Source organism: Rhodoferax sp. GW822-FHT04A08, assembly GCF_058801025.1.
Genome location: NZ_JBXAMW010000001.1, coordinates 625,516 through 854,661 on the forward strand (window position 1 = coordinate 625,516; position 229,146 = coordinate 854,661).

The 229,146-nt window shown below is 58.9% G+C and carries 208 protein-coding genes, 7 tRNA genes and 1 other RNA gene (2 of these 216 cut by a window edge); 125 read left to right on the top strand and 91 right to left on the bottom strand.

What is annotated here, in order from left to right:
• The 4 genes in view from AC1RMF_RS02920 to AC1RMF_RS02935 are tightly spaced (at most 21 nt apart) and all read left to right on the top strand, a layout consistent with a single transcriptional unit that may run on beyond the window.
• On the top strand, positions 1-594 hold the 3' portion of the coding sequence (locus AC1RMF_RS02920; RefSeq protein ID WP_493139385.1) for an acetyl-CoA C-acyltransferase. It extends 582 nt beyond the left edge of the window; the window shows 594 of its 1,176 coding nt (coding positions 583-1,176); its start codon lies off the left edge, out of view; its stop codon occupies positions 592-594.
• 10 nt (positions 595-604) lie between these two features.
• Positions 605-829, top strand: coding sequence for a hypothetical protein (locus AC1RMF_RS02925; protein ID WP_342617660.1), 225 nt, complete (start codon positions 605-607; stop codon positions 827-829).
• 13 nt (positions 830-842) lie between these two features.
• A complete protein-coding gene (locus tag AC1RMF_RS02930; protein ID WP_493139387.1) occupies positions 843-1,637 on the top strand; it encodes an SDR family oxidoreductase in 795 nt (264 codons plus the stop codon).
• 21 nt (positions 1,638-1,658) lie between these two features.
• Positions 1,659-2,111 (top strand): PaaI family thioesterase, encoded by a 453-nt coding sequence (locus AC1RMF_RS02935; protein WP_493139388.1) that lies wholly within the window; start codon positions 1,659-1,661, stop codon positions 2,109-2,111.
• Positions 2,112-2,113: 2 nt separating this feature from the next.
• Here AC1RMF_RS02935 and AC1RMF_RS02940 read toward each other — a convergent pair whose 3' ends face one another.
• Positions 2,114-3,067, bottom strand: coding sequence for a histone deacetylase family protein (locus AC1RMF_RS02940; RefSeq protein ID WP_493139390.1), 954 nt, complete (start codon positions 3,065-3,067; stop codon positions 2,114-2,116).
• Between the two features lie 98 nt (positions 3,068-3,165).
• On the opposite strand from AC1RMF_RS02940, the gene AC1RMF_RS02945 reads away from it, so the two are divergent.
• The 8 genes from AC1RMF_RS02945 to AC1RMF_RS02980 all read left to right on the top strand — a co-directional run bounded on the left by AC1RMF_RS02945 (position 3,166) and on the right by AC1RMF_RS02980 (position 12,834).
• On the top strand, positions 3,166-3,336 hold the full coding sequence (locus AC1RMF_RS02945; protein ID WP_493139392.1) for a hypothetical protein: 171 nt from the start codon (positions 3,166-3,168) through the stop codon (positions 3,334-3,336).
• Positions 3,337-3,452: 116 nt separating this feature from the next.
• Complete coding sequence (gene pap / locus AC1RMF_RS02950; protein WP_493139393.1) at positions 3,453-5,027, top strand: polyphosphate:AMP phosphotransferase; 1,575 nt, start codon at positions 3,453-3,455, stop codon at positions 5,025-5,027.
• A 132-nt stretch (positions 5,028-5,159) separates the two neighbouring features.
• Positions 5,160-7,547: a Tex family protein gene (locus tag AC1RMF_RS02955; RefSeq protein ID WP_493139396.1), complete on the top strand. Its 2,388-nt coding sequence runs from the start codon at positions 5,160-5,162 to the stop codon at positions 7,545-7,547.
• A 72-nt stretch (positions 7,548-7,619) separates the two neighbouring features.
• A complete protein-coding gene (locus AC1RMF_RS02960; protein ID WP_493139398.1) occupies positions 7,620-8,426 on the top strand; it encodes an HDOD domain-containing protein in 807 nt (268 codons plus the stop codon).
• Between the two features lie 5 nt (positions 8,427-8,431).
• Positions 8,432-9,517 (top strand): phospholipase, encoded by a 1,086-nt coding sequence (locus tag AC1RMF_RS02965; RefSeq protein ID WP_493139400.1) that lies wholly within the window; start codon positions 8,432-8,434, stop codon positions 9,515-9,517.
• Positions 9,518-9,572: 55 nt separating this feature from the next.
• Positions 9,573-10,658: a DUF3617 domain-containing protein gene (locus tag AC1RMF_RS02970; RefSeq protein WP_493139402.1), complete on the top strand. Its 1,086-nt coding sequence runs from the start codon at positions 9,573-9,575 to the stop codon at positions 10,656-10,658.
• Between the two features lie 9 nt (positions 10,659-10,667).
• Positions 10,668-11,489, top strand: a complete 822-nt coding sequence (locus AC1RMF_RS02975; protein WP_493139404.1) for a D-alanyl-D-alanine carboxypeptidase family protein — start codon at positions 10,668-10,670, stop codon at positions 11,487-11,489.
• Positions 11,467-12,834 (top strand): tetratricopeptide repeat protein, encoded by a 1,368-nt coding sequence (locus AC1RMF_RS02980; protein ID WP_493139406.1) that lies wholly within the window; start codon positions 11,467-11,469, stop codon positions 12,832-12,834. Before AC1RMF_RS02975 ends, AC1RMF_RS02980 begins: the two co-directional genes overlap by 23 nt.
• On the opposite strand, the gene gbd is transcribed toward AC1RMF_RS02980, so the two are convergent.
• A complete protein-coding gene (gbd, locus tag AC1RMF_RS02985; protein ID WP_493139408.1) occupies positions 12,826-13,962 on the bottom strand; it encodes a 4-hydroxybutyrate dehydrogenase in 1,137 nt (378 codons plus the stop codon). The two genes, AC1RMF_RS02980 and gbd, sit on opposite strands and share 9 nt — an antisense overlap.
• A 70-nt stretch (positions 13,963-14,032) precedes the next feature.
• Here gbd and AC1RMF_RS02990 point away from each other — a divergent pair, with 70 nt between their 5' ends.
• Positions 14,033-15,013 (top strand): alpha/beta hydrolase, encoded by a 981-nt coding sequence (locus tag AC1RMF_RS02990; RefSeq protein WP_493139411.1) that lies wholly within the window; start codon positions 14,033-14,035, stop codon positions 15,011-15,013.
• 4 nt (positions 15,014-15,017) lie between these two features.
• On the opposite strand, the gene AC1RMF_RS02995 is transcribed toward AC1RMF_RS02990, so the two are convergent.
• Both AC1RMF_RS02995 and ygfZ read right to left on the bottom strand, forming a co-directional pair.
• Positions 15,018-15,644 carry a protein phosphatase CheZ gene (locus AC1RMF_RS02995; protein ID WP_342617646.1) on the bottom strand — a complete coding sequence of 209 codons (627 nt, stop codon included), beginning with the start codon at positions 15,642-15,644 and terminating at the stop codon, positions 15,018-15,020.
• A gap of 103 nt (positions 15,645-15,747) precedes the next feature.
• Entirely contained in the window at positions 15,748-16,695 is a 948-nt protein-coding gene (gene ygfZ, locus AC1RMF_RS03000; protein ID WP_493139414.1) for a CAF17-like 4Fe-4S cluster assembly/insertion protein YgfZ, read from the bottom strand.
• A 124-nt stretch (positions 16,696-16,819) separates the two neighbouring features.
• Between ygfZ and mltG the strand changes: the two genes are divergently transcribed.
• From mltG to AC1RMF_RS03030, 6 genes are read left to right on the top strand one after another with little or no spacing between them, the layout of a single operon-like run.
• On the top strand, positions 16,820-17,728 hold the full coding sequence (gene mltG / locus AC1RMF_RS03005; protein WP_493139416.1) for an endolytic transglycosylase MltG: 909 nt from the start codon (positions 16,820-16,822) through the stop codon (positions 17,726-17,728).
• A complete protein-coding gene (gene tmk, locus AC1RMF_RS03010) occupies positions 17,725-18,351 on the top strand; it encodes a dTMP kinase (RefSeq protein ID WP_493139418.1) in 627 nt (208 codons plus the stop codon). Before mltG ends, tmk begins: the two co-directional genes overlap by 4 nt.
• Positions 18,348-19,361 (top strand): DNA polymerase III delta subunit-related protein, encoded by a 1,014-nt coding sequence (locus tag AC1RMF_RS03015; RefSeq protein ID WP_493139420.1) that lies wholly within the window; start codon positions 18,348-18,350, stop codon positions 19,359-19,361. The genes tmk and AC1RMF_RS03015 overlap by 4 nt, the downstream gene beginning before the upstream one ends.
• Positions 19,362-19,370: 9 nt before the next feature.
• Positions 19,371-19,730, top strand: a complete 360-nt coding sequence (locus AC1RMF_RS03020; RefSeq protein ID WP_493139422.1) for a PilZ domain-containing protein — start codon at positions 19,371-19,373, stop codon at positions 19,728-19,730.
• Positions 19,731-20,516 carry a TatD family hydrolase gene (locus AC1RMF_RS03025; RefSeq protein WP_342617641.1) on the top strand — a complete coding sequence of 262 codons (786 nt, stop codon included), beginning with the start codon at positions 19,731-19,733 and terminating at the stop codon, positions 20,514-20,516. It abuts the gene before it with no gap.
• 7 nt (positions 20,517-20,523) lie between these two features.
• A complete protein-coding gene (locus AC1RMF_RS03030; RefSeq protein WP_493139927.1) occupies positions 20,524-21,180 on the top strand; it encodes an ankyrin repeat domain-containing protein in 657 nt (218 codons plus the stop codon).
• A gap of 69 nt (positions 21,181-21,249) precedes the next feature.
• Here AC1RMF_RS03030 and AC1RMF_RS03035 read toward each other — a convergent pair whose 3' ends face one another.
• Positions 21,250-21,945, bottom strand: coding sequence for a hypothetical protein (locus tag AC1RMF_RS03035; protein ID WP_493139425.1), 696 nt, complete (start codon positions 21,943-21,945; stop codon positions 21,250-21,252).
• Complete coding sequence (locus AC1RMF_RS03040) at positions 21,942-22,691, bottom strand: SDR family oxidoreductase (RefSeq protein WP_493139427.1); 750 nt, start codon at positions 22,689-22,691, stop codon at positions 21,942-21,944. Before AC1RMF_RS03040 ends, AC1RMF_RS03035 begins: the two co-directional genes overlap by 4 nt.
• Before the next feature lie 135 nt (positions 22,692-22,826).
• On the opposite strand from AC1RMF_RS03040, the gene AC1RMF_RS03045 reads away from it, so the two are divergent.
• From AC1RMF_RS03045 to AC1RMF_RS03070, 6 genes are all read left to right on the top strand, one after another.
• Positions 22,827-23,735 (top strand): LysR family transcriptional regulator, encoded by a 909-nt coding sequence (locus AC1RMF_RS03045; protein WP_493139429.1) that lies wholly within the window; start codon positions 22,827-22,829, stop codon positions 23,733-23,735.
• A 245-nt stretch (positions 23,736-23,980) separates the two neighbouring features.
• Complete coding sequence (locus tag AC1RMF_RS03050) at positions 23,981-26,899, top strand: hypothetical protein (protein ID WP_493139431.1); 2,919 nt, start codon at positions 23,981-23,983, stop codon at positions 26,897-26,899.
• A gap of 205 nt (positions 26,900-27,104) precedes the next feature.
• Positions 27,105-29,156: a PepSY domain-containing protein gene (locus tag AC1RMF_RS03055; RefSeq protein ID WP_493139433.1), complete on the top strand. Its 2,052-nt coding sequence runs from the start codon at positions 27,105-27,107 to the stop codon at positions 29,154-29,156.
• Between the two features lie 9 nt (positions 29,157-29,165).
• Positions 29,166-29,657 (top strand): hypothetical protein, encoded by a 492-nt coding sequence (locus AC1RMF_RS03060; protein WP_493139435.1) that lies wholly within the window; start codon positions 29,166-29,168, stop codon positions 29,655-29,657.
• A 194-nt stretch (positions 29,658-29,851) separates the two neighbouring features.
• The gene (locus AC1RMF_RS03065; RefSeq protein ID WP_493139437.1) at positions 29,852-31,885 is read left to right on the top strand and encodes a TonB-dependent receptor; all 2,034 of its coding nucleotides are present in this window, start codon (positions 29,852-29,854) and stop codon (positions 31,883-31,885) included.
• A 33-nt stretch (positions 31,886-31,918) separates the two neighbouring features.
• The gene (locus tag AC1RMF_RS03070; protein WP_493139439.1) at positions 31,919-32,701 is read left to right on the top strand and encodes a hypothetical protein; all 783 of its coding nucleotides are present in this window, start codon (positions 31,919-31,921) and stop codon (positions 32,699-32,701) included.
• Here AC1RMF_RS03070 and AC1RMF_RS03075 read toward each other — a convergent pair.
• The gene (locus AC1RMF_RS03075; protein WP_493139442.1) at positions 32,698-34,122 is read right to left on the bottom strand and encodes an ATP-binding protein; all 1,425 of its coding nucleotides are present in this window, start codon (positions 34,120-34,122) and stop codon (positions 32,698-32,700) included. The genes AC1RMF_RS03070 and AC1RMF_RS03075 overlap by 4 nt on opposite strands.
• A gap of 22 nt (positions 34,123-34,144) precedes the next feature.
• The gene (locus AC1RMF_RS03080) at positions 34,145-34,810 is read right to left on the bottom strand and encodes a winged helix-turn-helix domain-containing protein (protein ID WP_493139445.1); all 666 of its coding nucleotides are present in this window, start codon (positions 34,808-34,810) and stop codon (positions 34,145-34,147) included.
• Positions 34,811-34,939: 129 nt separating this feature from the next.
• Between AC1RMF_RS03080 and AC1RMF_RS03085 the strand changes: the two genes are divergently transcribed.
• On the top strand, positions 34,940-35,803 hold the full coding sequence (locus AC1RMF_RS03085; RefSeq protein WP_493139447.1) for an NUDIX hydrolase: 864 nt from the start codon (positions 34,940-34,942) through the stop codon (positions 35,801-35,803).
• On the opposite strand, the gene AC1RMF_RS03090 is transcribed toward AC1RMF_RS03085, so the two are convergent.
• The 6 genes from AC1RMF_RS03090 to phnA form a co-directional block, all read right to left on the bottom strand.
• The gene (locus tag AC1RMF_RS03090; RefSeq protein ID WP_493139449.1) at positions 35,786-37,627 is read right to left on the bottom strand and encodes a TRAP transporter large permease; all 1,842 of its coding nucleotides are present in this window, start codon (positions 37,625-37,627) and stop codon (positions 35,786-35,788) included. The genes AC1RMF_RS03085 and AC1RMF_RS03090 overlap by 18 nt on opposite strands.
• Positions 37,624-38,634, bottom strand: coding sequence for a TRAP transporter substrate-binding protein (locus tag AC1RMF_RS03095; protein WP_493139451.1), 1,011 nt, complete (start codon positions 38,632-38,634; stop codon positions 37,624-37,626). The genes AC1RMF_RS03090 and AC1RMF_RS03095 overlap by 4 nt, the downstream gene beginning before the upstream one ends.
• Before the next feature lie 24 nt (positions 38,635-38,658).
• Entirely contained in the window at positions 38,659-39,462 is an 804-nt protein-coding gene (locus AC1RMF_RS03100; RefSeq protein WP_493139453.1) for a TRAP transporter TatT component family protein, read from the bottom strand.
• Between the two features lie 249 nt (positions 39,463-39,711).
• A complete protein-coding gene (locus tag AC1RMF_RS03105; protein ID WP_493139456.1) occupies positions 39,712-39,909 on the bottom strand; it encodes a hypothetical protein in 198 nt (65 codons plus the stop codon).
• A 99-nt stretch (positions 39,910-40,008) separates the two neighbouring features.
• The gene (locus AC1RMF_RS03110) at positions 40,009-42,003 is read right to left on the bottom strand and encodes a PAS domain-containing sensor histidine kinase (RefSeq protein ID WP_493139457.1); all 1,995 of its coding nucleotides are present in this window, start codon (positions 42,001-42,003) and stop codon (positions 40,009-40,011) included.
• A 79-nt stretch (positions 42,004-42,082) separates the two neighbouring features.
• The gene (phnA, locus tag AC1RMF_RS03115; RefSeq protein ID WP_493139929.1) at positions 42,083-43,318 is read right to left on the bottom strand and encodes a phosphonoacetate hydrolase; all 1,236 of its coding nucleotides are present in this window, start codon (positions 43,316-43,318) and stop codon (positions 42,083-42,085) included.
• Between the two features lie 108 nt (positions 43,319-43,426).
• On the opposite strand from phnA, the gene AC1RMF_RS03120 reads away from it, so the two are divergent.
• Positions 43,427-44,521, top strand: coding sequence for a 2-aminoethylphosphonate--pyruvate transaminase (locus AC1RMF_RS03120; RefSeq protein WP_493139459.1), 1,095 nt, complete (start codon positions 43,427-43,429; stop codon positions 44,519-44,521).
• Between the two features lie 339 nt (positions 44,522-44,860).
• Here AC1RMF_RS03120 and AC1RMF_RS03125 read toward each other — a convergent pair whose 3' ends face one another.
• The 3 genes from AC1RMF_RS03125 to AC1RMF_RS03135 all read right to left on the bottom strand — a co-directional run bounded on the left by AC1RMF_RS03125 (position 44,861) and on the right by AC1RMF_RS03135 (position 47,501).
• Positions 44,861-45,463 carry a hypothetical protein gene (locus tag AC1RMF_RS03125; protein ID WP_493139461.1) on the bottom strand — a complete coding sequence of 201 codons (603 nt, stop codon included), beginning with the start codon at positions 45,461-45,463 and terminating at the stop codon, positions 44,861-44,863.
• 123 nt (positions 45,464-45,586) lie between these two features.
• Positions 45,587-47,053 carry a CYTH and CHAD domain-containing protein gene (locus tag AC1RMF_RS03130; protein ID WP_493139463.1) on the bottom strand — a complete coding sequence of 489 codons (1,467 nt, stop codon included), beginning with the start codon at positions 47,051-47,053 and terminating at the stop codon, positions 45,587-45,589.
• Between the two features lie 70 nt (positions 47,054-47,123).
• Positions 47,124-47,501 carry a hypothetical protein gene (locus AC1RMF_RS03135; protein WP_342617126.1) on the bottom strand — a complete coding sequence of 126 codons (378 nt, stop codon included), beginning with the start codon at positions 47,499-47,501 and terminating at the stop codon, positions 47,124-47,126.
• A 153-nt stretch (positions 47,502-47,654) separates the two neighbouring features.
• Between AC1RMF_RS03135 and AC1RMF_RS03140 the strand changes: the two genes are divergently transcribed.
• The 4 genes from AC1RMF_RS03140 to AC1RMF_RS03155 all read left to right on the top strand — a co-directional run bounded on the left by AC1RMF_RS03140 (position 47,655) and on the right by AC1RMF_RS03155 (position 52,029).
• The gene (locus tag AC1RMF_RS03140) at positions 47,655-48,473 is read left to right on the top strand and encodes a GNAT family N-acetyltransferase (protein WP_342617127.1); all 819 of its coding nucleotides are present in this window, start codon (positions 47,655-47,657) and stop codon (positions 48,471-48,473) included.
• Positions 48,474-49,340 carry a UDP-2,3-diacylglucosamine diphosphatase gene (locus AC1RMF_RS03145; protein ID WP_342617128.1) on the top strand — a complete coding sequence of 289 codons (867 nt, stop codon included), beginning with the start codon at positions 48,474-48,476 and terminating at the stop codon, positions 49,338-49,340.
• 115 nt (positions 49,341-49,455) lie between these two features.
• Positions 49,456-51,552: a polyphosphate kinase 1 gene (ppk1, locus tag AC1RMF_RS03150; protein ID WP_493139468.1), complete on the top strand. Its 2,097-nt coding sequence runs from the start codon at positions 49,456-49,458 to the stop codon at positions 51,550-51,552.
• A gap of 15 nt (positions 51,553-51,567) precedes the next feature.
• A complete protein-coding gene (locus AC1RMF_RS03155) occupies positions 51,568-52,029 on the top strand; it encodes a SixA phosphatase family protein (protein ID WP_493139470.1) in 462 nt (153 codons plus the stop codon).
• Here the strand turns inward: AC1RMF_RS03155 and AC1RMF_RS03160 are convergent.
• Together AC1RMF_RS03160 and AC1RMF_RS03165 are read right to left on the bottom strand one after the other, a co-directional pair.
• Positions 52,001-53,614, bottom strand: coding sequence for a methyl-accepting chemotaxis protein (locus tag AC1RMF_RS03160; protein WP_493139473.1), 1,614 nt, complete (start codon positions 53,612-53,614; stop codon positions 52,001-52,003). The genes AC1RMF_RS03155 and AC1RMF_RS03160 overlap by 29 nt on opposite strands.
• A gap of 24 nt (positions 53,615-53,638) precedes the next feature.
• Positions 53,639-53,761: a hypothetical protein gene (locus AC1RMF_RS03165; protein ID WP_342617132.1), complete on the bottom strand. Its 123-nt coding sequence runs from the start codon at positions 53,759-53,761 to the stop codon at positions 53,639-53,641.
• Between the two features lie 321 nt (positions 53,762-54,082).
• Between AC1RMF_RS03165 and AC1RMF_RS03170 the strand changes: the two genes are divergently transcribed.
• Both AC1RMF_RS03170 and AC1RMF_RS03175 read left to right on the top strand, forming a co-directional pair.
• Entirely contained in the window at positions 54,083-55,117 is a 1,035-nt protein-coding gene (locus AC1RMF_RS03170; RefSeq protein ID WP_493139477.1) for a M14 family zinc carboxypeptidase, read from the top strand.
• Between the two features lie 2 nt (positions 55,118-55,119).
• Positions 55,120-55,866 carry an alpha/beta fold hydrolase gene (locus AC1RMF_RS03175; protein ID WP_493139479.1) on the top strand — a complete coding sequence of 249 codons (747 nt, stop codon included), beginning with the start codon at positions 55,120-55,122 and terminating at the stop codon, positions 55,864-55,866.
• Positions 55,867-55,886: 20 nt separating this feature from the next.
• On the opposite strand, the gene AC1RMF_RS03180 is transcribed toward AC1RMF_RS03175, so the two are convergent.
• The 5 genes from AC1RMF_RS03180 to AC1RMF_RS03200 all read right to left on the bottom strand — a co-directional run bounded on the left by AC1RMF_RS03180 (position 55,887) and on the right by AC1RMF_RS03200 (position 61,448).
• Positions 55,887-56,375, bottom strand: a complete 489-nt coding sequence (locus AC1RMF_RS03180) for a hypothetical protein (RefSeq protein ID WP_342617135.1) — start codon at positions 56,373-56,375, stop codon at positions 55,887-55,889.
• 117 nt (positions 56,376-56,492) lie between these two features.
• Positions 56,493-58,529, bottom strand: coding sequence for an alkaline phosphatase (locus AC1RMF_RS03185; protein WP_493139481.1), 2,037 nt, complete (start codon positions 58,527-58,529; stop codon positions 56,493-56,495).
• A 40-nt stretch (positions 58,530-58,569) separates the two neighbouring features.
• On the bottom strand, positions 58,570-59,148 hold the full coding sequence (locus AC1RMF_RS03190; RefSeq protein WP_493139483.1) for a hypothetical protein: 579 nt from the start codon (positions 59,146-59,148) through the stop codon (positions 58,570-58,572).
• A 116-nt stretch (positions 59,149-59,264) separates the two neighbouring features.
• On the bottom strand, positions 59,265-60,773 hold the full coding sequence (locus AC1RMF_RS03195) for a Ppx/GppA phosphatase family protein (RefSeq protein ID WP_342617138.1): 1,509 nt from the start codon (positions 60,771-60,773) through the stop codon (positions 59,265-59,267).
• 174 nt (positions 60,774-60,947) lie between these two features.
• On the bottom strand, positions 60,948-61,448 hold the full coding sequence (locus tag AC1RMF_RS03200) for a fasciclin domain-containing protein (RefSeq protein ID WP_342617139.1): 501 nt from the start codon (positions 61,446-61,448) through the stop codon (positions 60,948-60,950).
• Between the two features lie 189 nt (positions 61,449-61,637).
• Between AC1RMF_RS03200 and pstS the strand changes: the two genes are divergently transcribed.
• From pstS to phoR, 7 genes are read left to right on the top strand one after another with little or no spacing between them, the layout of a single operon-like run.
• The gene (gene pstS, locus AC1RMF_RS03205; RefSeq protein WP_342617140.1) at positions 61,638-62,681 is read left to right on the top strand and encodes a phosphate ABC transporter substrate-binding protein PstS; all 1,044 of its coding nucleotides are present in this window, start codon (positions 61,638-61,640) and stop codon (positions 62,679-62,681) included.
• Between the two features lie 21 nt (positions 62,682-62,702).
• Positions 62,703-63,734 carry a phosphate ABC transporter permease subunit PstC gene (gene pstC / locus AC1RMF_RS03210; RefSeq protein WP_446737922.1) on the top strand — a complete coding sequence of 344 codons (1,032 nt, stop codon included), beginning with the start codon at positions 62,703-62,705 and terminating at the stop codon, positions 63,732-63,734.
• The gene (gene pstA / locus AC1RMF_RS03215) at positions 63,731-64,594 is read left to right on the top strand and encodes a phosphate ABC transporter permease PstA (RefSeq protein WP_446737923.1); all 864 of its coding nucleotides are present in this window, start codon (positions 63,731-63,733) and stop codon (positions 64,592-64,594) included. The genes pstC and pstA overlap by 4 nt, the downstream gene beginning before the upstream one ends.
• Positions 64,595-64,639: 45 nt before the next feature.
• Positions 64,640-65,419, top strand: a complete 780-nt coding sequence (pstB, locus tag AC1RMF_RS03220) for a phosphate ABC transporter ATP-binding protein PstB (RefSeq protein ID WP_342617141.1) — start codon at positions 64,640-64,642, stop codon at positions 65,417-65,419.
• 26 nt (positions 65,420-65,445) lie between these two features.
• Positions 65,446-66,147, top strand: a complete 702-nt coding sequence (gene phoU / locus AC1RMF_RS03225) for a phosphate signaling complex protein PhoU (RefSeq protein ID WP_342617142.1) — start codon at positions 65,446-65,448, stop codon at positions 66,145-66,147.
• On the top strand, positions 66,144-66,869 hold the full coding sequence (gene phoB, locus AC1RMF_RS03230) for a phosphate regulon transcriptional regulator PhoB (protein WP_342617143.1): 726 nt from the start codon (positions 66,144-66,146) through the stop codon (positions 66,867-66,869). Before phoU ends, phoB begins: the two co-directional genes overlap by 4 nt.
• A 17-nt stretch (positions 66,870-66,886) precedes the next feature.
• Entirely contained in the window at positions 66,887-68,227 is a 1,341-nt protein-coding gene (gene phoR / locus AC1RMF_RS03235; RefSeq protein ID WP_342617144.1) for a phosphate regulon sensor histidine kinase PhoR, read from the top strand.
• 11 nt (positions 68,228-68,238) lie between these two features.
• Here the strand turns inward: phoR and AC1RMF_RS03240 are convergent, their stop codons facing one another.
• The 4 genes from AC1RMF_RS03240 to trxA all read right to left on the bottom strand — a co-directional run bounded on the left by AC1RMF_RS03240 (position 68,239) and on the right by trxA (position 72,293).
• On the bottom strand, positions 68,239-69,942 hold the full coding sequence (locus tag AC1RMF_RS03240; RefSeq protein ID WP_493139489.1) for a hypothetical protein: 1,704 nt from the start codon (positions 69,940-69,942) through the stop codon (positions 68,239-68,241).
• A 96-nt stretch (positions 69,943-70,038) separates the two neighbouring features.
• Complete coding sequence (locus AC1RMF_RS03245; RefSeq protein ID WP_138516054.1) at positions 70,039-70,296, bottom strand: type B 50S ribosomal protein L31; 258 nt, start codon at positions 70,294-70,296, stop codon at positions 70,039-70,041.
• A 183-nt stretch (positions 70,297-70,479) separates the two neighbouring features.
• On the bottom strand, positions 70,480-71,742 hold the full coding sequence (gene rho / locus AC1RMF_RS03250; protein ID WP_342617146.1) for a transcription termination factor Rho: 1,263 nt from the start codon (positions 71,740-71,742) through the stop codon (positions 70,480-70,482).
• A 218-nt stretch (positions 71,743-71,960) separates the two neighbouring features.
• On the bottom strand, positions 71,961-72,293 hold the full coding sequence (gene trxA, locus AC1RMF_RS03255) for a thioredoxin TrxA (RefSeq protein ID WP_342617147.1): 333 nt from the start codon (positions 72,291-72,293) through the stop codon (positions 71,961-71,963).
• 84 nt (positions 72,294-72,377) lie between these two features.
• Here trxA and AC1RMF_RS03260 point away from each other — a divergent pair, with 84 nt between their 5' ends.
• The 3 genes from AC1RMF_RS03260 to AC1RMF_RS03270 are packed head-to-tail and all read left to right on the top strand — an operon-like array spanning position 72,378 to position 79,545.
• Positions 72,378-74,987 carry a PD-(D/E)XK nuclease family protein gene (locus AC1RMF_RS03260; RefSeq protein WP_493139493.1) on the top strand — a complete coding sequence of 870 codons (2,610 nt, stop codon included), beginning with the start codon at positions 72,378-72,380 and terminating at the stop codon, positions 74,985-74,987.
• On the top strand, positions 74,984-78,295 hold the full coding sequence (locus AC1RMF_RS03265; RefSeq protein WP_493139495.1) for a UvrD-helicase domain-containing protein: 3,312 nt from the start codon (positions 74,984-74,986) through the stop codon (positions 78,293-78,295). The genes AC1RMF_RS03260 and AC1RMF_RS03265 overlap by 4 nt, the downstream gene beginning before the upstream one ends.
• Entirely contained in the window at positions 78,292-79,545 is a 1,254-nt protein-coding gene (locus AC1RMF_RS03270; protein ID WP_493139497.1) for a TIGR03862 family flavoprotein, read from the top strand. The genes AC1RMF_RS03265 and AC1RMF_RS03270 overlap by 4 nt, the downstream gene beginning before the upstream one ends.
• On the opposite strand, the gene AC1RMF_RS03275 is transcribed toward AC1RMF_RS03270, so the two are convergent.
• From AC1RMF_RS03275 to ffs, 5 genes are all read right to left on the bottom strand, one after another.
• A complete protein-coding gene (locus AC1RMF_RS03275; RefSeq protein ID WP_493139499.1) occupies positions 79,542-81,437 on the bottom strand; it encodes an ATP-binding protein in 1,896 nt (631 codons plus the stop codon). The genes AC1RMF_RS03270 and AC1RMF_RS03275 overlap by 4 nt on opposite strands.
• Positions 81,434-82,261 carry a phosphate/phosphite/phosphonate ABC transporter substrate-binding protein gene (locus tag AC1RMF_RS03280; protein WP_342617152.1) on the bottom strand — a complete coding sequence of 276 codons (828 nt, stop codon included), beginning with the start codon at positions 82,259-82,261 and terminating at the stop codon, positions 81,434-81,436. The genes AC1RMF_RS03275 and AC1RMF_RS03280 overlap by 4 nt, the downstream gene beginning before the upstream one ends.
• Positions 82,262-82,333: 72 nt before the next feature.
• Positions 82,334-82,927: a flavin reductase family protein gene (locus tag AC1RMF_RS03285; protein WP_493139502.1), complete on the bottom strand. Its 594-nt coding sequence runs from the start codon at positions 82,925-82,927 to the stop codon at positions 82,334-82,336.
• 11 nt (positions 82,928-82,938) lie between these two features.
• Positions 82,939-83,166 carry a hypothetical protein gene (locus AC1RMF_RS03290; RefSeq protein ID WP_493139504.1) on the bottom strand — a complete coding sequence of 76 codons (228 nt, stop codon included), beginning with the start codon at positions 83,164-83,166 and terminating at the stop codon, positions 82,939-82,941.
• 112 nt (positions 83,167-83,278) lie between these two features.
• Positions 83,279-83,374: signal recognition particle sRNA small type (ffs, locus tag AC1RMF_RS03295), an RNA gene on the bottom strand.
• Positions 83,375-83,439: 65 nt separating this feature from the next.
• Here ffs and dnaX point away from each other — a divergent pair.
• Genes dnaX through recR form a run of 3 tightly spaced genes read left to right on the top strand, consistent with a single transcriptional unit; the run spans position 83,440 to position 86,389 of the window.
• Positions 83,440-85,422, top strand: coding sequence for a DNA polymerase III subunit gamma/tau (gene dnaX, locus AC1RMF_RS03300; RefSeq protein ID WP_342617156.1), 1,983 nt, complete (start codon positions 83,440-83,442; stop codon positions 85,420-85,422).
• 25 nt (positions 85,423-85,447) lie between these two features.
• Entirely contained in the window at positions 85,448-85,780 is a 333-nt protein-coding gene (locus AC1RMF_RS03305) for a YbaB/EbfC family nucleoid-associated protein (RefSeq protein WP_493139506.1), read from the top strand.
• Between the two features lie 18 nt (positions 85,781-85,798).
• Positions 85,799-86,389 carry a recombination mediator RecR gene (recR, locus tag AC1RMF_RS03310; protein ID WP_342617158.1) on the top strand — a complete coding sequence of 197 codons (591 nt, stop codon included), beginning with the start codon at positions 85,799-85,801 and terminating at the stop codon, positions 86,387-86,389.
• A 14-nt stretch (positions 86,390-86,403) separates the two neighbouring features.
• On the opposite strand, the gene AC1RMF_RS03315 is transcribed toward recR, so the two are convergent.
• On the bottom strand, positions 86,404-87,996 hold the full coding sequence (locus AC1RMF_RS03315) for a transglycosylase SLT domain-containing protein (RefSeq protein ID WP_493139509.1): 1,593 nt from the start codon (positions 87,994-87,996) through the stop codon (positions 86,404-86,406).
• Positions 87,993-88,763 carry a hydroxyacylglutathione hydrolase gene (gene gloB / locus AC1RMF_RS03320; protein ID WP_493139510.1) on the bottom strand — a complete coding sequence of 257 codons (771 nt, stop codon included), beginning with the start codon at positions 88,761-88,763 and terminating at the stop codon, positions 87,993-87,995. The genes AC1RMF_RS03315 and gloB overlap by 4 nt, the downstream gene beginning before the upstream one ends.
• Here gloB and AC1RMF_RS03325 point away from each other — a divergent pair.
• Both AC1RMF_RS03325 and rnhA read left to right on the top strand, forming a co-directional pair.
• Complete coding sequence (locus AC1RMF_RS03325; protein ID WP_493139512.1) at positions 88,762-89,553, top strand: class I SAM-dependent methyltransferase; 792 nt, start codon at positions 88,762-88,764, stop codon at positions 89,551-89,553. The genes gloB and AC1RMF_RS03325 overlap by 2 nt on opposite strands.
• Positions 89,550-90,002, top strand: a complete 453-nt coding sequence (gene rnhA, locus AC1RMF_RS03330; RefSeq protein WP_342617248.1) for a ribonuclease HI — start codon at positions 89,550-89,552, stop codon at positions 90,000-90,002. Before AC1RMF_RS03325 ends, rnhA begins: the two co-directional genes overlap by 4 nt.
• A 17-nt stretch (positions 90,003-90,019) precedes the next feature.
• Here rnhA and moeA read toward each other — a convergent pair whose 3' ends face one another.
• From moeA to AC1RMF_RS03355, 5 genes are all read right to left on the bottom strand, one after another.
• On the bottom strand, positions 90,020-91,297 hold the full coding sequence (gene moeA / locus AC1RMF_RS03335) for a molybdopterin molybdotransferase MoeA (RefSeq protein WP_342617249.1): 1,278 nt from the start codon (positions 91,295-91,297) through the stop codon (positions 90,020-90,022).
• Positions 91,294-91,944: a molybdenum cofactor guanylyltransferase MobA gene (mobA, locus tag AC1RMF_RS03340; protein ID WP_493139516.1), complete on the bottom strand. Its 651-nt coding sequence runs from the start codon at positions 91,942-91,944 to the stop codon at positions 91,294-91,296. Before mobA ends, moeA begins: the two co-directional genes overlap by 4 nt.
• 3 nt (positions 91,945-91,947) lie before the next feature.
• Complete coding sequence (moaA, locus tag AC1RMF_RS03345; RefSeq protein ID WP_493139518.1) at positions 91,948-93,111, bottom strand: GTP 3',8-cyclase MoaA; 1,164 nt, start codon at positions 93,109-93,111, stop codon at positions 91,948-91,950.
• A 70-nt stretch (positions 93,112-93,181) separates the two neighbouring features.
• A complete protein-coding gene (locus tag AC1RMF_RS03350; protein WP_342617252.1) occupies positions 93,182-93,817 on the bottom strand; it encodes a response regulator transcription factor in 636 nt (211 codons plus the stop codon).
• A 142-nt stretch (positions 93,818-93,959) separates the two neighbouring features.
• Complete coding sequence (locus tag AC1RMF_RS03355) at positions 93,960-96,023, bottom strand: sodium-translocating pyrophosphatase (protein ID WP_493139521.1); 2,064 nt, start codon at positions 96,021-96,023, stop codon at positions 93,960-93,962.
• Between the two features lie 220 nt (positions 96,024-96,243).
• Between AC1RMF_RS03355 and ppa the strand changes: the two genes are divergently transcribed.
• Positions 96,244-96,780: an inorganic diphosphatase gene (gene ppa, locus AC1RMF_RS03360; RefSeq protein ID WP_342617261.1), complete on the top strand. Its 537-nt coding sequence runs from the start codon at positions 96,244-96,246 to the stop codon at positions 96,778-96,780.
• A gap of 30 nt (positions 96,781-96,810) precedes the next feature.
• Here ppa and AC1RMF_RS03365 read toward each other — a convergent pair whose 3' ends face one another.
• A complete protein-coding gene (locus AC1RMF_RS03365; RefSeq protein ID WP_493139524.1) occupies positions 96,811-97,992 on the bottom strand; it encodes a GNAT family N-acetyltransferase in 1,182 nt (393 codons plus the stop codon).
• A 62-nt stretch (positions 97,993-98,054) separates the two neighbouring features.
• On the opposite strand from AC1RMF_RS03365, the gene AC1RMF_RS03370 reads away from it, so the two are divergent.
• Both AC1RMF_RS03370 and AC1RMF_RS03375 read left to right on the top strand, forming a co-directional pair.
• The gene (locus tag AC1RMF_RS03370; RefSeq protein ID WP_493139527.1) at positions 98,055-99,731 is read left to right on the top strand and encodes an NAD+ synthase; all 1,677 of its coding nucleotides are present in this window, start codon (positions 98,055-98,057) and stop codon (positions 99,729-99,731) included.
• A 22-nt stretch (positions 99,732-99,753) separates the two neighbouring features.
• Positions 99,754-100,092 (top strand): P-II family nitrogen regulator, encoded by a 339-nt coding sequence (locus AC1RMF_RS03375; RefSeq protein ID WP_342617264.1) that lies wholly within the window; start codon positions 99,754-99,756, stop codon positions 100,090-100,092.
• Positions 100,093-100,119: 27 nt separating this feature from the next.
• Here AC1RMF_RS03375 and AC1RMF_RS03380 read toward each other — a convergent pair whose 3' ends face one another.
• From AC1RMF_RS03380 to AC1RMF_RS03405, 6 genes are all read right to left on the bottom strand, one after another.
• Entirely contained in the window at positions 100,120-100,707 is a 588-nt protein-coding gene (locus AC1RMF_RS03380; protein ID WP_493139530.1) for an LOG family protein, read from the bottom strand.
• On the bottom strand, positions 100,704-101,099 hold the full coding sequence (locus tag AC1RMF_RS03385) for a diacylglycerol kinase (RefSeq protein WP_342617266.1): 396 nt from the start codon (positions 101,097-101,099) through the stop codon (positions 100,704-100,706). The genes AC1RMF_RS03380 and AC1RMF_RS03385 overlap by 4 nt, the downstream gene beginning before the upstream one ends.
• Before the next feature lie 13 nt (positions 101,100-101,112).
• The gene (locus AC1RMF_RS03390) at positions 101,113-101,592 is read right to left on the bottom strand and encodes an RDD family protein (protein ID WP_493139532.1); all 480 of its coding nucleotides are present in this window, start codon (positions 101,590-101,592) and stop codon (positions 101,113-101,115) included.
• Positions 101,592-102,149, bottom strand: a complete 558-nt coding sequence (locus tag AC1RMF_RS03395; RefSeq protein WP_493139534.1) for a DUF3106 domain-containing protein — start codon at positions 102,147-102,149, stop codon at positions 101,592-101,594. Before AC1RMF_RS03395 ends, AC1RMF_RS03390 begins: the two co-directional genes overlap by 1 nt.
• A gap of 148 nt (positions 102,150-102,297) precedes the next feature.
• Positions 102,298-102,732, bottom strand: a complete 435-nt coding sequence (locus AC1RMF_RS03400) for a DUF3619 family protein (protein ID WP_342617268.1) — start codon at positions 102,730-102,732, stop codon at positions 102,298-102,300.
• Positions 102,729-103,295 (bottom strand): RNA polymerase sigma factor, encoded by a 567-nt coding sequence (locus AC1RMF_RS03405; RefSeq protein WP_342617269.1) that lies wholly within the window; start codon positions 103,293-103,295, stop codon positions 102,729-102,731. Before AC1RMF_RS03405 ends, AC1RMF_RS03400 begins: the two co-directional genes overlap by 4 nt.
• Before the next feature lie 245 nt (positions 103,296-103,540).
• Here AC1RMF_RS03405 and AC1RMF_RS03410 point away from each other — a divergent pair, with 245 nt between their 5' ends.
• From AC1RMF_RS03410 to AC1RMF_RS03435, 6 genes are all read left to right on the top strand, one after another.
• Positions 103,541-105,322: an acetolactate synthase 3 catalytic subunit gene (locus AC1RMF_RS03410; RefSeq protein ID WP_493139537.1), complete on the top strand. Its 1,782-nt coding sequence runs from the start codon at positions 103,541-103,543 to the stop codon at positions 105,320-105,322.
• Positions 105,323-105,421: 99 nt separating this feature from the next.
• Positions 105,422-105,913: an acetolactate synthase small subunit gene (ilvN, locus tag AC1RMF_RS03415; protein ID WP_342617271.1), complete on the top strand. Its 492-nt coding sequence runs from the start codon at positions 105,422-105,424 to the stop codon at positions 105,911-105,913.
• 22 nt (positions 105,914-105,935) lie between these two features.
• Positions 105,936-106,952, top strand: a complete 1,017-nt coding sequence (ilvC, locus tag AC1RMF_RS03420; protein ID WP_342617272.1) for a ketol-acid reductoisomerase — start codon at positions 105,936-105,938, stop codon at positions 106,950-106,952.
• 161 nt (positions 106,953-107,113) lie between these two features.
• On the top strand, positions 107,114-107,926 hold the full coding sequence (gene pssA / locus AC1RMF_RS03425) for a CDP-diacylglycerol--serine O-phosphatidyltransferase (protein WP_493139540.1): 813 nt from the start codon (positions 107,114-107,116) through the stop codon (positions 107,924-107,926).
• A gap of 25 nt (positions 107,927-107,951) precedes the next feature.
• A complete protein-coding gene (locus AC1RMF_RS03430; RefSeq protein ID WP_493139542.1) occupies positions 107,952-109,490 on the top strand; it encodes a 2-isopropylmalate synthase in 1,539 nt (512 codons plus the stop codon).
• Positions 109,491-109,690: 200 nt separating this feature from the next.
• Positions 109,691-110,644, top strand: coding sequence for a serine hydrolase (locus AC1RMF_RS03435; protein WP_446738053.1), 954 nt, complete (start codon positions 109,691-109,693; stop codon positions 110,642-110,644).
• A gap of 27 nt (positions 110,645-110,671) precedes the next feature.
• Here AC1RMF_RS03435 and AC1RMF_RS03440 read toward each other — a convergent pair whose 3' ends face one another.
• The 3 genes from AC1RMF_RS03440 to aat are packed head-to-tail and all read right to left on the bottom strand — an operon-like array spanning position 110,672 to position 112,985.
• On the bottom strand, positions 110,672-111,460 hold the full coding sequence (locus AC1RMF_RS03440; RefSeq protein WP_342617275.1) for an IclR family transcriptional regulator: 789 nt from the start codon (positions 111,458-111,460) through the stop codon (positions 110,672-110,674).
• 9 nt (positions 111,461-111,469) lie between these two features.
• Complete coding sequence (locus AC1RMF_RS03445) at positions 111,470-112,228, bottom strand: arginyltransferase (protein WP_493139544.1); 759 nt, start codon at positions 112,226-112,228, stop codon at positions 111,470-111,472.
• A 10-nt stretch (positions 112,229-112,238) separates the two neighbouring features.
• Entirely contained in the window at positions 112,239-112,985 is a 747-nt protein-coding gene (gene aat / locus AC1RMF_RS03450) for a leucyl/phenylalanyl-tRNA--protein transferase (RefSeq protein ID WP_493139546.1), read from the bottom strand.
• A gap of 82 nt (positions 112,986-113,067) precedes the next feature.
• Here aat and AC1RMF_RS03455 point away from each other — a divergent pair.
• Positions 113,068-113,144: transfer RNA gene (locus tag AC1RMF_RS03455), tRNA-Pro, on the top strand.
• 73 nt (positions 113,145-113,217) lie between these two features.
• Here the strand turns inward: AC1RMF_RS03455 and AC1RMF_RS03460 are convergent.
• The 8 genes from AC1RMF_RS03460 to AC1RMF_RS03495 form a co-directional block, all read right to left on the bottom strand.
• Positions 113,218-114,261 (bottom strand): tyrosine-type recombinase/integrase, encoded by a 1,044-nt coding sequence (locus AC1RMF_RS03460; protein WP_493139548.1) that lies wholly within the window; start codon positions 114,259-114,261, stop codon positions 113,218-113,220.
• A gap of 267 nt (positions 114,262-114,528) precedes the next feature.
• Positions 114,529-115,065 (bottom strand): hypothetical protein, encoded by a 537-nt coding sequence (locus AC1RMF_RS03465; protein WP_493139550.1) that lies wholly within the window; start codon positions 115,063-115,065, stop codon positions 114,529-114,531.
• Complete coding sequence (locus AC1RMF_RS03470) at positions 115,062-116,705, bottom strand: replication endonuclease (RefSeq protein ID WP_493139553.1); 1,644 nt, start codon at positions 116,703-116,705, stop codon at positions 115,062-115,064. Before AC1RMF_RS03470 ends, AC1RMF_RS03465 begins: the two co-directional genes overlap by 4 nt.
• A 495-nt stretch (positions 116,706-117,200) precedes the next feature.
• Positions 117,201-117,548: a hypothetical protein gene (locus AC1RMF_RS03475; RefSeq protein WP_493139554.1), complete on the bottom strand. Its 348-nt coding sequence runs from the start codon at positions 117,546-117,548 to the stop codon at positions 117,201-117,203.
• On the bottom strand, positions 117,549-117,845 hold the full coding sequence (locus AC1RMF_RS03480; RefSeq protein WP_493139556.1) for a hypothetical protein: 297 nt from the start codon (positions 117,843-117,845) through the stop codon (positions 117,549-117,551).
• Between the two features lie 60 nt (positions 117,846-117,905).
• Positions 117,906-118,715, bottom strand: a complete 810-nt coding sequence (locus tag AC1RMF_RS03485) for a helix-turn-helix domain-containing protein (RefSeq protein WP_493139558.1) — start codon at positions 118,713-118,715, stop codon at positions 117,906-117,908.
• Between the two features lie 79 nt (positions 118,716-118,794).
• Positions 118,795-119,391 carry a helix-turn-helix domain-containing protein gene (locus AC1RMF_RS03490; RefSeq protein WP_493139560.1) on the bottom strand — a complete coding sequence of 199 codons (597 nt, stop codon included), beginning with the start codon at positions 119,389-119,391 and terminating at the stop codon, positions 118,795-118,797.
• Between the two features lie 233 nt (positions 119,392-119,624).
• Entirely contained in the window at positions 119,625-120,053 is a 429-nt protein-coding gene (locus AC1RMF_RS03495) for a hypothetical protein (protein ID WP_493139561.1), read from the bottom strand.
• 387 nt (positions 120,054-120,440) lie between these two features.
• Here AC1RMF_RS03495 and AC1RMF_RS03500 point away from each other — a divergent pair.
• Positions 120,441-120,517: transfer RNA gene (locus AC1RMF_RS03500), tRNA-Arg, on the top strand.
• A 426-nt stretch (positions 120,518-120,943) separates the two neighbouring features.
• Complete coding sequence (locus AC1RMF_RS03505) at positions 120,944-122,269, top strand: winged helix-turn-helix domain-containing protein (protein ID WP_493139563.1); 1,326 nt, start codon at positions 120,944-120,946, stop codon at positions 122,267-122,269.
• 39 nt (positions 122,270-122,308) lie between these two features.
• On the opposite strand, the gene murI is transcribed toward AC1RMF_RS03505, so the two are convergent.
• Positions 122,309-123,142, bottom strand: a complete 834-nt coding sequence (gene murI / locus AC1RMF_RS03510; protein WP_493139565.1) for a glutamate racemase — start codon at positions 123,140-123,142, stop codon at positions 122,309-122,311.
• Between the two features lie 17 nt (positions 123,143-123,159).
• On the bottom strand, positions 123,160-124,713 hold the full coding sequence (locus AC1RMF_RS03515) for a fumarate hydratase (RefSeq protein WP_493139567.1): 1,554 nt from the start codon (positions 124,711-124,713) through the stop codon (positions 123,160-123,162).
• A gap of 246 nt (positions 124,714-124,959) precedes the next feature.
• Between AC1RMF_RS03515 and acs the strand changes: the two genes are divergently transcribed.
• Positions 124,960-126,861, top strand: coding sequence for an acetate--CoA ligase (gene acs, locus AC1RMF_RS03520; protein WP_342621139.1), 1,902 nt, complete (start codon positions 124,960-124,962; stop codon positions 126,859-126,861).
• A 68-nt stretch (positions 126,862-126,929) separates the two neighbouring features.
• Here the strand turns inward: acs and AC1RMF_RS03525 are convergent, their stop codons facing one another.
• Entirely contained in the window at positions 126,930-127,241 is a 312-nt protein-coding gene (locus AC1RMF_RS03525; protein ID WP_342617281.1) for a c-type cytochrome, read from the bottom strand.
• 100 nt (positions 127,242-127,341) lie between these two features.
• Between AC1RMF_RS03525 and AC1RMF_RS03530 the strand changes: the two genes are divergently transcribed.
• The 15 genes from AC1RMF_RS03530 to AC1RMF_RS03600 all read left to right on the top strand — a co-directional run bounded on the left by AC1RMF_RS03530 (position 127,342) and on the right by AC1RMF_RS03600 (position 144,030).
• Positions 127,342-127,590 carry a TIGR04438 family Trp-rich protein gene (locus tag AC1RMF_RS03530; RefSeq protein ID WP_342617282.1) on the top strand — a complete coding sequence of 83 codons (249 nt, stop codon included), beginning with the start codon at positions 127,342-127,344 and terminating at the stop codon, positions 127,588-127,590.
• A gap of 90 nt (positions 127,591-127,680) precedes the next feature.
• A complete protein-coding gene (locus AC1RMF_RS03535; protein ID WP_493139570.1) occupies positions 127,681-129,030 on the top strand; it encodes a murein transglycosylase domain-containing protein in 1,350 nt (449 codons plus the stop codon).
• A 75-nt stretch (positions 129,031-129,105) separates the two neighbouring features.
• Positions 129,106-129,918 (top strand): prolipoprotein diacylglyceryl transferase, encoded by an 813-nt coding sequence (gene lgt, locus AC1RMF_RS03540; RefSeq protein ID WP_493139572.1) that lies wholly within the window; start codon positions 129,106-129,108, stop codon positions 129,916-129,918.
• Positions 129,919-129,927: 9 nt separating this feature from the next.
• Positions 129,928-130,683: an enoyl-CoA hydratase/isomerase family protein gene (locus AC1RMF_RS03545; protein WP_493139574.1), complete on the top strand. Its 756-nt coding sequence runs from the start codon at positions 129,928-129,930 to the stop codon at positions 130,681-130,683.
• 21 nt (positions 130,684-130,704) lie between these two features.
• The gene (locus AC1RMF_RS03550) at positions 130,705-132,249 is read left to right on the top strand and encodes a malonate--CoA ligase (RefSeq protein ID WP_493139576.1); all 1,545 of its coding nucleotides are present in this window, start codon (positions 130,705-130,707) and stop codon (positions 132,247-132,249) included.
• A gap of 122 nt (positions 132,250-132,371) precedes the next feature.
• Positions 132,372-133,517 (top strand): FIST signal transduction protein, encoded by a 1,146-nt coding sequence (locus tag AC1RMF_RS03555; RefSeq protein ID WP_493139578.1) that lies wholly within the window; start codon positions 132,372-132,374, stop codon positions 133,515-133,517.
• Between the two features lie 19 nt (positions 133,518-133,536).
• Positions 133,537-136,656 carry a hybrid sensor histidine kinase/response regulator gene (locus AC1RMF_RS03560; protein WP_493139580.1) on the top strand — a complete coding sequence of 1,040 codons (3,120 nt, stop codon included), beginning with the start codon at positions 133,537-133,539 and terminating at the stop codon, positions 136,654-136,656.
• A gap of 65 nt (positions 136,657-136,721) precedes the next feature.
• Complete coding sequence (locus AC1RMF_RS03565; protein ID WP_342617289.1) at positions 136,722-137,780, top strand: HD domain-containing phosphohydrolase; 1,059 nt, start codon at positions 136,722-136,724, stop codon at positions 137,778-137,780.
• Between the two features lie 76 nt (positions 137,781-137,856).
• A complete protein-coding gene (locus tag AC1RMF_RS03570) occupies positions 137,857-140,220 on the top strand; it encodes a heavy metal translocating P-type ATPase (protein ID WP_493139583.1) in 2,364 nt (787 codons plus the stop codon).
• Positions 140,220-140,357 carry a cbb3-type cytochrome oxidase assembly protein CcoS gene (gene ccoS / locus AC1RMF_RS03575; protein ID WP_493139584.1) on the top strand — a complete coding sequence of 46 codons (138 nt, stop codon included), beginning with the start codon at positions 140,220-140,222 and terminating at the stop codon, positions 140,355-140,357. Before AC1RMF_RS03570 ends, ccoS begins: the two co-directional genes overlap by 1 nt.
• Positions 140,358-140,487: 130 nt before the next feature.
• The gene (gene ccoN / locus AC1RMF_RS03580; RefSeq protein WP_342617292.1) at positions 140,488-141,924 is read left to right on the top strand and encodes a cytochrome-c oxidase, cbb3-type subunit I; all 1,437 of its coding nucleotides are present in this window, start codon (positions 140,488-140,490) and stop codon (positions 141,922-141,924) included.
• 13 nt (positions 141,925-141,937) lie between these two features.
• Entirely contained in the window at positions 141,938-142,558 is a 621-nt protein-coding gene (gene ccoO / locus AC1RMF_RS03585; protein WP_342617293.1) for a cytochrome-c oxidase, cbb3-type subunit II, read from the top strand.
• A gap of 17 nt (positions 142,559-142,575) precedes the next feature.
• Complete coding sequence (locus tag AC1RMF_RS03590; protein ID WP_342617294.1) at positions 142,576-142,719, top strand: cbb3-type cytochrome oxidase subunit 3; 144 nt, start codon at positions 142,576-142,578, stop codon at positions 142,717-142,719.
• Positions 142,720-142,740: 21 nt separating this feature from the next.
• Positions 142,741-143,655, top strand: a complete 915-nt coding sequence (gene ccoP, locus AC1RMF_RS03595) for a cytochrome-c oxidase, cbb3-type subunit III (protein ID WP_342617295.1) — start codon at positions 142,741-142,743, stop codon at positions 143,653-143,655.
• 99 nt (positions 143,656-143,754) lie between these two features.
• The gene (locus tag AC1RMF_RS03600) at positions 143,755-144,030 is read left to right on the top strand and encodes a FixH family protein (protein ID WP_493139587.1); all 276 of its coding nucleotides are present in this window, start codon (positions 143,755-143,757) and stop codon (positions 144,028-144,030) included.
• Positions 144,031-144,037: 7 nt separating this feature from the next.
• On the opposite strand, the gene fnr is transcribed toward AC1RMF_RS03600, so the two are convergent.
• A complete protein-coding gene (gene fnr, locus AC1RMF_RS03605; RefSeq protein WP_342621140.1) occupies positions 144,038-144,757 on the bottom strand; it encodes a fumarate/nitrate reduction transcriptional regulator Fnr in 720 nt (239 codons plus the stop codon).
• Positions 144,758-144,965: 208 nt separating this feature from the next.
• Here fnr and hemN point away from each other — a divergent pair, with 208 nt between their 5' ends.
• From hemN to dusA, 3 genes are all read left to right on the top strand, one after another.
• Positions 144,966-146,360, top strand: a complete 1,395-nt coding sequence (hemN, locus tag AC1RMF_RS03610; protein WP_493139589.1) for an oxygen-independent coproporphyrinogen III oxidase — start codon at positions 144,966-144,968, stop codon at positions 146,358-146,360.
• Between the two features lie 9 nt (positions 146,361-146,369).
• On the top strand, positions 146,370-147,059 hold the full coding sequence (locus AC1RMF_RS03615; RefSeq protein ID WP_342617298.1) for a sulfite exporter TauE/SafE family protein: 690 nt from the start codon (positions 146,370-146,372) through the stop codon (positions 147,057-147,059).
• Positions 147,060-147,150: 91 nt separating this feature from the next.
• Positions 147,151-148,155 carry a tRNA dihydrouridine(20/20a) synthase DusA gene (dusA, locus tag AC1RMF_RS03620; RefSeq protein ID WP_493139592.1) on the top strand — a complete coding sequence of 335 codons (1,005 nt, stop codon included), beginning with the start codon at positions 147,151-147,153 and terminating at the stop codon, positions 148,153-148,155.
• Between the two features lie 268 nt (positions 148,156-148,423).
• Here the strand turns inward: dusA and AC1RMF_RS03625 are convergent, their stop codons facing one another.
• The 4 genes from AC1RMF_RS03625 to AC1RMF_RS03640 all read right to left on the bottom strand — a co-directional run bounded on the left by AC1RMF_RS03625 (position 148,424) and on the right by AC1RMF_RS03640 (position 152,283).
• Positions 148,424-149,425, bottom strand: a complete 1,002-nt coding sequence (locus AC1RMF_RS03625; protein ID WP_493139594.1) for an NADP-dependent oxidoreductase — start codon at positions 149,423-149,425, stop codon at positions 148,424-148,426.
• On the bottom strand, positions 149,422-150,279 hold the full coding sequence (locus tag AC1RMF_RS03630) for an oxidoreductase (protein ID WP_493139596.1): 858 nt from the start codon (positions 150,277-150,279) through the stop codon (positions 149,422-149,424). Before AC1RMF_RS03630 ends, AC1RMF_RS03625 begins: the two co-directional genes overlap by 4 nt.
• Before the next feature lie 107 nt (positions 150,280-150,386).
• Positions 150,387-150,992, bottom strand: a complete 606-nt coding sequence (locus AC1RMF_RS03635; RefSeq protein ID WP_493139598.1) for a TetR/AcrR family transcriptional regulator — start codon at positions 150,990-150,992, stop codon at positions 150,387-150,389.
• A gap of 619 nt (positions 150,993-151,611) precedes the next feature.
• Positions 151,612-152,283: a GntR family transcriptional regulator gene (locus tag AC1RMF_RS03640; protein ID WP_342617304.1), complete on the bottom strand. Its 672-nt coding sequence runs from the start codon at positions 152,281-152,283 to the stop codon at positions 151,612-151,614.
• A 127-nt stretch (positions 152,284-152,410) separates the two neighbouring features.
• Here AC1RMF_RS03640 and scpA point away from each other — a divergent pair, with 127 nt between their 5' ends.
• The 5 genes from scpA to AC1RMF_RS03665 all read left to right on the top strand — a co-directional run bounded on the left by scpA (position 152,411) and on the right by AC1RMF_RS03665 (position 159,941).
• Complete coding sequence (gene scpA / locus AC1RMF_RS03645; protein ID WP_493139600.1) at positions 152,411-154,588, top strand: methylmalonyl-CoA mutase; 2,178 nt, start codon at positions 152,411-152,413, stop codon at positions 154,586-154,588.
• Positions 154,589-154,611: 23 nt separating this feature from the next.
• Positions 154,612-155,667 (top strand): methylmalonyl Co-A mutase-associated GTPase MeaB, encoded by a 1,056-nt coding sequence (gene meaB / locus AC1RMF_RS03650; RefSeq protein WP_493139602.1) that lies wholly within the window; start codon positions 154,612-154,614, stop codon positions 155,665-155,667.
• 24 nt (positions 155,668-155,691) lie between these two features.
• Complete coding sequence (locus tag AC1RMF_RS03655) at positions 155,692-157,224, top strand: acyl-CoA carboxylase subunit beta (RefSeq protein WP_342617307.1); 1,533 nt, start codon at positions 155,692-155,694, stop codon at positions 157,222-157,224.
• Positions 157,225-157,403: 179 nt separating this feature from the next.
• Positions 157,404-159,452: an acetyl-CoA carboxylase biotin carboxylase subunit gene (locus AC1RMF_RS03660; protein WP_493139604.1), complete on the top strand. Its 2,049-nt coding sequence runs from the start codon at positions 157,404-157,406 to the stop codon at positions 159,450-159,452.
• Positions 159,453-159,941 carry a VOC family protein gene (locus tag AC1RMF_RS03665; protein ID WP_493139606.1) on the top strand — a complete coding sequence of 163 codons (489 nt, stop codon included), beginning with the start codon at positions 159,453-159,455 and terminating at the stop codon, positions 159,939-159,941.
• Here the strand turns inward: AC1RMF_RS03665 and rsxB are convergent.
• From rsxB to AC1RMF_RS03685, 4 genes are read right to left on the bottom strand one after another with little or no spacing between them, the layout of a single operon-like run.
• Entirely contained in the window at positions 159,938-160,606 is a 669-nt protein-coding gene (rsxB, locus tag AC1RMF_RS03670; protein WP_493139608.1) for an electron transport complex subunit RsxB, read from the bottom strand. The two genes, AC1RMF_RS03665 and rsxB, sit on opposite strands and share 4 nt — an antisense overlap.
• A 4-nt stretch (positions 160,607-160,610) precedes the next feature.
• Positions 160,611-162,026, bottom strand: coding sequence for a polyhydroxyalkanoate depolymerase (locus AC1RMF_RS03675; RefSeq protein WP_493139610.1), 1,416 nt, complete (start codon positions 162,024-162,026; stop codon positions 160,611-160,613).
• 52 nt (positions 162,027-162,078) lie between these two features.
• Positions 162,079-163,422 (bottom strand): phospholipase C/P1 nuclease family protein, encoded by a 1,344-nt coding sequence (locus tag AC1RMF_RS03680; RefSeq protein ID WP_342617312.1) that lies wholly within the window; start codon positions 163,420-163,422, stop codon positions 162,079-162,081.
• Positions 163,423-163,432: 10 nt separating this feature from the next.
• The gene (locus tag AC1RMF_RS03685; protein WP_493139613.1) at positions 163,433-164,629 is read right to left on the bottom strand and encodes an amino acid aminotransferase; all 1,197 of its coding nucleotides are present in this window, start codon (positions 164,627-164,629) and stop codon (positions 163,433-163,435) included.
• Positions 164,630-164,759: 130 nt separating this feature from the next.
• Between AC1RMF_RS03685 and uvrB the strand changes: the two genes are divergently transcribed.
• From uvrB to AC1RMF_RS03750, 13 genes are all read left to right on the top strand, one after another.
• Positions 164,760-166,895 (top strand): excinuclease ABC subunit UvrB, encoded by a 2,136-nt coding sequence (uvrB, locus tag AC1RMF_RS03690; protein ID WP_493139615.1) that lies wholly within the window; start codon positions 164,760-164,762, stop codon positions 166,893-166,895.
• A 100-nt stretch (positions 166,896-166,995) separates the two neighbouring features.
• Entirely contained in the window at positions 166,996-167,532 is a 537-nt protein-coding gene (gene iscR / locus AC1RMF_RS03695) for a Fe-S cluster assembly transcriptional regulator IscR (RefSeq protein WP_342617315.1), read from the top strand.
• A gap of 50 nt (positions 167,533-167,582) precedes the next feature.
• Positions 167,583-168,803: an IscS subfamily cysteine desulfurase gene (locus AC1RMF_RS03700; RefSeq protein ID WP_493139617.1), complete on the top strand. Its 1,221-nt coding sequence runs from the start codon at positions 167,583-167,585 to the stop codon at positions 168,801-168,803.
• A gap of 22 nt (positions 168,804-168,825) precedes the next feature.
• The gene (iscU, locus tag AC1RMF_RS03705; RefSeq protein WP_342617317.1) at positions 168,826-169,212 is read left to right on the top strand and encodes a Fe-S cluster assembly scaffold IscU; all 387 of its coding nucleotides are present in this window, start codon (positions 168,826-168,828) and stop codon (positions 169,210-169,212) included.
• Position 169,213: 1 nt separating this feature from the next.
• On the top strand, positions 169,214-169,537 hold the full coding sequence (gene iscA, locus AC1RMF_RS03710) for an iron-sulfur cluster assembly protein IscA (protein ID WP_342617318.1): 324 nt from the start codon (positions 169,214-169,216) through the stop codon (positions 169,535-169,537).
• Positions 169,534-170,049, top strand: coding sequence for a Fe-S protein assembly co-chaperone HscB (gene hscB, locus AC1RMF_RS03715; RefSeq protein ID WP_493139620.1), 516 nt, complete (start codon positions 169,534-169,536; stop codon positions 170,047-170,049). The genes iscA and hscB overlap by 4 nt, the downstream gene beginning before the upstream one ends.
• A gap of 8 nt (positions 170,050-170,057) precedes the next feature.
• Positions 170,058-171,914, top strand: a complete 1,857-nt coding sequence (gene hscA, locus AC1RMF_RS03720; protein ID WP_493139622.1) for a Fe-S protein assembly chaperone HscA — start codon at positions 170,058-170,060, stop codon at positions 171,912-171,914.
• A gap of 8 nt (positions 171,915-171,922) precedes the next feature.
• A complete protein-coding gene (fdx, locus tag AC1RMF_RS03725) occupies positions 171,923-172,261 on the top strand; it encodes an ISC system 2Fe-2S type ferredoxin (protein WP_493139624.1) in 339 nt (112 codons plus the stop codon).
• A 15-nt stretch (positions 172,262-172,276) separates the two neighbouring features.
• Positions 172,277-172,981 (top strand): DNA polymerase III subunit epsilon, encoded by a 705-nt coding sequence (dnaQ, locus tag AC1RMF_RS03730; protein ID WP_493139626.1) that lies wholly within the window; start codon positions 172,277-172,279, stop codon positions 172,979-172,981.
• Positions 172,982-173,020: 39 nt separating this feature from the next.
• Positions 173,021-173,095, top strand: a tRNA-Val gene (locus AC1RMF_RS03735).
• 201 nt (positions 173,096-173,296) lie between these two features.
• Positions 173,297-173,737 (top strand): bacteriohemerythrin, encoded by a 441-nt coding sequence (locus tag AC1RMF_RS03740; RefSeq protein WP_342617323.1) that lies wholly within the window; start codon positions 173,297-173,299, stop codon positions 173,735-173,737.
• A gap of 435 nt (positions 173,738-174,172) precedes the next feature.
• On the top strand, positions 174,173-174,826 hold the full coding sequence (locus AC1RMF_RS03745) for a lysophospholipid acyltransferase family protein (protein ID WP_493139629.1): 654 nt from the start codon (positions 174,173-174,175) through the stop codon (positions 174,824-174,826).
• A gap of 1 nt (position 174,827) precedes the next feature.
• Entirely contained in the window at positions 174,828-175,610 is a 783-nt protein-coding gene (locus tag AC1RMF_RS03750) for a glycosyltransferase family 2 protein (RefSeq protein WP_493139631.1), read from the top strand.
• Here AC1RMF_RS03750 and fabG read toward each other — a convergent pair.
• The 13 genes from fabG to AC1RMF_RS03815 form a co-directional block, all read right to left on the bottom strand.
• Entirely contained in the window at positions 175,607-176,326 is a 720-nt protein-coding gene (gene fabG, locus AC1RMF_RS03755; RefSeq protein ID WP_493139632.1) for a 3-oxoacyl-ACP reductase FabG, read from the bottom strand. The genes AC1RMF_RS03750 and fabG overlap by 4 nt on opposite strands.
• Before the next feature lie 12 nt (positions 176,327-176,338).
• Complete coding sequence (locus AC1RMF_RS03760; protein WP_493139634.1) at positions 176,339-176,815, bottom strand: hotdog family protein; 477 nt, start codon at positions 176,813-176,815, stop codon at positions 176,339-176,341.
• Positions 176,812-177,612 (bottom strand): beta-ketoacyl synthase chain length factor, encoded by an 801-nt coding sequence (locus tag AC1RMF_RS03765; protein WP_493139636.1) that lies wholly within the window; start codon positions 177,610-177,612, stop codon positions 176,812-176,814. The genes AC1RMF_RS03760 and AC1RMF_RS03765 overlap by 4 nt, the downstream gene beginning before the upstream one ends.
• Positions 177,609-178,802 (bottom strand): beta-ketoacyl-[acyl-carrier-protein] synthase family protein, encoded by a 1,194-nt coding sequence (locus AC1RMF_RS03770; RefSeq protein ID WP_493139638.1) that lies wholly within the window; start codon positions 178,800-178,802, stop codon positions 177,609-177,611. Before AC1RMF_RS03770 ends, AC1RMF_RS03765 begins: the two co-directional genes overlap by 4 nt.
• Positions 178,803-178,904: 102 nt before the next feature.
• A complete protein-coding gene (locus AC1RMF_RS03775; protein WP_493139639.1) occupies positions 178,905-179,702 on the bottom strand; it encodes a polysaccharide deacetylase family protein in 798 nt (265 codons plus the stop codon).
• Positions 179,699-180,397 (bottom strand): alpha/beta fold hydrolase, encoded by a 699-nt coding sequence (locus AC1RMF_RS03780; RefSeq protein ID WP_493139641.1) that lies wholly within the window; start codon positions 180,395-180,397, stop codon positions 179,699-179,701. Before AC1RMF_RS03780 ends, AC1RMF_RS03775 begins: the two co-directional genes overlap by 4 nt.
• Positions 180,369-182,723 carry an MMPL family transporter gene (locus AC1RMF_RS03785; protein WP_493139643.1) on the bottom strand — a complete coding sequence of 785 codons (2,355 nt, stop codon included), beginning with the start codon at positions 182,721-182,723 and terminating at the stop codon, positions 180,369-180,371. Before AC1RMF_RS03785 ends, AC1RMF_RS03780 begins: the two co-directional genes overlap by 29 nt.
• Positions 182,720-183,319: a LolA-related protein gene (locus AC1RMF_RS03790; protein ID WP_493139645.1), complete on the bottom strand. Its 600-nt coding sequence runs from the start codon at positions 183,317-183,319 to the stop codon at positions 182,720-182,722. The genes AC1RMF_RS03785 and AC1RMF_RS03790 overlap by 4 nt, the downstream gene beginning before the upstream one ends.
• Positions 183,306-184,229 carry a lysophospholipid acyltransferase family protein gene (locus AC1RMF_RS03795; protein ID WP_493139647.1) on the bottom strand — a complete coding sequence of 308 codons (924 nt, stop codon included), beginning with the start codon at positions 184,227-184,229 and terminating at the stop codon, positions 183,306-183,308. The genes AC1RMF_RS03790 and AC1RMF_RS03795 overlap by 14 nt, the downstream gene beginning before the upstream one ends.
• The gene (locus AC1RMF_RS03800; RefSeq protein ID WP_342617335.1) at positions 184,226-184,519 is read right to left on the bottom strand and encodes a 3-hydroxyacyl-ACP dehydratase FabZ family protein; all 294 of its coding nucleotides are present in this window, start codon (positions 184,517-184,519) and stop codon (positions 184,226-184,228) included. Before AC1RMF_RS03800 ends, AC1RMF_RS03795 begins: the two co-directional genes overlap by 4 nt.
• Positions 184,516-185,892 (bottom strand): AMP-binding protein, encoded by a 1,377-nt coding sequence (locus AC1RMF_RS03805; protein WP_493139649.1) that lies wholly within the window; start codon positions 185,890-185,892, stop codon positions 184,516-184,518. The genes AC1RMF_RS03800 and AC1RMF_RS03805 overlap by 4 nt, the downstream gene beginning before the upstream one ends.
• Complete coding sequence (locus AC1RMF_RS03810) at positions 185,892-186,527, bottom strand: COG4648 family protein (RefSeq protein ID WP_493139651.1); 636 nt, start codon at positions 186,525-186,527, stop codon at positions 185,892-185,894. The genes AC1RMF_RS03805 and AC1RMF_RS03810 overlap by 1 nt, the downstream gene beginning before the upstream one ends.
• Positions 186,527-186,814, bottom strand: coding sequence for a phosphopantetheine-binding protein (locus AC1RMF_RS03815; RefSeq protein ID WP_342617338.1), 288 nt, complete (start codon positions 186,812-186,814; stop codon positions 186,527-186,529). Before AC1RMF_RS03815 ends, AC1RMF_RS03810 begins: the two co-directional genes overlap by 1 nt.
• 273 nt (positions 186,815-187,087) lie before the next feature.
• Here AC1RMF_RS03815 and AC1RMF_RS03820 point away from each other — a divergent pair, with 273 nt between their 5' ends.
• Positions 187,088-188,254 carry a nucleotide sugar dehydrogenase gene (locus tag AC1RMF_RS03820; protein WP_493139653.1) on the top strand — a complete coding sequence of 389 codons (1,167 nt, stop codon included), beginning with the start codon at positions 187,088-187,090 and terminating at the stop codon, positions 188,252-188,254.
• Between the two features lie 30 nt (positions 188,255-188,284).
• Here AC1RMF_RS03820 and AC1RMF_RS03825 read toward each other — a convergent pair whose 3' ends face one another.
• The 4 genes from AC1RMF_RS03825 to hemH form a co-directional block, all read right to left on the bottom strand.
• Positions 188,285-188,686: an RNA-binding S4 domain-containing protein gene (locus tag AC1RMF_RS03825; RefSeq protein WP_493139933.1), complete on the bottom strand. Its 402-nt coding sequence runs from the start codon at positions 188,684-188,686 to the stop codon at positions 188,285-188,287.
• A 23-nt stretch (positions 188,687-188,709) separates the two neighbouring features.
• On the bottom strand, positions 188,710-191,808 hold the full coding sequence (locus tag AC1RMF_RS03830) for an efflux RND transporter permease subunit (protein WP_493139655.1): 3,099 nt from the start codon (positions 191,806-191,808) through the stop codon (positions 188,710-188,712).
• Positions 191,805-193,046 carry an efflux RND transporter periplasmic adaptor subunit gene (locus tag AC1RMF_RS03835; protein WP_493139657.1) on the bottom strand — a complete coding sequence of 414 codons (1,242 nt, stop codon included), beginning with the start codon at positions 193,044-193,046 and terminating at the stop codon, positions 191,805-191,807. The genes AC1RMF_RS03830 and AC1RMF_RS03835 overlap by 4 nt, the downstream gene beginning before the upstream one ends.
• A gap of 84 nt (positions 193,047-193,130) precedes the next feature.
• Positions 193,131-194,222, bottom strand: a complete 1,092-nt coding sequence (gene hemH / locus AC1RMF_RS03840; protein WP_493139659.1) for a ferrochelatase — start codon at positions 194,220-194,222, stop codon at positions 193,131-193,133.
• A gap of 17 nt (positions 194,223-194,239) precedes the next feature.
• On the opposite strand from hemH, the gene AC1RMF_RS03845 reads away from it, so the two are divergent.
• Positions 194,240-194,935, top strand: coding sequence for an HAD family hydrolase (locus AC1RMF_RS03845; protein WP_493139661.1), 696 nt, complete (start codon positions 194,240-194,242; stop codon positions 194,933-194,935).
• Positions 194,936-194,948: 13 nt separating this feature from the next.
• On the opposite strand, the gene AC1RMF_RS03850 is transcribed toward AC1RMF_RS03845, so the two are convergent.
• Genes AC1RMF_RS03850 through hpnC form a run of 4 tightly spaced genes read right to left on the bottom strand, consistent with a single transcriptional unit; the run spans position 194,949 to position 200,458 of the window.
• Entirely contained in the window at positions 194,949-197,390 is a 2,442-nt protein-coding gene (locus AC1RMF_RS03850) for a penicillin acylase family protein (protein WP_493139663.1), read from the bottom strand.
• A gap of 29 nt (positions 197,391-197,419) precedes the next feature.
• The gene (hpnE, locus tag AC1RMF_RS03855; RefSeq protein ID WP_493139665.1) at positions 197,420-198,739 is read right to left on the bottom strand and encodes a hydroxysqualene dehydroxylase HpnE; all 1,320 of its coding nucleotides are present in this window, start codon (positions 198,737-198,739) and stop codon (positions 197,420-197,422) included.
• Complete coding sequence (gene hpnD, locus AC1RMF_RS03860; protein WP_493139667.1) at positions 198,736-199,575, bottom strand: presqualene diphosphate synthase HpnD; 840 nt, start codon at positions 199,573-199,575, stop codon at positions 198,736-198,738. The genes hpnE and hpnD overlap by 4 nt, the downstream gene beginning before the upstream one ends.
• Positions 199,576-199,609: 34 nt before the next feature.
• Positions 199,610-200,458 (bottom strand): squalene synthase HpnC, encoded by an 849-nt coding sequence (hpnC, locus tag AC1RMF_RS03865; protein ID WP_493139669.1) that lies wholly within the window; start codon positions 200,456-200,458, stop codon positions 199,610-199,612.
• A gap of 115 nt (positions 200,459-200,573) precedes the next feature.
• On the opposite strand from hpnC, the gene AC1RMF_RS03870 reads away from it, so the two are divergent.
• The 26 genes from AC1RMF_RS03870 to AC1RMF_RS03995 all read left to right on the top strand — a co-directional run.
• Entirely contained in the window at positions 200,574-201,698 is a 1,125-nt protein-coding gene (locus tag AC1RMF_RS03870; RefSeq protein WP_493139671.1) for an efflux RND transporter periplasmic adaptor subunit, read from the top strand.
• A gap of 7 nt (positions 201,699-201,705) precedes the next feature.
• The gene (locus tag AC1RMF_RS03875) at positions 201,706-204,861 is read left to right on the top strand and encodes an efflux RND transporter permease subunit (RefSeq protein ID WP_493139673.1); all 3,156 of its coding nucleotides are present in this window, start codon (positions 201,706-201,708) and stop codon (positions 204,859-204,861) included.
• 27 nt (positions 204,862-204,888) lie between these two features.
• Positions 204,889-204,975: transfer RNA gene (locus AC1RMF_RS03880), tRNA-Leu, on the top strand.
• 137 nt (positions 204,976-205,112) lie between these two features.
• Positions 205,113-206,549 carry a mannose-1-phosphate guanylyltransferase/mannose-6-phosphate isomerase gene (locus tag AC1RMF_RS03885; protein ID WP_493139674.1) on the top strand — a complete coding sequence of 479 codons (1,437 nt, stop codon included), beginning with the start codon at positions 205,113-205,115 and terminating at the stop codon, positions 206,547-206,549.
• Between the two features lie 101 nt (positions 206,550-206,650).
• The gene (locus tag AC1RMF_RS03890; protein ID WP_493139676.1) at positions 206,651-207,637 is read left to right on the top strand and encodes a GDP-L-fucose synthase family protein; all 987 of its coding nucleotides are present in this window, start codon (positions 206,651-206,653) and stop codon (positions 207,635-207,637) included.
• 12 nt (positions 207,638-207,649) lie between these two features.
• Entirely contained in the window at positions 207,650-209,611 is a 1,962-nt protein-coding gene (locus AC1RMF_RS03895; RefSeq protein WP_493139678.1) for a glycosyltransferase family protein, read from the top strand.
• Positions 209,608-210,438, top strand: coding sequence for an ABC transporter permease (locus tag AC1RMF_RS03900; RefSeq protein ID WP_493139681.1), 831 nt, complete (start codon positions 209,608-209,610; stop codon positions 210,436-210,438). The genes AC1RMF_RS03895 and AC1RMF_RS03900 overlap by 4 nt, the downstream gene beginning before the upstream one ends.
• A complete protein-coding gene (locus tag AC1RMF_RS03905; RefSeq protein WP_493139683.1) occupies positions 210,428-211,756 on the top strand; it encodes an ABC transporter ATP-binding protein in 1,329 nt (442 codons plus the stop codon). The genes AC1RMF_RS03900 and AC1RMF_RS03905 overlap by 11 nt, the downstream gene beginning before the upstream one ends.
• A gap of 19 nt (positions 211,757-211,775) precedes the next feature.
• Entirely contained in the window at positions 211,776-212,816 is a 1,041-nt protein-coding gene (locus AC1RMF_RS03910) for an FkbM family methyltransferase (protein ID WP_493139685.1), read from the top strand.
• A 27-nt stretch (positions 212,817-212,843) separates the two neighbouring features.
• Positions 212,844-213,878 (top strand): glycosyltransferase family 2 protein, encoded by a 1,035-nt coding sequence (locus tag AC1RMF_RS03915; protein WP_493139687.1) that lies wholly within the window; start codon positions 212,844-212,846, stop codon positions 213,876-213,878.
• The gene (locus AC1RMF_RS03920; RefSeq protein WP_493139689.1) at positions 213,875-214,609 is read left to right on the top strand and encodes a class I SAM-dependent methyltransferase; all 735 of its coding nucleotides are present in this window, start codon (positions 213,875-213,877) and stop codon (positions 214,607-214,609) included. Before AC1RMF_RS03915 ends, AC1RMF_RS03920 begins: the two co-directional genes overlap by 4 nt.
• Complete coding sequence (locus tag AC1RMF_RS03925; protein ID WP_493139691.1) at positions 214,606-215,001, top strand: GtrA family protein; 396 nt, start codon at positions 214,606-214,608, stop codon at positions 214,999-215,001. Before AC1RMF_RS03920 ends, AC1RMF_RS03925 begins: the two co-directional genes overlap by 4 nt.
• Positions 215,002-215,031: 30 nt before the next feature.
• Positions 215,032-217,572 (top strand): hypothetical protein, encoded by a 2,541-nt coding sequence (locus AC1RMF_RS03930; protein WP_493139693.1) that lies wholly within the window; start codon positions 215,032-215,034, stop codon positions 217,570-217,572.
• A 139-nt stretch (positions 217,573-217,711) separates the two neighbouring features.
• Positions 217,712-218,455, top strand: coding sequence for a glycosyltransferase family 2 protein (locus tag AC1RMF_RS03935; protein WP_493139697.1), 744 nt, complete (start codon positions 217,712-217,714; stop codon positions 218,453-218,455).
• A gap of 14 nt (positions 218,456-218,469) precedes the next feature.
• On the top strand, positions 218,470-219,603 hold the full coding sequence (locus AC1RMF_RS03940) for a glycosyltransferase family 4 protein (RefSeq protein ID WP_493139699.1): 1,134 nt from the start codon (positions 218,470-218,472) through the stop codon (positions 219,601-219,603).
• A gap of 24 nt (positions 219,604-219,627) precedes the next feature.
• Entirely contained in the window at positions 219,628-220,803 is a 1,176-nt protein-coding gene (gmd, locus tag AC1RMF_RS03945; protein WP_493139701.1) for a GDP-mannose 4,6-dehydratase, read from the top strand.
• Positions 220,793-221,752 carry a GDP-L-fucose synthase gene (gene fcl / locus AC1RMF_RS03950; protein WP_493139703.1) on the top strand — a complete coding sequence of 320 codons (960 nt, stop codon included), beginning with the start codon at positions 220,793-220,795 and terminating at the stop codon, positions 221,750-221,752. Before gmd ends, fcl begins: the two co-directional genes overlap by 11 nt.
• 86 nt (positions 221,753-221,838) lie before the next feature.
• Positions 221,839-223,149, top strand: coding sequence for a trigger factor (tig, locus tag AC1RMF_RS03955; RefSeq protein WP_493139705.1), 1,311 nt, complete (start codon positions 221,839-221,841; stop codon positions 223,147-223,149).
• Positions 223,150-223,267: 118 nt separating this feature from the next.
• Positions 223,268-223,897 (top strand): ATP-dependent Clp endopeptidase proteolytic subunit ClpP, encoded by a 630-nt coding sequence (clpP, locus tag AC1RMF_RS03960; RefSeq protein ID WP_342617372.1) that lies wholly within the window; start codon positions 223,268-223,270, stop codon positions 223,895-223,897.
• 106 nt (positions 223,898-224,003) lie between these two features.
• Positions 224,004-225,269: an ATP-dependent Clp protease ATP-binding subunit ClpX gene (gene clpX / locus AC1RMF_RS03965; protein ID WP_493139708.1), complete on the top strand. Its 1,266-nt coding sequence runs from the start codon at positions 224,004-224,006 to the stop codon at positions 225,267-225,269.
• Positions 225,270-225,415: 146 nt separating this feature from the next.
• A complete protein-coding gene (lon, locus tag AC1RMF_RS03970; protein ID WP_342617374.1) occupies positions 225,416-227,851 on the top strand; it encodes an endopeptidase La in 2,436 nt (811 codons plus the stop codon).
• A 73-nt stretch (positions 227,852-227,924) separates the two neighbouring features.
• Positions 227,925-228,000 (top strand) — tRNA-Gly (locus AC1RMF_RS03975).
• 54 nt (positions 228,001-228,054) lie between these two features.
• Positions 228,055-228,128 (top strand) — tRNA-Cys (locus AC1RMF_RS03980).
• 69 nt (positions 228,129-228,197) lie between these two features.
• Positions 228,198-228,290: transfer RNA gene (locus AC1RMF_RS03985), tRNA-Leu, on the top strand.
• A gap of 21 nt (positions 228,291-228,311) precedes the next feature.
• On the top strand, positions 228,312-228,938 hold the full coding sequence (locus tag AC1RMF_RS03990) for a DUF6806 family protein (RefSeq protein ID WP_342617375.1): 627 nt from the start codon (positions 228,312-228,314) through the stop codon (positions 228,936-228,938).
• A gap of 15 nt (positions 228,939-228,953) precedes the next feature.
• Positions 228,954-229,146: the start of a cyclic di-GMP phosphodiesterase gene (locus AC1RMF_RS03995; RefSeq protein WP_342617376.1), read on the top strand. The gene runs 1,037 nt beyond the window's last position; the window shows 193 of its 1,230 coding nt (coding positions 1-193); the start codon lies at positions 228,954-228,956; its stop codon lies off the right edge, out of view.

Below are 229,146 nucleotides of genomic sequence, written 5' to 3' on the forward strand. Positions count from 1 at the left end.
GTCACCATGGGTGTGGCCGACAAGGTCATGGGCCTGGTGACCCGCCAGGTAACGGTGGAGAACGACGAGGGTATTCGCCCCGGCACCACGAAGGAGGGCATCAGCGGGTTGCGCTCGGCCTTGCCCGGTGGATTGGTCACGGCGGGCAATGCCAGCCAGTTTTCCGATGGCGGTGGCGCCGTGGTGGTGGTGGACGAAACACTGGCCGAACGCCGTGGTCTGAAGCCGCTAGGCCGCTTCCTGGGCTTCGCCGTGGCCGGCTGCGAACCGGATGAGATGGGCATAGGCCCGGTATTTGCCATACCCAAGGTGCTCAAGCGCCTGGGCTTGTCCATGCAGGATATCGACCTGTGGGAGCTCAACGAGGCCTTTGCGGTGCAGGTACTGTATTGCCGCGACAAGCTGGGCATTCCCGCAGACCGACTGAACGTCAATGGCGGCGCGATTGCGGTGGGGCATCCCTACGGCGTGTCCGGCCAGCGGCTGACCGGTCATGCGCTGATTGAAGGCAAACGCCGCGGTGCCAAGCGGGTGTGCGTGACCATGTGCATTGGAGGGGGCATGGGCGCTGCGGGTATCTTCGAGGTTTTATAGGTCGAACAAGATGAGCTTTTTCAAGAAATACAACGGCAGCACGCACGCAAGCCATGTGCGCCTGGAGCGCACGGTCTGGACACTGATTTATGGCGGGCTGCTGGCGCTGGTGCTGGGGTATTTCACCGAAACCACGCAAGGGGCTGACGCCAGCGGTCTGTATGCCGTAGGCTCGATTGCGCTGGCCATGGGCCTGGTGGCGTTTTACCTGCGCGCCCGCCAGCGCGACAAATGAAAAGAGGTGGCATATGACAGCACGCACGGTTCAACAGCTGTTTGACCTCAGCGGCAAAACCGCGCTGGTCACTGGTGGCTCCCGCGGGCTGGGGCTGCAAATGGCGCACGCCTTGGGTGAGGCCGGCGCGCGCATCATGCTCAGCGCCCGCAAGGCCGATGAACTGGAGCAGGCGGTGGCCGAACTGCAAGCCGCCGGCATTGACGCACGCTGGACCGCCGCGGACTGCGCCAAGGAGGCCGACATCGAGCGCCTCACCACCGAAACCCTGCACCGCATGGGCGACGTGGACATTCTGGTGAACAACGCTGGCGCCAGCTGGGGCGCCCCGGCCGAAGACCACCCGGTGGATGCCTGGGACAAGGTCATGAACCTCAATGTGCGGGGCTACTTCCTGCTCAGCCAGGCCATTGCCAAACGCAGCATGATTGCGCGCCGATCCGGGCGCATCATCAATGTCGCTTCCATCGCAGGGCTCAATGGCAACCCGGCCTTCCTGAAGACCATTGCCTACAACACGTCCAAGGGGGCGGTGATCAATTTCACCCGAACCCTGGGCGCCGAATGGGGCGCCTACAACATCACGGTCAATGCCATCTGCCCGGGGTTCTTTCCCAGCAAGATGACGGCAGGGCTGATCGCATCGGTGGGGGAGGAGCAGATGAAGGCGGGCGTGCCGCTGCAGCGCCTGGGTGACGACGAAGACCTCAAGGGCGCCTGCCTGCTGTTCGCATCAGACGCTGGCAAACACATCACGGGGCAATGGCTGGCGGTGGACGGCGGTATCAGCGTGGTGACAGGCGCATAAGACATTGAAAGCCCCAACAACATGACGCAAACGCCACTTTCCTTCGGCGCAGACATCCCTTTTGTCAAACACCTCGGAATGGTGCTGACCCGATTTGATGGCGGGCATTCCGAAATTGAACTCGCCCACAAGCCAGAGCTGCTGAACTCCTTTGCCGTGACCCATGGCGGCGTGGTCATGACGCTGCTGGACGTGACTATGGCCAGCGCTGCACGCAGCGTCTGTCCGGAGCTGGGCGTGGTCACCATCGAGATGAAAACCAGCTTCATGCGGCCCGCTACGCCCAGCGAATCAGGGCCGCTGGTGGCCAAGGGGGAACTGATGCACCGCACTGCCACCATGGCCTTCACCCAGGCCACGGTCTATGACGCCCGCGGCCACGCCTGTGCGCATGCTACCGGCACCTTCAAGTACATGAAGCGACTGGCCGTAACCGGTCGCAGCGTGCATCCGCTGCAGATCAGCACGGACTGAAATCAGGAGCCGACCTTGCGCGTAAGCGCCAGGTTGCGCCAGCGCTCCCAATACTCCACGGCGATGCGGTAGGTGTTGAACTGCACCTGCACCGTGGTGCGTATATCGGTGCCATAGCCGCCGCCCATGGCAAACACGCAGGGCAGGCGGCGCGCAAAGCACCAGTCAAACACCCGCCGGTCACGCGCCTGCATGCCGTCATAGCTCAGCTTGAGGCGGCCCAGGCGGTCGCCCTCGTGGGGGTCGGCACCCGCCAAGTACAGCACGACACCGGGCTGGAAGCGTCCCTCCAGCTCCAGCAGGGCGTTCTCCAGTGCGCTCAGGTAGTCGCCATCGGTGCAACCGTCCGGCAAGGCAACGTCGAGCTGACTGGCTTCCTTGCGGAAGGGGAAGTTTTTGTCCCCGTGAAGGGAAAGGGTGAATACGCTCTTGTCATTCCGAAAGATGCTGGCCGTGCCGTTGCCTTGGTGCACATCCAGGTCCACGATGACCACCTGCAATGGGCGCTGAGTTCCGTGCAGGCGCCCCCATTCCGCCTGCAACACGCGGGCGGTGACGGCCAGATCATTGAACACGCAAAAGCCACCGCCCTTGTCGGCGTAGGAGTGGTGCGTGCCACCGGCCAGATTGGCGGCGACGCCTTCACGCATGGCTGCACGTCCGGCGGCGATGGTGCCGCCTACCGACCTGCGGGCACGCGCCGCCATGGCCGGGCTCCAGGGAAAGCCAATCTCCCGCAGGATTCTGCTGTCGACACTGCCGTCCGCAATTGCCTGGATGTAGGCCGGGTCATGGGCCAGGGCCAGTTCGCCTTCGGTCGCCTCTGGCGCCTGTTGCATGCTGACCTGGGGCAGGTGTTCGGTCAGTTGATCGCGCAGCAGCTTGTACTTTTCCATGGGGAAACGGTGCCCCGGGGGCAGGGGAAGCACGAAGCGGTCGCTGTAAAAAGCTTGCATGCGGGGATTGTGATGCAAGCCCGTGAGGCAGAGTCAGCAGGGACTCTTCAAAAAATGTTCAAATATGGGGGTATTCACTTTTTCTCTTGGAAATTCAAATGGGCAACAAAATCGTTACCGAAGCCGATCGCAAGGCTACTCCCCGTCCCGCACCCCAGCCCGGCTTCACCCTGCCCACAGGCGGTCGTGGTCAGCGCATCAGCCTGGAGCGCGGTGTGGCAACGCGCAGCAAGAAGAACCCCGGCAAGCGTCCGAGCAAGGGCGGCTAAGCCAACCGGTTCCCCAAAAAAGGCCCTCCCAGAGGGCCTTTTTTCATGGTGCCGTGAAAAGTGTGGATGGGGCGTGCGCGCAGGCACACAATGGAGGGGTTCACCCGGGAGTATTCATGTTCGAGTCAGCCGAAATAGGCCACAAGGTCAGCAAAGCACAATACAAGGAGCAGGTACCCGTTCTGCGCGAGTCTCTGCTGGAGGCGCAGGCCACGCTGTTTGCCCAGAAGAAGTTGCCCGTGGTGGTGCTCATCAGCGGGGAAGACGGCGCTGGCAAGCGCGAAACCATCAGCGTGTTGTATGAGTGGATGGACCCGCGCTACCTCTCCACCCTGGCATTTGAAGAGCCTACCGACGAAGAGCGGGAACGCCCGGCTATGTGGCGTTATTGGCGTGCACTGCCACCCAAAGGCCGCATCGGCATTTTTTCCGGGTCCTGGTATTCCGACCCTATCCGCATGCGCATCAGCGGGGAACTCAGCGAAATGGAGCTGGACGCCCGCGCCGCGCAGATCAACCGCTTCGAGACCATGTTGGTCAACGAAGGCGCTCTGGTGCTGAAGTTCTGGATTCACCTCACCAAGGAAGCGCAGCGCGCGCGCTTCGAGGCGCTGGAGAGTGATCCGCACACCGCCTGGCGCGTGACCCCCTGGCATTGGCAGCGGCTCAAGACCTATGACGCCCTGCACGAAGTTTCCAGCCACCTGCTGCGCATGACCAATACGGCTGCTGCGCCCTGGGTCATCGTGGAAGGCGTGGACGACCGTTTCCGCTCGCTCAAGGTGGGCCAAGTTCTGCAGGCGGCGCTGGCGGCCAAACTGGCGGAAAAGCGGCACCCGACCTTCCCCGGTGCGCCCATGGTGCGGGCCGATACCGATGGGCGCAACGTGCTGTCTGCAATGGATCTATCGCGCAAGTTGCCGGACAAGGACTACAAGGCCGAACTGGGGCTTCTGCAGGGGCGACTGTCCGAATTGGCCCGCGATTCGCGCCTGGCCAAACGGTCCGTGGTCGTTGCTTTCGAAGGGGCGGACGCAGCAGGCAAGGGCGGGGCGATACGCCGCGTCACGGCGGCATTGGATGCGCGCCAGTTCCAGGTGATTCCCGTGGCTGCACCCACCGAAGAAGAACGGGCCCAGCCTTATCTGTGGCGCTTCTGGCGGCACCTGCCTCGCAAGAACCACTTTGCGATCTTTGACCGCACCTGGTATGGCCGGGTGCTGGTGGAGCGGGTCGAGGGCTATTGCACTCCCGCCGACTGGCAGCGGGCCTACAGCGAGATCAACGACTTCGAACACGAGTTGATCGAGTCCGGCACCATCGTGCTGAAGTTCTGGCTGCAGATCAGTCAGGAGGAACAGCTGCGTCGCTTCAAGGAGCGCGAAAAGATTGCCTTCAAGCGCTTCAAGATCACCGAGGAGGACTGGCGCAACCGCGAAAAGTGGGACGCATACCAGCAAGCCATCTGCGACATGGTGGAGCGCACCAGCACCGGCGACGTGCCCTGGACCCTGGTGGAGTCCAACGACAAGAACTTTGCACGAGTCAAGATTCTGCGCACCATCTGCGAACGGCTGGAAGCGGCACTGCAGGAGTCCGACAAGGGGTTCAAGGCACCCAAGCCCCCAAAATCAGAGCAGGGCAAGAAGAGTGGCAAGAAGAAACGCGGCGATAAGGCCTCCGGGAAATAGCTGCCCACAGCGGTCAGGGCCTGCCTGCATCGGACCGGTCAGCTACTGTGGCAAACTTCGGGCCGCTGCCGGCTAGGCCGGCGTATTCAAGGCAGATTGCCTTCTTTCGGAATTTCTCACTCTCTTCTTTCCATGCAGAAAATCATCGCGCAAATCGCGCAAGAAATCCGTGTTCGTCCCGATCAGGTGGCTACCGCTGTGGAGCTGCTGGACGGAGGCGCCACGGTTCCGTTTATTGCCCGCTACCGCAAGGAGGCCACTGGTGGCCTGGACGACATCCAGTTGCGTGAACTCGAAGCCCGCCTGAGCTACCTGCGCGAGTTGCGTGACCGCAAGCTGGCCGTGATCAAGAGCATTGAGGAGCAGGGCAAGATGACGCCGGTACTGCTGGCTGCCATCGACGCCTGCCCAACCAAGCAGGAGCTGGAAGACCTGTACCTGCCCTACAAGCCCAAACGCCGCACCAAGGGCATGATTGCCCGTGAAGCCGGCATTGAACCGCTGGCCGACAAGCTGTTTGCCAACCCCGCCCTGGTTCCCGCGGACGAAGCCCAGGCCTTTGTACTCAAGGAAAAAACTGAAGCCGGTGACGACTTCACCACCGTGCAGGCCGTGCTGGATGGCGTGCGCGACATCCTGTCGGAGCGTTGGGCCGAAGACCCGGTGCTGGTGCAGGACCTGCGTGAATGGCTGTGGCAGGAAGGCTTGCTGCAGAGCAAGCTGATCGAAGGCAAGGATGAGAACAATGCCGACATCGCCAAGTTCCGCGACTACTTTGATTACGACGAGCCCATTGGCCGTGTGCCTTCGCACCGCGCGTTGGCCGTGTTCCGTGGCCGGGCCCAGGACATTCTGGATGTGAAACTGGTCCTGCCTGAGCCGCCTGAAGCGGCACCGGTGGCGGTGGCCGGAGCAGCCAAGACGCGCCCGGCACCGGTGGTAACGCTGGCCGAAGGCCGCCTGGCACTCAAGCTGGGCTGGAGCCACACGGGTCGCGCCGCAGACGACCTGATCCGCAAATGCGTGGCCTGGACCTGGAAGGTGAAACTCAGTCTGTCCACCGAGCGCGATCTGTTTGCCCGGCTGCGCGAAGAAGCCGAAAAGGTCGCCATCAAGGTCTTTGCCGACAACCTGCGCGACCTGCTGCTGGCCGCACCCGCCGGGCCGCGCGTGGTGATGGGCCTGGACCCCGGCATCCGTACCGGCGTCAAGGTCGCTGTGGTGGATGCCACCGGCAAGCTGGTGGAAACTTCCACCGTCTATCCGCATGAACCGCGCAAGGACTGGGAAGGTTCTCTGCACACCTTGGGCGCCCTGTGCATGCGCCACGGTGTGAACCTGATTGCCATCGGCAACGGCACGGCCAGCCGTGAAACCGACAAGCTGGCGGCAGACTTGATCAAGCTCATGGCCAAGGGCAACGGCCCCGCCATCGACAAGGTGGTGGTATCCGAGGCCGGTGCATCGGTCTACTCTGCCAGCGAGTTTGCCTCGCAGGAAATGCCGGACGTCGATGTGAGCCTGCGCGGCGCGGCCAGCATTGCGCGGCGTCTGCAGGACCCGCTGGCCGAACTGGTCAAGATCGACCCCAAGAGCATTGGCGTGGGCCAGTACCAGCACGACGTCAACCAGAGCGCGCTGGCCAAGTCACTCGAATCGGTGGTGGAGGACTGCGTGAATGCGGTCGGTGTGGACCTCAACACCGCCAGCGTGCCGCTGCTCTCGCGCGTGTCCGGCCTGTCCGGCACGGTGGCCAAGGCGGTGGTGCGCTGGCGCGAAGCGCACGGCGCATTCAGCAGCCGCCAGGATTTGCTGCAGGTGACCGGCCTGGGCGCCAAGACCTTTGAGCAAAGCGCCGGTTTCCTGCGCATCCGTGGCGGCACCAACCCGCTGGACATGACCGGCGTGCACCCGGAAACCTATCCGGTGGTGGAGCAGATCATTGCCAAGGTGGGCAAGCCGGTGAACGAGGTTATGGGCCGCGCCGAAATGCTCAAGACCTTGCGCCCCGAGCTGTTTGCCAATGCGCAGTTCGGCGTCATCACTGTCAAGGACATCCTGTCCGAGTTGGAAAAGCCGGGACGTGATCCACGTCCAGACTTCAAGGTGGCCCGCTTCAACGACGGCGTGGAAGACATCAAGGACCTGAAAGAAGGCATGGTGCTGGAGGGCACGGTGAGCAATGTGGCCGCGTTTGGCGCGTTCGTGGATCTGGGCGTGCACCAGGACGGCTTGGTGCACGTGAGCCAGTTGGCGCACAAGTTTGTGAACGACGCGCGCGAGGTGGTCAAGACCGGAGACATCGTCAAGGTGCAGGTGGTGGAAGTGGATGTGGCGCGCAAGCGCATCGCACTGACCATGAAACTGGGCGCAGCGCCTGCACGTTCGGCATCCGACAGGGCAGGGGACAACCGCTACCAGGGCGCGGCGCGCGGCGAGCGCCAGCAAGGTGGCCGTCGCGATGAAGGCTTCGGCGGTCAGTCCGCCATGGCCAGCGCATTTGCCAAGCTCAAGCGCTAGTCGGCTCGGCAAGGGCCGATTGCAGACCATAATGTTTGCATCTGTTCTTCCCGAGCCCTGAGTCCGATCTCCATGAATATCAACGCGTTGTTGGTTCGCCAGTTCAACCTGCCCAGCATCCCCAAGGTGGTGGCGCTACTGTTGAATGAGCTGGATCGTCCGGAGGTGGACCTCAAGAGGGTCAACCAGCTCATAGGCACCGACCCGGCGCTGACCACCCAGATCCTGCGGCTGGCCAATTCGGACTTCTTCAAGCTGGGCGGCCAGATCAACAGCGTCTCGGAAGCATTGGCCCTTCTGAACCTGTCGCTGGTGCGCACCATGGCCCAGGAGGCCGCGCAGATCGCCTCGGTCAAGGCGGTGCCCGGCATCAACCTGCAGCGCTTCTGGGACTACAGCCTGAATGTGGCGCGTGTTTCCCGCGCCCTGGCGCGCGTGGTCAAACTGAACCAGCAGGCCGCTTTTACCTGTGGGCTGATCCACGCCATCGGTGAGCTGGCCATGCATCTGGCCATGCCGGAGGCTACCGCCTTGCTGTCCGAGCGGTTCGATCCGTTTGACATGCGCCGCGCGCAGTCTGAGCGCAATACCTTTGGCTATTGCTACGCGACGGTGGGTGCCGGCTTTGCCCGCATGTGGCACTTTCCGGATGCCATGGTCGACGCGCTGGAGCACCAGTACGCGCCGTTCGAGAACAATGTCTACGAACCCTTGGCCGGTGTGATCCATCTGGCGTCCTGGCGCGCACGGGGCAAAGAAGCACGCATGAACGAGCGCGCCCTGGCCGTGACCTTTCCCGGCACCGTCGGACTGGCCCTGGGCCTGGACATCGATATGGTGTTGCAGCAGGACCCGTTCGACTGGGCCGCCCACGCCTAGGCAGCATGGCAGTTCGCGCACTGCAGATCTACGCCGGCCCCAAGGCGCTGACCCACATGGCCCGCAATGGGCTTTCCCCACACGATGTACACACCATCGCCGCGGCAGCCGGTGGCCCTAAGGGGCTGTTGCTGGGCCAGCTGGACCAGTTTGTCTTCGGTGACTGGCTGACGCAGTCTCAGCATCCGGTGGATCTGATTGGCGCCTCCATTGGCGCCTGGCGCATGGCCACGGCCTGTCTGGCGGATACCCGAGTCGGGTTTGAGCGACTGGAACATGACTACATTCACCAGCACTACGAAATCCCGCCGGGCCGCAAAAGCCCCAGCCCTGAGCAGGTGAGCGAAACCTTTGGCCACACCATTACCGCGTTCTATCAGGGCCGGGAAACGGATGTTGTCAGCCATCCGCGCTACCGGCTGCACGTCGTCACCTCGCGCGGGCGCCATCTGCTGCACACCGAGCACCGGTTGGGCACTCCCCTGGGTTACCTGGGTGCCTTTGCCAGCAATGCGATGCACCGAAAGGCCATGGGTGCATGGCTGGAGCGCGTGGTGTTCTCCAGCCAATCGGTTAGCGACCTTCCTTTTGCCACCGATGACTACCGCACGCGCCAGGTGGCCTTGACGCAAACAAATCTTCGCGCGGCACTGCAAGCCAGTTGCTCCATTCCCTTCGTGCTGCAGGCGGTGCACAACATTGCAGGTGCGCCGCCCGGTGCCTATTGGGACGGTGGCATAACCGACTACCACCTGCACCTGAACTATGCCGCAGCGCGACCGCAAGGGGTGGTGCTGTACCCGCATTTCCAGAAGCAGGTGATCCCGGGCTGGCTGGACAAGCGCCTGCGGTGGCGCCACAAAGCCACTGCGTTTCTGGACACCGTGGTGCTGCTCGCGCCCCGGGCCGAATGGGTGCAGACCCTGCCCTATGGCAGGCTGCCTGATCGCAGTGATTTCCTGCGCTACGGGAACAACGTGGGCGCACGGGTGCGTGCCTGGTCCACGGTGACCGCCGCCAGCCTGCAACTGGCAGACGAGTTTGCACACTGGTTGCGCCGACCGGATATGGCGCAAGTTTTGCCTTTGTAATCCCGCACCTGCGCTCTACAATTTCACCTCAATACACATGTTTGAGGGAGTTCGTATGCGCAATCACCTTGCTGCCTGGATTCTGGGTTCCGGCCTGCTGGCCACCACAGCCTTTGCAGCTACCGGCGAATACTGGGAAATCACCAACAAGATGGAAATGCAAGGCATGGCCATGCCCGGTATGACCAACAAGGTGTGCATGGCCAAAGGCACCGAGAGCGACCCCCGCAGCAGCACCGACAAAGATTGCGAAATGACCGACATGAAGGTGTCGGGAAACAAAAGCTCCTGGAAGATGCGCTGCACCAAGAACGGTGAAGTAATGACCGGCAGTGGCGAGATGAGTGCCACGCCGGACCGCACTGAGGGCACGATTCATTTCTCCAGCGCCAAGACCGGCGCCATGACCATGAGCTTTGTCAACAAGCGCATAGGTGGGGCTTGCGATACGGATGAATTGAAGAAGAAGATCGAAGCGCAGGTTGCGGCTAACAACAAGGAAATGGCCAAGATGTGCGAGGGTGCGACCACCAGCCGCGAGTGGCTTAGCAAGGCTTCCTTGATTGTGGGCAAGGACGCGATTTGTGCCGCCAAGAAAGACCAGTTTTGCGAGATCGTGAAGCGCGACGCGGGGCGTGATGTTGAGGTGTACTTCTCCATCAAGAATCCCCAGCCAGCCGTCAGTCAGGCCTGTGGCATCAGCCTGGATGCTGCAAAGAAGTCGCTGTGCAAATCCATAGACGCTGGCAATGCCGACTTCAACAAGCAGATGCGCGGTGACATGCGCTCATACAACGGCCAGCGCCTGCGCGCCGAATGCCCGGCCGAGATGAAGGTCTACGCTGAGCAAAGTCGCAAGCGCTATTGCGAGGGCCGCGGCTTCACGGAAAAGCAGCGCGTTTCGCTGGCCGATTGCCTCAAAGGTGGCTCCGGTGATGACCAGGCCATGAATACACCAGACCCGGATGAACCTGCCATGCCCACGTCCGGCGGCAAGCAGACAGCTTCCCAGTCGAGCACTCAGTCCACGCAGACCGAATCTGGCAAGTCCGGAGTCTCCATTCCCGGCCTGCCGGGAAATATTCCGGCAGACGCGGTGATTGACGGAGCCAAGAAGCTCAAGAATCTGTTCGGTTTTTGAGTGCCTGGGTTGCGCCAGTGGTTCGTGCTGCTCGGCCTGAGCCTGCTTGCAGGCTCGCAGGCGTGTGCGGCAGCTACCCCGGCGCCATCGGCTGAAGACCCTTTTCCTCAGGTTGCGCAGTCCTACCTGGTGGAGTTGGACGGCCAGCGGATCTGGCACCGCAATACGTCGCAGCGCCTGGCACCGGCCAGTCTGACCAAGCTGATGACAGCCTTGCTGGTGTCCGAACAGATGGCACCCGAAGCTCTGGTGCAGGTGGATGCTGCAGCGGCCAAAGAGACCGGAAGCAAGCTGGGACTGCGCTCTGGTGAAACCTGGCGCACGCACGACCTACTGGCGGCCACACTGATTGCCTCCGCCAATGATGCGTGCAGAGCGCTGGCCGATCAGGTGGCCGGAACCGAGACAGCATTCGTGCAGCGCATGAACCAGCGAGCCAAAGAGATGGGCCTGCGCAACACCCGCTACGCCAACGCATGCGGCCACGATGCGCCCGGGCACTACGCCAGTGCAGAGGATTTGCGAGTGCTCGCCCTTGCCGTGATGAAGACCCCTCTATTGGCTACGTTGGTGGCACAAGAGCAGATGCAGATCACCAGTACGAACACCCAGCGGACCTTCGCGCTTGCCAACAAGAATGCGCTGATCGGTCGCTATGAGGGTACCGTAGGGATCAAGACCGGCACCACACCGCTGGCCGGCAAATGCCTGGTGGCTCTGGTACGACGGGGGACGCACAGCGTGCTTCTGGTGCTGCTCAAAGGCAAAGACCGCTGGTGGGACGCGGTGGACATACTGGACATAGCCCTTGCACGCGCCAGCGCTTCCTGAGGCGTGCCGGCAACGTTCCCCCGGCGCAGTAATCTGGCTGGGGCTGCTGGTAGTGCTGGTCTGTGCCAGTTCGCTGGGGGGCGTCTTCCAGTTTGATGACTACAACGTCATCGTCGACCAGCTCGCAGTACACAGCGGCTCGGCTTGGCTGGCCGACTGGGGCGAGGGCATACGACCCTTGCTCAAGCTGAGCTACCTGCTCAACTGGACTTCGGGCTGGGGAACCATCGGCTTTCACTTGGTCAATATCCTGATTCACTTCGGAGCGGTGCTTCTGGTGTACCGCCTGTCGCACATACTGCTGCTTGCCAAAGGCATGGCCGATCAGCTGCCATACGCGCCCTGGCTGGCCGCAGCACTGTTTGCGCTGCACCCGGCCCATACCGAGGCGGTGACCTATATCTGCGGGCGTTCCTCATCGCTGATGACCTTGCTGTTTCTGGCCGGCGTATGGAGCCACGCCACTGCGGTGTCTGTGCCTTCCACGGCGCTGCGCAAACTGTTGCCGCCCTTGTTCATGGTCCTGGCCCTGAGCGTCAAGGAGACCGCCATGACATTTCCGCTGGCGCTGCTGCTATGGGATACGTTCAGCGGAATGGGCATCAAGGCCGCATTGAGAAAGGCCTGGCGGAGCTGGGCCGTGTTGCTGTTGGCCGCATTCTTCTTCCTGCTCAATACCGCTTACCGGGAAGCGATGTGGCGCAGCCTGGAGTTCAATTCGCTCCCGGGCAACTTGGCCACGCAGCTAACTGCACTGCTGTATCTGGCAAGGCAGTGGGCAGTGCCGCTGTGGCTCAATATCGACCCCGACCTTCCCGTGCAGCATGACTTTGCGCACGCATTGCCAGGCCTGGCCCTGCTGTTGGCCTCTTTGGTGGTCCTGCTGTACGGCTGGCACTCCAGGTCAATACCGGCCTTTGCCATTGCCTGGGCCTTGCTGGACTGGATGCCTTTGTACCTGTTTCTTCCACGGCTCGATGTGGCCAATGATCGCCAGTTGTATCTGGCCACCTGGCCTTTGGGTCTGGCGTTGGTGGTGGAGTTGCAACGCCGGTTGCCGCAGCGTGTTGCGACGGGTGTATCCGCTGCGCTGCTGCTCACCGGTGGGGTGCTGACGGTGCACCGCAACCAGGGTTATCGCAGCGAAATTGCCCTGTGGGAGCAGACGGTTGCGCTGTCCCCCGGCAAATCAAGGGCGCGTAACAACCTGGGGTATGCCTATATGGAAGCGGGCCGCACAGTGGAGGCGCGGCGCGAATACCTGCAGGCTTTGCGCCTGGATGCTGGCAACGTCAAGGCGCGCCTGAATCTGCGGCGCATGAACGCGGCAAGCGCTTCACATTGAGGCGGCCAACATCTCGCGGTACTGTTCGGGTGTCGCGATGCGCGGGTTGGTCTTGTGGCAGTGGTCAGCCATGGCGCCCTGGATCACGGCATCCCACTGTGCTTCGGTAACACCCATGGCGGTCAGTCCGTTGGGCAGACCCAGACGGGCATTCATGTCCTTGATTGCTGCACCTATGTCAGCCGCATTGCTCAAGCCCATGGCATGGGCCATACGCTGCAAACGGTGGTCCTTTTGCATGGACGGCGCAGAAGCGTTGAAGGCAATCACGGCAGGCAGGAATACCGCATTGAGTGTGCCGTGGTGCAGCCGCGGGTTGACGCCGCCCAGGCTGTGGCTGAGCGAGTGCACGCAGCCCAAGCCTTTCTGAAACGCCATGGCGCCTTGCATGGAAGCGCTCATCAGGTTCAGCCGCGCTTCACGGTCTGCACCGTTGCGGGTAGCGCGCTCGATGTGGGCCCAGGCGCGCTGCAACCCGTCCAGGGCAATGCCATCTGCGGGCGGGTTGAATGCGGGCGCCATGAAGGTCTCCATGCAGTGGGCAATGGCATCCATGCCGGTAGCCGCAGTCAGCATGGACGGCAGCCCCAGCGTGAGTTCCGGGTCACAAATGGCTGCCTTGGGAACCAGATGCCAGGAGTGAAAACCCAGTTTGCGGTGATCGTCCACGATGATGATGGCGCCGCGTGCCACTTCGCTGCCTGTGCCACTGGTGGTGGGTACCGCAATCAGCGGTGCTACCTTGTCGGAGATGCGGGGTGAGCCGCCTTCGATGGTGGCGTAGTGGGTGAGGGGGCCCTCGTGCGTGGCGGCTATGGCCACGCCCTTGGCGCAGTCAATGGCGGAACCTCCGCCCACGGCAATCAACCCGTCACAGTGCTGTGCCCTGAACACATCCACGGCCGCACGCACTGCACTCTCCGTGGGGTTGGATGGTGTCTGGTCAAACACCGCGCAGTCCACGCCTTGCAGTGCGTCCAGTGCCTTTTGCAGAATGCCGGCAGCCTTGACCCCTTGGTCGGTCACGATCAGGGGGCGACTGATGCCCACGCGCTGGCACTCTGACTTGAGTAGCTGTATCGCGCCAAAATCAAACTGGACCTGGGTGATGTAATAGATAAGTGACATGGTGGAACTGCCTGCTTGCCCGTGTAGGATGACCGCCAGACTGTAACAAGCTTGCCCCCACCCAGGCACTATGACAAACCATCACCGCAACCCGCTTTTGCTGCTCACGCCCACCATGCACAAAGTGCTGGAGCGCATGCATCGCGTGCAGAAGATCCCCATGCATGCCATGACGCCGCAACAGGCCAGGCAGGCCTATGCCGGTGCCGCCGATGTGCTGGAGATACCCGCGCAGGCACGCGACCGGGTGGAAGATTTCACCGTGATGGCACGCGACGGTTTTGCCATTCCGGTGCGGCTGTACGCACCCACCGGCAGCAATCTGCCGGTGCTGGTGTACTTTCATGGCGGAGGCTTCACCATCGGCAGCATCGCCACACACGACGTGTTGTGCCGGCGCCTGAGCTGCCTGGCCCATTGCGCGGTGCTGTCGGTGGACTACAGGTTGGCACCGGAACACAAGTTTCCGACCGCGCAGGACGACGCCTGGGACGTACTGCGCTGGGCGTCCACCGCCGGGGCCGAGCGCGGGCTCGACAGCAGTCGAATTGCCGTAGGTGGAGACAGTGCAGGGGGTACTTTGGCCGCGGTATGTGCCATTCAAGCGCGCGACGAACAAGTGCCATTGGTATTGCAACTGCTGTTCTACCCTGGCACGGCCGGCCATCAGGACACGCCTTCGCACCAGCGCTTTGCCAAGGGCTTTGTGCTGGAGGAGCCCCACATCACCTACTTCTTTGAACTGTACATTCGCGGCCCACAGGATCGCGACGACTGGCGTTTTGCTCCACTGGATGGACGCACGCCAGATGGCTACGAAGCCGATCTCAGTGGTGTGGCCCCGGCCTGGCTGGGTTTGGCCGAATGCGATCCGCTGGTGGATGAGGGCGTTGCCTATGCCGACCGGCTACGCATGGCCGGTGTCCCCGTCGATATGGAAATCTACAAGGGAGTGGTGCACGAATTCATCAAGATGGGGCGTGCCTTGCCGGAAGCGGCGCAAGCGCACGCAGATGCAGCCAGAGCGCTGCGCAGCGCCTTCGATCTTTGATTGATTAAAAGCCCAAAGAGGCCAGCAAGTCGTCCACGTCGGTTTGTTGCAAGGCTTTGTCTGCTGTCTGGGGGCCGTGCAGGACATGGGTGTCCACCGTGGCGGGTTCAGTTTCTTCGGGGACCGCAGGTTGTTCTGGTGAACTATCGACCAGCAATTGAACCAATTGCAATTCGGTCTTGGTGATGATGTCGATGACCTTCTGGATCACCTGACCGGAAAGATCCTGAAAGTCCTGCGCCATCATGATGTCGCTGAGTACTTCGCTTTGCTGTTCAGCAAACTTGGACGTGCTTTGCGCAAACTTGCCACAGGTCACCATCAGGCCGCGGGCCATGTCGACGTTCATATTGGGATTGGCAGCCAGGCGGGTCAGGGACTCCCCCAGCTGGATTCCACGGGTCTGAAGATCGTTGCACTCCGGTTTGGCCTTTTCGACCAGCGTCAACACTTTGTTGGCAGCGTCTTCAGTCATTTTGCCGACATAGGCCAGACGATCACGTGCGTTGGGGATTTCCTGGACGATGTTCTGCAGATTGTTGTTGCCCAGTACCGTCAGCGCTTCATGCATTTCACGGGTGATGGCGCCCAGGCGGGCAAACGCTTCTTCTTTTGAGAGAGGTGTTGACATTATTTTTGCCGTTTGAGATGTGTGACGTGGCTGGCTGACATTATGAAACCGAAGTCAGCCCCCAACTGGCAAACGCCACGCAGTTTTATCGACTTTGCACGGCCTAAATATCTTCCATCAGCTCATAAGGTAAAGGAAGGAGCTCCAGCAAAGCACCGGTGGCCGATTCCAGGTGCAGACTGCCCGCAGTCAAGGCAGACAGCTGCAACGAAACAATGGCATCCCACCCACCGTCAGGGTTTGCAGCCGCCTGTACCACCAGGCCCACGGGTTGGCTGGCATCTTCGTTGTGGAAGATTTCTTGGCCCGAGGCCAGGCTGGACGCGCAATGAACCACCATGGCACGGCGCTTGAGCGTGCCACGGAACTGGCTGCGGGCCACCACTTCCTGCCCTGGGTAGCACCCTTTCTTGAAGTTCACACCGCCCACGGATTCGTAATTCAGCATCTGCGGCACGAAGGCCTCAAACACAGGCTGGCTCAGGGTTGCCACGCCGCTGCGCACTTCGCCCCAGATCCAGGTTTCCAGCGCCAGGGCTTCACCCGCCGGTGGCTGGGTTCCGTTGGGGGCAATCCAGAGTTGGCGCTCCACGCCCAGCGCGGGGTACAGCTGGACGACGGTTACGTCTGCGCTGTGGGTCAGGACCCAAGCCGGCTGCCCAGCTGCCAAGGCGGCCTGTCCAGCCAGCCCGTACAGCGCGAAGCTGTCACTGGCATCCGTCAGTTTGGCCTTGGCTCTGAGCACAAACATGGACAGGCGTTTGAGTGTGGCGGCCAGCAAATCGCGGCTGCACACCAGTAGCACCTCGGTCGGACTGCGTTTGAAACCGATGAAGCTGGCCTGCATGCGTCCCTTGGCCGAGCAAAACGCAGTCAGGCGCGCCTGGTCCAGGCCCAGCAGCGAAAAGTCCTGGGTAAGCTGACCATGCAGAAATTTGGCGGCATCCTCGCCCTCCACACAGATCACGCCCAGATGGCTGAGTTGCGCAACGCCGTTCAGCTTGGCTGCGGAGTCAACAGAAGAAGAGGTCGGTTGGGTGGTCGTGTTCATGTGTCCATTATGATTCCCCTCATGTTTTCCCACCTGGTTTAGGGCCGTGCGCTTTGTTTTTTCTTTGTTAGTTACTGCGGCTTTGGGATTGGGCCTGTGTGGTTATGTCTGGATCAACAGTTCCATGGACCTGACGGCTGACTCGGTGGATTTATCCATCGAACCCGGCTCCAATCCGCGCGATGTGGTTCAACAGGTGCAGCAGGCTGGCGTTTCCGTCAATGCATCACTTCTGTACTGGTGGTTCCGCCTGTCCGGCCAAGCACGCCAGATCAAGGCGGGCAGCTATGAGCTGGACCGCGGCATCACGCCTGAGCGCCTTCTAAGCAAGCTGGTGCGCGGCGAAGAAGCCTTGCGCAGTGTCACCTTGGTGGAAGGCTGGACCTTGCGCCAGGTGCGGGATGCCCTTCGCAAGGCGGACCAACTGAAGCCCCTTACCGCAGACCTGACGCCGGACGAACTGATGCAACAGGTCGGCAAACCCGGGGTGCCGGCAGAAGGGCGGTTCTTTCCGGATACCTATACCTATTCCAAGGGCAGCACGGACTTGGCCTTGCTGCAACGCGCCGCGCGCGCCATGGACAAAAAGCTGGAGGCCGCCTGGGCTCAGCGCTCTGCGCAAAGTCCGCTCAAGTCTCCCCAGGAGGCGTTGACACTCGCCAGCATTGTGGAAAAGGAGACTGGCAGGGCCAGTGACCGCCCCCGGATTGCCGCTGTCTTCTCCAACCGCCTGCGCATGGGCATGCGCTTGCAAACCGACCCCACTGTTATATACGGCTTGGGCCAGGGCTTTGACGGGAACCTGCGCAAGGCGGATCTCCAAAATGATACGCCATGGAATACCTACACCCGCACGGGCTTGCCACCTACGCCGATTGCCATGCCGGGGCGCGGCGCGTTGTTGGCGGCAGTGCAGCCGGCGACGTCCAATGCGCTGTATTTTGTTGCCCGCGGAGATGGCAGCAGTGAATTCAGCGCCACACTGGACGAGCACAATCGGGCAGTCAACAAATACCAACGCGGGCAGCAATGAGCGGAACCTTTATCAGTTTTGAAGGCATCGACGGGGCTGGCAAGTCCACCCACATCGAGCGGCTGTCCCAAGCTTTCAAGGCCCAGGGAAAGGTTGTTACCTTGACCCGGGAGCCGGGTGGAACTCCTTTGGCTGAACGCTTGAGAACCATGGTGCTCAACGATCCGATGGATGCCATGACCGAGGCCTTACTCGTATTCGCCGCCCGCCGCGACCACATCGTCGAGGTCATCCGACCAGCCTTGGCGCGTGGCGAAGTGGTGCTGTGTGACCGCTTCACCGATGCGACATTTGCCTACCAAGGTGGCGGGCGCGGTTTTGATTGGGGGGTTCTGGAGCGTCTGGAGCAATGGGTGCAGGGTGGTGACGTGCTGCTTCAGCCCCATTTGACCATCTGGTTCGACCTTCCACCCGCAGTGGCCGCTGCTCGGCTGGCGTCAGCACGGGTGCCGGACAAGTTTGAGGCCCAATCTGGCGCTTTCTTTGAAAAAGTGGCCGCAGCCTATGGTCGCCGCTATGCTTCCGATCCCCAACGCTTTGCCCGTATCGACGCCAACCTGACGCCTGATGCGGTCTGGGAACAGGTGATTGCCTCGGTGCGCATAAAGGCGCTGCTGCCATGACCGAGCAGATCGATCTGCCCCCGCCCTGGATTGCATCGCAAACCCGGCAATTGTTGACCCAACAGGGCCACGCCTGGCTGTTGCACGGTCCCTCGGGCCTAGGGCAATACCGACTGGCACTGGAATTGGCCCGTGCCTGGTTATGCGAGAGCCCGAGCGACCATGGTGCCTGCGGCCAGTGTTCCAGTTGCCACGCCATTGCGGTGCGTACCCACGCCGACCTGTGCGTGCTTATGCCTGAGACCACCATGATGGAGCTGGCCTGGCCTTTGAGCGAAAAGGCACAGGCCGAAATCGATGACAAGAAGCGCAAACCCAGCCGGGAGATTCGCATCGACGCCATGCGCGACGCCATCGAGTTCTCGCAGCGCACCAGTGCGCGTGGCCGCAGAAAGGTTGTGCTGGTTTATCCGGCAGAGCAGATGAACGCGATTACCGCCAATGCCTTGCTCAAGACTCTGGAAGAGCCAGCCGGCGATGTGCGCTTTGTTCTGGCTACCGAGTCTTCGCACCAGCTATTGCCAACCATTCGCAGCCGCTGCCTGGGCCATGCCATGGTCTGGCCCGAGACCACCGTGGCACAGCAATGGCTGCAAAGCCAAGGGGTGGACGTGGCCCAGACTTCCAGCCTGCTCAAGGCTGCTGGTGGCCGTCCGGAAGACGTCTTGAGTTTGCAGGCTTCTGGCCGTCGTGCGGAAGATTGGCAAAGATTTCCGCAGGCGATGGCCGCAGGGGAAACAGCGTTTGTGAAAGATTGGTCTGTTCAGCACCTGGTCGACGCGCTACAGAAGCTTTGCCACGACACTTTGTGTGTGCTTCAGGGGGCTGAGCCGCGCTTCTTTGATCTCAAACGCCCCGACTCGGCCCACGCGCCGTCACTGGCTGCGCTTTCCCGTTGGGCGGCGGCCTTGAAACAAAGCCGCAGCACGATGGATCATCCATTCAATGCCGGGCTGATGCAGGAGGCGCTTGTGGAACAAGCCAGAACGGCCCTAAACTCAGCCCACTGAAGAATATCCATGGCCACTGAATCCGTATCCCCCCGCCCCAGCGTCATCCAGCTTTCCATCAAGGAGCGGGCTGCCCTGTACGCAGCCTACATTCCCGCCTTTGCGGACGGCGGTGTCTTCATTCCGACCACACGGGATTACGCCTTGGGTGACGACGTCTACGTGCTGCTGTCTCTGCCCGACGACATGCAGCGCTACCCGGTCGCCGGCAAGGTGGCCTGGGTCACGCCGGCAAGGGCTGCAGGTGGTCGCACGCAGGGTGTGGGAATCACCTTCCCCAAAGACGAGAAGAGCAGGGCGCTCAAGCTCAAGATTGAAGAGATTCTGGGCGCCCACATGGCGTCCGAACGACCAACGCAGACCATTTGAGTGTTTACCGATTCCCACTGCCATCTGACCTTTCCCGAGCTCGTTGAATCACTGGACACAATCCGGCAGGCCATGTCGGACGCCCAGGTTACACGGGCCCTGTGCATCTGCACAACGTTGGAAGAGTTTCCACAAGTTCATCAACTGGCCACCCAATACGACAATTTCTGGGCCAGTGCCGGTGTGCACCCGGATAACGAGGGTGTGGCCGAACCCAGTCTGCAGGACCTGCTACATCTTGGCGCACTGCCCAAGGTGATAGCCATTGGCGAGACCGGCCTGGACTATTACCGCCTGAATGGACGCAGCATTGTCGACATGGAGTGGCAACGGGAGCGGTTTCGCACGCATATCCGTGCTGCACGCCAGTTGCGTAAGCCTCTGGTCATCCATACCCGCAGTGCCTCCGATGACACCTTGGCATTGCTCAAGGAGGAGGGTGAAACTGGTGGTTCTGATTGCGCGGGTGGCGTATTCCATTGCTTCACAGAAACCATGGAAGTCGCCAAGGCGGCACTGGACCTGGGCTTTTACATTTCCTTTTCCGGCATCGTGACTTTCAAGACGGCAGGCGATTTGCGGGAAGTGGCCGCCATGGTGCCGCTGGATCGCATGCTTATCGAGACGGATAGCCCCTATCTGGCGCCTGTGCCATTTCGTGGGAAGACCAACAATCCGTCTTATGTTCCCTATGTAGCGAAACAGCTGGCTGCGGTTAGAAATGTGCCTGTGGAAATCATTGCCAAGGCCAGCAGCGATAATTTTTCACGCCTATTCCGCGTTTGATATCTTGATGCATTACCTTAAAAGGTTCTTGTATCTATATGTTTTTGTTGTATTTTCATGCGCGCATGCCGGATCCTATGAGAACTTCTTCGTTGCGATCACGCATGACAACACCTACGAACTCAAGGCACTGCTTGCGCGGGGCATTGACCCCAACACGGTAAACCCCGAAGGCCAATATGCGCTACTGGTAGCGCTTAGGCAAGACTCCTTTGCTGCAGCTCAGCTGCTGATATCCCAACCATCCACCCTGATTGAAGTCCGCTCCAACAAAGATGAGAGTCCTCTGATGCTGGCTGCGCTCAAAGGCCAGACAGCCATCTGCCGACAATTGCTGGATCGCGATGCCGACGTGAATAAGACAGGCTGGACCGCATTGCACTATGCCGCGACTGGCGGTCATCCTGAGATCGTCCGGCTTTTGCTGGACCATTACGCCTATATCGATGCTGAATCTCCAAACGGAACCACACCTTTGATGATGGCAGCCATGTATGGCAACGCAGATACGGTTCAAGTGCTGCTGGATGCCGGTGCCGACGTCACAGCGAAGAATGCACAAGGCCTATCCGCCTTGGAGTTCGCACAAAAAAATCAGAATGCATCCACCGTGCCGGCCATTTTGGCGGCCATACGGGCAATCAACAGCAAGGCCGGGTGGTGAATGTGAAGTAACGATTGCTTCATACGATGTATAAAGTTGTTAAGTTCCGCTAAGACTTGCTACAGATTATCAAGATACCGTACTTATAGCAGAATTTAATCCAGTCATGACACGCAAAAAAAGCCCCGATCCAGGGGCTTTTTTCATGCTCAAATGTTGACCGGCAGATTTGCCGCGATAGCAGTCCTCCAAAGAAATTCTCCACATTGATAGCTTCGTGAAATGAGACATCTTCGACGCCCCCACAAAACCATCATTACGCGCACGAAAAACTACCGCTCTCGATTGATTCGCATGCCGAAAGAGCGGATGCGAGGGGTGGTGCGAGGCAGTGTGGGGCGATTTCGAAATTTTGTGCCTGGCAGTGCTAGACGTACATTGGGAAGGCGAATTAACCGCCTTCTGCAACTCTACGAACTGAGCCAAGGTCAGGACGGCTTCGTCCAAGAAATCAAGACTAAGCTTGTAACTCCCTTGCCTCGGTTCAATTGGCTTCCCGGCGGTTTCGCATATTGGAGAAATCGCATCACTGGTTAGTGACTGAACGACCGCTTTGGAGCGTCGGAAAAGTCGGCTTCCAGCCCTAAGCGGAAGTAGATCGGCAGCATCCCAGCCCCGAACAAAAGCCGCTTTCAAGGTGCTGGCGTCGTCAATAACTTGCGTCATCGCCAGCCCCAAAATCCACTCGGCGTCAGCCCATGGCTTTTGGTAGTCCACGGTCCAACGCCAAGCCCCGTCGCAGTCACCGCCGAGTAGCAGTTTCACATCTGGCTCATGCCGCCGTCGGCAATGATCTCAGTCCCGACGATGAAGGCGGACTCCTTGGACACCAGGTGCAGGACCGTGGCGGCGATTTCTTCGGGAGTGCCGAAGCGGCCCAGTGGCACCTGTGTCTGGATGCTGGTGGCCATGGTCTGCAGTTGGTCGGGTGACAGGCCCAGCTTGCCGTACAGCGGGGTGGTCACTGGGCCGGGGCTCACCACATTGACGCGCACACCTTGAGGTAGCAGCTCGGCAGACAGGGTCTTGGCCAGCGAGATCAGCGCGGCCTTGCTGGCGGCGTAGACGCTGGAGTTCGGCATGCCGATGTGGGCGTTGATGGAGCCGTTCAGCACAATGGCGCCGCCACGGGTCATCAGCGCAGCCAGGCGCTGGATCAGGAAGTAGGGGCCTTTGACATTGGTGTCAAAGCTGCTGTCCCACTGCGCCTCGTCGATCTGTGCCAGTGGGCCGAACTTGGCTGTGCCGGCGTTGATGAATACGCCGTCAATCACACCCATCTGCGCCTGCAGCTCGGCTACCAACGCGGTCTGTGCCGACACGTCGCCGGCCTCGCTGACCAGGGCCAGCGCGTTCGGGCCGAGTTCGGCTTTCACCCGGGCCAGGCCTTCGGCATCGCGTCCGGTAATGGCCACGCGGGCGCCTTCACGTGCAAAGGCGATGGCGGCAGCAGCGCCTATGCCACTGCTGCCACCGGTGACCAAGATGTTCTTTCCTTCAAAGCGGTTCATGATAATTCCTTCGGTTGTTTCGTTGATGTATTTCAGGGTTTCTCAACTCATTCCGAGTTGATGGAATGAAGTTTCTTGCAATTGCTTGCGCTACAGACGCCATAATCTCGATAAACTTGTACGAAACAATCGAATATGTTGAGCCTTGAAGACTTGCAACTGCTGGAAGCGGTGCGCGCTACTGGCAGTCTGTCGCGTGCGGCCGAGCGTTTAGGCAAGGCTGCATCCACTGTGTCGTATGCAGCACGCCAACTTGAAGAACGAATGGACGCGCTTCTGTTTGACCGGGCGGGCTATCGCATAGCGCTGACGCCTGCAGGGCAACTGCTCGTCGAGCAGGGTGCGCAGCTGCATGCCCAGGCGCGGCACCTCACGGAGCGTGTCAAACAGGTGGCGCGCGGTTGGGAGTCCGAGTTGCGAATTGCGACCGATGAGCTGGCAAACATCGAAGCCTTGTTGCCCCTGGTAGCCGACTTTGACGCGCTCAACAGCGGCGTGCGCCTGCGCTTCGCGCACGAGGTGCTGGGAGGCACCTGGGAGGCTCTGCTGGACCAGCGTGCGGACCTGGTAGTGGCTGCCACTAACGAACCGCCGGCGATGGCGCATCTGCAGTGGTTTGAACTAACGCAGCTGGAGTGGGTGTTTGCCGTGTCACCGCGGCACCCGTTGGCGCAGGAAGAGCAGCCGCTGTCGATGGAGGCAATATCTGCGCATCGCTCGGTAGTGGTGGCCGACACCTCGCGCCTGGCCATGGCCCGCAGCTACGGTGTGCAGATGCACCAGGAGCGGCTGGCCATGCCCAGCATGCGCGCCAAGATTGCCGCCCAGGTGGCAGGCCTGGGCGTGGGTTGGCTACCGTTGGAGAAAGTGCGCCAGCACCTGGCGCAAGGCACGCTGGTCGCGCTGGAGACGCAAGACCCGCGTGAACCGAATCTGCTGTTTGTGGGCTGGCACTCGCACCGTGCCGGGCCCGCATTGCAGTGGTGGGCGAAGAAGCTGCGTGATCCGCGCCTGGTGCCCGCGCTGCTTCACCTGAACTACTGATCTCCCGATTCAAATATCAAGAGGCCACCGGAGGCTGGGGTGGTGGTGAGCTTGAAGCGCACTGCGCAGAGCGGGAAGGCAGTCGGTATACTAAATGTAAATAAATCACATTTAAAGTTCGGTGCCCTTTGTGTTCACGGCCAGCCATGCGCGCCACTAGATCGATGCGTTGCGCAATCCTTTGCGTCGGGCTCTGGCTCAGCGCAAACCTCTGGGCCGCCTGTTCCCCCTATCTGGGCTCCGTGGTGTTCAACGAAGTCCAGAATCCAGCCAGCGGCACAACCTACCTGGAGCTGCGGGTGCTGGACCCCACGGTGGTGGCCGCGACCAACAATTTTGTGAGCTGGAACATCGCCGTCTACAAGGCCAATAGTGGCTCATTGACGGCGTCTGCCAGCAAGGTGACCAGCCTGAAGACGGTCTTCACTGATACGACCAAAAACACTTGTGGCCAAAGCTCCCCTTGGATACAGATTCCGGATGCGTCGCTCGGCTCACTCATCAACAACGCCAATCCCAACTCAGACCTGAATTTCGTGCTGTATGACACGTCATCCGGCACCAACCAGATCATCGACGTGCTGCGGCTGGGCAATGCCAACTCGTTCTATGGGGCGGGCACCAATTACGCCAGTTGCCCCACCATCGAATCAGCCTACGGAGCCAAATACAGCCGCACCTGGGCTGGCAACGGCAACAAGGACTGGTTCCGCTCCCCGGACGGAACCGGCGCCTGGACGGGCGCACAGACTGCCAACAGTGCCAACTCCATCTGCGGCAGCAACGATGCAACACAGCCCGCACAGGTCGGGCTGACCAAAGTGGCCAACACGGCGACGGTCAACACCAATACCAACTTCACCTTCACGCTGTACGCGCAAAACCCCCTGACCGGCACCACGCAGTCCAACGTGGTGGTGACCGACAACCTGACCACAGCAGGGCTGACCTTTGTGAGCTGTGCGGTTAGCGCGCCGGACACCTGCACCAATAGCGCGGGTACCGTGACCTGGACTGCGGCGACTTCGGCCAGCCCCCTGTACGCCAACTCCACGCGGTCCGCCCTGCTGACGGTGTACTCCACGGGTACCGGAACCAAGACCAATACCATCACTGCCAACACGTCCGGTACCCCGACTGCCAGCGCCAGCGTCGCCGTATCGAATACGGCACCCATCGTCAGCACCAGTGCCGCCACGTCGGTCACCGCAACCAGTGCGGTGCTGAATGGCACGGTGAATCCCAACAACGTGGCGACCACAGTCACATTTGGCTACAGCGGTTTTACCGGCAGCTACACGACGGCTTGTACGCCGGCCAGCAACGCGTTTAACGGCAGCAGCACGCAGGCGTTTTCCTGCAGCGTCTCTGGGCTGAGTTGCGGAACCACCTACTACTACCGCGCCAGTGGCAGCAGTTCGGGCGGCAGCGCCAATGGCATCGAGGTGAGCTTTTCCACGCCGTCCTGCGGTGCTTCGTTTGATGCCTACGAGACCTCATACACCGCTGCGCAGGCCATTGCGGGCGCTGCCCGGATCAAGACGCACGTGGCAAGCAATACGGGCATCTGCGTCTATGGCGGAGCCTGTGCTCTCACGGTGGGAGCGTTTGATGGAGGCAAGACGGCGTTGCAAACGTCTTTCACCGGCCCGGTGAAGGTGGAGGTCGTCGATGCGTCTGCAGGTGCCTGCGCAAGCTACCCGCTCATCGCTACGGTGTCGTCCTCGCTCACGCTCAACGCCAGCGGAGAAACACAAGTCACCCTGCCTGCGGTTGCCAACGCCTATGCCAACGCACGCATCCGCATCAGCTACCCTGCGAGCGGCGCTGCTACTTCGCAGAGCTGCTCCAGCGACAATTTTGCGATCCGGCCATCGGCCTTCACCGCGGTCACAGCAACCGACGGAACATCGTCCACGGCGGGCACGGTCAACACGTTGGGGACAACCTCGTGGACAACACCGCCCACGGCGGCAACCCCGATTCACAAGGCTGGCAGGCCATTCCGCCTTAGCGCAGCGGCCACCAACGCATCGGGCTCCACCACCACCAACTATGCGGGCACGCCAAGCGTGGTGCTATCGCAATGTTCGGGCACTGCCTGCACCGCCTCGCAAGGCAGCCTGACGCTGGGTGGCACGTTTGCATCGGGCGTGCTGTCTTCCAACAATGCCAGCTACATCGACATTGGCTCCTTTGCTCTGGTGCTTCAGGACGCGAGCTTTTCGGCGGTCGATGCCGCAGACTCCACCACGGCGGAGCGGACCATCGTATCCAGTGCAGTTTCGGTAGGGCGTTTCGTGCCCGACCATTTTGATACCGTGATCACCAGCCAGGGCTGCAATACATTCACCTATTCGGGCCAGCCCTTCACCATGACCGTGACGGCCAAGGATGCTTCTGGCAGCACGCTGACACGCTATGCCAACACCGGCCTGTCCAACACCGTGGCGCTGACCGACCCCAACGGAGCGGCAGGCGCGTTTGCGACCACAGCGCTATCCACTTTCAATGCGGGCGTCTACACATCGTCCCTCGCGACTTACACCTTCAGCAACCGGGCTACGGCTCCTTCCCCCGTCAAGCTCAGAGTCACAGATACCGACGGCGTCACCTCCGCCACAGGCAGCGACGGGACCTCTGCCACCGCCACGGAAGCAACAGCCACCATTGTGAGCGGGCGACTGCGGATGCTCAATGTGTATGGATCCGAGCAGTTGCCTTTGGCGCTTGCGGTGCAGGCGCAGTACTACGATGCTTCCGTCTGGAAGAACAGTGACAGCAGCTACCCCGACACCTGCACCACACTTGCTGCCTCCAACTTTGCCTTTACCACGTCGGCGCCAGCCTGCGGTGCCGCCATCTCCTCCTGCACTTCTTCTGTCGCCCTGAGTGCCTCTGGAAGCGGCCCCTACAAGGCGCCCTGGACCGGGGCGCTTTCCAAAGCCACTGCCACCGGCAGCTTGTGCGTCACGCTCAATCTGGATGGTTCAGCGGCCGGAAACCAGTGTGTTTCCACGGGTGCAGCCGGGCCGAGCCCAACCTCTGCAGCCGCGCCCTGGCTCAAATATCCGTGGAATGGCGCATCCGCGACCAACCCTTTTGCGCAGGCCATGTTCGGCGTCTACAAAAGTAAACTGATTTATCGCCGGGAAAATTACTGAACGGCGAAAAGCGGGGCTGCGCAATGCACCCTGCGAACTGCTGCGCCAGATACATGGCCCGCATTCCTCAAGCGCAATGCGCCTAAATCCTGAATAAAAGTTAAGAAATCCTTCAGGTTGCCTACAGGTTCGGCAAGCAATATGCGCTGCCTTGTGGGTCATCAACAGGGCTTGTGACCCATCCCGCCTACGGAATGAAAGTGATATGAACGCCTCTTTTCGCAAAAAACTGCTTTGGCTCCACACATGGACAGGCCTCACCATCGGATTGGCCGTGGTCTTTCTTGCACTGACGGGGGCCGGCTTTGTGCTCAAGCCGCAATTGGAAGACGTGGTCTATCGCGACCTGCACGTGGTTCCAAAATGTGTCGCCCCAAGACCACTCGATCAACTCGCAGCCAGTGCCAAGGCAGTGCACCCTGGCGCAAAGCTGCACAGCATTGAATTGACGAACGAAGACACGGCATCGGTGGCAGTGATGTTCACCGACAAGGACTACGTCTATGTGGATCCCTGCACGTCGCTGGTGCTGGGCGTACAGAATCAATATGGCGGTTTCTTTGGCGTCATGGACTGGCTGCATCGGTTTCGCTTTTTCAGCGACTTGAAGCTTGGACGCACCGTGGCTGGCTGGGTCAGCACGGCATTCCTGGTGGTGCTCATCGTGGGCGGCATTGCACTGTGGTGGCCGCGGAACAGGCAGGCACTGAAGGCGGCATTGAAGTTCAACCCCAGGCTGCCGGGTACCGCGCGTACCCTGAGTCTGCACAAAGTGGTTGGCCTATACACCGCCATCGTGCTGCTGGTGATCACCATCACCGGCCTGCCCATAGGATTTGAGCCGGTAAAGGAGGCCATCTACAAGGCCACGGGCTACGTCCCGCCCGAAAAGCCGAAATCCAGACAGGTTAAGGACGGGGCTGTGCGTCTGCCCATTGAAAGCTTTTGGCAAAAGACCAAGGAGATGGTGCCGCAATATGAGTGGGTGTCCTTGCGTTTTCCAGCCAAGCCGGACGCCGCATACGAGGCAGAAATTGTGGAAAAGGGCAGGCCCCACGCCAACGCCAAAGGCTACTTCTACATGGATGCCTTCTCGGGGGACACGCTCAGGCTGGAGCACTACAGCGAAGACCAGAAGCTGGGTCGAAAGATCTACCTCTACTGCATTGCCATCCACTCAGGGTTGATCTGGGGTCTGCCGTACCAAATGCTGCTGTTGGTGGGAACACTGGGCGTTGGTGTCCAGGCCTATTCAGGTTTCAGTCCCTATCTGAGGAGAAAGTTCAAGAAGTCGGTCAAGTCCCAGCTGGCACTCAAGCTGGTGAAGAAGACCCGGGAGGCCGATGACATCTTCAGCTTTGAATTTGCTGATCCGAAGGGAAAAGAACTGCCTCCTTTCAGCGCAGGCTCCCATATAGACGTCCATATCGCCGATGGTCTGACGCGTCAGTACTCCTTGTGCAATGACCCCACGGAGTCTCATCGCTACGTCATCGGAGTATTGCGGCACGCGGATTCACGCGGTGGGTCGCGTGCCATGCACGAAGACCTCAAGGTGGGCGACGTGGTGGCCATCAGCGCGCCAAAGAATCACTTTCCGATAGATCACTCCGCCAAGCGTTTCCTGCTGTTTGCGGGCGGAATTGGTGTCACGCCCATCTTGTGCATGGCCGAACGTCTGTCCAATGTGGGCGCCGACTTCTTCATGCATTACAGCGCACGCTCGGTACGACGCGCTGCGTTTCTGGACCGCATCCAGAAGTCCGCATTTGCGAAGCGTGTTGCCTTTCACTTCAGTGACGGCCCGCCCGGTCAGTTGCTGGATGTTCATGCGAAGCTGGATCGCGTGGATCCCAACACGCACATCTATGTATGCGGACCCGTGGGATTCATTGAGCTGATAACAGCTACTGCGCGTGAAAAAGGATGGAGCGACGCGCAGGTGCACCAGGAGTATTTCTCCGGTGAAGTACAGAGTGTCGATCTCAATGTGCCATTTGACGTGAAGATTTCCAGTACAGGGAAAGTCATACACATCGCCAAGGAAAAGACGGTTGTTTCGGCATTGGCTGAACATGGCATCGAAATACCGACCTCCTGTTCGGAGGGGGTGTGTGGAACGTGCCTGACACGGGTGCTTGATGGTGAGGTTGAACACCACGATCGCTTCCTGACGGCAAAGGAGCGATCCATGAATGATCAGTTCACCCCTTGCTGCTCGCGTGCGCGCAGCTCCATGCTGGTTCTGGATCTATAGGCGCCGATCATGAATACACAACTTCTCAAGGATGTTCGCTGGGGACTTGCCATGTCCTTGCTATGTCTGCTGATCGGCGTGGGGCTTGGAGTGTCCTTTGGCCTGTATGAGGACAGCTATCAGAACTACATCGCAGTGGGAATTGCTGCCCATCCCGAGCTTCACGATGCCATCAGCCAGAACTCGATCTGGCGGTGGGTGCTGCGCGCCCATTTTCATGCGGCTGGCATTGGTGCCTTCCTGACGGGACTGGTGGTTGTAGTTGCGCTCTCCGACATGGGTGCCATGCGCAAGCAGACCACCGCCATTTGCATGGGACTGGGTGGTCTGTATCCCATGGCGTGGTTCTCCATGTTTCTGCTCGCACCTGCATTGGGGCGCAAAGCGGCAAAACACCATTGGCTCGTCGAGTTGCTCACCTACGTTTCCATCGGCGGTTTTCTGCTCGGAATGCTGTCCCTGCTGGTGGGTCTGTTCCTGGGGAGACAGCGCAAAAACTAAACGGAAATTCAGAAAGTATTCAGACTGAATTCAGAATGGATTTCTACCATCACCGCGGGCGATACGGAATTCAATACTAGAAACAATATATTTACCGGAGACACTAGAACATGAATGCGAAACAACTTCACTTTTCAAAAATACTTTGCCTGACCCTGGGCGTGGTTGGCACAGGGTTCCCCATCGGAGTTGCAATGGCGGCTGACTCTGTAGCACCTCCGGCTGCCACTGTGGAGGAGGGTGGAACTTCCGCCTCGCATGCGGTTGGTGAGATTGAAGCATCGACACAGACCAAGGTGGTCGTGTCCCGTGAACAGATCGAAGCAGGGGATCAGCAGGAAGGGTATAGCGACGCTGTCAAGAACGTGGCCGGTGTGGCAAGCAACAACGGCGCTGGGAGCGCCAACGCCAGCGTGAAGTTCCGCGGCATCCAGCTTGGCCTGTATACGAACTACCGTCTCAACGGCGGTCTGGCAATCACAAACGTCATCACGATTCCCACCGAAGACAAGGAAAAGATCGAAGCACTCAAAGGCGCGAATGCGCTGATGTTTGGACTGGCCAGTCCCGCGGGCATCATCAATTTGCTGACCAAACGCCCCGCAGACAAAGACATTTCGTCTGTCTCCATGTCCGGCAACGGATTCGGGCAACTCGGTGCCTCGGCGGACATCAGCCGCAAGTTTGGGGAAGAGAAGCAGTTCGGACTGCGGGTGAACGCATCGGACACCCATATCGAGACAGGTGTGGACGGCGTCACAGGGTCTGGAAGCTTCGGCAGCATTGCGGCCGACTGGAAGGCCAGCAGAGACCTGAGTTTCAAGTTTGACTACGAGAGCTACCAGAAGGATGTAACGGAACAGGGCTCCATTGCCCCCAACTCCCCGGTCAATGGTGTGATTGGTGTGCCCAACATACCGGACCCACACAAGATGCTGGGCGTAACCTGGGGGAAATACACGCCTCGCACCGTCAACACCATTTTTCGGGGTGACTATCAGATATCGAGCGATTGGAGTCTGCTGGCTGAAGTGGGAAGGTCTGACTCCATACGGTCACGTGTGCAGGCACGTACGACTGGCGATGTCAATCTGGCTACGGGCGCCGGCACCATGCAAATACAGTGGATCAAGGACCAGCAATACAACAACAAGTTCAGCAGGGCGGAACTGCTGGGCAAGTTTGAGCTTTGGTCCATCAAGAACGAAGCCTCCTTTGGTTACTCATCCAGCGAACGGGATTCCAACAACCCTTTCAATCCGGGTTCAAAGACGGTTGCAATCAATATTTACAACCCGACTGCCATCCCGGTGTTGACCGATCCCATGAAACCGGTTTCCTATGCTCCTTCGGTGAATCTGGAGAACAGTCTCTATGTGTATGACACGGTGTCGCTGGGTAAGTCATTGAAGGTGCTGGCCGGGGCCAGGTATTCGGATGCGGCTTTCACCAGCACCAATCAAAAGACCTTTGTACAGACCACCAAGCGAGCAACGCCTACCGCGCCGGGTCTGGGCGTGTTGTGGGAGCTGGCACCGCAGACAACCTTGTACGGTAGCTACATGCGTGCCTTTGAGGACGGACCCACCGCCACTTCGGGCTCCACCAACGAGTTTCAGAATCTGGAGCCCACCGAGTCAACACAGAAGGAAATCGGCATCCGCTCCACCTTCTTCAAGGGCCTTTACGTCAACATCGACTACTTCGACATTGAGCGTGCCAATGCGGTGAAAAATTCCGTCGCAGGGCCTCGATTCAACGAGTTTCTCTATGACGGAACCAGCCACTTGCGCGGTTTTGAGATTGCCTGGAATGCCAGCATCAACCGCGCATGGAGTCTCGATGGAACAGCGCAATTCATGCAGGGAACACAGGAGACGGTGATCGACCCCTCGCTGAATGGCAAGACACCTGAGAACATGGCCGAAGCCATGGGTACTTTGAACGTGACCTATCGCCCAGCCACCCTGAAGGGCTGGAGCTTCAAGGCAGGGGCGAACTACGTTGGCTCGCGTTACGTCAATGCGGCGGACCAGGCGTCCATTCCCGAAGTGACTTTGTACTCTGCAGGGGCCTCCTACCAGACCAAGATTGCAGGGCGCAAGACCAGTCTGTCATTGAATGTGACGAATCTGGAAGACAAGCGCTATTGGGCTTCAGTGACCAGCAGTGCCTACGGGGCTGGCATGGGGCGCGCGGTCAGCTTCAACGCCAAAGTGGACTTCTGAGTTCAACAACACTTTGAATCCAGGAATCCAATCATGAAGCACTTGAAGATCCTTGTCTTGCGGGCTCTGTCCACTCTTGTCTGGGGTCTGTCGGCGCTCGGCAGTTCACAGGCCGCAGAGCCTGTGGCGCCTGCGCCTGCATCCCTGATCATCACCTACCGCGTGGCGCCTGCCGCCCGCCCTGCATTTCGTCGAGAGCTTGAAACTACCGGTGTACAGCAGTTTCAGGCTTGGAAGAACGCGGGCATGTTGAGCACCTATCGGCTACTCTTCAGCCGCTATGCCGACTCGGACAACTGGGATGCCATGGCGTTGCTCACGTTTCCCTCGGTGGCTGAAGCAGAGCGCTGGCGAGGTGTTGAGCGGGATAGTCCCGCGGGGTTGACGCAAGGTGCACTGGCCATGACCCGAACCATTCAGACGACAGCTGTTTCCCTGGCCCGTGGGAAGGCGGCTACGGAGACACCAACGAATCCTGTGTATCTGGTCATTCCATACGCCAACCTGGTTTCCGCTTCCGACTACCTGAAATATGCCGACGGCTATATGGGGCCGCAGTTTGACGGTTTGATAGATGAGTCGGTTCTCTCGCGCTATGAGTTGTTCGTGGCTACCTTTTCGGCAGGACGTCCTTGGTCTTCCATGGTGATTCTGGAATATAGAAACAACGATGCGCTGGCAAGGCGCGATACGGCGGAAAGCGGTGTGCGAAGCCGTCTTTCAGCGCGTCCCGAATGGAAGGCATTCAGCGACACCAAGAAGAGCATCCGGGAGGAAAAGCAGCTGGTGATTGCTGATCAGATCAGCTTGCGTTAAGTGTCCGCCTGGGGCGCAGCGCAGTCAATTTCAATGACAATTTGCAGCCCCGGTGCAGTCGGCGCCGGAGCTGCAAAGATTCGGCCCTGGTGCAGTCCAACAATGCTGCGGCAAATGGCGAGCCCTAATCCGCTCCCCTTGTATTGGGTCTCTGACGATGGAAGACGCACATACCGCTGAAATATGCGTTCGTATTCATCGCTTGGCAAACCCGGGCCTTCGTCTTCGATACTGAGCCGCCAGAGCCCACCTTCCAACAGAGAGCGCAAGGTAATGCGGCCACCCAGCGGTGATACGTTGATGGCGTTGCTGAGCAGGTTCAGCAGCACCTGGCGCATGCGCTTCTCATCAAAGGCGACTGCTCCTTCACCGGCATGGGTATGGTTGAAACGCATTCCATAGTGTTCTGCCAAGACCCTTGCGTCCTTGACAAAGGTCTGCAGAAAGGCAACGGGGCTGATCGTGCGCAGGTCCAGCTTGATGGCGTGCGCCTCGGCGCGTGACAGGAATAGCAGCTCCTCAATGATCTGGTCCAGGCGTGCCAGCTCGCCGAGCTGCACATGCACGGCCTCTTCGTTGGACGGGCTGAGGCCGCCTTCGAGCAGCATCTTTTCGGCATGGAGTCGAACCAGGGATAACGGTGTCTTCAACTCGTGAGAGGCCTCCGCTGCGAACATTCTTGTCTGTTTGAAAGACGACTCCAGGCGGTCAAACATTTCGTTGAGCATGTGCGCCAGATCGGACATTTCATCATGGACATCGGCCACTGGAATTCGCTGATTCAGGTTGTCGGAATGAATACGCATGGCGGTGTCACTGATGATGCGTATGGGTTTGAGCGCCAGGCGACTGAAGACATAGCCAATAGCGGCGCTGGCCAACATCATTCCAGCCAGTAGGCCGATGCAAATTTGCGTATAGGCCTTCATCACGTCGCGCACGTCACGCAGCGGCGTGCCGATCTTGATGGCAAAGGGCTTGACATAGAACTCGGCTACGCGCAGTTCACCGATTCCATCCATGGTCAGGTTGAAGGGGCGCTCGCCGTTCGCACCCGGAATGTTTCTTCCGTCCAGATTGCGGGACTGAAAGACGGTTCCCTTCTCGGTATCACGAATGTCAATATAGAAGAGTGCGGCAGTGCGGTCCGATGACACGCGCAATCGCTTCTCCAGCAGTTGAGGGTCATTGGGATCAAATTCACGGAATACATGGATCTTGATGACTTTGAGCTGGGAGCTGTTTTGAACGTCCAGGCCCTGGATCAGGTGGTTTTGCAGCAGGACATAGCCCGTCACAAACACGCATGTCAGCGTCACCGTGACTGCCAAGGTGTACCAGAGGGTCAGCCGCGTGCCAATGGACTTTGGCAGCTGGAGTCGCCACTTGGGAGCGGGCGACGCTGGCTCGGGCGCAAGCATGCCAGTAGCGTTGACGCTCTGGTCAGATAAGTTGATAGCCGACACCGCGCACCGTCTTGAAGAATGGTTGGCCGGAGAACGCATCCAGCTTGGTACGCAAACGGCTCATGTACACATCCAGCAAATTGGTGTCCACATCGTAGTGTGCATCCCATATCTTTTCGGAAATGAGTGTGCGCGGCAATATGCGGCCGACGTTTTGCATGAAGATCTCCAGCAGCGCATATTCCCTGCTGGTCAGGTCCAGCGGTTTGCCATCAATCTGCACGGTATGGCCCAGCAGATCCAGCCGGATTCCCTTGTATTCAAGCACGGTCTCCTTGACGGCTGAATGCCTCCTCAACAGCGAACGGATTCTGGCCAGCAGCTCTTCGAGGCTGAAAGGCTTGGGCAAGTAGTCGTCGGCGCCAATGTCCAGCCCCTTGATACGGTCGACGACCGTATCGCGCGCACTCAGAATCAGCACCGGCTCGGTGAAACCGTTTCTGCGCCACTCCTGCAGCAAATCCAGGCCGTCACCATCGGGCAACCCCAAATCGAGTACGACGGCGTCATACCCGGTTTCGCAGAGCGCATCGCGCGCCGCGCGGCAACTTCCAACCAGTGTTGCGGTGTAGGAACACTCCTGAATGCCTTGTTGCAGAAGCCGCCCCAGTCGCAATTGATCTTCTACTATGAGTACCTTCATTCCTGTATTCCATTCTCTCCAAGGGGGTGACTATTGAGATGAGATCGATGTCGCGCACCTCTCAATGATGCGGCATATGCCGTCTTTCTACCATTGGGGAAATCCTAGCCCTCCGCTAAGATGCCGCGCATGCAAAGCCTTGGCCCCATCGCCTTTCTGAACGCTCTGAGTGACCCAGGGCAACACCGCCTGTTTGCGCTGTCTTCGCAGGCCGTTGCACCCGCACCCAGCGACTTCCAGCGCTGGTACTGTGCCGACCGTCCGTTGGGCCTGCTTTCGCCCGAGCGGGCCCACTGGTTGGCGCAGCAGCTTGCGCCGTGCAGGTTCACACCGGGTGGCCTGGTGTGGGAGGCTGAGTCCGCAACACGTGAACAGCGCAGTGCGCAGTTACAGAACGCCTTGCTGAAGGCGTGTGCCCAGGGCTTGCTGCCGGGCTGGCGCAATGAGCGATTCAGCTTCTGGCATGCCGACTGCATAGCGCCCGATCCGGATGTGCCGGCCTTGCTGGATGTGGAACGTTCGGGTTTCCGTTTTCTGGGCATGCTCAGCCATGCGGTGCATGTGAATGGCTTCTTGCCCGATGGCCGCTTGTGGTGCGCCCGGCGGGCGCTGACCAAGGCCACAGATCCTGGCATGTTGGACAACGTCACAGCGGGCGGCCTGCCCAGTGGCGAGACGGTGCAGGACTGTCTGCAGCGTGAGCTGGCGGAAGAGGCCGGTCTATTTGACTTGCAGGGGCACTCGTTGCAGGCAGCAGGACAGGTGCGCACATCGCGCCTGGAGCGCGAGGGCTGGCATGACGAGATCCTGCATGTGTTCAACCTCACTTTGCGGAATGGCTTTGCGCCACACAACCAGGATGGCGAGGTGGCCGAGTTCATGTGTCTGCACCCGGGCGAAGTGCTGGCCAGGGCGGAGGCCGGTGCATTCACCGTGGACGCGGTGCAGACCCTGATCCAGGGCCTGCGGGCGCATTCAGCGCACGTTGTGTAGCAGCAAACTGGGCAGGTAGGTTGCGGTTGCCGGGACCCAGGCAATGGCCAGCGTACCCAGAAAGATCGCCAGCAACGCGGGCAACACCGCAGCGGCCACATAGCGCACCGGCTTGTCGAACATGGCCGAGGCAAAGTAGATGTTCATGCCGGCTGGCGGGCACAGAAAGCCCAGTTCCATGTTGGCCAGAAAGATGATGCCGAAGTGCACCGGGTCTATGCCGTAGCTCAGCGCCACCGGCAGCAGCAAGGGCACCAGCACCACGATGGCGGCGAAGATCTCCATCAGGGCGCCCGCGATGAACAGGAACACATTGAGCACCAGCAGGAAGACCCACTTGTTGGGTATCACCCCCTGCACCCATTCAATGGCCGCATCGGGAATGCCCGCGTCGATCAGGTAGTTGGTCAGGCCCAGTGCCATGCCCAGGATCAGCATGACGCCGCCAATGATCTGGGTACAGTCGCCCAGCGCAGCGCCCAGTTTGCGCCAGCCCAGTTCTCGGTGCGCAAGCACCTGCGTGAGGATGGCATAGGCGGCTGCGATGGCCGCGCTTTCGGTAGGCGTGGCCAGGCCGCTGACCAGGGCGCCTATGGCAACCACCGGCGCCAGGATTTCCCACTTGGCGGCCCACAGGGCGGCAGTCACAGAGGGCAGTGAGGCTGTTGCTACCGTTGTGGCCGGTTCGGCAGCAGAGGGACGCTGGCGCCGCAGGTAACCGCCAAACGCCAGCAAAAACACCACCATGATGCAGGCGGGCAGCAGGCCGGCCAGAAACATGGTGTTGATGGGCACGCGCGCAATGATGGCGTACATGATCAATGGCACCGAAGGCGCCAGCAGCACGCCCAGCGCACTGGCACTGGTGACCAAGCTGATGCCGCGCCGCTCCGGAAAACCGGCGTTGCGCAACAAGGGCAGCAGCAAGCCGCCCAGCGCCAGGATGGTGACGCCGCTACCTCCGGTGAATGCCGTAAAGGCAGAGCACAGTACCGCGCTGGCCACCACGGTGCCGGTGGCACCACCACCGAAAAGCGCGACGAAGACGGTACCCAGACGCTGCGCCGCACCGGTGCGTGCAAACACCAGGCCCGCCAGCGTGAACAGTGGCAGCGCGGGCAACGACGGGTTGACGGTGATCTGGTAGTGCGACAGCGGTATGGAGGCCAGGGGCAGGGCGTCCTGCCAGAACAGCGCCAGTGCCAAAGCGCCCAGCATGGTGAAGATGGGCGCTCCACACAAGAGGGCGCACACCAGCACAATGACGCAGGGCCAGAGCGGCACGGCCGTGCCATCCAATTGCCAGCCTAGCGCCATGCCGGCCGCCATGGGCAGCGCCGCACCCAGCAGACGCAGCCACACGCCTGACGCACTTTGGGCTCCCAATTGCAGACCCAGCAGCAGAAACCCCAGCGGCATGGTGGCCTGAAACCACCACACCGGAATGCCATAGGCCAGCAGCTGTGCCACCTGCCGCTCGCTATCCACCAGACGCCAACTGGCCATGCACAGAATGCCGCAGACCCCAGCCGCGAACAACTTTCCAAACGCCTTGCTGAATGCCAGCAGGCGCGGGTAATGGGCCGGCACAACGCCACTGCCAAAGGTGCTCAGGTGCCCGTTGCGCAGGGCCGCCACCGAGCCGAACATGGCCATTACCAAGCCCAGGTGCTGCACCAGCACCGGCGCGTTTTCAATACCGCTGCCCGCCAGCGGGCGCACCAGGATTTCCACCAGCGGAATCAGTGCCATTAGCACCAGTGCGAAGGATGCCAGCCTTTCGTCGATGCGCAACAAGGCGGGCAGGGTGCGTGCCTGGCTCATTTACCCTGCGTGGCCCGGTAGGCTTTGACGTGGCGGAACACTTCGTCAAAGGTATCGGCGGGCACCATGGTGCCGCGTATGCGTGGGTAGAGCTTGTCGGCCAGTTCGTTCCACTCCTGCATCTCCTGCGCGTTGGGCTTGTGCACGATCAGGCCGCGCTTCTTCATGGCGTCCACAGCCTCGTCCACCTCGCGCCGGGCCTGTGCACGCATCTGTGCGCCAGCCTTTTCACCCGCAGAGCGCAAGGCCTCCTGTGCGGCAGGTGTCATGGCGTCCCAGGCCTTGGTGGTCACCACCATGGCGCCCACGATGGGCGCCCAGTTGATCTCCAGCATGTGGGGTGCAGTGTTGTAGATCTGGCTGGCCAGCGCAAAGTAGGGCGTGGAGGGCACCACATTGATCATCCCGGTCTGTATCGAGGGCAGGATGTCGGCGGTCTCCAGTGGCACCGGCGTATAGCCCAGGCTCTTCATGATGGACTGCTGCTCTTGCTCAGAACCCCAGGCAAAGAACTTCATGCGTTTGTAGTCATCCGGACGCACCGCAGCCTCTTTGGAGAAAAAGCGCACCCAGCCGGCGTCACCCCAGGCCAGCACCACAAAGCCTTTGTCCAGGAATTTCTTTTCCATGGCCGGGCGCATTTTTTCGCGCACATAGTCCAGCTCTTCCCAACTGCGAAAGAGCAGCGGCAGGTTTTGCAGCGCGGCAATGGATGACTCGATTTCGCGCAAGCCCACCACCGACAGCAGTGCCGACTGCAACTGGCCTATGCGCATGCGCCGCGCCATTTCGGCTTCGCCACCCTGGCTGCCATCCGGGTACACGATGTATTTGGATGCACCGCCTTGCGCATTGCGCCAGGCCTCACCCATTTCCATCAGCTGGCGGTGGTAGAGCGAGTTCTTGGGTGCCAGCGTGCCTATCCGCAATTGCATGTCGGCGGCGAGCGCTGCGGGCGCATTCAAAAAGCTCAGGGCGAGCAGCAAGATGGCTGACAGTTTTTTCATGGAGGAGGTAGAGGTGGAGATGCGTTAGAACAGGTCATCGGCAGTGCCCAGCAGCCACAGCGCGCGTTCGCGCATGACCGTGTTTTGCAGGTCCGGGTGGGCAGCGCCGACTGCCAGGGCCTGCTGCAGCAGTGCTTCAAATTCGGGGCGGTTACCCGCGGGTAGCGCAATGCTCTCGGCCTTGGCTACCAGCGGGCCCGCGCTGCGCTGCGCGCTCAGTGCAATGGCGCTGTCGAAATACTGCAAAGCCTGTGCACTGGAGCCGCCGGGGCGCGCGACTTCAAAGCTGCCCATCAGGCCAGCCAGTGATCCATTGCCATAGCCGGGTTCCTTGTCATAGGCCAGGCGGGCCAGGCGCATGGCCAAGGGCAAATCGGCCACCGTATCAGGCTGGTCCTTGGAGAGCGAAATCAATCCACCCCAGGACGCCGCTGCCCAGTACGCCAGACCGATCTGGTCCGGCCGGAGTTGCGGCCAGTCCGCAGGCTGGTTGCTCTGCAGGGCCTTGCGAAAGCCGGGGTTCATGCGTTCCAGCGCCGCCATGGCGTGGCGGTGGGCGCGCCCATACAGTCGGGCAGCGCGCTCGCGCAGGGCCTGTGCCGCCTTGGCGTCGCGGGCTTCCAAACGCTCTGCATCAAAGGCTACGAAGGCGTAGGCGTACTGGGTGAATCCGGTTGCCAGCGACTCAGCCAGCTTGGCGTTGTCCGGCACTTCACGCAGCAGGCTTTCCGACAGTTTGAGGTAGAAGGCACTCGCCTCACGCGCCAGCACGAGATCGTCTTCCGGCGCCTGGCCCTGCGTGGCCAGTTCGTCGGCGATGCCTTGCACGATCAGGTGTTTGGGGGAACAGGCGGCAAGTCCCAGAAGCAGGCAGCTGACGCCTAGCAATTGACCGTATGAACGGAGCCTTGCGCGAAGACCGGGAGTTGCAAACAGAAGTGACATGAAGATAAGACCCGCTAAGGTCAATGGACAGCATGCGCGCAGGCATGCCGCATTCATGTAACGAATTTAGCCGGGCTGTATGAAGGTTCGGTGACACGTCACCGGCGCGTCACGGGGACACGCACGTCGGCACTATTGGCGCTTGCGGGCCATCTCGATCCAGCAGGCGCCGCAGCGCCATTTGCCGGGTGCCAGTTCGACGCCACCTTCGGGTGGACGTTCTTCCTGGCATCGGCCAGAGCAGAAGCGGAACTGGGAGGAGCCTCGCAGGACTTCGGGGGATGCACCGGTCTCAACAGTGGGCCAGGTGAAGGAGCGCGTAGAAGACATCGGCAATTCAACTTTCACGGTGTGCATGTGCGACCCATACTAAGGCATAAGTCTGACAGCCTCATGCCAAGACCCTTTGCGGGCGGTTCGCCTCCGGGTTCAGGCGATCACGTCGGGCGCCATGGTGGGCAGCGTCAGTTCGAACGTGGCACCTTCGCCGGGCTTGGAGCGTATGGCAATCTGGCCGCCCAGGACCTTGGTCACAATGCGGTGCGAAACCGACAAGCCCAGGCCGGAGCCGCCGCGCCCCAGCTTGGTGGTGAAGAAGGGGTCGAATATCTGCCCCAGGTTTTCCGGTGGGATGCCAACGCCATCGTCACTCACCAGCACCTGCACGGTTGCCGCATCGAGCTGGTGTGCACGGACCGTAATCAGCCCGGACGCCCGTCCCTCAAAGGCGTGGGCCATGGCATTGGTGAACAGGTTGATGATGACCTGGCCCAGTGGCCCCGGGTAGCTTTGCATGGCAATGCCCACTTGCAGGTCCAGTTCCAGCCGCACGCTGACGTGCCGCAGGTTGGGCTTGAGCGTGTCAATCACTTCGCCCAGCACCTGTGCCAGATCGAATGCGCGGCGGCGCTCGGATGCCTGGTCCACCGCCACCTGCTTGAAGCTGGTGATCAGGGCAACCGCGCGTTGCAGCGAGCGCAAGGTCAGCCCGGCGCCTTCCGAAACGCGGCTCAGGAAGTTGTCAAAGGTGGAGCGCTTCATCTCGCCAGCGGCCACCGCCCGCCGGATGACGGCCACATCTTCGGACACGCTGCTGGCGGCTACCAGGGCGTTGCCAATGGGCGTGTTGAGCTCATGCGCCACACCCGCGACCAGACTGCCCAGCGAAGCCAGCTTGTCTGCCTGGATCAGCTCGTGCTGGGTGCGCTGCAGCGTCTGCATGGTGACCAGCAGCTCTTCGTTGGAGCGATTCAGATCGCGTGTGCGCTCCACCACGCGTTGCTCCAGGTAGGCGTTGAGCTGCATCAGCTCGGACTCCATGGCCTTGCGCTCAGTCACGTCAATCGACATGGTCAGCACGCACTCTTCGTCGCCGTATAGAAAACGCTCGGAAGACAGCATGAATATCTTGGAGGAGCCGTCGCGCATGCGGAAGGTCACCTCGTAGCCGCTGACGCGTCCATCGACATTGAAGCGGTCCAGCCAACCCTGGCGCTCCCGCGCGTCCTTCCAGAAGCCCAGGTCAACCGAAGTCTTGCCGAGAATCTGCGCTTCCTCATACTGGAACACGCGCTCCCAGGCCGGGTTGACGCGCACGTAGACACCGGTGTGGAAGTTGCCGACGGTGATGGGCAGCGGGCTGGCGGTCAGAATCTGGGACACCCGCAGCTCGTTCAGGCGTGCGCTCTGTTCCTTGGCCGAAATTACTTCGGACTGTTCCCGCATGTCGGTCAGGCGGGACGCCAGCAGCGCGGTCATGCGCACGATGGCGCTGCGCAGGCTCTCCAGCTCACCGTGGAAGCGGCCTGCATCCATGCGCGGAAGCTCGTCGCGGATACCGGCCAGACCAGCATAGGCTTCAATGCGCTTGAGCGGCTTCAATATGGTGCGCCACAGGACGTAGTACAGCGATATCACCAGCAGGAAGTCGATGACCGCGATGTAGAGCAGCGTCTGCACCAGCACGATGTGCAGACGCTCCTCGATGAAGCGGGTGGTTGCGAACATGCGTATGCTTCCCACGGCCTTTTCCGTCGTGTGCACGGTGCGCGCCACCTCCAGCAACCCCTGTGTGTCAAAGGGCGCCTTGCCATTCATCACTTCCCAATCATTGCCACGGATCTTGATGTAGCGCGGTTTGGCGGGCGCTTCGCCCAGCGTGAGCGTGATGCCGTAGACGGATTCGAACTTCATGGCGCTGGTGAGCAGGGACTCGATCTGCTCTTCGTCGAAATTCCAGAGTGGCAGCGCCACCGCCGAGGAGAGCTGCTCTGCGCTGTACGTGAGCTCTTGCTGCAGCTGCTCGTACTGGCTGAGCTTTTGCATCCGGTAATTGATGAAGCCGAAGGCACCCAGGAAGATGGTGATGACTGCCACCAGTGCCATGATGACAATGAAGGCGACCGAGATGTTTGGTTTTTTCATGTCCTGTCCGTAGTACCGCCCAACGGCACCGCGCGTGCGGCACACGAACCCCAGTATGACAAAAAAAACCGCGCAGGCGCTATTGCGCGTAATTCAGCGCAATATCAAAGGCGTCGAAGTTGCGCAGCCTGCGGCTGGGGTCGGGCAAACGGGCCAGCCGGTTGACGATCAGCGGCACCGTCTGCTCGCCCCGGCCGCCGTGGGAGCGCAAGGGGGCGTCCAGTCCTGACAGGTCGTGCTGGGCCGCCGTGCTGCCCAACGCGGTGAAGCGGTCCGCCATCACGACCACGTCACCGATGCGGTCCGCCGGGATTTCCAAGGCATGTGCGGCGTCCATGCGGGTCAGGGCCGCATCTATCCCCTGCACCTGGCCCAGTTCTGCGCAGACAGCCTGCGCCGAACAATCGCCTGGCAGGTAGATAGTTGCAAACGCGCCCAGCGCGCCGTGGTGGACCACATAGGGGTCTGTGATCGGCAGAATGACACGTGCATCATCGCGGCCCAGGAAGCGCTGCAACCAATCACTGAGGTAGATGACCTGGGGCGATCCATCCATGCGCGTCTTGGCATGCATGCCATGGTCCGCCGTGATGGCGATGACGCAGCCCAGGTCTTCGAGCTGCTGCATGTAGCCGTCCAGCATGGCGTAGAAGTCGTTGGCCGCAGGCGTGCCCGGGGCATGCTTGTGCTGCACGTAGTCGGTGGTGGAGAGATACATCAGATCCGGCTTGCGGGTCTGCATCAGGCGCACGCCTGCCGCGAAGACGAATTCCGACAAGTCGGCGCTGTAGACCGATGGCAGTGGCCTTCCAACCAATTCCAACACATGGTCTATGCCGTGGGTGGCCACTGTCGCCGCGTCGGCACGCTCCGCCGAAAAGCAGATGCCCTGCAGCTCGTGGCCCAGCAGGTTTCGCAGCTTGTCTTTGGCCGTGACCACGGCGACCGAGAGCCCGGCCTGCGACGCCTGGGCCGGCAGGGTGGGGCAGCGCAGCCACTTGGGGTCGTTCATCATGACGGCTTCGCCGCTGGCACTGTCCAGAAAGTAGTTGCCGCAGATGCCGTGCACGCTGGGCGGCACACCCGTCACGATGGACAGGTTGTTGGGGTTGGTGAAGCTGGGCAGGGCGCTTTCGGCGCGCCATGCCATACCGTGAGTCAGGCTGCGCTGCAGCCAGGGCATGCGGCCTGCCGAGACGGCCTGTGTCAGGTAGTCGGGTTCACAACCATCCACACATACCACCACGGTGGGAAAAGAGGGGCGCTGGTAATCGCGTGCGTTGACGTGCAGAAAGGCGGGGGCGGTTGCTTGCATCGCTGCCATGGTATGCAGCCCGTGTTTCGAAACTGTGTCACTCACGTGAAACAGTCGCTGGCTACGCTGTTCGCTCCGCTCCGTTTGCCGAACCATTGAAAGCATCCCATGGACAGAGACAAGATACTACTGACCCCCGGCCCCTTGACCACCACACTGCGCACCAAGCTGGCCATGCTCAAGGACTGGGGCTCCTGGGACGCCGACTTCAATGCAGTCACGGCGCGCGTGCGCTCCAGCCTGCTGGGCATCATCCACGGCGCGGACTCCCACGTGGTGGTGCCCCTGCAAGGCAGCGGCACCTTCAGTGTGGAGGCGGCCATCGCCACACTGGTGCCGCGCGACGGCCATGTGCTGGTGCTGGACAACGGCGCCTATTGCAAACGCGCAGCCAAGCTCACCACCCTCATGGGCCGTGAAGCCACCAGCCTGGCGTTTGACGAGTCGGAGCCGGTCGATCCCGATGCATTGGACGCCTATCTGCAAAAGGACGACTCCATCACCCATGTGGTGCTGATCCATTGCGAGACGGGTGCGGGCGTGCTCAACCCGCTGCAGGCGGTGGCCGACGTGTGCGAACGCCGCGGTGTCGGCTTGATCGTGGACGCCATGAGCTCGTTCGCCGCCCTCGAGATTGACGCGCGCAAGACACGCTTCGACGCGTTGATCGCCGCCAGCGGCAAGTGCCTGGAAGGCGTGCCCGGCATGGGTTTTGTATTCATCCGCAAGGAGGTGCTGGCGGCTTGTGAAGGGCAGAGCCAGTCCCTGGCCATGGACCTGTACGACCAATACGTCTACATGGAAAAGACCGGTCAGTGGCGCTTCACGCCGCCTACCCATGTGGTGGCGGCACTGGCCGAGGCAATTGCGCAGTTCGAAGAGGAGGGCGGCCAGCCCGCGCGGCTGGCACGCTACACCAGCAACTGTCAGACCTTGGTGCAGGGCATGCAGGCGCTGGGTTTCCAACCGTTTCTGGAGTCCGCTGTGCAGGCGCCCATCATCGTCACCTTCCATGCGCCGAGGGTTGCGGGCTATGCGTTCAAGGACTTTTATGCCGCTGTGCGTGAGCGCGGTTTTCTGCTGTATCCGGGCAAGCTCACACAGATAGAGACTTTCCGCGTGGGGTGCATAGGTGCGATTGGTTCGCACGAAATGCAGCAGGCTGTGCATGCCATTGGGTTGGCTTTGCGTGCTTTGGGGTGAACTCTCTGGTCGGTTTTGCGGTGTCGCGTATGGCCGACGCCACTGGGGCAGATGGTTCCGTTCGTGTCCCCCGAACCGGGCTTCACCCGGTTCTCCTCCTTTACTTGGCAAAACCCCAAGTCCACACTGCACCATCCGCCCCAGTGTCATCGGCCGCCAACACCGTTGGCACGCGGTGTCTGAATACATTCGCATGCCAACCGTTTTTGCAGACTCAGGATGGCGTGGCGCTCTGCGCCGGTAGGTAAAGGAGGAGGCCGAAGGCCGGGGGACACGGACGGCGCAGAGTGCCACGCCGTCCTGAGTCCCCCGAGGTGCTTCGGGGATTACTCACAAACTTCAATGGTGTTGTGTCAACGGATCCAGACGCTGACCACGCATCAGTGCCAGAGGAGAGGCCCAGTACTCCAGCACATTGTGAACCGGGTCCAGCAATATCTTGCAGGCCCAGGCCAGACCCCAGGACGGGCCGCGCAAGAAGAACAGATGCACCGTGCGGAACAGCAACCCGCCTGCGCCCAGAGCCAGCCACATCAGGCCCACGTCATGGGCATAGCCTGCAAAACCGCTGGCCGGCTTGATCAGACCGAACAGACTGGGCGACAGCGCCAGCAGCACCGGCAGCGACAGCCAGACCGAAATCAGAATCGCCTTGCGCCGCATGTTGAAGCCCACCTTGATGGACTCCTTGTGGTCATACGTGGTGTTGTGGATAGTGTCAAAGCCGCGCGGCTCGAAGAAGATGTGACCGGACTGGCGCGTGACCATGCCCACCAGCCAACCCACCAGGCCGGCAGCTGCCGGGTCTACAAACAGCAGACAGTAGGCCACCAGAAAGCTGATCGCACTGATGAGATGCAGCGTCTGGTTGATACGGCACTGGTGGTAGTAGCGGTGGTCGTCCCACTGCAGCTGTTGAATATGTTTCCAAAAATTGCGCATGTGAATCTGCTCCTTGGTTGCCACATTGAGAATGTGCGCCGCGGCACACACGGGTCAATGTAGAAATCGCGAATGACAGATCCGTGAAAACGCAGATGACACTGCAATGACTTTTGCGTTAGATCAAACGCGCAGGCTGCCAAAGGACGCGCCACGCAGAAATTCCACGATGCCCTCGGGTGCGCCCAGCTTCTGCGCAATGCGCAAAGCCTGCTGATGGTCACGCGCGACGCCGATCTGGGTTTGCTGTTGCGTTGCGTGCTGGTACCAGCGTTCGGCACGCCTGGCTGGCAGCAGAGGCCGCAGGCATTCGACGCTGTAGCGCAGCCGTTTGCTGAGTATGCGCAGCGCATGCAGTTGCGCCGGGTCCGTGCTGTGTGACGGCATCTCGTCCAGCTGATCGGCCAGTTGTGCCACTCGTTTCTTGAGCCATTTGCCCACCGTGGCTTTCTTGTCGGACTGCAGTTCGCGCGGAACCAGCATCGGCTGGATTTCCAGCCAACGCGTGATCTGCACCAGCACCTGGCCCACGGCTGGGTCGGACAGGGTGCGGCGCAGTTCTTCACGTTGGTTGTTGCGCTCGCGTGCCAGGGAAGCTTCCAGCGCTTGCCAGTTGCGGGTGCGCTCTGCATCTTCCGCCTGGTATGCGCTGGCGTAGAGCGGGAACACCTCGGTAGCGGCCACATCCAGGTCCCGCAGCGCTGTCATGGCCGCGAGCAATGGCTGCAGGCGCTCCCTTGCCGGGAGGTGACTGCCTTCGCCGGTTTGGCGCAGTAGCTTGAGCGTGCTCTTGAAGCGACGCCAACCGATGCGCGCCTGGTGCAACAGTTCGGGAGCGTCACTACTGCGCAGGGCGTTGAGGTTAGCCGTGAATTGCAAAAAGCATTCGCGCAGTACTGACTGTGCAATACGGGCGAAGTCCATGCTGTCATCCAGCGCCGGCGGTTTGGCCCGCAAGGGGGCGTCCAGCGTTCCCTGCGCCAGGCGGTAGGCACGCTCGGCCTTGCTCATGTGCAGCGGCATCAGCGACAGATGCCGGGCGATGCTGGAGGCGATTTCAAACAGTGCGTCGGGCGTGCCTTCGAGCAGCTCTATCTCCAGCTCGCACAGGGGCGTGGTGTGGCCATCCATCAGCACCTCGCCCAGGTCCAGCGCAATTTCTGCACGCGCCTTGCCCTGCTGTACCACCCAGCTCATGCGGTCAAAGGTGGTGCTGAACACCGGCGTCAGTGCCGCAAACACATTCCCCTGCGGGTCGAATGTGGTCCAGGGAGTTCCGCTCAGCAGGTCCGCGTCCAGCTGGTCGGCAGCGAGCGGCAGCTCCCATTCGCCGCGCTGGCTCAGGGCCGAAGCCGCGGCGCCGCCAATCTTGAGTGTCTGTACCCAGCGTGGCTGAGCACCGTCTCCGAGCTGGCGTACCCGCAAGGCCATGCCGCTGGTCTTGAGCAGATGGTCCGGCGTGTCGTAATACACGTTGTGCAGCCGTTCCTGGTGCGGGTGGCGCCGTCCGATCAGGGCGCAGCGGGCCAGCTGCTTTTGTAGTAGCAGCCGGTCCAGCGCGGGCAGTGCAAATTTGAGTTCTAGCTCCATGGGGTGTGATGCGTGCGCACGTGCCTCGCTGTGGCGATGAAGGGGGGCACGATGATGTGCCAGAAGTATGTCAGTCCGGTGACGCGCGGCCCAACCAGTCGTTGGCGTCCGTCAATTGCGCAAACACCCGCGTCTGGTGCATGGTGAGGCGCGCGGCAATGGTGGAGGCCATGCGCTGCTGGATTTCCGGGTCCCGCGTGATGATGGCCACCTTGATGCGCGGGTTGTTCATGAACGAGCCAATGCGCACTGCGCGCACCTCGTTGAGGAAGTCCTGGGAAAAGTCGGTGCGCTCTGCTGGCAGGTAGTCGGACACCTCGTAGCGCAAATTGAAAAAACGCGCGTCGCTGGCGATTTCCTGGACCGACTGCAGCAACTCGGCACCCGTGACGAGGCCGGTGAAGTGTTTGTAGACCCCTTGGGGCTCCCAGATAAGTGAGTAAGGCATTTTTCCCGTACGTGAGGCGCCAGGTGGCATGTTCCGGTGGTTAAGTCTACGACGAATTCAAGCCCCAGTCTCCTTGGTGCGGCTTGCGCAATGTCATGAATTCTTCATATCTCTGCCATGAATGGGTCATGGCGCGTTTGGACAATTTCAGTCATGAACACCTTGAACGACCCAACCATTATCGTGCGCGACAGCGTTGTCGCGCAGGCCGCAGTTGCCGCTCCGCAGCATGCAGCCAACCCGTCACAGGGCATTGCCGTGTCCTGGGCCAAACACCTGGACGAAGTCCGGGCCGCGCAGAAATTGCGCTTTGATGTCTTTGCCGGAGAGATGGGCGCGCGTCTGAGCACGCCGCTGCCCGGACACGACGTGGATCTGTTTGACAACTACTGTGAGCACCTGCTGGTGCGCGACCAGGCCACCGGTCAGGTGATTGGCACTTACCGCGTATTGACGCCGGTGCAGGCCAAGCGCGTGGGCAGCACCTACAGCGATACCGAATTCGATCTGACACGCCTGCGCCTGTTGCGGGACCGCATGGTGGAGTTGGGCCGCAGCTGCGTGCACCCCGACCATCGTCACGGTGGCGTCATCATGGCCTTGTGGGGCGCATTGGCAGAATTCATGCTGCGCAACCAGCTCGACACCATGATCGGCTGCGCCAGCATCCCCATGCTGCACAACGGCGTGGTCAGTGGCGATGTGGCAGCCAGCATCTGGCGCCAGTTGCAGGCCACGCACCTGGCACCCATTGAATACCACGTGCGGCCACGCCTGGCACTGCCGGTGGAGCGGCTCGACGCCTCCCTGGACGTGGAGCCGCCGGCGCTGATCAAGGGTTATCTGCGTTTGGGCGCCAAGGTGCTGGGCGCGCCGGCCTGGGACCCGGACTTCAATACCGCCGACCTGCCCATGCTGATGCGCATCGCCGACCTGCCTTCGCGCTATCGCAAGCACTTTCTGGGGGCCTGAATGCGAGCCATGGTTGAATCTATGGCAAGTGGCTGGCAGGGAGTTGCCGCCGAGCAGGACTCCGACCATGAAGACGATCCGCCCAAACGCCGCTACCGCGCGGTGTTCATCTCCGATATCCACCTGGGCACGGCGGGTTGCCAAGCCGACGCCTTGCTGGATTTCCTGAAGCACCACTCCAGCGAGTACCTCTATCTGGTGGGTGACATCGTGGATGGCTGGCAGCTGCGCCGCCGCTGGTTCTGGCCGCAGGCCCACAACGACGTGGTGCAAAAGCTGCTGCGCCGGGCACGCAAGGGTTGCCATGTGGTGTTCATACCGGGTAACCACGATGAGTTTGCCCGGGGCTTTGTGGGCCACAAGTTTGGCGACATCACGGTGCAGCGCGACACGGTACACACCACGGCCAAGGGTGTGTCCCTGTGGGTCACGCACGGCGACTACTTTGACGGAGTCATCCAGTGTGCCAAGTGGCTGGCCTATCTGGGCGACAACGCCTACGAGCTCACCTTGCGCCTGAACCGCAGCCTCAATAGCCTGCGCGCGCGCATGGGGTTGCCATACTGGTCCCTGTCCCAATACCTCAAGGGCAAGGTCAAGACCGCGCTCAACTACGTTACCGACTTCGAGGTGGCGGTTGCCCATGAAGCCCGGCACCGCGGTCACGCCGGGGTGGTGTGCGGGCACATCCACCGCGCCGAAATGCGCGACATCAACGGCACCCTGTACTGCAACGACGGCGACTGGGTGGAAAGTCGCAGTGCCCTGGTGGAGCACATGGATGGCACGCTGGAAATCGTCTTCTGGGATGCTTTGCTGCTGGCTTCGCAGAGCGAAGTCAAAGCCGCCGAACTGGCCTTGGGGTAGTCTTCATCATGCCTGCCCGTTGGTGGTCTGATGCACCGACATGGGGTTGTCATAAAAATGACATTTAAGGCGTCAACAATACTTCATTGTTTTGTCACAGTCAGGATAGTGCTCCATGTCGCGCTCTGCCGTTTCGCCAAAAAACCCTACGCCCGCACCCTTTGCCGCTCTGCTGGACCGTGACCACAGCATCCTGGCCTTCAACGAGCGGGTGCTCAACTGGGCCGAGCGGGAAGACGTGCCTTTGCTGGAGCGCCTGCGCTACCTGTGCATCGTGTCCTCCAACCTGGATGAGTTCTTCGAGGTACGGGCCGAGCCCCACCTGATTGCCAATCAGGCCAGTGACAGCAAGGGCCTGTATACCGTGGGCACCTTTGATCGTCTGGCGGCCGCCCTGCATGCGCTGGTGGAGCGCCAGTACACGCTGTACAACGAAAAGCTCTTGCCAGCGATTGAAAAGCAGAACATCAAGATCATTTCCCACGGCGAACGCAACGCAGCACAGCGTGCCTGGGTGCGGCAGTACTTCAACCGCGAGGTCAAGCCGCTGCTCATCCCAGTGGGCCTGGACCCATCACATCCGTTCCCGCAGGTGGCCAACAAGTCGCTGAACTTCATCGTGCGGCTGGGTGGCAAGGACGCCTTTGGGCGCTCCAACGAAATTGCCATCGTGAAGGTGCCACGCGTGCTGCCGCGCATGATCCGCATGCCGGCCAAGGATTCCGGCAACAAGGATTTGCTGGTGTCGCTCTCCAGCGTCATCCGCGCCCACCTGACGGACCTGTTTCCCGGCCGCAGCGTGGAGCAGTTCTCGCAGTTCCGGGTCACCCGCCACAGTGATCTGGCGGTGGACGAAGACGACGTGAAGAACCTGCGCACCGCCCTGCGCCAAGGTCTTGTGCACCGCCACTACGGTCAGGCAGTGCGGCTGGAAGTCTCCGCCGGTTGTTCGGATTTTCTGGCCGACCTGTTGCTCGACCAGTTCGAGCTGCCACAGAAGTCGCTCTACCGCGTGCCGGGTCCGGTGAACTTGGTGCGACTGACGCAGGCCATCGATCTGGTGAACCGGCCCGACCTGTGCTTTGCGCCGTATCGCGGCTCCTACCCGCGCCAGATCAAGCCGGGCCAGTCCATCTTTGAGCAGCTCAAGGCGGGTGACATCCTGATCCACCAGCCTTTCGAGAGTTTTGACGGCGTGCTGGCCTTCTTGCGCGAGGCGGTGCACGACGAGAACGTGCTGGCCATCAAGCAGACCATCTACCGCACTGGCCCGGAATCCGAACTGATGGACCTGTTGCGCGAGGGCGTTCGCCGTGGCAAGGAGGTAACGGTGGTGGTGGAGCTCAAGGCCCGCTTTGACGAAGAGGCCAATATCAACTGGGCCGAGATGCTGGAGTCCATAGGCGCCCAGGTGCTGTACGGCGTGGTGGGCCTCAAGACCCACGCCAAGATGATGCTCATCACCCGACGTGAAGGCCGCACCCTCAAGCGCTACGGACACCTGTCCACCGGCAACTACAACCCGCGCACGGCCCGGCTGTACACCGACATCAGCCAGCTCACGGCCGACTCTGCGTTGACGCTGGATATGGAGCACGTGTTCGTGCACCTGGCCAGCCAAAGCCGGTTGGCGCCGCTCAAGAAGCTGTGGATGGCGCCGTTCCAGCTGCAGCGCAACCTGATTGCCAAGATCGATGCGCTGGGCAAGGCAGCCGCCACCGGCGTGGCCTGCCGCATCATTGCCAAGATGAATGCGCTCACCGATGAGGCGCTGATCTACAGCCTGATGCGCGCCGGCAAGCAGGGCGTGCAGATCGACCTGATCGTGCGCGGCGCCTGCATGCTGCCGGCCCGGGTTGCGGGCCATACCGACAACATCCGCGTGCGCTCGGTGATAGGGCGCTTTCTGGAGCATTCCCGCGTGTTCTACTTCTGCGAAGGTGAGCGGGAGGATATGTATCTTTCCAGCGCCGACTGGATGAACCGCAACATGGTGCGCCGCGTGGAAATTGCCTGGCCGGTGACGGACCCGGTGCAGCGCCTGCGCATTCTGGATGAATGTCTGCGCCTTTACATGCAAGACCAGGTGGACGCCTGGGAGCTGGGCCCGGATGGCACTTACGAGCGTTGCAAACCTGCCTCACGCGGCAAGGCCAAAGGCGCTCAGGCCACACTCATGACACGTTACGGACGCAACATCCAGGGCAAGTGAAACAGGGAGCGAAGCATGGATTTGATTTTGTGGCGTCATGCCGAGGCGGTTGACCTGGATCTGGTCGGTGACGACATGATGCGCTACCTCACGCCACGTGGCGAGAAGCAGGCCCGCCGTGTGGCCGATTGGCTGGACCGGCAGATGCCCGATGGCGCCAAGGTGCTGGTGAGTCCGGCGGTGCGGGCCGAACAGACAGCCAGCGCACTGGGCCGCAAATTCAAGATCAGCGCGGCGCTGGCGCCCCTGGCCACACCGGAGCAGCTGCTGGAACTGGTGCAGTGGCCGCATGGCAAGGGTTGTGTGCTGGTGGTGGGCCACCAGCCGACCTTGGGTAAGGTGATTGCCCAGTTGCTGGGGCTGCATGACAGCGAATGTGCCCTGAAGAAAGGCGCCTTGTGGTGGCTGCGTTACCGCGAGCGCGATGGCGTAGGCCAGACCGTGGTGGTTACCGTGCAATCGCCCGAAGTGCTCTAGCCCCATTCACGAGCGACGCGGTTACAACTGCCGGCTCCGTCGGGTGCGGCAGCTTGAACTGCAGGACCGACTGCAACAGCTCTTCCGACTGCTGGCTCAAGCCCGACGCGGCGGCCGCCATCTCCTCAACCAGTGCAGCATTCTGCTGGGTGCCCTGGTCCACCAGGCTGATGGCCGAGTTGACCTCACCAATGCCGGTGCTCTGCTCCATGCTGGCAGCGCTTATTTCACCCATGATGCGTTGCAGTTGGCCTATGACGTCGAGGACTTCCTTCATGGCCGAACCGGCAGCACTGACCTGTGCGTTGCCGGTCTGCACGCGACCCACGCTGTGACCGATCAGGTCCTTGATTTCCTTGGCTGCCTGCGCCGAACGCCCGGCCAGGGCGCGGACCTCCGAGGCCACCACCGCAAAGCCGCGGCCCTGATCACCGGCACGCGCCGCTTCCACGGCCGCGTTGAGCGCCAGGATATTGGTCTGAAACGCGATTCCGTCGATCACGGAGATGATGTCCGCAATACGGTGTGAGCTGGCGTCGATGTCCTTCATGGTGTGCACGACCTGCGTGACCGCGTCACCGCAGCGTTGCGCCACGCCTGTGGCGCCTTGCGCAAGCTGGTATGCCTGGGTGGCGCGCTGTGCATTGCCATGTATGGCGGCACCCAGTTCCTCCATGGAAGAGGCCGTTTGCTGCAATGCGCTGGATTGCTGCTCGGTGCGCCGCGACAGGTTCTGATTGCCCTGGGCAATTTCCGCACTGGCATTGGCCACGCCTTGGGCAGCATGGCGCACTTGCTGAACCACGGCCGCCAGACGGCGCTGCATGGCATGCAGCCGGGCCAGCAGGCTGTTGCTGTCCTTGGAAGACTGGCTGAGCGGCACTGCCAGATCGCCAGCACCCACCCGTTCTGCAATGGCATTGGCCTCTGCCGGCTCGCCACCCAGTTGCCCCACGATGGCCTTTTGCATGGCCAGGCCCAGTCCCAGCGCCAAGGCGGTCCCCACAATGATGGATAGCAGCGAGGCGGTCCGTATCCAGGTAAAGCGGGTACTGGCCTCCTGGTACTGCGTTTTTGCTCCATCCACCTGTCGCTGCAGCAGGGCGTCCATGCCTTTTTTCATCTGCGTGGCCAATGGCGTCATCTTGTCGACCAGGGCACTTTGCGCCTCCGTGATGTCGTTTTCCTGCAGCGCTTTCAGGGCGGGTACCAGGCCCTGGGTTTCAAATGCAGCAAGGTCCCTGGCGAAGTTCTGAGCCATCTGGGCTTCTTCAGCATCGTGCGGCAGTTGCGAGAAGGCGGACCAGAGCGAAGCAATCTCTGTGCGATTGGCCTGCACGGACTGGAGGCTGACGGAGATGGTCTCAGGCGTGGGGTTGGCCAGAGCCTGGGCCACATGCATGCGGTTGGCCGTTGTCAGCGTCTGTATCTGTCCCAGCTGCACTGCGGGGGTGGTGCGGTATTCGTAAACGGTCTCCAGGGAACTGTTTGACCGGTCAATCCCGTACAAGCCGAGCAGGGCCATCAACACCATGGCAGCTGTGAGGCCGCCGACCAGAATCAGCAGCCGTGTGGAAATTTTCATGAGGGCCGATGGGGTATCTCTGATTTACAAGCTATCCGCAGGAATAGCGTCCTGGCAATCCAGAGCGTCGGGCAAGCCCAGATTGACCCAGGCTTCATCAAACAGTGCGTCCAGCATTTTCTGCAAACTGAAGAATTTCCAGAACATCGGCGTTACCTTTAAGTTTGGTTCAGTAGCCGTAACGATAGTGTCTTGGTATGACGACACAAAGACAGAAATGTGACAGTTCGTCCTGTCAACTGGAGGTGCTGCGCAGGCGCCTGTGTGCCCTCTGCAGAGCGATGAATTCCACCACGCCCCCGAGCAGACACACCAGGACGATGGCGACGCGGATCAAGACAGTTTTGTATGGCATGGGCAGTTCCCGGGAGTGTCGGGCTGACGGTAACGCCAGGTTGTGACATCTTGGTGAAATGTGGTGTATTGCCTGCGCAGAGCTGTGGTCACAGGGCTGTCACTATTCCTGTCATGTCACGCAGCTATGCTGTGATGGTGTTGCCTCCCGAACTTCCCGAACTAGCTGCACTCAACCGCATCGTCGAGTTGGGTGCTGCGCACCTGCAATGCCGCGTGGTCTGCAACGTGGCAGTGCCCGGTGGCAGCTATCCGGTGCATGCCATTACGCTGGGCAATCCCGATCCGGCGGTGCCGGCCGTGGGCTACTTTGGTGGCGTGCACGGACTGGAGCGCATCGGTGCCGAGGTGGTGATTGCCTATCTGCACAGTCTGGTGATGCGCCTGCAGTGGGACAGCACGCTGCACCGGCAACTGGAGACGGTGCGACTGGTCTTCATGCCCATTGTCAATCCCGGTGGCATGCACCTGGGGACGCGGGCCAATCCACGCGGTGTGGACCTGATGCGCAACGCACCGGTGACCGCGCTGGACCCGGTGCCATTCATGGTCGGCGGGCAGCGCGTCAGTGCGCGCCTGCCCTGGTACCGTGGCGCGGCCAACGGAGCCATGGAGGCCGAGAGCCAGGCTTTGTGTGAGGTGGTACAGAGCGAGCTGCTGAACCGCCCCTTTAGTCTGGCACTGGATTGCCACTCCGGCTTTGGCGTGTCGGACCGTTTGTGGTTTCCTTTTGCGCATACCCGCGCACCGATTGCCCATCTGGCCGAGATGCATGCGCTCAAAAGCATCTTCAGCCAGTCCAACAGCTACCACCGGTACACGGTGGAGCCGCAGAGCGCGCAGTATTTGGCGCATGGTGACTTGTGGGACCACCTCTATCAGCTGGCCTGCCGCGATGCAGATCGCATCTTCTTGCCGCTGACGCTGGAGATGGGCTCCTGGCTGTGGGTGAAAAAGAACCCGCGCCAGCTGTTTTCCCGGCACGGCATCTTCAATCCCCTGATCGAGCACCGGCAGCAGCGGGTGCTGCGCCAGCATCAGATGCTGCTGGACTTTCTGTCGCGCGCCGCCAGCGGCCATGACCGCTGGTTGCCCAAAGCGGATGCCCGCGTGCAGCAGCACGCCATGGCCTTGCAGGATTGGTACTGACGATGGAAACCTGGGTCCTGCTACGTGGTTTGACGCGCTCCAGTGCACACTGGGCCGGCTTTGACGCCGAGCTGAAAAAGGCGTTGTCGGTTCGGGTGATCACGCTGGATATGCCAGGCAACGGCTTGCTCTTCTCGCGGCGCAGTCCTTCGACCGTGCAAGACATGGCATCCCATTGCCGCAATGCCCTGCGTGCGTTGGGCGTCACAGAACCGGTCAGCATTCTGGCCATGTCGCTGGGGGGTATGGTGGCAGCGCAATGGGCTGCGCAGTGGCCGCAGGAGGTGCGGGAGCTGGTGCTCATCAATACCAGCTCAAGACCCTTCAACCCGGTCTGGCAACGCATGCGACCAACTGCCATGGCGGACTTGCTCAAACCCTTGCTGGTGCGCGGTGGCGCCAATGCCTGGGAGTCGGCTATTCTGCGCCGCACTGCCAATCACCCGCAGAAAGCCGTGCTGCAGGACTGGCGTTTCGAACGCGTGCTGCGTCCCGTCACCAAAGCCAACGCGTGGCGTCAATTGCTGGCGGCTGCACGGTACCGTGCACCGCTGGTTGCGCCGGTACCCGCACTGGTTTTGGCAGGTGAACGGGATCGTTTGGTGAATATGGCGTGCTCACGGGCACTCGCACAGCAATGGGGAAGCGTGCTGAGAGTGCACCCCACGGCCGGTCACGACCTGACACTGGATGACCCGTCTTGGGTCATCGAGGAGATACTGCGCTGGCGCGAAAGCGCCAGGCCGTGAGCAAAGTTGCTTGAGTGGACTTAGGCAGCCTTGGCCGGGCGACCGGTCTTGAGGCTGGGTACGGCGCGTACAGCGGCCACGAAAGCGGAGTCCGACATGGCGGCCAGGGCCTTGATGCCGGCACGGATCAGTTCGGTCTTCTTGGCCGGGGCGGCCAATTTGCCAGCGCGCAGCTTGAGTGCGTCCAGCACCACGTATTCGTTCTTGGGGATGGAGATGCTGTCGCGCACCATCTTGATCTTCTTCTCTTTGGGGGCCTTGTCTTCTGCGGGCTTGGTGGCCTTGGGGGCAGCTTTGGCTTCGGGCTTGGCAGCTGGCTTTGCCACCTTGGCTACGGGCTTCTTTGCAGCGGGTTTCGCGGCGGGCTTGGCAGCCACCTTCTTGGCTGGCTTGGCAGGCTTTGCAGAAGCCTTCGCGGCCGGTTTGGCAACGGGGGCGCTAGGGGCTGCGGCGGGTGCGACAGGGGCTGCAGAGGTGGTGGCTTCGGCGGCTGCCTTGTTTGCTTGCATAAACACTCCAACTTGATAAACGATGTATATAGTTTATACGGTTCACAAATGACGGGCAACCAAAGAAAAAGGCCGATGGCTATAAAACCAACGGCCTTGCGCTGCCAGAAGTGACGGTTATTTCTTTGTTACGCGTCTTGTCGGCATGAGGTCGGCGGGAATCACCACACCGTTGGCAGCTTGTGCGAGCTTGAAGAACACATCGGTGTTGTCCTGCACGCCGGTGAAGTTCCATGCACCCGGACCATAGGCCGACAGCGGAATGTCGGTAGCTGTGTGCACGGCGCTTTCGCCGGGAACCTGACCGGTCACCAGGAATTTTCCATCGACATCACGCACCGCCGGATTGGCTGGGTAGACCGAGAGAGGCTCTTTCTTCACGAACGGTTGCTGGCTGTCCTGCAGCGGGCGGTCATTGGTGCGGAAGTCCTCGTAGCGGTCGGAATTGGCACCGTAACCCACCAGCAGGCGGTAGTCGATGTCGGTGGTTTCCGGATAGCCGTCGGCTGCAATCTTGTACTTGGGAAAGCCCGCCTGCTCGTAGATGCCGACCACTTTGTCGCGGATGTTGGCGGCACCCCCTTCGCGCACCAGTTCTTGCAGGCGCGCATCGGTCACGCGCGAGCCGCCAATCAGCGCTGCACCCGAGCATTCGTGGTCGGCAGTGACGATGACTAGGGTGTCGCCATGGGTGCGGGCAAATTCCTGCACACGCTTGATGGCACGGTCGAACTCGATGGTGTCGAGCAGCCAGCGCTCGGTGTCCATGTTGTGCGCCTGCTTGTCAATGGAGGCACCCTCGACCATCAGCACAAAGCCGTTCTTCTGGCGTTCCAGCACGGCCAGGGCCTTGTCGGTCATTTCGTCCAGCATGGGCTGGTCGGGCAGGCCGTAGTCATCCACCACGCGGCCGGTGATGCCACGCGCCTTGTTGCGACGGCCGTCGATCTTGTCCAGTGCCACGTTCATGTTGGAGTGGGCAAACAGGCCCAGCAGCTTGTCGGTCTTGGCGGGGCTCAGGCCGTCCAGCGTGGTTTTGTCAGGTGCGTAGCTGAAGCCTGCGGCCTGGAAGTCGGCCAGCAGGTCGCGGTCCTTGTCCATCTGCCCCGCAGAAGCACCCCAGCGCTTGACGATGTCGGCGGTATGGGCGTCGGTGGCGGAGAAGGCGTAGTCGGTCTTGTCGCCGCGGGCAGAGCCGGGCGTAGTGGAGGGCACGAACCATTTGCGGCCGCCGCCCATGAGCACGGTCAGGCCGGTGAGTTTGCGGTCATCCAGGAACTGGTCCACGATGCCGGTGCCGGCACCCCGGTTGCTGGTGTGGATGGCATTGCCGGCCGGTGTGGCATCAAACACGTCGGCAGTGGTGACCAGGCCCAGGGCCTTGCCTTGCGTGCGGTGCAGATATTCGCTCAGGTACTCGATGCGCGGATTGTCAAACGGGTCCACCGTGTCGTCGGGGAACACGCCTTCTTCATTGTTGTTGTTCTTGTTGCCGGAGACGTAGGAGGTCATGCCGGGCGAAGAATCGGTCACTACCGAGTTGAGCGAAGCCGTCTTCACCATGCCGGTGACGGGGAATGTGTCCATGGCCAGCGGTGTGATGGTCTTGCCCTGCGCATAGCCACCGGCGACGATACGTGCGCCGGTGCGCTGTGCGGCACCCATGCCGTCGCCCAGCATGATGATGATGTTCTTGACCTTCTGGCCACCCGCTACCAGGGGAATGACTTCGAAATTGCCGGTAGCAGTCACCGTTTGACCATCGCTTTGGGTCGCAGTGACCTGCAGTGTGTGGATACCGGGCTTGGTGGCCGATACCGCACGCACCGTAGCGATGGTGGCATTGGCAGGCACTGGCCCAAGGCAACCACTGCTGCAGTTGCGCAGCGCCACGTTGGCGTCCACCGGCTTGCCGTCGATGGCAAATTGCGCGGCGGTAATGGTTTTGCCTGCCTCGTCGGGACGCACCGTGGCTTGCAAGTCAAAGCGTTGCCCGGGCAGAAAACGGGCAATCACGGGTGCTGCGTTGCCACTGGCAAAGAGTTCGCTCGGAGGTGTCAGGCGGCTCACCGTGGGCGCCGCCCGGGCGTTCATGTGCACGGCCATGCAGGCCAGGACAGCCGACGCAATCAGGTGAAGAGGGTGTTTGTTCATATGCAGGTTGGGTGACGGAAAACGATGGTTGAAAATCGGCTCAATGGATGTGCTGCAAGGTGTGCAGGTAGTTGGCCACCTCGAAGGAATTCATGCCGCGCGTGGCTTCCGGAGCGAGCTGCAGGCGTACCCAGGACACGCGGCCATCCTGTTCCTCGAAGCGGCCTACGCTGACCGTGCCTTGCACCTCAATGCGGCCGCGCACATAGGGCACGACAAAGCCCGACTGGCTGGGGTCCAAATAGACCATGGCCCAGGCGATGGGTAGGTCGTCGGCGTCGCCGTCGGCATGCTCGCTCATGCGCACGGGTCGAGGCGTTAGCATGAAGCGGCCCAGCGAGGGGCGCTCCTGCTGCACCATGTAGCCAACCAGGCGCACGGTCTTGCCGTCAGCCTGCAACAGCGCGGGCGTGGTTTGCGCGCCTTTGGGGCCCAGGGGAGACTGAAAGAAGTCGGCAAAGCGCAGTTCGGCAATGTCTGCAGGATCGGACGGCGGTACGGATTGGGCCAGCACCGTGCCAGAGCACCAGAGGGTGGCGGCAATGGCTGTGAGAAGCACAGCTGCCCATGGTTTGCGATGGCCAGTACCAAGGGGCAGGCGCAGAAAAAGCTTCGTCATCCTTCGAGATTACGAAACCAATATTTCAGATGTGTGACGCTGTCCGCCGGTCAGCGGCGCGCTGTGCTGCAACGGGACAGAAAAGGCTGCCCCTTCCCTGGGATGCCGCGTTGGGTCTAGACGCCTTTGACGTCCAGCTTCCAGGGCGTTTTTTCCCAGGCCAGACACTCTTCACGCAGCAGGTGCGCGGATTGTGGATAGCTTTCTGCCCAACCTTCCCGGCACACCAGGCGAATGGTGGTGCCGTTGGCGTCCATGCGCTTGAGGTTCAATCCGTCCAGATCGGGGTCGCGTCGCGCGTGGCACAGGATGACCGCCAGACGCAGGCACACCAGCTGGCACACCAGTTCGGTGTCGGTGAGGGCGTTTTCAAGTTTGCGCAGCTTGCCCCGGTGGCCCAGCACCAGCAGGCTGAGCCGGTGCATCTCGGACAGGGAAAAGCCCATGGCATCTGCGTTGTCCAGGATGTAGGCACCGTGCTTGTGGTAGTCGCTGTGGGAAATATGGCTGCCGATTTCATGCAGTTCAGCGGCCCACAGCAGCTTGCGCAGGGAGCGCTCGACTTCGGTGTCACTCTGCTTTCTGGAACCGCCTGTCAGCTGCGAATGCAGCTGGCTGGCCACCTTGCCAACGCGCTTGCCATGCACCGTATCGACGCCGAACTTCAGCGCCAGGCGGTTCACACTGTTGACGCGCAGATCGCCGCTGTAGCCGGTATTGCCCAGCAGGTCGCAGATCAGACCGTGGCGCAGGCCGCCAGTGGCCATTTCCATGCTCTCGATGTTGAGCAGAGTGAAGATGGCGCGCATCACGCTCAAGCCGCCGCCAATGATGGCCTTGCGGTCTTCGCGCATGCCGGGCATGCGCAGGCGGTCCACCGATTGGGCTGTGACCAGCTTGTCCAGCAGCCAGTCCAGCCCTTCCTTGCTGATGTGACCGCTGGGCCAACCCGCTGCGATCAGCACGTCGCCCACGGCACCGACCGTGCCGGCCGAACCGTAGGCGGTGTCCCAGTGGTCGGGGTGGTAAGCCTCGAATGCCTCGTCGAGCACGGCGGTGGCGGCAACTTCCGCCAGTTCGAATGCCTTGTGGGTGAACTGCCCATCGGGAAAGAAGCGCTTGGACCAGGCAATGCTGCCGACCCGGAAGGACTCCATGACCCTGGGCTTGCGGCCCTGGCCCAGAATCAGTTCGGTGGAGCGGCCACCAATGTCGATGACCAGGCGGCGTTCTTCGGAAACCGGCAGCATCTGGGCCACGCCCTGGTAGATCAGCCGCGCTTCTTCCCTTCCGGAGATCACGTCGATCGGGAAGCCCAGAATCTGGTTGGCACGCTCCAGAAATTCGTCGCGGTTGCGCGCTTCGCGCAGGGTTTGGGTGGCTACGGCACGAACCTCGGAGGGTTTGAAGCCTGCCAGGCGCTCGCCAAAGCGGGCCAGACAATCCCAGCCGGCCTGCATGGCCTGGGGCGTGAGGTTGCGGCTTTCATCCAGGCCGCCGCCCTGGCGCACGGTTTCTTTCAGGTACTCGGCTCGGAGAAATTCACCGTGGTCAATGCGACCGATTTCCAGGCGGAAGCTGTTGGAGCCCAGGTCCACAGCGGCGAGGCGGTTTCCAGATTGCATGAAGTGTGTTGGTAGCTTTGTTTTGCTCGGCGGAGCATAGCACCCGCAAGAAGAAGGGCACCTGGCCGGGGCTGGCCGAAAAGGGTAAAACGGGGTCCGCTGCGCTGGGCAACGGACCCCGGTGCTCTATGCAGCCCATTCCAGGTCCGCAAACGCAGGGCAGAGGAGTGCGGCTTACTTCTTGGCTGGGGGAATCAGCACGGTGTCGATGATGTGCACGACGCCATTGGTTGCGGCGATGTCGGCGGTGGTCACGGCTGCGCTTTCCACGGTCACGAACTCACCCGCCTTGGAAAGCTCCAGCTCGGAACCTTGCAGGCTCTTGACCTTGGAATTCTTGATGTCGGCTGCCACGGATTTGCCAGCAACCACGTGGTAGCGCAGCACATCCTTGAGTTTTTCGGGGTGCTTGGCCAGATCGTCCATGGTCTTGGCCGGAACGGCCTTGAATGCTTCATTGCTGGGGGCGAAGACCGTGAAGGGGCCGGTTCCGTTCAGTGTGTCAGCCAGTCCGGCGCTGCCGATCAGGCCGCTCAAGGTGCTAAGGGAAGGGGTCTTGGCAATGGTTTCGGTCAGGCTGACAGGAGCTGGCACGCTGGCGCAACCAGTCATCAGAGCAGCAAATCCTGCAGCAGCACAAGCAACCAGGCTACGGCGAGAGAAAGAGATCGACATCGAAGGTACTCCTGTAGAAAAGCCCAGAGCGTAAGAAGACTTTGTGACAGAGGTATGACATTTGATGCCATGCTTTGGTGACAAAAGAGTTGTTTGCAACATCCGGCAAATGCGGTTGAATGTCACATGAGTGTCATAAATCTTTCTTAGAGTTCATAGGTTCCTTAAACACAACCTCAAAGGTTAACTATGAAGACGTTGTTCAACCATTCGCTCCTGGCTGTTGCCGCAGTTGCATCTTTCAGCTTTTCCGGCGTTGCAGGCGCCCAGGAAATCACCGGCGCTGGCGCCAGCTTCCCTGCGCCCATCTACGCAAAGTGGGCTTCCGACTACAACAAGGCCACTGGCGTGAAGGTGAACTACCAGTCCATCGGCTCCGGTGGTGGTATCAAGCAGATTGACTCCAAGACCGTCGACTTTGGCGCTTCCGACATGCCCCAGACCGATGACGTGCTCAAGTCCAAGGGCCAAGTGCAGTTCCCCACCGTGATCGGCGGCGTGGTTCCCGTGATCAATGTCAAGGGCATCGAACCCGGCCAACTCAAGCTGACCGGTCAGCTGCTGGGCGACATCTTCCTGGGCAAGGTGACCAAGTGGAATGATCCCGCGATCAAGGCGCTGAACCCCACGCTGCCCCTGCCCGACACCGCCATTGCCCAAGTGCGCCGCGCGGATGGTTCCGGCACCACCTTCATCTTCACCAACTACTTGAGCAAGGTCAACGCCGAGTGGAAGTCCAAGGTCGGTGAAGGCACAGCCGTGAACTGGCCCGTGGGCGCTGGCGGCAAGGGCAACGAAGGTGTTTCCGCCTTCGTGAACCGCCTGCCCAATTCCATCGGCTACGTCGAATACTCCTACGTCAAGCAGAACAAGATGAACTACGCCGTTCTGCAAAATGCCGCAGGCAATTTCGTCAAGCCCGAAGACGACGCTTTCAAGGCCGCCGCCGCCGGTGCCGACTGGAACAAGTCGTTCTATCAGATCCTGACCAACAACCCCGGCAAGGAAGCATGGCCCATCAGCGGCGCCACCTTCATCCTGATGCATGCCAAGCAGGACAAGCCGGCCAATGGTTCCGAAGTCCTCAAGTTCTTCAACTGGGCTTATGCCAACGGTGGCAAGACCGCTGCGGATCTGGACTATGTTCCCCTGCCGGCATCTGTGGTCGCCCTGATCCAGAAGTCCTGGGGTGAAATCAAGGACGGCAGCGGCAAGGCCATTGCGTTCAAGTAATTGAACCGCGGAGGAATCCCGATGTCTTCTACCCTTGCGCATGGGGATTCCCCGGCCGGATTGACAGAAAAAGAAAAGGCGCTCGCCATGACTTCATCCAAAGGCCCGAAGCGGGCGCGCTCTGGTCCGATGGCGGACCGCTTGTTCGGCTTTCTTGCCAAAGGCGCCGCCATTTTCACGCTGGGCCTGTTGCTGGCGATCCTGACCTCGCTGACTATCAGCGCCTGGCCTGCCATCTCCAAGTACGGGCTGGGCTTTCTGACCAGCAAGGCTTGGGACCCGGTGCAAGAAGACTTCGGTGGTCTGGTGATGATTTACGGCACGCTGGCCACCTCCATCATTGCGCTGGTCATCGCCGTGCCGGTGAGTTTCGGTATTGCGCTGTTCCTGACCGAACTGTCTCCCGCATGGCTCAAGCGCCCGTTGGGTACGGCCATCGAGTTGCTGGCGGCCATTCCGTCCATCGTGTATGGCATGTGGGGCTTGCTGATTTTCGGCCCTGTGCTGTCCACCTATGTGCAGCAGCCACTGCAGGCGGCACTCAATGGCGTGCCCTATCTGGGCGCCTTTGTGTCCGGTCCGCCGGTGGGTATCGGCATTCTGTCGGCCGGCATCATCCTGGCCATCATGATCATCCCCTTCATCTCGGCGGTGATGCGCGATGTGTTTGAAGTCACCCCGCCCATGCTCAAGGAGTCCGCCTACGGACTGGGAGCTACCACCTGGGAAGTGGTCTACAAGATTGTGCTGCCCTTCACCAAGACCGGTGTCATAGGCGGCATCATGCTGGGCCTGGGCCGAGCGATTGGCGAGACCATGGCAGTCACCTTCGTGATCGGCAATTTCAACCAGCTGGATTCGGTGAGTCTGTTTCAGGCAGCCAACAGTATTACTTCCGCTCTGGCCAACGAGTTTGCCGAGGCAGGCGAGGGCCTGCACCAGGCAGCCTTGATGTATCTGGGCCTTGTGCTCTTCTTTATTACCTTTGTGATTCTCTCGCTGTCCAAGCTGCTGCTGGCTCAACTGCGCAAGAGTGAAGGGGCCAAATCATGATGTCACCTGAGGTACGTGCCGCGCGTGCGGCCATGTTTGCCAAGCGCAATGTCGTCAACAAAATTGCCACCGGCCTGGCGCTGGCCGCCATGGCTTTCGGCCTGTTCTGGTTGTTCTGGATCCTGTGGGAAACCATTCGCCAGGGCATTGGCGGCCTGAGCCTTGCCACGCTGACGCAGATGACGCCCGGCCCGAATGAAGACGGTGGCCTGCTCAACGCCATTTACGGCTCACTGCTGATGGTGTTCCTGGCCACGTTTGTGGGCACGCCGATCGGTGTCATGGCCGGTATCTATCTGGCAGAGTTCGAACCCAAGGGCTGGCTGGCCAATGTCACCCGTTTTGTGAATGACATCCTGCTTTCGGCACCCAGTATCGTGATTGGCCTGTTTGTGTACGCGGTGGTGGTGCATCCGGTGCATAGCTTCTCCGCTATTGCTGGCGTGATTGCTCTGGCCCTCATCGTCATCCCGGTGGTGATTCGCACTACCGAAAACATGCTGCAACTGGTTCCACCGGGTCTGCGCGAAGCGGCCTATGCGCTGGGTGCTCCCAAGTGGAAGGTGATCCTGAGCATCACCCTTAAGGCAGCCCGCACCGGTGTGATCACCGGCATTTTGCTGGCGGTGGCGCGTATCTCGGGCGAGACCGCTCCCTTGCTGTTCACGGCCCTGTCCAACCAGTTCTGGACCTCCAGCCTGAACCAGCCCATGGCCAGTCTGCCGGTGACCATCTTCAAGTTCGCCATGAGCCCTTATGAGAACTGGCAGAAGCTGGCGTGGGCCGGTGTGTTCCTGATCACATTGGCCGTGCTGGGGCTCAACATCATGGCCCGGGTACTGACGCGCTCCAAATCCTGACAGGCACATTGCCATTCATTGACCCATTTAAGAAAAGATAACGCCATGCCAGCTCTGCCTACCGTTACCGAAAATACCAAGATTGCCGTCAAGGATCTGAACTTCTTCTACGGCAAGTTCCACGCCCTCAAGGGCATCAACATGAACATTCCGGAGAAGAAGGTCACCGCCTTCATCGGACCCTCCGGTTGCGGCAAGTCCACGTTGTTGCGCATCTTCAACCGCATGTTCGAGCTGTATCCCGAGCAGCGCGCCGAAGGCGAAATTCTGCTGGACGGCGAGAACCTGCTGACCAGCAAGGAAGATGTGGCCCTGTTGCGTGCCAAGGTCGGCATGGTGTTCCAGAAGCCCACGCCGTTTCCCATGTCGATCTACGACAACATTGCGTTCGGCGTGAAGCTGTTCGAGAACCTCAATGCAACCGACATGGAAGAACGGGTGGAGTGGGCCCTGCGCAAGTCGGCCCTGTGGACCGAAGTGAAGGACAAGCTGCATCAGAGCGGCAGCAGTCTGTCCGGCGGTCAGCAGCAGCGCCTGTGCATTGCACGCGGCATTGCCATCAAGCCCGAAGTGCTGTTGCTGGACGAACCCTGTTCCGCCCTGGACCCGATTTCCACGGCCAAGGTGGAAGAGCTGATCGTCGAACTCAAGGAAGACTACACCGTGGTCATCGTGACCCACAACATGCAGCAAGCCGCCCGTTGCAGCGACTACACCGCCTATATGTACCTGGGTGACCTGGTGGAGTTTGGTGCCACCGAGCAGATGTTCTTCAAGCCCAACCGCAAGGAGACGGAAGACTACATCACGGGCCGCTTCGGCTGATCATTGACGGATCTAAGGAAACAACCATGCCTGATAAACATTTGTCCACCCAGTTCGACAGTGAACTGACCTCCGTATCCAGCCAGGTGATGGAGATGGGCGGATTGGTCGAGTCACAGATTCGCCACGCCATCTACTCGCTGGCCCAGTTCAACATGGAAGCTGCCGAGCAGGTGTCGGCCAACGAATCGCGCGTCAATGCGATGGAAGTGGAAATCGACCACGCGTTGTCGTCCATCATTGCCCGGCGCCAGCCCACCGCGCGTGACCTGCGCCTGCTGATCGCCATTTCCAAGACCACAGCCAATCTGGAGCGGGTGGGTGACGAGGCGGAGAAGATTGCCCGCATGGTGCGCTCCATCATTCAGAGCGGAGCCCACCGCTCGCTGCCCTCGCTGGAGTTGCGCGTGGCTGCCGATCTGGCCTCTGGCCTGCTGAACAAGGCACTGGATGCTTTTGCCCGCCTGGACGTGAACGCGGCGGTGGCCATCCTCAAGGAAGACGACCTGATCGACGCCGAGTTCGATGGCTTTGTGCGCAAACTGGTGACCTACATGATGGAAGATCCGCGCACCATCTCTCCTTGTCTGGACCTGCTGTTCCTGGCCAAGGCCATCGAGCGTATCGGCGACCATTCCAAGAACATTGCCGAGTTCATCATCTATGTGGTCAAGGGCGAAGACGTACGCCACACCAGCATGGAAAACATCGAGTCGGTGGTTCGATGAGAAATATGCCCGCCGTACTGGTGGTGGAGGACGAACCCTCCATCGCTGAACTGATTGCAGTCAACCTGCGGCACAACGGTTTCCGCACGACCTGGTCCATGGACAGCGCCAGCGCCGAACGCGAGATCGAAGCGTCTGTGCCCGACCTGATCCTGCTGGACTGGATGCTGCCCGGGGAGAGCGGTCTGGTGCTGGCCAAGCGCTGGCGCGCCCATCCCCGTACCAAGGACGTTCCCATCATCATGCTGACGGCGCGTGGCGACGAGGCTGACCGCGTGGCCGGTCTGGATGCCGGTGCGGATGACTACATTGCCAAGCCCTTTTCCACCAAGGAACTGCTGGCGCGCGTGCGCGCCGTCCTGCGTCGCAAGACGCCGGAGCAGGTAGGCGAGAAGATCACGATCGCCGGCTTGTCACTCGATCCGGCAACCTACCGCGTGACCTACCAGGACCAGCCGCTCAAGCTGGGGCCCACGGAGTTCAAGCTGCTGCAGTTCTTTATGAACAGTGCGGAGCGTGTGCACAGCCGTGCGCAATTGCTCGACAAGGTGTGGGGTGACCACGTCTACATAGAAGAGCGTACGGTGGATGTGCACGTCAAACGCCTGCGCGAGGCGCTGGGTGTGGCGGGTCCCATGGTGGAGACTGTGCGCGGTGCTGGTTACCGGATCACAGCGAAACCGCTACAACCGTTGGCGTCCCCCGAAAAATCCGGCGTCTGAGCGGCTACCATTAGCCCATGCTCTGGCGCGTATTTTCATTCTTGGTCTGCCAGGCGATTCCCGCGCTGGCTGTCTGGTTCTTCAATGGCAGCAGCAAGTACCTGACTGCAGAAGTTCTGGTGGCCGCACTGGTTGGCTGCTACATCTGGTTGCTGCTGGACGCCTTGCGCGGCTTGCGGCTGCTCAAATGGTTGCGTGCGGGCGATACGTCCGACATTCCATTGGGCAGCGGCTTGTGGGGTGAAGTGTTTGACCGCATCCGCAAGCTGGTGCGGGCGCGCGAACGCACACTGTCAGAGAGCGAAATGCGCCTGCAGGAATTTCTGGCTGCCCTGCAGGCCTCGCCCAATGGTGTGCTGTTGCTGGACCGTGACGGGCGCATTGAGTGGTTCAACCAAATGGCCTCGACCCATTTCGGACTGGACGCCAAGCGCGACCTGCTACAGCACCTGGGCAATCTGGTGCGTGACCCCGGCTTTGCAGCCTACGCGGCGGCAAAGGACTTCAGCCACGATGTGGTTATGCCGGGGCGCAACAGCTCTGCCACCAAGCCCATCAAGCTTTCGGTGCATATCCACCCCTACGGCGATGGACGCAGCCTGCTGCTATCGCGTGACATCACGGCGCTGGAACAGGCTGAGGCCATGCGGCGCGACTTCGTGGCCAATGTGTCGCATGAAATCCGCACCCCGTTGACGGTGCTGGCAGGTTTTGTGGAAACACTGCAATCGCTGGTACTGGACGAGGAAGAGCGCGTGCGCTACCTGGACTTGATGTCTCTGCAGGCACAACGCATGCAAACGCTGGTCAATGATCTGCTGACGCTCTCGCGCCTGGAAGGCAGCCCGCCACCTGCTGCCACGGACTGGGTGTCTGTAGGCATGTTGATGGCCCAGTGCGAACAAGATGCGCATGACCTGTCGCTGATTCTGTGGAGCACACCACACGAGTTGCACTTTATCGGGACTGACAGCCTGGAAATTGCCGGCTCCAGCCTGGAGTTGCACAGCGCCATGTCCAACCTGATCGGCAACGCCATCCGCTATTCGCCGCATGACAAGGTCATCGAGGTGCGCTGGGAAACCTTGCCGGATGGTGGTGCAGTGTTCAGCGTGGTGGACCAGGGGCAGGGCATTGCGCCGGAACACATTCCCAGACTGACGGAGCGCTTCTACCGGGTGGATCGCAGCCGTTCCCGAGAGACCGGTGGCACCGGGCTGGGCCTGGCCATTGTCAAGCACGTATCCCAGCGCCATGGTGCCGAGCTCAGCATAGAGAGCACACCGGGTAAGGGCTCGCGCTTCGCCATCAGCTTCCCGTCACAACGGGTGCGCGTGCGCGAGCACGAACTGGCCTGAGTCAACAGGCGCTATCGGCGCCTGAAAAGCAGAATGGTTTCGTTGCCGTCGGCCGGATGGCGCAACTGGGCCTGCAGGTTCCACTGCGTGCTATCGACCCAGCGCGGCGGTGACATGTCTTCCATGGGTTCCGATATCAGCCAGGGGCATTGGGCCTTGGCCTGCATGGGACGCAACTGCAGCTTGCCATAGAACTGGAATGCGGCAATCTTGCTGGCACCCAAGCCCAGGGTCTCGACACAGCCTACCGGCTGAATCCGCTCCAGCGTATGGGCTACGAGTGCGTTGTAGCTTTGCGTGTAGTTCAGCAGGGGCATCCACAGCGTCATCAGCAGCGTCCAGCACAGAGCCGCGCCACTGGCGGGCAGCGCCAGGCTCTTCCAGATCGCGGCACGGTGCCGTCCCACTCGCCACTTGACCAGCCGCGCCCACACCAGGGTGGCACCCAGCGCCAGCACAAAGGCCAGCACGTTGAAATGCGGCTCAAAGCCGGGGGCCAGGCGGGCCACGTTGGCGGCTGGCTGGCTCGGAAAGCCGGTCTGCATGGCAATCCACACCACCCAGATGGTGAAGCCGCAACCGCAGAAGAACAGCAAGGTAAACCAGTCGATCAGGGCCGCGACCTGCCGCTTCAGCGTGGGTAGTGCAAAGGCGGCCAGCGCGGCGAAAGCAGGCAAGCCCAGCAGCAGTGTGCGGTCCGGTGAGCCCGTTGTAAGGGTGGAGCCCAGCGTCACCAGCACATACCAGAGCGGCCATGCCAGATGGCGACTGATCTCCCGGCTGAACAATTGCCGTCTCCAGCGCCACATAGTCCAGAGCGCCAGGGGCCAGGCCGGCCAGATGAACCAGGTGAGCAACTGCATGGCGCCGTTGAACTCGGCCAGCGTGGCCTTGGGTATTTCCACTTTCCAGCGCCAGAGGTCCAGACGCAGGCTCAGATACGCACTGGCCCCGGCGGCACACAGGAGCAACAGTGCGCTCAGCCCCTTGCGCGGGTCTTGCTCATCGGGCGCCGCTTCATGGTTGCGGTCCAGCAGATGGATGGCAGCCCCACCGCCCAGAAAGAGCAGGGCCAGTGTCGGGGCACCACTCAGGGCCAAGCCCAGCACGCCCGAAATCGCGCACAGCAACGCCGTACGGGGGTGGTAGTGCAGCGCCGATACCGCATAAAACAGCAGGCTGGCAAATCCCAGTTGTGCCAGCGCCGGTGTGGTTTCGTGTCCCAGTTGCGCTAGACCCAGGCAGGCCATGAACGCCAGCAATCCCCCGTCTGCCATGGCACGGGCGTAATCCTTGGGTTGCGCCTCGCCGCCAAAGGCAAATGCGACGGGCTGCGCCCTTGGGCTGCGTGCCAGGTAGTAGGTGCCATACCAGGTACAAGCCAGCGCCAGCACCAGCAGCAAGAGGAACGGTAACCGTACGGCAAAGTCTGCATCCAACCAACCCGGGCTCCATTGCATGAACCAGGCACCTAGCCAATACGGCAGCAGGGAAGGATTCTCGGGCGCTCGCCCCATCAGAGTGGGATGCAGCCACGACGCAGTGCCCTGAACCAATTCAGCCATGAACCCCAGACCCGTGATGTCTGCGGTCTTCCAGGCATCTCGACCGACAAAGCCGGGCAGCACGTAGGCCAGGCACAGCAGCAGCAGGGAGCCGCGCGGCAGCCGCCTGACGGCGGCCTGGGCAACGATGGCGGGATTGGGTGAGTTCACGTGATACGGCAAAGGTACTTCTTGGGCATTAAAAAAAGCAGCGCGGAAACCCGGGCTGCTTTTTCAATGCGGTTCAGGCCAAAACCTGAATACGGCTTACTTCGCTGCGGTCTTGCCGAAGCGGTTGCGGAACTTCTCAACGCGACCACCCATGTTGTCCACGGATTTCTGTGTGCCGGTGTAGAAGGGGTGCGATTCACTGGTGGTATCGAGCTTGAACAGAGGCAGCTTGCGGCCATCTTCCATGTCGATCATTTCCTTGGTGTTGGCGCAGGAACGGGTCACGAACTTGAATCCATTGGACATGTCCTGGAAACACACTTCGCGGTAGTTGGGGTGAATGCCTTCTTTCATATCTTCTCCATCAGTTGCGCTAGCCGCACCAGCCTATTCCGGTGTACTTGTCGCGTAAAGCCTCAAATTATAACCTAACTCGCCATTGCAATGAATGTTTCGCCGCCGGGCCGCCCCAAGGCGAAACGCGGCCCCCTCGGGGGGCAGGGAGCCACATGCAATGGGCGACCGTGGGGGCTAGGCCTATCCGCCCCGACGCATCATGTCGAAGAACTCGTTGTTGGTCTTGGTGGCGCGCATCTGCTTGAGCACCATCTCCATGGCTTCCACTTCGTCCATGTTGTAGAGGAACTGGCGCAGTATGCGGGTCTTTTGCAGGATTTCCGGCTGCAGCAGCAGTTCCTCGCGGCGGGTACCGCTGCGGTTGAGCTGGATGGAAGGGAACACGCGCTTTTCGTACAGGCGGCGGTCCAGGTGGATTTCGGAGTTGCCAGTGCCCTTGAATTCTTCAAAGATCACTTCGTCCATGCGGCTGCCGGTGTCCACCAGCGCCGTGGCGATGATGGTGAGCGAACCGCCTTCTTCCACATTGCGGGCTGCGCCCAGGAAGCGCTTGGGGCGTTGCAGCGCGTTGGCGTCCACACCGCCGGTCAATACCTTGCCGGAGGAGGGCACCACGTTGTTGTAGGCGCGGGCCAGACGGGTGATGGAGTCCAGCAGGATCACCACGTCCTTCTTGAGCTCGACCAGGCGCTTGGCGCGCTCGATCACCATTTCGGCCACGTGCACGTGGCGGGCTGCGGGTTCGTCGAAGGTAGAGGCAATCACCTCGCCCTTGACGGTGCGCTGCATTTCAGTCACTTCTTCAGGGCGCTCGTCGATCAGCAGCACCATCAGATAACTTTCGGGGTAGTTGGCCGAAATGGCGTGTGCAATGTGCTGCATCATCACCGTCTTGCCGCTCTTGGGCTGGGCCACGATCAGGGCGCGCTGGCCCTTGCCGATGGGGGCGATGATGTCGATCACGCGACCGGTGATGTTTTCCTCACCCTTGATGTCCTGCTCCAGCTTCATCTGCACCTTGGGGAACAGCGGCGTCAGGTTTTCGAACATGACCTTGTGCTTGTTGCCTTCGGGCGCTCCGCCGTTGACCTTGTCCAGCTTGTTCAGTGCAAAGTAGCGTTCGCCATCCTTGGGCGTACGCACTTCACCTTCGATCATGTCGCCGGTATGCAGATTGAAGCGGCGTACCTGGCTGGGGCTGATGTAGATGTCGTCGGTGCTGGCGGTGTAGCTGGTGTCTGGGCTACGCAGAAAACCAAAACCGTCCGGCAGGATTTCCAGCACGCCATCGGCAATGATCTGCTCGCCGGTACGGGCGCGCTTCTTGATGATGGCGAACATCAGCTCCTGCTTGCGCATGCGGCCGGTGTTTTCGATCTCAAGCTCTTCAGCCTGTTTCAAGACTTCGGACACGTGCAGTGCCTTGAGTTCATTTAAGTGCATGGAATGGGTCCCGTTAGAGGGTTAACCGAAATGTCGGAAGAAAACCGGAATAAATCGAGTTTCAGGGGAATAAGGGGAGAGGCAAGGGGGGTGGCTAGGCCTCAGTGTTCTACGCCGTGTGGGCGCCTGTCCTTCAAAGGAATCAGTGAACGGGCCTGATTATGACAGGAAAAAACGGCCGTGCTGCTGTGGCACGGCCGTGGGAGCAAATGGCAGGATCAGGCCAGTTGCTGGTCGATGAATGCGGTCAGCTGCGCCTTGCTCATGGCGCCTACCTTGGTGGCGGCCAGTTGGCCGTCCTTGAACAGCATCAGGGTGGGGATGCCACGGATGCCGAACTTGGCGGGAATGTCGCGGTTTTCGTCCACATTCATCTTGGCAATCTGCAACTTGCCCGCATAGCTGGTGGACACCTCGTCCAGGATCGGGGCAATCATCTTGCAAGGGCCGCACCATTCAGCCCAGTAATCCACCAGCGTGGGTTGGGATGCTTGCAGAACGTCGGCTTCAAAAGTGGCGTCGGTAACGTGTTTGATCAGATCGCTGGCCATGGGCTTTCCTTTGGGAGTTTCAGATACAGCTAAAGTTGCGGCATTGTGACAGAAACCAAGCTCCCACCCCCCGCCCCCGCATCTATGAATGACATAGTGAAAATTGATGGTTCCGGCGAGCTGGCTGCCTTCTCTTATCCGGACGACCATCCCGTCATGGCGACGTGGATGCATGCCACCCAAGGATTTTTGTCCAGGTTGGCTGCGGCGTTGCAGGTGGCTTCTGTTCACCCATCGCGCGCACTGGTTCTGCTGCCCTATGCGCAGTTGCGGCCATTGGCCGCACGTTTGTGGACACGACGGTTCGGTGACGGCTTTGCGCCCCGCTTCGAGACCACCATGAACTGGACCAGCGACGTAGGCGCTTTCAGTCCGGCGCCTACCGATATCCGCATGGATGCGACCTGGGACACCTTGAGCGCGCAATCCATGCTGGCCCAGGCCGGTCTGGCCGAGCAGCAGACTGCATTGGCCGGGTTGCTGGTGCAGACGGCGCACCAGTTGGCCCCACTGGCCGCGGCTTGCCCGCCCTCTGAGCGTCCGCAGTGGGCCCGGCGGGCCCGCCAATCCGTGGCCTTGGGCATGGCGTCAGGCGCCATGCAATGGGAGCTGGCGGTTGCAGGGATTGCGGTGGAGTGGGCGGCCTTGTCCAACTACCCCAGCGATCTGTTGTTTGAACGTGATCAATGTCCCGACGTGGACTGCCTGGTGATGGTGCAGGGCATTGCCAACGATCCGCTGGCCCTAGGACTGAAGCCGGTATGGGGTGAACGCCTGCTGGTCATGGCGCTGCAGGACGCGGACACCGTACCACCGCGGAAAGCTGGCATCGGACTGCATGCCTGTCATGACGCTGAGGACGAGGCGCAGCGCTGTGCCGCACAAGCATTGGCACGCATTGCAGAGGGCACATTTCCCCTGGCGCTGGTGTCTTCGGACCGGGCGCTGACACGCCGCGTGCGCGCCCTGCTGGATGCGTCCGGTATAGCCATACGTGACGAGAACGGTTGGAAGCTCTCCACCAGCCATGCGGCTGCCGGTGTCATGGCCTTGTTGCAGGCATGCGCCTGGAACGCCACCAGCGACCAGATGCTGAACTGGCTCAAACGGTGTGCGCCGGACTTTGCGCCCGCGCGCGACGCTTTGGAAGTGGCCTTGCGGCGCGACCAGGTACGCGACTGGCGCCATGCGGCAAACAGCGATAGCGTGCGCCGCAGTGAGGACTTGGCCGCCACGCTGCAGGCCATTGAACTGGTGCGATCCGGCGCCAAAGGACAGCACACCCTGGCGCAATGGCTGGGATGGTTGCGCTCCGCACTGACCAGTTGCGGCATGTGGCAGGTTCTGGAGACGGACGCTGCGGGTGCGCAACTGGCGCAGTCCCTGGGCCTGCTGGCGGGGCCGGGCGTGGATGCATTGCTGTCCGAGTCACTCTGGTCACAACAGCGCATGGACTTGAGCGCCTTCAGCCGCTGGGTCAATGAGTCGCTGGAGGCGCAAAGCTTCAAACCCGCATACCCCGAGCGCGAGCAGGTGGTGATTCTGCCGATGAGCCAGATGCTGGGTCGTCCCTTTGCGGCCGTGCTGCTGGCAGGCTGCGATGAAGTGCGGCTGTTAGCAGCGCCCGAGCCGCCTGGCATCTGGACCGCGGCACAGCGCGAGGCATTGGGCCTGCCGTCGCGTGACGCCTTGCAGGCCAACCAGCGTGCCGCCTGGCACAGCGCCTTGCAGACACCGGTGTGTGAAGTGTTCTGGCGCAGCGGCGATGAAAGTGGCGAGGCCTTGTTGCCCAGCCCGTTGGTGCAATTGCTGCAGGAGTCCGACGATGACGCTGCACCCGCTGCGGACCAGCGCGTGTCGCGTCCGGTGGATGCCCATCCCACGGCCATGCCGCAGCCCACGGGCGAGCAGTTGCCGGTTTCGCATCTGACCCAGGGCGCCTACGATGACCTGCGCCACTGTCCCTACCGTTTCTTTGCCCTGCGTCAGCTGGGGCTGAAGTCGGTGGACGAACTGGAGCAGGAAGTCGACAAGCGCGACTTTGGCGTCTGGCTGCACGCGGTGCTGCAGCAGTTCCACACCACGCTGGCACCGCAGGCCAGCGCCAACCGTGCGCTGCGCCAGGACCTTCTGGAAGCGGCGGCACTGGAAGCTACCCGCAAGATGGGGCTGGACGAGGGCGAATTCCTGCCCTTTGCCGCGTCCTGGCCCGCCGTACGCGAGGCCTACCTGGATTGGTTGCAACAGTACGAGACTACCGAGTCCGCCGTCTATGCCAGCGGCGAGACCGACTGTGAGCAGCAGATTGGCCCGTTACAAATCCGTGGCCGCGTGGACCGGATCGACCATCTAGCTGGTGGCGTTGTGATGGTGCTGGACTACAAGACGGAGAGCAGTGACAAGACGCGGGCCCGCATCAGCGACCCGCTGGAGGACACGCAAATGGCCTTCTACGCAGCACTGCTGCCGCAGGACACCTTGCGCGGTGCCTATGTCAACATCTCGGAAAAGAAAACCGCCACCATGGAGCAAGCGGACATTGTGCAGGCGCGCGATGCGCTCATTGAGGGCATGCTGAGCGACATGCAGCGCATCGCCGAAGGCGCACCCTTGCCCGCGCTGGGGCAGGGCAAGGCCTGCGACTACTGCGACGCCCGTGGCCTGTGCCGCAAAGACTTCTGGGGTAGCACATGAGCGGCATGCCCGATACCGCAGCATTCGAGTGGAATGGCGCGACCGTGGCGCGCGAGCGCTTCTACCAGATCGCCTGCGACCCGCGTCGCAGTGTGGCGGTGGAAGCCTGCGCCGGTGCTGGCAAGACCTGGATGCTGGTTTCGCGCATGGTGCGAGCCCTTCTGCTAGGCGCGGCACCGCAGGAGATCCTGGCCATCACCTTCACCAAGAAGGCGGCAGGCGAAATGCGCCAGCGTCTGCAGGAGTGGCTGCACCAGTTCTCCAGCGCAACCGACGCGCAGTTGCAAAGCGAACTGCGCATGCGCGGCTTTGCCCAGCCGGCCACGGCGGAGCAGTTGCACACGCTGCGCGGGCTGCACACCGCTTTGCTGCACGGTGGCAGGCCGGTGCAGATCCGCACCTTCCATAGCTGGTTTGCGGCACTGTTGCGCACCGCACCCCTGGGCGTTCTGCACAGCCTGGGCCTGCCCTCGGCCTACCAACTGCTGGAGGATGACAAGCAGGCCACAGCATTGGTTTGGCGGCGCTTTCAGACCCGCATCGCCAAAGAGGAAGCGGCGCGAACGGACTATGCCCAGGCAGTGCAAGCCTATGGCCGCTTCAACGCACACAAGGCGCTGGAGTCGGCGCTTTCCAAGCGCACCGAATTTGCGCTGGCTGACGCCCAGGGTGTAGTGGAGCAATCGGTGGATCCTTTTGCCCGGCAGTTCCCGGACTTTGCCACCTATGCCACGCCCGATGCGGCCCTGCGCAGTGACGAAACACGTGCACTGCTGCAGCGTGTGGCCAGCATCCTCGGGCAACAAAAGGGTGCCAAGTGCCAACAGGCCGCCAGTGCGCTGGAGCGCGCCCTGACCGAAGGCCGCGATGCGGACATTGCAGATGCCTTGCTGACCCAAAAGGGAGAGCCGCGCAAGCTGGGCGACAAGTTTGCACAGGCCGAAGTGGTGCAGCAGGCGCAGGACTTTTTGCTGCGGCTGAACCAGGCCCGCCTGCAGCACGCTGCCTGGCTGCACCAGCAGCGCATGGCACGTCTGAGCCGCATCCTGCTGGACGAATATGCGCAGCTCAAGCGCGAGCACGGCTGGATCGATATGGGCGACCTGGAGCGTGCGGCACTGGTGCTGTTGCGGGACGAGGAGCTCAGCGGCTGGGTGCAGGAGCGTCTGGATGCACGGGTGCGGCATCTGCTGATCGACGAGTTCCAGGACACCAACCCGCTGCAGTGGCAGGCACTGCACGCGTGGCTATCGGGCTACGCTGGTGCCGGCAATGCACCGTCGGTGTTCATCGTGGGCGACCCCAAGCAGAGCATCTACCGCTTTCGTCGCGCCGAACCCCAGGTGTTCCGTGCCGCCAAGGCCTTTGTCCAGGAGGGGCTTGGCGGTGACCTGCTGAGCTGTGACCACACGCGGCGCAACGCGCAAGCCGTGATTGCCACGGTCAATGCCGTGATGGCCCAGGCCCAGGAGCGACAGGAGTTTGAAGGCTTTCGCCAGCACACCAGTGAATCTTTGGATGCGGGGCAGGTGCTGCAACTGCCCGCCATTGAGCCGATGGAGGCGCGTGACACCGAGGCGAGGCAGGCGTGGCGTGATTCGCTCACGCAACCGCGCTTTGAGGAAGAGGAAAGCCGCAAGGTGCTGGAATGCCGCCAGGCCGCGCTGTGGCTGCAATCGCGCATGCAGGCCTCGGGCGGTACCTTGGCACCCAAGGATGTGATGGTGCTGGCGCGCAAGCGTGAACGCCTGGGCCTGATGCAAGCCGAGTTGGCAGCACTGGGCATACCGGCCCAGCAGCCCGAGAAGAGCGACTTGATCGACTTTGCCGAGGTGCAGGACGTGGTGGCTTTGCTGGATGCGCTGGTGTCGCCACAGCATGACCTGTCCCTGGCGCGGGCGCTGAAGTCGCCCTTGTTTGGTGTGAGCGATGCGGACCTGGTGCAACTGGCGTTGCAGCGCAAGACCATGCAAGTTGCAACGCCCAAGGGCAGCACCATCAGCTGGATGCAGGTGCTGCAATCCGGCGCTGACCTGCCGCAGATGCTGCAGACTTCCGCACAACAACTCGCCCTGTGGAAAACCTGGGTGGACAGCATGCTGCCGCATGACGCCCTGAGTGCCATCTACCAGAGCGGTGATGTGCTGGCCCGTTTTGCGGCAGCCGCGCCAGCCAACCAGCGCGATGGCGTGGTGGCCAACCTGCAAGCCGTGCTGCATGCGGCGCTGGCGGTGGACGGCGGACGCTACATCACGGCCTACCGCCTGGTACGCGCCCTGCGCGCGGGCGGCAACAAGGCACCGGTGCGCTCCGACAGCGGCGCCATGCGCTTGCTGACCATCCACGGCGCCAAGGGACTGGAGGCGCCACTGGTGCTGTTGCTGGACACCGATGCCCGCGAGGCGCGCGCCGAGACCATGGGCGCCCTGGTGGACTGGCCCGGTGAAGCTGCGTTTCCGCGCCGCTTCATCTTTCTGTCCAGTGAATCCAATCCACCTGCTTGCGTGGTGGATGCACTGCGCATGGAACAGGCCGAGCGCAGCCGCGAGGAGCTCAATGCGCTCTACGTGGCATTGACCCGCACCCAACAGACGCTGGTGATTTCCAGCGTGGTGCCACGCAGTGCCAATCCCGCAAGCTGGTGGACACGGTTGGTACCCCACGCGCAACCGGCGGAAGTGGAGCCCGCAGATTTCGGTCCATTCGCTGGATCAACGGGAACAGATCAGGTCGCAGTGGGCTTTGTCATGCCGACCTTGCCGGAGCTGCCAACAGCACTGCGCTGGGGGGGGAACGCGGCGGGTAGTGCCAGACCCCAGCCCGAAGCCGATAGCGTGGAATCCCGCATCGGCCAGGCCATGCACCGCCTGCTGGAACTGCTGCCGGTGCACGCTGGCGGCTACGGCAGGGCAGAGACGCCTTGGCCGGAATCCCGCACGGTCCACACGGCCCAAGCCTTCGCGCTGGATGCGCAGCACATGACGCTTGCCGTGGACATGGCCCGGCGCATTGCCACGGGCGATGCGGCCTGGGCCTGGGATGCGGAGCAGCTGTCATTCCATGCCAACGAAGTCCCATTGAGTCGCGGCGGACGCCTGCTGCGCATAGACCGGCTGGTGCAATTGCGTTCCAGCGGCGAATGGTGGGTGTTGGACTACAAATCCAGCGCGGCGCCCCAAAACGATGCCGCATTGTGTGATCAACTCCTGGGGTACCGCGCATCCATTGCGCAGACCTACGGCGCCGCTACCGTGCGTGCCGCCTTTTTGACGCCCCAGGGCGCACTGATTGAACTGAATACACCATGAAACTATCCATTCCCGTGGCCATCGTCGGGGGCGGCCCCGCCGGCCTGATGGCTGCACACCGCCTGGCCGAGGCCGGCGTTGCCGTTCATCTGTTTGATGCCATGCCCTCGATCGGGCGCAAGTTTCTGCTGGCCGGCAAGGGTGGTCTGAACCTCACCCATTCCGAGAGCGCCGACACCTTTGCCGGCCGTTACGGCGAGCGGCGCGATGCGATCGAGCGTCTGCTCAAGGACTTCGACTCCAGCGCCTTGCGCACCTGGGTGCAGGAGCTGGGCATTGATACCTTTGTCGGCACGTCCGGGCGGGTCTTCCCCAAGGACATGAAAGCGGCACCGCTGTTGCGCGCCTGGCTGCAGCGTCTGCGTCATCCGCCTGGCGGCGTGGGCGTGCAGTTCCACATGCGCCACCGCTGGCTGGGGTGGGCTGAAGACCGTACCCTGCAATTTGAAACGCCAACGGGCACGGTGGAAGTACAGGCCCAGGCCGTGGTGCTGGCGCTGGGCGGTGGCAGCTGGGCGCGTCTCGGGTCCAACGGTGCCTGGGTGCCCCTGCTGGTGCAGCAGGGCGTCTCGGTGGCGCCCTTGCTGCCGTCCAATTGTGGATTCGACGTAAAAGGGGGCTGGAGTGAGTATTTCTCCACACGCTTTGCCGGGCAGCCGTTCAAATCGGTAGCCATCACGCTGACCGGTCCGCAGGGCGCGCAGTGGCGGCGCAAGGGCGAGTTTGTGGCAACCGCCCACGGGGTGGAAGGCAGCCTGGTGTATGCGGCATCGGCACCGCTGCGCGATGAGATCATTCGCAACGGCAGTGCAACCTTCACGCTCGATCTGCTGCCCGACGTGTCCGCCGAAAAAGTGGCGCAGGAGGTAGCCCATCCGCGTGGATCGCGTTCACTCTCCAGCCATCTCAAAAGCCGCCTGAATCTGGACGGCATCAAGTCGGCCATCCTGCATGAATTGCTGGGTAAGGCTGCGTTCAACGATCCGGCGCAACTGGCTGCTGCCATCAAGGCACTTCCCATCACGCTGCAGGCGGCCCGGCCGATTGATGAAGCCATCAGCAGTGCCGGTGGCGTGCTGTTCGAGGTGCTCACCCCGGGGCTGATGCTGGAGCAACTGCCCGGCGTGTTCTGCGCCGGTGAAATGCTGGATTGGGAAGCGCCCACGGGCGGCTATCTGCTGCAGGCGTGTTTTGCCACCGGCCATGCGGCGGGGTTGGGTGCGCTGGACTGGTTGCGCCGCGGCGCCTAGGGTTGCGGCTGGTAGCCGGCGAGCAGTTGGCGCAGCTCGTCGGCCTTGAAGGGCTTGGAGAGAAAGCCGTCCATGCCGGCCTCTTCACAAGCCAGACGGTCGCTGGGCAGTGCATTGGCTGTCATAGCGATGATGGGTAGACGCTTGCCGGACTGCGCCGCCTCATAGGCGCGGATGGCGCGGGTGCATTCCAGTCCGTCCATGACCGGCATCTGCATGTCCATGAGTGCCACGTCAAAGCGGTCTTGCATGGCGAAATGCAAGCCCTCTTCACCGTTCTGTGCCAGTGTCACCCGATGGCCCGCGCGCTCCATCAGGCTGATGGCCAGTTTCTGGTTGATGGGGTGATCCTCCACCAGCAAGACCTTCAGACTCTGTGGTACTCCGTTTTCGGTCAGCTGGGGCGTGACGACCTTGGCTGCGGAGAGCGGCAGCGCAGTTTCCAAGGGCCTGCCAATGGCCAGGGGTACGCTGAATTCAAAGGTACTGCCCTGACCCGGAATGGACTCTACGCGGATATCGCCACCCATCAACCGCACCAGCGTGGCGGAGATGGTGAGTCCCAGACCGGTGCCGCCGTAGGTGCGCGTGGTGGAGCTGTCGGCCTGGGTAAAGGCTTCGAACACGCGCTCTTGCTTGTCCAGTGGAATGCCAATGCCGGTGTCCTTGACCCAGAAGCGGAAGTTGCGCTCCGCGTTGCGTGGGCCTTCCCAACCGACAGTCACCTGACCCTGCGCGGTGAATTTGATGGCATTGCCCACCAGGTTGGTGAGCACCTGGCGCAAACGGTTGGGGTCTCCCACCAGGTAGGTATTCAAGGGGCCCGCGTTCAGGGTCTCCAGTTTCAGGCCCTTGGTCTGGGCGCGCACGCGCAGGGGTGCCAGGCAATGGCGCATGACCTGTTCGAGGTCGAATTCCAGTGCTTCGAGTTCGATCTTGCCGGCTTCGATCTTGGAGAAGTCGAGTACCTCGTTGATGATGTTGAGCAGCGCTGCAGCAGACGATTTGACCACCAGCAGATGCTCGCGCTGCTCCTCGGTCAACGGCGTGTCCAGCGTCAGATCGGTCATGCCGATGATTCCGTTCATGGGTGTGCGGATTTCATGGCTCATGGTGGCCAGGAATTCGCTCTTGGCCCGGTTGGACTCCTCGGCCTGGGCCTTGGCCATTTCCAGATCCAGCACCCGCTGCTTGATCGTGCGCGACATGGTGTTGAAGGCGGTCCCCAGCTGCCCCAGCTCATCGTCTCCTTCAAACACCGGTGCCGGATTGAGGTTGCCCTGGGTGACCTCGCGGCTGGCGCGGGTGAGGTCGACCAGGTGACGGGTCAGCCACAAACCCAGCAACATCAGCAGCACAGCGGAGAGAACGAGTTCGCCTACCGCGATCAGTGAGCCCTGTGCCAGCAGAGCCTTGCGTGCGGCCAGGATGTGTGAAAGGTCCATGCCCAGATACAGCGTGCCCAGTGGTTGGCCAAACATCAGGATGGGCGTTTGCACCTGGTGCATGGGCGTGGCTGATTGCAGCGAGATTTCAAACCCCTGGTCTGGCTTGGGCAGCGCCTTGTCCGCGGGCCAGCCGCTGGACGCTACCCGGTTGCCCTGGTTGTCCACCACGATCAGGTACTGCACGCCCTTCTTGCTCAGGCTCTCGTCCAGCACCGATTGCACGGTGGCGTAGTCACGCTGGGCCAAGGGCGCAACCGTTGCCGCGGACAACACGGGAATGATTTGCTGGGCTTGCCGCTCGACCTGCTCAACCAGGTAATCGTTCATCAGGCGCAGGCTGTTGGTCACCAGCAGCGTCAGCATGAAAGCCTCCACCACCACGGCGGCCAGCAGAAAGCGGGCCCGTACCGAGCGCAGCGGCATGTGAAAGCGGTTCAGCTTCATTGCAGCGAGGCGCGCACTTCCTTGGCGTAGGGCTCCATCTGCTCCAGTTCCTTGGGTTTGAGCTTGCGATAGCCTTCCAGCTTGTATTTCTCAAAATAGGCCTTGCCCTCGGGGCTGGCGGCAAAGGTCGTCAGAGCGGCGTCGATCTGTTCCTTGCGTGCAGACTGTCGTTTGTTGAGCATGTAGACGCGGCCCGCCATCGGGTCGCTGATGACCAGAAAGCGCATTTGCGCCTGCAGGTCGCGGCTCAGGCTCTGGTAGTTGGCCAGTGATGTAAAGCCTGCTGCTGCCTCGCCGGAGAGCACCAGTCGCGCAACGCTGTCGGAGGCGCTCACGTACTTGAGGGTTTCGCTGTTGCCGTTCTGCTTCAGCCAATGCTGTCCCCAGAGCGTGACCAGGGAAGTGGGCGACAGGCCCAGGACCGGTTTGCCCAGCAGGTCCTTGGCCGTCTTGGCCTTGCTGCTGCCAGCTACCAGTGCCACTGCGCGGAAATCGGCGCTGTAAGTGAGCAGAGGGATGTAGTCCGCATCGGTCTGCGCCAGCCGGGCCTGGTGTCCGGTGGTGACCACCAGATCGTAGTCCTGGTGCAACATGCGTTTGGCAAATTCGGTGAAGTCCGGTGCGGTGACCACTTCCACCGGGGTGCCCAGTGCTTTTTCCAGATGGGCGCGCAGTGGCTGGTACATCTCCAGAATCACGCGGGCACTGGTATGTGGCGCAATGCCCAGGTGGAATACGCCTGCGGTTTGCGCTGATGCGCTCAAGGCCGCCAGCGAAAAGGCGGCTCCCAGAAACAATCGGCGGGTGACGAACGGCGTGCGCATAAATTGAACCTGTATGTTGTATGGCCCATTATCCCGCGCGCTGTCGATAGCCAGCCGGTTGTGTGTCAACGGCTACAGCGATTCCGGCGCATCAATCTTCAGTGAAGCACCTGTGACGTAGAACTGGCCTCCTGCGACATAGTGCAAGGTGCGCAGTGCATCAGGTTGGTCGTCAAAATTCCAGTGCCCATCCTGGAACACGCGACTGTCAGCAAAAGCATGCGTGACCTCGCCGATGAACAGGTCGTAGGCCGTCTGGTTGTGCGGTTCTGGCACCACCTTGCACACCAGCCAGCCCACACAGCCCTGCACCAGCGGGGCGTCAACGTTGGGGGCAGAAAACACCTGGGCGCCGTGGCGCTGCAATTTGTCGGGGACATCCACCGCGCTCTCAGACCCCAGGGCGAGTGTGAGCGCGGCGATGGACTGGCAAGGCAGGTTCAGGACAAACTGGCCGCTGGCTTCCACCAGTGCACGGGTGCGCGTAGCCTTGTCGATCACCACGGTGACCTTGGGCGGGCTGAAGTCCAGTGGACAGGACCAGGCGGCGGCCATGATGTTGACGCTGCCCGCGTGGGCGCTCGAGACCAGCACGGTCGGGCCATGGTTCAGCAGGCGATAGGCTTTTTCCAGGGGGACGGGTGCAAAGAAGGCAGGAACGGGCATGGGCAATGCAGTCAAAGTCGTTGAAGTGCTTCGCGGATGCGCGCAATGGTGTCGGTCATGGACGCCTTGCTGGACACTTCCAGCCCCAGTTTGCGGGCGATGTCGTTGACGCGCGCCGGGTTGAGTGGAACGCCACCGGCATCAATGGCGGCTATCAGGTCACGGGCACGCTGCTCGGGGCTGGGTTCCCGGGCGGAAAAACGTGATTTCAGCCAGGCCAGCGTCCTGCGCGACACCATGGCTATTGCACAGGATGGATGGACGGCGCCCGGTCCGGCATGGACTTGTCAGCGCCATTGTTCTTGGGCAGGTGTTTGATCAATCTGTCCAAAGTGTTCATCCCAAAATGAGGTTGACGAGCCCTTACCCGGCACTGGCTCCACAGTTAGGGCTGCTTGGTTCCCCACCTGACCCGGTTGGCCGCTTCACCATGCGGGAGGGCCCGTCAACCAAGATTGTAGTCGAGCGCCGTTGTGAAAACCGGCACGCAACCCAGCCCGTAGAATCGCGGCATGTCTTATCTCGTGCTCGCCCGCAAGTACCGTCCCCGCAATTTCACCGAAATGGTGGGTCAGGACCATGTGGTGCAGGCATTGACCAATGCGCTGACGACGCAGCGCCTGCACCATGCCTATTTGTTCACCGGCACTCGCGGTGTGGGCAAAACCACGGTGTCGCGCATTCTGGCCAAATCGCTCAATTGCCAGGGGCCAGACGGGCAGGGCGGCATTACCGCTACCCCTTGTGGCGTGTGCCAGGCGTGCACCGACATCGACAGTGGTCGGTTTGTTGATTACACAGAGCTCGATGCCGCCTCCAACCGCGGCGTGGATGAAGTCCAGGCCCTGCTGGAGCAGGCCGTTTACAAGCCGGTGCAGGGACGCTTCAAGGTCTTCATGATCGACGAGGTTCACATGCTCACCAACACGGCGTTCAACGCCATGTTGAAGACGCTGGAAGAGCCGCCCGAATACCTGAAATTCGTACTAGCCACCACCGATCCGCAGAAGGTGCCGGTCACGGTGTTGTCGCGCTGCCTGCAGTTCAACCTGCGGCCCATGGCGCCCGAAACCGTGCGCGAGCATCTGCAGCAGGTGCTGCAGCTCGAAAATGTGGAAGCGGAGCCGCAGGCCTTGCGCCTGCTGGCGCGCGCCGCGCGTGGCTCCATGCGCGATGCGCTGAGCCTGACCGACCAGGCCATTGCCTTTGGTTCCGGGCAACTGCAAGAGGCCACGGTGCGCCAGATGCTGGGCAGCGTGGACCGCGGCTATGTGTTCCGGCTGATTGAAGCCCTGGCAGCTGGCGACGGCAAGACCGTGGTGGAAACTTCGGAGACCTTGCGTCTCAATGGTCTGAGTGCTGCGTCCACGCTGGAAGAAATGTCCACTGTCCTGCAGCGCATGGCCGTGCTGCAGGCTGCAGGCCCCACGGATGCGGACGAGTCTGACCCGGAAGCGGCCGATCTGGCCCGGCTTGCCGATCTGCTGCCCGCGGACGAAACCCAGCTGCTCTACAGCATCTGTCTGCATGGCCGTGCGGATCTGGGGCTGGCACCTGACGAGTACGCGGCGCTCACCATGGTGCTGCTGCGTCTGCTGGCCTTCAAGCCATCGGCTGAAAAAAAAACTCTAGCGAAAGCTGAACCCCGCGCCGCAGCTGCGCCCGCAGCGGCGGCTGCTCCGCAACGCGTGGCCGTAGCGGCGCCAGTGGCGGAAGTCCCCCAACGCACAACTGCTTCGCCACCAGCGACAGCGCCTTCGGCACAACCGGCCCCGCGCGCGGTGCAGCCATGGGAGGATGCACCTGCGCCTGAGCCCGTTGTTGCAAAACCAGTAGCTCCGGCACCGGTTGCCGTACCGGTACAGCCTCGGGAGCCCATACCCGGCCCGCAGCCGGTGGAGCCCCACGACGGCTTGCCCGCAGGGCAACGTCTGGCTGTGATGGACAGCGACCCGCGCAGCGATGCCGAGGCCGAAGACGATTCTTTGCAAACCAGTGATTTGCGGTTGCCGGCTACACCTGCCAAGGTGCTGGCCGTGCCGGTGGTGCGCCAGCAGGCCGAATCGCGCGTCGATCTGGGCGTGAGCCCGGCGGCACCCGTGCTGATACCCACGGAAGAGGGCGACTTCTGGCACGCCACGGTGCAGCAGCTGATTGCGGCGGAGGCCATCAACGCCTTGGTGCGTGAGCTGGCCTTGCAGTCACAGCTGGTGGCGCGGGATACCGACCAGTGGCTGCTGCGCGTGGAGCGCGAAACGCTCAACCAGCCCGGTTCGCGTGACCGCCTGACCACGGCACTGCGCGGCGCCGGTTTTGATGTGCGGCTGGCGGTGGAGATCGGCCGCATCACCGATTGCCCGGCCCGTCGCAATGCGGCGGCGTCCGAGGAAAAGCAGCGCGCTGCCGAAAAGATAATTCTGGACGACCCGTTTGTGCAGACGATGATGCGGGACTTTGGCGCGAAAATCGTGCCCGGCTCCATCAAGCCCTTGTAATTTTTAAACCCCTCGAAGGAAAAACATGTTCAACAAAGGACAACTCGCCGGACTGATGAAGCAAGCGCAGGCGATGCAGGACAACATGAAGAAGGCCCAGGACGAACTGGGTCTGATCGAAGTCAGCGGCGAATCCGGCGCGGGCCTGGTCAAGGTGACCATGACCTGCAAGCACGACGTCAAGCGCGTGACCATTGACCCCAGTTTGCTGGCTGAAGACAAGGACATGCTGGAAGACCTGGTGGCTGCAGCATTCAACGCCGCAGTGCGCAAGGCAGAAGAAACGTCCACCGAGAAAATGGCCAAGATCACCGCAGGCATGCCCGGTCTGCCCGGCGGCATGAAGTTCCCGTTCTGATCACGCACCCTCCATTACATGTCTGATGCCCATTCGCTGGACGCACTGATCCAGGCGCTCAAGCGCCTGCCGGGCGTGGGTGTGAAGTCGGCGCAGCGCATGGCGTTCCATTTGCTGCAGCACGACCGCGCGGCGGCACACAACCTGGCGCGTGCATTGGACGATGCCTGCAAGCTCACGCGGCACTGCGAGCTGTGCAATACCTTTACCGAGCATGCGGTGTGCGACACCTGCATGAATGCTGCGCGCGACCAGACCAAGCTGTGCGTGGTCGAGACCCCGGCCGACCAGTCAGCCATGGAGCGCACCGGCGCCTACAAGGGGCTGTACTTTGTGCTGATGGGCAAGCTTAGCCCGCTCGATGGCATTGGGCCGAATGAGCTGGGTCTTAAGAAGCTGTTCGAGCGCGCCTGCGACGGTGTGGTGCAGGAGGTCATCTTGGCCACCAACTTCACGGCCGAAGGCGAGGCTACTGCGCACGTCATCAGCGAAGGGCTCAAGGCCCGCGGCATCAAACCCACACGGCTGGCGCGCGGCGTGCCCGTGGGGAGCGAACTGGAATACGTGGATCTGGGCACCATTGCCCACGCGCTGGTGGACCGGCGCTAGGCCGGTCCCGCCCGTTACTTTTTCTTGCGTACTTTCTTTACTGGCGCCGTGGGGCGCGCCGCGACGGCCTTGGTCTTGCGCACCGCGGGCTCCGCAGCGCTGCGATCAGAGGATGCAGCCTTGCTGGCCTGGCTTTGTGGCAGGAACAGGATCACCGGCTGCTTGGCCTTGAAACTAGCCGACGCGCTGACGCTGTTCCACTGTGCCACATTGGCCACCGTGACTTTGTATTTGGCAGCCACGGACGCGACCGTCGCCCCCTTGACCGCGTGCACAATGGTTTTCTTCAGCACGATCTCGGGTGCCAGCGACACTTGACCGCCGTCGGCCACCTGGCTGGTGACTTCCTGTTCATTGTGTGCGGCACGCGGAACCAGCAGTGCGGAGCCGGGACGGATCAGCATGCGCGGCGGAATGTTGTTGACGCTGCGAAACTCCGCTTCTCCCATGCCAACCTTTTTGGCAGCATCTACCGGGCGCATGGTGGTAGGCGCCACCCATACGGTCCAGCTGGCCAGCCTGCCGCCGGTATACGCGTCCAGATTGGTCTGGAAGACCTTTGCGTTGTCCCAAGGCAGCAGGATCTGCGGAGTGCCCGCAGCCATGATGACTGGCTTGTTGATGGAGGGGTTGAGCGCCTTGAAGTCGTCGATGGGCACCTCGGCCAGCTTGGCGGCAATGGCCACGTCCATATCGCGGCGGATGGTGACCGTATCAAAGTACGGGTGGTTTCCGATGTCGGGCAATCGGGAGTTGAAGGCATCCGGCTGGCCTACGATGTTTTTGATGGCCTGCAGCTTGGGCACGTACATGCGCGTTTCCATGGGCATGGTCAGGTCCTGGTAGCCCGTGCCCAGGCCCGCGCGCTGGTTCTTGCTGATGGCGCGACCCACACTGCCTTCACCCCAGTTGTAGGCCGCCAGCGCCAGGTGCCAGTCGCCAAACATGTTGTAGAGCTTTTGCAGGTAATCCAGGGCGGCACGGGTGGAGGCGAGCACATCGCGCCGGTCATCGCGAAACACGTTTTGCTTGAGCTCAAAAGTGCGGCCGGTAGCGGGCATGAATTGCCACATGCCGGCGGCCTTGGCGCTGGACACCGCCTGCGGGTTGAAGGCGCTCTCCACAAAAGGCAGCAGGGCCAGCTCGGTGGGCATGTTGCGCAGTTCCAGTTCCTCAACAATGTAGAAGAGATACTTCTTGGAGCGCTCGGTCATGCGGAAGATGTAGTCCGGCCGGGTTGCGTACCACTGCTCGCGGTCGTGTACCAGATCGTTGTCCAGGTCCGGCATGGCGTAACTGCGGCGGATGCGCTCCCACAGATCCTTGGGCGGTTCCATGGAGGCCACGGCACGTGAGCTGCGTTGGTCAGCCTGCGGTGAGAAACCATAGTCGGCAACCGGCCCGTTGGCGACTGAACCGGTGACTGCCGGGGTGGACGCGCGGGGGCGCACTGGGGACGGTGCAGGCTGGGTACGGGGTACAGCTCCTGTTTGCGGGCCTGGTGTCGGTTCCAGGGTGTTGGGTGGGGCCGGCACGGGGGCGACCACTGTCGCGCAACCTGTGAGCCATACCAGTGCACACAGGCCGAGCAGTTTCAAACCATTCATCGGTATTCGTTCTTCCATTGGCGCAATGTTGCAAATGCGCCTGTTTGCTCGGTCATCGCAGCATCATGCGTGCGGGCGGCGGCCATCACGGCAGGCACGCGACTGCGAAGAAAGGGGTTGATTCTGCGTTCCAGAGCAATCGTGGAGGGCAGGGTGGGTGTGTTGCGGCTGCGCAGCTCCTGGCAATGGACGTTGTACTGTTGCAGATCGACATTGGCGGGCTCTACCGCCAGCGCAAATTTCAGATTGCTCAGGGTGTATTCATGGGTGCAGCAGACGCGCGTCGTATCGGGCAGTGCCGCCAGGCTGTCAAGCGATGCCAGCATCTGGGCGGGTGTGCCTTCAAACAGCCTGCCGCAACCACCGCTGAACAGCGTATCGCCACAGAACAATAGCGGAGCGCCGTTCCAGTCTTCGCAGTAATAGGCGACGTGCCCTGCGGTGTGGCCGGGCACGTCGATGACGCGGAACGTCAAACCCATGGCTGTGCAGCTGTCGGTGCCGCTCAGACGTTTCAAGGGCTCAGGCATTTCCTCACCGGCCGGGCCGAAAACCTGGGCGCCGGTGGTATCACGCAACCGCGCTACACCGCCGGTGTGATCCGCATGGTGGTGCGTGACTAAAATGGATTCGAGTTGCAGGCCTTCGCGCTGAAGGGCCTCAAGCACCGGTTGGGCATCACCTGGATCCACCACCAGTGCTTTGCGCCCGTCGTGCAGCATCCAAATATAGTTGTCAGCAAAAGCAGGCAGCGGAATTAACTTCATGAGTGAATCGATTATAAGTTTGGTTGACTGGTTGCAGACTCCAGCTGGGCAGTACCTGCTGGCGTGGGAAAGGGCACAGGTGAACGCTGCTGTCGCCGACATTTTTGGCTACCACGCATTGCAGCTTGGCCTGCCGCAACTCGATGGACTGCATACTAACCGCATGCCGCATCAGTGGCTTGCACTCGACTCTTTGGGCCGATTGCACGAGGGGGCAACACGCCCGGTGGCGTTGCGCACGGATTTTTCGGCTTTGCCCTTTCCGTCCAGCAGCCTGGACCTGGTGGTATTGCCCCATACACTGGAGTTCAGCGCAGAGCCACACGCCACACTGCGTGAAGTGGAGCGCGTGCTGGTGCCCGAGGGGCGCGTGGTGATCTTCGGCATGAATCCCTTCAGCCTGTGGGGCTTCAAGCAGACGCGTGGTCACATCTGCAGAAGGCTGGGTGGTGGCAGCCTGTTTCTGCCGAAGGACGGAGAGTTCATTGGCTACTGGCGCCTGCGCGACTGGCTGCGGCTGCTGAGTTTTGAAGTGGAGCAGGGCGAGTTCGGTTGTTACCGGCCAGCCTTTCGCAGTGAGAAATGGCTGAATCGTTTTGAGTGGATGGACCGCGCTGGCGCTCGCTGGTGGCCCATACTCGGGGCCGCGTATTTTCTGGTTGCCGTCAAACGCGTGCGTGGCATGCGTTTGCTGGGCCCGGCTTGGAAAGCACAACCGGCACGCGCTGCCAAACCTGTATCGGCTGCCCGCAGCCTGAGCGACTATTCCAAAGTGGAGAAACTGGATTGACTGATGTTGTGATTTATACCGACGGGGCCTGCAAGGGTAACCCCGGCCCTGGCGGCTGGGGCGTGTTGTTGCGTTCGCCCGATGGTTCCGAAAAGGAGTTGTTTGGCGGTGAGTTGGGTACCACCAACAACCGCATGGAAATGACCGCCGTGATTGAGGCGCTGGCCGCCCTCAAGCGGCCCTGCGCAGTGGTCTTGCATCTGGACAGCCAGTATGTGCTCAAGGGCATTACGGAGTGGCTTGCGGGCTGGAAAGCCAAAGGCTGGAAGACCGCCGCCAAGCAGCCGGTGAAAAACGTGGACCTCTGGCAGCGTCTGGACGCGCTGGTGTCCACCAGCGGTCACACGATTGACTGGCGCTGGGTCAAGGGGCATGCCGGAGACCCCGGCAACGAGCGGGCCGACGCCTTGGCCAACAAAGGCGTGGAAAAAGCGCTGGCACAGCGCTAGGCCACGTCCCCGATGTCCTAGATCAGCCCGTCAAACATCAGGACATCCACCTCTTCGCCCACGGCCACATTGCCCTGGTCGTGGTGCAGGACCAGCAGGCCGTTGGCCACTACCATAGAGCTCAGGACACCGGAGCCTTGCTGGCCCGTGGTCTTCACTTGCAGGCTGCCGTCCGGAGCGGTCTGGACTATGGCGCGCTGGTATTCAGTGCGTCCGGGCTTTTTGCGAATCGCCTCTGCGCTGCGTGCCTTCAGCGGAAGGGGGGCTTCGACCTGTGCACCCATCATCTGCAGCAGCGCAGGGCGAACAAAGGCCAAGAAGGTCACCATCACGGCCACCGGGTTGCCGGGCAGGCCAAACAGGATGGCCGGGCCGATGCGCCCCACCGCCATCGGGCGACCAGGGCGCATGGCAATTTTCCAGAAGGCAACACCGCCTTCGCCGCCTGCCATCTTGCGCATCACGGCTTTGGTGTGGTCGGCCTCGCCAACGCTCACTCCCCCACTGGTGATGATGGCGTCTGCCTGCGCTGCCGCTTGAGCGAAGGCTGCTTCCAACGCGGCGGGGTCGTCACGCACCACACCCATGTCCAAAACCTCGACGCCCATGCGCGTGAGCAGACCGAACAGGGTATAGCGGTTGCTGTCATACACCGCTCCCGCACGCGGCACATCACCCAGGCTGAGAACTTCATCCCCGGTGGAGAAGAAGGCCACGCGCAGCTTGCGGCGCACCTCGACGGTGGGAAGCCCCAAGCTGGCCAGCAGGCCCAGTGCCGCGGGGCCAATGGTGCTGCCCGCCAACAGTGCGGGCTTGCCCTTGCACAGGTCTTCTCCTTTGAAGCGGCGGTTGTCGCCTGGCTGCAATGCGTTGGCAGGAATGGTGATGTGATCGCCATCCACCTGCACCAGCTCCTGCGGCACGACCGTGTCCAGACCCGCGGGCATGACCGCGCCGGTCATGATCTTCAGGCATTGATGCGCTGTCAGCTCTCCGGTCCAGGCCTTGCCTGCCAAAGCGGTGCCAGCAATCTGCAGTTTGAGCGGCTGGCCGGGTTGCAGCAACGCGCCGCGCAGGGCAAAGCCATCCATGGCAGAGTTGTCATGGGCGGGTACATCGATGGGCGAGATGACGTCAGCGGCCAGCACGCGGCCCAGGGCGGACATGAGAGCCACAAGCTCGGTCTGCGCCACGGGTGTGACCAGCGTCTGCAGGAACTGCACGGCCTTGTCGGCACGCAAGGCTTGCGGGTCGTAGCCCTGCAGGCTGGCAGCGACTTGTTCCAGGGTCTTCATCGAGTCTCCAATTGGTGTAGATCGTCCAGGGTATTGGCGTTGGCAAAAGCCCGAGGGTCGTCGCCGGGAGCGTTGAAAGGCACTTTTGCCTGTCCCTGGCTCGCGGTCCAGGCGCCGATTTTGCGGCCTCCGCTTTCCAGAAATGCCTGCAGCTTGTCAGCCAGTGCGGTGCGCAGCAGACAAAAGACCGGCTGGGCGTGCAAGATGCCGTCGGCCTCCTGTGCATCGGGCGCCATGGCCATGGCGATGGGCACTTGCTGCTGCAAAAGCGCTTCGCCCAGGCGCTGTAGCAGATCCAACGGAAACCGGGGTGAATCACAAGGTACGGTCAGCAGATAGGGGAACTGGCTCTCGCACTGGCGCATGGCGGCCAGAAATCCAGCCAGCGGTCCGGCAAAGTCGGGTACGGTGTCGGTCCAGACGGGCACACCCAAAGCCTGGTACTCGGAAAGGTTGCGATTGGCATTGATGGCAAGCAGACCAGGTGTTCCTGCGCTTTGGCGGCGCAGGCGATCCAGGGCGAGCGCAGCCAGCGGCTGCCCCTGAAACGGCTGCAAACCCTTGTCCAGCCCGCCCATGCGGGTTGCCCGACCACCAGCCAGCACCACGGCGCACACGGAGCGAGTGTCCAGCGCAGTTGGCTGCATGGCCTAGCCGCCTATGTAGCTCATTTCGACCCTGCGCTTGCCACTTTCGGCGGGCGCAGGCCCTTCGGCGCTGCGCAGCTCGGAATAGCGGTCCTTGCGGCCCTGCCAGATATGGGCGATGGCAGATGCAATTTCTTCGTCGGAGTGGTCGCCGCGCACCAGGTCGCGCAGGTTGTAGCCTTGGCTCGCGAACAGGCACAGATAGAGCTGGCCTTCGGTAGACATGCGGGCGCGGTTGCAGTCGGAGCAGAAGGCTTGCGTGACGCTGCTGATCACACCGATTTCGCCGGCGGCCTTGTCATGTTGGCCGCTGGCATCGGCATAGCCCCAGCGCTGGGCGGTTTCGCCCGGCTGCGAGGCCTCCAGCGGTATGAGCGGCAGCTCCTGCTGCAAGAGACGAATCACGTCGGCGGAGGGAAGCACATCGTCCATGCGCCAGCCATTGGTGGCGCCCACGTCCATGTACTCGATGAAGCGCAATACGATGCCGCTGCCCTTGAAGTGCCGCGCCATGGGCAGGATTTGCTGGTCATTGGTGCCACGCTTGACCACCATGTTCACTTTGATCGGGCCAAGACCCGCCGTTTGTGCCGCCTCGATGCCGTCGAGCACATCTCGGACCGGAAAGTCCACATCGTTCATGGCGCGGAACACGGCATCGTCCAGACCATCCAGACTGACCGTCAGGCGCTTGAGGCCGGCCGCGCGCAGTGCTTCTGCCTTGCGTGTCAGCAGGGAGCCGTTGGTTGTCAGCGTCAGGTCCAGCGCGTTTCCGTCCGGAGTGCGCAGTGCGGACAGCTGCTCGATCAGGATTTCGAGGTTCTTGCGCAGCAGGGGTTCGCCACCGGTGAGCCGTATCTTGGTCACCCCATGGGCCACAAACTGCCGTGCGATCCGGGTGATTTCTTCAAAGGTCAGCAGGGAGCTGTGGGGCAGGTAAGGGTAGTCCTTGGTGAAGACATCCTTGGGCATGCAGTAACTGCAGCGGAAGTTGCATCGGTCGGTGACGCTGATGCGCAGGTCGCGCAGGACACGCCCCCTTGCATCCTGCAGAAGTCCGCTGGCCGGTAGCAGGGCCTGCGCATTCAGGGCTGTAGCGGGGACGCCCAGTGATCCGGACCGTTGGTCCGTGACGGGGATGATGCGCTTGCTTGGTTGTTCTGCCATGGTCCTATTGTCCATCCTCTCGGCACCCGCGGAGCGAGCGGCTGAAGAATGGATAGTTTGCCAAAAGGGGCTATTGGGTGCTGAGGGGGCGGTAGCCGATACGGGTTGCCGCAACCACCGCCTGTGTGCGATTCTGCACGTCGAAGTGCCGCAGTATGGCGGCCACATGGGTTTTGATGGTTTCTTCAGACACGTGCAGTTGATCTGCAATTTCACGGTTCGACAGTCCATCGAGCAGGCAACTCAGCACCAGCTCCTGGCGTTGGGTCAGCATCTGCTTTGACGGGGAGGTGTGCGTGTCAGAAGGATTGGGCGTGTGGAGTTCCTGCGGCAGATAGATGTCGCCATTGAGTACGCTGCGCACCGCGCGCAACAATTCGTCGCTGACACAGGCCTTGGTGACAAAACCGGCGGCACCGGCCTGCAGTACCTGGCGCATGATCTGTACATTGGCCGAGCCCGAAAGCAGTACAACGGGAAGTTCGGGGTGCCGGTCGCCAAAGACCGACAGTGCCTCCAGGCCGTTCATGTCCGGCAGGTGATAGTCCAACAGCACCAGATCCAGATCACCGTGGGCTTGTGCAACGGAAAAGGCCTGTTCGCAGGTCCCGGCCTGCAACACGTCCAAGTGGTCTTCCAGGCCCTTTAAAACCTGACGCAACCCTTCGCGCACCAACGCATGGTCATCAACGACAAGAATTTTCACTCGATGCTCTTTTAATTTTGTACGGCTTATCCAGGCCCCCATCGTAGAGTATTTCCCTACTGCTGGTAAGTGAAGACCTTGGGTTACCCCAAATTAGAAGGCCCGCCAAAAGGCGGGCCTTGTCCTGGATCAAGAGATTAGGTTAACCGGCGTGGATTTTCATCATCAGCGGCACGATCAGCAAGGCCACGATGTTGATGATTTTGATCAGCGGGTTCACAGCCGGGCCGGCGGTGTCCTTGTAGGGGTCGCCCACGGTATCACCGGTGACCGCCGCCTTGTGGGTTTCGGAGCCCTTGCCGCCAAAATTGCCATCTTCGATGTACTTCTTGGCATTGTCCCAGGCACCGCCGCCCGTGCACATGGAGATGGCCACAAACAGGCCGGTCACGATGGTGCCCATCAGCAGGCCGCCCAGCGCCGCCGGTCCCAGCACGAGGCCGACCAGAATGGGAGCCACGACTGGCAACAGGCTGGGAATCATCATTTCCTTGATGGCAGCACTGGTGAGCATGTCCACGGCGGTGTCGTATTCCGGTTTGCCGGAGCCATCCATGATGCCCTTGATGTCGCGGAACTGGCGGCGCACTTCCACCACCACCGAGCCCGCTGCCCGGCCCACGGCTTCCATGGCCATCGCACCAAACAGATAGGGAATCAAACCACCGATGAAGAGCCCGATGATCACCATGGGGTTGCTCAGGTCAAAGGTGATGTGCTGGCCGTAGCCTTCGAGCTTGTGGGTGTAGTCGGCAAACAGAACCAGCGCGGCCAGGCCAGCCGAGCCAATGGCGTAGCCCTTGGTCACAGCCTTGGTGGTGTTGCCCACGGCGTCCAGCGGATCGGTGATGTCACGCACGCTGGCTGGCAGCTCGGACATTTCGGCGATACCACCGGCGTTGTCGGTGATGGGGCCGTACGCGTCCAGCGCCACCACGATGCCGGCCATGCTGAGCATGGAAGTGGCTGCAATGGCGATGCCGTACAGGCCGGCCAGTGCGTAGGCGGTGTAAATGGCCACACAGACAAACAGCACGGGCCAGGCGGTGGAGCGCATGGAAACACCCAGGCCGGCAATGATGTTGGTGCCGTGTCCGGTGGTGGATGCCTGGGCGATGTGACGCACCGGCGCGTATTGGGTGCCGGTGTAGTACTCGGTAATCCAGACCAGGGCACCCGTCAGTATCAGGCCGACGGCGCAGGCGCCGAACAGGGCGCTGGATGTGATGATGCGGCCATCCGCCAGTGTCAATGCTGCCGGAAACAGGCTTTGCGTCACAAAGTAAAACGCGATCAGAGACAGCACGCCCGCCACGGCCAGGCCCTTGTACAACGCTGGCATCACGTTCTTCATGCCGGGCGAAGCCTTGACGAAGAAACAGCCGATGATGGATGCCACGATGGATACCGCGCCCAGGCCCAAGGGGTAGAGCACAGCGTTGGGGCCGCCTGCGCCCAGCAGCAAGGCGCCCAGCACCATGGTGGCAATCAGTGTCACGGCATAGGTTTCAAACAAGTCGGCTGCCATACCGGCGCAGTCGCCCACGTTGTCGCCCACGTTGTCGGCAATCACCGCAGGGTTGCGCGGGTCGTCTTCGGGAATGCCGGCCTCGACCTTGCCCACCAGATCGGCGCCGACGTCAGCACCTTTGGTAAAGATGCCACCACCCAGACGGGCGAAGATGGAAATCAGCGAGGAGCCAAAGGCGAAGCCCACCAGCGGGTTCAGCCTGGCTGCAGTGACGGCACCATCGGGCACCAGAAACCAGTAGAACCCGGTCACGCCCAGCAGACCCAGTCCGACCACCAGCATGCCGGTAATGGCACCGCCGCGGAAGGCGACGTCCAGTGCCGGTCCAATACCCTTGGTCGCGGCCTGTGCGGTACGCACGTTGGCACGCACCGACACGTTCATGCCGATGAAGCCGCAGGCGCCGGAGAGGACGGCGCCCAGCACAAAGCCCACTGCACTCATGGGATCCAGAAATACGGCGATCAGAATGGCCAGCACCACGCCGACCATGGCAATGGTCCGGTATTGGCGTGAGAGGTAGGCTGCTGCGCCGGTCTGGATTGCGGCAGCAATTTCTTGCATGCGCGCATTGCCAGCGTCCTGAGAAAGTATCCAACTGCGTGCCCAAACGCCGTAAACCACGGCGATAAAGCCACAAACGAGCGCCAGAGTCAGCGCCGAGTTGCCAGTCATATGAAATCTCCTTGTTGATTCGCAAAATAGGAGCAACGCTAGCGTCACTCCGCTGCGTTGCTTCCTCATTGCTCCCGGTCACCATGTGCCGAGGAGAAGATTGGCCAACTCGCAGAATGTAACGCCAAAAAAAGACAGTCTTTAAGGCTGCAAGGGCTGAGTCAGTAAAATCAGGGTTAATCCCGACAGTTTTTGATTTTCATCATTAGAGAGAGCACCCATGTCCCTGGACAACGTCACCCCCGGTAAGAAAGCGCCTGAAGAGTTCAATGTGGTTATCGAAATCCCGATGAACGCCGATCCCGTGAAGTACGAGGTCGACAAGGCTACCGGAGCGATTTTTGTGGACCGTTTCATGAGCACGGCCATGCACTACCCGACCAATTACGGCTACGTACCTCGCACCATCTCCGGAGACGGTGATCCGGTGGACGTGCTGGTGATTACTCCGGTACCCCTGATCCCTGGCGTGGTGGTGACCTGCCGCGCTATTGGTATCCTGAAGATGGAAGATGAGGCCGGTCAGGACGGCAAGGTGCTGGCTGTTCCCACCAACAAGATACTGTCGCTGTACAGCCGTTGGGAAAAGCCTGAAGATCTGCAGCCTTTGCGTCTGAAGACCATTGCCCATTTCTTTGAACACTACAAAGACCTGGAAGAAGGCAAGTGGGTCAAGATCCTGGGTTGGGAAGGCCCTGAGTCTGCGCGCCAGGAAATTGCGGATGGCATTGCTAACTACAACAAGCTGCAAGCCTGATTGAACTAAAGGGCGCGTGCGACGCGCCCTTTAGCTCTTGCGGAACGGGTTGCGCGTTTCCAATTCTTCCATGTAGTTTTCGATTCCCTGGCCCTCACGTTCCAGGTAATTGGCTATGGCATTGCTGAATTCCGGATGCGCAATCCAGTGTGTGCTGCTGGTCTTTACCGGCAACAGTGCGCGGGCCATCTTGTGCTCTCCCTGCGCCCCACCTTCAAAGCGCTGATATCCCTGTGTAATACACCATTGCAGCGGTTGGTAGTAGCAGGCCTCAAAATGCAGGCAATCCACGCGTTCAAGCGCTCCCCAGTAACGGCCATAAGCCACTTTGGCGAGAGGTTGATCGCCGTTTGGCACATTGCCTTGTTGACCCAGACCGATCAAGCTGCTGGCAATGGACCGGCCGTCTCGCTCGGCAATGAATAGCAGCCAGTTTTCCGGCATGACTTGGGCCATTTGCCTGAAGAACTCCGGTTTGAGATAGGGCGGGTTGCCATGCTCCAGGTAGGTTCGCTCGTAGCAACGATAGAAGAACGCCCAGTCCTCCGCGCTGATTTCGGCACCCGCTGCATGGCGAAATTGCACTCCCGCTTCTTGCACCTTTCGGCGCTCCTGGCGGATCTTCTTGCGTTTCTCCTGCGACAAGGAGGCCAGGAATGCGTCGAAGTCCAGGTAACCCTCCGCCGAATTCTCCCAATGGAATTGCACGGTATGGCGCAGTTGCATCTGCGCGTTTAGGCAGGCCTCGAAGTCGTCTTCAGTGCCAAACAGCAGATGCAAGGACGACAACTCCCACTGTTCGGCGAGTCCCACCAAGGCTTTTGCCAGGGCTGCACGCGCTGTGCTGTCACGGGCGAGAAGACGACTGCCGGGGACCGGTGTGAAAGGCACTGCCACCACTCCTTTGGGGTAGTAGGGCACACCGTGCTGCTGGTATGCCCGGGCCCAGGCCCAATCGAACACGTACTCGCCCATGGAATGGTCTTTGATGTACAGCACAGTTGCGGCTGCAAGCCCCTGCTCGTCTGAGAGCAGAATAAACCGAGGGTCCCAACCGGTGCGGGCGCAGGCACTGCCGCTGGTGTGCAAGGCACTCAGATAGGTGTGCCGCATGAAGGGAGTGGCGAATGGCTGCGAATCCAGCAGTGCGTCCCATGTGGTTGCGTCCACATCCAGAGGCGAAGTAACTACCTGAATGACATAATCATCCATGCCGCGCTCCCGGCGCTGTTGGCGCATTTCCTGGGTGGCACTTATCAACGTACTGCAGCTTCATGACTCTCAAACTGTGCATAGCGCAACTGAACTTTTTCGTAGGTGATCTGGACGGTAACGTGCAGAAAATTGTGGATGCTGCAGAGCAGGCCTACGCGCAGGGCGCCCGGTTGTTGTTGACCCCTGAATTGTCACTGTGTGGCTACGCTGCGGAAGACCTTTTTCTGCGTCCTGCATTCATTCAAGCGTGTGATCATGCCCTGTTGACGTTGGCCTCGCGTCTGGCTGGGTTAAAAGGCATGGCCGTGGTGGTTGGACACCCGACTGGAGACGATGTGCGTACGCGTTCGCTAGCTACCCAGCATCGCTTCAATACGGCCAGCGTTTTGCGCGACGGGAAGGTGATCGCCAGCTACAACAAGCGCGAGCTGCCGAATTACCAGGTTTTTGACGAGCGCCGATACTTCAGCCCCGGCGATGGTGTTTGTGTATTTGAGGCAGGAGAGGGCAGCGACACGGTACGCGTGGGTCTGCTGATTTGTGAAGATGCATGGTTTGAAGAGCCGGCGCGTCTGGCCAAGGAAGCTGGTGCGCAGTTGCTGGCCACGGTCAATGCGTCTCCATTTCATGTGGGCAAGGGCTATGAGCGCGAGGCCGTGATGGCACAGCGCGTACGGTCGACCGGGTTGCCACTGGTGTATGCCCACCTGGTTGGAGGTCAGGATGAAGTGGTCTTTGAGGGCCATTCGTTTGCACTCAATGCCGATGCTTCTCTTGCCGGCAGGGCGCCCAGTTTCCGGGAGGAGCTGTTTGAATTGGACGTGCTCCGCGGTTCGACCGGTCTTTTGCTTTCCGCAAGGGTGGAGCCGGTGCGCAGCCCCGAAGAAGATCTGTGGGATGCCTTGGTTCTGGGCGTTCGCGACTACGTCGGCAAGAATGGTTTTCCTGGTGTGCTGCTGGGGCTGTCCGGTGGCATTGATTCTGCGCTGGTTCTTGCCGTAGCGGTAGATGCGTTGGGCGCCTCCAAGGTTCGCTCCATCATGATGCCGTCGCCTTATACGGCTGACATCAGCTGGCTGGATGCGCGTGAGATGGCAAAGCGCATGGGAGTGCGCTACGACGAGATATCCATCGTCCCTGAGTTTGAAGCCTTCAAGGCTTCGCTGGCCACCGAATTTGCGGGGCTGGCGCTCGACGCTACTGAAGAGAATATCCAGGCACGAATCCGTGGCACTTTGCTGATGGCCTTGAGCAACAAATTTGGCAGCATCGTGCTGACAACGGGCAACAAATCGGAGATGGCAACTGGTTATTGCACTTTGTACGGTGACATGGCCGGCGGTTTTGCGGTAATCAAGGATCTAGCAAAGACGCAAGTCTTCAAGCTGGCGCGCTGGCGCAATGCGCATGACCCCTATGGGACCTGTAGCAACCCGATTCCTGAGCGGATCATCACGCGGCCTCCCAGTGCGGAATTGCGGCCGGACCAAACGGATCAGGATAGCCTTCCTCCCTACGAGGTGCTGGACGCCATTCTGGAACGATACATGGAGAATGACCAGAGCATGGAATCCATCATCGCCGATGGGTTTGCCAAGGAAGATGTGGAGAAAGTTACCCGGCTCATCAAGATCAACGAATACAAGCGCCGACAAGCGCCTGTGGGTATTCGGGTGACACACCGCAGTTTTGGCAAGGATTGGCGTTATCCTATTACCAACCGCTTTCGGGCTTGAATTGAATTAATAGGGAATCGAGATGAAACAGATTACTGCCGTTGTAAAACCGTTTAAGTTGGAAGAAGTGCGCGAGGCTCTTGCCGGCTGTGGCGTAACCGGCTTGACCGTCACGGAAGTGAAGGGCTTTGGCCGCCAGAAGGGTCACACCGAGTTGTACCGTGGTGCCGAATATGTGGTGGACTTTCTGCCCAAGGTGAAAGTGGAAGTTGTAGTAAAAACTGAAGACGTGGATCGTTGCGTAGAAGCCATCGTCAAGGCGGCACGTACCGGCAAGATCGGTGACGGAAAGATCTTTGTGACGTCCGTGGAGCGTGTGGTTCGTATCCGTACGGGTGAGCAGGACGACGCGGCGGTTTGACGCCTGTGTAGCTGCCTTGCGGGCAGCCTAGATCTGGTCCATGTTGTTCGTGGCGGATGTGCCAGCATGGCGTATCAGCTCACCCAGGAGCTCCGAGGGGTTGCTGCCATGCCGGATCAGTCCCATTTGCCAATCTCCCATGAATTGGTTCTTGACGGCGGTCTGCAGGAACTTGAGCAATCCATCGTAATAGCCTGCAGTATTGAGCAGGCCAATCGGCTTGTCGTGGTAACTCAGTTGACGCCAGGTCCAGACCTCGAAGAGTTCCTCGAAGGTGCCAATTCCCCCCGGAAGCGCCAGGAATGCGTCGGCGCGTTCAGCCATCATGCGCTTGCGATCATGCATGTTGTCCACAATGTGCAGTTCGGTGCAGCCGCGGTGGGCCCACTCTTTTTCCACCAGGGCCTTGGGAATGATCCCGACTACCCGTGCACCGGCTTCCAGCGCAGCATTGGCTACAGTACCCATCAGCCCGCCACTGCCTCCGCCGTAGACCAGTTGTCCGCCTTGTCGGGCGATCCACTGGCCAACAGCTACGGCGGCCTGTTCATAGGCCGACTCGGTTCCTGGCCTGGAGCCGCAGTAGACGCACAGTGAAAATGTTGGACGGGTCATGTGATGTGATGGATAAATGCTGCAGACCATATGCCAATGCAAAGCAGCAAGCTGAGGAGGACGGCAGCACTGCCCATGTCTTTGGCGCGTTTGGACAGGTCGTGCCATTCGGGCCCAATGCGGTCAATTGCGGTCTCCACTGCGGTGTTCAGCAGTTCAACGACCATGACTGCAATCACACTGCCTGCCAATGCAGCCACCTCGATCCAGCTTTGTCCCAGCCAAAAGGCCAGTGGCAGCAAGATGAAGGCCGCCAGCACCTCCTGCCGGAAGGCGGTCTCCCCCCAGCCAGCACGCAGACCCGCCATGGAATACCCAGTTGCGTGCCAGACGCGGTTGAGCCCTCGGCGGTCTTTTTGCGGATTTACGGGCGAGGATTCTTGAGAGGACATCTGGAGTTTGGAATTAACGGCTGAGTGGTTGCGAGCTTATCAGCCTCGTACCCGCCCATACGTCATGCCAGAACTGTCCCTGGGATTGGAACCTGCTGAGCAAGGCCCAAACCGCAATCCATCCCACCGCTATGACCCCGACCTCCGCTCCATTGAGTTGAAAGGGGGCTACCGCCATCAGCGGGGGGAGAAACCAGACCCAGCTAAGCACATATCGCAAGAGCGCCCGCTTTTGGGTTATGGCTTTTCCGTTCAGATCGACGACCCGGATATTCCAGGTCTTCATTGCCAATGTCTGACCTTTGGCCCAGAACCAGACGAAGTAGATACCAAATATGACAAACAGAAAGGCTTGCAGGGCATTTCTGTTGTCCATGGCATTGCGTGTCTGACTCAATGTACTGAATAGGTAGCCCGAAATGAAGACCACGCCGAAGAGCAGAATGCCTTCATACACCCAACATGCCATGCGGCGCCACAAACCCGGTGCCATCAGGGTTTGCTGGGAGAGTTGGCTTCAGTAGCTGTTGCCGAGTCGCGAGGGCGGGGCAGTGGCTCGGGCAAAAGCGTATTGCGGTTCAAGGGCCGTTGGGCCGCCACTGCAGCACGCTCCTGTTCCGGAGTGTGGCGAGTTACCGGAACGGGGGTCAGCTTTTCGTGTTCCACGGGCTTTACGGCCACGGCAGCACCCACTGGTTTGATCTTGGCACCTTCGGCCAGCTTCTGTCGCTCGCTAGGACTCAAGGCTTGGTAAGCCTCCCAATTTGCCGCACGGTCCGATTGATTGATAACCTTGCTGTGCGCGAAATTCAGTCGCGCAAGCTCACGATCCCTTGGGGACAGTGCTGCCCACTCCACCATGCGGCTGTGCATCTTTTCCTGCTCCTGCGCGCCAAGGCTTGCATAGGTCTTGACAATTGCCAGCCATTTGCGCTTTTGACCCTCGCTCAGGCCGGGCCAGGATTTCTCCAAAGGGGCGAGCGCAATCCGCTGGTTCTTGTCCAGTGACTCCCAAGTAGGCGGAGCGTTGACGGTGGGGGCAACTTTCAATGTTGTAGCAACGGACCCTGTAGCGGTCGTTTGGGCATGCAAAGAAGTCCCAATCAAGGCCAACAGCATGCCGCACGTGGCGATGGCCAACTGTGACCATTTGCATGAATTAGGCGTGTATTTTTCCCTGAAATGCATGAAGAATTGACTAATTGTTTTGCTGCGCACGCAAAAATTGCGCAAATCCGGGGTCCGTGTAGGCTGCTGGTGGTAGAACGTCCGTCAGCAATTCGGTATCGACCTCGGCAACTTCACGTGCACGCAACTCATCTTGCATGACGGCAATGGAAACCAAGCCAACAACCAGAGCCAACAGCGGCAACAAGGCTGCAACCCGGTCCCACCAACTGCCTTCGCCGCCACCAAGCTGCAAAACGGCCTCTCCGCCGGAGACAAGAACCTCCACTGCAGAAGCCTGGCTTCCGATCAATCTGCGTTTGGCAACAGCCTGCATTCGGGCGGCCCTGAGTCGCTCCGTTATATCGTGGGGAAGGGAATCCGTGCCTTCGGTCAAGCGTGCCGCAATCGCCTTGCCCAGAGCATCCGTACCGGCATGGGTATGTCGATTTTCCTGTGTATTCATAGTCTGATCCCCTTTGCCTTCAAAGCCTTGCCAAGCGCTGCAACCGCCCTGGAACAATGTGTTTTGACGCTGCCTTGTGAGCAACCCATCGCAGCTGCAGTTTCTGCGACGTCCATTTCCTCCCAGTAACGCATCAGAAAGGCTTCTCGTTGACGGCCTGGGAGCTGTTGTATTTCTGTTTCTATGCTACGCAAGGTCTGTGCCCGGTCCGTAAGGCTCTCTGCACTCTCTCCCAGGTCGTTCCCCGAGGATGCGTCCAGAGTTTCCAGCAAGTTGAAGTCATCGTCGTCTCCGGATGACTCGAAATCGCTCAAATTGGAAAAAAGTGCATTTTGGACCTTTTGCCGTCTGAACCAATCGAGGGTGCAATTAGAGAGGATGCGCTGAAACAGCATGGGCAGTTCGTCTACCGGTTTATGCCCGTAGTGTTCCGCCAGCTTCATCATGCTTTCCTGAACAATGTCCAAGGCTGACTCTTCGTTGCGTACGTGATAGACAGACCGTTTGAATGCGCGCTTTTCTACGCTTTTCAAAAATTCGGTGAGTTCGGATTCAGATGCCAAGACGAAAAATCCGCAGGAAAAAGGAAGAATTATCTCATTCACGGCGCAGAAAATTTCCGATGGCGCTTCAAATTAGGTCGCGACGGTGTGATAATGCGCCTTGCTCATCAAAAGGCAAACGGGTCCCGGTCCGGCGCGTTATTCACTGCGCCCATGGCTTGGTCCTTAAGTCCCAACGCGACGCCAAAAGTGTTTGTGAAGGGGCACCCAAGGTTTTTCGTTAGAGAAATTCACAAAGGTTCATCATGGAAATTTCCAAAGCTGAAATTGCTTCTGCGGCCAACGCCGCTCAAAAATCTGGCTCCATTCCTGAACTTCGCGGTGCGGAGATTCTGGTCAAGGCTTTGCAGGCTGAGAACGTCAAGTTCGTCTGGGGTTACCCCGGTGGTGCCGTCCTGCACATTTATGACGCTTTTTACAAGCAGGACACCATTCAGCACGTTTTGGTGCGGCATGAACAGGCAGCAGTCCATGCGGCCGACGGTTATGCTCGTGCCACGGGCGATGTAGGCGTAGCACTGGTCACATCTGGACCCGGTGTTACCAACGCGGTGACCGGCATCGCAACTGCGTACATGGACAGTATTCCGATGGTGATCATCAGTGGTCAAGTGCCAACGCACGCCATTGGTCTGGACGCATTTCAGGAGTGTGACACCGTGGGCATCACACGTCCGGTCGTCAAACACAACTTCCTGGTCAAGGATGCCAAGGATCTTGCAGAGACGCTGAAGAAGGCGTTCCACATCGCACGTAGCGGCCGACCTGGCCCGGTGGTTGTGGACATCCCGAAGGATGTCTCCTTCAAAAAGGTGCCGTACTCCGGTTACCCGACCAGCATCGAGATGCGTTCGTACAACCCGGTACGCAAGGGGCACGGCGGACAGATCCGCAAGGCGCTGCAGCTGCTGTTGTCGGCCAAGCGTCCCTACATCTATACCGGCGGCGGTGTGTTGCTCAGCAACGCATCCGCTGAGTTGCGCACCCTGGTCGACATGCTCGGCTATCCCTGCACCAATACACTGATGGGGTTGGGAGCCTATCCGGCCAGTGACCGCAAGTTCCTGGGCATGCTGGGAATGCATGGCACGGTGGAAGCCAATAACGCCATGCAGAACTGCGACGTGTTGCTGGCGGTTGGCGCGCGATTTGATGACCGGGTTATCGGCAATCCCAAACACTTCGCGCAAAACGAGCGCAAGATCATCCATATCGATATCGATCCCTCCAGTATCTCCAAGCGGGTCCGGGTGGATATTCCAATCGTTGGTGATGTGAAAGACGTTCTTGGTGAGATGATCGCCATGATCAAGGAAAGCACAACCAAGCCGGATTCCGGCGCTTTGGCCGCTTGGTGGGACACCATTGAAGGCTGGCGCAAGCGCGATTGCCTGAAGTATGACCATGGCAAAGGCGATGTCATCAAACCCCAGTACGTGGTGGAAACGCTTTGGAATATGACCAAAGACGCTGATACCTACATCACCTCCGATGTGGGGCAGCATCAGATGTGGGCTGCACAGTACTACCGTTTTGATGAGCCACGCCGCTGGATCAACTCGGGTGGTCTGGGCACCATGGGCGTGGGCATTCCTTATGCCATGGGCATCAAGTTGGCCAAGCCGGACAGTGAAGTGTTCTGCATTACCGGCGAAGGCTCGGTGCAGATGTGCATCCAGGAGCTTTCCACCTGCCTGCAGTACAACACGCCGATCAAGATTTGCGCCCTCAATAACCGTTACCTCGGGATGGTGCGTCAGTGGCAGGAGGTGGAGTACGAAGGTCGCTACAGCCATAGCTACATGGACGCCTTGCCTAACTTTGTGAAGCTGGCAGAAGCCTATGGTCACGTGGGCATGCTGATTGAGCGCCCTGAAGATGTGGAACCTGCGTTGCGGGAAGCCCGCAGGCTCAAGGACCGCACCGTGTTCATGGACTTCCGTACTGACCCCACCGAAAACGTATTCCCCATGGTGCAAGCCGGCAAGGGCATTACTGAAATGCTGCTCGGTTCGGAAGATCTCTAAGCCAACTCGTATCAACCTAACTTTGACGAATCTATTGCCCGCCAAGCCCTGACGTTACCGCGGCAGGGGGAGGGCGGCGAAAAGAGGAGTCTTCATCTTATGAAACACATCATTGCAGTTTTGCTGGAGAACGAGCCGGGTGCTCTCTCCCGCGTGGTCGGGCTTTTTTCCGCACGGGGCTACAACATCGAGTCGCTGACCGTTGCTCCGACAGAAGATCCCAGTCTGTCCCGCATGACGATTCAAACCGCTGGTTCTGAAGACGTCATCGAACAGATCACCAAGCACTTGAATCGCTTGATCGAGGTGGTCAAGGTGGTCGATCTGACAGAGGGTGCCTACATCGAGCGCGAGCTTATGATGGTCAAGGTGCGCGCCGTGGGCAAGGAGCGCGAGGAAATGAAGCGCATGGCAGACATTTTTCGGGGACGCATTATTGACGTTACCGAAAAGAGCTACACCATCGAACTGACGGGCGATCAGGCCAAGAACGATGCGTTCCTGGACGCGATTGAGCGTTCAGCCATTCTGGAAACCGTGCGTACTGGCTCCAGCGGAGTGGGTCGCGGTGAGCGCATTTTGCGCGTTTAAATTTTTACAACGGAGAGAAGAAATGAAGGTTTTTTACGACAAGGATTGTGATCTGAGCCTCATCAAGGGCAAGACGGTTGCCATTATTGGTTACGGCAGCCAAGGTCACGCACACGCACAGAACTTGAACGACAGCGGCGTGAAAGTCGTGGTCGGTCTGCGCAAAGGCGGAGCTTCCTGGGACAAGGTTGGCAAAGCCGGCCTGAATGTGCTGGAAGTCAACGACGCGGTGAAGGCGGCCGACGTGGTCATGATTTTGTTGCCCGACGAGCAGATTGCCGAGGTCTACAACAACAACGTGGCTCCCAACATCAAGCAAGGCGCGTCGTTGGCCTTTGCCCACGGCTTTAACGTGCACTACAACCAAGTCGTGCCTCGTGCCGATCTGGACGTGTGGATGGTGGCGCCCAAGGCTCCCGGCCACACTGTGCGCAATACCTACACCCAAGGTGGCGGCGTGCCCCACTTGGTGGCTGTGCACCAGGACAAGTCTGGTAAGGCCCGTGATCTCGCTCTGAGCTATGCCATGGCCAACGGTGGTGGCAAGGCCGGCATCATTGAAACCAACTTCAAGGAAGAGACCGAGACCGATCTGTTCGGCGAGCAGGCCGTTCTGTGTGGCGGAGCCGTGGAACTGGTGAAGATGGGTTACGAGACCCTGGTGGAAGCTGGATATGCGCCTGAAATGGCGTACTTTGAATGCCTGCACGAGCTCAAATTGATTGTGGACCTGATCTATGAAGGCGGCATCGCCAACATGAACTACTCCATCTCCAACAATGCAGAGTACGGTGAGTATGTGACCGGCCCCGAAGTCATCAACGCCCAGAGCCGCGAAGCCATGCGCAATGCACTCAAGCGCATCCAGACTGGTGAATACGCCAAGATGTTCATCCTGGAAGGTCGCACTGGCTACCCCAGCATGACCGCTCGCCGCCGCCTGACTGCGGAACACCAGATCGAAGTGGTGGGCTCCAAGCTGCGCGCCATGATGCCCTGGATTGCAAAGAACAAGCTGGTCGACCAGACCCGCAACTGATCTTTGCATCAACAGCAAAAAAGGCCACTTCGGTGGCCTTTTTCCATGGCGCATGCGCGGCCTGCGACAATGCACTCTGCGCTTACACTGGCGTGCTGGCACAGCCGCTGTGTGCTGTGCGTCGACTCTCGATGGTTGTTGAAAAAAGGTCAGGAATTTATATGCAAGATGGAAGCGATTCCGCCAACCAGGACGGCGAAGCCGCGCCTGTTCGCAAGCCCCGCAAGGGCATTTATATTCTTCCCAATTTATTTACGCTGGCGGCTTTGTTCGGTGGCTTCTACGCCATCGTGATGGCCATGAATGCCCGCTATGACTTGGCCGCAGTGGGTGTCTTTTGCGCCATGGTGCTGGACAGTCTGGATGGCCGCGTGGCGCGCATGACCAATACCCAAAGCGCATTCGGTGAACAGATGGACTCCCTGTCGGACATGGTGTCTTTCGGGGCTGCACCGGCACTGATTTCCTACGAATGGGCTCTGCGCGGGCTGGGTCGCTGGGGCTGGTTCGCCGCGTTTGTTTATTGCGCCTGTGCCGCTTTGCGCTTGGCACGTTTCAATGTGAATACCGGGGTCGTGGACAAGCGCTATTTCCAAGGACTGCCATCACCGGCCGCAGCAGCACTCGTGGCGGGCTTCATATGGTTGACCACGGATCTGGGAATCAAAGGTGAAGAGCTGATGTGGCCCACCTTCTTTGTAGCTCTGTATGCCGGACTCACCATGGTCACCAACGTTCCCTTTTACAGTTTCAAGGACCTCAGCATGAAACGCAGCGTGCCGTTTGCGGTGATTGTTGCCGTGGCCTTGGTCATTGCCGTTGTGAACCTGGATCCGCCCAAGGTGATATTTGGGTTGTTTGTGTTGTACGGCCTGAGTGGATATGTGGTGTACGGTGTGCGCAAGGCGCGTGGATTGCAAACCAGCGTGATCAGCACGTCAACGGATGAGCCGGATGAGCGCGGCTTGCATTAACTGAAGAATTGAGGAGAACAAAAATATGGCCGACAAACTGATTATTTTCGACACCACCTTGCGCGACGGAGAGCAATCTCCTGGCGCATCCATGACACGGGACGAAAAGCTGCGCATTGCGCGCCAATTGGAGCGTCTGAAGGTGGATGTGATCGAAGCGGGCTTTGCAGCCAGTTCCAACGGCGATTTTGAAGCCGTGCAATTGATTGCCAATACCATTCAGGACTCCACAGTGTGCTCCTTGTCACGTGCCAACGATAGGGACATCTCGCGTGCGGCAGAAGCCCTGAAGGGCGCCAAGCAGGCTCGCATCCACACCTTTATTGCGACATCTGCGCTCCACATGGAGAAGAAGCTGCGTATGACACCGGAGCAGGTGTTGGAGCAGGCCAAGCAAGCGGTACGCTTTGCCCGCAATCTGGTCGCTGACATCGAATTCAGTCCTGAGGACGGGTACCGCAGTGATCCGGACTTTTTGTGTCGCGTGCTGGAAGCGGTGATTGATGAAGGTGCCACGACCATCAACGTGCCGGACACAGTCGGCTACGCCATTCCTGAGCTGTATGGCAACTTCATCAAGAATCTGCGCGAGCGCATCCCCAATTCGGACAAAGCCATCTGGTCGGTGCATTGCCACAACGACCTGGGCATGGCCGTGGCGAACTCGTTGGCTGGCGTGAAGATTGGTGGTGCCCGGCAAGTGGAATGCACCATCAATGGTTTGGGCGAGCGTGCTGGCAACTGCAGCCTGGAAGAAATTGTGATGGCTGTGAAGACACGCAAGGACTACTTCGGTCTGGAGTTGGGCATAGATACCCGCCATATCCTGGCGGCCAGCCGGATGGTCAGCCAGACAACCGGGTTCGTAGTCCAACCGAACAAGGCCGTGGTGGGGGCAAACGCCTTTGCGCACGCGTCCGGTATTCACCAGGATGGCGTCCTCAAGGCACGTGATACCTACGAGATCATGCGTGCAGAGGATGTGGGCTGGACCGCCAACAAAATCATTCTGGGCAAGCTCAGCGGCCGCAACGCCTTCAAGCAGCGGTTGCAGGAGCTGGGGGTGCAGATGGAGAGCGAGGCCGAAGTCAATGCGGCATTTGCGCGCTTCAAGGAACTTGCCGACCGCAAGAGCGAAATATTCGATGAAGACATTCTTGCCTTGATCAGCGAGGAAAACGTTCTGCACGACAAGGAAAAGTACGTGTTTGTGTCGCTGTCGCAGCACAGCGAGACTGGTGAGCGCCCCCACGCCAGCATCGTATTCACCGTGGACGGCAAGGAGGTCAAAGGCGAATCGGATGGCAATGGGCCGGTCGACGCATCCCTCAAGGCGATCGAGTCGCATGTCCAAAGCGGCGCGGAAATGATCCTGTATTCGGTGAATGCCATCAGTGGTTCAACCGAAAGTCAGGGCGAAGTCACGGTGCGCCTGCAAAACAGTGGTCGAGTGGTCAACGGCGTGGGCGCCGATCCCGATATCGTGGTGGCGTCGGCGAAAGCCTATCTGAGCGCGTTGAACAAGCTTCAGAGCAAGTCGGACCGGGTTGCAGCGCAAGGGTAAACATCTTCTGGCCCTGTTTTTCTTGAAGTTTGTCGTGCAAGTACTTGATCTTGCATAACTTTCTTGATTACACTTGCGCCCATCAGTGCGCGTGATGCCGACTTTGTGTCCTGATTGGCCCTGCTGAACGATTGGAATCCACTGTGAATCAAAATAAATTGAAGATTGCTCTGTTGGCTTTGGTTGGATGGATGGCAGTAATGCCGTTGGCAGCCAATGCCGTTCAGGCCTCCGACAGTGTGAAACGTCCGGTCAAGAAGCATGCGGCGCGCCAGGTTGCTCGTAAAGCGGTAGATGTCGTCCCAAGTCAGCCATCGTTTGGTCAGCTCGCAGGATTGCACGGTGAGCGCGACCCACTGGCGCTCAAATCCAGTGTCGCCCTTGTTGTTGATCAGGACACCAAGGAGGTGTTGTTCAGCAAGAATGAGCAGGCGGTTTTGCCAATCGCGTCCATTACCAAGCTGATGACGGGTCTGTTGATCAGCGAGGCGCATTTGCCCATGGATGAGTCCATCACGATTACACAGGCTGATGTCGACACGGAAAAAGGTAGTCGTTCCAGATTGGCTGTTGGCACCGAGTTGAGCCGTGGTGAATTGCTGCATCTGGCGCTGATGTCCAGCGAGAACCGCGCCGCCCACGCACTGGGCCGGACCTATCCCGGCGGTTTGGCTCATTTTGTCGAGCTGATGAATGCCAGGGCGAAGAGCCTGGGCATGCAAGACACCAGCTATGCGGAACCTACGGGTCTGTCCAGCAAGAACCAATCCAGTGCCCGGGACTTGGCCACTTTGGTCAATTTTGCGTACGGCGATCCGACATTGCGTGAGCTCTCCACGTCAACTGGCTACCAAGTGGAAGTGGGGCGTCGCACGCTGCAGTTCAACAACACCAATCGTTTGGTGAAGAATCCTGCCTGGGACATAGGTATCCAGAAGACCGGTTTCATCAATGAAGCGGGACAGTGCCTTGTGATGCAGGCAAAGATTGCCGGACGCAAGCTCATCATGGTTTTCCTGGACTCCGCAGGAAAGCTGAGTCGTATTGCTGATGCTGAGCGCGTCAGGCATTGGGTAGAAAACAGTCCAATACTGAGTCGTAAAAGCTCCCCCTTGGCCGCTCGTGTGGCTGACCAAAGGGTAATTTCAAATTAATCTCAAGGCTTGGTTTATTCCAAGCCCCTAGTGCGTGCCGCCAGGCTTGTTGCCCAATGCCTCCGAAATGAGGCGTGCAGTTTCCTTCAGCTTGGGTAACCATTCATCTTCCAGGCGACCAGAAGGTGCCGAAATCGATAGGCCGGCTATCAGCTTGTTCTGATCGTCGTAAATTCCGGCTGCCATGCAACGCACACCCAGCTCCAGTTCTTCGTTGTCGCTGGCCTGCCCATATTGGCGAACTTTGCTGAGCTCACGCTCGAGTGCTTCCAGGTTGGTAATGCTGTTCTTGGTGTTTCCGTGCAGTCCTGTTCTGGCGGCGTAGGCACGTATGCGCTGCGGGTCATCAGCGGCGAGGAAGAGCTTGCCGACCGAAGTCAGGTGCAGAGGCGCATGCCCTCCAATGGCGCGGACGACCTGCATCCCCGAGCGTTCGCTGTAAGCGCGCTCCACGTACACAATCTCATCGCCCTGGCGCATGCTCAGATTGACGGGCTGCTGGATCTGCTTGTGCAGTTCCCGCATCGGCGCAAGGGCGGCATCACGAACATTGAGTCTGCCCTTGACCAGATTGCCTAGCTCCAGCAGGCGCATGCCAAGGCGGTAGCTGCCCGGTTGCGGTCTGTCCACAAAACGACCTGTTGCCAGATCATTGAGAATTCGGTGCGCAGTAGATGGGTGCAAACCGGCCTTCTCACTGATCTCCTTGAGAGATACAGGTTCTTCCCGGGAAGCCAGTACGTCAATCAGCGTAAACATTCGCTCAATGACTTGCACTGTCGGGGCGCTGGGTAGGTCGGGGTCTTTTTTTGCCATGCTCAAGTATCAGGCCAATTCGCGCGTGGTCTGGTTCAGTACCTGCCATTTTCCGTCGATCAGAATTTCGCAGGGCGCAAAGCGTGCCTTGTAATCCATTTTGGCGCTGTTCTGAATCCAATATCCCAGGTAAACATGCTCCAGACCGAGGTCCCTGGCCTGCTGGATCTGCCATAGGACATTGTAAGTACCGAAACTGCCTCTTTCTTCTGGCTCGTAAAAGGTGTAGACCGCAGACAGACCATCGTCGAGGACGTCAAGAATGGAGACCATCTTCAGCGTACCCAACGTGCCGTCAGGGCGCACGTCACGAAATTCGACCAATCGCGAGTTCACCCGGCTTTGCAGAAGGAACTGCGCATATTGATCCACACTGTCCTCGTCCATGCCACCACCCGCATGGCGGCTGTTTTGGTAGCGCAAGTACAAAGCGTAATGTTCATCATCGAACACTAGCTTCATGACGCGCACCGCCAGTCCCCCATGCTGATTCAAGGCCCTTCTTTGGCTTCGATTGGGCTTGAATCCGTGCACCGGCACGCGAAGCGGTGTGCAGGCATGGCACCCGTCGCAATAGGGCCTGTAAGTGAACACACCACTGCGACGGAAGCCGCGCCCCACCAATTCAGAATAGGTTGAGTTGTTGATCAGATGACTGGGCGTGGCAACCTGAGACCGGGCCATCCGTGCAGGCAGGTAGCTGCACTCATAAGGCGCGGTGGCATAGAACTGCAGCGTCTGAAGCGGAAGGTCCTTGAGATCGGTCACAGCGTCATCATCAGGTGTCCAGAATATGCTGCCAGTATAGGGCGTCAAACTTCCACCGAAGTGCTGGGCGCTGTATGGCCTCCTGGACCTTTGCCACAAATTGGGAGCGCGGAATTTCCGCAGCGCCAAGTGACGCCAAATGTCCGGTATTTTGCTGACAGTCAATCGACTCCACCCCATTTTGAAGGCAAAAACCAACCAGCGCCGCCAACGCCATTTTGGAGGCGTCATTGCGATGGGCAAACATGGACTCGCCAAAAACGGCTTGGCCTATGGCCACACAGTAAAGGCCGCCCGCCAACTGGCCTTCAATCCAAGTTTCAACGCTGTGCGCGTAGCCGTGCATGTGCAGAGTTTGGTATGCATCCACCATTTCGGGGAGTATCCAGGTGCCGTTTTGGCCTCGTCTGCTTGCCAAAGCACAGTTGCTGATGACTTGATTGAATGCGGAATCGAAGCGGATTTCGCAGCCTGTGGAGGCCTGAAACTTTTTGATGGTTCTCTTGAGCGATCGGTGCAGCCGAAACCGGCCGGTTTGCAGCACCATGCGCGGATCAGGACTCCACCAAAGCGTCGGCTGACCTTCGCTGTACCAGGGAAATATGCCGTTCGAGTAGGCAGCAAGCAAATTGGGAACACTGAGCTGCCCTCCCGCAGCCAGCAGGCCTGGGGCTTCAGTGTTTGCGGACCAGGCCCGTTCGACTGCGGGAAATGCGTCGCCTTCTTCGAGCCATGGGAGTCGGGGGTGCAGGGGCATGGGATAGAACGGTGGTGAGGTAGTGAAAAATAATACGTTCTGCAAAGGACAGCAGCTGGGCTCAGGTTAGAATACTAGCTGTCGGGGCGTAGCGCAGCCTGGTAGCGCATCTGCTTTGGGAGCAGAGGGTCGCGAGTTCGAATCCCGCCGCCCCGACCATTTTTCTCCAGCGAAAACACATTTTCATTCTTTTTTTCGCTCGGTCCGTTTCCTCTAACGGTACCTGATTCCTCTAACGCGTTGCCTCTGTTTTTTTGGCCTTTTTGTGCCGTACGTAGTCAGACGTTTGGGTTTGCGTGCTGTGCCCACCCATGGTCTGTGCCGCACCTATCCCGCGCACCTCATCAACATCCGTCAAGGCTTTTGCCTTCAGGTCGTGAAAATGCACATTGCGAACACCAGCTCGCTTCACAGCCCGCTTCCATGCCGTGCTTGCCCCTGAGTAAGTGAATTTCTGCGCACCTTGGGTGGTAAACACCCATCGGGTAATGTCAGCTCGCTTCAGCTCTCTCAAGCGCTCAACCAGGTTTCGAAGCTTCGGCGTCCATTCAATCAGCACTTTGACGCCGGTTGATCCTGCAACCTTTGCCGGTTCAAACAAAATTCCGTTTGGCTTTATGGCAGTCCACTCCAGCGACAGCAAATCCCCGATGCGCTGGCCAGTCAGGTATGCCATATCGATCAAGGCGCACAGCATGAGTCCGCTGCGGTTCTTGGTTCTGAATCCACGGGAATGGTGAACTTTGCTGTAGATAGCCCCCACCTTAATGCGCCTCAACTCGCTGTCGGTTATGTACCTGGTGCGAGCTTTGATTGGCATGGTTCTGATACTGTTCACCGGGTTGCTACCCGGTGGCCTGTATCCTTTTTCTTCGGCGAAGCGCATCAACTCCCGAATATGGCTTCTGTAGGCATTGTGGCTGCGCGGCATGGACTTGTACGCCTTGAGGAAAGCGACCACGTCAGGCGGTGTTACTTCCTTGCACCTGAATTCGACAAATGCCTTTCCTACCTCCCGGCACATGTAGGCTTCGTTTTCCTGGGTCTTCTTGGCGTGGGCTGGACTCACTTCCAGTAACCAATCCCCAATCAAGCGCGTTACCGAATCGTCCAAGGTGTCTGCGGCGGTTAGCTCTGCAAGTGCCCGGTACATTGCAGGCAAACCGGCCTTTACCCGGCTCAGCTTCGTCCACTTCCGTTTGCCGCCAATCGCAGCAACGTGGTAGTACGAACCGTCTTTTTCAAACACCCGTTTCGGCAGCTCTGACTTGATCATGCCGACCTCACCTGAGGAACCCGCACCCTGGGCGTGTGCACATGTCTGGAACCGCTGCATACAAAGGTGTAGTGCTCGCGCTCAAGGATGATGCTCCCGGTTGTTCTACTGCGCCTTGCTCGGAAAAAGCCTTGCCGGTGCAGTTCGGCGAGCTGGTCACATGGGCGTTTGTACCCGGTTATGTCTTCGACCTCATGTGCCGCCAGGGTGGCACTCATGCCGCCCATTGGTGTCATTTGGTGCATGTCAGGCGCAGTGTTGATTTCTCTATGCTGCATAGCGCACCCGAAATGAATTCTGAAGGTAGCCCATTTGCGGGAAACCCGCATGGCTATTGGGTTCAACCGCCGGTTGTGCACTCGGTTTGACCACCGGTTGACCCGGTTTACCCACCGCCAAATATCCGTTCTTAGCCCACAAAACACGGGTTCCAACATTGGCTGAAAACTCAGGCGCGGGATCATTTGACGCGCCAAAGTCCGCGATTTGGGACACGCGCTCAAGCCTGGCCCTGATGGCATCCAGTTCTTCTTGCAGACACCTGGCCTGGGCCGCGCTGCCGATGGCCGCATTGTGCGCAGCCGCCTCAATTTCAGACATCCCCCATCTGGTCAGCCAGAAGATTGCCAGCATGGCAGAGTGGGGCGCTTTATTTGCTGCCAGCCATCGCCACACAGACCGCTCCGTCACTTTCAGCGCTTTTGCGATATCCCGCGGATGAGGGTTTCCTATGTCGGCAAGCATGTCCTTGAAGGCCGGAATGGTCTTCGGCATGTAGGCAAGGGAGCGATGCAGGTAGCTCATGAATGCCCCCCAAGTTGCTGCCCGCCGGCTGCTTGCACCAGCGTTCTTGCATTTTTTCCGTGTGTCGCTATGCTCCGTGGCGTTCGACTTCCAATCGATCCGCCCCGCGTTCGGTAGCGGTGCCCAGCGCGGGGCACTTTTCTTTCCGCAACTCCCACAGCTTCTTTTTCTTCTTGAAACTCGAACAGCGTCGAGGTTTCAAAAACATCAATGGAATCAATGGGTGCGCAGTTATTGAATCGAGTCCAAGGAGGGAAAAACTCCCCCTTTGTCGCCTCATCCCTTCGCGATTCGATGCGCCATTCATCAACCCGCGTGGTCAGGTTTTCAGGCGATTGCAGGTCAATAGCTCTTGCGCTCAAGCCTTGCAGGCGTTGCACTTTTTCATCCGCATAGCGGGTGCTCTGCCGTTCGACGTGAATGGGCTTGAAATCCAGGTTGAAGACGGTGGAGGCTCGCAGCCATGCTGCGTAGTCATTGGCCCTTGCCGCCTGGTGCGCGGCCGCAAGCCCTTCGCTGGCCGACTGCAATTCCTTCAAGCGGTACATTTCACGCGTCGGCGTGATTGGTGGGACTCCGAAAAATTGGAATTGCCGAATGCCCCACAGGCGTGCCCATGCGACGGCGCGTGGCGCTGTTTCTTTGCTGGCTCCGCCCCCCTCGTCGTCCAGCCCGACCCCCTCACCGTCAATCGCCTTTGAAACGTATTTGGCGACGTATCCAACGGCGGTGCCCTTTTCCTGGTCTATCCATTCGACTGCAAACCGCCTCTCATTTGCCCCCGGCTCGTCGGGTGAATCGCACAGCGCGTATGCCCTCATTACTTGCACCAGTGTGTCAGCATGTTCAGGGCTGATGAATACCAGGACGTGCCAATGCGGGCACCCATCGTGATGCGGCTCCGTCACACGCAATCCGCAGAATCGCACACCCAAATGTCCTAACCTGCGCGTTGCCTTGCGCCACAAGTCATTTAGGTGTGCCTGCGCTGCTCGCGGGCTAGTGCCGTCGTATCGCTCATTTCGGGCGCCTGCAATGTGCCGCGCATGCATGCGACTGGGGCAAGTGATGGTCAAGAACAGTGCAACGCTTCCGCGCTCCTTCTCGAACTCTTCCATGCCCTTTATCCTGGCCATCATCGCCATGCGCCGGTTTTTTGGGTTGGACAGGCTTTGTTCTGCAACTTCATCCATAGGGATCACCTCCCCGGTGGACTGATTGATGGCATACAAGGAGGCCAGGAGTTCGGCAATGCGGCGTTTGTCTCGGATGGCCCTGGACATGGTTTTGTCGGACACGTATTTGCCTGCGTGGGCATGCACGGCACCCGATTGAATGGCCGCATATTCGACCACTTGGAAACGCTTCCTTAGTGCACGCTTCCACCATGACTGGTCGCACAATCGGTTCATCACTTCTTGCAGCCCCGCCTTACTTGGCAAGGTGACATGGTGCTTCTTTGAAATCCCTCGCAACTGGCGCCGGATAACGTCGTCAGATGCATTGAACTTTTGCCAGTTATCAAACGTGCGGTTGCAGGCTTTCGCAGCCTTTTTTGCCGCCGCTGTCAGGTCGTCCGCTGAGAGGTCAAATTCCTGCGCCATGGTGAGTAGGTCCTGGCTAAGCGTGGACTTGTTCATGCGCACCACCCAATGATGAAAGCGGCTTGCTCGCGGAGGCGGCATTCTGTTTCGTAAACCTCAGATTCAAAGCGCGGGTCTGTTTGGCATATCTCAAGCCATCCCCTCAAGCGCAGCAGGTAAATCGCGCTGTCGCTCATGGTCCGCCCCTTCTTCGATACAAACCAATGGTCTGCCAGCTTGGGGCATTGCTTAGCTTCCTCTGAGAGGTTTTCGCCTGGCGACAACTTGACCGGTGAAGGCTGCGGTTTAGTGAACGGCTTGCAACGCACCCTCGGCATAGATGCTGCCGCCTGGTTCCAGCGGGCACGCTGCATAGGGCTTGCAGCCCATTCGATGGCAGATGGTGTTGGCGCTGGGATCATGATTGCACCCCAGGTCGCAGCAAAGCCACTTCAAACGGCCAGAGGTAGAAGAACCACCCCTCATCGTCAACGTGTATCGATATCGCTTCCGGCGACAGCGGGATAAATCGAAAATGCAGGCTTGGCATATTCAGTCCCTCGCCTCAGGAAGTGACGTACCATGGAAAGCAAACAGCAGTTGTCCGCGTTTGGTTAGTGCATCAGCACTTTCCTCTGCGCGTTGTTTTACCTCCCAGTACCCATGCCAAATTGCATCTGCCAACATCTGTGCTCTAGGCGATTTGCGCAGACAGCACTTTGCGAATTCCGCCTTCAGTAAATCCGCCTTTATGGAATAGGTCAGATAAGTTCTCAGGAACGCGAATTTGCGGCGTTGCTCCTCACTCAATATTTCTCGGGTCAACGCTTCCTGATCAAGACAGTCTTCATGGGTTCGTTGCTCGCGCCTGAAAAATTCAATGTCGTTTTGTGTGAGCATTTAGAACCCCCTGGCCAGTGCATTCGATTGAACGTAATAGGGGCGAATGGATGCGCGCATCCCCATCTGGGACAGCATGCGTAATGCGAGGTCCTCGGCTTCATCTTCTGTCAGGTGATATGCCTGGTCGGGGTGGCTTGAAACCTTGACCCCGCTAGGCCCAAAATTGGCTGCGTAGCCTGGTGCATCTGGCATCCAAAGCACGCAGGTCTGATGCGCTAGCTTGTGGGTTTTTTTGAAATTTGAGGCACGCGGCATGCGCGTAGGCATGCGGCGGCGCGATGTGCTGTTCGACATGGTACTTCCAATCTGGTTTCAGGCGGTTACGGTGCGCCTGTGGCGGTGTTGAATTGCTGACTATCCGACGAGTGCCTGCAACACCTCGGACGGCTCTGCACGTCCTTTGCGGCGCGCCTTGGCCTCTTTATCCCCGTCGATCACTGCCAATTTCACGTCTGCCATTGCGGCCTGCAGCAAGTCGCCGATAGTCTTTGCGCTGGAAGGGGATTTGCTCCCTGGCGCGAACAGAACGAAGCTTTGTTCCGTTTTCGGCGCATCGGATGTATCGGACTCACCTGCCGGCAATAGGTCCCTCCCCATTAGCCGCGCATAAAGAAGGCCGTTTTCAGCGAGCCGACGAAGCATTGCGATTGCCTTTGCCTGGCTGCTGGAGTCAGGGCTTGAGCTGGCAAAACCAAATTCGACCGGCATAGATGTGGATGCGCCAATTACGGTTTCGTTGTCTTCTATGCACTCAAAGACTCGGTCGATTTGAGAGCCTTCCAACTGTGGGTCGATGCGCATGAATTGCAGATCGGCCTTTTCCGGCCTAGCCACTTTTCCAGGCTCTGAAGAGATGGAACCATTGGTTTCACTAGAGGTGCCGCCAGTTTTCCCAATAACTCCAGCCGGAAAGACATCGCCCTTCGCCCGCGCCTTGGCGCCAGGAGCGTCTTTGTCACGGAAGTCGTAGCCCTTGGCTTCAAAGAAGTCTCGCAAGTCCTGCACAAACTGGGCATCAGGCACATATGCGCCGGTTTCAAAGCGCTTGATCTTGTAGACCGGGAGGGTAGATTGCTCGGCCGCTTGTGCTTGGCTAAGCCCTAGAAAGTTGCGAGCTGCGCGTGACTCGTTTGGCGAAAGCGCAAGCTCCGAGAAGTTGATCATTGGAGTTTCCTTGAAGGTTACGTATACAGCGAAAGTGCTGTATTGGTAACTTTAGCACAAGGTTACTCTAAATGTAAAACTATTTTTTTGGTAACTTTTTTGGCGCTGAATCAGGCTCCCTGATGTGCTTCGCAGCAAAGTCTCCAGCGCTCCGCGCGATTTCAACAGGATCGATCGGCTGCCCAGTCTTTATTGCAGTTTGAGTTCCTGTCGCAATGGCTCGGCTGACACCAAGCACAAAAGTAGATAGGTCGAGACGCTTCTTCACCTCAGCCTCTCCCAGGCGTGCAATCGCGATAGAGCTTGCCAGAGACATCAAAGCTTCTCGCTCATCCTGCGCCAGCATGAGCATCAAGGTGTATGCCTTAGCCTGCGAAACCTCGTCATTTGAGTCTCCGTTTTCGGCCAATGAACTCAGGACCGAACGCGGTTTAAAAGGGGATTCATTGCCAAACAAAAGCTTGTTTGGAGACACTTGCAGGGCTTGGCAAAGGTCTCGCAGCTCACGTGCGCCCGGCATATTGCGGCCACTTTCGTAGCTCTTTATTGCTGACAAAGATACGCCACTATTCGATGCCAGTTGACTTTGCGTGAACCCGAGCTCACTCCTTGCCTTAATCAATTCGGAGGCAAATGAAATTTGGTCAGGAAGTTGAGGAAGGTGAGGACTGTTCAAACTATGTCTCTGGTTGCGGTGCAATGTTAAGCATACACGGCCATGCTGGGAGTTTGTAGAAATCCATACCCCAAAACCTGTTTGTCATGGCGCGAAGTCCATCAATCTGTTTCCGCGAATTTCACCGCGAAGTTGCATTTTTCCTCTGCGATATCGCTGCCGCTGGCATACGGATACGGGGTCAGTTTCCGCCCTTGCAGGGCTATCCTGGGGGAGCCCCAGACCCCAACACCCTATTGAACGCCGACTGCTGAGATCGTCGATGCAATGGCTTCGGCAAACCTTCGCACGTCCTCATGCTTCATTCCCTTGGTAGGCACTGCAATGCTCACCCCAGAGTCTGACACGACCTCAAGCTGACCTCGACGACTTAGGAAATATGCAATCACCAACACAATCGTGGCAACCACGGCAACAATTCTTGCCTGTTCGGTAGGTGCAGCAAAAACACCGACGGCGGCCAACGCCGCCAAGATCAGAAGAGCAGGCGCGTGCCTGGTCGCGACTGAGCAGCATGAGATTTTCCCGAGTGGGATTGATTTGTAGGCTTTGACTGCCCCGGTTGAAGATTCGTATTTCACACGAATGTTTGTGAGGCACAAGGCATTGTCTGATGACGACATGACGACATGCTCTCCTTGCAGCAACTGGTTTTCGCTCATTTAGGTACTCCCTGTATTTTGTTGAGACTTTAAAGCATACCTAAGCGTGTTGGTGGTTCCCGTGATTTCATGCCGTGGACCGCCGCCCAGGGCACTGCATCGACGGTCACTTACCGGGGCAGGGGGGGGCACAGAAGCCTCTAACGATGATTTGTGACGCCCGGCGAAGCTGGTATAAAAGCGCAGCAAGCCGTTAGAGAGAAATGCTGCTAACTTCCTGATAGACTTCAATTGCTGGTAAGTTTTGGGAGCAGAGGGTCGCGAGTTCGAATCCCGCCGCCCCGACCATTATTTTTGAGCCAACCGGAGTTGTCCCGTTGGCTCTTTTGTTTGATGCGCCTCCCAAGGCTTGTATTGCGTGACTTCCACGTAAAATCCCAAGTCAAACAGCCCGTAGCTCATCAGGATAGAGCACGAACCTTCTAAGTTCGGGGTAACTGGTTCGAGTCCAGTCGGGCTGGCCATTGGCTACTGCCTATGCTCTCTGTCACCTCCCAATGTGTACTGCAAACGCCAGGCGTTGGATCTACGGGCACAAATCTCCCCATTCAGCACCGCATATAGCCACAGAAGGTTCGCTGGAGCATTTTCAGTCCACTCATCAAATTTTCAGAAATTGACTGGTTTGGCGCTGGAGAGCCGATCAAATGTGCCGAAAAAGCCCCCGACGCTGAATCAATATGAATCATTGACAGTGGTAATTCGTCGAAGAATCTGACGTCGTTTGTACAGAAATTGCCGCAATTGTTCGCGTCAGTACAAAGAAGCCTCCCAAAACAACCAAGGCGCGCGATAGTTCCGAACCGAAGAACCGAGACAGGTGTCGCGCCTTACCGGTTCTGCACTTCAGACAATTCACAAGCGGGGAAGCGACAGCGCTTTGCGGAACTATGACCATTTTGTACAAATTCGCAAATTACACATTCGACCTGCATGCCGGGTTGGTCTGCGACGGACAACCGATCCATCTTCCCCCCAAGGAAAAGGGCCTGTTGCATACCCTGTTGGAGGCACGCGGAAAAATCGTACGCAAGGAAGAGGTGATGATCAAGGTGTGGGGTACCAATGAGACATCTGATGAAAGTGTTTCCCGCACCGTCTACCGGTTAAGGGTGGCCATGCAGTCCTCGGGTGGGCCCGAGGTGGTTGAGACCATATACAACTCGGGATTTCGGATCACGGCAGCTATCCGGGAGACAACGATGAAAGAGTCTTCTTCACTGAACGCACTGACACATTCGGCCCGCCCTGGCGCAATCACTGCACTTATGAGCGCGCGGGAGTTCCTGGCCCGGCAATCGGTGGAAGATATTGACGCCGCAGCCAATGCCGTACGCTTGGCCATCAACCTGGATCCGTCCTTTGCGGCGGCATGGGCCACCTTGGCTGAAATCCGCATTGTGCAGGCCTTGCGCTCCCTGCGCCCTCCACGCGAAGCGGGTTGGCTGGCCAAAGAGGCCACCAAGACCGCGTTGAATATTGATCCCCAGTCCACGTCTGCTTTGGCCATTCAGGGATGGGTACGGGTGATGATAGATCGCGACTGTGAGCGTGGAGTGGAGGATCTGGACCGCGCCATGGCCATTGATCCGGATTTCTGGGTGAGCAATATGTTCAGGGGCTGGGTACTGCAGGCAGCCGGGCGGCATGAGGAATCAGTAACGATGATGCGCCGCGCGCTGGAGCTCAATTCAGTGAGCCATGCGGTGAATTCGATTTTGGCGCTCTATCTCATGTTTTCAGGAAACAATGCGGAAGCCTTGCAAGTGGCACTTGATCTGGCTAAACGTTTTCCGACGGTTGACAACTCACAGGGCATTGCGTCCATTCTCGCATCCGTAAACGGGATGCACGATGAGGCTGTCTCCTTTGGCTGGCGGGCGATGGAACTGGCCCCCCACACACCGCTGATGCATACGCCGCTAGCGTACGCGCTGGCATACGCGGGGCGTCACGAGGAGGCCAGGGATGTGCTGGGTGCCATTGAAAAATCCAACCTGCCGCAACCCTCAGCGTCCATTGCACCTGTTTACCTCGCCCTGGGTGAGCCGGAGAAGGCCATTGCATTGTTGCAAGATGCATGCGAGCGCGGCGTTCCCCAGTTCGCATGGTCAAGGGATGATCCGCGCCTAGCCGCCTTGCGGGGTAATTCGGAGGTTGAGCGCTTGTGGGCGCGCATCTGGCCGCGCCAAATGGTCGATAGTCTGGCTGCTTGACCAATTTCACGGCAACCGGAGAGGGCCGTGCACAGTGCATTAGCCGACAGAGAGCGGTTGTGTCTTGCTTTCGCTGCCAAGCCAGCGCCGTACCGCGGAGTCCATTAGAAGGGTGTCTCCGGTGGAATAGAACTGGATCGTAGGGCTGTTTGATATTTCGTTGCCAGATGACGAAATGTTGGCGGCTTGCAATGGCTTTTCTAGCAGACGCCGGGTTTGCCGAGCGACTGGAGCGCCGCCTTCCAGCAAGGTGACATCCGGCCCAATCAAAGCGATCAACTCCTGAGACGCAAAGGTGAAATGGGTACAACCCAACACCAGCGTATCTATTTCACCTGTTGCACATCCAAACGCCCCCATGGCAGCCGTGTACTCCTTGCAGAGCGCCTTGATCCGTCGCGTATCAGATCGCTCAATCGATATGGCGAGCCCGTCGCACGGTTGCAGCACAAAGGTTGCTGCACCGTGCAAACTCTCCAGCAGCTTGTGGAATTTCTCACTGTTGAGGGTGCTGCGTGTCGCCATGACACCGACCAATCCGGTCTTGCTCTGGGCGGCAGCAGGCTTGAGTGCAGGCTCGATGCCCACGATGGGGATCTGCGTGTAGGCTGCACGAATCAAGTGGATTGCCGCAGCCGTCGCTGTATTGCAGGCGACGACCAGAGCCTTGATATCGTGCTGGGCGATAAGGTAGTCGGTGATGGCATGGGAACGCTTCAACACATGCTCATCATCACGTTCGCCGTAAGGTGCGTGGCCGTTGTCTGCCACGTACACATAGTTTTCCTGAGGCATTTCGGCCTGAAGCGCGCGCAGCACGCTCAGACCACCTACGCCACTGTCGAAGACGCCAATGGGACGACGGTCAACCACGTTGCGTTCCAAAGGTCTCAGGCAGAAGTTACCGGAATGCTCTTGAACTCTCCGGTGGCGATCTTCTTTTGCCACTCGGCAGGCCCGGTGATGTGGGCGCTGGTGCCGCCGGCATCCACTGCCACAGTGACCGGCATGTCCACCACGTCGAATTCGTAGATGGCTTCCATGCCCAGGTCTTCAAAACCTACAACCTTTGCATGCTTGATGGCTTTGCTGACCAGATATGCAGCTCCGCCCACAGCCATCAGATAGGCACTTTGGTGCTTCTTGATGGCTTCGATGGCGACAGGACCGCGCTCGGCCTTGCCGACCATGGCAATCAGGCCAGTTTGTGCCAGCATCATTTCGGTGAAGCCGTCCATACGGGTAGCGGTGGTGGGGCCGGCGGGGCCTACGGCCTCTCCGGCAACAGGATCGACCGGTCCCACGTAATAAATGACACGGTTGGTAAAGTCCACCGGCAATTTCTCGCCCTTGGCCAGCATGCCCTGGATGCGTTTGTGCGCGGCATCGCGACCAGTAAGCATCTTGCCGTTCAGCAACAGTGTGTCGCCCGGCTTCCAACTGGCGACCTCCGCCTTGGTCAGGGTGTTGAGGTCCACCTTCTTGCTCTTGACATAGTCAGGCGTCCAGTTGACGTTGGGCCACAGGTCCAGGCTGGGCGGATCGATGTAGACGGAGCCGGATCCGTCGAGCACAAAGTGGGCGTGGCGGGTAGCCGCGCAGTTGGGGATCATGGCCACGGGCTTGCTGGCGGCGTGTGTCGGGTACATCTTGATCTTGACATCCAGCACCGTGGTCAGTCCGCCCAGGCCTTGCGCACCAATGCCCAGTGCATTGACTTTCTCAAACAGTTCCAGACGCAACGCTTCGGTCTGGGTCAAAGCGGCGCCGCTGGAAGACTTGGCCTGCAGCTCGTACATGTCCAGATCGTCCATCAGGCTTTCCTTGGCCATCAGAACGGCCTTTTCAGCGGTGCCCCCAATGCCGATGCCCAGCATGCCGGGCGGGCACCAGCCGGCACCCATGGTCGGCACTGTCTTCAGTACCCAGTCCACCACCGAGTCACCTGGGTTGAGCATGATCATCTTGCTCTTGTTTTCCGAGCCACCCCCCTTGGCAGCCACGGTTACTTCTACGGTGTTGCCGGGAACAATTTCGGTAAAGATCACCGCAGGCGTGTTGTCTTTGGTGTTCTTGCGCAGGAACTCAGGGTCGGCCACCACGCTGGCGCGCAAGGTGTTGTCGGGGTGGTTGTAGCCACGGCGTACACCTTCATTGATGGCGTCATCCAGGCTGCCGGTAAAGCCCTCCCAGCGCACGTCCATACCTACCTTGAGGAACACGTTCACGATGCCGGTGTCCTGGCAAATGGGGCGGTGTCCGGTGGCGCTCATCTTGCTATTGGTGAGGATCTGCGCGATGGCATCCTTGGCTGCAGGACTTTGTTCACGGTCGTAGGCTCGCGCCAAGTGTGCGATGTAGTCGGCCGGGTGGTAGTAGCTGATGTACTGCAGTGCAGCAGAGACGGATTCGATCAGGTCAGCTTGGCGGATGGAGGTGGTCATGGTAGAAATACCGTAGAGGGGGAGTTGCAATCAGCCTGCAAGTTTAGCCAATCCACCTCACTGCTGGCTGACGCAGGTCATTGCAGTGCATGGAGTCAGTCATTTGTAAGTGCTTGGCACCAACATCCGCCCAGTTTTGAATCAACCGAGGAGACAACCCACATGAGCACAACAACCGAAGGCGCAAGCGTATTGCCCGTTTACTTGCCCAGCGCAGAGTTCGTCAAGAACGCTGCCATTCCCAGCATGGCGGCGTATGACGCGCTGTGCAAGGAGGCGGAGACTGATTACGAAGGCTATTGGAGCCGCCTGGCCAAGGAGTTGCTGAGCTGGAAGGTGCCTTTCACCCAAGTGCTGGACGAAAGCAATGCGCCGTTCTTCAAGTGGTTTGCCGACGGCAAGCTCAACGCCTCGTATAACTGCCTGGACCGCAATGTGGAAAAGGGCCTGGGCGACAAGACTGCCATCATCTTCGAAGCCGACGGTGGCGAAGTCACCAAGATCACCTACAAGCAACTGCTGGACAAGACCAGCCAGATCGCCAATGGCCTGAAGTCCCTGGGCATCAAGAAGGGTGACCGCGTGGTCATCTACATCTCCATGTCCATCGAGGGCGTAGCGGCCATGCAGGCCTGCGCCCGTATCGGTGCGACCCACTCAGTGGTGTTTGGCGGCTTCTCGGCCCAGTCCCTGCGTGACCGCGTGGAAGACACCGGCGCGGTGGCCATCATTACGGCGGACCATCAGGTGCGCGGTGGCAAGCAGCTTCCCCTGAAGTCCATCGTGGACGAGGCATTGACCCTGGGTGGCTGCGATTCCGTCAAGAACGTCGTTGTGGTCAAGCGTAGCGGCTCAGAAATCGCCATGACCGCCGGCCGTGACCAATGGCTGGATGACGTGATCAAGGGGCAGTCCACCACCTGTGAACCGGAATGGGTCGAAGCCGAGCATCCGCTGTTCCTGCTTTACACATCCGGCTCCACCGGTAAGCCCAAGGGCGTTCAGCACAGCACCGGCGGCTACCTGCTGCACGCAGCGCTCACCACCAAGTGGACGTTTGACCTGAAGGCCGACGACGTGTTCTGGTGTACCGCCGATATCGGCTGGGTTACCGGCCATACCTACATCACCTATGGCCCATTGGCACTTGGCGGTACGGAAATCGTGTTTGAAGGCGTGCCCACCTATCCGGACGCAGGCCGCTTCTGGAAGATGATCCAGGACCACAAGTGCACCGTGTTCTACACCGCGCCGACTGCCATTCGTTCCTTGATCAAGGCGGCAGAAGCCAAGGACTCTGTGCACCCCAAGAGCTACGACTTGTCCAGCCTGCGCCTGCTCGGCTCTGTCGGCGAACCCATCAACCCGGCCGCCTGGGAGTGGTACTACAAGCACGTGGGCGGCAGCAAGTGCCCCATCGTGGATACCTTCTGGCAGACCGAAACCGGTGGCCACATGATCACCCCTATGCCCGGTGCCACCCCCATGGTTCCTGGCTCATGCACACTGCCATTCCCCGGCATCCAGGCCGCCATCGTGGACGAGACCGGCAAGGACGTGCCCAATGGTCAGGGTGGCATTCTGGTCGTCAAGAAGCCTTGGCCCTCCATGATCCGCACTATCTGGGGTGACCCGGAGCGGTTCAAGAAGAGCTACTACCCGGACGATTTCAAGGGCAAGTATTACCTGGCTGGCGATGGCGCCATTCGCGATGAAAAGACAGGCTACTTCACCATCACCGGTCGCATTGACGACGTGCTGAACGTCTCTGGCCACCGCATGGGTACCATGGAAATTGAATCCGCCTTGGTAAGCTGCACGGAGCTGGTGGCCGAAGCGGCTGTGGTCGGCCGTCCTGATGACACGACTGGCGAGGCCGTCTGCGCCTTCGTGGTGCTCAAGCGTCCGCTGCCCATGGGCGACGAGGCCAAGGCCATCGCCAAGCAACTGCGCGACCATGTGGGCAAGGAAATCGGCCCGATCGCCAAGCCCAAGGACATCCGTTTTGGTGAAAACCTGCCCAAGACCCGTTCCGGCAAGATCATGCGTCGCCTGCTGCGCTCCATCGCCAAGGGCGAAGCCATCACGCAAGATACTTCCACGCTGGAAAATCCGGCCATTCTGGATCAGCTGGGACAAACCTACTGATCGCGTGCAAAGGCAATGAAAAAGCCGCCCTCGGGCGGCTTTTTTGTTTGTGCTGGAAGCGGTGAAGGCTACTGGCTCAGCACCCAGGCGGCCAGCTTCTTGGCTTCGGCTTCATTGACCTGCGGATTGGACGGCATCTTCACCACACCCCAAACGCCGCCACCGCCCTCCATGATTTTGGTAGCGAGGCGCGCCGCAGCCGCTTTGTCACCCTTGTACTTGGCTGCGACGTCCTTGTAGGCGGGGCCAACCACCTTTTTGTCAATGTTGTGGCAGCTCATGCAATTCTTGGACGTGGCCAAGGCAAGGTCTGCCAGCGCGGGCGCAGCTGGCAGCACACAAGCGGCGGCAAGTAACATTTGGGTGCCAAAGCGTTTCATGTTTTCCCTTGGATTGCATTACAGTCAGTCCATTGCATTGTAGAGACGCAAACGGCTGCCTGCTGTGTTGTCGGTCGAATGGAAAGATTAGGAGGACCCCATGTATTTTGTCGGCTTAGGACTGGTGTTGTTGGTCATGAAATACATGGAGTTCGGCCCGGTGGCCAATCTCTCCTGGTGGTGGGTGCTGTCGCCTTTTGCGTTGGCCGTAGCTTGGTGGAGTTGGGCAGACTCATCCGGCTATACCAAGAAGCGGGCGATGGAAAAAGAGATCAAGCGCAAGAATGATCGCATTGATGCGAACCGGGAAAACATAGGCACCCTGAGCAAAAGCCGCAAGCGCAAATAGGCAAAGCCGCCTGGCTGGTGCATTCGGACGGCTCAAGATAAAGTCAGGGCTTCCACCTTAGGGAGGGTGGTTGTCATCAGGGGGAGAGGCATGAAAAACAAAGCGTGGCTGGCCGTGGCCGGTGCCAGCTTGGTACTGGCAGCATGCTCTACAGAGCAGCTCACACAGCACGCGATCAATCTGGCCCTGTCAAAAGACCCCAAGGCCATGCTGACCAGCATGGCTGAAAACAAGGTCGACTCCTACAAGCGGGACCCCAGGCAGTTGTTGGCTGATTTCGACCGGTTGCGCCAGGAATTGGCCAAGCTGTTTGGCAACGTCCGGGAGGAGAGCGAGAAGCAGTGGGGCAGCGAGGAAGCGCAAACCTTGCCCAGTCCCAAGAAGTACGTGAAGTACACCGAGCAGTACAAGAACCGCATCGTGGTGGACTATGAAAAATCCACCATCCGCATCGAGCACATCCAGGAACCACGGGCTGCCTTCAAAGTCCGCAATGCGGTCGTGGTTGCGTTGCTCACCCCCGAAGATCCCAAGTCCGCAGACGTGTTTTCGGACAGCGACGTGATTCTGGATGGACAGCCTTTCCTGCAAAGCCTTGTGCTGGACCAGAACCGCAAGGTCATGCAGACCCGCGAAGACGTGGAACGATTTGCCGATTACCTGTTGGCAAACAAGCTGCAGAACCGTCGCATCTCGGTGGGTGGCAATCCGGTGGATGTGGTCTACGTGCAGATCGACATGATTGGCTCCGAGGCAGATCGTCTGGCAGAAGCCAAGCTCAACCGCAAGCCGCCCAAAGGGCCAGTCAAGCCCGGCCAACCGGCTGATATGCGTCCGGATGCACGCGCCGGTGACCGCTCCGACCCCAACAACTACGCGACTGCGGACCGGATCGCCCCCAAGTTTCTGGATGCGGTGAACCGCTACGCGCAAAAGACCGGTGTTGATCCTGCGCTCATCTTCGGCATCATCTACCAGGAGAGTCGGTTCAATCCCAATGCGGTTTCGTCCGCAGAAGCCTACGGCATGATGCAGCTGGTTCCCAAGAGTGGTGGCGTCGAGGCCTTCCGCAAGGCCAAGGGTGAATCGGTCAAGCCGACCAAGGAATACCTGATGGACCCCGAAAACAACATCGAGCTGGGCGCCACCTACCTGGGCATGCTGCTGTTTGACTACTGGACCAAGGGGGTCAACAACATGCCGTCACGTGAGTACTGCGCGATTTCGGGCTACAACACCGGGCCGGGCAATGTGTCCCGCGCCTTTACCGGAAGTACCGGCAAGCTCGGGGAGGCCCAGGCCAAGGCCAACGCCATGGCGCCCGACGAGTTGTTTGACTTTCTGCGCGCCAACCTTCCCTATGCGGAAACGCGGGACTATCTGCTGCGTGTGTCGGCCGCCAGAAGGCACTACCAGCAAATGTTTTATGCCTCGAACTGAGCTTTACTGCGGTTTTACGCAGCGCGTGGCGACACTTCTGGAAAGCCCGGCTGCGGCTTGTGCACAATCCGGTGCATGTTGATACACCCACAAATTGATCCCGTAGCCCTTCAAATAGGTCCGCTGGCCGTGCATTGGTACGGCTTGACCTATCTGGTTGCCTTTGGCCTTTTCATGTTTCTGGCTGGCAGACGCCTGAGGCATGAACCCTACGCGAGCATGACCGGAGCCGCCGCGTGGAGCCGTAAGGACATCGAAGACTTTCTCTTCATCGGCGTGATGGGCGTGGTGTTGGGAGGGCGCATTGGCTACTGCCTTTTTTACAAGCCGGGTTATTACGCCAGCCATCCGTTGGAAGTGTTTGCCGTCTGGCAGGGGGGCATGAGTTTTCATGGCGGCATGCTGGGCGTGGTTGCTTCCATGGTCTGGTTTGCGCATTCGCGCGCCAAGCCCTTCTGGCAGGTGGCGGACTTTGTGGCGCCTTGTGTGCCAACCGGTCTGGCCTCGGGCCGGGTGGGCAATTTCATCAACGGTGAATTGTGGGGGCGCGTGGCTGACCCGTCTTTGCCGTGGGGCATGGTGTTCCGGGGCGCCGGTGACATGCCGCGCCACCCTTCGCAGATCTACCAGTTCCTGATGGAAGGGCTGTTGCTGTTCGTGCTGCTCTGGTGGTACGCCCGTACCGCGCCCCAGCAAGGCCGTGTGGCGGCGGCCTTTCTTTTCGGCTACGGCGTGTTTCGTTTCATTGCGGAGTTCTTCCGGGAGCCGGATGCCTTCCTCGGTCTTCTATCCTTCGGAATGAGTATGGGCCAGTGGTTGTGCGTACCCATGATTGCGGTGGGCGCTGGCCTATGGATCTTCTTTGGCAGAAAGGCCAGCGCGCGCTGAGTGACCCTGATGCAATCTGGTATCCGTCTGGAGCGTCGGGGCTCCATCGCCACCGTCATTCTCAACAGCCCTGACAAGCTCAATGCCATGTCGCGCGCGATGTGGCGTGAACTGAAGCAGGCGTTCGAGATATTGCAAGCGGATGCGGACGTGCGCTGTGTGCTGGTTCGCGGAGGGGGCAGCCATTTTTGTGCTGGTGGGGACATCGCCGAATATCCAGACTTCCGCTTCGATGAGGCCCTCTTGCAGACCTTTCACGAAGACGACGTGTGGGGCGCCCTGTCGGCCATGCTCGCTTGCGATGTGCCCGTCGTCGCGCAGATCAGCGGGGTTTGCATGGGGGCTGGCGTCGAGATCGCCAGTGCCTGTGACCTGCGGCTGGCAGCAGACGATGCCAAGTTCGGCGCGCCGATTGCCCGTTTGGGCTTTCCCATGGCACCGCGTGAAGCCGCCTTGGTGAGTGCCGCAGTAGGTGAAATGACGGCACGGGCCATGCTGCTTGCCGCCGAGGTCTTTCCGGCGGCGCACATGGCTGCACAGGGGTTCCTTACCCATGTGCTGCCGATGCATGAACTGGACGCAGCCTGCGAATCTCTGCTACAGCGCGTAGCAGGTCTGGCACCGCAAGCAGCCCGCCTGAACAAACAGACGCTGCGTGCACTACGCTCCGGCGCTCCGGTATCCTATGCCTACAGTTATGCCCCAAGCGCCGAGCACAGGGAAGGCATTGACGCATTCATTGCCAAACGCAAACCGCTTTTCTAGACATCTTCACCCGACATGGCTATGAGCACGCCTTCACCCAACGCCAATTTGTTTGCTGCCCTGCGTCAGGGGTTTCCTGCGGATCTGCAGTCTGTGGCCATTGAGACGGACAGCGGTCTGCTCTATTCATGGCAAGACCTGGAAGAGGCCACGGCCATGGTGGCCAATATGTTGGAGTCGCTGGACTTGCCAGCTGGCGCACGAATTGCCGCACAGGTTGACAAGTCGGTGGAAGCCCTGATCCTGTACCTGGCGACCTTGCGTGCTGGTTTGATCTACCTGCCGCTCAATACCGCGTACCAAAGTGCGGAAATGGCCTACTTCATCGGGGATGCCAAACCGGCGGTGGTGGTATGCACTGGCCGCAATTTCGGCTGGATCAGCAAGATGGCTTTTCAGGCGGGCACACGTTACGTCTTTACGCTCAACGATGACCGCACCGGCTCGCTGTTGGATCGCTCGGCGCAGTTTGGGCGTGAGCATGCAGTGATCCAGTGTTATGCAGACGACCTTGCCGCCATCATCTACACCAGTGGCACCACCGGGCGCAGCAAGGGCGCCATGCTGTCGCACGGCAACCTGCTGAGCAACGCGCGCGTGCTGCAAAAGGTCTGGGGCTGGAGGAGCGCAGAGCAGGGCGGTGATGTGCTGATCCACGCCTTGCCCATCTTCCATGTGCATGGTCTGTTCGTGGCCATACACGGTGCACTGCTCAATGGCAGCAAGATGATCTGGATGTCCCGGTTTGAGCCCCGTGTGGCGCTGCAATACTTTCCTCGGGCGACGGTGTTCATGGGTGTTCCAACGCTATACGTGCGTTTGTTGGGTGAGCCCGGGCTGCAACGCGAGGCCGTGCGCAACATGCGGTTGTTCATCTCGGGTTCGGCGCCGCTGCTGATTGAAACCTTTACCGATTGGCAGGCCCGTACCGGCCACACCATTTTGGAGCGCTACGGCATGAGTGAGACGGTCATGCTGACTTCCAACCCTTATTTCCCCCACGATGGTGAGCGCATTGGCGGCACTGTGGGACCGGCTCTGCCCGGCGTGAATCTGCGCGTGGTGGCAGATGACGGTACGGCCTTGCCTGCAGGTGAAGTAGGCCATATCCAGGTCAAGGGCCACAGTGTCTTCAAAGGTTACTGGAACATGCCAGAGAAGACCGCGGAGGAATTCACGGCCGACGGATTCTTCAAGACCGGCGACGTGGGGCGTATCGATGCAAACGGCTACGTCACCATCGTCGGGCGCAGCAAGGACCTGATCATCAGCGGCGGCTACAACGTCTATCCGGCCGAGATCGAAGGCTATATCAACGCCATGCCCGGCGTGGCCGAGAGCGCCGTGGTAGGCGTTCCGGATGCAGACTTCGGCGAGGTGGGTGTGGCAGTTGTCATTCCCAAGCCTGGAGCACAGGTATTGCCGTCGGCGATTCTGGCGGAGCTCAAGGCCTCATTGGCCAATTTCAAGATTCCCAAGCGCTGCGTGCTGGTTGCTGAATTGCCCCGCAATGCCATGGGCAAGGTTCAGAAGAACCTGCTGCGTCAGCAATACGCTGCGGCTTGAATCACCGGCCCTTGCGGCACGGCAACAGCTTGCGCTTTTGTCGGTCGGAGTGCCGTGTTTTCGGGCGTATTATTCTCCCGGGAGCCATAAGATTCAAAAACAATCGTATTGGGAGAGCGGCCGTGCGTGTATCTCAGCTAGTTCTCACCCATTCATGCCCCGAGCCGGCTGTACTGTCGCCACTGGCGTCGATTCAGCCACAGGTTGTTCTGGCGTTTGGCAGTGTTGCCACGCTGCGCGACAGCGCCAGTGTTTTGCGCCAGGTATTTGCACAAGCCCATATTGCCGGCTGCTCCACGGCTGGTGAAATTTCTCAGCGAGGCGTCAGCGACGCAAGCCTGGTGCTGACGGCACTGGCATTTGACAATTGCCATGTGGAGCAGGCCAGCACCGTGTTGGTTGGAATGCAGGACTCCTTCGCTGCAGGACAAAGACTGGCCAGTGGATTGCCTGCGGAAGGATTGCGCGCCATGTTGTTGCTTGGACAAGGCGTGCAGATCAATGGCAGTGCGCTGTTGGCCGGCATCGCTCAGGTGGTCGGGCCGCAGGTTCTCATCACGGGCGGCCTGGCTGGCGATGGCGGGGATTTCAAAGAGACCTGGGTACTGGACGATCAGGGAGTGAGTTGTGACCGCCTTGTGTGTCTGGGGTTCTACGGCTCGGCATTGCGCATATCGCATGGCTCGTTTGGCGGGTGGTCCACGTTTGGTCCGGCGCGCAAGGTCACCCGCAGTGACGGCAATGTCCTGTATGCGCTGGATGGCGAGTCGGCTTTGGAGGTCTACAAGCGCTATCTGGGAGAACATGCCAAAGCACTTCCGGCATCCGGCCTGTTGTTTCCTTTTGCCATGCTTGGCAAGGACCACAGTGTGCTGGGCTTGATCCGCACGATTCTGGGCGTCAATGAAAGCGAAGGAAGCCTGACCCTGGCTGGCGACATTGACCCGGACGGTTACCTCAAGTTGATGCATGCCAGCACGGACGGACTGGTGGACGGCGCCGTGGCTGCAGCGGTGGCGGCGCTACCGGATTCACCCCCTGCACGCCCTGGCCTTGCCGTGCTGGTGAGTTGCGTGGGGCGCAAACTGGTGATGGGAGGGCGGGTGGAGGAAGAGGTGGAGGCCGTGGCCGTGGCCGACGTGCTGGGGCCGCAGACCACGCTCAGTGGCTTTTACTCCTACGGAGAAATCAGCCCTTTCAACAAAGAAATGGATTGCAAACTGCACAACCAGACCATGACGATCACCTACTTTTCGGAAGCGGTCTGACGATGATGCGAGAGGAACTATGCACAGGCTGTTAGAGCGGCAAATCCGGCGGGCCCTGGGAGTCGGGCAGGCGCAGTGGGAGTCCGTTCAAGGGGAACTGGTGGGGCTGGCCTCCAGCGGCGGCCTGTCTCCCGAGGCCAGCGCCATATTGCGTGGATTGGCGCCGTTGCTGCTCCTGGTCGATGAAACCTATGCCCAGAACGACCGGGATCTGGAGCTCAAGACGCGCAGCCTGGAGTTGAGCTCTGCCGAGCTGACGCAGTCCAACGCAAAGCTGCGCGAAGAGCTTGCCAGCCGCACCCGTGCGATGGATTCCCTGCGCACCACAGCGCTCGGATTGATGGAGTTCGTCGATCTGGATGACGCAGCCTTCGTGGACGACAACCTGGAAAGCCTCTCGGCTTTGATGAGTGAACTGGTGCGGCAGAAGGAGGAAAGTCAGAAGGATTTGCACGCCGCGCTGACGGATCTGGCGCACCAGAAGTTCGCCCTGGACCAGCATGCCATCGTGAGCATCACGGACGTCAATGGCGTGATCACCTACGCCAATGACAAGTTCTGCCAGATCAGCGGCTATTCGCGGCAGGAAATATTGGGCCAGACGCACCGCCTGATCAATTCCGGGACGCACCACGCTTCCTTTTATGCCAGCATGTGGGCCACCATCTTGGCGGGCAAGGTCTGGCACGGCGAGATCTGCAACCGGGCCAAGTCCGGCAGTCTGTACTGGGTGAACGCGACGCTTGTGCCGCTCAGGGATGACGCCGGCAAGCCCACCTTCTTCATTGCCATTCGCACGGACATTACCGAACGCAAGCAGATGGAGTCCAACATCAAGGCTGCCGAAGCCCGGCTGCGCCGCATCACCAACACGGTGCCCGGCGTCGTGTTTCAGTGGCAGGCCGGCCTGGACTACGACCGGTTCACCTTTGTCAGTCCGCGCGTGAAGCAAGTGCTGGGGCTGGACGTCAAGGCCCTCAGGGAGGACGCGACGTTGATCATGCAGCAGGTACTGGAGGAAGACCGTCCCGCCATTCGCGAAGGCCTGATAGATGCCGTGCGCAACACGGCGCCGTGGAGAGGCGAATACCGGGTGCGCCTGCCGGATGGCTCGGTGCGATGGATGCGCTCCGAAATCAATCCGGACCCCGAGCGCACACCCGACGGTGCTGCCTTGTTTACCGGCATCTGGCAGGACGTTACCGAGCGCAAGGAGGCCGATGCGCGTTTGCGCGAAGTGACCGAGAAGGTGCCCGTGGCCATATTCCAGTACTACCTCGGCCCCAGGGGCTTTTATGTGGTGCCGTTCATGAGCCAGGCCATCAGCGCGATCTGCGGATTGCGTGCGGAAGACGTCATGCAAGACAGTCGTCTGCTGTTGCAGCAAGTGCATCCGGACGATCGCGTCTCCTTCGAGGCAAGCCTCGGGCCTGCCAGTGCGCAGGCGATGGTGCAGCACTTCGACTTTCGTCTGGTGCATCTGCAAACGAATGCAGTGGTTTGGGTGCACGGGGAGGCGCACCCAGGGCAGTTGCCACACGGTGCCTGGGTTTGGAACGGGTACCTGACCGACGTGACGGCATCCAAGGAAATTGCAGTGGAACTGCAGCGCGCCAAGGATCAGGCCGTGGCCGCCAGCCGTGCCAAATCGGACTTCCTGGCGAACATGAGCCATGAGATCCGCACGCCCATGAACGGTGTGCTGGGCATGGCTGAGCTGTTGCAGGACACGGTGCTGGATGCGGAGCAAGGCGAGTATGTGGGCATCATCAAGAGCTCTGCGGATGCCCTGCTGCGGGTCATCAACGATATTCTGGACTTTTCCAAGATCGAGGCGGGCAAGCTGCAGATCGAAAACATTCCTTTCAATCTGACGCAGACGCTGGACGAAACCATGAAGGCGGTTGCCCTGCGGGCGCGTGACAAAGGCTTGCAGATGCGCTGCGACATTGCGCCGGAATTGCCAAGGCTTGTCGTGGGCGACCCGGGACGGTTGCGCCAGATCCTCATGAATCTGCTAGGCAACGCAATCAAATTCACTGCCGAGGGGGAGGTCGTCACGCGTGTGGAGATGGCCGGTGAAGACCCAGCCGGGTTGATGCTGCATTTCTCGGTGAGTGACTCCGGCATTGGCATCGCTTCAGACAAACTCAAGAGTATTTTCGAAGCCTTCTCCCAGGAAGACAGTTCCACAACGCGACGCTTTGGTGGAACTGGTTTGGGTCTTACCATTTCGGCCCGACTGGTGCAGGCGTTGCACGGACAGATCTGGGTGGAGAGCGAGAGCGGGCGTGGCAGCGTATTCCACTTCACCATTCGCGTAGGTGTCGATCGCGACCGCGTTCAAGGCGCGATACCTACTGCTCCGGCGGTGCTTGCAGGTGCGCAGGCCCACCTGACTGGCAGTCGGGCGCTTCAGGTCCTGCTGGTGGAGGACAACGCGATCAACCAGAGGCTTGCCGTTGCGTTGCTGGAGCGCTGGGGCCACCACGTGCAGGTTGCCAACAACGGCAAGGTGGCTGTGGAGATGATCCAGGCGCACCCCTTCGATGTGGTGCTGATGGACATGCTGATGCCCGTGATGGACGGATTGGAGGCTACAGGTCTTATTCGGGCGCTGCCTGGGCCTGCCGCCCAGGTGCCCATCATTGCCATGACCGCCAATGCCATGGAGTCGGACCGGGAGCGGTGTATTGCCGCTGGCATGAATGACTACATTTCCAAGCCCATCAAGGCGTCTGAATTGCAGGAATTGCTGCAAGGCATGACAGCGGCTTCCGGTATGGCGGCCTCAGCTTTCCGGGAAAGCCAGGCGTTTGATTACGCATCCGGGCTGCGCTCCATGGATCAGGAAATACTGGAAATCGTCGCGCAGGCCTTTCTCGACCAATGGCCCGATGATCTGGCAAAGATTCACGCTGGTCTGAGTTCCGGGGCGATGGACCCGGTACACCACACGGCGCACGCCCTCAAGGCCACCCTGGCTATGTTCGAAGCGCTACCGGCGAGCGAGCTGGCCGCCCGCATGGAGTCCATGGCACGCCAGGGTGACCGGATTGGCGTTCAGGCGCTGGTGGAGCCATTTGAAGGCGAAGTGGCGTTGCTGCAGGCAGCATTGCGCAGCAGCTTGGGGCAATGAGGCAATACGGCGTCGTGATTCGGGCTAAGATGCCCTCAACCAGATACACCTACTGAAAAGCTGCAGTGCAACACGTTTTAATTGTCGATGACACAGAAATCAACCTGATTCTGTTCAGTGCACTGGTTAAGAAGCTCGACGACTGCGAAGCGCATGTGTTTGCGAACTCCCGGCAGGCGCTGGCTTGGACGCAGGACAATGTTCCTGACCTGATCATTGTGGACTACATGATGCCGGAGCTCGACGGGCTGGATTTCATTCGCCTGGTACGCGAGATGCCGGGGCGCAAGCTGGTGCCCATCCTCATGATTACGGCAAACGACCAGAAGCCGATCCGCTACCGCGCGCTGGACCTGGGGGCCAACGATTTCCTCACCAAGCCAATTGACAAGGTGGAGTTTCTGGCGCGTACCCGCAACATGCTGAGTTTGAACCAGGCACGTAAGCACATGGCGGACCATGCGTCCTGGCTGGCAGGCGAAGTGCGCAAAGCCACCAAGGAGATCATGGCCCGGGAGCGGGAAACCGTCTTTCGCCTGTCCAAAGCAGCGGAGTATCGTGATCCTGAAACCGGGGCACACATTCTGCGCATGGCGCACTTTTCGATGTTGATTGCGCGGGAGCTGGGTCTCTCGGAGGAAGACCAGCAGTTGCTGCTGGAGGCGGCTCCCATGCATGACATTGGCAAGGTGGGTATCCCGGACAAGATCCTGCTCAAGCCGGCACGTCTGAATGAGCAGGAGTTTGAGGTCATGAAGCAACACGCCGTGTTTGGCTATGAGTTGCTCAGCGGCAGCAGTTCCAAACTCCTGCAAGCGGGCGCCGACATTGCCCGCGGTCACCATGAGAAATTTGATGGCTCAGGCTATCCGTATGGCCTCAAGGGTGAACAAATCCCTATTTTCAGCCGCATCGTTGCGGTGGCCGATGTGTTCGATGCACTGACCTCCGAGCGCCCGTACAAAAAGGCGTGGGAAGTGCCGGTGGCCGTCGATTTCCTCAAGAAGGGAAGAGGGACCCATTTCGATCCGGCGTGCGTAGATGCCTTTTTGCGCGCCTGGGACGAAGTGGAGAAGGTGCGCAGCAAATATCGGGAAGATCAGCTCATTTCTCTGGATTTGTAGTGTCGAAAGCAGGTTCATTGCTTTCATCTTGATTTGAATCAAGCTACTATCCTCCGCGAACGGCACACTATGCACCATGCCCAGTGCTACGTTGGAACCGATTGCAGCCTTGTCACCCGACCCGCGTACGCCGGTGGGTAGTTCTGCGCCCCTGGTTCCACTGGAGCCCCACAGCCAAGAGTCTCTGCACCTGCTGGATGAGCCGCAGGAGTGGAGTGCATTCAGCCGACCGTCTGCCAAATTTCCCGGGTGCTGGGAGTCCAACGTCGTAATTGAAGGCATGCATTGCGCAGCCTGCAGTTTCACCGTGGAAGATGCAATTGCAGCGGTGCCTGGTGTAGTGCAGGTGCAGGTCAGTGCGGCCAGTCACCGTGCCAAGGTGCTGTGGTCGCCACAGGACGTCAAGCCCTCTGCCTGGATGCAGGCGGTGCAGGGGCGTGGCTATCGCGCAATGCCGGGCAACGATGTATTTGCAAGCGAGAGGCGACGCGTGGAAACGCGCAAAGCCTTGTGGCGTTGGCTGGTGGCAGGCCTGTGCATGATGCAGGTGATGATGTACGCCTATCCGGCCTACACCGCCCATCCCGGAGATCTGTCCGGCGAGATGGAGCAGTTGTTGCGCTGGGCTTCCTGGGTTCTCTCTCTGCCGGTCATGCTGTTCTCCTGCGGGCCGTTCTTCGGCAATGCCCTGCGTGACCTGCGTCGCGGCAGCATCAGCATGGATCTTCCCGTGGCGTTGGGCATTGCCATCACGTTTGCAGTTAGTACCTTCGGCACCTTCGAGCCTGCAAGCGTGTTCGGTCGCGAAGTGTATTTCGACTCGCTGACCATGTTTGTGTTCTTCCTGCTTACCGGTCGCTGGCTTGAATTGCGGCTGAGGGACAAGACGGCCGGGTCGCTGGAAGTGCTGATGAATCGCTTGCCGGAAAGCCTGGAGCGCTTGAATGCACAGGGCGCTTTTGAGCGTGTGGCCGTGCGCCGATTGCTGGTGGGCGACCTGGTGCGCGTGCACCCAGGTGAAGCCTTTGCGGCCGATGGCATGGTGGAGCAGGGTGAAACCCTGGTGGATGAAGCCTTGCTGACGGGTGAATCGCATGCATTGCAGCGCGGTCCGGGATCGCAGGTGGTCGCCGGAAGCCACAACCTGAGCAGTACGGTGCAGGTGCGGGTGCAGGCGCTGGGTCAGGACACCCGGTTTGGTCAGATTGTGGACTTGATGCAAAGTGCGTCAACCACCAAACCGCGTACCGCTCAACTGGCCGACCGCATGGCCAAGCCTTTTCTCGTCGGTGTGCTGCTGGCTGCTGTACTGGCCTGTCTGTGGTGGTGGCAGACCGACCCCGAACGCGCCCTCATGGTGGCTGTGTCGGTGCTGGTGGTGACTTGTCCCTGCGCACTGTCGCTGGCGACGCCGGCTGCCATGTTGGCCGCAGCCGGCAATATGGCCAGGAGCGGCGTGCTCGTGCGCAACTTGCAGGCGTTGGAGGCACTTTCCGAAGTGGACACCGTGGTCTTCGACAAGACGGGCACGTTGACACGGGATACCTTGGCCTTGGCATATGTACAGACCCGCGCAGGAGTTTCCACCGCTCAGGCGGTTCAAATGGCCTCTGCGCTTGCGAAGTATTCATTGCACCCGGTTTCTAGGGCGCTTGTGGAGGCCGGTCTGCGGGACGTCTATAGCGCGACAGGCTGGTCCAGCGAAGGTGTTACCGAGCGGGCTGGGCAGGGCGTGGAAGGAATCGTGACCCTGGTTTCGGGCAATGCCGTCGAGCCTCTGAGCCTGCGTCTGGGGTCTGCCGCATTTTGCGGCGTCGCTTCCGAAGCGGCAGACTCGCCGCGCGTTTATTTGGCTGATCAACGGGGCTGGCTGGCAACATTCGAGGTCCGCGAGGAGTTGCGCGGTGAAGCGGCTGCAGCCATTGCCGCATTGCACTCGGCAGGTTTGCAGGTCCATTTGCTGTCCGGTGACTCGGAAGACTCGGTGCGCAGTGTGGCGTCCGAAGTTGGTATCGCGCACGCACGGGGCGGCTGTTCGCCAGCAGACAAGTTGGCAGCATTGCGTGCCATGCAGTCTGAAGGTCACCACGTGCTGATGGTGGGTGACGGTCTGAATGATGGCCCCGTGTTGGCAGGTGCGCACGTGTCATTTGCATTTGGCAAGGCAGTGCCGCTGGCGCAGGCACAATCGGACTTTGTCGTTCTGGGGGATCAGCTGATGTCGGTAGTGCATTCGGTCCTGCTGGCGCGCAAGACATTGTCGGTGGTGCGTCAGAACCTGATTTGGGCACTGCTATACAACGCGGCCTGCGTACCCTTGGCCATTGCCGGTTTGCTTCCAGCCTGGCTTGCCGGTCTGGGCATGGCGTGCAGCTCTTTGGTAGTCGTTGCCAATGCATTGCGACTCTCCCGTGTGGAGAGTCTGCACAAAGGAATCTAATGGACATTCTTTATTTATTGATCCCGCTCTCAGTGGTGCTGGTGTTTTTCATCCTGGGGGGGCTCTGGTGGGCGATTGATCGCGGCCAGTTTGAAGACATCGACCGCGAAGGTGAGCGGATCCTGAAAGATTCGTGAAAGTATCCAGGTCGTTTCACAGGTATTCTCAGAAATTAGCAATGTTTCTTGTAGGGCTTTGATTTTGGTCAACCCCCTTTACGTCCCTTAACAAGAAACTCGGCACAGCGTTTTTATAGAAGAGGTAACTATGGCATTTGCAAATCAGAAAGCCGAGCTATACAACGATACAGTTGTAAGGCAGTTCGCCGTCATGACGGTGGTTTGGGGGGTCGTGGGTATGCTGGTTGGCGTCATCATCGCCGCCCAACTGGCATGGCCCGAGCTCAATCTGGGGATCCCCTGGCTCACGTATGGGCGGCTGCGTCCGTTGCACACCAATGCGGTGATTTTCGCTTTTGGCGGTTGCGGTCTTTTCGCAACCTGCTACTACGTGGTGCAGCGCACTTGCCAGGTTCGTATCTTCAGCGACAAACTGGCCGCTTTCACTTTCTGGGGATGGCAACTGGTCATTCTGCTGGCCGCCATCTCTTTGCCGCTTGGTTACACCGCCGGCAAGGAATACGCCGAGCTGGAGTGGCCCATCGACATCCTGATCACCGTGGTCTGGGTGGCGTTTGCCGTAGTCTTCTTCGGCACGGTGGGTACCCGCAAGGTGCGCCATATCTACGTGGCCAACTGGTTCTACGGTGCCTTCATTCTGGCTGTGGCGATTCTGCACTTGGTCAACAGTGCGGAAATCCCGGTCGGCCCCATGAAGTCCTACTCGGCCTATGCCGGTGTGCAGGACGCCATGGTGCAATGGTGGTACGGCCACAATGCGGTGGGCTTCTTCCTGACAGCAGGCTTCCTGGGCATGATGTACTACTTCATTCCCAAGCAAGCTGGTCGTCCGGTCTACTCTTACCGTCTGTCCATCGTCCACTTCTGGGCGCTGATCTTCACGTACATGTGGGCGGGTCCTCACCACCTGCACTACACCGCTCTGCCTGACTGGACCCAGTCCGTCGGTATGGTGTTCTCTCTGATTCTGCTGGCTCCCAGCTGGGGCGGCATGATCAACGGCATCATGACTTTGTCCGGCGCATGGCACAAACTGCGTGACGACCCGATCCTGCGCTTCCTGATCGTGTCCCTGTCCTTCTACGGCATGTCGACCTTCGAAGGTCCGATGATGTCCATCAAGACCGTCAACGCCCTGAGCCACTACACCGACTGGACCGTGGGCCACGTGCACTCCGGTGCTCTGGGCTGGGTGGGTCTGGTGACCATGGGTTCCATGTACTACCTGATTCCGAAGCTGTTCGGTCAGAAGCAGATGTACAGCGCCAAGGCTGTTGAAGTGCACTTCTGGACTGCCACCATCGGTATCGTGATCTACATCGCTGCGATGTGGATTGCCGGTGTGATGCAAGGTCTGATGTGGCGTGCCATCAACCCCGACGGCACCCTGACCTACACCTTCGTGGAAGCTGTGAAGGCAACCTATCCCTTCTACGTTCTGCGTCTGCTGGGTGGTCTGCTGTACCTGACCGGTATGGTGATCATGCTGTGGAACACCCTGATGACTGCTACCAAGGGCCGCGCCGTGAGCGTTGAAGTGCCTACCGCTGTGGCTCACGCTTGAAGGAAATAGAAACATGTCCAATAACACTTCCGGCCTGTCTCACGAAAAGATCGAGACAAGCAACTTTTTGATGATCGTGCTGATCCTGATCGTTCTGCTGTTTGGTGGTCTTGTGGAAATTGTTCCCCTGTTCTTCCAGAAGTCGACGACAGAGCCGCTCAAGGGCGTTCAGCCCTACACCGCACTGCAACTGGCTGGCCGCGACATTTACACCCGTGAAGGTTGCTACAACTGCCACTCGCAGATGATTCGTCCCTTCCGCGCAGAAACCCTGCGCTACGGACACTACTCGGTGGCCGGCGAGTCGGTGTACGACCACCCCTTCCAATGGGGTAGCAAGCGCACTGGTCCTGACCTGGCCCGCGTGGGTGCCAAGTACAGCGATGAATGGCACCGCATTCACCTGACCAATCCGCGCGACGTGGTTCCTGAATCCAACATGCCAGCCTACCCCTGGCTGGCCAAGAACCTGGTAGATGCTGAAGTGATGCCAGCGCACATGGCTGGTTTGCGCAAGGTTGGTGTGCCTTATACCGATGAGCAAATTGCCAAGTCGGTTGAGGAAGTCAAGGGCAAGACCGAGCTGGAAGCCGTGATTGCCTATCTGCAGTCCCTGGGACTGGCGCTGCGCTGAAAACGCTGGAGACCGACATGGATTTTGATATCAACACCCTGCGTGCCTTGGCAACTCTGGTCAGCTTTGTCACGTTCATTGGAATTGTGTGGTGGGCTTGGTCCAAGCGTCGCTCCAACGACTTTTCTGAAGCAGCCAATTTGCCCTTTCAGCAAGACTGATCTACCCCAATAGGATTCATCATGAGTGACTTTGTAAGTAATTTTTGGTCCGTGTATGTGGCTGGCATTACTATTTTTTCCATAGCGGCCTGCGTGTTGCTGCTGTGGTTCAGTGGTAAAGCCAAGGCAATGACCTCCCACGACAACACCACCGGACACGTGTGGGACGGCGACCTGCGTGAAATGAACAACCCCCTGCCACGCTGGTGGGTGGGCCTGTTCGTCATCACCATCATCTTTGCAGCCGTGTACCTGTCTCTGTACCCCGGTCTGGGCAGCTCTCCTGGCAGCTCCGGCTGGACGTCGCATGGACAGTATGACGCCGAGGTTGCCAAGGGCAATGCTGAAGTGGCGCCTATCTACGCCAAGTTCATGGCCATGAAGGTGGAAGACGTTGCCAAGGATCCTCAGGCACATGCCATTGGTGAGCGTCTGTTCATGAACAACTGCTCGCAGTGCCATGGCTCCGATGCGCGTGGCGGCAAGGGCTTCCCCAACCTGACTGACAATGATTGGCTCCATGGTGGCACACCCGAGAAAATCGTGGAAACCATCACCAAGGGCCGTGTTGGCAACATGCCTTCGATGGCAGCCGCAGTGGGCACTTCTGACGACGTCAAGAATGTTGCCAACTATGTGCTGAGCCTGTCTGGCAGCCCGCACGACTCCGTGCGTGCCAACCTGGGCAAGGAAAAGTTCGGTGTGTGCGCTGCATGCCACGGCCCAGACGGTAAGGGTATGCAAGCGGTGGGCTCTGCCAACCTGACCGACAACATCTGGTTGCACGGTTTTGGTGAGCAGGCCATCATCAACATGATCACCAACGGCAAGACCAACATCATGCCCGCCCAGGAAAATAAGCTCAGTCCTGAGCAGATCCATGTTGTGGCTTCTTATGTCTGGGGTCTGTCCAACCTGGGCACTGCTCAGCAGTAAGTCGACTCAGTAGCAGCTTCTACCCTGGCAGTGTTTCGAGTCCTGACTCGAAGTCCTGCCGGGGTTTTCTCTTTCAAGTATTGAATGCAAGGAACCGATATGAGTCAGCTCGCCAATGCACCAGAAGCCCAACCATGGTGGAAGTTCGGTCACGTATGGATGGTTGTGGCAGGTCCTGCCATCGTTGTTGTGGCAAGTTTTATCACGCTGTATCTGGCCATCAGCCGACCAGATCCTGTAACGGATGAAAACTACTACCAGAAGGGACTGGAAATCAACAAGACGCTAGGTGGTACACCGTCCAGTGCCGCACCTGCGATGGCTGCAAGAAATCACGCAGCTACTGGCGTCCCCAAGCCCGTGGACGCCCCCTGAACGCTACTTAGCTGCAAACCTTCGGGTTGACGATTTCACGCAGCGCGTCCGTGTTCAGAATGCGGACGTGGCGTTGTTTGACCTCGACGATGTTTTCTTCGACGAACTTGGAGAAGGTGCGGCTGACCGTCTCCAGCTTGAGGCCCAGGTAGCTGCCAATTTCTTCACGCGTCATGCGCAGGACCAGCTCCGATTGAGAGAATCCGCGAGCGTGCAGACGCTGCACCAGGTTGAGCAGGAACGCCGCCAGGCGTTCTTCAGCGCGCATACTTCCGAGCAGAAGCATCACGCCATTTTCGCGCACGATTTCCCGGCTCAGAATTTTGTGCACGTGGCGCTGCAGTGCTGAAACCTCGCGCGACAGTTCCTCGATTTTCTCAAACGGCATGACGCACACTTCTGCGTCTTCCAGTGCTACGGCGTCGCAGGTGTGGTGCTCCTGGACGATGCCGTCCAGGCCAACAATTTCGCCTGCCATCTGAAAACCCGTCACTTGGTCGCGGCCATCTTCGGAGGCAACGCAGGTCTTGAAGAAACCTGTGCGGATCGCATACAGGCTGGTGAATCTCTCGCCATTGCGAAACAGTGTGGCGCCGCGCTTGACTTTGCGGCGACTGCCCACCACTTCGTCAATACGCTCCAATTCGGAAGGGGTCAGCCCCAAGGGCATACACAGTTCACGCAGATTGCAGTTGGAACAAGCGACCTTGATGCCGTGGGCACTCATTTCAACCACGTTGCCCGCCGGCCTGATGGAAATCGCGGGATGGGCTTCATCCGGTAGATATGCGTTCATGTGTTCTTCCTTATCTCACCTGATCCAAATCAATTATGAACCTAAATTTCGAAATGTCATGTATTCGAGACCTTGATTCACATCAAACTATCTGTTTGCATCTTCAGGCACATTGTCGGGGATATGTCCTGGAGTACCTATGAATTCTGTCGTATCCCCCGTCACCGAAGACTTGCTGCGCCAATACGACGTTTCCGGCCCGCGCTACACCTCGTATCCTACCGCCGACCGCTTCGTTGAGGCCTTCAATGCAGAAGATTATTCTCAGGCACTGACACAACGCCGCAGCGGGCCTGCTGCTTTGGCGTTGCCGCTTTCGCTTTACATACATATCCCATTCTGCGAGTCGCTGTGCTATTACTGCGCATGCAACAAGATCATCACCAAGCACCACGAAAAGGCTGCCGAATACCTGACCTACCTGGAAAAAGAGGTGGCTTTGCATACCCAGTTGATTGGAACTGCACAGTCCGTAAGTCAGTTGCACCTGGGCGGAGGCAGCCCCACCTTTCTGAGCGACGATGAGCTTCGCGCCGTCATGGCGATGCTCAAGCGCAATTTCACCTTTGTCCCCGGTGGGGAATATTCCATTGAAATAGATCCCCGCACCATCGATGCCAAGCGGCTGGATACCCTGGCCGAGCTGGGCTTCAACCGCCTGAGCTTCGGCGTGCAGGATTTTGACCCTGCGGTCCAGAAGGCCGTGCACCGTGTGCAGCCAGCCGAGCAGGTCTTCTCCTTGGTGGCAGATGCGCGCAGCCGTGGGTTTGAATCCATCAATGTAGATCTCATCTACGGCCTGCCCAAGCAAAGCCCTGAGTCGATTGAGCGGACCATTGCCCAGATCATCGAGCTGCGTCCGGATCGCATCGCTTTGTACGCCTACGCCCATCTGCCGGAACGCTTCAAACCGCAGCGCCGCATCAACATTGCCGAGATACCGAGCGGCGGCTCCAAGATTTCCATGCTGTCGCGTTCCATGGCCGCACTGATGGAGGCCGGCTACGTCTATGTGGGCATGGACCATTTCGCCTTGCCGGACGACGCGCTGGCCGTGGCTAAGCGCCAGGGACGTTTGCATCGCAACTTCCAGGGCTACAGCACGCAGCCCGATTGCGATCTGATCGCCCTGGGTGTATCGAGCATTGGGCGAATCGGCGCTACCTACAGCCAGAATGCCAAGACGCTGGAAGAGTATTACGACGCCCTGGACCAGCGGCGCTTTCCCATTGTTCGCGGGTTGGCCTTGACCCGGGACGATCTGGTGCGTCGAGCCGTCATCATGGCGCTTATGTGCCAGGGGCAGGTTCAATATGAATCGATTGAGCTGGCCTACCTGATCGAGTTCAACAGCTACTTTGCCAAGGAGTTGGAAGTCCTGCGTACGCTGGTGGACCAAGGTTTGGTGGTGCTGGAGGAAAGTGCGATCCAGGTCACCGCCAAGGGCTGGTTCTTCGTGCGTGCCGTGGCCATGGTGTTTGACCGCTACCTGCAAACTGACCGTACCCGCGCCAAGTTCTCCAAGATCATTTAGCATCGAAGAATGCAATTTTCCTTGGGCGCCACGGCGCTGTTGATGGGGCTTGCCGGCGGCCCCCATTGCGTCGCCATGTGTGGCGCCGCCTGCGCCGGCATTGGTCAGGCGGCCGGAGCCCGCAAGAACCCGGCAATATTGAGCTTTCAACTCGGGCGCATCGTGGGTTACTCCGCTTTGGGTGCCTTGGCTGCCGCCAGCATGCAGGGGCTGGGCTGGATGACCATCCAATCCGCGGCTCTGCGACCGGTCTGGAGCATGTTCCATGTGGCCGCCATGTTGCTTGGACTGGTGCTGCTGATCCGCGCCCAACAACCCATCTGGCTGGAGTCTGCTGGGCGGCGCATCTGGGCGCGCGCCAAGGCTTTGGGCGCCGGAGCGGGCGGTGCACCGCTGCTGCTGGGAACGTTGTGGGCCTTGTTGCCTTGCGGGTTGCTGTATTCCGCCTTGCTGGTTGCCGCCATGGCTGGCGGTCCGTTGGATGGCGCTCTGGTCATGGCGCTGTTTGCATTGGGTACCAGTGTCACCATGACTGCCGCACCTTGGCTCTGGCTCAAGCTGCGTGGCAGCGGTCGAATGGGGGGCAGCAGTGGTGCTTGGGGCGTTCGGTTGGCTGGATTGGCTTTGGCGGTCAGTTCCGGTTGGGCCTTGTGGATGGGCCTGATGCATAACACGGCGCCCTGGTGCGTCAACCCCTGATCGCCGGTGCCGAGCCCTTAGCCGAGGCCGGAAATGCCAGCCATGGTCTAATTTAGCCCCTTGGCACCACCCCCATTTTTCTGGTTTTGAATTGAAAACCGCCTATTCCCCTCATCGTCTCAGCGTTGCCCCCATGCTCGACTGGACGGACAAGCATTGCCGCTACTTTCACCGGCTCATGACCCGCCACGCCCGCCTGTACACCGAGATGGTGACCACCGGCGCCTTGCTGCATGGCGATGTGCCGCGCCATCTGGACTACAACGCGGAAGAGCATTCTGTCGCCTTGCAACTGGGGGGCAGCGATGCCGCAGATTTGGCAGCTTGCGCCAAATTGGGCGAGCAGTGGGGCTATGACGAAATCAATCTGAATTGCGGCTGCCCATCGGAGCGGGTGCAGCGCGGTGCATTTGGTGCCTGTCTGATGAACGAAGCCAGTCTGGTGGCCGATTGCGTCAAGGCCATGCAAGACGTGGTGGACGTGCCGGTGACCGTCAAGCACCGCATCGGCATCGATCGCACGGAGAGCTATGACTTTGTGCGGGACTTTGTGGGTACGCTTTCTGACGCCGGTTGCAAGGTGTTCATCGTGCATGCCCGCAACGCCTGGCTCAAGGGCTTGTCCCCGAAGGAAAACCGGGAGGTTCCGCCTTTGCGTTACGACGTGGTGTACCAACTCAAGAAAGACTTCCCGGCGCTCACCATTTCCATCAATGGCGGCATCCAGACCGACGCACAGGTTGCAGAGCAACTGTTGCATGTGGACGGCGTCATGCTGGGCCGTGAGGCCTATCACAACCCCTGGTGGCTCGCGAGTTGGGACCACGCCTTTTTTGGTGATCCACAATCCGGCTTGACGCGGGAAGAGGTCGAAGAACACATGGTGGCCTACATGGAGCGCGAAGCCGCGCAACATGGCACCTCCTGGTACAGCATCGCCCGCCACATGCTGGGCCTGCGCCACGGCTTACCCGGTGCTCGCAAATGGCGGCAGGTCTGGAGTGACCATCGCCACAAGGGTCTGTCTGCGCGGGAAGTTCTGAAAATTACCCGGCAGGGCGTGCGCGCTGACCTGACGGAAGATGCTGCCGCTTAGCTACATAAGCGACAGCATTTGAATTTGTCGGTGCCCCGCGAGTAGCATGGCGCGAAGATCGCAGCCCAGGTGGAAGGCCTGGGCGTGGGTTGGCTGCCGTTGGAAAAAGTGCGCCAACTTTTAAAGAAGGGCACGCCGGTGGCGCGGCCTACAGAAGACCCGCGCGAACCGAATCTGCTGTTTGTCGGCTGGCATTCGCATCGTGCCGGGCCCAGCCTTGAAAAAAACATTGTGGCGCCAACAGTCCTATCCTGATGCTGAACCGGATTTACCTGAGCTTGATGACAACCTTGCCCTTTGCGCGGCCTGCCTCGACGTAGGCCACGGCGGCATTGGTTTCTGCGAAAGGGAACAACCGATCCACAACCGGGCGTATGGCCCCAGCCTCGATGATTCGGGTGATCTCCCGCAGTTGGCTTCCGTTTGCCTTCATGAAGAGGAACGCGTAGTCAATCCCGAGGCTCTTCGCTTTGCGCCGGACGCCCGAACTCAGCATCCGCAAGACCAATCGGACGAACCCGGGGGCTTTGATTTCCTGGCCGAATGCGGGATCAGGTGGCCCGGATATGGAGATGAGTTTTCCACCGGGCTTGAGCACACGCAGAGACTTCAGCAGCGTCTTGTTGTCCTGACTGTGCAGCACCACGTCGTAGTCACGCAGGGCATCCTCAAAGTCTTGAGTCTTGTAATCGACCGCGACGTCTGCGCCCAGACCCTTGACGAGGGCGACATTGCCCGTGCTCGTCGTGGTCGCAACCGTGGCGCCCAGATGCTTGGCCAACTGGATGGCAAAAGTCCCCACGCCACCTGAGCCTGCCTGGATAAAGACCTTCTGCCCCTTCTTTAGCTTGGCTTTTTCCACCAGTGCCTGCCAGGCCGTCAGACCCACCAGGGGGATGGAAGCGGCTTCCTCCATCGTCAGGCCCTTGGGTTTCAACGCCAGGGACGTCTCTTTGACGGGCACAAATTCCGCAAACGTGCCGATCCGAAAATCATCCGTCCGCGCATACACTTCGTCGCCCAATTTGAACTGTTGCACGTGCGGACCGACCTGCACGACCACTCCTGCCACGTCGTGGCCAAGGACCAGCGGCAGGCGATAGGGCAGGATGAGCTTGAACTCACCGCTCTTGATCTTGCTGTCCAACAGATTCACACCAGCGGCATGTACCTCAACCAGGACCTCGTCATCGCGCAGCTCCGGTATTGGCAAATCCGCCAGGCGCAACGCCCCCTTTTTTCCATAGCGATCAACGGCGAATGCTTTCATGGTGTTTGCCCCGCATGTGCGACGTCGAGCCGCAAATCTTTCCGAATTCCGGCATCCACCATGCCCGCAGGTGCAAATCTGCGCAGCAGCCGCAAGCGGCTTGCAAGCCCGCCTGCGGTGTAGCGGAGCTTCGGGTGAGCAGCATTGGCTGCTTTCAGCACTACCTCGGCCACGACACCCGGAAGATCCGCCGTGGCCATCACTTCCTTCACGCGCTCGCTCACGGCGGCGCGAACTTCGCTGTATGCGTCGAGCTTGGCATCGGGTTCCAGAAAGTTCGCATCGAAGGGCGTCTTGGTGTACGCAGGCTCGATCACCGAGACCCGGATGCCCCGCGTGCGCAGCTCATGGTCCAGCGACTCGGAATAGCCTTCGATCGCATGCTTTGTTGCGGCATACAGTGCGCCGTAAGGCATTGGCAGAAAACCCAGGACCGAGCCGATGTTGATGATGCGTCCCGCGCCCTGCGCGCGCATATGCGGCAGCACAGCGCGCGTCATCCGCACGATCCCGAAAAAATTCGTGTCAAAAATTGACTTGGTTTGCGCAATAGAGCTTTCCTCTGCGCCCGCAGGCGCAACTCCGAAGCCCGCGTTGTTGACGAGCAAATCGATGCGTCCCTCTCGCTGTATCAGCGTCTGCACGGCGGCATCGACGGACTCATCGCTGGTCACGTCGAGCGACAGCATCTCGAACGTCTTCCCGGCAACTTTGCCGCCGCGGCGGCTCGTGCCATAAACCGTGTAGCCAGCCTTCGCCAACAGCTCTGCAGTAGCCTGACCGATGCCCGACGAGGCACCCGTTACGAGGGCAACCTTGCCCCCATTCCTTTGGTCGTTGCTGTTTGTATTCATCACGTTTCTCCTTCAATGGTGGGTGGAATTAGCAGTTTCGTATGATAATCATCATATTTAAAATCGAACGAATAGGCAGGACGTATGAGCGACATTCAAAAGTGGGTTTAGTGAGCGGTGTGGGTCAGATGCTTGCGTGAGGCGTCAAGCAGGCTTTCAGCCAGATCCGGCTCATCGACTGCGCGCGCCAACAGCAGGGCGCCGACCATGGTGGAGATCGTGACAAGGGCTCGTTCGTGGGCGCCAGGCTGCCCCCAGTCTGGCGACTGGCGGGCGAGCAGGTCAACCATTTCCTTGATATGCCGCGTTGCGACCCTGCGCACTTCGGGCACCTGACGCGCCGTTTCAGAACCCAGTGCCGCCAGCGGACAGCCTAACTCTGCATTGTCCAGGTGCGCTTTGGAGAGGTAGGCGTTCAGTATGGTTTCCAACGCCTTTTTGGGCGGCACATGCGCCACTGCATCCGCGGCAGCAGCAGCGGACTCTGCACACGCCCGCCCTGCAGCCTCTGCCAGCATGGCTTCGCGGGACGCAAAGTGGGCATAAAAGGCGCCATGCGTCAGGCCCGCTTCTTTCATGATGTCGGCAACACCCGTACCGTCATAGCCGCTTCGGCGGATCGCCCGTGCGGCCACCGACACGATGCGCTCGTGGGAGGCTTCCTTGGCTGCTGCTCTGGTGTTGGGATTTCTATTTCGCATGATGTGTATCATACAAAACAAATTGAGTTCGTGCAACCGAGTGAGTTGGGGAATGCTCTTACACCCGCGAAATGCCTTTGCAGATCAAAGCGCGTTAACCGAAGGCAGCAGGCCCGCTAGGTGTTTGCGCCCCAGCAAATGCCCAACCCGGCGGGGAATGATGATGGCCCAGTTTTCAGCATAGGCCGTGAACTGGTCTTTCTTGAGCGGGTCGATTTCGTAGCGAATTGAAACAGGTGATGGTCATGACGGCTCCTCTGGCTGGTGATCGGAGGGGTCTCAAGGGTGAATGCGAGGAATGCTTTGGTGGGTGACGAAATGATGGATGAGGCTGTTGGCGGAACTGCGCTGGTGAAGTGCAGTGAACGGCGGGTGGTGCCGACAAAGAAACAAAAGAGCGAGGCAGAGGATACTGCCGATCATGCCGGTACGCCCTAACAAGGCAGTCTTCTCGTTCGAGCCCAGTTTTGGAGAGCGGTGTGGGTCGAATTTCTGTCTAAAGCGTTAATCACATCTGCGGTCAAAGATCGCAAGTACCGAGACTCCAAATTGTCAATCAGTACCGCCGCTGATGAGCAGTTCTACCGGAATACACAACTTTGCAAGAGGGGGGAAATTGGCGCTTACCGAATTACTCCGCCGCCTCCAACCCATTAGCAAAATGCTCCCGCATCCGCTGCTGCGTGAGGGTTGCGTCCCGCGCCAGCAGCGCGGCCACGATGGCTTGGTGTTCGGCCAGTGACTCGGCGATGCGGCCGGTCTTGAGCAGGGAGTTGTGGCGGTTGAGCTTCATGACCTTGCGCAGGTCGGCCACCATCTGGTCGCGCCAGCGGTTGTTGGCGATGGCCAGCAGGCGCATGTGAAACTGTTCGTTCAGTGCGAAGAACTGGTCGGTGTTGGCCTTGCCAGGTTTGGCGGCAGCTTCCAGCGCCTTGTGCAGCTTTTGCAGTTCGGCCAGCTCGGCGTCGGTGGCTTTGGTGGCAACCACGCCCGCCGCGTCGCTCTCCAGCAGGCTGAGCAGGTGGTAGACGTCGGCGAGGTCGTTCTTGGAAACTTCGGTCACATAGGCGCCGCGGCGCACCTTCATGGTCACCAGGCCTTCTGCGGCCAGCACCTTCAATGCCTCACGCAGCGGGGTGCGGCTGATGCCGTATTCGTCGGCGATTTTTAGTTCGTCAATCCAGTTGCCAGGCTCCAGCTCGCGTTTGAAAATGCGCTGGCGAAGCAGCTCGGCCACTTCTTCATACAGCGGGCGGGGCGCGAGCGATTTGTTGGCGAGGGAGGCAGAGGAGGCGGCTGGCATGGGCATGGATTGTAAGCCAAAACACATATTTTGAATTTATAATTATGAATAATGTAAACTCCCAGCAGCCCTCCGGGCCACCCAGGATTTGTCCTGGCGGCCTGACCCATTGACCACGATGACCGCCATGACTGACAAAAACCCCGAATTCAAGACCGCCACGCTGGACGCCTGGGCCAAAGCCGCCGCCAAGTCCGCGCCCGGCGGCAATGTGGACGCTTTGAACTGGATCACGCCCGACGGGATTGCGGTCAAGCCCTTGTACACAGCGGCTGACACGGCGGACCTGAAGCACGCCGACACGCTGCCCGGTTTTGAGCCTTATTTGCGTGGACCGCAGGCCACCATGTACGCGGTGCGGCCCTGGACCATCCGCCAGTACGCAGGTTTTTCGACGGCCGAGGAGAGCAATGCCTTCTACAGAAAGGCACTGGCGGCAGGTGGTCAGGGCGTGAGCGTGGCTTTCGACCTGGCCACCCATCGTGGCTATGACTCGGACCATCCGCGCGTGACCGGTGACGTCGGCAAGGCTGGCGTAGCCATTGATTCAGTCGAAGACATGAAGATCCTGTTCAACGAAATTCCGCTGGACAAGGTATCGGTCTCCATGACCATGAACGGTGCCGTGCTACCTGTGCTGGCCGGTTACGTGGTGGCGGCAGAAGAGCAGGGCGTCTCGCAGGACAAGCTTTCCGGAACGATTCAGAACGACATTCTGAAAGAGTTCATGGTGCGCAACACCTACATCTACCCGCCGGCACCGAGCATGCGCATCATCGGCGACATCATTGGCTACACCGCCAAGAACATGCCCAAGTTCAACTCGATTTCCATTTCGGGTTACCACATGCAGGAAGCCGGTGCCAACCAGGCGTTGGAACTTGCATTCACCCTGGCCGACGGCAAGGAATATGTGAAGACGGCTATCGCGTCCGGTCTGGATGTGGATGAGTTTGCAGGGCGTTTGTCCTTCTTCTGGGCCATTGGCATGAACTTCTATCTGGAAGTGGCCAAGATGCGCGCAGCCCGCCTGCTGTGGTGCCGCATCATGAAGGGTTTCGATGCCAAGAACCCCAAGAGCCTGATGCTGCGCACGCACTGCCAGACGTCCGGTTGGTCGCTCACCGAGCAGGACCCCTACAACAACGTGGTGCGTACCACCATCGAAGCCATGGCAGCGGTGTTTGGCGGAACCCAATCCCTGCATACCAACAGCTTTGACGAAGCCATCGCGCTGCCCACCGAGTTCAGCGCGCGCATTGCCCGCAACACCCAGCTCATCATCCAGGAAGAGACCCACATCACCAATGTGATCGACCCCTGGGCCGGTAGCTACATGATGGAGAAGCTGACGCAGGACATGGCCGATGCCGCGTGGAAGATCATCGAAGAAGTGGAGGCCATGGGCGGCATGACCAAGGCCGTGGACTCCGGCTGGGCCAAGCTCAAGATCGAAGCCGCTGCTGCCGACAAGCAGGCGCGCATTGACTCCGGCCGCGATGTCATCGTGGGCGTGAACAAATACAAGCTCAAGACCGAAGACACCATCGAGGCGCGCGACATCGACAATGTGGCCGTGCGCGATGGCCAGATCGCTCGCCTGAAAGCCATCCGCGCCAGCCGCGACAGCGCCAAGGTGCTGCAAGCACTGGCCGCGTTGACACAGGCTGCTGAAAGCAACACCGGCAATCTGCTGGACCTCTCCATCAAGGCCATTCGCCTGCGCGCGACGGTCGGCGAAGTCAGCGACGCGCTGGAAAAGGCCTTCGGCCGCCACCGCGCCGACACGCAAAAGGTGACGGGGGTGTATGCAGCGGCGTACGATAGCACCCAAGGGGACACCATGGAATTCTGGGACCAACTCAAGACAGACATTGCCGCCTTCGCAGAAGAGCAGGGCCGTCGTCCCCGCGTGATGATCAGCAAGCTGGGTCAGGACGGTCACGACCGCGGTGCCAAGGTGGTGGCTACCGCCTTTGCCGACCTGGGCTTCGATGTGGACATGGGCCCGCTGTTTCAGACGCCCGAAGAATGCGCCCGCCAGGCCATCGAGAACGATGTACATGCGGTTGGCGTCTCCACGCTGGCAGCAGGCCACAAGACGCTGGTGCCGGCCATCATTGCCGAACTCAAGAAACAGGGCGCGGATGACATCATCGTGTTTGTAGGCGGTGTGATTCCGCGCCAGGACTACGACTTCCTGTACCAAGCCGGCGTCAAGGGCATCTATGGCCCAGGTACGCCCATCCCTGCCAGCGCACGCGACGTGCTCGACAACATCAAGAAGGCCTTGGCAACCGCCTGAGCGGCGAACCCGAGGCAATGTGGATGGCTGCTGATTCTGTGACCGCTCCTGACGCGCGTGCAGCGTTGCGGGCCGGCGAAGTGGTGCAGGCAACGGGTGCGCTGCAGCGCCGCGCCATTGCCAAGGCCATCACCTTGCTGGAATCCACCCGTGCGGACCATCGTGCGCAGGCGGATGCCTTGCTGACCGAGTTGCTACCCCACAGCGGCAGGTCGCTGCGTCTGGGCATCAGTGGCGTGCCCGGTGTGGGCAAGAGCACCTTCATCGAAGCGCTGGGCTTGTACCTGATAGACAAAGGCCATCGCGTGGCGGTGCTGGCGGTGGACCCGAGCAGCTCGTTGTCCGGCGGCTCCATCCTGGGGGACAAGACGCGCATGGAGAAGCTTTCCATGCACGAGCGCGCCTACATCCGGCCCAGCCCATCCAGCGGCACACTGGGTGGCGTGGCCGAGAAGACCCGTGAGGCCATGCTGGTGTGTGAGGCCGCAGGCTTTGACATCGTGATTGTGGAAACCGTGGGTGTGGGCCAGAGCGAAACGGCAGTGCAGGGCATGACCGACATGTTTGTGCTGATGCAGTTGCCCAATGCGGGTGACGATCTGCAGGCCATCAAGAAGGGCGTGATGGAGCTGGCCGACCTGGTGGTGATCAACAAGGCCGACATTGACGCTGACGCTGCCATGCGGGCGCAAGCGCAAATCACATCCAGCCTGCGTTTGCTGGGCCTCAACGGCAATCCGCACGACCCGCACAGTGACAAGTATTGGCACCCGCAGGTGATCCGCCTCAGCGCGCTGCAGGGGCTGGGGCTGGACGCCTTTTGGGAAGCGGTCAGCTCTTTCCAGCGCCTCCAAACCGCCAATGGCCAATTCGCCAGCCGCCGCCAGCACCAGGCGCTGGCGTGGATGTGGGAGCGCATTGACGCGGGCCTCAAGCAGTCTTTCAAGAACAACCCGGCAGTGCGTGCGCAGCTGCCTGCATTTACCGCTGCAGTGCAGTCCGGCCAGATGGCCGCCAGTACCGCAGCTCGCAATTTACTGGCCGCGCTTGCCACCAGCACGCCGCCAGCAACCCTTTAGACAGAGACCAGAAAGAAGGAAACCATGCACGATATCCTGGAACAACTCGAAGCCAAGCGCGAGCTCGCGCGCCTGGGCGGTGGCCAAAAGCGCATCGACGCACAGCACAAGAAGGGAAAGCTCACGGCGCGCGAGCGCATCGAAGTGCTGCTGGACGAAGGCACTTTTGAAGAATGGGACATGTTTGTGGAACACCGCTGCGTGGACTTCGGCATGGCCGACAACAAGATTCCCGGCGACGGCGTGGTGACCGGCTACGGCATGATCAATGGCCGCCTCGTGTTTGTGTTCAGCCAGGACTTCACCGTGTTTGGTGGTGCACTGAGCGAATCCCATGCGGAAAAGATTTGCAAGGTGATGGACCAGGCCATGAAGGTCGGCGCACCGGTGATCGGCCTCAACGACTCGGGTGGCGCACGTATCCAGGAAGGCGTGGCGTCTCTGGGCGGCTACGCCGATGTGTTCCAGCGCAATGTGATGGCCAGCGGCGTCATTCCGCAAATCAGCATGATCATGGGTCCGTCCGCAGGTGGCGCGGTGTATTCGCCCGCCATGACTGACTTCATCTTCATGGTCAAGGACAGCTCCTACATGTTCGTGACCGGCCCCGAAGTGGTGAAGACCGTGACGCACGAAGAGGTGACGGCCGAGGAACTGGGCGGCGCCGTGACCCACACCACCAAGAGCGGTGTGGCCGATCTGGCGTTTGAGAATGATGTGGAAGCGCTGCTGATGCTGCGCCGCCTCTACAACTACCTGCCCTTGTCCAACCGCGAGAAGCCGCCCGTGCGCAAGAGCGGTGACCCCAGCGACCGCCAGGACAAGAGCTTGGACACCCTGGTGCCGGACAATCCCAACAAGGCCTATGACATGAAGGAACTCATCGTCAAGACCGTGGACGATGGCGACTTCTTCGAGATCCAGCCCGAGTACGCCAAGAATATCCTGATCGGCTTTGCCCGCATGGATGGCCAGACTGTGGGCATCGTCGCCAACCAGCCGCTGGTGCTGGCGGGTTGCCTGGACATCAAGAGCTCTATCAAGGCCGCACGCTTTGTGCGCTTCTGCGATGCGTTCAACATTCCCGTGATTACCTTCGTGGACGTGCCCGGCTTCATGCCCGGAACCACGCAAGAGTACGGCGGCATCATCAAGCACGGCGCCAAGCTGCTTTACGCCTATGCCGAATGCACGGTGCCCAAGATCACTGTCATCACCCGCAAGGCCTACGGCGGCGCCTACGACGTGATGAGCTCCAAGCATTTGCGCGGTGACGTGAACTTCGCCTGGCCCAACGCCGAAATCGCGGTGATGGGTGCCAAGGGCGCAGTGGAAATCATCTTCCGTGAAGACAAGGGCGACCCCGAGAAGCTCGCTGCCAAGGAAGCCGAATACAAGGCCCGCTTTGCCAACCCGTTTGTGGCGGGCGCGCGCGGCTTCATCGACGACGTGATCCTGCCGCACGAGACGCGCAAACGCATCTGCCGCTCGCTGGTGATGCTCAAGGACAAGAAACTGGAAAACCCGTGGCGCAAGCACGGCAATATTCCATTGTGAGTTGTATGGAAACGCACTCTTCTCTCGCAGGATTGGGCTACCCGAGCATTTTGCTCCGTGTCCCCCGCCTTTCGGGCTCCTCCTTTACCTACGCAAAACGTTCGGGCAGCCCGATCCGGTTGGTAGGGGCTCGCCCAAACTAAGACAGACGCCAGATACACATTGTTAGGAGACACCAAGTGTTTACCAAGATATTGATTGCAAACCGCGGCGAAATCGCTTGCCGCGTCATCGCCACCGCCCGCAAGATGGGCATCAAAACCGTGGCGGTGTATTCCGATGCGGACCGCGACGCGCGCCATGTGCTGCTGGCTGACGAGGCCGTGCACATTGGTCCGGCACCTAGCCGTGAGAGTTATCTACAGGCCGAAAAGATCATTGCCGCCTGCAAGCAGACCGGTGCGCAGGCGGTGCACCCGGGCTACGGCTTCCTGAGCGAGAACGCCGAGTTCTCCAAGCGGGTGGAAGAGGAGGGCATTGCCTTCATCGGCCCCAAGCATTATTCGATCGCCGCCATGGGCGACAAGATCGAATCCAAGAAGCTGGCGGGCGCAGCCGGCGTGAACTGCATCCCCGGTGTGAACGATGCCATCGAGTCGCCTGAGAAGGCGGTGGAGATTGCCAAGGGCATTGGCTACCCGGTCATGATCAAGGCCAGCGCCGGTGGCGGTGGCAAGGGTCTGCGTGTGGCCTGGAATGACAAGGAGGCGCTGGAGGGCTTTACCAGCTGCCGCAACGAGGCACGCAACAGTTTTGGCGATGACCGTGTGTTCATCGAAAAGTTTGTGGAAGAACCGCGCCACATCGAAATCCAGCTCATCGGCGATGCGCACGGCAACGTGCTGTACCTTAACGAGCGGGAATGCTCCATCCAGCGCCGCCACCAGAAGGTGATTGAAGAGGCGCCATCGCCTTTCATCAGCGACGCCACCCGCAAGGCCATGGGCGAGCAGGCCGTGGCACTGGCCAAGGCAGTGAAGTACCAAAGCGCCGGCACCGTAGAGTTCGTGGTCGGCAAGGACCAGAGCTTCTACTTCCTGGAGATGAACACCCGCCTGCAGGTGGAACACCCGGTAACCGAGGCCATTACCGGCCTGGACTTGGTGGAACTGATGATCCGTGTGGCGGCGGGTGAGAAGCTGCCGCTGACGCAGGCGGACGTGAAGCGTAATGGCTGGGCCATCGAGTGCCGCATCAACGCCGAAGACCCGTTCCGCAACTTCCTGCCGTCCACGGGCCGTCTGGTGCGCTTCTTGCCACCTGAGCAGACCATGTTCCAGGGGGACATCGAGCATTTGCTGGGCGTGCGTGTGGATACCGGCGTGCAGGATGGCGGCGAAATCCCCATGTACTACGACTCCATGATCGCCAAGCTGATCGTGCACGGCAAGGACCGCAAGGAGGCCATTGCCAAGATGCGTGAGGCGCTCAACGGTTTCGTGATCCGCGGTGTGTCGAGCAACATTCCGTTCCAGTCGGCCTTGCTGGCTCACCCCAAGTTCGTCACCGGCGACTTCAATACCGGCTTCATTGCAGAGCACTACAGCAAGGGATTCTTTGCGGAAGACGTGCCGCACGATGACTCCAACTTCCTGCTGGCCCTGGCTGCGTTCGTGCGCCGCAAATCACGGGAGCGCGCTGCTTCCATGAGCGGTCAGTTGCCGGGCTATGCGGTGAGCGAAGGCAAGAGCTACACCGTGGTCACACTGTCTACCGACGGCAAATCCACATACACCCCGGTGCACGTGGAGGGCTACGACGGGGAAACAGGTTCTGCCCGTCTGCGCGTTGGCAAAGACACCTACGCCATTCAGAGCCACACGCGCATCAACGAAATCCGTGTCGAAGGTACCGTCAACGGCGTGCCCTTCACCGCCCAGGTGGAGCGTGGCACGCCCACCAACCCGCTGGCCCTGCGTGTGCAGCACAACGGCACTCGGGTGGACGTGATGGTGATGGCACCACGCTGGGCCGAGCTGCATGCGCTGATGCCGTTCAAGGCACCACCGGACATGAGCCGCTTTGTGCTCTCGCCCATGCCCGGCTTGCTGGTGGATGTGGCCGTGGTGCCTGGCCAGAAGGTGCAGGCCGGTGAGCGCGTGGCCGTGATCGAAGCCATGAAGATGGAAAACGTGCTGTTTGCTGCGGCAGACGGCGTTGTCGGCAAGGTTCTCGCTGGCAAGGGTGAGAGCCTGTCGGTCGACCAGGCCATTGTGGAGTTCGTCTAAATGAAACGCCCCTTTCAGGTGCTGGGGGTCCAGCAGATTGCCATTGGTGGGCCGGACAAGAAGCGGCTGCAAAAGCTTTGGGTGGACATGCTGGGCCTGCAAGTGACCGGCACGTTCCAGAGCGAAAAAGAGAACGTGGATGAAGACATCTGCGCTATCGGCGCCGGACCTTTCAAGGTGGAAGTGGACTTGATGCAACCCATGGACCCGGACAAAAAACCCGCGGTCCATGCCACGCCACTCAACCACATCGGCCTGTGGATTGACGACCTGCCTACCGCCGTGGAATGGCTTATGGCACACGGCGTGCGTTTCGCGCCGGGGGGCATCCGCAAGGGCGCTGCCGGCTTTGACATCTGCTTTCTGCACCCCAAGGCCAGCGAGGAGTTTCCGATTGCTGGCGAGGGCGTGTTGATCGAGCTGGTACAGGCACCGCCCGAGGTCGTTAAGGCCTTCTCGCAACTGGCCTTTCCAGGCCCCAGCGTCTAGCCTTGCTGGCGTTTGGCGCGGGCGCGCGCCAACGCTGCCTCGATGATGGCGCGCTTCTTGTCGAGCACCACGGGGTCGGTGTGCTGGGAGTGCGCAGCCAGGTCCGACAACTTGAGTTCCGCCTTGACCACCAGCCGTTGCTGGTGCTCTTCGGCTTCGCGTTCCAAGCGCGAGGTTCTGGCTTCGTAACGCTGGCGCGCTGCTTGCGCCTGAGGCGCGGACCAGGCCTCCCAGCCCGTAGCTTCACCGCTTACGTTTTCCAGCAGGATGCAATCTACGGGGCACACCGGAAGGCATAGTTCGCAACCCGTGCACACTGGCTCGATCACCGTATGCATGCGCTTGTTCGTACCCACAATGGCATCCACCGGGCAGGCGTCTATGCACAGCGTGCAGCCAATGCACCAGTCTTCGTCAATGAACGCCACGGTGCGCGGGCCCTCTGCACCGAAGTCAGGGTCAATCGGCTTGACTGGACGACCAGTCAGGGTGGACAGACGTAGTACGCCCTCGCTGCCACCGGGCGGACATTGATTGATATCTGCCTCACCAGAAGCAACTGCCTGCGCGTAACCCAGGCAATCGGGGTAGCCGCAGCGCTTGCACTGGGTTTGTGGAAGGACGTCATGGATGCGCCCGCACAGCGGGTTGTTCACACCGTCCATCGCATCATTTTTTTGCCGCAGCGCGTTTTGCCACAGGCTTGGGGGCGGCCTTCCTGGCGGCGGTAGCCACGGTTTTCGCGGGGGTCTTCACGGCGGCCTTTGCCGGAGCCTTTGCAACGGCCTTCACCACGGGTGGGGTTTCCTTGGCCGCAGGCTGGGTGTTGTGGTCCAGAATGAAGGACTTGACCACCGGATACACGTGCTCGCGCCAGCGGCGACCCGAGAAAATGCCATAGTGGCCAGCGCCCTTGGCCTCGAAGTGGCGTTGCATTTCTTTGGGCACACCACCGCAGATCTCGTGTACGGCCTGCGTTTGGCCAGAGCCCGAAATGTCGTCGAGTTCACCTTCAATGGACAGCAACGCAGTGGTCTTGATGTCGTCAGGGTGTACCCGCTCAATCTTGCCTTCGGGACTCTTGACGTCCCAGGTCCCGTTGACCAGGCAGAAATCCTGGAAGACCACGCGTATGGTTTCCAGGTAGTAATCGGCGTCCATGTCCAACACGGCGTTGTATTCGTCGTAGAACTTGCGGTGGGCTTCGGTACTGGCGTCGTCCCCTTTGATCAGGTCCTTGAAGTAGTCGTAGTGGCTCTTGGCGTGGTGGTCCGGATTCATGGCCACAAAACCCGAGTGCTGCAGGAAGCCAGGGTAGACGCGACGTCCTACGCCGGGAAAGCTGCTGGGCACGCGGTAAATCACGTTGTGCTCAAACCAGGTGTGGCTCTTGTTCATCGCCAGGTTGTTGACCGCCGTGGGCGATTTGCGGGCGTCAATCGGTCCGCCCATCATGGTCATGCTCAAGGGAGTCTTCTCTCCGCGGCTGGCCATCAGCGATACCGCTGCCAGCACCGGAACGGTGGGCTGGCAAACGCTCATGACGTGGCAGTTGCCGTACTGCTTTTGCAAGTGGCGGATGAACTCCTGCACGTAGTTGACGTAGTCGTCCAGGTGGAACTCACCTTCGCTCAAGGGAACCAGGCGTGCGTTCTTCCAATCGGTGATGTAGACCTTGTGGTCACGCAACATGCTCTTGACGGTGTCGCGCAGCAAGGTGGCGTAGTGGCCCGACAGGGGCGCAACGATCAGGACCGCAGGCTGGTTCTTGATCTTGGCAAGAATATGGGTGTCGTCGCTGAAGCGTTTGAAGCGGCGCAGCTCGCAAAACGGCTTGTTGATTTCTACGCGCTCGTGGATGGCAACGTCCACGCCATCGACTTCAATCGTGCGAATGCCGAATTCCGGTTTTTCGTAGTCCTTGCCTAGGCGGTGCAACAAGTCGTATGTGGCCGAAATACGCTGCGCAAACGGGTTTTGCCCGGCGAACGAAAGCGGATTGGAGTAAACCTTGGCAGCGGCGTTGGCCAGATCCGCGAAAGGTTCCATCAGGGAGCGTTGTGTTTCGTAAAGCTGGTACAGCATGGATCACTCTCTTATAAAAATGGTGCAGTGCAATATAGCAGTTTTGTCTCTATCACGGTGGAGAGCTTGCCCTAAGTATCCCGCGTATGGCATTTCTGCTGTGTGAGCCGAAATTGCCCATCAATTCGGCGACCATGGTTTCCAGTCGGTTGCGGTCCGATGCATCCTGTTTGGCCAATTCGCTGAGCAAGTTGATGCCGGATTCCTTCACGCCAAAGTCAAACCCCGGATTGGAAACGTAATTTGCCGGCATGGTAGCCAACAATGTTGTCACTAGGCTTGCGGCGGCGTGGTTGGCCTGCAGGCTCACCACATCGCGCAGGTAGCGATCGCTCCATTCCGGATAGGTCCGGTCCTTGTCCGGGTTGTGCAGCGCCTTTTCCAGCATTCCTTCCTGGCGGGCTGAGGCTGCGCGTTCCAGCAGCTCGCTTTGGTACTTTTCCAGCACCAGATGGCGGTTGGAAAGCAGCACAGTCATCTCATCCTTCATGCCGCTCATGCCAGCCATCGCCAGCGCGTTGATGAGCAACAGGCGGGAGGCGGGCTCGCCCGGTGCCAGGGTTGCGTGGTAGGGTTGGGTCAGGTCTTGCAGATAGTGCAGGGCCATACCGGCAAAGCGCCAGCCCCAGTAGGCATGGTCGGTACGGAACGCCAGGGACGCCAGTGTGGAGAACTGGTGGAAGCGCAGCATAGGGTAGGTGCGCTTGATGAACGGAGCAGCCACATACAGGATGCGGCTTTCGTGCATGAACCCCATATGGAACGGCGCCTGCGTGGCATAGGGCAGGGACGGGTTGCCAAAGGGCTGAGTGCCAAAGCCGTATTGCTTTCCCCAGTCAGATGGGCTGTCTTCCCACAAGTTGATGTCCAGACCGAAGTCAGGCTCTTCTGCGGCTGACGCCAAAACGGAAAGCACCGGAATGGCTTCTCCCACCTTGAGCGAAATGAATTTGGGCGTACCGTTGCCGCTTTCCGGCAGAGTGCTTACCGCACTCAGCGGCAGCGGGCTGCCGGTGGTGGGGTTCCACGGGTCCGGCTGGTAGTACAACGCGAACTTGGCATTGGGCGCCACGCGCAATGCCATCAGAAACGCGGTGCGCCTGCTTTCGTCGCTGCGCGCCGGATCTGCCACAAATGCCAGCGGCGCCGGCCGTGCGGGGTACTTGTCCAGATTGGACCGGGCCCAGGCCTCTTCGCTGGCCAGCAGCGCTTCAATCGTGTTTTCTTCCAGCCGCAGAAAAGCTTCCAGGGGCTCCACGGTCACGACGGAGGCATTCACCACCTCGGGCATCTTCTCGAATGCCCGGTAAGTGGCCAAAGTATGGCTGCCCCACGCCATGGCCTGCGTCGCAGCAAGTGCGATCAGCAGCAGTACCGTGGAACGGAAAAAGCGCATGGGGTGCCGGTCAGATCACCTTGGCAATGGACTCACAGACGTAGTCGATGTTCTTGCTGTTGAGAGCCGCCACACACATGCGGCCGGTGTCGGTGCCGTAGATGCCGAACTCAGTACGCAGGCGCACCATCTGGTCCTTGGAAAGCCCCGAATAGCTGAACATCCCGATCTGGGTGGTGATGAAGCTCATATCCTGCTTCACGCCGGCCGCCTTGAGGCCATCCACCAGCTTTTGGCGCATAGCCTTGATGCGCACGCGCATTTCGCCCAGCTCCTTTTCCCACAGGGCGCGCAGCTCGGGATTGTTCAGCACGGCGGCTACCACGGCACCACCATGGGTGGGCGGGTTGGAGTAGTTGGTGCGGATCACGATCTTGAGCTGGCTCAGCACGCGGCTGGCTTCTTCCTTGTCCGAGCACAAAACAGACAGGCCGCCTACGCGTTCGCCGTACAGGCTGAAGCTCTTGGAGAAGGATGTGGACACAAAGAAGTTCAGGCCGGCTGCGACAAACTTGCCGATGACGGCGCCGTCTTCCTTGATGCCGTGGCCAAAGCCCTGATAGGCCATGTCCAGGAACGGAGTGAGTTGCTTGGCCTTGACCACGGCAATCACCTGATCCCATTGGTCAGCGGTGATGTCGTAGCCGGTCGGGTTGTGGCAGCAGGCATGCAGCACGATGATGGTGCCGGGAGCCGCAGCGTTCAGGCTGGCGAGCATTCCTTCAAAATTAACGCCACGCTTGGCCGCATCGTAGTAGGCATAGGTTTCCACGGTGAAGCCGGCATTGGTGAAGAGGGCACGGTGGTTTTCCCAGCTGGGGTCGGAAATCAGCACCTTGGAATGGGGGCTGATGTGTTTGAGGAAGTCAGCGCCGATCTTCAGGCCGCCCGTTCCACCAATGGCCTGTACGGTAGCCACGCGACCGGAGGTCACGGGTTCACTGTCGGCGCCGAACACCAAGCTCTTGACTGCCGCGTCATAGGCGGCAATACCGTCAATGGGCAAATAGCCGCGCGCGGTGGGCTTTTCCATCATGGTCTTTTCTGCGGCCTGCACGCATTGCAACAGGGGAAGCTTGCCGTCGTCGCCGAAGTACACGCCCACGCCCAGATTGACCTTTTTGGGGTTGGTATCGGCGTTGAACTGTTCGTTCAAACCCAGGATGGGGTCGCGGGGGGCCATTTCGACGGCAGAGAAAAGTGACATGAACGGATCCTGAAAGGGGGTGGGGAAAACCCCAGATTTTACCGGTGGTTTAGGGTCGTGCCGGAACCGGTAGCAAACAGAGGGCGAGCTGGAATACAGTTGATGGTTTGCTTCAGTGGAAATTGCACCTATGTCCGTCCCCAAACCCGTTGCGCCCGTGATTGCTGCCGTCGATGCTCCGGAGTCCGGGCGCACAGGCACTTTTGTCCACTTCCCGGATTCGCCTTTTGAGTTGTACCAGCCCTATCCTCCAGCGGGTGACCAGCCCGAGGCGATACGCCAGCTGGTGGAAGGTGTGAACGATGGTGAGGTGTTCCAGACGCTGCTTGGCGTAACGGGATCGGGTAAGACTTTCACCATGGCCAACGTCATCGCGCAGCTGGGTCGCCCGGCCATTGTGTTTGCGCCCAACAAGACCCTGGCGGCGCAGCTCTACAGCGAGTTCCGCGAGTTCTTTCCCAAGAACGCCGTGGAGTACTTCGTTAGCTATTACGACTACTACCAGCCCGAAGCCTATGTGCCGCAGCGCGATCTGTTCATCGAGAAGGACTCGGCCATCAACGAACACATCGAGCAGATGCGCTTGTCGTGCACCAAGAGCGTTCTGGAGCGGCGCGATGTGGTGATCGTGGCAACGGTGTCGGCCATCTACGGCATTGGCGCGCCCGAGTCCTACCACCAGATGATCATGACCCTGCGCACCGGCGACAAGATGGGGCAGCGCGACATGATCAGCCAGTTGGTGCGCATGCAGTACCAGCGCAATGACATCGATTTTTCGCGCGGCGCTTTTCGGGTGCGCGGCGACACGATTGACATCTTCCCGGCCGAGCACAGCGAAATGGCCATCCGCGTGGAACTGTTTGACGACGAAATCGAGTCACTTCAACTGTTCGACCCGCTCACCGGGCGCATCCGGCAAAAGATCCCGCGCTTTACCGTGTACCCCAGCAGCCACTACGTCACCCCGCGCGAGCAGGTGCTGGGCGCTGTGGAAACCATCAAGATCGAACTGGCGCAGCGACTCAAGGAATTTCTGTCCATGGGCAAGCTGGTGGAAGCGCAGCGGCTGGAGCAGCGCACCCGGTTTGATCTGGAAATGCTCAGCGAAGTGGGGCACTGCAAGGGCATTGAAAACTACTCCCGCCACCTGAGTGGCTCTGCGCCCGGGGAGCCGCCTGCCACCTTGACCGATTACCTCCCCAAGGATGCGGTGATGTTCCTGGACGAGAGCCACGTGTTGATCGGCCAGTTTGGTGGCATGTACAACGGCGACCGGGCACGCAAGACCACATTGGTGGAGTACGGCTTTCGCCTGCCCAGCGCCCTGGACAATCGACCGCTCAAATTTGAAGAGTTCGAGGCGCGCATGCGCCAGGCCATCTTCGTTTCGGCAACGCCGGCGCAATGGGAGAAAGACCATTCGGGCAAGGTGGTAGAACAGGTGGTTCGCCCGACGGGGCTGATCGACCCCGAGGTGGAGGTTCGGCCAGCCAGCACCCAGGTGGACGACGTGCTGCAGGAAATCCGCATCCGTGTGGAGAAGAACGAGCGCGTGCTGATCACTACGCTGACCAAGCGCATGGCCGAGCAGCTCACCGATTACCTGACCGACAACGGGGTCAAGGTGCGTTACTTGCACAGCGACGTGGACACGGTGGAACGGGTGGAAATCCTGCGTGATCTGCGCTTGGGCACCTTTGACGTGCTGGTCGGCATCAACCTGTTGCGTGAAGGGCTGGACATTCCCGAGGTATCGCTGGTGGCGATTCTGGATGCGGACAAGGAAGGCTTCCTGCGCTCCGAGCGCTCGTTGATCCAGACCATCGGCCGTGCTGCGCGCAACCTGGAAGGCAAGGCCATCCTCTACGCAGACAAGATCACCGATTCCATGGAACGCGCGATTGGTGAGACCGAACGGCGGCGCAAGAAGCAGATTGCCCATAACCTGGAGCGGGGCATCACGCCCAAGGCCATTGTCAAGAAGGTGCGCGATCTGATCGACGGCGTCTACAGTGAAAAGGCGGGCAAGGAGGCCGAGCGCCTGGAGCGGGATGCCCTGGCGCGTGCCCAGGTGGAGGAGATGAGCGAGAAGGACGTGTCACGGGAAATCAAGCGGCTGGAAAAGTTGATGATGGAGCACGCCCGCAACCTGGAGTTCGAAAAGGCGGCCCGGGTGCGCGACCAGTTGCACATCCTCAAGCAGCAGGCCTTCGGCGCACCGGGGATGGACAACATCGCCGTATTGCCAATCCCTTCGAAATAGTCGGGTTTGCGACTACTCAGTCTAGGTACCCGAGCAGAACGCTTGGTTTCTTGCTATACTTGAGCCCGTTAGTCAACCAAATGGACAGAAGGAGTTCGCCATGCGTCTCACAACCAAAGGCCGCTTTGCGGTCACCGCAATGATCGATCTGGGCCTGCGTCAAGCCAGCGGCCCGGTCACTCTGGCCGCCATCAGCCAGCGCCAGCAGATTTCGCTGTCCTATCTGGAGCAACTGTTCGGCAAGCTGCGCCGCCATGAACTGGTGGAGTCTACCCGGGGACCGGGTGGCGGTTACACGCTCGCCCGTAAGGCCAGCGACATTACCGTCGCCGACATTATCGTCTCGGTGGACGAGCCGATTGACGCAACCCAGTGCGGAGGCAAGGAAAACTGCCTGGGTGAAGGCAACCGCTGCATGACGCATGATTTGTGGGCCTCCCTCAATACGCGCATGGTGGAGTTTCTGGATTCGGTCACTCTGCAAAAACTGGTGGATGACCAGTTGGCCAAGGGCCTGCAGATCGAAGACAAGCCCAGCGTCAAGCGCGCCATCTCGGCCATGCCGGCAGTCAAACCTATCCGGGTGAATGCACCGAATTCGGTGTTTGCACTGGGCAATGCCTTTTCCAAGAGCTGATTGGCCACAGAGTAGTCAGTACTTTATTTTTAGATTGCATCGAGCGAGTCATGGATACCACACCCCACTTTCCGATTTACATGGACTACAGCGCTACCAATCCCTGCGACCAGCGGGTGGTGGACGCCATGATTCCCTGGTTGCGCAGCCATTTTGGCAACCCTGCTTCGCGCAGCCATGCCTGGGGCTGGGAAGCGGAGGCCGCGGTGGAAAGAGCCCGGGAGCAGGTGGCAGCACTGATTGGCGCAGACCCGCGCGAAATCGTCTGGACCTCCGGCGCTACCGAATCCAACAACCTGGCCTTGAAGGGAGCAGCGCACTTCTACAAGTCCAAGGGTAAGCACATCATCACCGTCAAGACCGAGCACAAGGCCGTGCTGGATACCTGCCGCGAGTTGGAGCGCCAGGGCTTTGACGTGACATACATGGATGTGCAGCCGGACGGCTTGCTGGACCTGGAAGCCTTCAAGGCGGCTATCCGTCCCGATACCATTCTGGCCAGCGTCATGTTCGTCAACAACGAAATCGGTGTGATCCAGGACATTGCCGCCATCGGCACCATCTGCCGCGAAAAGGGCGTGATCTTCCACGTGGACGCGGCGCAGGCTACCGGACGTGTGGACATTGATCTGGCGACACTGCCGGTAGATCTGATGAGCCTGACCTCCCACAAGACATACGGCCCCAAGGGCATTGGTGCACTGTTCGTGCGCCGCAAACCCCGCATCCGCCTGGAGGCGCAGATGCATGGCGGTGGCCACGAGCGCGGTATGCGCAGTGGCACCTTGCCCACGCACCAGATCGTTGGCATGGGTGAGGCCTACCGCATCGCCAAGGAAGAAATGGGCGCCGAGAACATCCGCATCCGTGCCCTGCACGATCGCATGCTCAACGGCTTGAAGGATGTGGAGCAGGTGTTCATCAACGGCCACACCGAAAAGCGTGTGCCGCACAACCTGAACATGAGCTTCAACTATGTGGAAGGCGAGTCGCTGATCATGGGTATCAAAGGCTTGGCCGTCAGCAGTGGCTCCGCCTGCACTTCTGCCAGCCTGGAGCCCAGCTACGTATTGCGCGCCCTGGGGCGTAGCGATGAATTGGCCCACAGCAGCCTGCGCATGACGATTGGCCGCTGGACCACCGAAGAAGAGATTGACTACGCCGTGGACACCATCAAGAAGAACGTGGCCAAGCTGCGCGACTTGAGTCCGCTGTGGGACATGTACAAAGACGGCATTGACATCAGCACCATCCAATGGGCTGCACACTGAACCATATAAAGAGGTAAACCAAATGGCCTATTCTGAAAAAGTCGTGGATCACTATGAGAATCCCCGCAACGTGGGTTCCTTTGAAAAAGGTGATGAGGACGTGGGCACTGGCATGGTGGGCGCACCAGCCTGCGGCGACGTGATGAAGCTGCAGATCAAGGTCAATCCGCAAACCGGTGTGATCGAAGACGCGCGCTTCAAGACCTATGGCTGTGGATCAGCTATTGCGTCCAGCTCACTGGTGACCGAGTGGGTCAAGGGCAAGACGCTGGATCAGGCAGCTGCCTTGAAGAACAGCGAGATTGCCGAGGAACTCGCATTGCCACCCGTGAAGATTCACTGCTCCATCCTGGCCGAAGATGCCATCAAGGCAGCGGTGGAAGATTACAAGAAAAAACACCTGAACTGATATGGCCGTTACCCTGACAGAGGCCGCTGCGCGCCACGTCAACCGCTACCTTGCCAAGCGTGGCAAGGGTGTGGGGGTGCGTCTGGGCGTCAAGACCACCGGCTGCTCCGGCCTGGCATATCAGCTGGAGTATGTGGACGAGTTGGCTCCCGAAGATATCGTGTTCGAGGGCCATGGCGTCAAGGTGCTGGTGGATCCCAAGAGCCTGGCCTACATTGACGGTACCCAGCTGGATTTCGTGCGTGAGGGCTTGAATGAAGGCTTTCGTTTCAACAATCCCAATGAACGGGACAAGTGCGGCTGCGGCGAGTCGTTCCGGGTGTGAATCTACAAGATGATGATTTCGAACTGTTTGGTCTGAACCGGCAGTTTTCGCAAGACCGCGCTGCCATCGATGCGCGCTGGAAGGCGTTGCAGCGTGAGGCGCATCCCGACAAGTTCGCTGCGCAAGGCGCGGCGGCGCAACGCATTGCCATGCAATGGTCGGTCCGTATCAACGAGGCCTATCAGCGTCTCAAGGAGCCGCTGGCCCGTGCCGCATATCTGTGCGAACTGGCCGGCTTTCCGGTGAACGCCCATAGCAACACGGCGATGCCCGCAGCCTTTCTGATGCAACAGATGGAATGGCGTGAAGCCATGGACGACGCCGACAGTGCGGACGCGCTGGAGTCCCTTTCGCAGGACGTGCAAAGAAGCCGCAAGGATCTGCTGCAACAATGCGTCACCCTGCTGGACGAGAAGCAGGACTTTGCCGCCGCCGTGTCGGTGGTGCGCACCTTGATGTTTATTGAAAAGTTCACCCAGGATTTGAATCAGCGGCTGGATCAGTTCGCATAGTAGGTACGATGGCGCTTTTACAAATTTCCGAACCTGGGCAATCACCCAATCCGCACCAGCGGCGCGTGGCCGTGGGCATTGATCTGGGTACCACCCATTCCCTGGTGGCAGCGGTGCGCAACGGTGTTGCCGAATGTCTACCAGACGCCCAGGGTCGCGTGATCCTGCCCAGTGTGGTGCGCTACCTGGATGCGCAGCGCCGCCAAATCGGCTTTGAAGCCCTGGAGAACCAGGTGAGTGATCCGGGCAACACGATTGCCTCGGTCAAGCGTTTGATGGGGCGTGGACTGCGGGATGTCGCCCATGCCGATAAGTTGCCGTATGCCTTGGTTGACGCCCCAGGCATGGTGAAAGTGCAGACCATCGCCGGTGAAAAAAGCCCGGTAGAGGTCAGCGCAGAGATTCTGGCGACCTTGCGTTACCGTGCTGAAGACACCTTCAATGACGACATTTTTGGTGCGGTGATCACTGTGCCTGCGTACTTTGACGACGCACAGCGCCAAGCCACCAAAGACGCTGCCCAGTTGGCCGGGTTGAACGTGTTGCGCCTGATCAACGAGCCCACGGCCGCAGCGATTGCTTATGGCCTGGACAACGCATCCGAGGGCGTGTACGCGGTGTACGACCTGGGTGGTGGCACCTTCGACATCTCCATCCTGCGCTTGTCTGCGGGTGTGTTTGAAGTACTTGCAACCGGCGGCGATTCGGCACTGGGCGGTGACGACTACGACCGCGCACTGGCCGATTGGCTGTTGCAACAAAGCGGCCTGACAGTGAGCTCCATGGAAGACCAGGCACGGCTGCTCGCGGCGGCTCGGCAATGCAAGGAAGCGCTTTCTTCTGAGGAAATTGTTCCGGCAGAAGTGGAGCTTTCCACGGGTGACATGGATCTGTCACTCAACCGCGAGCAGTTTGAGACTTTGACCGCAGCCTTGACCCAGCGCACCATGCAGGCTGTCAAGAAGGTGCTGCGCGATGCATCCTTGACCAAGAATGACATCAAGGGCGTGGTCATGGTGGGTGGTTCCACCCGCATGCCGCAGATTCGTGACGCCGCCCGCGCGTTCTTTGAGCAGGAGCCGCTGGTCAATCTGAATCCGGATGAAGTGGTGGCCCTGGGCGCTGCCATTCAGGCCAATCAGTTGGCAGGCAACAACCCTGATGGTGACCTGTTGCTGCTGGATGTGATTCCGCTGTCGCTAGGCATTGAAACCATGGGCGGACTGGTGGAGCGCATTGTTCCGCGCAACCAGACCATCCCTACGGCCATGGCGCAGGACTTCACCACCTACAAGGATGGCCAGACTGCGCTGGCGCTGCATGTGGTGCAGGGTGAGCGCGACATGGTGGCCGATTGCCGCAGCCTGGCGCGTTTTGAACTGCGCGGCATTCCTCCCATGGCTGCCGGCGTGGCGCGCATTCGCGTCACCTTCACGGTGGACGCGGATGGGCTCTTGAGCGTGAGCGCCAAGGAGCAGCTCAGCGGCGTGGAAGCCCATATCGACGTCAAACCTTCGTATGGCCTGACGGATGACCAGATTGCGCAGATGCTCAAGGACAGCTTCAGCACCGCGCAAGAGGACATGCAGGCACGTGCCCTGGTGGAGGCCCGTGTGGACGCCGATCGCCTGCTGTTGGCAACCCGCAGTGCCCTGGCGGCTGACAGCGCATTGCTGTCTGCAGAGGAGCGCTCGGAGATTGACCGGGCCATGCAGGCCAGCGAGCATTCTTTGAGCAGTACCGATGCAGCCCATATTGAAGCCTTGTCCAAGGCACTGGCGCAAGCTACCGAATCATTTGCTGCAGCCCGCATGAACCATGGCATTGCCCAGGCTCTTGCAGGCAAGAACATAGAAACTATTTAAGCCCCACCATGCCCATCATCAAGATACTGCCGCACCCGGAATACTGTCCGCAGGGCGCCCAAGTGTCAGCGCCCGCAGGCACATCCATTTGTGAAGCGCTGCTGGAAAACGGCATTGCCATCGAGCATGCGTGCGATATGAGCTGCGCCTGCACCACCTGCCACGTGGTGGTGCGTGAAGGCTTCTCGTCGCTCAACGAGCTGGACGAGACCGAGGAAGACCTCTTGGACCGGGCCTGGGGACTGGAGCCCAACTCACGTCTGAGCTGTCAGGCCATTCTTGCGCAAAAGGATTTGGTGGTGGAAATCCCCAAGTACTCCATCAACCACGCCAAAGAAAACCACTAGGCAGATACTCGGCTTATGCGTCAAATTTTTCTGGATACCGAAACGACGGGTCTTTATGCCGAGCAGGGTGACCGCGTGATTGAAATCGGTTGTGTGGAGCTGGTCAACCGCAAGCTCACCGGCAACAACCTGCACCTGTATCTGAACCCGGGCCGCGAAAGCCACGAAGAGGCACTCAAGGTGCACGGCATCACCTCCGAGTTCCTCAAGGACAAGCCCAAGTTTGGAGAGGTGGCGCAACAGTTCCTCGATTACGTGAAAGATGCCGAAGTCATCATTCACAACGCGGCGTTTGACATTGGCTTCTTGAACGCTGAACTCAGCCTGCTCAAGCTGCCGCTGTTCAAGGAGCATGTGTCCGGTGTGATCGACACCTTGGTCATGGCCAAGGAGATGTTCCCCGGCAAGCGCAACAGCCTGGACGCCCTGTGTGATCGCCTGGAAGTCGACAATTCCGGACGGACGTTGCACGGCGCGCTGCTGGATGCAGAACTGCTGGCGGATGTCTACATCAACATGACACGCGGCCAGGATGCCCTGCTGATGGAAGTCGGGGAGCCAGCCGAGCAGACGGGCATCATCGTGGAGAAGGTTGACTTCAGCCGCCTGGACCTTCCTGTGCTTGCCGCAAACCCGCAGGAGCTCACCGCCCACCTGGAGTTGATTCAGCAAATTGACAAAGCCAGCGGCGGAAAAGCTATTTGGAAAGAAGCAGCCTGATTTCTATGTATAATCGCAGGCTTTCCTGAAACAAATTCAGGGCGATTAGCTCAGGGGTAGAGCACTGCATTCACACTGCAGGGGTCGCAAGTTCGAAACTTGCATCGCCCACCAGACAACCCAGTCTGACATCCGAGAAGCCCGTAACCCACATGGTTACGGGCTTTTTTGTTGTCCACGGTGAATTCAGCTGCCTTCCAGGTTGGCAAATCAATGATGAACTGATCTTGCGCAAAACGAATTGTCATTTCCTTCTTGATACTGCGCTTTCCATGGAGCGCCAAATCTGTCTGGGTGCACGCGAAAGGGGAACTCATGAGCTTGTTTGTCTGGACACAGTCCCTTGCCACCGGCAACCCTTATGTTGATGCCGAACACCAAGAGCTGGTGAGGCACGTGAATGTTGTGCTGGAGGCCATTGCGCGCAAGCTGGGTGGCGCCGATCTGTGTGCCAGTGTCGAAGAACTGCAGAACTTCGCCAGTGAGCATTTTTCGCGGGAAGAGCGCGAAATGGAGCACGTTGCCTATAAGTTCGCGGAGTACCACTTTGCAGCGCACGCCGAGTTGCTCAAGCAACTGCAAGAGATGCATGACAAGCTGCAATCGGGCCAGAGATTCGAACCCATGGCCATGTACCGCTATCTGACTTGGTGGGTCAAGGATCACATCCGGCTTTGGGATGTGCCCTTGGCAAAGGCCATGGCGGAAAGAGAGCATCTAGCGTCGGAGCGCCACTTCCGCAGCGCTTCGATGTAGTCCCCTCGCGTGCGTTACGGAAAAATGCACAGGGGAGTATCCCGGAGGTCGCCGCATTACTGGGCATTAGCCGCGCGACGACGTATCGAATACTGTTGCATGGAATCTCGCATGCTGTTCGCCATCGTCCCTTGGGGATGATCTTTCCTGGAGGTGGACGAAATGGCAGCAGATAGAATTTCCGCCGGACCGAGACCACCATGTGCTGACATACCTCTCAAGGTTGAAGTTGCCTTTAACTCCGCAACAGGTGCGGCAGGCTGCGTCAGCTCTGGTGGATTTCTTGAATATTGGGATGGGTGACGCGGTAGTATTCAGAGACAGATGCACGTTAAACAATTTACGCCACGCCGATTTATACAAGTCTGCCTTTTCTACCTGTTGCTACTTTGGCTGGGCCTGCTTCTTCTGTTGGGAAGTGCTGTCTGTCTACCCTTGCTGGCCACACGTCGTACGTTTCGCAAGCCCTTGGTGCAGGAGCTGATCAGTGCAGTCTTCAGGCTTTTTCTGGCCAGTTGTGTAAGTTGCGGGTTGATGGAGCTGGATCTGCGGGCGTTGGACGCACTCAATGGCCGCACAAGGCTGTTGCTGGTCGCCAACCACCCCAGCATGATCGATGTGTTCCTGGTCTTGTCGCGGGTGCGGCGGGCGACCTGTCTGATGAAGGCAAGCATTGGGACCAATCTGTTCCTGGCGGTCGGTGCATACTTGGCCGGATATGTGTCCAATCGCAGTTCCGAGCGCCTGTTGCGCGAAGCCGTTGCCGCACTGCGAAGTGGCGACTTGCTGCTGGCGTTTCCTGAGGGCACCCGCACGACGCGCCAGCCACTCAATCCGATCAAACCAGGGTTTGCCGTGATTGCCAGGCGCGCCCAGGCTCCGCTGCAGCCGATTTTGCTGCTGACCAACTCTCCGTATCTAAGCAAGGGCTGGAAAATTTGGCGCCCCCCGCAGTTTCCGGTGCGTTACCAGGCCAGGCTGGGTGCTGACCTGCCAACAACGGTACCCAGCTGCGAAACGGTCGAGCAACTGCAAAATTACTATCTGCAGGCAATGCACTGCTCAATTGACCCCAACCTGACGCTCTAATGTGAACACTGCATCTGCCACCCATTTGGTCTTGATACCCAGCTACAACCCCGGTCCTCGGGTCTACCAGACCGTGCGTGAAGCGCGCACCCGCTGGAATCCGGTATGGGTGGTGGTGGACGGTAGCAGCGACGGCACGGCGGCGGGATTGCAGGAAATGGCGAAAGGCGACGACGGCCTCAAAGTGCTGGTATTGACGCAGAACCAGGGCAAAGGTGCCGCCGTGTTGCACGGCATTGACGTGGCCGCCGCCGCAGGGTTTACGCATGCCTTGTGCATGGATTCGGATGGTCAACATCCCGCGGTGCTGATCCCGGACTTCATGGCGTGCTCTGCTGCCAACCCTAGTGCAATGGTGCTGGGAGTGCCGGTGTTTGATGCATCGGCACCTGCATTGCGTGTCTATGGGCGCAAAATTTCCAACGGGTGGGCCAATCTGGAAACGCTGTGGATGGGCATTGGTGACTCCCTATACGGTTTTCGGGTGTATCCCATAGGGCCGTTGCGCCGGATCATGCACGATCAGCGCTGGATGCGGCGATTTGACTTCGACCCGGAGGCCGTGGTGCGCCTTTGCTGGAGCGGCGTTCGACCGATCAATCTGCCTGCGCCGGTCAAATATCTGACGGCGAACGAAGGCGGCGTCTCTCATTTCAACTACTGGCGTGATAACCGGCTGCTGACGTGGATGCACACCCGTCTGATGCTGGGCTTTGTCTTGCGCCTTCCGTGGTTGCTGCTGCGGCGACTGGTTGCGCTGGCCGACCGTGGAGGTGCTGCCTAGGCCATGCCGCCGTTGATCGAGATGATCTGGCCTGTGATGTAGGCCGCTCGCTCCGATGCCAGAAAAGAGACGAGGTGAGCCACTTCCTGTGCCGTGCCGGCGCGCTTCATGGGCACCATGCGTGCAATGGCCGCTTCGTCGAAGCTGCCGCTGCTCATGGCGGTATCGATGATGCCTGGCGCCACGGCATTCACCGTGATGCCTCTGCTTGCCAGCTCCAGCGCCAGGGACTTGGTGGCAGCATGCAGGCCTCCCTTGGCTGCCGCGTAATTGGTTTGTCCACGGTTGCCGGTGATGCCGGCGATCGACGAGACGGAAATGATGCGACCCCAGCGACTGCGAATCATGGGCATGGACAATGGCTGGGTGACGTTGAAGAAACCGTGGAGCGATACGTCGATGACGCTGTGCCATTGGTCGGGGCGCATGCCTGGAAATACTGCGTCATCGTGAATTCCGGCATTGTTCACCAGCACTTGTACTGGGCCGTCTTCCAGCAGCACCTCCAGCGCCTGACGCGTCGCTTCGGCATCCACCACATTGAACTGCAGGGCTTGGGCCGACCCGCCAGCCGCGACAATGGACTCACAAACGGCCTGGGCCAAGGCCGGTTGGCTATTGGCATGAACCACCACATGGTAGCCATCGTTGGCCAACTGGTGGCAGATGGCGGCACCAATCGCACCGCTTCCCCCTGTAACCAAAGCACGTTTCATGCGGGTTCCGATTCAAAAAAGTGGGTTGGCCGAGGCCGTTGCCTGCAGCACGCTGGCACGTCCGCTCAGCAGCTGTCGTGTCCCGGCGTGGATGCTGAAGGCATATAAGAAACTGCCTTCATTGCCGGAAATTCGCTGCGCTCGAATATGCAGATCTTCACCCGCCGTGTTCAGTTGGGGCTGTGTCCACTCCACGTTGCGCACACTGGCCAGGTATCCGCTACCGGGGGCGCAGTCGGTGCCCGCCAGCAGTGCCCCATGCACCGCCATGGCCTGGGCCGCATATTCGATGCCGATACAGATGCCCAGCCCTTGCTGGCTGTGTAGCGGGTTGTCCGGGCTATTGTGGCTGCTGGCGCGGCACACGATATCGGTCTCATCCCATTGCTCGACCGCGTCGAGCAGGCACATATCACCCTGATGTGGGATATGGGCGGCAATCCAATCCCTGTTTGGCAGGTAGGGTGCAGGCCCAGGAGGGGAGCTCATGGGCATGGCTGCACCGTCAGCGCAAGGTTCGTTGTATCCAGGTATTCGATCACTACCTTGTCGGGCGTTCCTCGCGCCAGTTGCTGCAGCAAAGGCAGACTGCGGGCCGACGGATTGTTCCGTCGCAGGGATTCCAGTGCTGCATCCGCCATGGATGTGTCCACATTGCTCGTCCAACCGATTTCCAGCCGTGCCAGCGATTGCTCAGTGCGTTGCGGGTTGAGCACCATGGCCACGCCAAAGGGTGAGGCGATGGGCCGCAAGCTGTGAAGCGGTTCAGGGTACACCGTGTCGTAGGCCACCAGAAGGCAGGGCGCCGCGCTATCCAGCGCCTGGGTGGCGGCTTCCAACAGCGCAGCGGCAAAGGTGGCATCAAAGGCGCTCAGGCTGGTGGACGGCGCCATGCAACCCGTAGCAATGCTCCAGTAGCCGGAGGCCGCGTTGTGTACCGAATTGTGAAATCGTGTGGGCGACACGGAACGGTCCGCTGAGGCCAGCGCTTCAAGAAGGTTGTGGCAGTTGTCGCAGTCTCCGGCGCTGGAAGAAAAAACGGTGGCCAGTTGAGCGGCGTCGGCCCCGGCCCCGCGCACGGCATCAAAGCCGATGGACAAGGCAAGTTTGACAGCCGTGCCCACCCGCCGCCGCTCGGCCGCAGGCAGCGCGTCCAGGGGCGGCAACTGCATGGGCGCCGGCGCATAGGCCTGCTCGCCCGTCAGCACGGGTACGGCTGTGCTCCACCCGGAAAGACCAGGGCCAAACAGGCCAATGCCGTCGACATGGATGGAAAGCGTGCTCATACGGACTTCAAGGAAAACACCAGGCTGCAGTTGCTGCCGCCAAAGCCGAAGGAATTGCTCAGCACATGCTGCATGGGCTGATCCAGGTTGGTCAGCAGGTAGTTGCAATGCAAAGCCGGGTCCAGCACCTGGGTGCCAACACCGCCCGGTGCAAAACCATCTTGCAGCGCCAGGGCGCAGACCACCGCCTCGATGGCGCCTGCTGCACCCAGTGTGTGGCCGGTATGGCCTTTGGTGGAGCTGCAGACAGTCTGCTGACCGAACAGCGCACACACTGCTTTGTCCTCTGCCGAATCGTTGCCGGGCGTGGAGGTCCCATGCAAATTGATGTAGTCGATCTGGTCTGCCTGCAGACCCGCCATGGTCAGCGCCTTTTGCATGGCCAGTTGCGCCCCCAGGCCCTGCGGATGCGGTGCCGACATATGGTGTGCATCGCTGGACTCCCCGACGCCAGTGAGTAGCACATCGCCTGCCTGTGCCAGGCTTTCACGTTCCAGCAGTGCAAAGGCCGCACCTTCGCCAATTGAAATGCCATCGCGTTCCACGTCAAAAGGCCGGCTGGGCTGCCCGGACAGCAGCTGCAGGGAGTGGAACCCGTACAGCGTGGTGTAGCACAGCGAATCGACGCCACCGACCAGCGCCGCGTCGATCAGGCCAGCGGACATCATGCGCCGGGCCATGCCAAACACTTTGGCGCTGGAGGAGCAGGCGGTGGAAACGACGCAGGCCGGGCCTTGCAGGCCCAGGCGTCGCCGCACAAAGTCGGCAACCGAGTACATGTCATGGGTGGTCTGGTAAGGCGTACCCTCGGGCAAGGCACCGCTGTGCGGGTCGCGCTGCCGGTAAGCCAGTTCGGAGCTCAGGATGGCAGAGGTGCTTGTGCCCAGAAACACACCGATCCGCTGTTGCCCATAGCGGGTGATGGCACGCTGCACATGGTCGCTGAATCCGTCCTGCGCCAACGCCAGTTGCGCCAGTCGGTTGTTGCGGCTGTCGTACGCGGCCAGATTCGCGCTCAAGGCCATCTGGTCGAGGCCATCGACCTCGCCGATGCAAGTTTGCAGTGCCACGTCTCGCCAGGGGCCAGGTCGCAGGCCGGAACGCTGGCTGCGCAGAGCCAGGCGCGTGGCGTCCAATCCGGCACCCAGCGCACTGGTCATGGTGAAGGCCGTGAGGCAAAGGGAAGACACGCAGCAAGTACCTGTGAAAGAGGGGGAATTCTAGCGAAGCTAGCGGACATTCAAGTGGACCACGCTACCGGCCATCGCCGCAGTCCAGCGCATACGTCCACATCAGGGCGTTGCGCATGCGTCGGCAAGCGTCACCGCCTGAAGGTGATGTGCGGACAAATGCTCCAGCAGGCGCGGAAGCACCGCCAGAATGACAGGCTGACCCTGGCGCGTGCGTGCACAGTGGCCGTCGTGCAACAGCAAGATGTCGCCCGCAGCCAGTTGGCGCAGCAAGCGCGCCAGAACCTGGTCGGCGTTGCCATCGCGGCTGTCGTAACCGCGTCGCGTCCAGGTCACCAATTGCAGCCCCAGGGCGTGCAGCACCGGTGCCAGAAAGGGGTTGCGCAAGCCCGCCATGGCACGATAGTAGATCGGCCTGCGCCCCGTGATGCCCAGCAGTGTGGCCTGTGCGTCACCCACTTCGCGGCGCCACCGAGCCGGCCCGAACAGCGAACACAGCATGTGGTGCGTTTGCCCATGGTTTTCGATCGCATGGCCCGCGGCAAGAATGGAGCGGCACAACTCCGGGTGGCGCGCGGCACGTTCGCCAATGCAGAAAAAGGTGGCCTTCGCGCCGTGGGCAGCCAGGATGTGCAACACCTGCGGCGTGACGACCGGATCGGGGCCGTCGTCTATGGTGATGGCGACTTCGCGTCTGCTTGCGGCGGTCGCTGGTAAACGCAGCATGTTGGGCTCCAGCCATTGGCTGCGCGGCCACAGGCTCGCCGCCATGATGAGCAGGTGCAACGTGACCAGCCAGCCCAATGCCCACCCCCATAGACCCATGGCCAGAAGCGGCAGCGCCGCCAGGTGCAGCAACGCTGTGGTCAGCAGGAAAAGAGAGGGACGCCAGCCAGTCATGGGGCAAGTGCAGGGTGGGACATCGGGGTGGTCAGCGGGCCGTGCGCCAGCCAGTGTTCCCACATTGTCATCCAGGCGGCCCAGTCGTGGGCGCCGTCGACGCAATGCACCTGCTGCTCGGGTAGCAATGCGGCCAGCAAATTCTGACCCGTGATAAACCGGTCGCGCGTAGCCAGGCTCAGGGAGATGGGCATATCCCATCTACCGGTTTTCGCCTGACGGGCAAGCCAGCGCCACCACTGTCGCTCGTCCACATCCGTGCATTGCGGCGAATCCACCCAGTTCAGCGCGCCGCCAGCATCATGTATCTCTCGCAGGATGTCACGCGTTCCGGGATAGGGGGCCATCAAATGCAATCCTGCCAGGGCTTGGTCACACGTGGCGGCGAACCCCAGGGCATTGAACGCACCCAACGATATGCCAGCCAGCCAGATTTCCGAATAGGGCGTGCCTTGTGCATACGACTGGATTTGCCGGGCCAGTTCGGCGGACACGGTTTTTGCCATGACGTGCTGGTAGTCGACACCCGCCAGAAGAATGTCGGTATCGATGCCGTGTTGGCGCACTGCGTCCACAAAGCCCTGGGCAAAGAAATCTTCGGGAGTGGCTTCGGCCGGCGGCAGCAGGATCAGCAGTCGCCGTGCCGGTGCTTTCCCAGGACAACGATCAAACAACGCCAGCATGGGTGCGTGCACGTGCCAGAACGGCCGAAAAGACCAGGGCCAGAAAAGCACCCGGGCCCACGGTGCTGCCAATGGCGGACAGCACCGGAACGGAGGAAAAGCCCAACAAGCCGAAGCTGCCCACGGTGGTCAGGTTGGCGACAACCAGAGAGGTCTGCTTCTGGCGTCGGCTGGCGTCGGTCTCGGCAGGGTCGCTGCCGTCGAAGAAGAGCGCGTAATTCGAGCCTACCGCCACCACCAACAACAGCCCCACCAGATGCAGGATGGTCAACTGGATGCCCTGGGCCAACAGCAAGGCTGTGACGCACAGCACGGCACAGGCCAACGGCAGCACCACGCGCACAGTACGGCGCAGTGAACCCAGGGTCAGCAGCAAGAGCAGAACAATTGCAAGGCAGCCCAGACCGGACAGCAGCACAGCCTCATGCAGATAGCTTTGAAACAGACTGGAGGTTTCTTCCTGCAGATCAATCAGCACGACCTGCGACAAACCGGCCTGCTGCAAGGCCGCGTGGAGCAGGGCAAGATCAATGGGCTGCGCCTCGTGGCCTGTGGCCACAGGGCGCAAAGGCATGAGAGCCATGAACTTGCCGTCTCGCTGGATCAACAGGGAATCCAGCAGCAGGGCACCGGAACTGCCTTGCAGGTCGGCGCGCACCAGGGGGGGGGCGTTGCGGCTGGTTTCCAGGTCCTGCAGAAACCCTTCCAGCCGTTCGGCCTTGAGTGGCAAGCCAGCCAAGGCCGCCTGCAGGGTGGCACGCGCCTGGCGCGCATCAGGCAGCGCGATACGACGCGCCTGTTGCGTGGCCAGGCTGGGCAATACCAAAGCTGGCGAGTTGTAGCCTCCCAGGGAGCCTTGCTCGACCAGGTGGCGAAATACGGCGCCGGTCTGCTCGGCCAGTTGCAATGCACTCTCCTGATCGGCGGCATTGATGGTTGCGATGTAGCGCATGTCCGGCGCCCCCAGCTCGGCACGCAACTGCGCATTCAGTTCTTGGTCCGCTGCGGAGATCGGGCTGAGCGCGGATACCTGAAGGTTCCAGATGTGGGCACCGTGGTACAGGACGGTGCCCCCTGCCAGCAGAAGCAGAGCGGCTACCACCCAGTTCAGCCGGACAGCCCGATGAAACACCCGGTCCAGCAGCAGCCCGGCCCGGCCCAGGTCGCGCAGCTTTGGTCGTTGAGGCATCAGCAGAGGCAGCACAAATCGGGTCACGAGTGCGGCGGCTACCAGTCCGGCAATCGAATACAAGCCCAATTGGGCCAGACCGGGAAAGCCCGAGAACAACAGCGCGGCAAAGCCCGCCGTTGAGGTCATCACACCCAATCGAATCGTGCGCCAGAACGTGCGCATGTTTGTCTGAGCGCTGCCTTGGATGAACAGATAAATGGAATAATCCACCGCCTCTCCAATCAAGGTGGTGCCAAAGCCCAGGGTCAGCGCGTGTACGTGGCCGAAACCCAGACTGACCGCCGCAACGCCGGTCAGCGCGCCCGAGGCCACCGGCACCAGGCCCAGCAGCAGCAGAGCAAGCGATCGGTAAACCAGCAGGAGCAGACTGATCACGAGCAAGAAGCTGGCAATGGCGAGGCGACGCACCTCATTCTCGATGGTGGCTCGTGAGGACACGGCAAACACACTGGTACCGCTCATGAGGAGCCGCGTTTGAGCCTGCCCGTCGCGCACGCTTTCAAAGCTGCTGCGGATCAGGGACAGTGCCTGGGATTGCGCCTCGGTGTCGGTGCCGGGAGCGTTCAGCTGGACCAGCAGCAGGGCTCGAGAACCGTCAGGTGAGGCCCATACCCCCTCGCTGGAATTGGGCTGGTTGTCGCCCGAAAACTGCTGCAGGACCTGCAGGGTTTCTGCCGTGGGGTCGTGCGGCAGCAGTTTCTTGAGCAGCATGCCGGCATCGCCCGACAGGGCCTCAATGGAGGCGCCAATGGCTTGGCGCAGGCCATCCGGTGTGAAACGTTCGGCCGACACGGCAGGGCTGAGCAGGTAGCGGTTGTGGAAGAAATAGTCACGGTCGCGTTGCTGGGTCCGTTCATCACCGTTTTGCACCGATTTGAAGGCCGCCTGCGTGCTCAGGCGCTGCGCCAGCGCCTGGGACTCGCGGGCACGCTCCTGTGGGGTTCCGCCTTCGATGCCGATCATGACGAGGCGGGCGACGATGCCATCACGTAGCTGCTCCACCAGCAATTGTTGCCGCTCGCTTGGCATGCGCGGCATGAAGGCTGACAAGTCAGACACGAAGTGGGTCTGCGCAACCAGCGCCGCGCAAATCGCCATGGCGCCCAACCAGAGCGACAGCGTCAGGCCACGGTGCGTCCTGTTCATGGCGTGGCCGGACGGGAAATCACCATCGCCGAGCTGTCACCGTCAGCCTGCTCGATGTCAATGGTTTGCAGTGCCGCCTGACGGCCGGCCATGCGGATGCGGCGAACGATTTTGGCCAGCGCGGGCTGGCTGGGCGCCAGCACCAACTGCCATTTGTCGGCCGTTCCGCTCAATTCAAGCGTGTAGTTTTTCTCCAGCGCCTGCTGGTCTCCCGCCAATGCGCCCCGAATGCTGTCGACCAGTGCGGCGACTTCCGGATACTGTTGCAGTCTGACGGTATAGGGACGCTTGTCGCCCTGCGTGATGCTGAGCTTGTCTCCGTCCAGGACCAGTGATTCCGGGTGGGGTTTGAGCGTGCGCTTTTCCAGCCGGTCCGGTGCGTTGAAACTGAGTTCGCCGGAGGATTCCAGCGGCTTGTCTATCAGAGCCAGACGCCGGGTTTCCACAAAGCTTGCAGTGCTGGATTTCTGTTGCTGCAGCAGCTTCATCAGATCGGTTAGCTTGAAGTCGGCTGCCTGCGCGCCCAACGCTCCCAGACACAGCAGGGCAGCGGCAAAGCGGCGCGACCGCCACGTCCATGAGTCAGTTTTCGGCACGGCTGTCGGGTTTCCAGAAGTCATAGAAATTGAACCAGTTGTAGGGTGCCGCGCGGCAATGTCGCTCCAGCACTGCCACGTAGGCATGCATCAGCTCCCTTGCCAACACCTCGCGCCCTGCAGTGGTTGTGTCAGAGAAGTCGCTCAACTTTTCAAAATGTACGTCATAGCGGTTTGCGCCCTGGTACAGGCCGGCCATGAAGTACAGCGGCTGGCGCAGCATGGCTGCCATGCGGAATGGTCCCAGCGGAAAACTGGCTTGTGTCCCCAGAAACATGACCTCTTCATAATCGCTGGCCCCGGTGGCGCGGTCGGCCAGGATACCGACCATGGCGCCCTCTTGCAGGCGTTGGTGCATCAACAGGATGGAACGGGCGTGACCCAGGGCAATGATTTCCTGAACCAGGCTGGGATTGATGGCCCGCAACGCACTATTGATCATGCGGGCATTTTCCGGGTACATCGCCAGACAGACACGCATGCCGGACTCTTCGCGAGCCAGGGTGTGCAGCACTTCAAAACTACCCAGGTGGGAGCCAAACAGAAGCAGCCCCTGCTGCCCGTGGTGCAGCACCTTGACGGCTTCGGCACCGTGAGTCCGTATGTCAAACAGGTTCGTGCTGCCGTTGAGAAAGTAGACGCGGTCATGGATGGTGCTGGCAAAGGCAAGAAAATGCCGGTACACGTCGATCCAGCCTGGTCGACGCTGCAGGCAGCGCGTCAGATAGTCCCGTGAAGCGCGCCGCGCTGCGGGAGCAGCCAGCAGGAAGTACAGCGCGATGCAAAACACCAGCAGACGCGTCAAACGCCGCCCCAGGCGAAGGGAGAGCTGGGCCATTGCATGCAGCCAGAACACGCTGCCTCGCTCCTTGCGCAGCATCCATTCCGGATTCTGACCAGCCTTGCTCATGGGGGCACTGCCTTCTGCAGCAGAAAGCGGCCGCTGGCGACCCGGCGTGTGGTACTGAAAATCTCGAACTGCACCATGGCCGGTCGCAATTCGTAGCGCAATTCGAGCGGTTCTCCGGGGCCGACCGGGCTGTGAAATTTGGCCTCCGCCAGACCAACCAGCAGACACCCGGTTTCGCTTTCAATGGCGCTCTTTGCCAGGTCCAGCAACAGCACGCCCGGTACGATGGGCCGGCCTGGAAAATGGCCAGCAAACGCTGGGTGGTCAGCGGCGATATGCAATGTGCTCATGGCGCAGGACGCGTAGGCAGGTGAGCCTCAGCCAGTGCCTGTAGTACGCGTTGCGAAAGCTTGCCGTTGCCATCTCGTGGCAGGGCTGCCAATTGCACGATGGGACGGGGCAGAAAGACCGGGTCCAGATGCCCACGCAAGGCTTGCAATATGTCGGCAGTTTGAAGTCCGGGTGCCACCACAAAGGCTACCAGGCGGCTGATCTCCATGGAGTTCTTGACGGGCGGTAGCCAGAATTCAGCGTCCTGCACTCCCGGCACCTGCATGAGGGTGTGGTTCAAAAAGGCCAGGGAACTGCGTTTTCCCGCGATATTGACCATGTTGGCGTGGCGATCCAGCAGGTGAAAGCGCGTCGGGCCCAGGATCTCGACGGCGTCGTTCAGTACCTGCGGCGCTTCCAGGTGGCCTCCACTGGCCGTGGTCACTCCATTCTGCTGCTGCAGTTGGATGCCGTCATAGACTTCCCATTCCGCGTGCTGCGTCGGTCTGCGCATGGCAAGCTGACCGGTTTCGGTAGAGCCAAATATCTCCGACACCGGTGCACCCAGCATGCTTTCGGCTCGGGCGGCCAGCTCAATGGAAAGGGGGGCTGTGGCACTCAGCACAGCGGCAATCGGTGGCAGGTCAATCTCGGCGTTGAGCAGCGTACGCAGATGAAACGGAGTCGTCACCAACAGACGCCGCGCCGGTAGCTCGGCCAAGGCGGCGGCAATATCAGCCGGAAAAAAGGGCAACCGAGAGCTCAGGTAGGTGCCGCCCAACAGTGGCAGGAGCACGGTCAAATCCAGACCGTACATGTGGCGAAAGGGCACGGTGCCCAAGACCGTGCATGGACCACCGGCTATGGCCCACAAACGCTTGCGTGCCTGCTCGGCACAGTGTTGCAAGCGTCCGAAGGACTTGTGATGTGCCTGGGGCACTCCCGTGCTGCCCGAAGTAAAGACGGTGGCAATGCGCTGACCGAAGGGGATCTGTGGGATTTTTTCCACCCAGGAACTGGCTTGCGGCGGCACGGCGTCCACACGTATGTTGGGCAGATGACCCAGCGTGACAGTTTGCTGGTCGTTCACGCAGATCGGGTTCGGCAGGGTGGCCGCCACGGCGGCAAGGTGCTCAGGTGCGGATGAGTTTGGCAGCAGACTGTTGCTGCCGCGCGCGATCGCGGCGAACAGGGATACGGCAAACCAGTAGCGGTCGGCGCAGAGGTTCAGCACCGGTGCACCGGCAGGCAGTTTCTCGGCCACACCCTGTACATGGCCCAGGAATTCGGCACGCGTAACGGGCTGCGTCTGGCGGTAGGCCAGAATCGAATCGCCGGGTGCGTCCGGCAACAAAGGCAAATACGTCTGGGGGGGCAGCAGGGTGGGGGCCATCAGGACTGCTTGCGGTACGCGCGAATGGTCTCTGCAATGCTGAAATGCACGCGCTGCGGCATGGTTCGCACGCGGATCAGATATTCGCCTACAAACATCGCGCCAATAAGCAAAGGGGTCAGCAGGTCGGCAAACACGGACCAAACCGCAATGGGCGCGCCAAAGAACAGCACAACCGAAAGCAGTGCGCTGCAGCCAAAATAAATGGTCCAGGCCAGCGTGACCTTCCATGTGTAGTACATGTAGCGCGCGTCCACGGAGGTGTGCAGGATCAGAGTCGTGAGACGGGAGCACAGCGCGTTTTCATGACCATGGCCCAAGGTGCGACCGAAGTTCAGGCACAGCAGCGTCATGGTGCCCGCATGTTGTATGAAGTACAGCCAGGCCGTGTGGGCGCGCAGCGGCTCCAGATTCAGCAGGGTGACGACGGCGGCAACGGCAAAAAGGCCCAGCGCCAGACCCCGCGCCTTGGCGTTCCAGGCAGAGGCCAGCGCAAGCGTCGCCAGCGGCGCGATGCTGAAGGCCAGCATGGCCAACGTCGGATGCTCGGCCACCGTGATGGCGTAGCTCAAGCCGAGGTAGGTCGCACCGACAATGGCCAACAAAGCCAATCCCAGCGACTGCTTGATAGACACTAGGTGGTCCGGTTGGCGGCGATATACGCGCTCAGACTGCGCAAGGAACTGAAGTTCTGAAAGTTGTCTTCGCTCTCGGCCTTGATCTGTATGCCGAAACGCTTGGACACTACCAGTGCGATTTCCAGAATGTCTATGGAATCCAGCCCGAGCCCGTCGCCGTACAGAGTGGCCTCCGGGGCAATGTCCTTTGCCGCGATCTCCAGGTTAAGTGCCGACACGATCAGTTCGGCAACTTCCAACTCCAGGCTCAGGTTGGGTGCAGTGCTTGCAGGTTCTTGGTTCATGGTCTAGGGAGGGCTCTGGAAATTCTGGTGATGGGCACTGGTCGGCCCATATGCCTTGCTGGCAGTAGGAGGGTAGGGATGAGACAGATCTTTGCAGGGCATTTTAATCCAAGGGGGTAGCGCATCGGAGGCCTATGGGCCGGGCACAAGTCTTGCGAAAGTTTGTGATGCCGTCGGGGCACGTTACTTTTGCGTCACAAAGGCAAGGCAAAATCGGTGTTGCGCGAGGTTCGCCTCAGGAATCCCCTCAATGCAGTAATTACAAGTGATGTCATGAAAATTGCGATCGCAGGAACCGGCTACGTAGGCTTGAGCAATGCAGTGCTGCTGGCACAGCACAACGAGGTGGTCGCCATCGACATTGTGGCTGCCAAGGTGGACCTGCTGAACCAGAAGAAGAGCCCCATTGAGGACCGCGAGCTGGAAGACTACTTGGCGCACAAGCCTCTGAACTTCAAGGCAACCCTGGACAAGGTCGAGGCATACGCCGGTGCCATATATGTCATCGTGGCCACCCCCACCGATTACGACCCCGTCACCAACTACTTCAACACCCGTTCCATCGAGTCGGTGGTGAAGGACGTGATGGAGATCAATCCTTCGGCGGTCATTGTGATCAAGTCCACTGTTCCAGTGGGATACACCGCCAAATTGCGTGAGGAGACGGGTCACCCCAATATCATCTTCAGCCCGGAGTTCCTGCGCGAGGGCAGGGCGCTGTACGACAACTTGTACCCATCACGCATTGTGATTGGCGAGCGTTCCGAGCGGGCCAAGGCGTTTGCCGCGCTGCTTCAGCAGGGCGCCATCAAGCAGGATATCGATGTGGTGCTGACCGACAGCACCGAGGCCGAAGCCGTCAAGCTGTTCGCCAACACCTACCTGGCCATGCGCGTGGCCTACTTCAACGAACTGGACACCTATGCCGCCACCCATGGCCTAGACACCCGGCAGATCATCCAGGGCGTCTGCCTGGACCCGCGCATAGGCAGCCACTACAACAACCCAAGTTTCGGTTACGGCGGCTACTGCCTGCCCAAGGACACCAAGCAGTTGCTGGCCAATTACAACGAAGTGCCGCAAAATATCATGCGTGCCATTGTGGACAGCAACACCACCCGCAAGGACTTCTGCGCCTCGGACATCCTCCGGCGCAATCCCAAAGTTGTGGGCATCCACCGCCTGGTGATGAAGGCCGGTTCCGACAATTTCCGCTCCAGCAGCATCCAGGGCATCATGAAACGCATCAAGGCCAAGGGTGTGGAGGTGGTCGTCTACGAGCCAGCAATGAAGGAGGATGCCTTCTTCAACAGCCGCGTCGTGCGCGACCTGGAGGAGTTCAAGCAGGTATCGGACGTGATTGTGGCCAACCGCATGGCCGTAGAGCTCGGCGATGTCGCAGACAAGGTCTACACGCGGGATCTGTTCGGGCAGGACTGACCTGCCCGGTATCGTGAGGACGCCGGCGCCTCAATCCAGCGACGCCGACCAGCGGTCTCCCCAGTTCTTTTCCAGATCGCGACGGTCGCGCTTGGTGGGGCGCCCCTTTTCGATCGACAGCGCTGGTTCCGGACTGACGCGGCGCCTTTCCATTTCCTCTGCACGGCTTTGAATGCTCTCAGGCGTTTCCTCATAGAGCTGCTGTGCGACGGGTGCTGAACCGCGCTGGTCGGACACACCCTTGACCACGACGGTACGCGGAAACTTGGCCTGCACCAGCCGGACCGTGTCACCCACCCGGACTTCGCGGGACGCCTTGACATCGGCGCCATTGACCTGCACGCGGCCGGCATGCACTTCGTCGGTGGCCAGCGAGCGTGTCTTGTAGAAGCGCGCGGCCCAAAGCCACTTGTCGATGCGGACTTTTTCCATCAAAGCGGGGCCCTGGTTTGGGCCTAGCCCGTTGCGTCTTCAACTACCGGCACTTCCGGCGTCAGCACCGGACCGGTGCCGCTGAAGCGGTCCAGCAGCAGGTACAGAACCGGCGTGATGAACAGCGTAATGGCCTGGGAGAACACCAGTCCGCCCACCACCGCCAGACCCAGAGGCTGGCGCAGCTCGGCGCCAGCGCCCAGACCCAAGGCAATGGGCAACGCACCCATCAAGGCGGCCATGGTGGTCATTATGATGGGGCGAAAACGCATGACACAGGCTTCGCGGATGGCCTGGGCCGGTGTCATGCCATGGTGCCTTTGGGCATCCAGCGCAAAGTCAATCATCATGATGGCGTTCTTCTTCACGATGCCGATCAGCAGCACGATGCCGATGGTGGCAATCAGTGTCAGATCCTGCCCGAACAGCATCAGTGTTGCCAGCGCACCGACGGCAGCCGAGGGCAAGCCAGCCAGAATCGTGATGGGGTGAATGAAGCTCTCATACAGCACGCCCAGCAGCACGTAGATCACCAGCAACGCTGAGATGACCAGTATGGCCTGGCTGCCCTGCGAACTCTTGAACACTGCTGCATCGCCACCGTAGCTGGTGATGACGGAGGAGGGCATCTGTATGGCTGCTCGCGCAGCATCGATCTTGGCGGTGGCGTCGCCCAGAGCGGCGCCAGGCGCCAGATTGAAGGAAACGGTGACTGCCTGCAGTTGCCCCACGTGGTTGATGGAAGTCGGCCCCACACTGCGCTCCACCGTGGTAAACGCAGCCAACGGAACCAGCGTGCCGGTGGACGAACGCACGAAGATGCGGCTCAGGTCCCGTTCATCCTGCTTGGATTCCGGTGCCACTTCCATGATGACCTGGTAGCTGTCGGTCGGCAGATAGATGGTGGACACCTGGCGCTCACCAAAGGCACTGAACAGCGCGGTGCGAATCGCATCCACCGACACACCCAGCGCGTTGGCGCGGTCCCGGTCGATCTTGAGCTGCGCCTGCAGGCCACGCAATTGCGCATCGCTGGTGACGTCACGGAACAGGGGGTCATCCCGTAGCCTCTCCTGCAGCTTGGTGGCCCAGACATTCAGCTCGTCGGACTTCACGCTTTGCAGGATGTACTGGAACTGCGCTTTGCTGGGACGGCCTCCCAATTGCAGGTTTTGCACCGGGCGCATGAACACGTTGATGCCCGGCACCGCACGCAACTTCTTGCGCATGTTTTCAATCACCTGCTTCATGGGCAGCCGCTCGCCACGCGGCTTGAGCGTGATGAACATGCGGCCAGTGTTCAGCGCATTGATACCACCGATGAAGGAATTCACCGCGCCCACGTTCGGGTCATTGCGGAAGACTTCCGCAGCACGCTCCTGCAGGCGAATCATTTCGGGGAAAGACACATCTTCCGATGCTTCGGTAGAGACCTGGATCTGCCCAATGTCCTCCTCGGGGAAGAAGCCCTTGGGGATGATGGTGAAGAGCCAGGCGGTGGCGATAAAGGTCGCAGCACCCACCAGCAGGATGGTCTTGCGGTGCGACAGCGCCTTGTCCAGCAAGGCTGTGTAGCCCGCCAGTAGTTTGTCGAAGCCGATTTCAAACAGCTTGACCAGACCACCTGGCGGCTTCTTGTGGGCCTCATCCGTCAGGAACTTGCTGGCCAGCATGGGAACCAGCGTTAGTGACACAAAGGCTGACACGATGATGGCCAGCCCCACGACGACTGCGAACTCATGAAACAGCAGTCCAATCACCCCTGGCATGAAGAAGATCGGGATGAACACCGCAATCAGCGAAGTGGAAATGGAAATGATGGTGAAACCCACTTCGCGCCCGCCGCGCAAGGCGGCCTGAAAGGGTTCCTCGCCATTCTCCACGTGGCGGATGATGTTTTCCAGCACCACGATGGCATCATCCACTACGAGCCCCACGGCCAAGGTCAGCCCCAGCAACGAGATGTTGTCCAGGCTGTAGGACAGGCCCCACAGCAATGCCACGGCACCGACCAGGGACACGGGCAGGGACAGCGTCGGAATGACGGTGGCCACAAAGCGGCGCAGGAACAAAAAAATCACCAGCACCACCAACGCAATGGTGCCAATCAGTGTCAACGTCACGTCGTGCAAGGCCTCGCGCACCGACAGGGAACGGTCATTGATAGGCGTGAGCGACACGGACGCCGGCATCTGGCTTTGCAGGGAAGGCAGGGTGGCACGAATGGCATCAACCACCCGCACGGTGTTGGCTCCGGGCTGGCGCTGGATGGCCAGCGTAATGGAGTTTTCACCGTTGTACGTGGCAGAGCTTTTGAAGGTCTCCACGCTGTCTTCCACGTTGGCTACATCCTTGAGCCGGATCGGGTTGCCGTTGCGCACGCCGATGATCAGATTGGAGAAGGCTTGTGCATTCTCCAACTGCTTGTTGGCTTGCAGCACCAGCGTCTGCTTGTCACCTTCCAGCGTTCCGACAGGTGTGTTCACATTGGCCAGCCGCAAGGCGTTGCTCAGATCATCCAGACCCATGTTCACCGCGGTCAGGGCGTCGGGCTTGGCGCGCACGCGAATCGCGTAGCGCTTGGCGCCAAATACGTTCACCTGGGCCACGCCGTCCAGCGTGGAAAGGTTGGGGGAAATCAGGTGTTCCGCAAAGTCCTGCAGATCCGACGGCGCCATGGAGGGCGAGCGCATGGAAATCAGCAGCACGGGGGCGTCCGCCGGATTGACCTTGCGGTACGACGGCGTTTGCGTCATGTCCACCGGCAAAGAACGCTGGGCGCGCAACAGGGCCGCCTGCACGTCCACAGCCGCTGCGTCGATGTTGCGGCCTTCGTCAAATTCCAGTGTGAGCGAGGTGCTTCCCAGCAGACTGGTGGAGCTGATGGTCTTGAGTCCCGGAACGGTCTGGAATTGCTTCTCCAGAGGCAGCGCCACGGCGCTGGCCATGGTTTCCGGACTGGCACCCGGGAAATTGGCCGACACGTTGATCACAGGCGTGTCGTAGCTGGGCAACGCGGCGACCGGGATATTGCGGTACCCGATCACACCGGCCAGCACGATGGCCAGGTTCAGCAACACCGTCATGACCGGACGGCGTATGAACAGTTCCGACAGGTTCATGGTTTGTCAGCCCCGGACGCCTGGGATACGGCAGGTTTGGCCGCATCCGCGGCAGGGCTGGATGCTCCAGCCTTGGGCTGTTTGGCGCGCTCGACGATAGGGCTGTTGGGGCGCACGTTCTGCTTGCCATCCAACACGATTACATCGTCCGGTTTGATGCCAGTAACCGCTGCATTGCCGCCTTCGGCATAGACTACCTTGACGGGCTGCAGCCGGGCCTTGCCGTCTTCGACCACATACACAATGGTGCCGCGCGGGCCTTGCACGATGGCTGCCTGTGGAATCACCGTGGCATCGCTGAGACTGTTGACGGTCTGGGAGAGCTCCACAAAGGCACCGGGCCAGAGCTTGGCGTCCTTGTTGGGGAACACGGCCTTGGCCTGTAGCGTGCCTGAGCTGGCATTGATGTTGTTGTCAACGAACTGCAGCTTGCCCTTGAAGGTGCCGCCGCCGTCGGCCAGCTTGGCCGTCACGGGCGCGCCGCCACCCTTGAGCGCGGCCAGCGCGTCACCCAGATTGCGCTGCGGGATGCTGAAGGCCACGGCAATCGGGTCCAGTTGCGTAATCGTCACCAGGCTGGTGACGTTGGCCTGCACCAGACTGCCTTCTGACACATTGATGATGCCGACGCGGCCAGAGGTGGGCGCTGTGATGCGGTCGAAGGAGAGCGCTACCTTGGCTGCGTCCACTGCGGCCTGGTCTGCTCCCACCGTGGCCGTTGCGGACTCCATCACGGCCTGGGCCGTGTCCACTGAGCCTTGCGCAACAAAGTTCTGCGTGAAGAGTTGCTGCGCCCGATCAAACTGCCGCTTGGCGTCCGCCAGACTGGCCTGATCCTTGGCCAGTTGCGCCTTTGCCTTGGCCAGATTGGCTTCGTCCGTTCGGGAGTCCAGCGTGAACAGCAACTGGCCCGCCTTGACGAACTGTCCTTCGACAAAATGTACCTTGGCCACCGTGCTGGTAACCTGCGAGCGCAGATCCACACTGGTCAGCGGGGTCACACTGCCAGTGATTTGCAGGGTGACAGGCATGTCACGCTTTTGCGCTTTCACGGTGGTCACTGTGACCGGTGGCAGTGGAGCTGACGCGGCGGCGGCAGGGGCGCTGGCGCCGCTGGTCGCAGCCGGACTGCCGGAGCCAGCTCCCGCTGCAGTATCTGACTTGCCGGAGCAGGCTACGAATACGAAGCTGCACAGTGCACAGAGCGCAAAAAGCGCGTGGCGATTGATTTTTGTCATGGTCTGAAATGATAGGGCAGCTTTGTTGCACCGCACGGGCCTAGTTGAACTTCAGGCAAAGCTCAGGTAAATCCCGGTAAATCCTCAGTCGGTAGCGCCCATTGCCAATGCCGCATCGCGGCTGCGCTGCAGTGTGCGCGGGTCGGCCATCTCCAGTGTGTTCCAGCCCAGCAGGTGTGTCTGTGTCAGATTGCACAGCGCGGTGATCCACTCGGGGTCATCATTCAGGCAAGGGATGTAATGAAACTCCTTGCCACCCGAACGCAGAAAGGCTGCGCGCGCTTCGATGTTGATCTCTTCCAGCGTCTCCAGGCAATCGCTGGTAAAGCCTGGACAGATCACATCGACCCGTTTGGTGCCAGACTTGCCCAGCTCTATCAGCGTGGGTTCGGTATAGGGCTCAAGCCATTTGGCTCGGCCCAATCGAGATTGAAAAGTCACCATGAAGTGGTCCTTTTCCAGTCCCAGCCTTTGCGCCAGCAGGCGCGCCGTCTTGTAGCACTCGCAGTGGTAGGGATCGCCTAGGTGCAGGGTGCGCTCTGGCACGCCGTGAAAACTCATCACCAGTTTGTCGGGCACTCCGTTCTTGCGCCAGTAGCGCTCCACACTGGCAGCCAGCGCGCCGATGTAATCACTGTGGTCGTGGTAGTGCTTCACAAAGCGCAGCTCGGGCACGTTGCGGGTACGCTGCGCCCACTCGTACACGGCATCCTGCACGCTGGCCGTGGTGGTGGCCGAGTATTGTGGGTAGGCGGTGATCACCAGCACGCGGGTCACGCCGTCGGCCATCATGGCATCGAGTTCGCTCGCTATGGGGGTGCTGCCATAGCGCATGGCCCAGCGCACTTTGACGTAGTGGTTGCGCTGGCCCAGCCAGCCCTGCAACAGCTTGGCCTGCTTTTCCGTCCACACCTTCAGGGGGGAGCCTTCTTGCGTCCAGATGCTTGCATATTTGGCCGCAGACTTGGCCGGGCGAAAGCGCAGGATGATGCCGTGCAGGATCAGCATCCACAGCAGGCGCGGAATTTCCACCACGCGGCGGTCGCTCAGGAATTCGGCAAGATAACGGCGCACGGCTGCGGGAGTGGGTTCGTCGGGAGTGCCCAGGTTGCAATAGAGTACGGCGGTGCGGGCTGGCTGGCCGTGGGAGTAAGGGGGTTCCGGGTTGAAAGGCATGCGGTATTCTCCTGTATATGCTCGACATCTCACGCATCCAGGCGATTACCCTGGACCTGGACGACACTTTGTGGCCGATATGGCCCACCATTGCCCGGGCAGAAGAGCGTTTGCAGCAGTGGTTGCAGCCTCAAGCACCAGCGACTGCAGAGCTTTTTGCCAACGCGGATGCGCGTCAGAAACTGCGTGATCAGGTGCAGCTCCAATGGCCGCATTTGCAGCATGACCTGAGCCATATGCGCAGGGAAATGATCCGGTTGGGCCTGGGCAGCTGTGGCGAAGACCAGGATCTGGCCGAGTCTGCTTTCGAGATATTCTTTGCCGCGCGCAACGAGGTCAGCCTGTTTGATGACGCGCAGGTTGCCCTGCAGGCCTTGTCCGCGCGCTGGCCCGTGCTTGCCGTGTCCAACGGCAATGCCGACGTGCACCGCATAGGCATCGGCGGGTACTTCTGCGGCTCTGTCAGCGCCCGCGATGTGGGTGCCGCAAAGCCCGATGCGCGCATCTTCCAGGCCGCATGCGAAACCTTGGGGTTGGCGCCCCAAGCCATATTGCACGTGGGGGACGATGCCGCTTTGGATGTGTTGGGCGCGCTGGAGGTGGGTATGCAGGCCGCATGGGTTAATCGCAACGGGCACTTGTGGACGCACGACGCACAACCCCATGCCACGGTTGCCACCATGGCTGAACTCTGCACATTGCTGGCGCTATGACGATTGCGCCAAGCTAATGGGCGGGTGCCAGGGTGAGCGTTTCTTTTGCATGTGATTTCACATCGGCTGCGCTCAGATGCTGGTGCATATAGCCACCTTGCGTAAAGCGTTCCGCCTGATCGGCGTAATGGCTGTCAAAGGGCACGCCGCTCTGCCCCAGTGGGTTGATGACCAGAGACTTGTCCAGTGCACCAAAGTCAATCACGCGGCGCGTGGAGGGGCCGTAGGTGACAGTCCACGGCCCGGGCCCGGCCCGGTTGGTGAGGTTGTTGGGCGCTTCCTGCCCGCCGAGCACCGCAAAGGGCCCCACATTGAACAACCATCCAAATGGCTCTTGCGTGCCCATGGGGTGGATGTGGGTGATGGTGTGGGTACGCCCCCAGGACCATTCAACCAGATTGGTTCCGTAAAGCCCTTCCAGATGCTTGAGCGTGTTGGTCCAGGCCACGCGCACGGTTTCAAAGCGGCTTTCCTTTGCTGGTGACTTCACGTTGTCCCACCAGGGTGACTTGGCATCGGCCATCAGCAGCGGCAGGGCATGGTCCAGCAGCGTAGAGCCTGCCTCGGAACCCAGCAGGCTCTGGAACCGGGCCTCGCCGAGCTCATCCTCAAAAATCGCTTTGGCAAGGTCGTAGCGGAATTGGGTGAACAGCGTGGCTGCCACGCTGGTGCCGTCATAGCATCCATCCCACTTTTGCAGCGGCTCCATGAAGGCGCGCTGGTTGGGATCGCTGATGACCTGCTCCATCACCGGCAGCAAGGCGGAAAGCACCCGTTTGGGATAGCCACTGCAATTGTCCAACTGCAACAATGCCGCGCGGTCGGAAGCCCACTTGGGCTTGATGTCCTGCAATGCGTCGTCCAGCCGCTTGGCGCGGTCCGGCACCGGGTAGTGGCCGAACACGGGCACCACGCCGCCGGGCTGCTGGTTGGCAGAGACGATGTAGCCGCGCGCCGGGTTTTCTTCTTGCGGATTGAAGCTGAAGTTGTAGTAGCCCGGTTTCTCCGCCTCGCCCTTGGCAGCGTCCAGTATGAAAAGGGGGTTGACGCCTTCGGGGCGCTGCGGCAGTTTGGCCGCACCCCACCACGCGATGTCTCCGCTGGCGCTGGCCCACAGGACGTTGAGTCCAGGCGCGTGGATCTTCTTGGCAGCTTCGCGCGCTTTATCCAGCGTGTTGGCGCGGTTGAGTTCGTAGAAGGCTTGCAGGATCGGGTTCTCCGTCTCCAAGTAGGCCCACCACATGGCAATGGGCGTGGATCCCGGGTTGTTCTTGACGACATCAGTGACGATGGGGCCATGCGGCCCATGGCGCAGGCTGAGCGTGACGCTGGGCTGGCCTTTGACCTTGATGGTTTCACTGCGCGTTTGCAGGTCCACCCACTGGTCCTGGCTCCAGACCTGGTTGGGGTTGGCCGGGTTGGTCTTTTCGGCTATTAGGTCCATGTCGTCGTTTTCGAGCATGGTCAGACTCCAGCCGAACTCGGTGTTGTGCCCCAACAGGGCCAGCGGGTTCAGGGCCTGAAACTGGCCGTAGAGCTCAAAGTCCGGGGCGTGCAAGTGTGCCTCGTACCAGACGGCCGGAATCGAAAATCCGATGTGGGGGTCTCCTGCCAAAATCGGTTTGCCGCTGACGGTGCGTTTGCCGGAAATGACCCAGGCATTGCTCCCCTGAAAAGCACCCATTCCTGCCGCCTGCAGGGCGCCCCGACTGATGCTGGCTAGCTGGTTCAGGTGGTTCCAGTCGTCCGGCCCCAAGGCCAAGGCAGGGTGACTTTTGCGGCCGGGCGCTGCGGAAGCCAGGCTTTGCAGTCCGCCTTCCGGATGGCCGTCCACGTCAAACACGCTGAGGTATTGCGGGCCCAGCTTGTCACGGATGAACGTCATCAAAGGCGCATTCTGAAAGGCTGGTGCAAAGGTGTAGGCAAGGTAGCCGGTGACTGCCAGCACGTCTTCCGCAGCAAAGGGGCGCTTGGGAATGCCGATGAGGTCAAACTCCATGGGCGCAGGATGGGTGGCCTGAAACTGGTTGACACCGTCCAGATAGGCGGTGATGGCTTGGCCGACGGGACTGTTCATGTCCAAGTTGGCAAGGGTCGCCTTGGCATGTTCGCGTAGACCCAGGGTACGGAACAGCTTGTCGGAGTCCAGCAATGCGGGGCCCAGCACTTCGGCAAGTTCCCCGTTGGCGGCTCGCCGCACCAGCTCCATTTGAAACAGACGGTCCTGGGCGTGCACATAGCCCAGAGCGCGGTAGAGGTCAGCCTGGTTGCCTGCCTCGATGTGGGGGATGCCACGTTCGTCGTATTGAACGGTCACCGCAGAGGTCAGGTGCTGCAGGGTGACATTGCCACTGCGCACCGGCAGCTTGGTATGCACATACCAGAGCCCTCCCAGGCCCACAACCAGCAGGCCCAAAGCGATACAGACAGCGACCACGATGGCAATTTTCTTCATGTGTCCTTCCTGTTATGTTGGCAGGCAGTCTAGCGTGCTCCTGGGGCGCTAGATAAAGAGTCTGCGGCGGCCAAGCCGCTGCGCACGGCGCCCTCCAGCGTGGCCGGGTAGGGGCCTTGCACATAGTCGCCACAAACCAGCAGACCGGGCGCGATGGTCTGGGGTGGTCGCACAAGGCCAGGAGTGCAGGCAAATGTGGCCCGTTTCTCCACAATGGTTTGCACGACCTGCAGTGGCCGGTTTTGAAGCCAGGGAGCAAGCTGTTGTTGTGCCTGCCGCACAACGTCTTGCTGCAGGCTGCTGCGTTCACCATCGCTGGCGCTGACCACAAAGGCCAGCAGACCGGCTGGGCCTCCCAGTTGTCCGCGATCAAATACAAATTGCGCGGGCACTTGTCGGCCGCTGTGCAATGCCAGCATGGGTTGCGGCAATCGGATCTGAGCCCCTTGCGCATACACGGTGGTGATGGCTTCGAACTGCAGCTGCTGCGCAACGCCTACCCATGACTGAATGGCCGACTGCGTAGCTGCGTCTGCGACCGTACCTGTAAGCACCTGGCTGGCGGCGGAAGAGGAACAGGCGCACAGTACGGCATCGAAAGCCTCGCCATCCACCAACCACTGCGCTGTGCGCTCCAGACGTTGCACCCGTTGGCCCAGGCGCAAGGTTGCGCCGCGGTTTTGCAGCCATTGGGTCGCTGCGAGGGGAAAGAGGGCGGACAAGTCAACGCGGGGCAGCAGCAGGTTGGACCCGCCTTTGCCGCCCAGCAGGGAGTCTTTCAGCACCCGCAAGAACACCTTGGCGCTGGCCCGGTCTGCCGGTGTGTTGAGCGCCGACACGCACAAGGGCTCCACCAGCGTCTGCATGACACGCGCGGACAGGTCTGTGCAAAGGCCTGCTACTGACAATTCCTCGGCGCAATGAAATCCATTGATTTGCCAGCGAAGGGCATGGCGCAACAGCGACCATTTGTCTGCCCACGCCCAGCCTTTGGCTTGCAGCACGCCAGCCAGAACGTCCAGTGGCACCGGCCAGTCCGGCAGTTGCAGGCCTTGCCCATCGGGGAATTGCAGGCATAAGGGCAGTCGCAGCAGAGCCGTGTTTGGGTCCACGCCAACGGTACGCATCAGCTCCAGGGTTTCGGTATAGGCGCCTATGAGTATGTGTTGGCCGTTGTCCAGCGTCCGTTCGGTTCCGTCCGGCAGGGTGCTGGGGACTGCGCGGGCGCGGCCACCCCATTGGCGGGATGCCTCAAACAAAGTGACGTGGTGTCCGTTTTGGCTGGCCTGCACGGCTGCAGCCAGTCCCGCCCAACCGCCGCCGATGACGGCAATCCGCTGTGCGCTCACATTTTTCCCAGTGCCTGCACTCTCCAGGCCAGCCAGAGCTTGCGCAAGGGGGTGAGCTTGATGCGTTGGTGCAGAACCTGGAAGTTGTCGGCCTCGATTTCACGCAGCAGGGTGCGGTAGATGCTGGCCATCATCAGCCCAGGCTTTTGCGCGCGGCGGTCCTGTGCGGGCAAGAGCTGCAGGGCCTGCTCATAGAGGCCATGGGCGCGTTCGGCCTGGAAGCGCATCAGCGCGGTAAAACGGTCCGAATAGGTGCGCTTGAGGATTTCATGGGCCTTGACGTCAAAGCGCTGCAGTTCATTGACCGGCAGATAAATGCGTCCGCGCAGGGCGTCTTCACCGACATCGCGAATGATGTTGGTCAGCTGCAATGCTTGGCCCAGCGTGTGGGCATATTCCGTGGTGGCCGGATCGGTCTGCCCGAAGATGCGCGCCGCTACCTCGCCCACGACGCCCGCCACCAGATGACAGTAGCGTTGCAGGTTGGGGTAGTCCAGGTAGCGGGTCTGCTCCAGATCCATCTGGCAGCCGTCAATCACGTCGGTCAGGTGCCGCGCCTCGATCGCATAGGGGGCAGCATGGGGCATCAGCGCTTTCATTACCGGGTGGCTGGGCTTGCCGGCAAAGGCCTGGGCCACTTCACTCTTCCACCAAGCCAGCTTGGTGGCGGCGACGCCAGCGTCGGTCATTTCATCCACGACATCATCCACTTCACGGCAGAAAGCGTAGAAGGCGGTGATGGCGGCGCGGCGCGGTGCGGGCAGAAAGAGAAAGGCGTAATAGAAACTGCTACCGGATGCGACGGCTTTTTGCTGGACATATTGTTCAGGGGTCATGCCTTGATTGTCCCATCCGCGGATTGCATGGCGTTTACATCCAGAGGGCACGCCACACGAGCAGGGCGTAGTCCCAGGGGCGCAGGGTGGGGCGCGCAGTGAGCGTGCTGTACTTCAGTGCTTCTATCTTGTCCAGGATGCGCAGCCCTCCCTGGGCCACCAGGCGCAGCTCCCATCCTGCCCGCCCGCCAACAGCATGCACCAGCGGAATCCCTTGTAGCATCAGGGCGCGGGCTTCCTGCACACATTGCGCAATCATGCGGGTGATGGCGGGCGTCTGGCGCAGCGCAAGGAGGTCGGTGTCCAGCACACCATGCGCGTCCTTGGCGGACTGCGTGAAGTAGAAACGCCCACGTGGAATATCCACGCTGGGGTCCTGCCAGAAATTGATGAGTTGCAGCGCGCTGCAGATGGCGTCGCTTTGCTGCAAGGATTCGGCAGCGTCCACGCCGTAGAGGTGCAGCAGCAGGCGTCCAACCGGGTTGGCCGAGCGGCGGCAGTAATCGAGCAGCTCGGCGTTGTCGCCGTATCCGGCCCGGTCTCGGGTCTTCTCTATGTCCTGCACAAAAGCGTCGAGCAGGTCGTGCAGGTAAGGCACTGGTAGATTGTGTTGCGCGATTGCTTTTTTCAGGGCCAAAAACACGCCGCTCCAGCGCGGGTCCAACGTGGCGACCGTGTCCGGTTGGGATATCGTCTGAAGCTGTTCGCGGTAGGTTTGTAGCGTGTGCAGGCGCTCAGCTGCCGAGTCATTTCCCTCATCGGCAATGTCATCCGCGGTGCGGGCAAAGTGGTAGATGGCGGCCACCGGCGCGCGCAGGTGGGGTGGGCACAGCAGCGATGCAACCGGAAAGTTTTCGTAGTGATCGATGGAGGTGCTGGGCATGCGGTGATTTTGCCTTGTCGCTTGACAGCCTCAATCGCATCCTTTAAATTAATAACCCGTTGGTCAGTAAAATGCCTTGCTTGCCAACATCTCTCCAATTTTCCGGGTCACACATATGTCTCTCACGCCTTACCGTATTGGCTTGCTGCTTGTATCAGCTGTCTTTGCGTTGTCCGCCTGTTCCAAGCCAGAACCGAAAGAGGAACCGCTGCGAGCGGTGAAAGTCATGACGGTGGGAGAGAGCTCGCTACTCTCCAGCGTGGAGTATTCGGGTGAAGTGCGCTCCCGTGTCGAATCGCAATTGGGCTTTCGCGTAGGCGGCAAGATCATCCGCCGGGCAGTCGAGCTGGGCCAACACGTCAAGGCGGGTCAGGTTCTGGCGCAACTCGACGCACAGGATCTCAAGCTCTCGCTGGACGCCGCGCGTGCACAACTGGCCTCTGCCGCCACCAATCGGGATCTCGCTGCGGCGGATTTCAAGCGCTACAAGGAGCTGCGTGAGCAGAACTTCATCAGCAGCGCAGAACTGGAGCGGCGTGAGACTACGCTCAAGAGTGCGCAAGCACAGTGGGATCAGGCGCAGGCGCAAATGACTGGGCAGGGCAATCAGGCGGGGTATGCCGTGCTGGTGGCAGATGCATCGGGCGTGGTGACTTCGGTGGACGCCGAAGTGGGGCAGGTTGTGGCTGCCGGCACACCGGTGATTCGAATCGCGCAGGACGGTCCGCGGGATGTGGTGTTTTCCGTGCCGGAAGACAAGGTGCGCGCTGTCAGCGTGGGCTCGACTGCCAAGGTGCGACTCTGGCCGGGCAACACGGTATTGCCCGGAACCGTACGCGAAGTGGCGGCCAGCGCAGACCCTGTCACGCGTACTTACCTGGTCAAGGTGGCGCTCGATGGCAAACCGGATGTTCAACTGGGCGCTACGGTGGCCGTGACGGCTGCGGCCTTTGAGCATGGCGACGCATCGGTCGTCAAGGTGCCTACCAGCGCCTTGCTCAAAGACGGGAACCAGTCAGCAGTGTGGGTGCTGGACACGGCCACCATGACGGTGCGGCTGAATCCTGTGGGCATTGCCACGGCGGATGGAAATGACGTGGTGATCAGCAGCGGATTGCAGCCAGGTGCCAAAGTGGTCGTGGCAGGCGTGCACGTGCTTGCCCCAGGACAGAAGGTCATGCTGTACCAGCCACGTCAGCAAGAGGCCAACGCAGTTGTAACTCCTGCAGCTGCGAAGTGAGCCGTCCATGAAACAGGATCAGCCTTCCACCGGATTCAACCTTTCCCGCTGGGCCATTGAGCATGGCCCCCTGACGCGCTACCTGATGGTGGTGCTGATGGTCTTGGGCATTGCGGCCTATTTCCAGCTCGGCCAGGACGAGGATCCGCCGTTTACCTTTCGCGCCATGGTGGTGCAAACCTACTGGCCAGGAGCCACGGCGCAGCAGATGGCCGAGCAGGTCACCGACAAGCTGGAAAAAACGCTGCAGGAAGTACCCTACGCCGACAAGATTCACAGCTACTCCAAGCCCGGCTTGTCGCAAATCACGCTGGAACTCAAGGACTCCTCCAAGCCCTCGGAGGTCTCCAACGTCTGGTACACGGTGCGCAAGAAGATTGGTGACATGCGCAATACCTTGCCGCAGGGCGTGCAGGGGCCTTTCTTCAACGATGACTTTGGCGACGTGTATGGGGTGATCTACGCGCTGGAGGCCGATGGCTTCAATTACGCCGAACTGAAAACCTTTGCTGACGAGGCGCGGCTGGAGCTGCTGCGTGTGCGCGACGTGGCCAAGGTGCAGATGTTTGGCGACCAGGACGAGAAGCTATTTGTAGAGATATCGCAAAAGCGCGCGGCGCAGATGGGCCTGGATATGAACCAGGTGCTGTCCCAGCTCAGCCAGCAGAATGCGGTGGAAAGTGCCGGCGCGGTGCAGACGCCGCTGGACGTGGTGCAGGTGCGCGTGGGGGGGCAATTCAAGTCGCTGGACGAGTTGCGCGCTATGCCGATACGCGGGGCCTCAGGTAAGCAATTCCGTCTGGGCGACATTGCCGAAATCACTCAGGCCTATATCGATCCGCCCAGCGTGAAGGTGCATCACCAGGGCAAGGAAGTCATCGCGCTGGGCGTGTCCATGGCCAAGGGTGGCGACATCATTGCTCTGGGCAAATCGCTCAAGGTTTCCTTTGACAAGATTGCCAAGGCCCTGCCGGCAGGGGTGCAACTGGTGCAGATCCAGGACCAGCCACGCGCGGTGTCGGACTCGGTGGGCGAGTTTGTGCGTACGCTTATAGAGGCGGTGGTCATCGTGTTGGCGGTGAGCTTCCTGGCTCTGGGAACCCACAAACATCCCGGACAAAACCCTTGGTGGCGCAAGTACTACCTGGACTTTCGTCCTGGCTTGGTAGTGGGCATCACGATTCCGTTGGTGTTGGCAGTCACCTTCCTGGCCATGGACTACTTTGGCATCGGCCTGCACAAGATTTCGCTGGGCTCGCTGATCATCGCACTGGGACTGCTGGTGGATGACGCCATCATTTCGGTGGAAATGATGGTGCGCAAGATGGAAGAGGGCTACGACAAGGTACGTGCGGCCACTTTTGCCTATGAAGTGACTGCCATGCCCATGCTGACGGGAACGCTGATTACGGCGGCGGGTTTTCTGCCCATCGGCATAGCCAAGTCGGTGACGGGTGAGTACACCTTTGCCATTTTTGCCGTGACGGTGATTGCGCTGGTCCTGAGCTGGATTGTGTCGGTCTACTTTGTGCCTTATCTGGGAACTGTTCTGCTCAAGATCAAACCCAACCAGTTCCACCCACAGGATCCTCGCCACGACGCGCCCCACGAGCACTTTGATACGCCTTTCTACATGGCCTTTAGGCGTGTGCTGAATGCCTGCCTGACCCACCGCTGGCTCACGATTGGCGCTGCAGTGCTGGTGTTTGCCTTGGGTATCGTGGGTATGGGCAAGGTGCAGCAGCAGTTTTTCCCGGACTCGGCACGCCCGGAAATTCTGGTGGACGCTTGGCTCCCAGAGGGGGCAGCTTACGCCGCCAATGAAGAGGTGGCCAAGAGAATCGAGTCGCGCTTGATGGGTGTGGAAGGCATCAGCACGGTATCCACCTGGATCGGCTCCGGCGTGCCCCGTTTCTATTTGCCGCTGAATCAGATCTTTCCGCAGACCAATGTGTCGCAATTCATGATCGTCTCCAAGGATCTGAAGAGCCGTTCGCGTTTGCTGTCGCTATTACCCGGGCTGATGGCTCAGGAGTTTCCGGAGGTGAGGGCACGGATCCAGTTGCTGCCCAATGGCCCGCCGGTGGAGTACCCAGTGCAGTTCCGGGTGGAAGGACCGGACCCGATCGCCTTGAGAGCTTATGCCGACACGGTCAAGGCGGCCATGCGTGCCAGCCCGAACACGCGCGGCGTAAACGACAACTGGCACGAGTCCATCAAGGCACTCCACATGGAAGTGGACCAGGCCAAGGCGCGCGCGCTGGGTGTGACCAGCCAGTCGATTGCCCAGTCGGCCAGGACCATATTGGCGGGCACCACCATTGGCCAATACCAGGAGGACGACAAGCTGATCGACATCGTGTTGCGTCAACCGCTAGAGGAGCGCAACGCCATAACCGACATTGGCAATGCGTACCTGCCCACCACTTCAGGCAAGTCGATTCCGTTGACCCAGATCGCCAAGCCCGTCTTTGCCTGGGAGCCCGGGGTCCTGTGGCGGGAGAACCGCGACTATGCGATCACCGTGCAGTGCGACGTGGTGAGCGGGCTGCAAGGTGCCACGGTAACTGCGGAGCTATTGCCCAAGCTCAAGGAACTCAGCGCCAAATGGCCGCCTGGTTATCACTTGGCGGTGGCTGGTTCGGTCGAAAAAAGCTCGGAAGGGTCTTCCTCGATTGCCGCTGGCATTCCCATCATGCTGTTCATCACCTTCACATTGCTGATGTTGCAACTGCACAGCTTCAGCCGCGCCATGCTGGTCTTTCTGACCGGGCCTTTCGGCATTTCGGGCGTGGCCGCTGCACTGCTGCTGTTTGACCGGCCGTTTGGTTTTGTGGCGTTGCTGGGGGTGATCGCCTTGATGGGCATGATCCAGCGTAACTCCGTCATCCTGATCGATCAGATCGAACAGGACCGGGCGGCTGGGGTCATGGCCTGGGACGCGATTGTGGAGTCTGCCGTGCGCAGGCTGCGCCCCATCGTGCTGACCGCTGCTGCGGCGGTACTGGCAATGATTCCTTTGTCCCGCTCGGTTTTTTGGGGACCAATGGCCGTGGCCATCATGGGCGGATTGATCGTGGCTACCGTGCTGACACTGCTGGCTTTGCCTGCCATGTATGCTGCTTGGTTCCGGATTCGAAAGGACACTCCCGCGGCAGGTTAAACTCGCAGGCTTGCCAATTGAAATAGCGCGCGGGTGGCGAAATTGGTAGACGCACCAGGTTTAGGTCCTGACGCTGGCAACAGTGTGGGGGTTCGAGTCCCCCCCCGCGCACCACTCTGAACGGCCAAAGTACAAATTGTTACTGTACTTTGGCCGTTTTACTTTGTGTAATCGGTTTGCCCACGGGAACTTGGTTCTAGCTGTAATACGTACTCAATTAGAATGGGGGCAGTACTTCAAGGGGGCCATTAATGGCTCAAACACTGGTGTCCAAAAAACTAATACCCACCATCCTGTGCGGAGGCGCAGGCTCCCGGCTTTGGCCGGTTTCTCGTGAACATCATCCCAAACCGTTTATCCGGCTCGCAGATGGTCAAAGTCTGCTGCAGAAGGCCTTTTTGCGCGGTGCACTGTTGCCCGATGCGACCGAAGTGCTGACGGTCACCAATCGGGAGTTCTTTTTCAAGACGGAAGATGAATTGCGTGAGGTCAATTCGAAAGGATTGAGCACTGCCTACATTCTGGAACCGGCCGGCCGCAATACCGCTGCTGCCATTGCGGTTGCGGCATTGCAAGTTGTGGAGCGGCATGGCGCGGATGCGGTCATGCTGGTGCTCGCTGCAGACCACATGATCAGCAATCAGCCAGCCTTTGCGGCCGCGGTTGGCGAGGCTGTGGCATTTGCCCAAGAGGGCAAGCTGGTCACCTTCGGCATCAAGCCGGAATCACCTGAAACTGGGTACGGCTATATCGAAGCCAAGGGCAATACCGTGCTGCGGTTTGTGGAAAAGCCCAATCTTGAAAAGGCTCAGGAATATCTGCGCAGTGGCAGATTTCATTGGAATGCAGGCATTTTCTGCTTCGCAGCTGGAACCATATTGGCCGAAATGGAGCGGCATTGCCCCGAAATCCTCTCCGCCTGCAAGGCTTGCCTGGCTGTTTCGCGGCTTGCTGAAGGCAAGGGATTTGTGCAGACGGAGCTGGACGCGGCAAGCTTCAAGGATGTCCCCAGCGAATCAATCGACTATGCCGTGATGGAAAAATCTTCCATCGTTGCAGTGGTGCCCTGCGATATTGGCTGGAGTGACATCGGGTCCTGGAACGCGCTGGGCGACTTGGCGGCCCCTGACGAAAATGGCAACCGGATTGAAGGGCAAGCGATGCTGTACAACAGCCGCAATTGCACTGTCCACAGCGAAGACCGAGTCATAGGTGCCGTGGGTGTCAACGACCTTGTCATCATCGATACACCTGATGCAGTTCTGGTGGCCGACAAGTCCTCGGTTCAAGACGTAAAGCACATCTATGCGCGCCTTAAGCAGGAAGGGCATGACGCATACAAGCTCCACCGCACGGTGCACCGGCCATGGGGTACCTACACTGTGCTCGAAGAAGGCCCCAACTTCAAAATCAAGCGCATCGTGGTGAAGCCGGGGGCATCGCTCAGTTTGCAAATGCATTACCACCGCAGTGAACATTGGATTGTGGTCAATGGAATGGCCAAGGTGGTCAATGGCGAGCAGGATATTCTGCTCAATACCAATGAGTCCACCTATATCCCTGCGGGGCATAAGCACCGACTGGAGAATCCGGGCTTGCTAAGTCTGGTGATGATCGAGGTGCAAAGTGGGGCTTATCTTGGAGAGGATGACATTGTCCGGTTCCAGGATAACTATGGGCGTGTATAGACATTTGTATCCCTGGTGAATCGAAAATTTTTGGGTCAAATTCAATATTGAATTAGAAATTATTACCATAATCAATTTGAATGCTTGGAGTATTAGAGAAAATGACAGAAGAAAAAAAAACGGATGCGCACGAGGGTGTGAAATCTTTCGAAGGAAAGAAAGTATGGATAACTGGCCATCGAGGCATGCTCGGATCCGCCATGGTTCGGAGCATGGAAAAGGAGGGCGCGCAAATATTACTGACGTCCCGTGCTGAACTAGATTTGACGGATCAGCATGCAGTTCTGGCGTGGATGCGGGAAAATAGTCCCGAGCTAGTATTCCACATCGCGGCAAAGGTGGGTGGAATTCATGCCAACGCCACACTTCCAGCAGATTTTCTCCGTGACAATCTAGCCATACAAAGCAGCGTTATTGACGGTGCCTTTCAAACGGGGGTAAAGAAGCTAGTTTTTGTCGCCTCCAATTGCACTTATCCTACCAATACTCCTCAGCCAATCCCGGAGAGTGCACTATTTACTGGTGTACTCGACGACAACATCCGCGCTTATGCCGTTAGTAAAATTGCAGGCATCGAAATGTGCCGAGCCTATCGTAGGCAGCATGGTTGCAATTTCGTTTCGGTAATTCCTCCCAACTTGTACGGACCGGGTGACAATTACCATCCTCAACATAGCCACGTGGTCGCTGGTATCCTTTGCAGGACGCACGAAGCCAAAATGGCCGGGAAGTCCGAATTTGTTGTATGGGGTGACGGAAAGCCAAGACGCGAACTTTTATATATTGACGATCTGGCCGCCGCCATGAAATATGTCATGCAAGCATCTAACACCCATGACCTTTACAACATAGGTTGCGGACACGATCTCTCTATTGCTGAACTGGCGACCATTATTGCCAAAGTTGTAGGCTTTGAAGGCAAGATTGTTTACGACACTGCTAAGCCAAATGGCACGATGAGAAAGCTGCTCGATACCTCATTGATTCGTTCATTGGGCTGGAAGCCTTTGGTGGGAGAAGAAGAGGGTCTACAACTTGCGTACAAAGATTTTCTGAGTCGATTTGCTGCTGATAGTGTGGTGGCCTGATACAGAATGACAATGAACGCAAAATTTACTTTGCCGGCTGGATTGCTCGGACGATTTGCCGTGGTCAAGCTGTGGCCTGAAATGAAAACCGCGGAAGATGAATGCATTGCACGGTTAAAAATCGCAGCCCAGGGACTGGGCATTGAGTGCGTGGAGGTGGATGCTGCAGGTGGGTTTCTTTCGGATCTCGAAATTAGAGCCAACAAATCCACAGTTGATTTTGTAATTCACCTTCACTACGACACACCCAAGAGATATGACGCATTCTCATTTGTAGCGTTGTGGAATCCACTCAAGTTCTATCACGAATGGGGTTATGCCCGTTGTTCACGCAACCTTACTACCCATGATGATTTCATAAGCTGTAGCTCAGATGCTGCGGACGATCATGTAGCACGAATGATTCGCGGGACCTCCAACCACCTGCCTGCAAAATTCCACCTTTACCACTCAACGGCAGATATCGTTCACCCCCCATCACTTGGGGCTGGCAAATTGTTTTACGCTGGAATCAACTGGGAAGCTGTAAACGGAGGGAAGTCACGCCATCAAGAAGTTCTTAAGCGACTGGATAAGACAGGCTTATTGCGTATTTACGGCCCAACGTTGTTCTCTGGAGTTCGGGTATGGGCCGGTTATGAGAGCTATGTGCGGGAAATTCCATTTGATGGAATTTCCATGATTGACGAGATTTCTAACGCTGGTATCGCACTGGTGCTTTCGTCACAAGCGCACAAAGAGTCTGAACTGATGTCCAACCGTCTTTTTGAAAGTGTTGCAGCCGGTGCCTTGATTATTTGTGACGAAAATCCATTTGCCAAGCGATTTTTTGGTGATTCTCTTCTATATATTGATAGCAGGGCACCAATTGAGCAAATACATGCCGATGTTGTGAACCATATCCAGTGGGCTCACAAGAATCCGGAGATGGCGCTACAAAAGATCCATCAAGCACAATCAATATTCCGTGAAAGATTCACGCTGACGCGAAATTTAAGCGATTTATATTCTGGATTTCTTGCTCGAAAACAGCAATTAAAAGATCTGAAATCACCGCCAGAGTCGAAAAAGTTGAAGATCAGCTTGAATATGTTGATGCCTGAGTTTTCAACGGAGATACTTCAAAGCCATCTGCGGAGTGTTGCTGTTCAAGACTATAGTGACATATCCGCTGCATTGGTTGTTGATGTCAATATTTCGACAGAAGATTTGGGCGAAATTAAAAATGCCATTAATGCATCTGGTATTCCATTGGAAGTTGTCTCGCTTGAATTTTATACGCCGGGGATTCACAAAGAAATAAAATCAGTCTGTCGATTGGGCGGAGTCATTAATGCATTGCTGATTGGTGCTGAAAATAAAGATGCATTTATTGTGGTGGCACCTAATGAGAGTCTGCAATCGGATCATATTTCGGTATTGGCCGGGGCGTTGCAGCGTGATGAGGAAGTTCATTGTGCTGCAACTGCCGCAATATTATTGAATCGTGATTTGCCTGTTCACGGCGTACATGAAGTCCTGGATTTTGGTCACGTAAACCGTCTCGGACCTTGTGGTTATGGTCGTTTTATATTCCGAATGAATGCGATTCCAGAAGATATTGCTACAGCAATACGATATCTGCACCATCGCCCTTTGGCTGTGCTGACTGGCGATCATTCAATTGCTCAACAATTGCCTGCCACTATAAGCATAGACCTTCAGGTCGAGTTTCCGACCAAAAGCGGAGACGATGCGACGGAACACGAGGTTATCCGGGATTACAGTGCGGGCGCATTCAAGAAGTATGCAGGTCCCCGCCAAGTCATTGAACCAGTATTGCATGCAGCCATTGCGCCCGTATCTACTGCCAAGCAGCTGATGCAGCGATTGACCAATCGACGCTGGATTACAGCCCAAATTCATGCTATCCGCAAGCAGGGTCTTGGCCCAAGGATAAAAGTATTAAAGCAGCGCTTGAGCGGTGCGCCATGAACCCGCATTCGGCGCCGCCTACATCGCCTTGGTCAATTTTCCGCTCGCTGTGGATCAATCGTAGTCTTTTGTTGCAATTGGTCAGGCGAGACGTTATTGGAAGATATAAAGGTTCAGTGTTGGGCATTTTCTGGTCGCTTGCCAATCCGATGCTCTTGCTTGCCATGTATACCTTTGTATTTTCAATTGTATTCAAGGCTAGATGGGGAACGGGAGTGTCTGAGAGCAAAGCGCTGTTTGCTCTTTTACTTTTTGTAGGAATGATTATCCATGGATTGTTTGCAGAAACATTGCAGCGCGCTCCAACTATCATTCTTTCAAATGTCAATTACGTCAAAAAAATAGTATTTCCATTGGAAATGCTGCCTGTTATGGCATTAAGTTCTGCGCTTTTTCACGCTTTGGTAAGTTCTGCTGTGCTTGTAATTGCAGTGGCATGGGTGCAAGGTAGTATCTATTGGTCAAGCGTTTTCCTGCCAATAGTGCTACTTCCTCTAGTGATTTTGACATTAGGATTTGCCTGGATACTTGCATGGCTTGGTGTCTTCTTGCGTGATGTGGCTCAGCCAATCGGTCTGGCAATGACCATTTTATTGTTTGCATCCCCAGTCTTCTATCCCATTACCGCATTACCAGAAGCCTTCCGCCCCTGGTTAATGTTAAACCCCCTGACATTTATTATTGAGCAAGCGAGGGCAGTACTTCTATATGGTCAATCACCCAGCTGGTTAGGGCTATCCATCTACTTGCTGGTTGCATTGGTAGTTGCGTGGCTTGGGTTTGTATCATTCCAGAAGACACGGAGGGCATTTGCAAATGTCCTCTAATTCCAATGCCATTGTAGTTGAACGGGTCAGCAAGCGTTTTGAGATATACGACAGCCCCAGAAATCAACTTAAGCAGCTTATCCTGCCAAAGGTGCAAAAAATAGTGGGAATAGCACCCAGACAGTATTTTCACGAATTTTGGGCTCTCAATGATATTTCATTGAATATTGGTAAAGGTGAATCCTGTGGCATTGTCGGCCTGAATGGAAGTGGTAAAAGCACATTGCTTCAAATCATTACAGGTACATTGTCTCCAACATCAGGATCCGTTTCAACACGGGGGCGAATTTCAGCTTTGCTTGAACTCGGCTCTGGATTTAATCCGGAATTTACGGGGCGTGAAAATGTATATATGAATGGAGCAGTGCTTGGATTTAGCAGAAAAGAAGTAGATTCAAAGTTCGAAGAAATCCAATCGTTTGCCGATATAGGTGATCATTTTGATCAAGCACTTTCAACGTATTCGAGTGGCATGCAAATGAGAGTCGCCTTCGCCGTGGCTACTGCTTTTGAACCGGAAATCCTGATCATTGACGAGGCGTTGGCGGTTGGAGATGCATATTTCCAGCAAAAGTGTTTTCATAAAATTGAGCAGTTCAAGAGTAAGGGTGGCACGCTTCTATTCGTATCCCATGACGCTAATACGATTAAACATCTATGTGACAAAGCGGTATTGCTGAGTCGAGGCAATTTAATAAGCTATGGCGAGCCTAAGGATGTAATCGACTTATATCAGGGCATGGTCGCACAAATAACAGATATGGGAGACAGAGTAGTCGACGTATTACAGAGCCAAAATTTGCAGCCATTGGAATCTGGAAATGTAAACGCCGACACCTATTGGACAAAAGCAACAACTATTACGACTAATAATGATGCTGAACTTATTGATTTCCAATTGCTTGATGGCAATGAAAGTCCAATTGAATATATTGAAAGCGAAAGAGACTTAATCGTTCAGTATAGGGTTCGTTTGAATAAATACTTTGAACGTCCTGCTTTCGGCTTGATTATTAGAGACAAGATAGGTAGGTCCATATTTGAGACAAGCACTTACGCTATGCAAGTCTTTGAGCAGCCAGTAGCTATGGGTAAGGATGTCTTGGTGCGCTTTAAGTTTTTCCTAAATCTCAGAGCCGGCCAATATTCCTTTTCGGTGGGTGTTGCAAATAAAGGTTTTTCTCGAAGTGAGTTCGAAGAAAATAGTTTGCTTATGCATGATGTGGAACAAATTCAGGTATTGGAGGCTTCAAATGCCATCTACTACGGAGGTGTATTCAATATGAATCCCAATGTAACCGTTGAGATACTTCAATAGAGAATATAAGTAGCAAATTATGAATAGCGTTTTTGGAAACTCCGGTCATTTGAAGCAAATTGAAGCACTGATAAAGAAGCAGACAGATGAGCTTCAACAGCTAAGGAATATCGTAGCTGAACAGAACTCAGTGATCAAGCTTGTGGCCGAACAGAGCTCTGTGCTGAGACAGCTAGAGATATTGTCACCAAGGATGCGTCGCAACTTTCTACCTAACGACGACTCAACTTTGCATAAGCTGTTAATGAATTACTGGCAAAGAAATTGTCAAGAAAGAATTGGATACAAGGAATTGCTTGAAAGTGGCTTTAGAGTATTTTCCCAAAATGATGAAGATGGAGTACTGCTGAGAATATTCAGTCAAATCGGATACACAAATAGAAATGTGATTGAAATAGGCAGCAACTGCAGTGATTCTGACATTGGCGTACCAGAAAATTTGTCAACAAATCTAATTGTGAATCATGGCTGGCACGGAATAATTATTGAAATTGATGATCTAGAGTGTAAAAGGATGCAGTATTTTTTTGCGCGAGATTTCTCTACGAAGCACTTCCACATGTCTTTTGGTGACACGAATTCCTATTTCTCTCCACTCATTATGCAGCGGGAAGTAACGCCTGAAAATATTAATGCATTAATACATGAAAGCAGGGTGCAGGCAGAGCCAGACTTGATGGCAATTGATATTGATGGCGGTGATTATGAAATAATTAGATCTCTAACTTCAATACGTCCGCGTGTACTGGTTGTTGAATTTGAGAAGCGCTTTGGTAACTTGCATTGTGTAGTCCAACCGGACAGACGGAACTTTGGAAAAGACTGGCCTCAATCTGGTGCTGCCAGTTTGCCGGCATGGAATAAATTGCTGAAAGAAAAAGGTTATACGTTATGCGCTATCGGAACATGTGGATTTAACGCATTTTACGTGCGCTCCGATATTGCCACGGAAAAATTTTTCCCTTTGGACATCGCTGATGCATTTTCACAGCATCCAATACTATCTTCGGTTAATGAGGATTTTTGGAAGACACCAGATGAAACATGGCAGTTAGTGTAATTCTTATACTAAGATATATGCCATTGCTTGGAAAAGATTAAAGCATTATTATTATTAATTTTGAAAGATTGCGCTGCGATGAATGAATTGTTACTTTCCGTGGTTGTTCCCTGCTATAACGAAGCAGATGGAATCATTGAGATGCACAGGCGCGTACACGCGATTTGCAAACAATGTGTTGGAGATTCTTTTGAATTGGTTCTTGTAAATGATGGCTCTAAAGATAATACTTGGAGCATTATGTGTGATCTTTCGAAGTCGGATAAACATGTAGTAGCAATCAATTTATCTCGCAATCATGGACATCAATTGGCTTTGTCGGCAGGGTTGCAGTTTTGCAGAGGTGCGCGAGTATTCATAATTGATGCAGACTTACAAGATCCTCCTGAACTGCTTTCCAAAATGATGGCGCGGTTGGATGATGGATGTGAAGTGGTATATGGGCAGCGAGTGCGCCGTGAAGGTGAGACAGTTTTTAAGAAAGTATCTGCATTTGCATTTTATAGATTACTTAATTCAATGGTTGACATTGAGATACCACGAGATACCGGTGATTTTCGTCTTATGAGTAGACGGGCTGTGGATATTTTGAATAGAATGCCAGAGCATCATCGGTTTATACGGGGTATGGTAAGTTGGATAGGCCTTAAGCAGGAAGCGTTGCCGTATGAGCGTGCAGCGCGGTTTGCGGGTGAAACCAAGTATCCTCTTTCTAAGATGATAAAGTTTGCTATAGATGCCGTAACTGGTTTTTCAATTCGACCACTTAGAATGGCATCCTACGTAGGGTTTTACTTTGCTATTGCAACGTTAGTATTAATCGCATATGTATTCCTTCAGTATTTTCTAGGAAATACAGTTGAAGGATGGACATCTCTTGCCGTTATTATTTTGGCCCTGGGGAGCGTACAACTATTCGTTGCCGGCGTGCTTGGTGAGTATTTGGGGAGGCTGTATATGGAGACAAAAGGTCGTCCACTTTTTATAGTTCAAGAAATAGTATCCCATGGAAAAATATTATCTGAGTCGACATCAGATGTTTTCACTAGGACTCAAGAATGAAAATTGATGAGCGAGGTGATGCAGAGAATAAAAGTAAAATGCGTGCTGAATTTGACTCCTTGGCGGATGAGTATAGAGTTCAGCATCAGGAAAATATTGCCATAACTGGGGAGTCTCCTGAATATTTTTCAGAATATAAGATTGCAGACCTCCGGTCTTATACAAAAAAGATCCCGAGTGCTGAATCAAATATACTCGACTTTGGTAGTGGGATTGGAAATTCTATTCCCTATATTAGGAAATATTTTTCGACCAGTAGTCTGACATGCGCAGACGTTTCCGTTCGTAGTATTGAGATTGCCCAAGCTCGATTTCCTGGCGATGAGAAATATCTTCAGATATTAGACAATATTCCTTTAGAGGAAAACAGTCAGGATATAGTTTTTTCTGCATGCGTGTTTCATCATATACCACATGCGGAGCATCATTATTGGCTCGGTGAACTTTACCGTGTCACTAGACCTGGGGGCCTACTAGTAATTTATGAGCACAATCCTCTAAATCCATTAACTGTAAAAGCTGTAAATACCTGTCCACTTGATGTTAACGCAAAATTAATTCGTGGAAAAATAATGAGAGATCGAGCATTGGCGAGCGGATGGGGGGATGCGAGAGTTGATTACAAATTGTTTTTTCCCGCTATTTTATCTGCATTGAGACCAATGGAGCGACATATGGAATGGCTTAGTATAGGTGCGCAGTATAGAATGACCGCGCGAAAACAAAAGTGACATCAATTTATAGGCAGGCTATTCGGTTTGGAATGGTTGGAATTTTTAATACTTTTGTCGGATTGATGTCCATTTATGCGGTAATATTTTTCTTTCACTCGGGGCCAGTTATAGCCAATGCTTTGGGATATGCAATTGGTTTGGCTGCAAGTTTTGCTCTCAATAAATTTTGGACTTTTGATGATTCTCGATCAATTGAGGATGTTCTGCCAAGGTATCTGTTGGTTGCGGCGATTTCTTATTTGATGAATTTGGGGATTGTCTTGGCTATTAATAAATACTATTTTGTTGGGCAGTATTTGGTGCAGGTCTTTGGCATAGGTATTTACACCATTTCAATGTTTTTTGGCTGCCGTTTGTTTGTCTTTCGTTCTGAAAAAAAGGATTGGTGAAGGATGAGCTTTTACTTTGGAACGGGTTCCATGAGACGACAAATTGGCTTCGGAAAATTTAAATATCTAGGATTATTTGAAGATATCTTTATTTTGTTTTTTGTTGCAACAATTCCCTTATTGATTGCATTTGCCGCTATGAATCTGTGGCATTGGGATATGTCTATTCCGTTAGATTATCGTGAGAATAATAGTGATGAAACCTGGCAGCTAATTCTCACCAAAATGGTTACTGATGGTGGATGGGTGTTAGATAATAAATTCTTGGGTGCTCCGAGTATTGCTCATTGGCATAACAATTCGGCAGCGCAGACGAGCTTGTTGCACTCGGTCGTAATGCTTTGTATCTCTAAGTTTGTGGATGGTGCAGTTGCAGTTCAGCAAATATATTATTTGCTAAGTTTTTCACTTATATCTGTATGCACTTATTTTTCATGCAGATTGCTCGGGATATTGCGTTTCCCATCCTTTTTGATTGCGGTAATGTGTTCGCTGTTAAGTTATAAGTTTAACTACATTGCTTATGCATTTCTGCCTAATTACTACATGGTGCCTTTGGCATTGGTGGTGGTGGTTTGGGTATTGTCGGGTGAATTTGCTTGTGATTTCCCCGCTAAGAAGGAATTCCGGCTCAACGCAATTAAGGACTTATTTCTTTCGACAAAATTTTTGCTCGGTGTTTTGTTTATATTTCTGATAACAATATCTGACGGCTATTATGCATTTTTTACTTTGTTGTTGTTGGGCTTTTCTATTTTCTTGCGAGTATTTCTTGGTGACTTTAGGAAGCCCGTAAATCTGTATGTTCCCACAATATATGTGGTTATTTTGCTTTTGACGGCCTACATAATTTCTCTACCTATATCTACATACAAGAATAACAATAAAGATGAATTCTTTCCAAATGGAGTGCAGGATCCGGCCTTGGTGAGACATGCTTTTGAGGCTGAAATATATGCGCTCAGCGTTAAACTGTTGGTGGCGCCATCTGTTAAACATAGAGTGAAGAGTTTTGCTGACTTGGGCAAAAAAATTATTGCTACTAGTGATGCTGTTCGAATATTCAAGACACAGCTTGTTTATGTTCCGCTTGGAATATTGGGCTCGGTGTTTTTGCTATTTGCACTTAGCTATATTGTTGTGCCTAAATTTTCTTGGGGTGCTGGTGGTAATGCATTTGTAATTGAGGATTTGAAGGGGGAGCTCGGGAAGATATGGATATTAAGCGTACTAAGCCTTTATATTTTACTTTTTTCTATTGAAGGGGGGCTTGGGAGTCTAGTTGCTTTAGTATTTCCGACGATCAGAGCTTATGATAGATTTCCTTTGTTTTTAATATTTTCTCTGTATTTTGGATTTGGTTGCTTTGTTACATATTGGTTGAAGAGGGTTAAGTCGAGCATTCGTTGGTTTATTGTTATTGGATTGGTATTTATTTCCGCTCTAAGCATATACGATCAATTGCCAAATGATGTGGAAAAAGGCAGTGATAGTACTAAGAGTCGTTTCTTGGCTGAAAAAAGATTTGTTTCCCATATTGAGAGTCTCTTGCCATCTGGAGCTATGATTTATCAATATCCGTATTCACAGTGGCTAATTGATAGTCCGTATTACGGTTGGGGTTCATTTGCACATGTGAGGCTCTATTTGCATTCGACTTCGCTGCGTTGGAGTAATGGTGCTTCAAAGAATAGTCCAGTTGACAATTGGCACATGAAAATTGCCAGTTTGCCAATTGATCAGTTATTGGATGAAATTGCTTACGCCGGATTTTCTGCAGTTGTTGTAGATAGGCGCGTGGTTTCTTTAAGTGAATATGAGCGTCTGCAAAAGGCTCTCCTTCCACGGATTGAAGGCGATATCATTAATGATGATGATAGTAAGCTTACCTTTTTTAAATTGAAGCCTCCAGTTTTTCGTTTGACTTATGATGAAACATATCTAAGTGCTAATAAAATTGAAATTTATAAAAGCAGAGGTGAGTTGGAGGGGGCATCTTCGCGGATGATTAATTTATCTGTGTTAAAAACATTGTTGAGTAAGAATCATTCTGGTGAAAACATAATATTCGAGAAATCAACTGTTCCCAGTCTGTTTTATACTGCGGCGGAAATAGGTCGTTATGAAGGATTTCAGAAGTTGGAGCCTTTGTCGGATGTGCGTGGAAATATTGATTGCAACGCAATGGGGAAAGCTATTTCTTCTTCCAATTACAAATCTTTCGAAATAAATGTTTCAAATCAAAGTAATTTTGATTGGATGTTTGGGCATGGTCGTTACCCACTCAATATAGGATTTCATGTCAAAGATTCCGTTGGGAGAATGTTGCTTTGGGATAATGGTTACAGGTTGCCTTTGGCCACTGAAGGTATTATGTATGGAAAAGTACTGAAGGCTGGTTCACTGGTTTTGAAGAGCGGTGAGTCAAAAGGGTTCGTTTTTACTCCATCGCAATTTGATATGCGGCAGTTGCTTGGTCAAAATGACGCTGTAAATATAGAATTTCGGCTCGTTCAAGATGGAAATGCTTGGTTTGATGGTATCGGCTGTGATATTCATGTTGTTAGATGAATGTGCCTCCTTTTTTATTTGGTAAATAGAGATTTCTTGTTGACCTCTTTGCTATTCCTCATTGATTTTGGTATCTCGTACTCATTAATTCATCTTAATATGCGCGTTAAATAGTTATGATGCTCCTTTAACGGTTTATATGGTCAATGCTAGTGTAACGGTAGTCGTTCCCTCCTTTAATCAAGGTCAATTTCTAGGTGATGCCCTTGAATCCATTTTTCGGCAACAGGTACAAGTGGAGGTGTTCGTGCTTGACGGTGGCTCCACAGACAATTCGTTGGATGTCATACACAAGTGGTCACATCGCCTTGCTGGGTGGCGCTCTGTCGCGGACGACGGACAAGCCGCTGCGATCAACGAAGGCATAGCGAGGGGTACTGCTCCTTATGTGTGTTGGCTAAACAGTGATGACTGGTTCTTGCCGAATGCTTTGGAGAAATTGCTCGCTGAGTTGCAGGCGGACCCTGTTACGCCCGCAGTCTATGGACGTGTGTGGAACGTGGTTGAAGATACCGGGGAAAAGAAGCCAGTCTGGGTTGAGCGATTCAATGTGGACCGTATGGCACTACGTTGCATTATTTCTCAACCGGCCACGTTAATTCGGCGCTCCGCCTGGGAAGCAGTAGGCGGAGTTGACGGAAGTTTGCATATGGCGATGGACTATGACTTATGGTGGCGTCTGTACCAACGATTTGGCGCCTTGCATTTTGTAGACGAATTTGTGGCTGTGAACCGTGAGCATGCACAGACAAAGACAAAGACACTGCGTCGACGTCACTACCGGGAGGCCATGGCGGTGGTACGCAAGTACTATGGACGGGTTCCCATGAAATGGTGGTTGGCTCAGCCCTACGCGGTATGGTGGAAGTCCCTAATGGGCTAGGCGTCAAGGACTGAATGCGCGTACTACACTTTTACAAGACTGCTTTTCCTGATTCCATGGGCGGAGTAGAGCAGGTTATCAATCAGATTGCCAGAGGCGCTGCTTCACTGGGTGTTCATACTGATGTGCTCTCGTTGACGACCCAGAAAGTCGAGCGCGTTACCGAGATGGATGGCTACCAGGCCCATCGCGCCAGAATGGACGTGCAGATAGCCTCTACCGGATTCTCATTGTCGGCGCTTATGCGCTTCAAGAATCTCGCCAAGAACGCGGATGTTATTCATTACCACTTTCCTTGGCCATTCATGGACGTTGTGCATTTCGCGACGCGTGTCAAGAAGCCAACCGTTGTTACCTATCACTCGGACATAATTCGCCAAAAAAGTCTACTCAGGTTATATCGGCCAATCATGTTCAAATTTCTGGCTGACGTGAGTCGTATTGTGGCCACTTCTCCCAATTACCTTGAGACAAGTGATGTGCTGGACAAGTACAAGCACAAGGTCAGTGTTATTCCCATTGGCCTCGATAAGAGCAGCTATCCCATACCGTCTGCCGCTCGATTGGCTAATTGGCGTAAAGTGCTTGGACCAAAGTTCTTCTTATTTATAGGCGTACTTCGCTACTACAAAGGTCTGCATATTCTGGTGGAGGCTGCGCAGGGCACCGACTACCCAATCGTCATTGTCGGGGCGGGCCCGATAGAGTCAGCGCTGAAGGCTCAAGCGGAGCAACTTGGCTTACGCAATATCCATTTTCTCGGTTTTTTGCCGGATGAAGACAAGGCTGCACTATTGACACTTTGTTACGGCGTTCTTTTTCCATCTCATTTGCGCTCCGAGGCTTTCGGTATTTCTCTGCTTGAAGGTGCGATGTATGGCAAGCCTATGATTTCCAGCGAAATTGGAACAGGCACAACGTTCATCAATATTGGAGGCGAAACCGGCTTGGTTGTGCCACCCGGCGATGCTTTGGCCATGCGTAATGCAATGTGCTATTTGTGGGACAACCCAAGTGTCGCAGCAGACATGGGCGAGCGCGCAGAGAAGCGCTACTGGACGTACTTTACGTCCGACCAGATGGTGCGCTCGTATGTAGACCTTTATCGTGACGTGCTCCAGAACGCCTGTAACAAAGACTGTGCATGATTAAGGTGGAATCCGAACCTTAAAATGCTCCCACCGTCTTCTCACATTACAAAACTTATGAATCAGAAATCCAAAGTCGCCCTCATCACCGGTATCACAGGCCAGGACGGTTCTTACCTTGCCGAGTTTCTTCTGGAAAAAGGTTATGAAGTGCATGGCATCAAGCGCCGTGCAAGCTCTTTCAACACCGACCGGATAGATCACATATATCAGGACCCGCATCTGAATTCTGATGCGAACGGCCCCAAGCTCAAGTTGCATTACGGCGATCTGAGTGATTCCAGCAACCTGACGCGCATCATTCAGCAGGTGCAGCCCGACGAGGTCTACAACCTGGGGGCGCAAAGCCATGTGGCGGTCAGCTTTGAAAGTCCGGAATACACAGCCGATGTTGATGGCATGGGGACTTTGCGTCTGCTAGAGGCAATCCGAATCCTTGGTCTGGAAAAGAAGACACGTTTCTATCAAGCTTCCACCAGCGAGTTGTATGGTTTGGTGCAAGAGATTCCGCAAAAGGAGAGCACTCCCTTTTACCCGCGTAGTCCATATGCGGTGGCCAAGCTGTATGCCTATTGGATCACCGTGAATTATCGCGAAGCCTATGGCATGTATGCCTGCAACGGGATACTTTTCAACCATGAAAGCCCCCGCCGGGGTGAGACCTTTGTTACCCGCAAGATCACCCGTGGTTTGGCCAATATCGCTCAAGGGTTGGAGAAATGCCTATACATGGGCAATATGAGTGCGTTGCGAGACTGGGGGCACGCCAAGGACTACGTACGCATGCAATGGATGATGTTGCAGCAGGAAGCTGCCAAAGACTTTGTGATTGCGACTGGCAAGCAGTACAGCGTGCGTGAGTTCATCCAGTGGACTGCAGAAGCGCTGGGCTTGACATTGCGCTTTGAAGGCGAGGGGGTGAAGGAGTGTGCCGTAGTGGTTGCAATTGCAGGCGGCAATGCTCCTGCGGTCAAGGTTGGCGATGTGGTTGTCCGAGTCGATCCACGCTACTTCCGTCCAGCCGAAGTGGAAACACTACTCGGGGACGCCAGTCGTGCCAAGGCGGAGTTGGGTTGGGTGCCGGAGATTACCGTGCACGAGATGTGCCGCGAAATGGTTGCCAGTGACCTGGATAACGCCAAGCGTCATGCTTTGCTTCAAAACCATGGCTATACGGTTTCGGTTGGTCATGAAAACTGAAAAGTATTTTGTCGCTGGGCACATGGGTCTTGTTGGATCTGCCATTGTGCGCACCTTGCTGGCTCAAGGAGTTGCACCCGAACAAATCGTTAGCCGCAGTCGTAGTGAGCTGGACCTGTGTGACCAAAGGGCGGTACGGGAATTTTTTGAAACGGAAAAGCCTACGCAGGTTTACATGGCTGCTGCCAAAGTTGGAGGTATCCACGCCAATAACACGTATCCTGCGGATTTCATTTATGACAACCTGATGGTGCAGGCCAATGTTATCAATGCCTCCCACTTGAATGGTGTGCAGAAGCTCATGTTTCTCGGCTCAAGCTGCATTTATCCCCGTTTGGCAGCTCAACCCATGACTGAAGACGCGTTGATGACGGGAGCTTTGGAGCCAACCAACGAGCCCTATGGCATCGCCAAAATCGCCGGCATTAAGCTATGTGAGAGCTACAACCGGCAATATGGCCGTGACTACCGTAGCGTGATGCCGACCAACCTTTATGGCCCTGGCGACAACTACCATCCGGACAACAGCCATGTCATTCCCGCATTGATTCGCCGCTTCCATGAGGCTAAGGTCAGTGGTGCTCCTGAAGTGGCTATCTGGGGAACAGGTACACCGCGCCGGGAATTCCTGTACGTGGACGACATGGCTGCAGCCAGCGTCTTTGTGATGCAACTGCCATTGGAGGTCTACCAGTCTCAGACCAAACCCATGCAGAGCCATATCAATGTGGGCTACGGCAGCGACGTAACTATTGCTGAAGTGGCCCTGGCGGTAGCCCAGGCGGTAGGCTACAGCGGCGCAGTCACGTTCGATACTTCCAAGCCAGATGGCGCGCCACGCAAGTGGATGGACAGCAGCAAACTCAATGCATTGGGGTGGACGGCCAAGACACCGTTGTCGGTCGGACTCGCCAAAGCCTACGAAGACTTTTTGCGCCGCGGCCTCTGAGGTGAACCTAGCCCTTGCAGGCCAACTTTGCCCGTCGGCTACAATCGCGGGTTGACTTAAGCACACCAAAATACCAGGAGTGAGTGATGGCTGTTACTGTAGAAACCCTAGAAAAACTTGAGCGCAAGATCACGCTGACGCTGCCTGTGGGCATCATCCAGAATGAAGTGGAGTCCCGTCTTCGCAAGCTCGCTCGCACGGTGAAGATGGACGGCTTCCGTCCTGGCAAGGTTCCCATGAATGTGGTGAGCCAGCGCTACGGCTATTCCGTGCATTACGAAGTGATGAACGACAAGGTCGGCGAGGCATTTGCCACCGCCGCCAATGAAGCCAAGCTGCGTGTTGCGGGCCAGCCCCGCATTACTGAGTCCGAAGCTGCTCCCGAAGGCCAAATGGCTTTTGACGCCGTTTTTGAAGTCTTTCCTGAAGTCAAGATCGCTGATCTGACCACGGCTGAAGTCGAAAAGATCAGCACCGAAGTGACTGATGCTGCTGTCGACAAGACGGTTGAAATTCTGCGTAAGCAACGTCGCACTTTCGCTCAGCGCCCGCACGACGCCGCTGCCCAGGACACAGACCGTGTGACTGTGGACTTCGAAGGCAAGATTGATGGCGAACCCTTTGCCGGCGGCAAGGCAACCGACTTCCAGTTCATTCTGGGCGATGGCCAGATGCTCAAGGAGTTTGAAGAAGCGACCCGCGGCATGAAGTCCGGCGAAAGCAAGACGTTCCCATTGGCCTTCCCTGAGGACTATCACGGCAAGGATGTGGCTGGCAAGACGGCCGACTTCCTGGTAACGGTCAAGAAGATTGAAGCAGCGCATTTGCCCGAAGTGGACGGCGCCTTGGCCAAGGCGCTGGGCATTGCCGATGCCACCGTGGAAGGCCTGCGCGCCGATATCACCAAGAACCTGCAGCGCGAAGTCAAATACCGCCTGTTGAACCGCAACAAGCAAGCGGTGATGGACGCCCTGATCGCCAAGGCTGAGTTGGACTTGCCCAAATCCAGCGTTCAGGCTGAACTGGATCGCATGGTGGAGGGCGCTCGTGCTGACCTCAAACAACGTGGTATCAAGGACGCCGATAAGGCGCCTATCCCTGATGACATCTTCCGCCCCCAAGCTGAACGCCGTGTGCGTCTGGGCCTGGTCGTGGCTGAGCTGGTGCGCGCCAATGACTTGGCAGCCAAGCCCGAGCAGATCAAGGCACACATCGACGAACTGGCTGCCAGCTACGAAAAACCGGCTGACGTGGTGCGTTGGTACTACGGCGACAACCGTCGCATGGCGGAAGTGGAAGCCATTGTCATTGAGAACAATGTGACTGAATTCGTGTTGTCCAAGGCCAAGGTGACCGAGAAGTCTGTTTCCTTCGACGACCTGATGGCTCAGAACTGATCTGCCAAGAACGCGAAATAAATGGGGCTTGTGCGGGACTTGCAGTTCCGCGCAATAGCCCCATTTGTTTTTGTGTCAAATTTTTAGTTACAGTTGGTAGACCTTTTCTGGAGTTGCTATGAACGTGAAATACGGAGCGCCGAGCGCAATGGACATTCAAGGCCTGGGCATGGTGCCCATGGTGATCGAGCAGTCGGGGCGTGGCGAGCGTTCTTACGACATCTACTCACGCTTGCTCAAAGAGCGCGTGATTTTTCTTGTGGGTCCGGTCAATGACCAGACTGCGAATCTGGTTGTGGCCCAGTTGCTGTTCCTGGAAAGTGAAAATCCGGACAAGGACATCTCTTTCTACATCAATTCACCTGGCGGCTCCGTCAGCGCCGGCATGGCGATTTTTGATACGATGAACTTCATCAAGCCCGACGTGTCGACTCTGTGCACAGGCATGGCCGCCAGCATGGGCGCGTTCCTGCTGGCTGCTGGTGCCAAGGGCAAACGCTTCTCGTTGCCGAATTCCAAGGTCATGATTCACCAGCCATCCGGTGGCAGCCAGGGGCAGGCGACGGAAATCGAGATTGCCGCGCGCGAAATCCTGAAGACGCGCGAGCAGCTCAACAAGATTCTGGCCGAGCGCACCGGCCAGCCTTTGGACAAGATCGAGCGCGATACCGAGCGTGACTACTACATGTCGGCAGACGAGGCGAAGGAGTACGGCGTGGTGGATCAGGTGATTTCCAAGCGTCCCTGATCCGGCCTGGGTCTAAACCCTGCTGAAGCGGTGCCTATTCGCGGGTAGGCACCGTTTTTTATTTGGTTATCATCCGCGTAACAAGTTGTTAAAGGGCAGTTAGCACATGGCCGAGAAAAAAGGCACTTCCAGCGAGAAAACCCTGTATTGCTCCTTTTGTGGCAAGAGTCAGCACGAGGTCAAGAAGCTGATAGCCGGACCGTCGGTTTTCGTATGCGATGAGTGCATTGAGCTCTGCAACGAGATCATCCGGGACGAGCTGCCGGCTACAACCCAAGGCAAGGACACCAAGAGCGAATTGCCGACCCCAGCGGAAATCAAGGTCAATCTGGACAATTACGTGATTGGACAGGAGCCTGCCAAGCGGACTCTGGCCGTTGCGGTGTACAACCACTACAAACGACTGCGCCACAAGGACAAGTCCAAGAAGGATGACGTAGAGCTTGCCAAGAGCAACATCCTCCTGATTGGCCCCACCGGCTCAGGCAAGACGTTGCTGGCACAGACCCTGGCGCGCATGCTGGACGTGCCCTTTGTCATGGCCGATGCAACCACCCTGACAGAGGCAGGCTACGTCGGTGAGGACGTGGAAAACATCGTCCTGAAGTTGCTGCAAAGCTGCAATTACGAGGTGGAGCGTGCTCAGCGTGGCATCGTCTACATTGATGAAATCGACAAGATTTCCCGCAAGTCCGACAACCCGTCCATTACCCGCGACGTATCGGGGGAGGGCGTCCAGCAGGCACTGCTGAAGCTGATTGAAGGCACCATGGCAAGCGTCCCCCCCCAGGGCGGCCGCAAGCACCCAAACCAGGACTTCGTGCAGATTGACACCACCAACATCCTGTTCATTTGCGGTGGTGCTTTCGCTGGTCTGGAAAAAGTCATTGAGGCGCGTACCCAGTCTTCTGGCATCGGTTTTTCAGCCAGTGTGAAGAGCAAGCAGCAGCGCAGCCTCACCGAGGTGTTCAAGGACGTGGAGCCTGAGGACTTAATCAAGTTCGGCTTGATCCCTGAGCTGGTTGGCCGTATGCCGGTGGTCGCCACATTGGCAGAGCTCACCGAAGACGCTTTGGTGCAGATTCTGACCGAGCCCAAGAATGCGCTGGTCAAGCAATATGCCAAGTTGCTCGCCATGGAAGGGGCCGAATTGGAAATCCGCCCGTCTGCACTCAAGGCGATTGCCAAGCGCGCTCTGGCCCGCAAGACTGGAGCCCGGGGACTGCGTTCCATCCTGGAGCAGTCCTTGATTGACACCATGTACGAGTTGCCCAACGTGGCAAACGTCGAAAAGGTGGTGGTAGATGAGTCCACCATTGACGAGAACAAGCCGCCTTTGTTGGTGTACCGCGAAGCGGCCAAGAAGGCCTAGTGAACCTCATGCCCGAAATGCTGTTTGAAAAGGCTTTCGGGCAGGTTTGGCGCAGATACGAAGACATTTGTCCAGTTGCTAGTGGGCAAGCGCTTGAATTCGCAGGATAGCGAACCATATTTGAACGGTTACGAAAAGGTTTAATCATGTCTGGCCACACACCCCTACCCACCGACGCAATCAATTTGCCGCTGCTGCCTCTGAGAGACGTGGTGGTGTTTCCCCACATGGTGATTCCGCTCTTCGTGGGGCGCCCCAAGAGCATCAAGGCTCTGGAAGCCGCCATGGAAGCAGAACGCCGCATCATGTTGGTGGCGCAAAAGGCCGCGGCTAAGGACGATCCCCTGGTATCGGACATGTTCGATATGGGGTGCGTTTCCACCATCCTGCAAATGCTCAAACTCCCTGATGGAACCGTCAAGGTCTTGGTAGAGGGGCATCAGCGCGCTTCAGTGAACCACATTGAAGAAAGCGAATCGCACTTCACGGCCAACGTGTCTCCCATTGATATGGGCGAATCCAGTGATGAAGCAGTTCATGGAAAGAGCAGCGAAATTGAGGCTTTGCGCCGTGCGGTCATGCAGCAATTTGACCAGTACGTCAAGCTGAACAAGAAGATTCCGCCCGAGATCCTGACTTCCATATCCAGCATTGACGATGCCGGCCGTTTGGCGGACACCATCGCGGCACACCTGCCCCTCAAGCTGGATGCCAAGCAGGCCGTCTTGAGCCTGTCGAGCGTGAAGGATCGCCTGGAGAATCTGTTCGAACAGATCGAGCGTGAGGTGGACATCCTCAATGTCGACAAGAAGATCCGTGGTCGCGTCAAGCGCCAGATGGAAAAGAACCAGCGCGATTTCTACCTGAACGAACAGGTCAAGGCGATCCAGAAGGAGCTGGGCGAGGGCGAAGATGGCGCAGACATCGAAGAGATCGAAAAGAAGATCAAGTCTTCCAAGATGCCTAAAGAAGCGCAGAAGAAGGCAGAAGCGGAGCTGAAGAAGCTCAAGCTCATGTCGCCCATGTCCGCAGAAGCCACTGTGGTGCGCAATTACATTGACGTGTTGACCGGCCTTCCCTGGAACACCAAGACGAAGATCAAGCACAACCTGACCAATGCGGAAAATGTGCTGAATGAGGACCACTATGGCCTGGACAAGGTCAAGGACCGCATTCTGGAATATCTTGCAGTGCAGCAGCGGGTGGACAAAGTCAAGGCGCCGATTCTGTGCCTGGTCGGCCCTCCGGGCGTTGGCAAGACGTCGCTGGGGCAGTCCATTGCCAAGGCAACTGGACGCAAGTACGTGCGAATGGCACTGGGTGGCATGCGTGACGAAGCGGAAATCCGTGGTCACCGTCGCACCTATATTGGCGCGATGCCCGGCAAGGTTCTGCAGAGCCTGACAAAGGTCGGAACACGCAATCCGTTGTTCCTGTTGGACGAAATCGACAAATTGGGTACGGACTTCCGGGGCGACCCCAGTAGTGCGTTGTTGGAAGTGCTGGACCCGGAGCAGAACCACAAGTTTGGCGACCACTATGTGGAGGTCGATTACGACCTGAGCGACGTGATGTTTGTGGCGACTTCGAACTCCATGAACATACCGCCAGCATTGCTGGACCGCATGGAAGTAATCCGCTTGTCGGGTTATACCGAAGATGAAAAGGCCAACATTGCCATCCGGTATCTGCTACCCAAGCAGATGAAGAACAATGGCGTGAAAGAGTCCGAGTTGGCCATTTCAGAAGATGCTGTGCGTGACATCATCCGCTACTACACCCGTGAAGCCGGCGTTCGCTCCCTGGAGCGCGACTTGTCCAAGATCTGCCGCAAGGTGGTCAAGGGCCTGCTCCTGAAGAAGCTGGAGCCCCAGGTGAAGGTGACGGCAGAGAACCTCAACGAGTACTTGGGTGTGCGCAAGTACACCTATGGACGTGCGGAGCAGCAAAACCAGGTCGGTCAAGTGGTGGGCTTGGCATGGACCGAAGTTGGCGGTGATCTGCTGACCATTGAAGCGGCGCTCACGCCAGGTAAGGGCGTAATTACACGCACTGGCTCGTTGGGTGACGTCATGAAGGAGTCTGTTGAGGCAGCACGCACTGTAGTGCGAAGCCGGGCCCGCCGTTTAGGTATTAAGGATGAAGTGTTCGAGAAGAAGGACATTCACATACATGTGCCCGATGGCGCCACGCCCAAGGACGGTCCAAGCGCTGGTGCGGCGATGACGACTGCCTTTGTCTCAGCCTTGACAGGTATACCTGTTCGTGGGGATGTTGCCATGACCGGTGAAATCACCTTGCGGGGTGAAGTAACGGCGATTGGTGGCTTGAAGGAAAAGTTGCTTGCCGCATTGCGTGGTGGCATCAAGACCGTGCTGATCCCGGAAGAGAATGCCAAGGATTTGCAGGACATACCCGAAAACGTCAAGAACGGACTGGAGATCGTTCCTGTGAAGTGGATCGACAAGGTGTTGGAAGTCGCGCTGGAGTCCATGCCGGTCCCATTGCCTGATGAGGATGTGGTTCCGTCCGAAGTGGCCGCAGTGAAGACCGGCGGCGTGCAAGAGACGATCAAGCATTGAGGCAAAATTTTTTGAAAAGTTTGGCTTAGTGCCAAAAGATTCAAAAAACGCGCTATAATTTGAGGCTTGAAACGCGGGAATAGCTCAGTTGGTAGAGCGCAACCTTGCCAAGGTTGAGGTCGAGAGTTCGAGACTCTTTTCCCGCTCCACATTCCAGAAAAGGGAAGCAGCCGCTTCCCTTTTTCTTTAACGAAAAGAATAGTGGCGCGATAGCAAAGCGGTTATGCCCCGGATTGCAAATCCGGTTAGTCCGGTTCGACTCCGGATCGCGCCTCCATCCATCAGGCTCTTGAATGCCCCGTCATTGTTCTTTGGCGGGGCATTTTTGTTCCACAATAGCTAGCGTGCCCGAGTGGTGAAATAGGTAGACACATCGGACTTAAAATCCGCCGCTTCGTGAATAACGGGCGTACCGGTTCGATTCCGGTCTCGGGCACCATCTAACATTACACTCATTACCATGGCACGCTACAACGCACCCTTCGAGATTCATGTCCATGGTCAGGTGCCTTTGCGGGCGGATGTGGGTTTCTCCACCTTGCAGGAATCTCTCAAGCCACTTTGGAAATACGCCGGTAGCAACTCGTTTGCGGACGGGGCTGTCAGTTCTTACGAAGACGAGCCGGGCATCAAGTTTGACGCGGCTGACCACGTGCTGCAGATGTGCTGGACGGTTCCTGGAGACGAAGACTTCAGACAGACGCTGGATGAGGTCTGCATGAATCTCAATGAAATTGCCGAAACGGGCGCTGCCATCGAAGTGACCTTCTACGATGCCGACTATGACAGCGAGGAAGACCCGCAGTCTGGTGAATCACGTGATGACTTTCTTATGTTGTTTGTGGGACCCAATCCGGCCGCCATCATGCAGGTCCAAAGAGATCTGCTGGTGCAGGATATGATCAATATGATGGAGCGCCACTTTGATGCCAGTGAATTGGGCGGGGTGGTTGCAGAAGTTGACAAGTTGTTTGCGCAACGCTTCGATGCACTGGTGCACTCCTTGGAAATTGGAAAGCCTCCCAGGGGATCGGGAGGCAATCACGGTGGCCACGGTGGGGGGAGAAAGCCGCGCCATCTGCATTGAGTTATCCGGGCTTTCATGCTAAAAAAAATACAGGTTCAGCAATTAAGGGTTGGGATGCACTTGAAGGAGTTTTGTGGCTCCTGGATGGAGCATCCGTTTTGGCGAAACGGTTTCGTAATTGCCGACCCCAAGGACATCGAGAGCGTTCTGGCGAGCAGCATCAAGGAAGTCTGGATTGATTGTTCCAAAGGGCTGGACGTTGCCAGCG

Excerpts from the sequence above, each read along its gene's own strand:
- AC1RMF_RS02925 (WP_342617660.1), top strand. The coding sequence starts at position 605 with ATGAGCTTTTTCAAGAAATACAACGGCAGCACGCACGCAAGCCATGTG.
- AC1RMF_RS02930 (WP_493139387.1), top strand. The coding sequence starts at position 843 with ATGACAGCACGCACGGTTCAACAGCTGTTTGACCTCAGCGGCAAAACC.
- AC1RMF_RS02935 (WP_493139388.1), top strand. The coding sequence starts at position 1,659 with ATGACGCAAACGCCACTTTCCTTCGGCGCAGACATCCCTTTTGTCAAA.
- AC1RMF_RS02940 (WP_493139390.1), bottom strand. The coding sequence starts at position 3,067 with ATGCAAGCTTTTTACAGCGACCGCTTCGTGCTTCCCCTGCCCCCGGGG.
- AC1RMF_RS02945 (WP_493139392.1), top strand. The coding sequence starts at position 3,166 with ATGGGCAACAAAATCGTTACCGAAGCCGATCGCAAGGCTACTCCCCGT.
- pap (WP_493139393.1), top strand. The coding sequence starts at position 3,453 with ATGTTCGAGTCAGCCGAAATAGGCCACAAGGTCAGCAAAGCACAATAC.
- AC1RMF_RS02955 (WP_493139396.1), top strand. The coding sequence starts at position 5,160 with ATGCAGAAAATCATCGCGCAAATCGCGCAAGAAATCCGTGTTCGTCCC.
- AC1RMF_RS02960 (WP_493139398.1), top strand. The coding sequence starts at position 7,620 with ATGAATATCAACGCGTTGTTGGTTCGCCAGTTCAACCTGCCCAGCATC.
- AC1RMF_RS02965 (WP_493139400.1), top strand. The coding sequence starts at position 8,432 with ATGGCAGTTCGCGCACTGCAGATCTACGCCGGCCCCAAGGCGCTGACC.
- AC1RMF_RS02970 (WP_493139402.1), top strand. The coding sequence starts at position 9,573 with ATGCGCAATCACCTTGCTGCCTGGATTCTGGGTTCCGGCCTGCTGGCC.
- gbd (WP_493139408.1), bottom strand. The coding sequence starts at position 13,962 with ATGTCACTTATCTATTACATCACCCAGGTCCAGTTTGATTTTGGCGCG.
- AC1RMF_RS02990 (WP_493139411.1), top strand. The coding sequence starts at position 14,033 with ATGACAAACCATCACCGCAACCCGCTTTTGCTGCTCACGCCCACCATG.
- AC1RMF_RS02995 (WP_342617646.1), bottom strand. The coding sequence starts at position 15,644 with ATGTCAACACCTCTCTCAAAAGAAGAAGCGTTTGCCCGCCTGGGCGCC.
- ygfZ (WP_493139414.1), bottom strand. The coding sequence starts at position 16,695 with ATGAACACGACCACCCAACCGACCTCTTCTTCTGTTGACTCCGCAGCC.
- mltG (WP_493139416.1), top strand. The coding sequence starts at position 16,820 with ATGGACCTGACGGCTGACTCGGTGGATTTATCCATCGAACCCGGCTCC.
- tmk (WP_493139418.1), top strand. The coding sequence starts at position 17,725 with ATGAGCGGAACCTTTATCAGTTTTGAAGGCATCGACGGGGCTGGCAAG.
- AC1RMF_RS03015 (WP_493139420.1), top strand. The coding sequence starts at position 18,348 with ATGACCGAGCAGATCGATCTGCCCCCGCCCTGGATTGCATCGCAAACC.
- AC1RMF_RS03020 (WP_493139422.1), top strand. The coding sequence starts at position 19,371 with ATGGCCACTGAATCCGTATCCCCCCGCCCCAGCGTCATCCAGCTTTCC.
- AC1RMF_RS03030 (WP_493139927.1), top strand. The coding sequence starts at position 20,524 with ATGCATTACCTTAAAAGGTTCTTGTATCTATATGTTTTTGTTGTATTT.
- AC1RMF_RS03040 (WP_493139427.1), bottom strand. The coding sequence starts at position 22,691 with ATGAACCGCTTTGAAGGAAAGAACATCTTGGTCACCGGTGGCAGCAGT.
- AC1RMF_RS03045 (WP_493139429.1), top strand. The coding sequence starts at position 22,827 with ATGTTGAGCCTTGAAGACTTGCAACTGCTGGAAGCGGTGCGCGCTACT.
- AC1RMF_RS03055 (WP_493139433.1), top strand. The coding sequence starts at position 27,105 with ATGAACGCCTCTTTTCGCAAAAAACTGCTTTGGCTCCACACATGGACA.
- AC1RMF_RS03060 (WP_493139435.1), top strand. The coding sequence starts at position 29,166 with ATGAATACACAACTTCTCAAGGATGTTCGCTGGGGACTTGCCATGTCC.
- AC1RMF_RS03065 (WP_493139437.1), top strand. The coding sequence starts at position 29,852 with ATGGCGGCTGACTCTGTAGCACCTCCGGCTGCCACTGTGGAGGAGGGT.
- AC1RMF_RS03070 (WP_493139439.1), top strand. The coding sequence starts at position 31,919 with ATGAAGCACTTGAAGATCCTTGTCTTGCGGGCTCTGTCCACTCTTGTC.
- AC1RMF_RS03075 (WP_493139442.1), bottom strand. The coding sequence starts at position 34,122 with ATGCTTGCGCCCGAGCCAGCGTCGCCCGCTCCCAAGTGGCGACTCCAG.
- AC1RMF_RS03080 (WP_493139445.1), bottom strand. The coding sequence starts at position 34,810 with ATGAAGGTACTCATAGTAGAAGATCAATTGCGACTGGGGCGGCTTCTG.
- AC1RMF_RS03085 (WP_493139447.1), top strand. The coding sequence starts at position 34,940 with ATGCAAAGCCTTGGCCCCATCGCCTTTCTGAACGCTCTGAGTGACCCA.
- AC1RMF_RS03090 (WP_493139449.1), bottom strand. The coding sequence starts at position 37,627 with ATGAGCCAGGCACGCACCCTGCCCGCCTTGTTGCGCATCGACGAAAGG.
- AC1RMF_RS03095 (WP_493139451.1), bottom strand. The coding sequence starts at position 38,634 with ATGAAAAAACTGTCAGCCATCTTGCTGCTCGCCCTGAGCTTTTTGAAT.
- AC1RMF_RS03105 (WP_493139456.1), bottom strand. The coding sequence starts at position 39,909 with ATGTCTTCTACGCGCTCCTTCACCTGGCCCACTGTTGAGACCGGTGCA.
- AC1RMF_RS03110 (WP_493139457.1), bottom strand. The coding sequence starts at position 42,003 with ATGAAAAAACCAAACATCTCGGTCGCCTTCATTGTCATCATGGCACTG.
- phnA (WP_493139929.1), bottom strand. The coding sequence starts at position 43,318 with ATGCAAGCAACCGCCCCCGCCTTTCTGCACGTCAACGCACGCGATTAC.
- AC1RMF_RS03120 (WP_493139459.1), top strand. The coding sequence starts at position 43,427 with ATGGACAGAGACAAGATACTACTGACCCCCGGCCCCTTGACCACCACA.
- AC1RMF_RS03125 (WP_493139461.1), bottom strand. The coding sequence starts at position 45,463 with ATGCGCAATTTTTGGAAACATATTCAACAGCTGCAGTGGGACGACCAC.
- AC1RMF_RS03130 (WP_493139463.1), bottom strand. The coding sequence starts at position 47,053 with ATGGAGCTAGAACTCAAATTTGCACTGCCCGCGCTGGACCGGCTGCTA.
- AC1RMF_RS03135 (WP_342617126.1), bottom strand. The coding sequence starts at position 47,501 with ATGCCTTACTCACTTATCTGGGAGCCCCAAGGGGTCTACAAACACTTC.
- AC1RMF_RS03140 (WP_342617127.1), top strand. The coding sequence starts at position 47,655 with ATGAACACCTTGAACGACCCAACCATTATCGTGCGCGACAGCGTTGTC.
- AC1RMF_RS03145 (WP_342617128.1), top strand. The coding sequence starts at position 48,474 with ATGCGAGCCATGGTTGAATCTATGGCAAGTGGCTGGCAGGGAGTTGCC.
- ppk1 (WP_493139468.1), top strand. The coding sequence starts at position 49,456 with ATGTCGCGCTCTGCCGTTTCGCCAAAAAACCCTACGCCCGCACCCTTT.
- AC1RMF_RS03155 (WP_493139470.1), top strand. The coding sequence starts at position 51,568 with ATGGATTTGATTTTGTGGCGTCATGCCGAGGCGGTTGACCTGGATCTG.
- AC1RMF_RS03160 (WP_493139473.1), bottom strand. The coding sequence starts at position 53,614 with ATGAAAATTTCCACACGGCTGCTGATTCTGGTCGGCGGCCTCACAGCT.
- AC1RMF_RS03165 (WP_342617132.1), bottom strand. The coding sequence starts at position 53,761 with ATGTTCTGGAAATTCTTCAGTTTGCAGAAAATGCTGGACGCACTGTTT.
- AC1RMF_RS03170 (WP_493139477.1), top strand. The coding sequence starts at position 54,083 with ATGTCACGCAGCTATGCTGTGATGGTGTTGCCTCCCGAACTTCCCGAA.
- AC1RMF_RS03175 (WP_493139479.1), top strand. The coding sequence starts at position 55,120 with ATGGAAACCTGGGTCCTGCTACGTGGTTTGACGCGCTCCAGTGCACAC.
- AC1RMF_RS03180 (WP_342617135.1), bottom strand. The coding sequence starts at position 56,375 with ATGCAAGCAAACAAGGCAGCCGCCGAAGCCACCACCTCTGCAGCCCCT.
- AC1RMF_RS03185 (WP_493139481.1), bottom strand. The coding sequence starts at position 58,529 with ATGAACAAACACCCTCTTCACCTGATTGCGTCGGCTGTCCTGGCCTGC.
- AC1RMF_RS03190 (WP_493139483.1), bottom strand. The coding sequence starts at position 59,148 with ATGACGAAGCTTTTTCTGCGCCTGCCCCTTGGTACTGGCCATCGCAAA.
- AC1RMF_RS03195 (WP_342617138.1), bottom strand. The coding sequence starts at position 60,773 with ATGCAATCTGGAAACCGCCTCGCCGCTGTGGACCTGGGCTCCAACAGC.
- AC1RMF_RS03200 (WP_342617139.1), bottom strand. The coding sequence starts at position 61,448 with ATGTCGATCTCTTTCTCTCGCCGTAGCCTGGTTGCTTGTGCTGCTGCA.
- pstS (WP_342617140.1), top strand. The coding sequence starts at position 61,638 with ATGAAGACGTTGTTCAACCATTCGCTCCTGGCTGTTGCCGCAGTTGCA.
- pstC (WP_446737922.1), top strand. The coding sequence starts at position 62,703 with ATGTCTTCTACCCTTGCGCATGGGGATTCCCCGGCCGGATTGACAGAA.
- pstA (WP_446737923.1), top strand. The coding sequence starts at position 63,731 with ATGATGTCACCTGAGGTACGTGCCGCGCGTGCGGCCATGTTTGCCAAG.
- pstB (WP_342617141.1), top strand. The coding sequence starts at position 64,640 with ATGCCAGCTCTGCCTACCGTTACCGAAAATACCAAGATTGCCGTCAAG.
- phoU (WP_342617142.1), top strand. The coding sequence starts at position 65,446 with ATGCCTGATAAACATTTGTCCACCCAGTTCGACAGTGAACTGACCTCC.
- phoB (WP_342617143.1), top strand. The coding sequence starts at position 66,144 with ATGAGAAATATGCCCGCCGTACTGGTGGTGGAGGACGAACCCTCCATC.
- phoR (WP_342617144.1), top strand. The coding sequence starts at position 66,887 with ATGCTCTGGCGCGTATTTTCATTCTTGGTCTGCCAGGCGATTCCCGCG.
- AC1RMF_RS03245 (WP_138516054.1), bottom strand. The coding sequence starts at position 70,296 with ATGAAAGAAGGCATTCACCCCAACTACCGCGAAGTGTGTTTCCAGGAC.
- rho (WP_342617146.1), bottom strand. The coding sequence starts at position 71,742 with ATGCACTTAAATGAACTCAAGGCACTGCACGTGTCCGAAGTCTTGAAA.
- trxA (WP_342617147.1), bottom strand. The coding sequence starts at position 72,293 with ATGGCCAGCGATCTGATCAAACACGTTACCGACGCCACTTTTGAAGCC.
- AC1RMF_RS03260 (WP_493139493.1), top strand. The coding sequence starts at position 72,378 with ATGAATGACATAGTGAAAATTGATGGTTCCGGCGAGCTGGCTGCCTTC.
- AC1RMF_RS03265 (WP_493139495.1), top strand. The coding sequence starts at position 74,984 with ATGAGCGGCATGCCCGATACCGCAGCATTCGAGTGGAATGGCGCGACC.
- AC1RMF_RS03270 (WP_493139497.1), top strand. The coding sequence starts at position 78,292 with ATGAAACTATCCATTCCCGTGGCCATCGTCGGGGGCGGCCCCGCCGGC.
- AC1RMF_RS03275 (WP_493139499.1), bottom strand. The coding sequence starts at position 81,437 with ATGAAGCTGAACCGCTTTCACATGCCGCTGCGCTCGGTACGGGCCCGC.
- AC1RMF_RS03280 (WP_342617152.1), bottom strand. The coding sequence starts at position 82,261 with ATGCGCACGCCGTTCGTCACCCGCCGATTGTTTCTGGGAGCCGCCTTT.
- AC1RMF_RS03285 (WP_493139502.1), bottom strand. The coding sequence starts at position 82,927 with ATGCCCGTTCCTGCCTTCTTTGCACCCGTCCCCCTGGAAAAAGCCTAT.
- AC1RMF_RS03290 (WP_493139504.1), bottom strand. The coding sequence starts at position 83,166 with ATGGTGTCGCGCAGGACGCTGGCCTGGCTGAAATCACGTTTTTCCGCC.
- dnaX (WP_342617156.1), top strand. The coding sequence starts at position 83,440 with ATGTCTTATCTCGTGCTCGCCCGCAAGTACCGTCCCCGCAATTTCACC.
- AC1RMF_RS03305 (WP_493139506.1), top strand. The coding sequence starts at position 85,448 with ATGTTCAACAAAGGACAACTCGCCGGACTGATGAAGCAAGCGCAGGCG.
- recR (WP_342617158.1), top strand. The coding sequence starts at position 85,799 with ATGTCTGATGCCCATTCGCTGGACGCACTGATCCAGGCGCTCAAGCGC.
- AC1RMF_RS03315 (WP_493139509.1), bottom strand. The coding sequence starts at position 87,996 with ATGAATGGTTTGAAACTGCTCGGCCTGTGTGCACTGGTATGGCTCACA.
- AC1RMF_RS03325 (WP_493139512.1), top strand. The coding sequence starts at position 88,762 with ATGAGTGAATCGATTATAAGTTTGGTTGACTGGTTGCAGACTCCAGCT.
- gloB (WP_493139510.1), bottom strand. The coding sequence starts at position 88,763 with ATGAAGTTAATTCCGCTGCCTGCTTTTGCTGACAACTATATTTGGATG.
- moeA (WP_342617249.1), bottom strand. The coding sequence starts at position 91,297 with ATGAAGACCCTGGAACAAGTCGCTGCCAGCCTGCAGGGCTACGACCCG.
- mobA (WP_493139516.1), bottom strand. The coding sequence starts at position 91,944 with ATGCAGCCAACTGCGCTGGACACTCGCTCCGTGTGCGCCGTGGTGCTG.
- moaA (WP_493139518.1), bottom strand. The coding sequence starts at position 93,111 with ATGGCAGAACAACCAAGCAAGCGCATCATCCCCGTCACGGACCAACGG.
- AC1RMF_RS03355 (WP_493139521.1), bottom strand. The coding sequence starts at position 96,023 with ATGACTGGCAACTCGGCGCTGACTCTGGCGCTCGTTTGTGGCTTTATC.
- ppa (WP_342617261.1), top strand. The coding sequence starts at position 96,244 with ATGTCCCTGGACAACGTCACCCCCGGTAAGAAAGCGCCTGAAGAGTTC.
- AC1RMF_RS03365 (WP_493139524.1), bottom strand. The coding sequence starts at position 97,992 with ATGGATGATTATGTCATTCAGGTAGTTACTTCGCCTCTGGATGTGGAC.
- AC1RMF_RS03370 (WP_493139527.1), top strand. The coding sequence starts at position 98,055 with ATGACTCTCAAACTGTGCATAGCGCAACTGAACTTTTTCGTAGGTGAT.
- AC1RMF_RS03375 (WP_342617264.1), top strand. The coding sequence starts at position 99,754 with ATGAAACAGATTACTGCCGTTGTAAAACCGTTTAAGTTGGAAGAAGTG.
- AC1RMF_RS03380 (WP_493139530.1), bottom strand. The coding sequence starts at position 100,707 with ATGACCCGTCCAACATTTTCACTGTGCGTCTACTGCGGCTCCAGGCCA.
- AC1RMF_RS03385 (WP_342617266.1), bottom strand. The coding sequence starts at position 101,099 with ATGTCCTCTCAAGAATCCTCGCCCGTAAATCCGCAAAAAGACCGCCGA.
- AC1RMF_RS03390 (WP_493139532.1), bottom strand. The coding sequence starts at position 101,592 with ATGGCACCGGGTTTGTGGCGCCGCATGGCATGTTGGGTGTATGAAGGC.
- AC1RMF_RS03400 (WP_342617268.1), bottom strand. The coding sequence starts at position 102,732 with ATGAATACACAGGAAAATCGACATACCCATGCCGGTACGGATGCTCTG.
- AC1RMF_RS03410 (WP_493139537.1), top strand. The coding sequence starts at position 103,541 with ATGGAAATTTCCAAAGCTGAAATTGCTTCTGCGGCCAACGCCGCTCAA.
- ilvN (WP_342617271.1), top strand. The coding sequence starts at position 105,422 with ATGAAACACATCATTGCAGTTTTGCTGGAGAACGAGCCGGGTGCTCTC.
- ilvC (WP_342617272.1), top strand. The coding sequence starts at position 105,936 with ATGAAGGTTTTTTACGACAAGGATTGTGATCTGAGCCTCATCAAGGGC.
- pssA (WP_493139540.1), top strand. The coding sequence starts at position 107,114 with ATGCAAGATGGAAGCGATTCCGCCAACCAGGACGGCGAAGCCGCGCCT.
- AC1RMF_RS03430 (WP_493139542.1), top strand. The coding sequence starts at position 107,952 with ATGGCCGACAAACTGATTATTTTCGACACCACCTTGCGCGACGGAGAG.
- AC1RMF_RS03435 (WP_446738053.1), top strand. The coding sequence starts at position 109,691 with ATGCCGTTGGCAGCCAATGCCGTTCAGGCCTCCGACAGTGTGAAACGT.
- AC1RMF_RS03440 (WP_342617275.1), bottom strand. The coding sequence starts at position 111,460 with ATGGCAAAAAAAGACCCCGACCTACCCAGCGCCCCGACAGTGCAAGTC.
- aat (WP_493139546.1), bottom strand. The coding sequence starts at position 112,985 with ATGCCCCTGCACCCCCGACTCCCATGGCTCGAAGAAGGCGACGCATTT.
- AC1RMF_RS03460 (WP_493139548.1), bottom strand. The coding sequence starts at position 114,261 with ATGATCAAGTCAGAGCTGCCGAAACGGGTGTTTGAAAAAGACGGTTCG.
- AC1RMF_RS03465 (WP_493139550.1), bottom strand. The coding sequence starts at position 115,065 with ATGAGCTACCTGCATCGCTCCCTTGCCTACATGCCGAAGACCATTCCG.
- AC1RMF_RS03470 (WP_493139553.1), bottom strand. The coding sequence starts at position 116,705 with ATGAACAAGTCCACGCTTAGCCAGGACCTACTCACCATGGCGCAGGAA.
- AC1RMF_RS03475 (WP_493139554.1), bottom strand. The coding sequence starts at position 117,548 with ATGCTCACACAAAACGACATTGAATTTTTCAGGCGCGAGCAACGAACC.
- AC1RMF_RS03480 (WP_493139556.1), bottom strand. The coding sequence starts at position 117,845 with ATGTCGAACAGCACATCGCGCCGCCGCATGCCTACGCGCATGCCGCGT.
- AC1RMF_RS03485 (WP_493139558.1), bottom strand. The coding sequence starts at position 118,715 with ATGATCAACTTCTCGGAGCTTGCGCTTTCGCCAAACGAGTCACGCGCA.
- AC1RMF_RS03495 (WP_493139561.1), bottom strand. The coding sequence starts at position 120,053 with ATGAGCGAAAACCAGTTGCTGCAAGGAGAGCATGTCGTCATGTCGTCA.
- AC1RMF_RS03505 (WP_493139563.1), top strand. The coding sequence starts at position 120,944 with ATGACCATTTTGTACAAATTCGCAAATTACACATTCGACCTGCATGCC.
- AC1RMF_RS03515 (WP_493139567.1), bottom strand. The coding sequence starts at position 124,713 with ATGACCACCTCCATCCGCCAAGCTGACCTGATCGAATCCGTCTCTGCT.
- acs (WP_342621139.1), top strand. The coding sequence starts at position 124,960 with ATGGCGGCGTATGACGCGCTGTGCAAGGAGGCGGAGACTGATTACGAA.
- AC1RMF_RS03525 (WP_342617281.1), bottom strand. The coding sequence starts at position 127,241 with ATGAAACGCTTTGGCACCCAAATGTTACTTGCCGCCGCTTGTGTGCTG.
- AC1RMF_RS03530 (WP_342617282.1), top strand. The coding sequence starts at position 127,342 with ATGTATTTTGTCGGCTTAGGACTGGTGTTGTTGGTCATGAAATACATG.
- AC1RMF_RS03535 (WP_493139570.1), top strand. The coding sequence starts at position 127,681 with ATGAAAAACAAAGCGTGGCTGGCCGTGGCCGGTGCCAGCTTGGTACTG.
- lgt (WP_493139572.1), top strand. The coding sequence starts at position 129,106 with ATGTTGATACACCCACAAATTGATCCCGTAGCCCTTCAAATAGGTCCG.
- AC1RMF_RS03545 (WP_493139574.1), top strand. The coding sequence starts at position 129,928 with ATGCAATCTGGTATCCGTCTGGAGCGTCGGGGCTCCATCGCCACCGTC.
- AC1RMF_RS03550 (WP_493139576.1), top strand. The coding sequence starts at position 130,705 with ATGAGCACGCCTTCACCCAACGCCAATTTGTTTGCTGCCCTGCGTCAG.
- AC1RMF_RS03560 (WP_493139580.1), top strand. The coding sequence starts at position 133,537 with ATGCACAGGCTGTTAGAGCGGCAAATCCGGCGGGCCCTGGGAGTCGGG.
- AC1RMF_RS03570 (WP_493139583.1), top strand. The coding sequence starts at position 137,857 with ATGCCCAGTGCTACGTTGGAACCGATTGCAGCCTTGTCACCCGACCCG.
- ccoS (WP_493139584.1), top strand. The coding sequence starts at position 140,220 with ATGGACATTCTTTATTTATTGATCCCGCTCTCAGTGGTGCTGGTGTTT.
- ccoN (WP_342617292.1), top strand. The coding sequence starts at position 140,488 with ATGGCATTTGCAAATCAGAAAGCCGAGCTATACAACGATACAGTTGTA.
- ccoO (WP_342617293.1), top strand. The coding sequence starts at position 141,938 with ATGTCCAATAACACTTCCGGCCTGTCTCACGAAAAGATCGAGACAAGC.
- AC1RMF_RS03590 (WP_342617294.1), top strand. The coding sequence starts at position 142,576 with ATGGATTTTGATATCAACACCCTGCGTGCCTTGGCAACTCTGGTCAGC.
- ccoP (WP_342617295.1), top strand. The coding sequence starts at position 142,741 with ATGAGTGACTTTGTAAGTAATTTTTGGTCCGTGTATGTGGCTGGCATT.
- AC1RMF_RS03600 (WP_493139587.1), top strand. The coding sequence starts at position 143,755 with ATGAGTCAGCTCGCCAATGCACCAGAAGCCCAACCATGGTGGAAGTTC.
- fnr (WP_342621140.1), bottom strand. The coding sequence starts at position 144,757 with ATGAGTGCCCACGGCATCAAGGTCGCTTGTTCCAACTGCAATCTGCGT.
- hemN (WP_493139589.1), top strand. The coding sequence starts at position 144,966 with ATGAATTCTGTCGTATCCCCCGTCACCGAAGACTTGCTGCGCCAATAC.
- AC1RMF_RS03615 (WP_342617298.1), top strand. The coding sequence starts at position 146,370 with ATGCAATTTTCCTTGGGCGCCACGGCGCTGTTGATGGGGCTTGCCGGC.
- AC1RMF_RS03625 (WP_493139594.1), bottom strand. The coding sequence starts at position 149,425 with ATGAAAGCATTCGCCGTTGATCGCTATGGAAAAAAGGGGGCGTTGCGC.
- AC1RMF_RS03630 (WP_493139596.1), bottom strand. The coding sequence starts at position 150,279 with ATGAATACAAACAGCAACGACCAAAGGAATGGGGGCAAGGTTGCCCTC.
- AC1RMF_RS03635 (WP_493139598.1), bottom strand. The coding sequence starts at position 150,992 with ATGATACACATCATGCGAAATAGAAATCCCAACACCAGAGCAGCAGCC.
- AC1RMF_RS03640 (WP_342617304.1), bottom strand. The coding sequence starts at position 152,283 with ATGCCAGCCGCCTCCTCTGCCTCCCTCGCCAACAAATCGCTCGCGCCC.
- scpA (WP_493139600.1), top strand. The coding sequence starts at position 152,411 with ATGACTGACAAAAACCCCGAATTCAAGACCGCCACGCTGGACGCCTGG.
- meaB (WP_493139602.1), top strand. The coding sequence starts at position 154,612 with ATGGCTGCTGATTCTGTGACCGCTCCTGACGCGCGTGCAGCGTTGCGG.
- AC1RMF_RS03655 (WP_342617307.1), top strand. The coding sequence starts at position 155,692 with ATGCACGATATCCTGGAACAACTCGAAGCCAAGCGCGAGCTCGCGCGC.
- AC1RMF_RS03665 (WP_493139606.1), top strand. The coding sequence starts at position 159,453 with ATGAAACGCCCCTTTCAGGTGCTGGGGGTCCAGCAGATTGCCATTGGT.
- rsxB (WP_493139608.1), bottom strand. The coding sequence starts at position 160,606 with ATGGACGGTGTGAACAACCCGCTGTGCGGGCGCATCCATGACGTCCTT.
- AC1RMF_RS03675 (WP_493139610.1), bottom strand. The coding sequence starts at position 162,026 with ATGCTGTACCAGCTTTACGAAACACAACGCTCCCTGATGGAACCTTTC.
- AC1RMF_RS03680 (WP_342617312.1), bottom strand. The coding sequence starts at position 163,422 with ATGCGCTTTTTCCGTTCCACGGTACTGCTGCTGATCGCACTTGCTGCG.
- AC1RMF_RS03685 (WP_493139613.1), bottom strand. The coding sequence starts at position 164,629 with ATGTCACTTTTCTCTGCCGTCGAAATGGCCCCCCGCGACCCCATCCTG.
- uvrB (WP_493139615.1), top strand. The coding sequence starts at position 164,760 with ATGTCCGTCCCCAAACCCGTTGCGCCCGTGATTGCTGCCGTCGATGCT.
- iscR (WP_342617315.1), top strand. The coding sequence starts at position 166,996 with ATGCGTCTCACAACCAAAGGCCGCTTTGCGGTCACCGCAATGATCGAT.
- AC1RMF_RS03700 (WP_493139617.1), top strand. The coding sequence starts at position 167,583 with ATGGATACCACACCCCACTTTCCGATTTACATGGACTACAGCGCTACC.
- iscU (WP_342617317.1), top strand. The coding sequence starts at position 168,826 with ATGGCCTATTCTGAAAAAGTCGTGGATCACTATGAGAATCCCCGCAAC.
- iscA (WP_342617318.1), top strand. The coding sequence starts at position 169,214 with ATGGCCGTTACCCTGACAGAGGCCGCTGCGCGCCACGTCAACCGCTAC.
- hscA (WP_493139622.1), top strand. The coding sequence starts at position 170,058 with ATGGCGCTTTTACAAATTTCCGAACCTGGGCAATCACCCAATCCGCAC.
- fdx (WP_493139624.1), top strand. The coding sequence starts at position 171,923 with ATGCCCATCATCAAGATACTGCCGCACCCGGAATACTGTCCGCAGGGC.
- dnaQ (WP_493139626.1), top strand. The coding sequence starts at position 172,277 with ATGCGTCAAATTTTTCTGGATACCGAAACGACGGGTCTTTATGCCGAG.
- AC1RMF_RS03740 (WP_342617323.1), top strand. The coding sequence starts at position 173,297 with ATGAGCTTGTTTGTCTGGACACAGTCCCTTGCCACCGGCAACCCTTAT.
- fabG (WP_493139632.1), bottom strand. The coding sequence starts at position 176,326 with ATGAAACGTGCTTTGGTTACAGGGGGAAGCGGTGCGATTGGTGCCGCC.
- AC1RMF_RS03760 (WP_493139634.1), bottom strand. The coding sequence starts at position 176,815 with ATGAGCTCCCCTCCTGGGCCTGCACCCTACCTGCCAAACAGGGATTGG.
- AC1RMF_RS03765 (WP_493139636.1), bottom strand. The coding sequence starts at position 177,612 with ATGAGCACGCTTTCCATCCATGTCGACGGCATTGGCCTGTTTGGCCCT.
- AC1RMF_RS03775 (WP_493139639.1), bottom strand. The coding sequence starts at position 179,702 with ATGACTGGCTGGCGTCCCTCTCTTTTCCTGCTGACCACAGCGTTGCTG.
- AC1RMF_RS03785 (WP_493139643.1), bottom strand. The coding sequence starts at position 182,723 with ATGAACAGGACGCACCGTGGCCTGACGCTGTCGCTCTGGTTGGGCGCC.
- AC1RMF_RS03795 (WP_493139647.1), bottom strand. The coding sequence starts at position 184,229 with ATGAGCAAGGCTGGTCAGAATCCGGAATGGATGCTGCGCAAGGAGCGA.
- AC1RMF_RS03800 (WP_342617335.1), bottom strand. The coding sequence starts at position 184,519 with ATGAGCACATTGCATATCGCCGCTGACCACCCAGCGTTTGCTGGCCAT.
- AC1RMF_RS03805 (WP_493139649.1), bottom strand. The coding sequence starts at position 185,892 with ATGGCCCCCACCCTGCTGCCCCCCCAGACGTATTTGCCTTTGTTGCCG.
- AC1RMF_RS03815 (WP_342617338.1), bottom strand. The coding sequence starts at position 186,814 with ATGAACCAAGAACCTGCAAGCACTGCACCCAACCTGAGCCTGGAGTTG.
- AC1RMF_RS03820 (WP_493139653.1), top strand. The coding sequence starts at position 187,088 with ATGAAAATTGCGATCGCAGGAACCGGCTACGTAGGCTTGAGCAATGCA.
- AC1RMF_RS03825 (WP_493139933.1), bottom strand. The coding sequence starts at position 188,686 with ATGGAAAAAGTCCGCATCGACAAGTGGCTTTGGGCCGCGCGCTTCTAC.
- AC1RMF_RS03830 (WP_493139655.1), bottom strand. The coding sequence starts at position 191,808 with ATGAACCTGTCGGAACTGTTCATACGCCGTCCGGTCATGACGGTGTTG.
- AC1RMF_RS03835 (WP_493139657.1), bottom strand. The coding sequence starts at position 193,046 with ATGACAAAAATCAATCGCCACGCGCTTTTTGCGCTCTGTGCACTGTGC.
- hemH (WP_493139659.1), bottom strand. The coding sequence starts at position 194,222 with ATGCCTTTCAACCCGGAACCCCCTTACTCCCACGGCCAGCCAGCCCGC.
- AC1RMF_RS03845 (WP_493139661.1), top strand. The coding sequence starts at position 194,240 with ATGCTCGACATCTCACGCATCCAGGCGATTACCCTGGACCTGGACGAC.
- AC1RMF_RS03850 (WP_493139663.1), bottom strand. The coding sequence starts at position 197,390 with ATGAAGAAAATTGCCATCGTGGTCGCTGTCTGTATCGCTTTGGGCCTG.
- hpnD (WP_493139667.1), bottom strand. The coding sequence starts at position 199,575 with ATGACCCCTGAACAATATGTCCAGCAAAAAGCCGTCGCATCCGGTAGC.
- hpnC (WP_493139669.1), bottom strand. The coding sequence starts at position 200,458 with ATGCCCAGCACCTCCATCGATCACTACGAAAACTTTCCGGTTGCATCG.
- AC1RMF_RS03870 (WP_493139671.1), top strand. The coding sequence starts at position 200,574 with ATGTCTCTCACGCCTTACCGTATTGGCTTGCTGCTTGTATCAGCTGTC.
- AC1RMF_RS03875 (WP_493139673.1), top strand. The coding sequence starts at position 201,706 with ATGAAACAGGATCAGCCTTCCACCGGATTCAACCTTTCCCGCTGGGCC.
- AC1RMF_RS03885 (WP_493139674.1), top strand. The coding sequence starts at position 205,113 with ATGGCTCAAACACTGGTGTCCAAAAAACTAATACCCACCATCCTGTGC.
- AC1RMF_RS03890 (WP_493139676.1), top strand. The coding sequence starts at position 206,651 with ATGACAGAAGAAAAAAAAACGGATGCGCACGAGGGTGTGAAATCTTTC.
- AC1RMF_RS03895 (WP_493139678.1), top strand. The coding sequence starts at position 207,650 with ATGAACGCAAAATTTACTTTGCCGGCTGGATTGCTCGGACGATTTGCC.
- AC1RMF_RS03900 (WP_493139681.1), top strand. The coding sequence starts at position 209,608 with ATGAACCCGCATTCGGCGCCGCCTACATCGCCTTGGTCAATTTTCCGC.
- AC1RMF_RS03905 (WP_493139683.1), top strand. The coding sequence starts at position 210,428 with ATGTCCTCTAATTCCAATGCCATTGTAGTTGAACGGGTCAGCAAGCGT.
- AC1RMF_RS03910 (WP_493139685.1), top strand. The coding sequence starts at position 211,776 with ATGAATAGCGTTTTTGGAAACTCCGGTCATTTGAAGCAAATTGAAGCA.
- AC1RMF_RS03920 (WP_493139689.1), top strand. The coding sequence starts at position 213,875 with ATGAAAATTGATGAGCGAGGTGATGCAGAGAATAAAAGTAAAATGCGT.
- AC1RMF_RS03930 (WP_493139693.1), top strand. The coding sequence starts at position 215,032 with ATGAGACGACAAATTGGCTTCGGAAAATTTAAATATCTAGGATTATTT.
- AC1RMF_RS03935 (WP_493139697.1), top strand. The coding sequence starts at position 217,712 with ATGGTCAATGCTAGTGTAACGGTAGTCGTTCCCTCCTTTAATCAAGGT.
- AC1RMF_RS03940 (WP_493139699.1), top strand. The coding sequence starts at position 218,470 with ATGCGCGTACTACACTTTTACAAGACTGCTTTTCCTGATTCCATGGGC.
- gmd (WP_493139701.1), top strand. The coding sequence starts at position 219,628 with ATGCTCCCACCGTCTTCTCACATTACAAAACTTATGAATCAGAAATCC.
- fcl (WP_493139703.1), top strand. The coding sequence starts at position 220,793 with ATGAAAACTGAAAAGTATTTTGTCGCTGGGCACATGGGTCTTGTTGGA.
- tig (WP_493139705.1), top strand. The coding sequence starts at position 221,839 with ATGGCTGTTACTGTAGAAACCCTAGAAAAACTTGAGCGCAAGATCACG.
- clpP (WP_342617372.1), top strand. The coding sequence starts at position 223,268 with ATGAACGTGAAATACGGAGCGCCGAGCGCAATGGACATTCAAGGCCTG.
- clpX (WP_493139708.1), top strand. The coding sequence starts at position 224,004 with ATGGCCGAGAAAAAAGGCACTTCCAGCGAGAAAACCCTGTATTGCTCC.
- lon (WP_342617374.1), top strand. The coding sequence starts at position 225,416 with ATGTCTGGCCACACACCCCTACCCACCGACGCAATCAATTTGCCGCTG.
- AC1RMF_RS03990 (WP_342617375.1), top strand. The coding sequence starts at position 228,312 with ATGGCACGCTACAACGCACCCTTCGAGATTCATGTCCATGGTCAGGTG.